Source organism: Bradyrhizobium barranii subsp. barranii, assembly GCF_017565645.3.
GTDB classification, from domain to species: Bacteria; Pseudomonadota; Alphaproteobacteria; order Rhizobiales; family Xanthobacteraceae; genus Bradyrhizobium; species Bradyrhizobium barranii.
The window spans coordinates 2,759,447-2,984,926 of sequence record NZ_CP086136.1; the positions used below are offsets into that span (position 1 = coordinate 2,759,447).

The 225,480-nt window shown below is 64.7% G+C and carries 207 protein-coding genes, 1 tRNA gene and 14 pseudogenes (1 of these 222 running past the window's edge); 125 read left to right on the forward strand and 97 right to left on the reverse strand.

The features are described 5' to 3' along the window. From J4G43_RS13285 to J4G43_RS13300, 4 genes are all read left to right on the forward strand, one after another. A protein-coding gene (locus J4G43_RS13285; RefSeq protein ID WP_208085071.1) for an acetyl-CoA C-acetyltransferase crosses the window boundary here: on the forward strand, positions 1-1,013 show its 3' portion. The gene continues 271 nt to the left of window position 1, outside the view; the window shows 1,013 of its 1,284 coding nt (coding positions 272-1,284); its start codon lies off the left edge, out of view; the stop codon is at positions 1,011-1,013. Positions 1,014-1,015: 2 nt separating this feature from the next. Then, complete coding sequence (locus J4G43_RS13290; RefSeq protein WP_208085072.1) at positions 1,016-3,112, forward strand: 3-hydroxyacyl-CoA dehydrogenase NAD-binding domain-containing protein; 2,097 nt, start codon at positions 1,016-1,018, stop codon at positions 3,110-3,112. A 7-nt stretch (positions 3,113-3,119) separates the two neighbouring features. Beyond that, the gene (locus tag J4G43_RS13295) at positions 3,120-3,530 is read left to right on the forward strand and encodes an acyl-CoA thioesterase (RefSeq protein WP_085398536.1); all 411 of its coding nucleotides are present in this window, start codon (positions 3,120-3,122) and stop codon (positions 3,528-3,530) included. Positions 3,531-3,750: 220 nt separating this feature from the next. Next, entirely contained in the window at positions 3,751-3,942 is a 192-nt protein-coding gene (locus J4G43_RS13300; protein WP_028134810.1) for a hypothetical protein, read from the forward strand. Positions 3,943-4,180: 238 nt separating this feature from the next. Here the strand turns inward: J4G43_RS13300 and J4G43_RS13305 are convergent, their stop codons facing one another. Both J4G43_RS13305 and J4G43_RS13310 read right to left on the reverse strand, forming a co-directional pair. Further along, on the reverse strand, positions 4,181-4,576 hold the full coding sequence (locus J4G43_RS13305) for a nuclear transport factor 2 family protein (RefSeq protein ID WP_208085073.1): 396 nt from the start codon (positions 4,574-4,576) through the stop codon (positions 4,181-4,183). Between the two features lie 319 nt (positions 4,577-4,895). Next, positions 4,896-5,363, reverse strand: coding sequence for a nuclear transport factor 2 family protein (locus J4G43_RS13310; protein WP_085398540.1), 468 nt, complete (start codon positions 5,361-5,363; stop codon positions 4,896-4,898). A 154-nt stretch (positions 5,364-5,517) separates the two neighbouring features. On the opposite strand from J4G43_RS13310, the gene J4G43_RS13315 reads away from it, so the two are divergent. Further along, entirely contained in the window at positions 5,518-6,216 is a 699-nt protein-coding gene (locus tag J4G43_RS13315) for an HAD family hydrolase (protein ID WP_208085074.1), read from the forward strand. A 91-nt stretch (positions 6,217-6,307) separates the two neighbouring features. Then, positions 6,308-7,153, forward strand: coding sequence for a DeoR/GlpR family DNA-binding transcription regulator (locus J4G43_RS13320; protein ID WP_014497447.1), 846 nt, complete (start codon positions 6,308-6,310; stop codon positions 7,151-7,153). 4 nt (positions 7,154-7,157) lie between these two features. On the opposite strand, the gene J4G43_RS13325 is transcribed toward J4G43_RS13320, so the two are convergent. Both J4G43_RS13325 and J4G43_RS13330 read right to left on the reverse strand, forming a co-directional pair. Continuing rightward, complete coding sequence (locus J4G43_RS13325; protein ID WP_208085075.1) at positions 7,158-7,583, reverse strand: type II toxin-antitoxin system VapC family toxin; 426 nt, start codon at positions 7,581-7,583, stop codon at positions 7,158-7,160. Continuing rightward, positions 7,580-7,861: a type II toxin-antitoxin system Phd/YefM family antitoxin gene (locus J4G43_RS13330; RefSeq protein WP_208085076.1), complete on the reverse strand. Its 282-nt coding sequence runs from the start codon at positions 7,859-7,861 to the stop codon at positions 7,580-7,582. Before J4G43_RS13330 ends, J4G43_RS13325 begins: the two co-directional genes overlap by 4 nt. Before the next feature lie 229 nt (positions 7,862-8,090). Between J4G43_RS13330 and glpD the strand changes: the two genes are divergently transcribed. The 7 genes from glpD to J4G43_RS13365 all read left to right on the forward strand — a co-directional run bounded on the left by glpD (position 8,091) and on the right by J4G43_RS13365 (position 15,807). Then, the gene (glpD, locus tag J4G43_RS13335) at positions 8,091-9,641 is read left to right on the forward strand and encodes a glycerol-3-phosphate dehydrogenase (RefSeq protein ID WP_208085077.1); all 1,551 of its coding nucleotides are present in this window, start codon (positions 8,091-8,093) and stop codon (positions 9,639-9,641) included. Continuing rightward, the gene (locus J4G43_RS13340; RefSeq protein ID WP_208085078.1) at positions 9,638-10,714 is read left to right on the forward strand and encodes an ABC transporter ATP-binding protein; all 1,077 of its coding nucleotides are present in this window, start codon (positions 9,638-9,640) and stop codon (positions 10,712-10,714) included. Before glpD ends, J4G43_RS13340 begins: the two co-directional genes overlap by 4 nt. Positions 10,715-10,728: 14 nt before the next feature. Beyond that, on the forward strand, positions 10,729-11,814 hold the full coding sequence (locus J4G43_RS13345) for an ABC transporter ATP-binding protein (RefSeq protein WP_208085079.1): 1,086 nt from the start codon (positions 10,729-10,731) through the stop codon (positions 11,812-11,814). Next, on the forward strand, positions 11,814-12,788 hold the full coding sequence (locus J4G43_RS13350; protein ID WP_166350160.1) for a carbohydrate ABC transporter permease: 975 nt from the start codon (positions 11,814-11,816) through the stop codon (positions 12,786-12,788). Before J4G43_RS13345 ends, J4G43_RS13350 begins: the two co-directional genes overlap by 1 nt. Continuing rightward, a complete protein-coding gene (locus J4G43_RS13355; protein WP_063985185.1) occupies positions 12,788-13,594 on the forward strand; it encodes a carbohydrate ABC transporter permease in 807 nt (268 codons plus the stop codon). The genes J4G43_RS13350 and J4G43_RS13355 overlap by 1 nt, the downstream gene beginning before the upstream one ends. A 10-nt stretch (positions 13,595-13,604) precedes the next feature. After that, on the forward strand, positions 13,605-13,934 hold the full coding sequence (locus J4G43_RS13360; protein ID WP_085398528.1) for a DUF2160 domain-containing protein: 330 nt from the start codon (positions 13,605-13,607) through the stop codon (positions 13,932-13,934). 130 nt (positions 13,935-14,064) lie between these two features. Continuing rightward, on the forward strand, positions 14,065-15,807 hold the full coding sequence (locus J4G43_RS13365; protein WP_208089314.1) for an ABC transporter substrate-binding protein: 1,743 nt from the start codon (positions 14,065-14,067) through the stop codon (positions 15,805-15,807). 222 nt (positions 15,808-16,029) lie between these two features. On the opposite strand, the gene J4G43_RS13370 is transcribed toward J4G43_RS13365, so the two are convergent. The 3 genes from J4G43_RS13370 to J4G43_RS13380 all read right to left on the reverse strand — a co-directional run bounded on the left by J4G43_RS13370 (position 16,030) and on the right by J4G43_RS13380 (position 19,216). Further along, positions 16,030-17,130: an alkene reductase gene (locus J4G43_RS13370; protein WP_208085080.1), complete on the reverse strand. Its 1,101-nt coding sequence runs from the start codon at positions 17,128-17,130 to the stop codon at positions 16,030-16,032. Between the two features lie 173 nt (positions 17,131-17,303). Beyond that, the gene (locus J4G43_RS13375; protein ID WP_063985181.1) at positions 17,304-17,807 is read right to left on the reverse strand and encodes a DUF1993 domain-containing protein; all 504 of its coding nucleotides are present in this window, start codon (positions 17,805-17,807) and stop codon (positions 17,304-17,306) included. A 107-nt stretch (positions 17,808-17,914) separates the two neighbouring features. Continuing rightward, complete coding sequence (locus J4G43_RS13380; RefSeq protein WP_208085081.1) at positions 17,915-19,216, reverse strand: lytic murein transglycosylase; 1,302 nt, start codon at positions 19,214-19,216, stop codon at positions 17,915-17,917. Positions 19,217-19,550: 334 nt separating this feature from the next. Here J4G43_RS13380 and htpX point away from each other — a divergent pair, with 334 nt between their 5' ends. Beyond that, the gene (gene htpX / locus J4G43_RS13385; RefSeq protein ID WP_063985179.1) at positions 19,551-20,507 is read left to right on the forward strand and encodes a zinc metalloprotease HtpX; all 957 of its coding nucleotides are present in this window, start codon (positions 19,551-19,553) and stop codon (positions 20,505-20,507) included. Positions 20,508-20,656: 149 nt separating this feature from the next. Beyond that, positions 20,657-21,298 (forward strand): tetratricopeptide repeat protein, encoded by a 642-nt coding sequence (locus J4G43_RS13390; RefSeq protein WP_028158277.1) that lies wholly within the window; start codon positions 20,657-20,659, stop codon positions 21,296-21,298. A 248-nt stretch (positions 21,299-21,546) separates the two neighbouring features. Here J4G43_RS13390 and J4G43_RS13395 read toward each other — a convergent pair whose 3' ends face one another. Continuing rightward, positions 21,547-21,891: a hypothetical protein gene (locus J4G43_RS13395; RefSeq protein ID WP_063985177.1), complete on the reverse strand. Its 345-nt coding sequence runs from the start codon at positions 21,889-21,891 to the stop codon at positions 21,547-21,549. A 162-nt stretch (positions 21,892-22,053) separates the two neighbouring features. Further along, positions 22,054-22,860 carry a hypothetical protein gene (locus J4G43_RS13400; protein ID WP_085402494.1) on the reverse strand — a complete coding sequence of 269 codons (807 nt, stop codon included), beginning with the start codon at positions 22,858-22,860 and terminating at the stop codon, positions 22,054-22,056. A 224-nt stretch (positions 22,861-23,084) separates the two neighbouring features. Between J4G43_RS13400 and J4G43_RS13405 the strand changes: the two genes are divergently transcribed. Further along, positions 23,085-23,378 (forward strand): antibiotic biosynthesis monooxygenase, encoded by a 294-nt coding sequence (locus J4G43_RS13405; protein ID WP_166084869.1) that lies wholly within the window; start codon positions 23,085-23,087, stop codon positions 23,376-23,378. 180 nt (positions 23,379-23,558) lie between these two features. Here J4G43_RS13405 and J4G43_RS13410 read toward each other — a convergent pair whose 3' ends face one another. Further along, positions 23,559-25,004, reverse strand: a complete 1,446-nt coding sequence (locus tag J4G43_RS13410) for a helix-turn-helix domain-containing protein (RefSeq protein ID WP_063985175.1) — start codon at positions 25,002-25,004, stop codon at positions 23,559-23,561. 241 nt (positions 25,005-25,245) lie between these two features. Here J4G43_RS13410 and J4G43_RS13415 point away from each other — a divergent pair, with 241 nt between their 5' ends. The 3 genes from J4G43_RS13415 to J4G43_RS13425 all read left to right on the forward strand — a co-directional run bounded on the left by J4G43_RS13415 (position 25,246) and on the right by J4G43_RS13425 (position 27,863). After that, positions 25,246-26,880: an isocitrate lyase gene (locus J4G43_RS13415; protein WP_208085082.1), complete on the forward strand. Its 1,635-nt coding sequence runs from the start codon at positions 25,246-25,248 to the stop codon at positions 26,878-26,880. 30 nt (positions 26,881-26,910) lie between these two features. Next, positions 26,911-27,120 carry a DUF4170 domain-containing protein gene (locus tag J4G43_RS13420; protein WP_008137787.1) on the forward strand — a complete coding sequence of 70 codons (210 nt, stop codon included), beginning with the start codon at positions 26,911-26,913 and terminating at the stop codon, positions 27,118-27,120. A gap of 188 nt (positions 27,121-27,308) precedes the next feature. Beyond that, entirely contained in the window at positions 27,309-27,863 is a 555-nt protein-coding gene (locus J4G43_RS13425) for a hypothetical protein (RefSeq protein WP_028148626.1), read from the forward strand. A gap of 134 nt (positions 27,864-27,997) precedes the next feature. Here the strand turns inward: J4G43_RS13425 and J4G43_RS13430 are convergent, their stop codons facing one another. After that, complete coding sequence (locus J4G43_RS13430; protein WP_208085083.1) at positions 27,998-28,879, reverse strand: metallophosphoesterase family protein; 882 nt, start codon at positions 28,877-28,879, stop codon at positions 27,998-28,000. Between the two features lie 117 nt (positions 28,880-28,996). Here J4G43_RS13430 and J4G43_RS13435 point away from each other — a divergent pair, with 117 nt between their 5' ends. Then, positions 28,997-29,488: an NUDIX domain-containing protein gene (locus J4G43_RS13435; RefSeq protein WP_208085084.1), complete on the forward strand. Its 492-nt coding sequence runs from the start codon at positions 28,997-28,999 to the stop codon at positions 29,486-29,488. On the opposite strand, the gene J4G43_RS55930 is transcribed toward J4G43_RS13435, so the two are convergent. The 3 genes from J4G43_RS55930 to J4G43_RS13445 form a co-directional block, all read right to left on the reverse strand. Continuing rightward, the gene (locus J4G43_RS55930; RefSeq protein WP_408581426.1) at positions 29,397-29,942 is read right to left on the reverse strand and encodes a VOC family protein; all 546 of its coding nucleotides are present in this window, start codon (positions 29,940-29,942) and stop codon (positions 29,397-29,399) included. The two genes, J4G43_RS13435 and J4G43_RS55930, sit on opposite strands and share 92 nt — an antisense overlap. 55 nt (positions 29,943-29,997) lie before the next feature. Beyond that, complete coding sequence (locus tag J4G43_RS13440) at positions 29,998-30,378, reverse strand: DUF2304 domain-containing protein (RefSeq protein ID WP_063985170.1); 381 nt, start codon at positions 30,376-30,378, stop codon at positions 29,998-30,000. 64 nt (positions 30,379-30,442) lie between these two features. Beyond that, the gene (locus tag J4G43_RS13445; protein ID WP_210387563.1) at positions 30,443-31,204 is read right to left on the reverse strand and encodes a glycosyltransferase family 2 protein; all 762 of its coding nucleotides are present in this window, start codon (positions 31,202-31,204) and stop codon (positions 30,443-30,445) included. 112 nt (positions 31,205-31,316) lie between these two features. Between J4G43_RS13445 and J4G43_RS13450 the strand changes: the two genes are divergently transcribed. From J4G43_RS13450 to J4G43_RS13460, 3 genes and pseudogenes are all read left to right on the forward strand, one after another. Beyond that, a complete protein-coding gene (locus tag J4G43_RS13450; protein WP_225004852.1) occupies positions 31,317-32,489 on the forward strand; it encodes a hypothetical protein in 1,173 nt (390 codons plus the stop codon). A 53-nt stretch (positions 32,490-32,542) separates the two neighbouring features. Then, positions 32,543-33,058 (forward strand): GNAT family N-acetyltransferase, encoded by a 516-nt coding sequence (locus J4G43_RS13455; protein WP_208085087.1) that lies wholly within the window; start codon positions 32,543-32,545, stop codon positions 33,056-33,058. Positions 33,059-33,088: 30 nt separating this feature from the next. After that, positions 33,089-33,569 (forward strand): annotated as a pseudogene (locus J4G43_RS13460) (GNAT family N-acetyltransferase). Positions 33,570-33,668: 99 nt separating this feature from the next. On the opposite strand, the gene J4G43_RS13465 reads toward J4G43_RS13460, so the two are convergent. The 6 genes from J4G43_RS13465 to J4G43_RS13490 all read right to left on the reverse strand — a co-directional run bounded on the left by J4G43_RS13465 (position 33,669) and on the right by J4G43_RS13490 (position 43,820). Continuing rightward, the gene (locus J4G43_RS13465; protein ID WP_208085088.1) at positions 33,669-36,056 is read right to left on the reverse strand and encodes a TonB-dependent receptor; all 2,388 of its coding nucleotides are present in this window, start codon (positions 36,054-36,056) and stop codon (positions 33,669-33,671) included. Between the two features lie 147 nt (positions 36,057-36,203). Further along, positions 36,204-36,599 carry a DUF2946 family protein gene (locus J4G43_RS13470; RefSeq protein ID WP_208085089.1) on the reverse strand — a complete coding sequence of 132 codons (396 nt, stop codon included), beginning with the start codon at positions 36,597-36,599 and terminating at the stop codon, positions 36,204-36,206. A 397-nt stretch (positions 36,600-36,996) separates the two neighbouring features. After that, positions 36,997-39,060 (reverse strand): hypothetical protein, encoded by a 2,064-nt coding sequence (locus J4G43_RS13475; protein ID WP_208085090.1) that lies wholly within the window; start codon positions 39,058-39,060, stop codon positions 36,997-36,999. Positions 39,061-39,067: 7 nt separating this feature from the next. Beyond that, positions 39,068-41,881: a DUF4159 domain-containing protein gene (locus J4G43_RS13480; RefSeq protein ID WP_208085091.1), complete on the reverse strand. Its 2,814-nt coding sequence runs from the start codon at positions 41,879-41,881 to the stop codon at positions 39,068-39,070. After that, on the reverse strand, positions 41,878-42,822 hold the full coding sequence (locus tag J4G43_RS13485; RefSeq protein ID WP_063985164.1) for a DUF58 domain-containing protein: 945 nt from the start codon (positions 42,820-42,822) through the stop codon (positions 41,878-41,880). The genes J4G43_RS13480 and J4G43_RS13485 overlap by 4 nt, the downstream gene beginning before the upstream one ends. Continuing rightward, positions 42,822-43,820, reverse strand: a complete 999-nt coding sequence (locus J4G43_RS13490; RefSeq protein ID WP_071916189.1) for an AAA family ATPase — start codon at positions 43,818-43,820, stop codon at positions 42,822-42,824. The genes J4G43_RS13485 and J4G43_RS13490 overlap by 1 nt, the downstream gene beginning before the upstream one ends. 257 nt (positions 43,821-44,077) lie before the next feature. On the opposite strand from J4G43_RS13490, the gene J4G43_RS13495 reads away from it, so the two are divergent. From J4G43_RS13495 to J4G43_RS13520, 6 genes are all read left to right on the forward strand, one after another. Further along, positions 44,078-44,689, forward strand: coding sequence for a DUF1285 domain-containing protein (locus tag J4G43_RS13495; protein WP_208085092.1), 612 nt, complete (start codon positions 44,078-44,080; stop codon positions 44,687-44,689). After that, complete coding sequence (locus J4G43_RS13500; RefSeq protein ID WP_208085093.1) at positions 44,686-45,357, forward strand: CoA pyrophosphatase; 672 nt, start codon at positions 44,686-44,688, stop codon at positions 45,355-45,357. The genes J4G43_RS13495 and J4G43_RS13500 overlap by 4 nt, the downstream gene beginning before the upstream one ends. Next, positions 45,354-45,617 (forward strand): DUF6111 family protein, encoded by a 264-nt coding sequence (locus tag J4G43_RS13505; RefSeq protein ID WP_028148642.1) that lies wholly within the window; start codon positions 45,354-45,356, stop codon positions 45,615-45,617. Before J4G43_RS13500 ends, J4G43_RS13505 begins: the two co-directional genes overlap by 4 nt. A gap of 10 nt (positions 45,618-45,627) precedes the next feature. Next, positions 45,628-46,884 (forward strand): CCA tRNA nucleotidyltransferase, encoded by a 1,257-nt coding sequence (locus J4G43_RS13510; protein ID WP_208085094.1) that lies wholly within the window; start codon positions 45,628-45,630, stop codon positions 46,882-46,884. Further along, positions 46,881-47,651 carry a sulfite exporter TauE/SafE family protein gene (locus J4G43_RS13515; RefSeq protein WP_028158256.1) on the forward strand — a complete coding sequence of 257 codons (771 nt, stop codon included), beginning with the start codon at positions 46,881-46,883 and terminating at the stop codon, positions 47,649-47,651. The genes J4G43_RS13510 and J4G43_RS13515 overlap by 4 nt, the downstream gene beginning before the upstream one ends. Positions 47,652-47,959: 308 nt before the next feature. Continuing rightward, entirely contained in the window at positions 47,960-50,149 is a 2,190-nt protein-coding gene (locus J4G43_RS13520; protein WP_208085095.1) for a PQQ-dependent dehydrogenase, methanol/ethanol family, read from the forward strand. A gap of 52 nt (positions 50,150-50,201) precedes the next feature. On the opposite strand, the gene J4G43_RS13525 is transcribed toward J4G43_RS13520, so the two are convergent. After that, a complete protein-coding gene (locus J4G43_RS13525) occupies positions 50,202-51,209 on the reverse strand; it encodes a class I SAM-dependent methyltransferase (RefSeq protein ID WP_208085096.1) in 1,008 nt (335 codons plus the stop codon). Positions 51,210-51,413: 204 nt separating this feature from the next. Then, the gene (locus J4G43_RS13530) at positions 51,414-52,478 is read right to left on the reverse strand and encodes an IS630-like element ISRj1 family transposase (RefSeq protein WP_011084514.1); all 1,065 of its coding nucleotides are present in this window, start codon (positions 52,476-52,478) and stop codon (positions 51,414-51,416) included. Between the two features lie 81 nt (positions 52,479-52,559). Here J4G43_RS13530 and J4G43_RS13535 point away from each other — a divergent pair, with 81 nt between their 5' ends. The 3 genes from J4G43_RS13535 to J4G43_RS13545 all read left to right on the forward strand — a co-directional run bounded on the left by J4G43_RS13535 (position 52,560) and on the right by J4G43_RS13545 (position 53,882). After that, positions 52,560-52,940, forward strand: coding sequence for a nuclear transport factor 2 family protein (locus tag J4G43_RS13535; RefSeq protein ID WP_085402511.1), 381 nt, complete (start codon positions 52,560-52,562; stop codon positions 52,938-52,940). Positions 52,941-52,953: 13 nt separating this feature from the next. Continuing rightward, a complete protein-coding gene (locus tag J4G43_RS13540) occupies positions 52,954-53,088 on the forward strand; it encodes a hypothetical protein (protein ID WP_321576328.1) in 135 nt (44 codons plus the stop codon). 95 nt (positions 53,089-53,183) lie between these two features. Continuing rightward, positions 53,184-53,882, forward strand: coding sequence for a helix-turn-helix transcriptional regulator (locus J4G43_RS13545; RefSeq protein ID WP_208085097.1), 699 nt, complete (start codon positions 53,184-53,186; stop codon positions 53,880-53,882). A gap of 138 nt (positions 53,883-54,020) precedes the next feature. Here J4G43_RS13545 and J4G43_RS13550 read toward each other — a convergent pair whose 3' ends face one another. Then, complete coding sequence (locus J4G43_RS13550; RefSeq protein WP_028158248.1) at positions 54,021-54,347, reverse strand: hypothetical protein; 327 nt, start codon at positions 54,345-54,347, stop codon at positions 54,021-54,023. A gap of 98 nt (positions 54,348-54,445) precedes the next feature. Here J4G43_RS13550 and J4G43_RS13555 point away from each other — a divergent pair. From J4G43_RS13555 to J4G43_RS13570, 4 genes and pseudogenes are all read left to right on the forward strand, one after another. Further along, a pseudogene (locus tag J4G43_RS13555) lies at positions 54,446-54,916 on the forward strand (LysR family transcriptional regulator); the annotation flags it as partial. Positions 54,917-55,029: 113 nt separating this feature from the next. Further along, on the forward strand, positions 55,030-56,298 hold the full coding sequence (locus J4G43_RS13560; protein ID WP_208083632.1) for an IS256 family transposase: 1,269 nt from the start codon (positions 55,030-55,032) through the stop codon (positions 56,296-56,298). A gap of 95 nt (positions 56,299-56,393) precedes the next feature. Next, entirely contained in the window at positions 56,394-56,789 is a 396-nt protein-coding gene (locus J4G43_RS13565) for a LysR substrate-binding domain-containing protein (RefSeq protein WP_408581428.1), read from the forward strand. 512 nt (positions 56,790-57,301) lie between these two features. Continuing rightward, positions 57,302-57,646, forward strand: a complete 345-nt coding sequence (locus J4G43_RS13570) for a hypothetical protein (protein WP_208085098.1) — start codon at positions 57,302-57,304, stop codon at positions 57,644-57,646. A gap of 281 nt (positions 57,647-57,927) precedes the next feature. On the opposite strand, the gene J4G43_RS13575 is transcribed toward J4G43_RS13570, so the two are convergent. Continuing rightward, positions 57,928-58,137, reverse strand: a complete 210-nt coding sequence (locus J4G43_RS13575; protein WP_038945568.1) for a hypothetical protein — start codon at positions 58,135-58,137, stop codon at positions 57,928-57,930. 183 nt (positions 58,138-58,320) lie between these two features. Here J4G43_RS13575 and J4G43_RS13580 point away from each other — a divergent pair, with 183 nt between their 5' ends. Both J4G43_RS13580 and J4G43_RS13585 read left to right on the forward strand, forming a co-directional pair. Continuing rightward, the gene (locus J4G43_RS13580; RefSeq protein WP_208085099.1) at positions 58,321-58,743 is read left to right on the forward strand and encodes a hypothetical protein; all 423 of its coding nucleotides are present in this window, start codon (positions 58,321-58,323) and stop codon (positions 58,741-58,743) included. A 122-nt stretch (positions 58,744-58,865) separates the two neighbouring features. Continuing rightward, on the forward strand, positions 58,866-60,293 hold the full coding sequence (locus J4G43_RS13585; RefSeq protein WP_208085100.1) for an IS1182 family transposase: 1,428 nt from the start codon (positions 58,866-58,868) through the stop codon (positions 60,291-60,293). Between the two features lie 552 nt (positions 60,294-60,845). Here the strand turns inward: J4G43_RS13585 and J4G43_RS13590 are convergent. Then, the gene (locus tag J4G43_RS13590) at positions 60,846-61,004 is read right to left on the reverse strand and encodes a hypothetical protein (RefSeq protein ID WP_208085101.1); all 159 of its coding nucleotides are present in this window, start codon (positions 61,002-61,004) and stop codon (positions 60,846-60,848) included. 142 nt (positions 61,005-61,146) lie between these two features. Between J4G43_RS13590 and J4G43_RS13595 the strand changes: the two are divergent. Continuing rightward, a pseudogene (locus tag J4G43_RS13595) lies at positions 61,147-62,272 on the forward strand (IS3-like element ISRj2 family transposase). Between the two features lie 416 nt (positions 62,273-62,688). Then, positions 62,689-63,516, forward strand: a complete 828-nt coding sequence (locus J4G43_RS13600) for an outer membrane protein (RefSeq protein ID WP_208085102.1) — start codon at positions 62,689-62,691, stop codon at positions 63,514-63,516. Positions 63,517-63,592: 76 nt separating this feature from the next. Here J4G43_RS13600 and J4G43_RS13605 read toward each other — a convergent pair whose 3' ends face one another. From J4G43_RS13605 to J4G43_RS13630, 6 genes are all read right to left on the reverse strand, one after another. After that, positions 63,593-63,799, reverse strand: coding sequence for a YodC family protein (locus J4G43_RS13605; protein WP_028153663.1), 207 nt, complete (start codon positions 63,797-63,799; stop codon positions 63,593-63,595). A gap of 329 nt (positions 63,800-64,128) precedes the next feature. Beyond that, entirely contained in the window at positions 64,129-64,878 is a 750-nt protein-coding gene (locus tag J4G43_RS13610; RefSeq protein WP_208085103.1) for an HAD family hydrolase, read from the reverse strand. Beyond that, positions 64,869-65,756 (reverse strand): oxygen-dependent coproporphyrinogen oxidase, encoded by an 888-nt coding sequence (hemF, locus tag J4G43_RS13615; RefSeq protein ID WP_208085104.1) that lies wholly within the window; start codon positions 65,754-65,756, stop codon positions 64,869-64,871. Before hemF ends, J4G43_RS13610 begins: the two co-directional genes overlap by 10 nt. A gap of 115 nt (positions 65,757-65,871) precedes the next feature. Further along, positions 65,872-66,237, reverse strand: coding sequence for a 6-pyruvoyl trahydropterin synthase family protein (locus J4G43_RS13620; protein ID WP_208085105.1), 366 nt, complete (start codon positions 66,235-66,237; stop codon positions 65,872-65,874). Positions 66,238-66,254: 17 nt separating this feature from the next. After that, a complete protein-coding gene (gene queE / locus J4G43_RS13625; RefSeq protein ID WP_063985150.1) occupies positions 66,255-66,890 on the reverse strand; it encodes a 7-carboxy-7-deazaguanine synthase in 636 nt (211 codons plus the stop codon). Between the two features lie 18 nt (positions 66,891-66,908). Further along, positions 66,909-67,367 (reverse strand): tRNA (cytidine(34)-2'-O)-methyltransferase, encoded by a 459-nt coding sequence (locus J4G43_RS13630; protein WP_208085106.1) that lies wholly within the window; start codon positions 67,365-67,367, stop codon positions 66,909-66,911. A gap of 278 nt (positions 67,368-67,645) precedes the next feature. Between J4G43_RS13630 and petA the strand changes: the two genes are divergently transcribed. The 5 genes from petA (at position 67,646) to J4G43_RS13655 (ending at position 74,197) form a co-directional block, all read left to right on the forward strand. Next, positions 67,646-68,176 carry a ubiquinol-cytochrome c reductase iron-sulfur subunit gene (gene petA / locus J4G43_RS13635; RefSeq protein WP_063985148.1) on the forward strand — a complete coding sequence of 177 codons (531 nt, stop codon included), beginning with the start codon at positions 67,646-67,648 and terminating at the stop codon, positions 68,174-68,176. 62 nt (positions 68,177-68,238) lie between these two features. Next, positions 68,239-70,302 carry a cytochrome b/c1 gene (gene fbcH / locus J4G43_RS13640; RefSeq protein ID WP_208085107.1) on the forward strand — a complete coding sequence of 688 codons (2,064 nt, stop codon included), beginning with the start codon at positions 68,239-68,241 and terminating at the stop codon, positions 70,300-70,302. A 272-nt stretch (positions 70,303-70,574) separates the two neighbouring features. Next, the gene (locus J4G43_RS13645) at positions 70,575-71,249 is read left to right on the forward strand and encodes a dienelactone hydrolase family protein (protein ID WP_208085108.1); all 675 of its coding nucleotides are present in this window, start codon (positions 70,575-70,577) and stop codon (positions 71,247-71,249) included. 233 nt (positions 71,250-71,482) lie between these two features. Then, complete coding sequence (locus tag J4G43_RS13650; RefSeq protein ID WP_208085109.1) at positions 71,483-73,648, forward strand: anthranilate synthase component I; 2,166 nt, start codon at positions 71,483-71,485, stop codon at positions 73,646-73,648. A 9-nt stretch (positions 73,649-73,657) separates the two neighbouring features. Further along, positions 73,658-74,197, forward strand: coding sequence for an adenine phosphoribosyltransferase (locus J4G43_RS13655; RefSeq protein WP_038943444.1), 540 nt, complete (start codon positions 73,658-73,660; stop codon positions 74,195-74,197). 24 nt (positions 74,198-74,221) lie between these two features. On the opposite strand, the pseudogene J4G43_RS13660 reads toward J4G43_RS13655, so the two are convergent. The 9 genes and pseudogenes from J4G43_RS13660 to J4G43_RS13700 all read right to left on the reverse strand — a co-directional run. After that, positions 74,222-74,553 (reverse strand): annotated as a pseudogene (locus tag J4G43_RS13660) (GIY-YIG nuclease family protein). A 93-nt stretch (positions 74,554-74,646) separates the two neighbouring features. Continuing rightward, entirely contained in the window at positions 74,647-75,315 is a 669-nt protein-coding gene (locus J4G43_RS13665) for a hypothetical protein (RefSeq protein ID WP_063985143.1), read from the reverse strand. 60 nt (positions 75,316-75,375) lie between these two features. After that, positions 75,376-76,128, reverse strand: a complete 753-nt coding sequence (locus tag J4G43_RS13670) for a P-loop NTPase family protein (protein WP_208085110.1) — start codon at positions 76,126-76,128, stop codon at positions 75,376-75,378. Between the two features lie 194 nt (positions 76,129-76,322). Then, positions 76,323-77,526, reverse strand: a pseudogene (locus J4G43_RS13675) (M48 family metallopeptidase). Positions 77,527-77,558: 32 nt separating this feature from the next. After that, positions 77,559-78,119 carry a LemA family protein gene (locus tag J4G43_RS13680; protein WP_208085111.1) on the reverse strand — a complete coding sequence of 187 codons (561 nt, stop codon included), beginning with the start codon at positions 78,117-78,119 and terminating at the stop codon, positions 77,559-77,561. Positions 78,120-78,255: 136 nt separating this feature from the next. Beyond that, positions 78,256-79,056: a small ribosomal subunit Rsm22 family protein gene (locus J4G43_RS13685; protein ID WP_249814835.1), complete on the reverse strand. Its 801-nt coding sequence runs from the start codon at positions 79,054-79,056 to the stop codon at positions 78,256-78,258. A gap of 139 nt (positions 79,057-79,195) precedes the next feature. Continuing rightward, positions 79,196-79,957: an IS21-like element ISFK1 family helper ATPase IstB gene (gene istB / locus J4G43_RS13690; RefSeq protein ID WP_011090937.1), complete on the reverse strand. Its 762-nt coding sequence runs from the start codon at positions 79,955-79,957 to the stop codon at positions 79,196-79,198. A gap of 18 nt (positions 79,958-79,975) precedes the next feature. Continuing rightward, positions 79,976-81,516, reverse strand: a pseudogene (istA, locus tag J4G43_RS13695) (IS21-like element ISFK1 family transposase). 172 nt (positions 81,517-81,688) lie between these two features. Beyond that, positions 81,689-81,832 (reverse strand): annotated as a pseudogene (locus tag J4G43_RS13700) (small ribosomal subunit Rsm22 family protein); the annotation flags it as partial. 112 nt (positions 81,833-81,944) lie between these two features. On the opposite strand from J4G43_RS13700, the gene J4G43_RS13705 reads away from it, so the two are divergent. Then, positions 81,945-83,120 (forward strand): IS481 family transposase, encoded by a 1,176-nt coding sequence (locus J4G43_RS13705; RefSeq protein ID WP_208083680.1) that lies wholly within the window; start codon positions 81,945-81,947, stop codon positions 83,118-83,120. A gap of 136 nt (positions 83,121-83,256) precedes the next feature. Here the strand turns inward: J4G43_RS13705 and smc are convergent, their stop codons facing one another. From smc to J4G43_RS13720, 3 genes are all read right to left on the reverse strand, one after another. Continuing rightward, positions 83,257-86,721: a chromosome segregation protein SMC gene (gene smc / locus J4G43_RS13710; protein ID WP_085402526.1), complete on the reverse strand. Its 3,465-nt coding sequence runs from the start codon at positions 86,719-86,721 to the stop codon at positions 83,257-83,259. A 218-nt stretch (positions 86,722-86,939) separates the two neighbouring features. Continuing rightward, positions 86,940-87,596, reverse strand: coding sequence for a DsbA family protein (locus J4G43_RS13715; RefSeq protein ID WP_028150717.1), 657 nt, complete (start codon positions 87,594-87,596; stop codon positions 86,940-86,942). 140 nt (positions 87,597-87,736) lie between these two features. Next, on the reverse strand, positions 87,737-88,228 hold the full coding sequence (locus J4G43_RS13720; protein WP_028150718.1) for a DUF721 domain-containing protein: 492 nt from the start codon (positions 88,226-88,228) through the stop codon (positions 87,737-87,739). 128 nt (positions 88,229-88,356) lie between these two features. On the opposite strand from J4G43_RS13720, the gene mutY reads away from it, so the two are divergent. Together mutY and J4G43_RS13730 are read left to right on the forward strand one after the other, a co-directional pair. Next, positions 88,357-89,496 carry an A/G-specific adenine glycosylase gene (gene mutY, locus J4G43_RS13725; RefSeq protein WP_208085112.1) on the forward strand — a complete coding sequence of 380 codons (1,140 nt, stop codon included), beginning with the start codon at positions 88,357-88,359 and terminating at the stop codon, positions 89,494-89,496. Between the two features lie 58 nt (positions 89,497-89,554). Further along, positions 89,555-89,977, forward strand: coding sequence for a PaaI family thioesterase (locus J4G43_RS13730; protein WP_208085113.1), 423 nt, complete (start codon positions 89,555-89,557; stop codon positions 89,975-89,977). Between the two features lie 202 nt (positions 89,978-90,179). Here J4G43_RS13730 and J4G43_RS13735 read toward each other — a convergent pair whose 3' ends face one another. Then, positions 90,180-91,457, reverse strand: a complete 1,278-nt coding sequence (locus J4G43_RS13735; RefSeq protein ID WP_208085114.1) for a flavin-dependent oxidoreductase — start codon at positions 91,455-91,457, stop codon at positions 90,180-90,182. A gap of 141 nt (positions 91,458-91,598) precedes the next feature. Here J4G43_RS13735 and J4G43_RS13740 point away from each other — a divergent pair, with 141 nt between their 5' ends. After that, positions 91,599-92,219, forward strand: a complete 621-nt coding sequence (locus J4G43_RS13740) for a glutathione S-transferase family protein (RefSeq protein ID WP_071917660.1) — start codon at positions 91,599-91,601, stop codon at positions 92,217-92,219. Between the two features lie 102 nt (positions 92,220-92,321). Here the strand turns inward: J4G43_RS13740 and J4G43_RS13745 are convergent, their stop codons facing one another. Continuing rightward, a complete protein-coding gene (locus tag J4G43_RS13745; RefSeq protein ID WP_208085115.1) occupies positions 92,322-93,245 on the reverse strand; it encodes a LysR family transcriptional regulator in 924 nt (307 codons plus the stop codon). A gap of 91 nt (positions 93,246-93,336) precedes the next feature. Between J4G43_RS13745 and J4G43_RS13750 the strand changes: the two genes are divergently transcribed. The 4 genes from J4G43_RS13750 (at position 93,337) to J4G43_RS13765 (ending at position 98,929) form a co-directional block, all read left to right on the forward strand. Next, positions 93,337-93,780, forward strand: coding sequence for a nuclear transport factor 2 family protein (locus tag J4G43_RS13750; protein ID WP_208085116.1), 444 nt, complete (start codon positions 93,337-93,339; stop codon positions 93,778-93,780). Between the two features lie 53 nt (positions 93,781-93,833). Next, positions 93,834-94,001, forward strand: a complete 168-nt coding sequence (locus J4G43_RS13755; protein ID WP_071916162.1) for a DUF1127 domain-containing protein — start codon at positions 93,834-93,836, stop codon at positions 93,999-94,001. 101 nt (positions 94,002-94,102) lie between these two features. Beyond that, complete coding sequence (locus tag J4G43_RS13760; protein ID WP_208085117.1) at positions 94,103-96,649, forward strand: HWE histidine kinase domain-containing protein; 2,547 nt, start codon at positions 94,103-94,105, stop codon at positions 96,647-96,649. A gap of 270 nt (positions 96,650-96,919) precedes the next feature. Further along, positions 96,920-98,929, forward strand: a complete 2,010-nt coding sequence (locus tag J4G43_RS13765) for a HAMP domain-containing methyl-accepting chemotaxis protein (RefSeq protein WP_208085118.1) — start codon at positions 96,920-96,922, stop codon at positions 98,927-98,929. 58 nt (positions 98,930-98,987) lie between these two features. Here the strand turns inward: J4G43_RS13765 and J4G43_RS13770 are convergent, their stop codons facing one another. After that, positions 98,988-99,674, reverse strand: a complete 687-nt coding sequence (locus J4G43_RS13770; protein ID WP_208085119.1) for a glutathione S-transferase family protein — start codon at positions 99,672-99,674, stop codon at positions 98,988-98,990. Between the two features lie 162 nt (positions 99,675-99,836). Continuing rightward, positions 99,837-100,712 carry a LysR family transcriptional regulator gene (locus tag J4G43_RS13775; RefSeq protein WP_208085120.1) on the reverse strand — a complete coding sequence of 292 codons (876 nt, stop codon included), beginning with the start codon at positions 100,710-100,712 and terminating at the stop codon, positions 99,837-99,839. Between the two features lie 104 nt (positions 100,713-100,816). Between J4G43_RS13775 and J4G43_RS13780 the strand changes: the two genes are divergently transcribed. Further along, on the forward strand, positions 100,817-101,707 hold the full coding sequence (locus tag J4G43_RS13780; RefSeq protein ID WP_225004880.1) for an SDR family NAD(P)-dependent oxidoreductase: 891 nt from the start codon (positions 100,817-100,819) through the stop codon (positions 101,705-101,707). A 16-nt stretch (positions 101,708-101,723) separates the two neighbouring features. On the opposite strand, the gene J4G43_RS13785 is transcribed toward J4G43_RS13780, so the two are convergent. Together J4G43_RS13785 and J4G43_RS13790 are read right to left on the reverse strand one after the other, a co-directional pair. Continuing rightward, positions 101,724-102,050 (reverse strand): hypothetical protein, encoded by a 327-nt coding sequence (locus J4G43_RS13785; protein ID WP_071916154.1) that lies wholly within the window; start codon positions 102,048-102,050, stop codon positions 101,724-101,726. 179 nt (positions 102,051-102,229) lie between these two features. Next, positions 102,230-103,360, reverse strand: a complete 1,131-nt coding sequence (locus tag J4G43_RS13790; RefSeq protein WP_071916153.1) for a site-specific DNA-methyltransferase — start codon at positions 103,358-103,360, stop codon at positions 102,230-102,232. Positions 103,361-103,761: 401 nt separating this feature from the next. Here J4G43_RS13790 and ypfJ point away from each other — a divergent pair, with 401 nt between their 5' ends. Further along, a complete protein-coding gene (gene ypfJ, locus J4G43_RS13795) occupies positions 103,762-104,697 on the forward strand; it encodes a KPN_02809 family neutral zinc metallopeptidase (RefSeq protein ID WP_063985124.1) in 936 nt (311 codons plus the stop codon). Positions 104,698-104,853: 156 nt separating this feature from the next. Next, on the forward strand, positions 104,854-105,417 hold the full coding sequence (moaB, locus tag J4G43_RS13800) for a molybdenum cofactor biosynthesis protein B (protein ID WP_071916152.1): 564 nt from the start codon (positions 104,854-104,856) through the stop codon (positions 105,415-105,417). A gap of 251 nt (positions 105,418-105,668) precedes the next feature. Here moaB and J4G43_RS55310 read toward each other — a convergent pair whose 3' ends face one another. From J4G43_RS55310 to J4G43_RS13810, 3 genes are all read right to left on the reverse strand, one after another. After that, complete coding sequence (locus J4G43_RS55310) at positions 105,669-105,797, reverse strand: hypothetical protein (RefSeq protein WP_256461537.1); 129 nt, start codon at positions 105,795-105,797, stop codon at positions 105,669-105,671. Next, entirely contained in the window at positions 105,797-106,774 is a 978-nt protein-coding gene (locus J4G43_RS13805; protein WP_071916151.1) for a bifunctional helix-turn-helix transcriptional regulator/GNAT family N-acetyltransferase, read from the reverse strand. Before J4G43_RS13805 ends, J4G43_RS55310 begins: the two co-directional genes overlap by 1 nt. Positions 106,775-106,840: 66 nt before the next feature. Continuing rightward, positions 106,841-107,416 carry a glycosyltransferase family protein gene (locus tag J4G43_RS13810; RefSeq protein WP_071916150.1) on the reverse strand — a complete coding sequence of 192 codons (576 nt, stop codon included), beginning with the start codon at positions 107,414-107,416 and terminating at the stop codon, positions 106,841-106,843. 333 nt (positions 107,417-107,749) lie between these two features. Here J4G43_RS13810 and J4G43_RS13815 point away from each other — a divergent pair, with 333 nt between their 5' ends. Further along, a complete protein-coding gene (locus tag J4G43_RS13815) occupies positions 107,750-108,589 on the forward strand; it encodes an RMD1 family protein (RefSeq protein ID WP_071916149.1) in 840 nt (279 codons plus the stop codon). A gap of 176 nt (positions 108,590-108,765) precedes the next feature. Further along, positions 108,766-109,149 carry a hypothetical protein gene (locus J4G43_RS13820; protein WP_071916148.1) on the forward strand — a complete coding sequence of 128 codons (384 nt, stop codon included), beginning with the start codon at positions 108,766-108,768 and terminating at the stop codon, positions 109,147-109,149. A gap of 179 nt (positions 109,150-109,328) precedes the next feature. On the opposite strand, the gene J4G43_RS13825 is transcribed toward J4G43_RS13820, so the two are convergent. Both J4G43_RS13825 and J4G43_RS13830 read right to left on the reverse strand, forming a co-directional pair. Continuing rightward, on the reverse strand, positions 109,329-110,510 hold the full coding sequence (locus J4G43_RS13825; RefSeq protein ID WP_208085121.1) for an acetate/propionate family kinase: 1,182 nt from the start codon (positions 110,508-110,510) through the stop codon (positions 109,329-109,331). Positions 110,511-110,514: 4 nt separating this feature from the next. After that, positions 110,515-112,902: a phosphoketolase family protein gene (locus tag J4G43_RS13830; RefSeq protein WP_208085122.1), complete on the reverse strand. Its 2,388-nt coding sequence runs from the start codon at positions 112,900-112,902 to the stop codon at positions 110,515-110,517. 210 nt (positions 112,903-113,112) lie between these two features. On the opposite strand from J4G43_RS13830, the gene J4G43_RS13835 reads away from it, so the two are divergent. The 4 genes from J4G43_RS13835 to J4G43_RS13850 all read left to right on the forward strand — a co-directional run bounded on the left by J4G43_RS13835 (position 113,113) and on the right by J4G43_RS13850 (position 117,210). Further along, a complete protein-coding gene (locus J4G43_RS13835; RefSeq protein WP_208085123.1) occupies positions 113,113-114,276 on the forward strand; it encodes a PA0069 family radical SAM protein in 1,164 nt (387 codons plus the stop codon). Between the two features lie 23 nt (positions 114,277-114,299). After that, complete coding sequence (locus J4G43_RS13840) at positions 114,300-114,755, forward strand: VOC family protein (RefSeq protein ID WP_208085124.1); 456 nt, start codon at positions 114,300-114,302, stop codon at positions 114,753-114,755. Between the two features lie 76 nt (positions 114,756-114,831). After that, positions 114,832-115,602 carry a ribonuclease HII gene (locus J4G43_RS13845; RefSeq protein WP_208089316.1) on the forward strand — a complete coding sequence of 257 codons (771 nt, stop codon included), beginning with the start codon at positions 114,832-114,834 and terminating at the stop codon, positions 115,600-115,602. A gap of 99 nt (positions 115,603-115,701) precedes the next feature. Then, positions 115,702-117,210, forward strand: a complete 1,509-nt coding sequence (locus J4G43_RS13850; protein ID WP_208085125.1) for a glycosyltransferase family 39 protein — start codon at positions 115,702-115,704, stop codon at positions 117,208-117,210. Positions 117,211-117,332: 122 nt separating this feature from the next. Here the strand turns inward: J4G43_RS13850 and J4G43_RS13855 are convergent, their stop codons facing one another. Next, positions 117,333-118,139 (reverse strand): uracil-DNA glycosylase, encoded by an 807-nt coding sequence (locus tag J4G43_RS13855; protein WP_071916142.1) that lies wholly within the window; start codon positions 118,137-118,139, stop codon positions 117,333-117,335. 139 nt (positions 118,140-118,278) lie between these two features. Here J4G43_RS13855 and J4G43_RS13860 point away from each other — a divergent pair, with 139 nt between their 5' ends. The 3 genes from J4G43_RS13860 to J4G43_RS13870 all read left to right on the forward strand — a co-directional run bounded on the left by J4G43_RS13860 (position 118,279) and on the right by J4G43_RS13870 (position 122,973). Then, positions 118,279-119,940, forward strand: a complete 1,662-nt coding sequence (locus J4G43_RS13860) for an electron transfer flavoprotein-ubiquinone oxidoreductase (protein ID WP_085402548.1) — start codon at positions 118,279-118,281, stop codon at positions 119,938-119,940. A gap of 329 nt (positions 119,941-120,269) precedes the next feature. Beyond that, positions 120,270-122,063: a tetratricopeptide repeat protein gene (locus tag J4G43_RS13865; RefSeq protein WP_208085126.1), complete on the forward strand. Its 1,794-nt coding sequence runs from the start codon at positions 120,270-120,272 to the stop codon at positions 122,061-122,063. Between the two features lie 25 nt (positions 122,064-122,088). Further along, positions 122,089-122,973, forward strand: coding sequence for a 4-(cytidine 5'-diphospho)-2-C-methyl-D-erythritol kinase (locus tag J4G43_RS13870; RefSeq protein ID WP_208085127.1), 885 nt, complete (start codon positions 122,089-122,091; stop codon positions 122,971-122,973). 90 nt (positions 122,974-123,063) lie between these two features. Here J4G43_RS13870 and J4G43_RS13875 read toward each other — a convergent pair whose 3' ends face one another. After that, entirely contained in the window at positions 123,064-123,999 is a 936-nt protein-coding gene (locus J4G43_RS13875) for an AEC family transporter (protein ID WP_208085128.1), read from the reverse strand. 99 nt (positions 124,000-124,098) lie between these two features. Between J4G43_RS13875 and J4G43_RS13880 the strand changes: the two genes are divergently transcribed. Continuing rightward, positions 124,099-124,992, forward strand: coding sequence for a LysR family transcriptional regulator (locus J4G43_RS13880; RefSeq protein WP_071916139.1), 894 nt, complete (start codon positions 124,099-124,101; stop codon positions 124,990-124,992). Here the strand turns inward: J4G43_RS13880 and J4G43_RS13885 are convergent. Further along, positions 124,989-125,855: an alpha/beta fold hydrolase gene (locus J4G43_RS13885; protein ID WP_208085129.1), complete on the reverse strand. Its 867-nt coding sequence runs from the start codon at positions 125,853-125,855 to the stop codon at positions 124,989-124,991. The two genes, J4G43_RS13880 and J4G43_RS13885, sit on opposite strands and share 4 nt — an antisense overlap. A 484-nt stretch (positions 125,856-126,339) precedes the next feature. Between J4G43_RS13885 and J4G43_RS13890 the strand changes: the two genes are divergently transcribed. Beyond that, on the forward strand, positions 126,340-126,594 hold the full coding sequence (locus J4G43_RS13890; RefSeq protein ID WP_208085130.1) for a hypothetical protein: 255 nt from the start codon (positions 126,340-126,342) through the stop codon (positions 126,592-126,594). Between the two features lie 64 nt (positions 126,595-126,658). On the opposite strand, the gene J4G43_RS13895 is transcribed toward J4G43_RS13890, so the two are convergent. The 4 genes and pseudogenes from J4G43_RS13895 to J4G43_RS13910 form a co-directional block, all read right to left on the reverse strand. Beyond that, complete coding sequence (locus J4G43_RS13895; protein WP_208085131.1) at positions 126,659-127,291, reverse strand: LysE family translocator; 633 nt, start codon at positions 127,289-127,291, stop codon at positions 126,659-126,661. Positions 127,292-127,335: 44 nt separating this feature from the next. After that, positions 127,336-128,599 (reverse strand): annotated as a pseudogene (fabF, locus tag J4G43_RS13900) (beta-ketoacyl-ACP synthase II). A 1-nt stretch (position 128,600) separates the two neighbouring features. After that, positions 128,601-129,116, reverse strand: a complete 516-nt coding sequence (locus tag J4G43_RS13905) for a winged helix-turn-helix transcriptional regulator (protein ID WP_208085132.1) — start codon at positions 129,114-129,116, stop codon at positions 128,601-128,603. Positions 129,117-129,594: 478 nt separating this feature from the next. Further along, entirely contained in the window at positions 129,595-130,602 is a 1,008-nt protein-coding gene (locus tag J4G43_RS13910) for a polyprenyl synthetase family protein (RefSeq protein WP_063986627.1), read from the reverse strand. A gap of 133 nt (positions 130,603-130,735) precedes the next feature. Here J4G43_RS13910 and J4G43_RS13915 point away from each other — a divergent pair, with 133 nt between their 5' ends. The 6 genes from J4G43_RS13915 to glyS all read left to right on the forward strand — a co-directional run bounded on the left by J4G43_RS13915 (position 130,736) and on the right by glyS (position 136,428). Next, positions 130,736-130,963 carry a putative signal transducing protein gene (locus J4G43_RS13915; protein WP_014497336.1) on the forward strand — a complete coding sequence of 76 codons (228 nt, stop codon included), beginning with the start codon at positions 130,736-130,738 and terminating at the stop codon, positions 130,961-130,963. After that, positions 130,956-131,786 (forward strand): tRNA1(Val) (adenine(37)-N6)-methyltransferase, encoded by an 831-nt coding sequence (locus tag J4G43_RS13920; protein ID WP_063986626.1) that lies wholly within the window; start codon positions 130,956-130,958, stop codon positions 131,784-131,786. The genes J4G43_RS13915 and J4G43_RS13920 overlap by 8 nt, the downstream gene beginning before the upstream one ends. Before the next feature lie 151 nt (positions 131,787-131,937). Next, the gene (locus J4G43_RS13925; RefSeq protein ID WP_014497334.1) at positions 131,938-132,846 is read left to right on the forward strand and encodes a S49 family peptidase; all 909 of its coding nucleotides are present in this window, start codon (positions 131,938-131,940) and stop codon (positions 132,844-132,846) included. Positions 132,847-132,950: 104 nt separating this feature from the next. Then, the gene (locus tag J4G43_RS13930) at positions 132,951-133,142 is read left to right on the forward strand and encodes a hypothetical protein (protein ID WP_071916131.1); all 192 of its coding nucleotides are present in this window, start codon (positions 132,951-132,953) and stop codon (positions 133,140-133,142) included. A 239-nt stretch (positions 133,143-133,381) separates the two neighbouring features. Next, positions 133,382-134,329, forward strand: a complete 948-nt coding sequence (locus J4G43_RS13935; RefSeq protein ID WP_028153882.1) for a glycine--tRNA ligase subunit alpha — start codon at positions 133,382-133,384, stop codon at positions 134,327-134,329. Then, the gene (glyS, locus tag J4G43_RS13940; RefSeq protein WP_208085133.1) at positions 134,329-136,428 is read left to right on the forward strand and encodes a glycine--tRNA ligase subunit beta; all 2,100 of its coding nucleotides are present in this window, start codon (positions 134,329-134,331) and stop codon (positions 136,426-136,428) included. The genes J4G43_RS13935 and glyS overlap by 1 nt, the downstream gene beginning before the upstream one ends. A gap of 314 nt (positions 136,429-136,742) precedes the next feature. On the opposite strand, the gene J4G43_RS13945 is transcribed toward glyS, so the two are convergent. Then, positions 136,743-137,096 (reverse strand): DUF1236 domain-containing protein, encoded by a 354-nt coding sequence (locus J4G43_RS13945; protein ID WP_014497330.1) that lies wholly within the window; start codon positions 137,094-137,096, stop codon positions 136,743-136,745. A gap of 223 nt (positions 137,097-137,319) precedes the next feature. On the opposite strand from J4G43_RS13945, the gene J4G43_RS13950 reads away from it, so the two are divergent. The 3 genes from J4G43_RS13950 (at position 137,320) to J4G43_RS13960 (ending at position 142,486) form a co-directional block, all read left to right on the forward strand. Then, positions 137,320-137,475, forward strand: coding sequence for a DUF3096 domain-containing protein (locus J4G43_RS13950; RefSeq protein WP_014497329.1), 156 nt, complete (start codon positions 137,320-137,322; stop codon positions 137,473-137,475). A 96-nt stretch (positions 137,476-137,571) separates the two neighbouring features. After that, on the forward strand, positions 137,572-140,523 hold the full coding sequence (gene ppdK / locus J4G43_RS13955) for a pyruvate, phosphate dikinase (RefSeq protein ID WP_208085134.1): 2,952 nt from the start codon (positions 137,572-137,574) through the stop codon (positions 140,521-140,523). 508 nt (positions 140,524-141,031) lie between these two features. Then, positions 141,032-142,486: a cell wall hydrolase gene (locus J4G43_RS13960; RefSeq protein WP_208085135.1), complete on the forward strand. Its 1,455-nt coding sequence runs from the start codon at positions 141,032-141,034 to the stop codon at positions 142,484-142,486. Positions 142,487-142,594: 108 nt separating this feature from the next. Here J4G43_RS13960 and nadC read toward each other — a convergent pair whose 3' ends face one another. The 3 genes from nadC to nadA are packed head-to-tail and all read right to left on the reverse strand — an operon-like array spanning position 142,595 to position 146,208. Beyond that, the gene (gene nadC / locus J4G43_RS13965; protein WP_208085136.1) at positions 142,595-143,473 is read right to left on the reverse strand and encodes a carboxylating nicotinate-nucleotide diphosphorylase; all 879 of its coding nucleotides are present in this window, start codon (positions 143,471-143,473) and stop codon (positions 142,595-142,597) included. Positions 143,474-143,484: 11 nt separating this feature from the next. Beyond that, positions 143,485-145,092, reverse strand: coding sequence for an L-aspartate oxidase (locus tag J4G43_RS13970; RefSeq protein ID WP_208085137.1), 1,608 nt, complete (start codon positions 145,090-145,092; stop codon positions 143,485-143,487). A gap of 9 nt (positions 145,093-145,101) precedes the next feature. Continuing rightward, a complete protein-coding gene (gene nadA / locus J4G43_RS13975) occupies positions 145,102-146,208 on the reverse strand; it encodes a quinolinate synthase NadA (protein WP_208085138.1) in 1,107 nt (368 codons plus the stop codon). Positions 146,209-146,545: 337 nt separating this feature from the next. Here nadA and J4G43_RS13980 point away from each other — a divergent pair, with 337 nt between their 5' ends. The 8 genes and pseudogenes from J4G43_RS13980 (at position 146,546) to J4G43_RS14015 (ending at position 157,920) form a co-directional block, all read left to right on the forward strand. Further along, positions 146,546-147,799 carry an MFS transporter gene (locus tag J4G43_RS13980; RefSeq protein ID WP_208085139.1) on the forward strand — a complete coding sequence of 418 codons (1,254 nt, stop codon included), beginning with the start codon at positions 146,546-146,548 and terminating at the stop codon, positions 147,797-147,799. A gap of 41 nt (positions 147,800-147,840) precedes the next feature. Beyond that, positions 147,841-148,827, forward strand: coding sequence for an acrylyl-CoA reductase (NADPH) (gene acuI, locus J4G43_RS13985; RefSeq protein WP_208085140.1), 987 nt, complete (start codon positions 147,841-147,843; stop codon positions 148,825-148,827). Positions 148,828-148,939: 112 nt separating this feature from the next. Then, the gene (locus tag J4G43_RS13990; RefSeq protein ID WP_208085141.1) at positions 148,940-149,539 is read left to right on the forward strand and encodes a hypothetical protein; all 600 of its coding nucleotides are present in this window, start codon (positions 148,940-148,942) and stop codon (positions 149,537-149,539) included. A gap of 152 nt (positions 149,540-149,691) precedes the next feature. Beyond that, positions 149,692-149,925 (forward strand): DUF6894 family protein, encoded by a 234-nt coding sequence (locus tag J4G43_RS13995; protein ID WP_028152150.1) that lies wholly within the window; start codon positions 149,692-149,694, stop codon positions 149,923-149,925. 224 nt (positions 149,926-150,149) lie between these two features. Continuing rightward, complete coding sequence (locus tag J4G43_RS14000) at positions 150,150-151,892, forward strand: methyl-accepting chemotaxis protein (protein ID WP_208085142.1); 1,743 nt, start codon at positions 150,150-150,152, stop codon at positions 151,890-151,892. A 179-nt stretch (positions 151,893-152,071) separates the two neighbouring features. Further along, a pseudogene (locus J4G43_RS14005) lies at positions 152,072-153,771 on the forward strand (methyl-accepting chemotaxis protein). 205 nt (positions 153,772-153,976) lie between these two features. Next, positions 153,977-155,947: a methyl-accepting chemotaxis protein gene (locus J4G43_RS14010; protein ID WP_208085145.1), complete on the forward strand. Its 1,971-nt coding sequence runs from the start codon at positions 153,977-153,979 to the stop codon at positions 155,945-155,947. A gap of 284 nt (positions 155,948-156,231) precedes the next feature. Continuing rightward, positions 156,232-157,920 carry a methyl-accepting chemotaxis protein gene (locus tag J4G43_RS14015; protein ID WP_208085146.1) on the forward strand — a complete coding sequence of 563 codons (1,689 nt, stop codon included), beginning with the start codon at positions 156,232-156,234 and terminating at the stop codon, positions 157,918-157,920. A 3-nt stretch (positions 157,921-157,923) separates the two neighbouring features. On the opposite strand, the pseudogene J4G43_RS14020 reads toward J4G43_RS14015, so the two are convergent. The 6 genes and pseudogenes from J4G43_RS14020 to ygfZ form a co-directional block, all read right to left on the reverse strand. Next, a pseudogene (locus tag J4G43_RS14020) lies at positions 157,924-160,669 on the reverse strand (DUF2339 domain-containing protein). Between the two features lie 51 nt (positions 160,670-160,720). Further along, a complete protein-coding gene (locus tag J4G43_RS14025) occupies positions 160,721-161,689 on the reverse strand; it encodes an NUDIX hydrolase (RefSeq protein WP_063985091.1) in 969 nt (322 codons plus the stop codon). 19 nt (positions 161,690-161,708) lie between these two features. Continuing rightward, on the reverse strand, positions 161,709-162,215 hold the full coding sequence (locus J4G43_RS14030) for a tyrosine phosphatase family protein (protein ID WP_028152156.1): 507 nt from the start codon (positions 162,213-162,215) through the stop codon (positions 161,709-161,711). Positions 162,216-162,359: 144 nt separating this feature from the next. After that, positions 162,360-162,974, reverse strand: a complete 615-nt coding sequence (locus J4G43_RS14035) for a YfbR-like 5'-deoxynucleotidase (protein ID WP_208085147.1) — start codon at positions 162,972-162,974, stop codon at positions 162,360-162,362. Then, complete coding sequence (locus J4G43_RS14040; protein WP_208085148.1) at positions 162,971-163,597, reverse strand: DNA-3-methyladenine glycosylase I; 627 nt, start codon at positions 163,595-163,597, stop codon at positions 162,971-162,973. Before J4G43_RS14040 ends, J4G43_RS14035 begins: the two co-directional genes overlap by 4 nt. After that, on the reverse strand, positions 163,594-164,469 hold the full coding sequence (gene ygfZ / locus J4G43_RS14045) for a CAF17-like 4Fe-4S cluster assembly/insertion protein YgfZ (protein ID WP_085402573.1): 876 nt from the start codon (positions 164,467-164,469) through the stop codon (positions 163,594-163,596). The genes J4G43_RS14040 and ygfZ overlap by 4 nt, the downstream gene beginning before the upstream one ends. Before the next feature lie 101 nt (positions 164,470-164,570). Between ygfZ and J4G43_RS14050 the strand changes: the two genes are divergently transcribed. The 5 genes from J4G43_RS14050 to J4G43_RS14070 all read left to right on the forward strand — a co-directional run bounded on the left by J4G43_RS14050 (position 164,571) and on the right by J4G43_RS14070 (position 168,781). Then, positions 164,571-165,905 carry a dihydroorotase gene (locus J4G43_RS14050; RefSeq protein ID WP_014497310.1) on the forward strand — a complete coding sequence of 445 codons (1,335 nt, stop codon included), beginning with the start codon at positions 164,571-164,573 and terminating at the stop codon, positions 165,903-165,905. Positions 165,906-166,062: 157 nt separating this feature from the next. Next, positions 166,063-166,932: a sulfurtransferase gene (locus J4G43_RS14055; RefSeq protein WP_166350311.1), complete on the forward strand. Its 870-nt coding sequence runs from the start codon at positions 166,063-166,065 to the stop codon at positions 166,930-166,932. A gap of 206 nt (positions 166,933-167,138) precedes the next feature. Further along, positions 167,139-167,828 carry an RNA polymerase sigma factor gene (locus J4G43_RS14060; protein WP_208085149.1) on the forward strand — a complete coding sequence of 230 codons (690 nt, stop codon included), beginning with the start codon at positions 167,139-167,141 and terminating at the stop codon, positions 167,826-167,828. Between the two features lie 88 nt (positions 167,829-167,916). Beyond that, positions 167,917-168,450: a DUF4142 domain-containing protein gene (locus tag J4G43_RS14065; protein WP_208085150.1), complete on the forward strand. Its 534-nt coding sequence runs from the start codon at positions 167,917-167,919 to the stop codon at positions 168,448-168,450. A 10-nt stretch (positions 168,451-168,460) separates the two neighbouring features. Continuing rightward, complete coding sequence (locus tag J4G43_RS14070) at positions 168,461-168,781, forward strand: cupredoxin domain-containing protein (protein WP_208085151.1); 321 nt, start codon at positions 168,461-168,463, stop codon at positions 168,779-168,781. A 196-nt stretch (positions 168,782-168,977) separates the two neighbouring features. On the opposite strand, the gene J4G43_RS14075 is transcribed toward J4G43_RS14070, so the two are convergent. The 4 genes from J4G43_RS14075 to J4G43_RS14090 all read right to left on the reverse strand — a co-directional run bounded on the left by J4G43_RS14075 (position 168,978) and on the right by J4G43_RS14090 (position 170,931). Then, complete coding sequence (locus tag J4G43_RS14075) at positions 168,978-169,244, reverse strand: hypothetical protein (protein WP_014497305.1); 267 nt, start codon at positions 169,242-169,244, stop codon at positions 168,978-168,980. A 296-nt stretch (positions 169,245-169,540) separates the two neighbouring features. Further along, positions 169,541-169,918 carry a TIGR02301 family protein gene (locus J4G43_RS14080; RefSeq protein ID WP_011085347.1) on the reverse strand — a complete coding sequence of 126 codons (378 nt, stop codon included), beginning with the start codon at positions 169,916-169,918 and terminating at the stop codon, positions 169,541-169,543. Between the two features lie 47 nt (positions 169,919-169,965). Beyond that, entirely contained in the window at positions 169,966-170,400 is a 435-nt protein-coding gene (locus tag J4G43_RS14085) for an NUDIX hydrolase (protein WP_208085152.1), read from the reverse strand. Between the two features lie 30 nt (positions 170,401-170,430). Next, a complete protein-coding gene (locus J4G43_RS14090; RefSeq protein ID WP_028152167.1) occupies positions 170,431-170,931 on the reverse strand; it encodes a hypothetical protein in 501 nt (166 codons plus the stop codon). A 63-nt stretch (positions 170,932-170,994) separates the two neighbouring features. Here J4G43_RS14090 and J4G43_RS14095 point away from each other — a divergent pair, with 63 nt between their 5' ends. Continuing rightward, a complete protein-coding gene (locus J4G43_RS14095) occupies positions 170,995-171,759 on the forward strand; it encodes an SOS response-associated peptidase (RefSeq protein ID WP_208085153.1) in 765 nt (254 codons plus the stop codon). A gap of 108 nt (positions 171,760-171,867) precedes the next feature. On the opposite strand, the gene J4G43_RS14100 is transcribed toward J4G43_RS14095, so the two are convergent. The 6 genes from J4G43_RS14100 to J4G43_RS14125 all read right to left on the reverse strand — a co-directional run bounded on the left by J4G43_RS14100 (position 171,868) and on the right by J4G43_RS14125 (position 177,828). Beyond that, the gene (locus J4G43_RS14100) at positions 171,868-173,061 is read right to left on the reverse strand and encodes a CaiB/BaiF CoA transferase family protein (protein ID WP_208085154.1); all 1,194 of its coding nucleotides are present in this window, start codon (positions 173,059-173,061) and stop codon (positions 171,868-171,870) included. 36 nt (positions 173,062-173,097) lie between these two features. Then, positions 173,098-174,027 carry a glycine/sarcosine/betaine reductase selenoprotein B family protein gene (locus J4G43_RS14105; RefSeq protein WP_208085155.1) on the reverse strand — a complete coding sequence of 310 codons (930 nt, stop codon included), beginning with the start codon at positions 174,025-174,027 and terminating at the stop codon, positions 173,098-173,100. Between the two features lie 273 nt (positions 174,028-174,300). Beyond that, complete coding sequence (locus J4G43_RS14110; RefSeq protein WP_071916105.1) at positions 174,301-174,882, reverse strand: NUDIX hydrolase; 582 nt, start codon at positions 174,880-174,882, stop codon at positions 174,301-174,303. Between the two features lie 13 nt (positions 174,883-174,895). Further along, entirely contained in the window at positions 174,896-175,336 is a 441-nt protein-coding gene (locus J4G43_RS14115; protein WP_208085156.1) for a GNAT family acetyltransferase, read from the reverse strand. Next, a complete protein-coding gene (locus J4G43_RS14120) occupies positions 175,333-176,760 on the reverse strand; it encodes an FAD-binding oxidoreductase (RefSeq protein ID WP_208085157.1) in 1,428 nt (475 codons plus the stop codon). Before J4G43_RS14120 ends, J4G43_RS14115 begins: the two co-directional genes overlap by 4 nt. Positions 176,761-176,838: 78 nt before the next feature. Then, entirely contained in the window at positions 176,839-177,828 is a 990-nt protein-coding gene (locus tag J4G43_RS14125) for an L-threonylcarbamoyladenylate synthase (RefSeq protein ID WP_208085158.1), read from the reverse strand. Between the two features lie 68 nt (positions 177,829-177,896). Between J4G43_RS14125 and J4G43_RS14130 the strand changes: the two genes are divergently transcribed. Then, positions 177,897-177,973 (forward strand) — tRNA-Pro (locus J4G43_RS14130). 185 nt (positions 177,974-178,158) lie between these two features. Here the strand turns inward: J4G43_RS14130 and J4G43_RS14135 are convergent. Next, positions 178,159-178,485, reverse strand: coding sequence for a hypothetical protein (locus J4G43_RS14135; protein WP_028154397.1), 327 nt, complete (start codon positions 178,483-178,485; stop codon positions 178,159-178,161). Between the two features lie 122 nt (positions 178,486-178,607). On the opposite strand from J4G43_RS14135, the gene J4G43_RS14140 reads away from it, so the two are divergent. Beyond that, positions 178,608-178,823: a hypothetical protein gene (locus J4G43_RS14140; protein WP_225004882.1), complete on the forward strand. Its 216-nt coding sequence runs from the start codon at positions 178,608-178,610 to the stop codon at positions 178,821-178,823. Between the two features lie 300 nt (positions 178,824-179,123). Here J4G43_RS14140 and J4G43_RS14145 read toward each other — a convergent pair whose 3' ends face one another. Together J4G43_RS14145 and J4G43_RS14150 are read right to left on the reverse strand one after the other, a co-directional pair. After that, entirely contained in the window at positions 179,124-179,384 is a 261-nt protein-coding gene (locus J4G43_RS14145) for a hypothetical protein (RefSeq protein WP_166350390.1), read from the reverse strand. Between the two features lie 342 nt (positions 179,385-179,726). After that, positions 179,727-180,161, reverse strand: a complete 435-nt coding sequence (locus tag J4G43_RS14150) for a YybH family protein (RefSeq protein WP_208085159.1) — start codon at positions 180,159-180,161, stop codon at positions 179,727-179,729. 677 nt (positions 180,162-180,838) lie between these two features. Between J4G43_RS14150 and J4G43_RS14155 the strand changes: the two genes are divergently transcribed. The 8 genes and pseudogenes from J4G43_RS14155 to J4G43_RS14195 all read left to right on the forward strand — a co-directional run bounded on the left by J4G43_RS14155 (position 180,839) and on the right by J4G43_RS14195 (position 189,520). Further along, a protein-coding gene (locus J4G43_RS14155; RefSeq protein ID WP_085967151.1) for an IS3-like element ISRj2 family transposase occupies positions 180,839-181,968 on the forward strand; the annotation gives its coding sequence in 2 pieces (ribosomal slippage) (positions 180,839-181,091 and positions 181,091-181,968; 1,131 coding nt in all). A gap of 700 nt (positions 181,969-182,668) precedes the next feature. Beyond that, the gene (locus J4G43_RS14160; protein ID WP_208084705.1) at positions 182,669-184,012 is read left to right on the forward strand and encodes an IS1380-like element ISBdi2 family transposase; all 1,344 of its coding nucleotides are present in this window, start codon (positions 182,669-182,671) and stop codon (positions 184,010-184,012) included. A gap of 480 nt (positions 184,013-184,492) precedes the next feature. Then, the gene (locus tag J4G43_RS14165; protein WP_228411351.1) at positions 184,493-184,873 is read left to right on the forward strand and encodes a helix-turn-helix domain-containing protein; all 381 of its coding nucleotides are present in this window, start codon (positions 184,493-184,495) and stop codon (positions 184,871-184,873) included. Positions 184,874-185,621: 748 nt separating this feature from the next. Next, positions 185,622-185,797 (forward strand): annotated as a pseudogene (locus tag J4G43_RS14175) (SOS response-associated peptidase); the annotation flags it as partial. Between the two features lie 956 nt (positions 185,798-186,753). Beyond that, complete coding sequence (locus J4G43_RS14180) at positions 186,754-187,374, forward strand: TetR/AcrR family transcriptional regulator (RefSeq protein ID WP_208085161.1); 621 nt, start codon at positions 186,754-186,756, stop codon at positions 187,372-187,374. Positions 187,375-187,425: 51 nt separating this feature from the next. Continuing rightward, positions 187,426-188,619, forward strand: a complete 1,194-nt coding sequence (locus J4G43_RS14185) for an MFS transporter (RefSeq protein WP_208085162.1) — start codon at positions 187,426-187,428, stop codon at positions 188,617-188,619. A gap of 140 nt (positions 188,620-188,759) precedes the next feature. Beyond that, positions 188,760-189,180 (forward strand): annotated as a pseudogene (locus J4G43_RS14190) (DUF4118 domain-containing protein). A gap of 139 nt (positions 189,181-189,319) precedes the next feature. Next, positions 189,320-189,520 carry a hypothetical protein gene (locus J4G43_RS14195; protein WP_014497279.1) on the forward strand — a complete coding sequence of 67 codons (201 nt, stop codon included), beginning with the start codon at positions 189,320-189,322 and terminating at the stop codon, positions 189,518-189,520. Positions 189,521-189,621: 101 nt separating this feature from the next. Here the strand turns inward: J4G43_RS14195 and J4G43_RS14200 are convergent, their stop codons facing one another. Next, a complete protein-coding gene (locus J4G43_RS14200) occupies positions 189,622-191,994 on the reverse strand; it encodes a TonB-dependent receptor (RefSeq protein ID WP_208085163.1) in 2,373 nt (790 codons plus the stop codon). Positions 191,995-192,380: 386 nt separating this feature from the next. Beyond that, on the reverse strand, positions 192,381-193,358 hold the full coding sequence (locus J4G43_RS14205) for a LysR family transcriptional regulator (RefSeq protein ID WP_208085164.1): 978 nt from the start codon (positions 193,356-193,358) through the stop codon (positions 192,381-192,383). Positions 193,359-193,477: 119 nt separating this feature from the next. Between J4G43_RS14205 and J4G43_RS14210 the strand changes: the two genes are divergently transcribed. The 9 genes from J4G43_RS14210 (at position 193,478) to J4G43_RS14250 (ending at position 202,824) form a co-directional block, all read left to right on the forward strand. Further along, positions 193,478-194,515 carry a class 1 fructose-bisphosphatase gene (locus J4G43_RS14210; RefSeq protein WP_208085165.1) on the forward strand — a complete coding sequence of 346 codons (1,038 nt, stop codon included), beginning with the start codon at positions 193,478-193,480 and terminating at the stop codon, positions 194,513-194,515. Between the two features lie 12 nt (positions 194,516-194,527). After that, positions 194,528-195,403, forward strand: coding sequence for a phosphoribulokinase (locus J4G43_RS14215; RefSeq protein ID WP_208085166.1), 876 nt, complete (start codon positions 194,528-194,530; stop codon positions 195,401-195,403). A 16-nt stretch (positions 195,404-195,419) separates the two neighbouring features. Then, a complete protein-coding gene (tkt, locus tag J4G43_RS14220; protein ID WP_208085167.1) occupies positions 195,420-197,441 on the forward strand; it encodes a transketolase in 2,022 nt (673 codons plus the stop codon). A gap of 14 nt (positions 197,442-197,455) precedes the next feature. Further along, positions 197,456-198,541, forward strand: a complete 1,086-nt coding sequence (gene fba / locus J4G43_RS14225) for a class II fructose-bisphosphate aldolase (RefSeq protein WP_208085168.1) — start codon at positions 197,456-197,458, stop codon at positions 198,539-198,541. Between the two features lie 31 nt (positions 198,542-198,572). Beyond that, the gene (locus tag J4G43_RS14230; RefSeq protein WP_063984962.1) at positions 198,573-200,033 is read left to right on the forward strand and encodes a form I ribulose bisphosphate carboxylase large subunit; all 1,461 of its coding nucleotides are present in this window, start codon (positions 198,573-198,575) and stop codon (positions 200,031-200,033) included. Positions 200,034-200,044: 11 nt separating this feature from the next. Then, positions 200,045-200,452, forward strand: coding sequence for a ribulose bisphosphate carboxylase small subunit (locus J4G43_RS14235; protein WP_208085169.1), 408 nt, complete (start codon positions 200,045-200,047; stop codon positions 200,450-200,452). A 97-nt stretch (positions 200,453-200,549) separates the two neighbouring features. Next, positions 200,550-201,485: a CbbX protein gene (gene cbbX / locus J4G43_RS14240; RefSeq protein WP_208085170.1), complete on the forward strand. Its 936-nt coding sequence runs from the start codon at positions 200,550-200,552 to the stop codon at positions 201,483-201,485. Next, complete coding sequence (gene rpe / locus J4G43_RS14245) at positions 201,482-202,219, forward strand: ribulose-phosphate 3-epimerase (protein ID WP_208085171.1); 738 nt, start codon at positions 201,482-201,484, stop codon at positions 202,217-202,219. Before cbbX ends, rpe begins: the two co-directional genes overlap by 4 nt. A 392-nt stretch (positions 202,220-202,611) precedes the next feature. Further along, positions 202,612-202,824 (forward strand): hypothetical protein, encoded by a 213-nt coding sequence (locus J4G43_RS14250; RefSeq protein WP_028148245.1) that lies wholly within the window; start codon positions 202,612-202,614, stop codon positions 202,822-202,824. Between the two features lie 31 nt (positions 202,825-202,855). Here the strand turns inward: J4G43_RS14250 and J4G43_RS14255 are convergent, their stop codons facing one another. Then, complete coding sequence (locus J4G43_RS14255; RefSeq protein WP_063984958.1) at positions 202,856-203,692, reverse strand: universal stress protein; 837 nt, start codon at positions 203,690-203,692, stop codon at positions 202,856-202,858. 194 nt (positions 203,693-203,886) lie between these two features. Here J4G43_RS14255 and J4G43_RS14260 point away from each other — a divergent pair, with 194 nt between their 5' ends. Together J4G43_RS14260 and J4G43_RS14265 are read left to right on the forward strand one after the other, a co-directional pair. Beyond that, entirely contained in the window at positions 203,887-205,422 is a 1,536-nt protein-coding gene (locus tag J4G43_RS14260) for a Do family serine endopeptidase (protein WP_166087358.1), read from the forward strand. A 271-nt stretch (positions 205,423-205,693) separates the two neighbouring features. Then, entirely contained in the window at positions 205,694-206,056 is a 363-nt protein-coding gene (locus tag J4G43_RS14265) for a hypothetical protein (protein ID WP_028148242.1), read from the forward strand. Positions 206,057-206,068: 12 nt separating this feature from the next. Here the strand turns inward: J4G43_RS14265 and J4G43_RS14270 are convergent, their stop codons facing one another. Both J4G43_RS14270 and J4G43_RS14275 read right to left on the reverse strand, forming a co-directional pair. Continuing rightward, complete coding sequence (locus J4G43_RS14270) at positions 206,069-206,368, reverse strand: DUF6496 domain-containing protein (protein WP_208085172.1); 300 nt, start codon at positions 206,366-206,368, stop codon at positions 206,069-206,071. A gap of 71 nt (positions 206,369-206,439) precedes the next feature. After that, complete coding sequence (locus tag J4G43_RS14275; RefSeq protein ID WP_028148240.1) at positions 206,440-206,634, reverse strand: DUF3072 domain-containing protein; 195 nt, start codon at positions 206,632-206,634, stop codon at positions 206,440-206,442. Between the two features lie 115 nt (positions 206,635-206,749). Between J4G43_RS14275 and J4G43_RS14280 the strand changes: the two genes are divergently transcribed. Beyond that, entirely contained in the window at positions 206,750-206,971 is a 222-nt protein-coding gene (locus J4G43_RS14280; RefSeq protein ID WP_208089317.1) for a hypothetical protein, read from the forward strand. Positions 206,972-206,989: 18 nt separating this feature from the next. Then, positions 206,990-207,175, forward strand: a complete 186-nt coding sequence (locus J4G43_RS14285) for a hypothetical protein (protein WP_208085173.1) — start codon at positions 206,990-206,992, stop codon at positions 207,173-207,175. Positions 207,176-207,274: 99 nt separating this feature from the next. Here J4G43_RS14285 and J4G43_RS14290 read toward each other — a convergent pair whose 3' ends face one another. Beyond that, positions 207,275-207,520 (reverse strand): hypothetical protein, encoded by a 246-nt coding sequence (locus J4G43_RS14290; protein ID WP_028148238.1) that lies wholly within the window; start codon positions 207,518-207,520, stop codon positions 207,275-207,277. Between the two features lie 96 nt (positions 207,521-207,616). Next, positions 207,617-207,874: a hypothetical protein gene (locus J4G43_RS14295; RefSeq protein ID WP_208085174.1), complete on the reverse strand. Its 258-nt coding sequence runs from the start codon at positions 207,872-207,874 to the stop codon at positions 207,617-207,619. 56 nt (positions 207,875-207,930) lie between these two features. On the opposite strand from J4G43_RS14295, the gene J4G43_RS14300 reads away from it, so the two are divergent. Beyond that, entirely contained in the window at positions 207,931-208,236 is a 306-nt protein-coding gene (locus J4G43_RS14300) for a hypothetical protein (protein WP_225004887.1), read from the forward strand. Positions 208,237-208,323: 87 nt separating this feature from the next. On the opposite strand, the gene J4G43_RS14305 is transcribed toward J4G43_RS14300, so the two are convergent. From J4G43_RS14305 to J4G43_RS14315, 3 genes and pseudogenes are all read right to left on the reverse strand, one after another. Then, a complete protein-coding gene (locus tag J4G43_RS14305) occupies positions 208,324-209,820 on the reverse strand; it encodes an HWE histidine kinase domain-containing protein (protein ID WP_208085175.1) in 1,497 nt (498 codons plus the stop codon). Between the two features lie 14 nt (positions 209,821-209,834). Beyond that, positions 209,835-216,132 (reverse strand): annotated as a pseudogene (locus tag J4G43_RS14310) (HAMP domain-containing protein). Between the two features lie 367 nt (positions 216,133-216,499). Further along, positions 216,500-217,012 carry a DUF4142 domain-containing protein gene (locus J4G43_RS14315; protein ID WP_208085176.1) on the reverse strand — a complete coding sequence of 171 codons (513 nt, stop codon included), beginning with the start codon at positions 217,010-217,012 and terminating at the stop codon, positions 216,500-216,502. A 94-nt stretch (positions 217,013-217,106) separates the two neighbouring features. Between J4G43_RS14315 and J4G43_RS14320 the strand changes: the two genes are divergently transcribed. From J4G43_RS14320 to J4G43_RS14325, 3 genes are all read left to right on the forward strand, one after another. Next, the gene (locus J4G43_RS14320; protein WP_063984949.1) at positions 217,107-217,301 is read left to right on the forward strand and encodes a hypothetical protein; all 195 of its coding nucleotides are present in this window, start codon (positions 217,107-217,109) and stop codon (positions 217,299-217,301) included. Positions 217,302-217,418: 117 nt separating this feature from the next. After that, positions 217,419-217,550 carry a hypothetical protein gene (locus J4G43_RS55315; protein WP_256376429.1) on the forward strand — a complete coding sequence of 44 codons (132 nt, stop codon included), beginning with the start codon at positions 217,419-217,421 and terminating at the stop codon, positions 217,548-217,550. Positions 217,551-217,631: 81 nt separating this feature from the next. Further along, positions 217,632-217,838 carry a hypothetical protein gene (locus tag J4G43_RS14325; RefSeq protein ID WP_063984948.1) on the forward strand — a complete coding sequence of 69 codons (207 nt, stop codon included), beginning with the start codon at positions 217,632-217,634 and terminating at the stop codon, positions 217,836-217,838. 137 nt (positions 217,839-217,975) lie between these two features. Here J4G43_RS14325 and J4G43_RS14330 read toward each other — a convergent pair whose 3' ends face one another. Continuing rightward, positions 217,976-218,236 carry a hypothetical protein gene (locus tag J4G43_RS14330; protein WP_028148230.1) on the reverse strand — a complete coding sequence of 87 codons (261 nt, stop codon included), beginning with the start codon at positions 218,234-218,236 and terminating at the stop codon, positions 217,976-217,978. A gap of 177 nt (positions 218,237-218,413) precedes the next feature. Here J4G43_RS14330 and J4G43_RS14335 point away from each other — a divergent pair, with 177 nt between their 5' ends. The 3 genes from J4G43_RS14335 (at position 218,414) to J4G43_RS14345 (ending at position 219,312) form a co-directional block, all read left to right on the forward strand. After that, positions 218,414-218,572, forward strand: a complete 159-nt coding sequence (locus tag J4G43_RS14335) for a hypothetical protein (RefSeq protein ID WP_208085177.1) — start codon at positions 218,414-218,416, stop codon at positions 218,570-218,572. Further along, complete coding sequence (locus J4G43_RS14340; RefSeq protein WP_208085178.1) at positions 218,556-218,747, forward strand: hypothetical protein; 192 nt, start codon at positions 218,556-218,558, stop codon at positions 218,745-218,747. The genes J4G43_RS14335 and J4G43_RS14340 overlap by 17 nt, the downstream gene beginning before the upstream one ends. Before the next feature lie 190 nt (positions 218,748-218,937). Next, positions 218,938-219,312: a PRC-barrel domain-containing protein gene (locus J4G43_RS14345; protein ID WP_208085179.1), complete on the forward strand. Its 375-nt coding sequence runs from the start codon at positions 218,938-218,940 to the stop codon at positions 219,310-219,312. A 96-nt stretch (positions 219,313-219,408) separates the two neighbouring features. On the opposite strand, the gene J4G43_RS14350 is transcribed toward J4G43_RS14345, so the two are convergent. Continuing rightward, positions 219,409-219,873: a winged helix-turn-helix transcriptional regulator gene (locus J4G43_RS14350; protein WP_208085180.1), complete on the reverse strand. Its 465-nt coding sequence runs from the start codon at positions 219,871-219,873 to the stop codon at positions 219,409-219,411. Between the two features lie 165 nt (positions 219,874-220,038). On the opposite strand from J4G43_RS14350, the gene J4G43_RS14355 reads away from it, so the two are divergent. The 5 genes and pseudogenes from J4G43_RS14355 (at position 220,039) to J4G43_RS14375 (ending at position 225,184) form a co-directional block, all read left to right on the forward strand. Further along, the gene (locus tag J4G43_RS14355; RefSeq protein ID WP_063986596.1) at positions 220,039-220,776 is read left to right on the forward strand and encodes an SDR family oxidoreductase; all 738 of its coding nucleotides are present in this window, start codon (positions 220,039-220,041) and stop codon (positions 220,774-220,776) included. Between the two features lie 62 nt (positions 220,777-220,838). Further along, on the forward strand, positions 220,839-221,840 hold the full coding sequence (locus J4G43_RS14360; protein WP_208085181.1) for an NAD(P)H-dependent flavin oxidoreductase: 1,002 nt from the start codon (positions 220,839-220,841) through the stop codon (positions 221,838-221,840). Between the two features lie 109 nt (positions 221,841-221,949). Beyond that, positions 221,950-222,369, forward strand: coding sequence for a hypothetical protein (locus J4G43_RS14365; protein ID WP_208085182.1), 420 nt, complete (start codon positions 221,950-221,952; stop codon positions 222,367-222,369). A gap of 118 nt (positions 222,370-222,487) precedes the next feature. Next, positions 222,488-224,061: pseudogene (locus tag J4G43_RS14370) on the forward strand (alkaline phosphatase D family protein). Between the two features lie 304 nt (positions 224,062-224,365). Then, complete coding sequence (locus J4G43_RS14375) at positions 224,366-225,184, forward strand: aldo/keto reductase (protein ID WP_208085183.1); 819 nt, start codon at positions 224,366-224,368, stop codon at positions 225,182-225,184. Positions 225,185-225,253: 69 nt separating this feature from the next. Here J4G43_RS14375 and J4G43_RS14380 read toward each other — a convergent pair whose 3' ends face one another. Next, complete coding sequence (locus tag J4G43_RS14380) at positions 225,254-225,475, reverse strand: hypothetical protein (protein ID WP_063986595.1); 222 nt, start codon at positions 225,473-225,475, stop codon at positions 225,254-225,256. Positions 225,476-225,480: the final 5 nt, after the last annotated feature.

A 225,480-nucleotide genomic window follows, 5' to 3' on the forward strand; every position in this document is an offset into this window, starting at 1 on the left:
CCGGCATGCAGTCGATCGACACGGCCTACCGCTACATTCGCGAGGGCCATGCCGACATGGTCCTCGCCGGTGGCACCGAGGCGCTGAGCCACGCGCCGCTGGTCTGGCCGAATTCCGGGGTGCGCTGGTTCGCCGGCCTTGCCACCGCCAAGGGCGTGGCCGCGAAGCTCGCTGCCGCCTTCAAGCTGCGGCCGCGCTATCTCAAGCCGATCATCGGGCTCGAGCGCGGTCTGACCGATCCCATCACCGACTTGAACATGGGCCAGACCGCCGAGGTCGTCGGCCATCTCTTCGGCATCACGCGGGCACAGTCCGACGCCTATGCCGCCGAGAGTCATCGCCGGCTCGCGCATGCACAGGCCGAAGGTTTTCTCAAGGGCGAGGTCGAGACCGCGTTCTCCCGCGACGGAAAATTCTTCGACCATGACGACGGCGTGCGGCCGGACTCGACGGCCGAGACGCTTGCAAAGCTCCGGCCGGTGTTCGAACGCCCCTGGGGCCAGGTCACCGCCGGCAATTCGTCGCAGATCACCGACGGCGCGTCCTGGGTGATCCTCGCCTCTGACGCGGCGGTCGCAAAGCACAAATTGACGCCGAAGGCTGTCATCGTGGACAGCCACTGGGCCGCGCTCGATCCCAGCATCATGGGACTGGGACCCGTGATGTCGGCGACGCCGCTGCTCCAGCGCAACGACCTCACCGTCAAGGACGTCGAGACCTGGGAGCTGAACGAACCCTTCGCGACGCAGGTGCTCGGCTGTCTCGCCGCCTGGAACGACGACAAATTCTGTCGCGAGATCCTGGGCCTCGACGGCGCGGCCGGCGAGATCGACCGTGACAAACTCAATGTCGATGGCGGCGCCATCTCGCTCGGCCATCCCGTCGGCACGTCCGGCAACCGCATCGTGCTGCATCTCGTCAACGCGATGAAGCGGCTCGGCACGCGCCGCGGCGTCGCGACCGAATGCATTGGCGGCGGACTCGGCGGCGCCATGCTGATCGAGGCGGTGTGACCATGGATTCCAGGATCATGACCGCGCTCGGCGACCGCGTGCTGGAGCTTGGGCCCAGGCCCGCGACCGACAGCCCCTACAAGCACTTCAAGCTGACGCGCGATGCCGACGGCGTCGCCTGGCTGCTGTTCGACCGCGCAGATAGCAGCGCCAACACGCTGTCCGCGGACGTGATGGAGGAGTTCGATGCCGTGCTCGCGGCGATCGAGACCGAACGTCCCGCAGGCCTCGTGATCCGTTCGGCAAAGCCGTCCGGCTTCATTGCCGGAGCCGACGTCAACGAATTCCGCGGCGCCAGCGATCCCGAGATGGTCGAGACACGCATCCGCGCGGCGCATGCGGTGGTCGATCATCTGGAGGCGCTGAAGCTGCCGACAGTCGCGGTCATCCACGGCTTCTGTCTCGGCGGCGGCCTCGAGGTCGCGCTGGCCTGCCAGTCGCGCATTGCGATCGATGGCGCGCGCTTCGGCTTCCCGGAGGTGATGCTCGGCCTGCATCCCGGGCTCGGTGGCACCGCGCGCTTCACTGCGCTCGTGAACCCGACCCAGTCGATGGCCCTGATGCTGACCGGCCGCACCATCGATGCGCGCCGCGCCAGGTCGCTCGGCCTCGTCGATACCGTGACGCAGGAGCGGCACGTCCGCAATGCGGTGAAGGATGCACTGTTCGGCCGTCTGAAGCGGGCGCGTCCGGATCTTCTGACTCACGCGGCGAATTTCGGTCCCGTGCGCGGGCTGCTGGCCAGGCGCATGCGCTCGGAGGCGGCAAAGGCCGCGCCCCGCGAGCATTATCCGGCGCCCTACGCGCTGATCGATCTCTGGGAGACCCATGGCGGCAGCAAGGCCGCGATGCTGAAGGCCGAGCAGGCCTCGTTCGCCAGGCTGATGGTGACGCCGACCGCGCAGAATTTGATCCGCGTGTTCTTCCTGCGCGAGCAGATGAAGAAGACGGCCGGCGGCGGCAACGCGGTCAAACATGTTCACGTCATCGGCGCCGGCGCCATGGGCGGTGATATCGCGGCCTGGTGTGCGGGGCAGGGGCTGCGCGTCTCGCTCGCGGACATGAAGGCGGAGCCGATCGCCGGCGCGGTGAAGCGCGCTGCCGAGCTTTACGGCAAGATCATCCGCAGGCCGACCGAGGTGCGCGATGCGCTGGATCGTCTGATCCCCGACATGGACGGCGAGGGCGTCCGCAACGCCGACCTCATCATCGAGGCGGTGCCGGAAAAGCTCGAGCTGAAGCAGAAGGTCTATGCGGGCCTCGAGCCGAAGATGAAGCCGGGCGCGATCCTTGCGACCAACACGTCGAGCATTCCGCTCCAGGATCTGCGCACCGCGCTGGCGCGGCCCGAGCGCCTCGTCGGCCTGCACTTCTTCAACCCGGTGTCGCGGCTGCAGCTGGTCGAAGTCGTGAGCCATGACGGCAACGACGCGCAGGTGCTCAAGGAGGCGCTCGCCTTCGTCGGCGCGATCGACCGTCTGCCGCTCTCCGTGAAGAGCTCGCCCGGCTTCCTCGTCAACCGTGCGCTGACGCCCTACATGCTGGAGGCGATGGTGATGCTGGATGAGAGGATCGACCAGCGCCTGATCGACGCGGCGGCCGAGCAGTTCGGCATGCCGATGGGGCCGATCGAGCTCGCCGACCAGGTCGGGCTCGACATCTGCCTCGACGTCGGTGACATGCTGCGGACCAAGTTCAGCGATCTGCTCCCGCCGACGCCGGCCTGGCTGCGCGAGAAGGTCGCCAAGGGCGAGCTCGGCCGCAAGACGGGCAAGGGATTCTACACCTGGAAGGACGGCAAGGCGGAGAAGGCGCCGTTGCCGGAGACCGGCCCGCGCGTCACCGACCAGATGATCGACCGCCTGGTGCTGCCGATGTCCAATGTCTGCGTCGCGGCACTCCGCGAAGGTATCGTCGACGATGCCGATGCGGTCGACGGCGCCATGATCTTCGGCACTGGATATGCACCGTTCCGCGGCGGTCCGCTGAACTACGCGCGCACGCGCGGCGTGGAAAATGTCGTATCCACCCTGCGCGCGCTGGCCGAGCGATTCGGTGGGCGCTTTGCGCCCGATCCGGGCTGGGACAATTTTAGGTGAGACCGACATGACCGAAACGTCCGACACCGAGCCGCGCGGCGATCTCTGCATTCGCACGCTGGCAATGCCCGCCGACACCAACGCCAACGGCGACATCTTCGGCGGCTGGCTGCTCAGCCAGATGGATGTCGGCGGCGGCGTGTTCGCATCGAAGCTCGCGAGGTCGCGTACGGTCACCGTGGCGATCGAGGCGATGAATTTTCGCAAAGCGGTCTATGTCGGCGATCTCGTTTCGGTCTATGCCAATCTCGTCCGCGTGGGCCGCACCTCGATGACCGTGCATCTCGAAGCCTGGGCGCTGCGGCGCAGGGAGCTCCAGCCGATCCTCGTCACCGACGGTCATTTCACCTACGTCTCGATCGATGATGACGGCCGTCCGCAAGCGATCCAGCGCAACGATCCGCCGATCGCGACGTAATCGCGCGCGACGCTCTGCCCCATCTCACGCAAACTTGCGGCACGCCAAACGCGGCGCGACTGAGTCATCGCGTCGCGGCTTCGCCAAGAACAAGTCATAAAACGGATGAGGTCCCGGCGTACTCAATTGCGTGTCGATTCGGGGTGGAAACGGCCTCAAGTGCTCAGGAACCTTTGGGCAGGATTGCCGTTATTTGCCCGCACTGAGGAATCTACGGACCATGCCGGACAGCTACATTATCGAAGTCGACTCGCAAACCGCAGGTATCGTCGTTCGTTCTCAGGGAGGCTATTGTTTCTTCGCCTCGTCCCACCGCTTCAATCGCCTTGAAGGCCAGCTTTTCCGCAACGCACGCGAAGCCGAGCGTGCCGCGCGCAAGCTGGTTAACGGCGATGTGAAGGAAGCGGCGTAGGCGCCTTCCGCTGGTGATTTCTGACGCGCAAAGCGTGGTCGGAATTTTTTGCAGCCCTTGATGCCGCTGCCTTTTCCTTCTTCCCCTTGTGGGAGAAGGTGGCGCGAAGCGCCGGATGAAGGGTTCTATCGGCGCATTCGGAAGCGAGAGAGTTGCTCGCGGAAGCATACCCCTCACCCGTCTCGCCGCCGCGCGGCGAGCCACCCTCTCCCGCAGGGGGAGAGGGAAAGAATCGCAATCACAACTTCGTCGCGGAGCGTGACAACAGCTTCCAATCGTCGCCCTGCTTCAGCCAGTTCATCAGGATATGAAGGCTGTTTGCCACTTTCTGTCCGCCGGTCATCATCTCGGCCAGCCAATGGAAGCGCACGATCGCGACGGGGCCGACGATCTTGATGGTCGGGTCCTTGTACGTAATCGACAGGAACTCCGTCTTGCCGTCGGTGGCGTTGGCGACGAAGGCCGCCCTGTCCTCGAGGAAGCCGTTGGAGTGGCTGTAGCTCAGATCATCCGCGCATAGCGCGCTGAGCGCTTTCGGGTCGGCCGCGATCTGGGCGAGGCGAAATGCCTCGACGTTCTTTGCCACCGCCTCGTGGTCCGTCGTGGCAGCATGGTCGCGATTCAGTGTCATCATATCCTCCGTCCTTGATCTTGCGCCCACTGTTGCAGCCGCACTTGATTGTGTCGAGCGCCAGGTCGCAATCGTCGTCGCAATACGCTGCATTGCGCCAGGCGGCGCGATTTCTGACGCGCAAAGCGTGGTCGGAATTTTTTGCAGCCCTTGATACCGCTGCCTTTTCCTTCTCCCCTTGTGGGAGAAGGTGGCGCGAAGCGCCGGATGAGGGGTTCTATCGGCACATTCGGAAGCGAGAGAGTTACTCGCGGAAGCATACCCCTCACTCGTCTCGCCGCGAGCCACCCTCTCCTACAGGGGGAGAGGGAAAGAATCGCAATCACAACTTCGTCGCAGCCCGCGACAGCAGCTTCCAATCGTCGCCCTGCTTCTGCCAGTTCATCAGGATGTGAAGATTGGTCGATACTTTTTTCCCATCGGCCGCCATTTCCTGTTCGCCCATCCAGTGGAAGCGCACGATCGCGGCGGGGCCGACGACCTTGATGGTCGGGTCCTTGTACTCGATCGACAGGAATTTTGATTTGCCGTCGGTGGCGTTGGTGACGAAGGTCGCCTTGTCCTCGACCTTGCCGTTGGAATGGCTGTAGCTCACCTCGTCGGCGCAGAGCGCGCCGAGCGCCTTGGGATCGGCCGCGATCTGGGCAAGGCGGAAGGCCTCGACCTTTTTCGCCACGGCTTCCTCATCCGCCGCGGCCGCCAACGCCGGTGCTGTGAGAGCAAGCGCGGAGACGGCAAGGGTTGAGACGGCAAGAGTCGAGAGAGCCAGATCGCGTCGGTTGATCGTCATCGTTTCCTCCTTTTTGGTCTTGCGCGGAGTGTTGCAGCCGCGCTCGACTTTGTCGAGTGTCGCGTGGCGGTCATGTCGATGCGTCATTGCGCGATCGGGGCTGCATTGATACGTGTTTCGCATTGATGCATCGTGCATTCGGGAAAGTACGGAAATGATCGAGGCCAAAGGGCAGGCGCAGGGGCAAGTGACGGGCAGGGGGCTGCTGTTCGACATCGACGGCACGCTGGCCAACACCGACCCGCTGCACCTCAAGGCGTTCAACCAGGTGCTTGGGCCGCGCGGCCATGTGTTCGATCACGCGCGCTTCTCAAGGGAGCTGCAAGGCTTCGCCAATGCGTCGATCGGCGAGCGCTTTCTGCCCGACGAAACCGTGGAACGGCGCGCCGTGATCCTCGGAGAGAAGGAGGTCGTCTTCCGCACACTTGTCGCCGGACAGATCGAGCCGCTTCCGGGTCTGATGGCGCTGCTCGACCGCGCGGATGCCGCCGGCATTCCCATGGTCGCCGTGACCAACGCGCCGCGTCTGAATGCCGAGCTGTTGCTCTCCGGTCTCGGCATCACGCACCGCTTCAGGGCGCTTGTGATCGGCGACGAGCTGCCGCACGGCAAGCCGCACCCGCTGCCCTATCAGGAGGGGCTGCGTTTCGTCGGCGGCAGCGCGACGGCTTCGATCGCGTTCGAGGATTCCCGCTCCGGCGTGCAGTCGGCGACGGCCGCCGGCATTCCGACCATCGGCATCCGGACGAGCCTCAGCCATGCCGACCTTGTTGGCGCCGGCGCGGTTGCCTCCGCCAGCGCGTTCGACGATCCGGAACTGCTCGCGCGTCTCGCCGCCGCGATGGCATGGTGAGAGGCTTTGTCCGTTAACCGTGATCGCTGAGCGCATTGACCGAACGTGCGAACCGCCGCACCATGCGCCTTCCTGATTTGAGGCCATCGCCGTGACCGGATTGACCCATCGCCAAGCCGAAATCCTCAACATCGCGCGCGCCTCGGGGCGCGTCATGGTCGAGGAGCTCGCGCGCCGGTTCGAGGTCTCGGCGCAGACGATCCGCAAGGATCTCAACGATCTCTGCGAGCGCCGCTCGCTGACCCGTATCCACGGCGGCGCCATCATCGCCTCCGGCGTCGAAAACCTCGCCTACGAGGCGAGGCGGTTCGTCGCTGCCGACGAAAAGAAGGCGATCGGGGCTGCGGCCGCCTCGCTGATCCCGAACGGCTGCTCGCTCTTCATCAATATCGGCACCACGACCGAGGAGGTGGCGAGCGCGCTGACCTCGCACGAGGACCTCCTCGTCATCACCAACAATCTCAACGTCGCGATGCTGCTCTACCGCCATCCCCGTATCGAGGTGGTGGTCGCCGGCGGCACGGTGCGGCGGGCCGACGGCGCGGTGGTCGGCTCGACCGCGACGCAGCTCATCGGCCAGTTCAAGGTCGACTATGCCATCATCGGGGCATCCGCGATCGACGAGGAGGGCGCGCTGCTCGACTTCGACTATCGCGAGGTGCAGGTGGCGCAAGCCATCATCGCCAATGCCCGCAGCGTCATGCTGGTTGCCGACTCCACCAAGCTGCGCCGCAGCGCGCCGGTGCGCATCGCCCATATCACCCAGATCCAGACCTTCGTGACCGACCAGGAGCTGCCCGAGCGCCTCGCCACCATCTGCCACAGCAAGGGCATCGAGGTGATGGCGGCGATGCCGAAGGGGGCGGATATCGATGATGCGACGGCCGATGCTCAGGATGCGGCACCGGAAGCCGCGCCGGTGGTGCGGCTGAGATAGCGGCTTACGCGTTGCTCCATGGGTTGAGCAGCGGAACGCCGAAGGCCGCAAAATCCTTCACATTGCGTGTGACGAGCGTGAGATTGTTGGCGAGCGCGGTGGCCGCAAAGAAGCCGTCCATCACGGACAACGCAACGCCATTGCGACGGCTCTGCGCCATCAGGTCGCCCCAGCGCTCGGCGACCACGTGGTCGATCGGCAGGATGCGCTGCGCGAACCGAGCCGGCAGGTCGTGGGCGAGCCAAGCGGCCAGCGCGGCGCGCCGACGGCCATCATCCAGCAGGGCGATACCGCAGCGAAGCTCGGCGATCGAGGCAACGCTGATGAACGCGCGATCCTCATCGACCGTATCGAGCCATGCCAGGACTTTCGCGGAAGGCGCCGGCCGCTGAACCTCCGACAGCACGTTGGTGTCGAGGAGCAGGTTCACGGCATCTCGTCGCGCGGTTCATCCTGCACCCGTTCAAGTTCGAGGTCGGCACCGCGCAGCGGCGAAGCCAGCAGGAATTCGGCCAGCGTGCCTTTGCGCGCCGTCTTTCGCGCCCATTCATCCGCGGAAACGACAACCGCATTGGGCCTGCCGTGTCGGGTGATGATCTGGGGGCCAGTTTGGGCGCGATCGACCACCTCGGACAGGCGTGCCTTGGCATTGGCGAGCGTCCACGTGTCAGTCGACGGCGAATCGGGGGTGGTGCTGCGGTCTGTCATGCCGAATATAACCAATATGACTATTATGACTATATAGGCTCTACGTGACTATTCAAGTTCGTATTGCGGTTTGGAATGGCACCAGATGTGCCCATTCCCATGGCGAATTGCCCACGAGAAAGTTCCTCTTTCACTTCCTTTCGCCTCTCTTTCATCTTGCTTTCGTTTTTCGGTGTGATCTAATCAAAAACGAAAGTAGTCGCTCGAAGGAACGAGCGGTCGCCGGGGGATGCGTCTGTTGGAGCGTATTTTCGACCTCGCCATTATCGGAGGCGGTGTTAACGGCTGCGGCATCGCGCGCGACGCAGTGGGCCGTGGCAACACGGTCTTCCTGTGCGAAATGAACGATTTGGCGAGCGGGACCTCGTCCTGGTCGACCAAGCTGGTGCATGGCGGCCTGCGCTATCTCGAATATTACGAGTTTCGCCTGGTCCGCGAGGCGCTGATCGAGCGCGAGATCCTCTGGGGCATCGCGCCCCATATCATCCGTCCCCTGCGTTTCGTTTTGCCGCATCACGCCGGCCTGCGCCCGGCCTGGCTGCTGCGCCTCGGCCTCTTCCTCTATGACCATATCGGCGGCCGGCACCTGTTGCCGGCGACGCGTTCGGTCGATCTCAGGCGTGACGAGGTCGGCCGCCCGCTGATCCCGAACCGCTACAGCCGCGCGTTCGAATATTCCGACTGCTTCGTCGACGACGCCCGTCTCGTCGTGCTCAACGCGCGTGATGCCGCCGACAAGGGCGCCGAGATCCGCACCCGCACCCGCGCGACGGATATCAAGCAGTCCGGCGGCATCTGGACCGTCAGCATGGTCAACACGCTGACCGGCGAGCGTTCGCAGGTCCAGGCCCGCGCGGTGGTCAATGCCGGCGGCCCCTGGGTCGAGGATGTGCTCGGCCGCGGCGCCGGCGTGAACGCGAAGGCCAAGGTGCGCCTGGTGCAGGGGTCGCACATCGTAGTCAAAAAGCTCTACGACCACGACCGCGCCTACATGTTCCAGAACGCGGACGGCCGCATCATCTTCGTGATCCCGTACCAGGACGATTTCACGCTGATCGGCACCACCGATCGCGATTATGACGGCGATCCCTCCAAGGTGAAGGCGACGCCCGAAGAGATCGAGTACCTCTGCGCCGCCGCGAGCGAATACCTGGCCAAGCCGGTGACTTCGGCGGACGTGGTCTGGACCTATTCCGGCGTGCGACCGCTTTATGACGACGGCGCCAGCGAAGCCAAGGCCGCGACGCGCGACTACGTGTTCGAGCTCGACACACCCGGCGGCGTGCCGCTGCTCTCGATCTATGGCGGCAAGATCACGACCTACCGCCGGCTCGCCGAAGAGGCGCTGGAACGGCTCGCGCCTTATCTTCGCAGTGCAAAAGCGCGCGAAGGCTGGACCGGCAAGTGGCCGCTGCCCGGCGGGGACATGGGCGTGTCCGACGTCGACGGCCTGATCGCCGAACTCCAGCGCGGCTATCCCTTCCTCAGCCATGAGCATGCGCGGCGCCTCGCGCGCGCCTATGGTACCCGCGCCATCAAGCTGCTTGGCGATGCCAAGTTGGCCGCCGATCTCGGCCAGGCCTTCGGCGCGACACTGACCGAACGCGAGGTCCGCTACCTCATGGCCAATGAATGGGCGGTCACGGCGGAAGACATCGTCTGGCGCCGCTCCAAACTTGGCCTGCGACTATCTGCCGACGAGGTTGCTGCATTGAACGACTGGATTGCAACCCACGCTGTGCCGCAAAGTCCCCTGCTGGAAGCGGGAGGACGCTCATGACCGTGACGCTCGATCATGTGACCCGGACCGTCGAGGGGATACCGCACATCCGCGACGTCTCGCTGACGCTCGAGAGCGGCACGCTTAACGTGCTGCTCGGGCCGACGCTGTCAGGCAAGACCTCGATCATGCGGCTGCTCGCCGGCCTCGACAAGCCGACGACGGGCAAGGTGCTGGTCAACGGCAAGGACGTCACCGGTGTCGACGTGCGCAAGCGTTCGGTCGCGATGGTCTATCAGCAGTTCATCAACTATCCCTCGCTGACGGTCTACGAGAACATCGCCTCGCCGCTGCGCGTGCAGGGGAAGCCGCGCGAGGAGATCGAGAAGCGTGTCGCGGAAGCCGCGCGGCTGCTCAGGCTCGAGCCGTTCCTGAAACGCACGCCGCTCCAGCTCTCCGGCGGCCAGCAGCAGCGCACCGCGATGGCGCGCGCGCTGGTGAAGGGCGCCGATCTCGTGCTGCTCGACGAACCGCTCGCCAATCTCGACTACAAGCTGCGCGAGGAGCTGCGTACCGAGCTGCCGCGCATCTTCGAGGCGTCCGGCGCGATCTTCGTCTATGCCACGACCGAGCCGACCGAGGCGCTGCTGCTCGGCGGCAACACGGTCTGCATGTGGGAGGGGCAGGCGCTCCAGATCGGCGAGACGCCGAACGTCTACCGCCGTCCGCAGACGCTGCGGGTCGCCCAGGTGTTCTCCGATCCGCCGCTCAACCTCGTCGGCATCGAGAAAAAGAACGGCTCTGTGCAATATGCAGGCGGCATCGCCGCGCCGGCCTCCGGGCTCTATTCATCGCTCGCCGACGGCGCCTATCGCGTCGGCTTCCGCGCCCATCAGCTCGCCCTCGCCAACGGCGAGGCGGACCGTCATGCCTTCCACGCCACGGTGACGGTGACCGAGATCACCGGTTCGGAGAGTTTCGTGCACCTGACCCGCGACGGATCGAACTGGGTGGCAGTGCTGCACGGCGTGCACGAGTTTGAGCCCGGCCAGACCATCGATGCCGTGCTCGATCCCAATGATATCTTCGTCTTCGACGCGGCCGACCGTCTGGTCGCCGCGCCGAGCTCGTAAGGGGGAGATGCGACATGGCCCGCATTGACCTCGTCGATCTCGCCCACTCTTACGGCGGCAATGATGCGCCGCAGGACAGCTTTGCGCTGAAGCCGGTGACCATGACCTGGCGGCAGGGCGGTGCTTACGCGCTGCTCGGGCCGTCCGGCTGCGGCAAGACCACGCTGCTCAACGTCATCTCCGGCATCATCACGCCGTCGCGGGGGAAAATCCTGTTCGACGGCCAGGACATCACACCGCTGTCAACCCAGAAGCGCAACATCGCCCAGGTGTTCCAGTTTCCGGTGATCTACGACACCATGACGGTGGGGCAGAACCTGGCGTTTCCGCTGAAGAACCGCGGCGTGCCGAAGGCCGAGATCGACAAGCGCGTCGCCGAGATCGGCCGCCTGCTCGATCTTGAGCCCTATCTCAATCGCAAGGCGACGCGCCTCACGGCGGATGCCAAGCAAAAAATCTCGCTCGGCCGTGGCCTGGTCCGCTCCGACGTCGCCGCCGTGCTGTTCGACGAGCCGCTGACCGTGATCGATCCCGAGCTGAAATGGCAGCTCCGCTCCAAGCTGAAGGCGCTGCATCGCGAGCTCGACCTGACGATGATCTACGTCACCCACGACCAGACCGAGGCGCTCACCTTTGCCGACACCGTTGTTGTCATGCATGACGGCCGCGTGGTGCAGAGCGGCACGCCCGCCGAGCTGTTCGACAAGCCGGCGCACACCTTCGTTGGCTATTTCATCGGCTCGCCCGGCATGAACATCCTGCCGGCCGAGGTGAAGGGTCGCGAGGCGCGCATCGGCGGGAATGTCATCGCGCTCAACCGCAGCTATGACAACCTGCCTGCCGGCGCCAAGATCGAGATCGGCGTGCGTCCGGAGTTCGTCGATGCCGTCGCGCCCGCACCCGGATTGCTCAGTGCGAAGATCGACCGCATCGACGACCTCGGCCGCATCCGCTTCGCACGCGTCCGCATCGGCGAGGCCAAGATCGCGGCGCGCGCGCCGGCGGGCTTCACCAGCGCGGACGGTATCGCCGGGCTGAAATTCGATCCGGCGCACGTCCACGTCTATGCCGACAGCCTTCTGGTGGAGGGAGCCGCCTGATGGACAAGACCGTCAACCAAAAAGCCTGGTTCCTGGTGCTGCCGGTGTTCCTGGTCGTGGCCTTCTCGGCGGTGCTGCCGCTGATGACGGTCGTGAACTATTCGATGCAGGACACCTTCGGCAACAACCAGTTCTTCTGGAACGGCGTCGGCTGGTTCAAGGAACTGCTCGATCCCTCGACCGATCTCGGCGGCCGGTTCCTCGCCTCGCTCGGCCGCAATCTGTTCTTCTCGATGGTGATCCTCGCGATCGAGGTGCCGCTCGGCATCGTCATCGCGCTGTCGATGCCGCGTCAGGGCTGGACGGTGGCGGCCTGCCTCGTCATCCTCGCGCTGCCGCTGCTGATTCCGTGGAACGTGGTCGGCACGATCTGGCAGATCTTCGGCCGGCCCGACATCGGTCTGATGGGCTATGTGCTCAATGCGATCGGCATCGACTACAACTACGTCTCCAACGCCGTCGATGCCTGGGTTACCGTCATCGTGATGGACGTCTGGCACTGGACCAGCCTGGTCGCGCTGCTGTGCTACGCCGGCCTGAAGTCGATCCCCGAGGCCTATTACCAGGCAGCTCAGATCGACGGCGCCTCGCGCTGGGCCGTGTTCAAGGCGATCCAGCTGCCGAAGATGAACCGCGTGCTCCTGATCGCCGTGCTGCTGCGCTTCATGGACTCGTTCATGATCTACACCGAGCCGTTCGTGGTGACGGGTGGCGGACCCGGCAACTCGACGACCTTCGTGTCGATCGAGCTCGTCAAGATCGCGCTCGGCCAGTTCGACCTCGGCAAGGCCGCGGCGCTCTCGCTGGTCTATAATCTGATCATCCTGATCGTCTGCTGGATCTTCTATACCGTCATGACCAATGCCGGCGCCGAACGCAAAGTCCAGGCCGAGACCGAGCCGGCAACGGAGCCCAAGCCTTCGGCCGTGCTCAAGCCCGTGACTGCACTCAAGCCAAAGGAAGGAGTGGCCTGATGCACTCAATTCCCGGCCGCCGCGTCATCATGGCGCTGTTTCTGATCTTCCTGTTGTTGCCGATCTACTGGCTCGTCAACATGAGCTTCAAGACCAACGCAGAAATCGTCTCGACGATGACGCTGTGGCCACATGCGCCGACGCTGCAGCATTACAAACGCATCTTCACCGACGAGAGCTGGTACTCCGGCTACATCAACTCGCTCAAATACGTCGTCCTCAATACCATCATCTCGATCTCGGTGGCGCTGCCCGCGGCCTACGCGTTCTCGCGCTACCGCTTCCTCGGCGACAAGCACCTGTTCTTTTGGCTGCTGTCGAACCGCATGGCCCCGGCGGCGGTCTATGCGCTGCCGTTCTTCAACCTCTATTCGGCCATCGGCCTGTTCGATACGCCGTGGGCGGTCGCGCTCGCGCATTGCATCTTCAACGTTCCGCTGGCGGTGTGGATCCTCGAAGGCTTCGTCTCCGGCGTGCCGCGCGAGATCGACGAGACCGCCTTCCTCGACGGCTATTCCTTTCCGCGCTTCTTCATCAGGATACTGGTGCCGCTGATCGCGAGCGGCATCGGCGTCGCCGCCTTCTTCTGCTTCATGTTTTCCTGGGTCGAGCTCCTGCTCGCGCGGACGCTGACCTCGGTGCAGGCAAAACCGATCGCGGCGATCATGACGCGTACGGTGTCGGCTGCGGGCATGGACTGGGGTCTGCTGGCCGCGGCCGGCGTGCTTACCATCATCCCGGGTGCCCTCGTGATCTGGTTCGTCCGCAATTACATCGCGAGCGGTTTCGCGCTCGGTCGGGTCTAGGGAGGCATCGATGGAATCTATTGCATGGATGGCCTGGACGCTGCCGACCGCGATCTTCTTCGTGGCGCTCGCCTGCACCCTCGCGGTCATGACGTACCTTGCCGCGGTCAATCCGGAAGCCGAGCGAGTCGGCGTGCTCAGCATTCCGACGACGCGGGGCGACCGCCTCTTCATCTCCCTGATCACGGCGGCCGTCATCCACCTTCTGTGGATCGCCTTCGCCGGCACCGATACACTCGCCACCCTGCCGATCGGCGAGGAAGGTTTTGAGATTTCGAGCCTCTGGCTCGCAAGTGGAATTTCGCTGGCCACGGCCGTGCTCATTTTTCGCACGGTCTGAAGCTCGCGAAGGGACGGCCAGATCCGGGGGCAACCCGGGCCTGTATAAAATTTTGTCGCTGCAACGGAGGAACAACATGCGACAGTTTAGGAGAAGGAAAGGTCCATTGACCAAGAATAGCTTTCTGACCATGTCCAGCGCCGCCGCCATCGTTGCGGTGTCGTTCGCCGTCTCGGCGCCGGTCCGCGCCGCCGACGACGCCGCGATCCAGAAGTGGATTGCGGAATTCCAGCCCTCGACGCTGTCGAAGGACGAGCAGAAGAAGGAGCTGGAGTGGTTCGCCAAGGCCGCCGAGCCCTTCAAGGGCATGGAGATCAACGTCGTCTCCGAGACCATTGCGACCCACGAATACGAGTCGCAGACGCTGGCAAAGGCGTTCTCCGAGCTCACCGGCATCAAGCTCAAGCACGACATCATCCAGGAAGGTGACGTCGTCGAGAAGCTGCAGACGCAGATGCAGTCCGGCAAGAACGTCTATGACGGCTGGATCAACGATTCCGATCTGATCGGCACGCACTTCCGCTACGGCCAGACCATCGCACTGTCGGATTACATGACCGGCGAGGGCAAGGACGTCACCGATCCCCAGCTCGACGTCAACGACTTCATCGGCAAGTCGTTCGGCACCGCGCCAGACGGCAAGCTCTATCAGCTGCCCGACCAGCAGTTCGCGAACCTCTATTGGTTCCGCTACGACTGGTTCACCAACCCGGACTACAAGGCCAAGTTCAAGGCCAAGTATGGCTACGAGCTCGGCGTGCCCGTGAACTGGTCCGCGTATGAAGACATCGCCGAGTTCTTCACCAACGACATCAAGGAGATCAACGGCGTCAAGGTCTACGGCCATATGGACTATGGCAAGAAGGATCCCTCGCTCGGATGGCGTTTCACCGACGCCTGGCTGTCGATGGCCGGCAACGGTGACAAGGGCATTCCGAACGGTCTGCCGGTCGACGAATGGGGCATCCGCATGGAAGGCTGCCGTCCGGTCGGCTCCTCGGTCGATCGCGGTGGCGACACCAACGGTCCGGCCGCGGTCTACTCGATCACGAAGTATCTGGAGTGGATGAAGAAGTATGCCCCGCCGCAGGCTCAGGGCATGACCTTCTCCGAATCCGGTCCCGTGCCGGCGCAGGGCAACATCGCCCAGCAGATGTTCTGGTACACCGCCTTCACCGCCGACATGGTGAAGCCCGGCATCGCCGTGATGAACGCGGACGGTACGCCGAAGTGGCGTATGGCTCCGTCGCCGCACGGCTCGTACTGGAAGGAAGGCATGAAGCTCGGCTACCAGGACGCCGGCTCGCTCACGCTGTTGAAGTCGACCCCGGCTGACCGCCGCAAGGCGGCCTGGCTCTATCTCCAGTTCATCGTTTCCAAGACGGTGTCGCTGAAGAAGAGCCATGTCGGTCTCACCTTCATTCGTGAATCCGACATCTGGGACAAGTCGTTCACCGAGCGTGCGCCGAAGCTCGGCGGCCTGATCGAGTTCTACCGCTCGCCCGCGCGCGTGCAGTGGACCCCGACCGGCAACAACGTGCCTGACTATCCGAAGCTCGCGCAGCTCTGGTGGCAGAACATCGGCGATGCGTCGTCCGGTGCGAAGACGCCGCAAGCCGCGATGGATGCACTCGCGGCTGCTCAGGACTCCGTCATGGAGCGCCTCGAGAAGTCCGGCGTGCAGGGCGCCTGCGGTCCGAAGCTGCACAAGAAGGAGACCGCCGAGTACTGGTACGCCAAGGCCCAGAAGGACGGCACCATCGCGCCGCAGCGCAAGCTCGCCAACGAGAAGCCGAAGGGTGAGACGGTCGACTACGACACGCTGATCAAGTCGTGGCCGGCGTCCCCGCCCAAGCGCGCGGAAGCGAAGTAAGCGGCGCGTAGCGTCATCAACACGAAAGGCCGGGAGCGATCCCGGCCTTTTTCTTTTGGTGAGTTAGGCGCTGTCCCCGCATCGTCATTGCGAGCGCAGCGAAGCAATCCAGAGTCTTTCCACGGAGGCAGTCTGGATTGCTTCGTCGCTACAGTGCAAAATTGCTTTGCAATTTTGTCACGAGCTCCTCGCAATGACGGAGGATGGAGCGACGGCGCAGCCTTACTCCGCCGGCTCGGCCGCGAGCGTCGGGTAATCCGTGTAGCCCTTGGCGCCACCGCCGTAGAACGTGTTCTTGTCCCAATCGTTCAGCGCCGCGCCCGTCTTCAGCCGCTCGACGAGGTCGGGGTTGGAGATGAACGGCTTGCCGAAGGCAATGAGATCGGCCGCGTTCGCGTCCAGCACCTTGGTGGCGAGATCGAAGTCGTAGCCGTTGTTGGCGATGTAGGCGCCGGTGAAGCGCTTGCGCAGGCCCGCATAGTCGAACGGGGCGATGTCGCGCGGGCCGCCGGTGGCGCCTTCGACCACGTGCAGATAGACCAGCTTGAGTGCGTTGAGACCGTCGACGATGTGATCGAACAAGGCCTGCGGATTGGAGTCGGAGAGGTCGTTGGCCGGCGTCACCGGCGAGATGCGGATGCCGGTGCGGACGGCGCCGGCCTCGGCGGCAACAGCCTTGGAGACCTCGAGCATCAGCCGCGCGCGGTTTTCGATGGAGCCGCCGTAAGCATCGGTGCGCTTGTTGGCGCCGTCCCTCGCGAACTGGTCGAGCAGATAGCCGTTGGCGCCGTGGATCTCGACGCCGTCGAAACCGGCCTCGAGCGCATTCTTCGTGGCGCGCTTGAAGTCGTCGATGATGCCGGGAATTTCGGAGAGCTCGAGCGCGCGGGGTTCGGAGACGTCGGCGAAAGTGCCGTTGACGAAGGTCTTGCCCTTGGCGCGGATCGCGCTCGGCGCCACCGGGGCTGCGCCATTGGCCTGGAGATCGACATGCGAGATGCGGCCGACATGCCAGAGCTGGATGAAGATCTTGCCGTCGCGCTCATGCACGCGGTCGGTGACCTTACGCCAGCCGGTGACCTGGTCCTTGCTGTAGATGCCGGGCGTGTCCTGGTAGCCCTGGCCCTGCTGTGAGATCTGGCTCGCTTCGGTGACCAGGAGACCTGCGGAGGCGCGCTGGCCGTAATAATCGGCAGCAAGCGGGCTCGGCACGAACGTGCCGGGCGCGGCGCGGTTGCGCGTCAGCGGCGCCATCACGAGGCGGTTTGCCAGCGTGATCGGGCCGAGCTTGTAGGTCTCTAGCAATTTGGTCGGGCGGCTCATGGGAATGCTTCCAGGCGGTGACAGATCACGAACACTTGTGCATCGCGACAATCAGCGCAAGGGAGGAGCCATACGGAAAGTGCAGGCGAGCTACGCGGCTTGGTCCGCGTAGCATGATTCATGTGCGATCCCGGCCATGACAGCGGATTTGCGCTGCCACGGCCCGCGATCTCTCAGTTCGCGCCGAGGAAATCGCGCTTGCCGATCTCGACGCCGTTGTGACGCATGATGCCGTGAGCGGTGGTGGCGTGGAAATAGAAGTTCGGCAGCGAGACCCCGCTGAAGAACTGCTGGCCCTTGAGCGTCATGGTCCGGTCCGGGCCCGCCGGGAAGGTCACGTCCTTGGTGTCGGCGCCTTCGAACTGCTCCGGCTTGTACGATTTCACGTAGTCGATCGTCTTGGCGAGCCGCTGCTTCAGCTCCTCAAACGTCTTTTCCGTGTCGGGCATCGAAGGCACCTCGCTATGGGTCAGCCTGGCGCAGCCCTTGGCGGCGAAATCGCTGGCGAGCTGGATCTGCTTCGACAGCGGCAGCATGTCCGGGAAGAGGCGCGAGCCGAGCAGGACGCCCGGGTCGATCTTTTTGGCCGCGCAATGCGCCTCGGCTTTCGTGAGCAGACCGGTCAGGCTGTTCAGCATTTGCAAGTACGCGGGGACGACGGCGTCGTGGAAGGACATGTGATGCTCGCTTGTGAATGGAAAATCTCAGGAGAAACCTGAGCCACTCACATGGGAGCATCACGGAAAATTACAATCGCGAGAGCGGCTTGTGCGGTGCGAAAATTCTACCGGATCATCCCCGCCGGCTGCGCCTGGGCCGTGCCGCCGCGCATCCGCACGAGCAGCTCGGCGGTCGGCCAGGAATCGGCGGGCAGGCCGTATTTGATCTGCATCGCCTTCACGGCGGCGCGGCTCTGCTGGCCCAGCACGCCATCGACCTTGCCGACATTGAAGCCGGCCTGGACCAGGAGCTGCTGCAATTGCTTGAGCTCGTTGAACGGCAGTTGCGCGACCGGTTGGGCCGGCTTGCGCATCGGAGCCGCACCGGCGATGCGCGTGGCGAGATAACCCGCGGTGGTCGAATAGATCAGCGAATTATTCCACTCGGTGTAAGCCGCGAAATTCGCATACGCCATGAAGGCCGGACCAAAGCGTCCCATCGGCAACAGCACGGACGCCGCGAGATTGTCGTTCGGCAGCGGCCGGCCGTCGGGATAGGTGACCCCCAACTGCGCCCATTTCGAGCGCGGCTGCTGCACGGTGAGGTCGGTCTGATCCCAGGGCAGGTTCTGCGGCACCTTGATCTCTTCGAGCCACGGCTCGCCGCGCCGCCACTTCAATCCGTTGGCGATGTAGTTCGCGGTCGAGCCGATCACGTCGTCCTCGCTGCGCAAGAGATCGCGCCGTCCATCGCCGTCATAGTCGACGGCGTAGTTGACGTAATGCACGGGCAGGAATTGCGTCTGCCCGAGCTCGCCGGCCCAGGAGCCGACCATCTCGTCGGGTGTGAGATCGCCACGGTCGATGATCTTCAGCGCGGCGATGGTCTCGTTCACGAACATCTCCGAGCGGCGGCAGTCATAGGCCAGCGACACCAACGATTTCAGCGTCGGCAGATTGCCCATGTTGACGCCGAAATCGCTCTCGAGGCCCCAGAACGCGGCGATCACCGCCGGCGGCACGCCGTATTCCTTTTCGGCGCGCGCGAACGCAGCCGCGTGGCTCTTGATGTGCTGCTGGCCGTTCTGCATGCGATAGGGCGCGGCCATGCGGCCGGCAAATTCGGTGAAGAGCTGGCCGAACACGCGCTGGCCGCGGTCGCGATTGACGATGCCCTGATCGTAGACGAGGTAGGGCGAGGCTTCCGATATCGTCCGCTGCGACACGCCGGCGGTAACGGCCTGCTTTTTCACGTCGGCCAGGAAGCGATCGAAGCTCGCGCCATTGTGGCACGAGGCCGCGCGCGGCGACGGGGTTGTGGCTTTGGGCGCGATGGGCTTGGCGGGTGGTGGCGCGAACTGGGCGGAGGCGGGGAGGGCGAAGGCGAGCAGAGCGGCGGCCGCGATCGCAAATCGGGTCTGGAGCATGAGGTTTCCGGCGGGGAGAAGGGCGCGTGTGGAATCTTGCTAAAGCTTAAGTGAATTGAGCGCCTCAAACCATCCCTTCGTCATGGCCGGGCTTGTCCCGGCCATCCACGCCTTTCGGGCCTTGTGTAGAGGAAGAACGTGGATGCCCGGGCCTTCGCCGCGCCGAAGCGGCTTCGGCCGCGCAGGCGGGACAAGCCCGGGCATGACGGAAATGCAATGTTGGGCATAGCCGCGGCCCCGCGACGCACCTTGAAACCTTGCACCCGGGCCGGGGTCATCCCTACCTGAATAGCGCCGGCCGATGGCTCGCCCGCGGCCGCCCTGGGAGACGGCCATGAACTATCTTCGCACCGCAATGCTGCTCGCCGGCCTCACCGCCCTGTTCATGGGCGTCGGCTATCTGATCGGCGGCGCCACCGGCGCCATGATCGCGCTCGTCATTGCCGCCGCGACCAATCTCTTCACCTACTGGAACTCCGACCGCATGGTGCTCCGCATGTACGGCGCCCATGAGGTCGACCGCGCCAGCGCGCCGGAGCTGGTCGGGCTCGTCGCCGAGCTTGCGGGCCGCGCCTCGCTGCCGATGCCGCGTGTGTTCGTGATGGACGAGGCTCAGCCCAACGCGTTCGCGACCGGGCGCAACCCGCAGAATGCCGCGGTCGCCGTCACCACCGGCCTTGTGCATCAGCTCAGCCGCGAGGAACTTGCCGGCGTGATCGCGCACGAGCTCGCACATATCAAGCATCACGACACGCTGCTGATGACTGTTACCGCGACCATTGCCGGCGCGATCTCGATGCTGGCGCAGTTCGGCATGTTCTTCGGTGGCCATCGCGACAACAACGGCCCCGGCATCGTCGGCTCGATCCTGATGATGATCCTCGCCCCGATCGGCGCCATGCTGGTGCAGATGGCGATCAGCCGTACCCGCGAATATGCCGCGGACAATCTCGGCGCGCGCATTGCGGGCCAGCCGATGTGGCTGGCGTCGGCGCTGCTGAAGATCGAAGGCGCCGCGCATCAGGTCCCGAACTACGATGCCGAGAGAAACCCTGCGACCGCGCACATGTTCATCATCAACCCGCTGTCGGGCCATGGTGTGGACAATCTGTTCGCCACCCATCCTTCGACGCAGAACCGTATCGCGGCGCTCCAGCAGCTCGCGGCCGAGCTCGGCGCGCAGGCATCTCCGTCGGTCGGTGCCAACGAAAACTATCCGCCGCGGAGCCCGTGGGGGCAGTCGTCCTCACGCGGCCCTTCACCTGGTCCTTCCCGTGGCCCTTGGGGCTGATGCGGAACCGGCCGGAATCGCGCCCGGCTTTGTGACCAGCTTTTGTGACCTGGCGCACACAGGATGGTCCCGGCCGGTGTTAACACCATGGCGAGACTGTTCCTTCGAAAGGGGATGCGTGGCCGGTCCTCTGCCTGCCACGGTCGAAGATGACCAAAGCTGCGGTACCATTGTTGATCGTCCTGGGCGTGCTCATTGGCCTGTCCACGCACACGGTCGTCAATTGCGGGGACGAGGACGAGCCCGACATCTGCTCGGCGGTGATCGGATTCTCGCCGCTGCGGGGATCGCTGATCGCGTTCGCATATGAAGGGCGCGGACGGATCGCGTTGCGCCACGGCGACTGGCGGCGGGCGATCGCGGATTTCGACGAGGCCATCCACCTCAATCCCAACCGCGCCTCGCTGTATCGCGACCGGGCGCAGGCGCGCCGGCAGAACGGCGACCTGGAGCTTGCCATCGAGGATTACGACGAGGCGATCGCACATGATCCCAGGCACGCCGCGCCCTATCACCAGCGCGGTCTCGCGCTCGCCGCCACCGGCGATCTCGATCGCGCCATCCTGAGCTACAACACGGCGGTCCGTCTCGACCCGTCGGATGCGCAGGCCCGCCTCGACCGCGGCCTTGCATTCCTCGCCCGCGGCCAGGCCGACGACGCACGCGCCGATTTCGAAGCGGCTCTCGCGCTGCCGGCCGGCAAGGACGGCCGCACCCGCGACGCAGCCCGCGCCAAGCTCGCCGAGCTCGCGAGCGCCGAGCCGAACCAGGCGCCCGCGCCGAGGCGGTAGAGATATCTAGAGCCGCATTCGCCGCTGCAACCCTCTCCCCTTGCGGGAGAGGGTGGCTCGCCGCGATAGCGGCGAGACGGGTGAGGGGTATCTCTCCACGATTGATCCTCTCGCAGACGAGTACGCGGCTAGAACCCCTCATCCGGCGCCATAGCCGAAGCTTCGCTTCGGCGTTCTTAAGAACGGCGACCGAAGGCCGCCTATGCCACCTTCTCCCACAACAAGGGGAGAAGGAAGAAAGTGCGCGCTTACTTCGCTTTCTTGGCTTTGGCCTTCTTCGCCTTTTTCACCGGCTTCTCCTTCGCCTTCTTCTCCACCTTCGCCGGGATCGGCGTGCTGGCGACGAGGCGCATCGAGCGGGCGTAGCTGTCGGCGACGTTGTCGGCGGACATCTGGAGGCGCTTGGCGGCGGCGGTGGCCTGCTCCATCGTGGCCTTGGCCATCATCTTGAAGCGGTCGCCGGTCTCCTTGCCCTTGGCCTTGGCCGCAAGGCCGTTGAAGCGATCCCGGCGCTCCTTGGCGCGGGTCAAAAGGCCCGTATGCAGCTGTCTGGCCAGTTGCCGGATCACGACATCCAGGTCGGCGTCCGCCATGTTGTTCTATCCTCTTAAAACGGTATCGATGCGGGCGGGACTATGCAGATCGGGCCCCGCCTTGGCAATTCCCGGCGGTGCGTCATCCGCAGCTTCCGGTTACCAAACCAAAAAAGCCGCGCATTTTTGCGCGGCTTTCCGGGGTGGCTTGGCGCAGACGCCTTATTTCAGCGAGGCAACCGGTCCGCTCGCCGGTGCCGGATCGGGGTCGAAGCCGAACACGCCGACCAGATATTTGTAATAGTCCGGCATCTTCTCCTTGAGCGCCTCGCGCGACTTCGGGTCGTGGAATTCGCTCTTGCCGGCCAGGAAGATGCTGGCGGTCACGGCAAAGAATTCCATGGGATTCTTCATCGCATAGGATTCCTTGGGTAACATATCCTTGGACTTGGCAAGGGCGTAATAGCCGATCACGCCCTTGTTGGCGTAGCCGTCCGGCAACAGCCGCGCGTGATAGGCGTGCAGCAGCTCGTGCAGCAGCACGGCTTCCTTCTCGTAGCGCATCATGTCCGGCCGCAGCATGATCACGCCGAGGCCCGAATCGACCGCGAGGTCGACGGCGTTCGGATTGGTCCAGCGCTGCTTGTCGGGGTCCCAGACCGTCAGCGTCCGGGGTGCGGTGCGCTGGATGTCCGGCGTGACCCGGCCGTAGCATGCGGTCGCGGCGCCTTCGTCGAGGCAGGCGAGCTCGCTCGCGACGATCGGAACGGTGTGGAAGAAGCGCAGCACGCGCGGCGACAGGCCGGAAGCTTCGACGACGTCGATCTGCTGCTTCAGATTGTCGGTGAGCTTGTCGACGTCCTTGCGCTCGGAATTCTCCGTCAGGTCGAACATGTAGCCGCGGTAGCTCTGGAAGCCCGGCGGCAGCGCCTGCGCTGCCCCGGCCGACGCGTCGAGCGATCCGGCATGGGATGGATTGGCGAAGAGCGCGCCCACAACGGTCGCGGTCAGCAGCAGCGCAACGCGCATGATGAACCCCCTGATGTCACTTCACCCGGCAGAATAGGCCGTCGCCGTTTGCGAAAAGTGAGTGGGGCGAGACTAAGGCACCGATGTTGAGGCGTGCTTAACCGTTGGTTGCAGATCGCGGGAATGGATTAGTGCCGGGTTAACCAAGCGTGGATTGGTCGCGCGCTTCGGCGTAGGATCGAAGCCGGGCACATGCCCGACAGCAATAGCCGGAGGAGGATGCCATGTATGCCGCCATCCGTCAGGCCAAGGCGAAAAGCGGGAGCGCCGAAGAGCTGGCGCGCCGCATCAAGGACGGCGCCGTTCCGATCATCAGCGACGTCGAGGGTTTCCGTGCCTACTACGTCGTCTATGCCGGCGACGACACGGTCACCGCGATCTCCATCTTCGACAAGTTCGAGCAGGCGGAGGAGGCGAACCGGCGCGCGATCGCCTGGATCGAGAAGGATCTGGGGCCGCTGCTTGCAGGGCATGCGAGCGCCGCAGCCGGGCCGGTGATTGTGCATACGCTGGCGTAGTTGGACGGATCGCTCTCGCCTCACACTCAACTGTCATCGCCCGGCTTGACCGGGCGATCCAGTACCCCGAGACGGCTGTGATCGAACCGATAAGCCGCGGCGTACTGGATGCCCCGCCTTCGCGGGCATGACAGCGGTGGGTGTGGCTTGCGCCTTCCGCCAAAGGCGTAGCCGTGCCCCTCACAACTCCCGTGCATTCGAGAACGCGAAACTCGACACCCGTCTTGTCGTTTCGTCCAAAATCAGCGTGCGCGTGATCGGCGGCTCGGCGCGCTGGGCGCAGTTTTCGCGTTCGCAGAGGCGGCAGTTGACGCCGATCGGCGTGCCCTCCGTTTTCTCCAAATCCAGGCCGGAGGCGTAGACGAGGCGGGCGGCGTGACGGATCTCGCAGCCGAGGCCGATGGCGAAGCGCGGCTGCGGCAGCGGATGCGGCGCGACTGGGCGTCGCACCATCTGCGCGATCGAGAAATAGCGCGTGCCGTCGGACAGCTCGATCACCTGCTTCAACAGGCGATCCGGCGTGTCGAAGGTCGAGTGCACGTTCCACAACGGACAGGTGCCGCCGAATTTCGAGAACGGGAACGTGCCGGAGGAAAAGCGTTTCGACACGTTGCCGGCATTGTCGACGCGCAGCAGGAAGAACGGAATGCCGCGCGCGTTCGGCCGTTGCAGCGTGGTGAGGCGATGGCAGACCTGCTCGAAGCCGGAATTGAAGCGCTGCGCCAGCACGTGGATGTCGTAGTTCAAGGCCTCCGCCGCGGCGAGGAAGGCCGGGTATGGCATCATCACGGCCGCCGCAAAATAGTTGGCGAGCGTGATGCGGAACAGGCGGCGTGGCGCGTCGTCGAGCGGGCCGGCGCGGCCGATGATGGTCTCCAGGGCTTGCGCGCATTCGCCCAGGCCCAGCTGGAAGGCGAGCTGGAACGCGCGGCCCGGTGGATCGACCAGCTCGGAGATCAGGAGCTGGCGGCGATGGCGGTCGAAACGCCTGAGCGTCTCGCGCATCACGTCGACCGGCATGATGCGGGTCTGGATCGAATGCTTTTCGCGCAGGCGTGCGGATAGCGCGGCATAGAGTCCTTCGGCCGGCACGTTCAGTTCGTCGCGAAGCGTCTCCGCGGCCTGCTCCAGCTCCGGAAAATAATTGCGGTTGGCCTCGATCAGCTCGCGCACGCGCTCGACGGGATTGGCCTCATAGCGCGTGCCGACGTCGCGGTCGGCCATGTGCGCCGCGGCCAAGGTCTCGCCCTGGCGGGCCTCGGCATAAGCGGCATAGAGCCGTTGCAGCGCATGGGTGACGCCGGGACAGAGCTCGGCAAGGTCGCGCAGTTCCTGCTTGGGAACGTCGATCTGGCGGAACAGCGGATCGGAGAAGATCTCGTTCAGCTCGGCGAAGAAGCGGTCCTCGTCGGCGGTCGCGAGGTCGCGCAGGTCGAGGTCATAGGTCTCGGCCAGCCGCAGCAGGATCTGCGCCGTCACCGGGCGCTGGTTGCGCTCGATCAGGTTGACATAGCTCGGCGAGATCCCGAGCCCCTCGGCGATCTGCGTCTGTGACAGCCCCAATTGCTGCCGGATCCGCCGGAAGCGCGGGCCGACGAACAGCTTTTTCCCCGAGACGGCGGGCATTTTCTGATCTCCCAAGGGTACGACAAGCGCATCAAGGACAGTCTTATTGACCTATATTCTTTACAAGATTTACAAAATAACATCTATTACATGTTCTGATGTTACATGACATCACCATTCGAATACAAGGCCTCTGTACGAACTTCGCTTTCTGGCGTTTAGCTCATGACACGCATTTCGCAATGCACTGTCAAAAATGTCGATGACAAGTTGAGTTGTCATCAGCGAAAGGATCGAGCAGATGAATTACCAGCCCCGTGGCATCAACGCCCTGCAGAGCCCGGCCTCGTATCAGAGCGAGATCGAGGCAGCCCAGGCGCTCCTCAAGACCCAGCCGACCTGGAACGGGGTGTCGGCCGAGGCCGTCGCGCGCATGCGCCTGCAGAACCGCTTCAGGACCGGCCTGGACATCGCCCGCTACACCGCGGCTTTGATGCGGGCCGACATGGCGGCCTATGACAACGATCCGACCAAGTACACCCAGTCGCTGGGCTGCTGGCACGGCTTCATCGCGCAGCAGAAGCTGATCTCGGTCAAGAAGCACTTCGGCGGCAAGACCGATCGCACCTATCTGTACCTGTCCGGCTGGATGATCGCGGCGCTGCGCTCCGAATTCGGCCCGCTACCCGACCAGTCGATGCACGAGAAGACCTCGGTGCCCGCCCTGATCGAGGAGCTCTACACCTTCCTGCGTCAGGCCGACTCGCGCGAGCTGAACGACATCTTCCGCAGCCTCGACAAGGCGCGCAAGGAAGGCGACAAGACCAGGGAGAAGGAGCTGATCGAGAAGATCGACAACTTCCAGACCCATGTCGTGCCCGTCATCGCCGACATCGACGCGGGCTTCGGCAACGCGGAGGCGACCTATCTGCTCGCCAAGAAGATGATCGAAGCGGGCGCCTGCGCGCTCCAGATCGAGAACCAGGTCTCGGACGAGAAGCAGTGCGGCCACCAGGACGGCAAGGTCACCGTGCCGCACGAGGTGTTCCTGGCGAAGATCCGCGCCTGCCGCCATGCTTTCCTTGAGCTCGGCATCGAAGACGGCGTCGTCGTGACCCGCACCGACTCGCTCGGCGCCGGCCTGACGCAGCAGATTGCCGTCAGCCACAAGCCCGGCGACCTCGGCGATCAGTACAACAGCTTCCTCGATTGCGAGGAAATCACGCCGGAGAACGCCCGCAACGGTGACGTCATCATCAACCGTAACGGCAAGATGATGCGTCCGAAGCGCTTGCCCAGCAATCTCTACCAGTTCCGTCCCGGCACCGGCGAAGACCGCTGCGTGCTCGACAGCATCACCTCGCTGCAGAACGGCGCGGACCTGCTCTGGATCGAGACCGAGAAGCCGCATATCGAGCAGATCGCCAAGATGGTCGACCGGATCCGCAAGGTGGTTCCGAACGCGAAGCTGGCCTACAACAACTCGCCGTCGTTCAACTGGACGCTCAACTTCCGTTGGCAGGTCTACGACGCGATGAAGGAAGCCGGCCAGGACGTCAGCAAGTACAACCGTGCCGAGCTGATGAAGCCGGAATACGACGACACGCCGCTGGCGAAGGAAGCTGACGAGCGCATCCGCACCTTCCAGGCCGACTCAGCCAAGCGTGCCGGCATCTTCCATCACCTGATCACGTTGCCGACCTACCACACGGCAGCACTCTCGACCGACAATCTGGCGAAGGAATATTTCGGCGACCAGGGCATGCTCGGCTACGTGAAGAACGTGCAGCGCGCCGAGATCCGCCAGGGCATCGCCTGCGCCAAGCATCAGAACATGGCCGGCTCCGACATCGGCGACGACCACAAGGAGTACTTCGCCGGCGAGGCTGCCCTGAAGGCGGGCGGCGCCCACAACACGATGAACCAGTTCGGCTAACGCACCACGCTATCCAAGAGGAGACTGACAATGACCAAAGGCAGCAATTTCTGGGTGATCGGCGGCGAGTTCGGTTCGATGAACTTCCACAAGCTCGTGGAAGGCTCCGCCCAGGTGCAGGGTCCGTTCAAGACCCGCAAGGAAGCCGAGGATGCCTGGCGCTCGGTCTCGGAAGAGAACCGCCACAAGGCCGGCGTCCGCTTCTCGATCGTGGAAGAGCCGTCGCGGGTCTCGGCCTGACGGCTGCCTGACTAATTAAGAAGACGTCCAAGGACGGAGGGTCCCATTCGGCGCAAGCCGGGTGGGATCGTCTGTTTTTGGCACAGGTGAGAGCCTGTGGGCACCGTAAGTATCTGGAATTGTGAGCCCTTTGCGGACCGTTTGGTTGCTGATAGGTTAATGGAGGAAAGTCGAGGACGAGGCCGACAATGTCAGAGCCTGAGACCAGCGGGACCCATCCCAGCCAGCCGCGCCCGGTACGGCTGCGCGACGCGCTGCTGCGCGCACGGATCGAGGCCGCCGACCGGACCGGTGTGGTCGTCGATTTGCGCGACGCGGAGGTGGCGCGGCTGGAGATCCTCAACGACGCGCTCGATCCCCTGTTCGCGCAGGTGCCCGACCAGATCGACCTGTTCGATCGCGGCATCAGCCAGGGCGATACGCCCAGGCTCTGGATCGATGTCGTCGCACACATCATGATGGGGCGCGACAAGCGGATGTATCGCTTCGTCCAGGACACCCGCTTCGGCCGCATCGTGCTCGCCGAATCGCACGACACCGCAATGATCGTCGAAGCCGTGACCGACTACGTCGCCCGCCGCATGATCGAGCGCGAGCACGCCATGGTGGTGCCATCAGAGCCGAAGCCCGCGGCCGCCGAGCCGCCGCGCCGCTCGCGCCTCTGGCCGTTCGTGTTCGGATTCATTTTCGGCGCGGCGGCCTTGTTCGGCCTCGCCGTGCTGGCGGCCCTGCGGAGCTGGTGAGACGCCCTCCGCCGTCATTGCGAGCGCAGCGAAGCAATCCAGGAATCTTTCCGCGGAGAGACTCTGGATTGCTTCGCGGAGCCTGTCATCGGGCCGCGCTTCGCGCGGACCCGTTGGCTCGCAATGACGGCGAACTAGATCAGCCTTGCCTGCTTGATCTGCCGGATCTGAAATCCGGATCCGAGGCCCCGCACGGTCTGCTCGCAGCGCCAGCCGGCATTGTCTTTCTCGATCGTGAACAGGTTATACGCTGCCGCCGGGTAGCGCCCGTGGGCGAGCGCGGAGGCCGACGGCACGCCGACCGCGGGGATGTTGCCGTTGGGGCCCTCGAACCACATCGTCGAATGAATGTGGTCGTGCCCGTGCAGGATCAGCTCGACGCCGTGACGCTTGATCAGTGCCAGCAGCGCACCCGCATCGGTCATCCGTTTCTGGCGCGCGCCGGACTTCAGGGGATGATGTACCAGCAGCACGCGGAAAGCGTCCTCGGCAGCGAGGCGGTCGAGGACCGCTTCGAGGGACGCGAGCTGATCGCGGCCGAGCGTGCCCGTCGCCATCAGCGGCAGGGTCGGCACCGCCGTGGACAGGCTGATCAGCGCGAGCGGCCCGCGCCGGCGTACGCCCGGAAAGCCGACGCTGCCGTCATCGCCAGTGAGATAAGGCGCAAACGTCTCGCCGAAGCGGTGAGAGGTGGCGCGGACATAGGCATCGTGATTGCCGGGAATGGTGGTGACGCGGTCGGGCGGACCGACGCCGTCGAGCCAGGCGCGCGCCGGCGCGAACTCCGCCTCCAGTGCCAGATTGACGAGATCGCCTGTGACCGCGATGTGGTCGGGCGTCTGCGCCTGGACGTCGGCGACGAGCGCGTCGAGCACCTCGCGGCGCTGGTACTTGTGGCGGCTGCGCGTCCAGTTGACGTAGCCGAGCGCGCGCTTGCCCGCGAGTTCGATCAGCCGTGGCTTCGGCAACGGCGGCAGATGCGGGTCGGACAGATGGGCGAGCGTGAAGGGGGCCATGGCGCGCGATTGCCTCGCTATTCGTCCGCTGTAATGGCAAGGTCGCGAGGACTGTGCAAGCGGGGCCCCGGGCAGGGGCCTCTTGGGAGTCTTCTCGGGAGTTTCTTTGGGAGCCTGATGGGGGATCGTCTGAACCGCGTCCGACGGACATTCGAACCGCTGCTGCGGCAAATTTTCCACGCCTATTTCCTGCTTGTCCGCGGCATGACGCTCGGCGTCCGCGCCGTGGTGCTGGATTCCGAGAACCGGGTGTTCCTGGTCAGGCACAGCTACATCACCGGCTGGTATCTGCCCGGCGGCGGCGTCGATCTCGGCGAGACCATGGAGCAGGCGATGCGGCGCGAGCTCAAGGAGGAAGGGGACATCGATCTCACCGGTGACGCGGTGCTGCACGGCATCTTCCTCAACAGCCACGTCTCCCGCCGCGACCACGTCGCGGTCTACGTGGTCAGGCAGTTCAAACAGGATCGCGTCCCTGAGCCCAACCACGAGATCGTCGAATGCGGATTCTTCGCGATCAATGCGCTGCCCGAGGGCACCACGCACGGCACGCGGCAAAGGCTCGCGGAAGTGCTGGATGGCAAGCCGCCGACCGCGACGTGGCGGTGAGGAGATTTGGCGTTGAAGCGATCTGACGTTGAAGCGATCCGGCCGAATCCTCAAGCCCGAACCGGCTGCCCGATCCCCAGCAAGTTACCTTCGCTGTCGCGGAACCAGGCGCCCCGCTCGCCAGTACCCTTCTCGGATAGTTTCCCGCGATCTCCGCAATTCCATCGACGGTCTTCAAGCCGGGCAAATCATAGTCCTCGAACGCGACGCCGCGTGTGCGAAGTTCGCGCACAGTTGCCTCGATATCCTCGACTTCCCACCCCATTTGCGTGTGCGTGCCGGATTGCGTGCCGGCCGAGACGAATATCGCAAACTCGCCGGCCGCACAGACGTAACGGAGCCCACCCTCGCGCTGTTCGACCGGCTCGAGCCCGAGCTTTTCCGAATAGAACGCCCGCGCGCGGTCGAGGTCTTTGGCTGGAAGCCGGGTTGCCACTTTCGCGTTCTTCAGCATGCCCGCTCTCCCTGTCTTTGCCTCGCGACGACGCTGGATTTCTTCGGCTACGCGGTCATGACTCGACGCCCTGACGGCCCTGCTTCGCCTGCAACTCCAGCACCAGCAGGCTCTGCTCCTGGATCAGCGCGCAGTTCTGCCGCTCCAGCCTGTGCAGTCGCGCCGTCATGTTGTGCATGAACGCGAACACCACCAGGAACAGGGCGCCGAACATCACGACGAACGGAAACACGACGCCGGTCAGATGGCTGACCAGGTAGGCCAGTGTCGGAAACAGCGTGAAGCCCGCGGGGATGATCGCCACCATGGACAGCATCAGGAAGTCATAGAGATCGAACTTGCCCTGCATCGTCTTGCGCAGCAGCACCAGCATGTAGATCAGCGCAAAGGCGGAGACGACGACGACCGTCTCCGGACTTGGAAGGGCGTCTGTCACGGCTGCCTCCTCAGAAGGTTCGACGAGATGATGAGACCACAAATCGGAACGGGGACGCTCGGCGTCATGACGCCCTCACGAGGCGCGCGAGCAGGATATAACCGAGGACGCGGATCATGTAACTCGCCGACTTCAATCCGTCGATCGAGCTGACGCCGGTCTCCCGCGCCCGCATCTCGACCGGCACTTCGCTGACCGTGAGGCCTGCGCGCATGGCCCTAGCCAGCGAGATCGGCTCCGGAAAATCCGTCGGATACGCTTTTGCGAAGAAGGCGATGGCGGAACGGTCGAGTAAACGCATGCCGCTGGTCGGATCGGTGATGCGGCCGCCGCTGAACAGGCCGTTGAGCGCAAGCACGATCAGCCTGATGCCGGCGCGCCGCATGCGCGTGGAGCAGAAACCGGCATGGTCGATGAAGCGGCTTCCGATGGTGATGTTGGTCGGGTCGTTGCGATAGGCCTCCAGAAGCGTCTCGATGGCGCGCGGATCATGCTGCCCGTCGCCGTCGATCTGGATGCAGAAATCAAAATCCTGACGCGCCGCGTATTTGATGCCGGTCTGCACGGCGCCGCCGATGCCGAGATTCTGCGCGAGGCGGGCGACCGGCGAGCGGCAGCTTGCCACCGCGGATGTCGCGTCCGACGAGCCGTCGTCGACGACCAGGGTGTGGTAGCCGCGGCCGGTCGCCGCGATCTCGCTCAGGAGGCCGCCGACCGAGGCCTCCTCGTTGAAGCAGGGAATGATGATGAGGACTCGCGACGTGCCCTGCTGCGGTGCGGCAGCACCGTTGCGGTACGTGTCAGTTGAACCCAAGCCCAGTCCCATATCGGCCACGTCTGCCTCACCTCCAGAATCCCCACTTTGCTATACTTGCCGGTGCTTTTCCTGTACAGGCGGCGGGCCATTTCAAGCTGCGGGGGCCGCCCGGCGAATGCCGATGAGAGCTGTTAAAGTATTTTTTTCAATTGTGTTTCTGGCAATTCTGGCCAGCAACATCAGGCTGATCTCGCATTGGAGCGAGAGCCGCGGCGTCTATGACGACATCTGCTATCTCAGGCAGGCGCATCTGTTCCAGCGCTTCGGCTGGCAAGGGCTCGACACCAGCCTCGCCCGTGAAACCGACGGCTATCTCGCGGCCAAGTTGCGAAGTATCGATTTTCCGAACTGGAACGAACCGACGCGGGCACCCTGCCACACCCAAACTGCCGACGGCAGCAAATGGGTGATGACGCCACCGCCGGGCACGGGCTTCGTGCTGGCGCTGTTCCCGGAGGGGTTCCAGGTCGTTCCGCTCTATATGCTGGCCAACGCGATCGTCGCCGGCCTTGCGCTGTTCGGCTTGTGGCGGGCGCAGGAGAAGGTCGGCTTGACGCTCGCCGCGTTGCTCGGCGCGCTCTCGATCTACTTCATGATCAATCCGACCAAGGCGAGCTATTCGATGGCGCCGACGATGGTCGTCTGCGCGCTGGCGGGTCTGTTCACCGCAAGACTGTTCGTCGATGAAGGCCGGCGCCGCCTGCTGATAGTCGCTGCCGTCGGCGTGCTGCTCGGCCTGTCCGCGAGCTTTCGGATCGCCAACGTGGTTCTGTCGGCCGGCTATTTCCTGTTCTTCGGATTGTCGTTCCTGATCTGGCGTACCCGCGAGACGTTCGTTTCAGGACTCGCGCTCGGCCTTTCGTTCCTCGTCGGGCTGTTGCCGGTGTTCGCGGCGAACCTGGTCAACTCAGGCAATCCACTGGTCTCGGCCTATGGCGGCCAGGATACGGCCCCGCGGAGCCTCGACCCGGCCGTGCTGCTGGCCTATCTCCGCGACACGCAATTCCCGTTGATCGTGATTGCCTGCGTCGGGACCGCGCTGTTGTGGCGCTTCGCCGGCCATGGCGGCGTCAGGAAACTCGCGTTGCTGGTGGTGGGCAATCTCGCGCTGAATCTGGCGTTCTTTGCCACGCATCCGGTCTTCACGCAGTACTATGTCATCCCGATCCTGATGCTGTCGCTCTGGACGCTGCTGTTCGCGGCCGTCCTCAGCCGCGGTCCGGCACAGGGGTTTATCGCCCACGAGGCCGATGGACCGCGGCCGTCTGAGATGTTATCCCGCATCTCGCATTGACGCGTTTTCCTGACGCGAACCTGAAACCACTTCGCTCGAAGACGCATGCCGACATGACCGATCTCTCGCTCACCATCCTTCCGGAAGCCGCCGGCGACGCCCAGGCGATCGAACGGCTGCACGAGCGCACCTTCGGCCCCGGCCGTTTCGTGCTCAGCGCTTACCGCATTCGCGAGCACGTCGAGCATCTGCTCGATGTGTCCTTCACCGCCCGCATCGGCACGCTGCTGGTCGGCTCGGTCAGGCAATTGCCGGTGCTGGTCGGCGAGACGCAGGCCCTGCTGCTCGGGCCGCTCACCGTCGAGCCGCCGTTCCGCGACCGCGGCATCGGCCGTCTCCTGATGGAGCGCGCGCTGAAGGACGCCAAGGAGAAGGGGCACCGTCTGGTGCTGCTGGTCGGCGACGAGCCCTATTACAGCCGCGTCGGCTTCAAGCCGGTGCCGAAGGGCCGCGTCACCATGCCGGGCCCGGTCGACGCCGCACGCGTGCTGGTGTTCGAGCTCGTCGACGGCGCTTTCGAGGGCGTGTCGGGGCAGGTAACGCCCGACTGGAGCAAGGCGCGAGGCTAGGGCTACGATACCTTTTGCGGAGTATCCATGATGCAGGTGCGGCCCGCTGATGCCGGTGAAGTCGATCATCTCGCTCAGCTGTGGCACGATGCCTGGCATGGGTCGCATGCCTCGCTTGCGCCGCCAGAACTGGTCCGCCTTCGCACGCTCCCGAATTTTCGCGATCGGCTGGCGGTCCTGCTTCCCGACATCCGCGTCGTCGGCCCGGCCGGCGCGCCGCTCGGCTTCTGCGCCGTCAGGGCTGACGAATTGTATCAGCTCTTCGTATCGCCGAAGGCGCACGGCGCGGGCGTGGCCGCGGCGCTGATCTCCGACGCAGAGGCCCGCCTTGCCGCGCGGCGTGGAGCTGGCGTGGCTGGCCTGCGCCGTCGGCAACGCGCGCGCTGCGCGGTTCTACGAGAAGAGCGGTTGGCGTAACGCCGGCACCTTCGTGATGATGACGGACACCTCGAACGGGCCGTTCCCCGTCGATCAATGGCGCTTCGAGAAGCGGCTGACGCGCAGCCCGTAGCCCGGAATTCGCTCCGCTCCATCCGGGCTACGGCTCACTCAACGCGCCTGTGCCGGGGCCCGCGGGCCCCGGCTGTCGCAAGGCTAGAACTTGAAAAGGCTAGAACTTGAAGTTGGCAAACGCCCGCACGCCGATGCCGGGCATCAGAACCTCGTCCTTGGTGTAGGACACCGAGTTGCGGATGTTTTCGTTGAGGAGATTGTTGCCGACGATGCCGGCCGTCATCTCGCGCGCGCCGAACAGACGCGGATCGAGCTTGGTCTTGTAGCTGACCTCGGCCTTCAGCAAATTGTAGCCCGGCGTTGGCGTCTCCGCGATCACGGCGACGTTGTTCTGCGCGAACGCGTGCAACAGGTTGACGCGCATCAGCCAGTTGTCGTCGCGCCAGAACACGCCGCCGCCTATCCGCAGCGGCGGAATGCGCGGCACGTTGGTGCCGTCGGTGAAGGTGGCGCGCACCACGTCGAACTGGTTCTCGATGCCCCAGATGCCGCCCTGGAATGCGCCGACGTCGAGCTGCGACTGGAATTCGCCGCCGCGGAAGTTGGCGTTGGCCTGCGAATAGACGGCCTGGTTCAACTCGGCGCCCGGCGTGCCGCAGGACGCGAAACTGTCGTCGCACATCACGCCGGTGAGGCGGCGAAAGATGAAATTGTCGAAATGCGTGTAGTAGACGGTCGCCTCGAACCGGAACGGCCCCGTCGCCTTGCGCAGTCCAACCTCGACCGACTCAGCGGTCTCGATCGCGAGGTTCGGATTGCCGATGTCGAACGTCGCGGTCGCATCATGCGCACCGCGCGAGAACAGTTCGGCCGGCTTCGGCGCGCGCTCGACATATTGTGCGGTGATGCTGCCGACCATGCCGCCCGGCAGGTCCTGCAACAGGCCGATGCTGCCGCTCTTCGGCGTGAAGGACGGATTGCGTGCGATGCCCACCTGCGGCGTGCCGTCGGGTAGATAATCCGGCGGGAAGTTCGGCGTCGTGCCGTGCAGCTCGACATGCTCAATGCGGCCGGCGATCTGGGCTCGCGTCGCGTCCGTGAACTTGAACTCGTTGAAGGCGTAAGCGGCAACGCGGGTGTTGTTGTTGGGGTCCCACAGGCCGTTGAACAGCGTACCGGGATTGTCAGGGCTCGGCGCGGTCAATTCCTGATGGCCGACCTGAAAGCCCAGCGCCGTCGTCACCTCGGCGAAGCGCGCGTTGAACGGCATCAACTGCACCTCGGTGCGGATCTCCTGCTCCTTGTTGGTGAAGGTCTGCCGCACACCGTCGGTGTTGGGATCGGCGGGATCGGCAAGGCCGATCTCGTTGTGTCGATAATCCGTGGCGCCAGCCCAGAAGCGGATGGTGTCGATCGCGGCGGCATCGGGCCGGTACTCGCCCTTGACGTTGATCTTGGTCTGGTGCGCGTCGATCCGGGTGTTGTGGTCGGCGCCGTCGATGCCGGGGATGTGGTAGAGCGAGTCGTTCTGCGTGATCGACGCGCCGATATAGCCGCCCTGGAAGAAGTAGGAGCCGCCGATCGAGGCGCCGTCCGTGCGCGACGCCGAATTGGGCTGGCGCCCGTTTGTGATGGTCCGGGTCTGGTCGGTCAAATAGGGGTAGCTCGGGATGCCGTAATCCGTCGTGTTGCGGCCGTAGACGTCGGCATGGAACGCGAAATTGCCGGCGCCGGTGTCGAGCAGCACGCCGCTCTCGACGCCGCGATCGACCGAGCTGAACGCGGAACGTGTCTCGGCCGTGACGCAGGGCGATGTCCCGGCGGTTGCGAGTGGCGCCTTCACCGGCATGCCATAACTCTGGAACGGCTGGGCACCGCAGGTTGGCAGCGCGTCCGGAATCCGGTTGTTGGTCGCGCTGACGACGCCGCCGATCGAGGTCGATCCATAGCGCAAGGCGGCCGGCCCGCGCACCACTTCGACCTGATTGGTCGCGAGCGTATCGATCGGGACGAAGTGATCTTCGCCGAGATCGGAGGCGCCGTTCGCATTGGTGCCGTTCTCGACGATGCCGACGCGGTTGACGTCGAGGCCCCGGATGATCGGCCGGCTGGAGGCGCCAGGTGCAAAGCTCGAGCCGGTGATGCCGGGCTTGGAGAACAGCAGATCGCCGAGCTGGCCGCCGCCCTCGCGGCGGATCTCCTCGTTCGGCACCACGGTGACGGTGGCGAACTGGTTGGTGACGATTGGCAGCACGCCCTGCTGGGGCGTGGCGGCCGTCGCCGGCGCTGCCGGCGCTGCTTCCGCCGTGCGTTGCTGGCCGCGCGACCGTCCGGTGCGCGCGACATGGACCGGGCTGCGGGTCGGCACCACCCTGCGCACGATCGGGCTCGGCGCCGTCACGGTGACGGCGGGGATCTCGGTCGATGATTTATCTTGCGCAGGCTGTTGTACCGGCTCTTGGGCGAGCGCCGATGTGGCGGCGGCGCCGAGCAGGAGCAGGCTTGCTCCACCCAGACGCTGCGCGCGTCGCAATTCAAATGACATAGTCCTGATTCCAGTCAGGCGCCGTCCGCAAGATTTGGTGCTGATCGGAGGCGGCCTGCCGTCGCAGCGCGACGGAATTCGACTTCAACTTCTCCCGTGCGTTCGCCTGAAAGCGGCGAGCCGGGCGTGATCAAGTGATGTCTGGAGTCAGGACGCGGGAGGGGCGCGGGGCTGGAACGCCGTGCCGGCCGATTTCAGATGGACGAATTCGGCATCGGTGGTGAGCTGAAGCAGCTCGATCGCCTGCGGCAGCAGGAGCACAGGCGGCGTCGCGGATACGACGGTGCCCGCCATCGCGACCACGGCGCAGATCGCGCAATTGTCCTCGCCCGGCTGCTCCCGGTCGGGGCCGGCGGGCGATTGCTTCTGGACCGCGGCGCGGTCGATCGAAGCGATGCTCTTGCCGCTGTCGGTCTGCTGGAGCGAGGACTGTGCGAGGGGAGCGGCCTGGGCGAACCAATGGCTGTGGCCGAACGTCAACGCGAACTGCACCAGCATCGCGAACCGGGCGCCGTGTCTGATATTCGACCGGAACCACTTCATCTGGAAAAGCCACCCCACATCGCGAGGATCAATTCCCCTGATCTCGCGATGTTATAATGTAACATCGCAGCATCGATCAGCGGATGTCAACAGCGAGCGGACCAACGCGCGCAGGCGACCGAACCGATGTGTCGTTCGGGCAACTAGAGCGCGATGGGTTGAAGTCGAATCGAGTTGGGCCAACAGCGGTGCTCTCTCCGTTCCCTCCCCCCTTGCGGGGGAGGGGCAGGGAGAGGGGTGCCACACGGGGACTCTTTCCGTCGCGCACTCATACGCGATGCATCGCTAACAATCGGCACCTTTTGCTGGGCCACCCCTCTCCCTAGCCCTCCCCCGCAAGGGGGAGGGAACGCACCGCCGTCGCGGTGCTAGGCGAGTCTCATCACGCCAAGAGAGTTCAGCGCCCTTCGCGGACCCAGGTGGCGGCAAACGCGCCGAGCAGCAACAGCAGGCCGATCAGGCCGGCGAAGATCGGCAGCACGCCGACGCCCTTCACGACGCTGGCGTCGCGCATCCGCACGCCCATCCAGCCATCGCCCGCGAAGACGCTCGCCGAACGCACCGGCACGATGCGCGGCAGCTCGACGCTGGCGCCGTCGACCACGCGCACAGCATTGCCGCCGGTCGCCTGCGTCAGCGGCTTCAGGGTTTCGGTCGTCGAGGTGACTTCCGAAAACTCCTTCGGATTGGTCGGACCGACATTGATCAGCGCCTTCAGCGTGCCGTCGGTCGCCTGCCACAGGCCGAGCTCGCTGGCCGGCAGGCTGGCGCGCCACTCGCCGGGATCGGCAGGGCTGAGCGTCAGGTCCTGCGACACGCCGGACGGCGAGGTCACGCTGACCGGCTGGACGCTGTCCGACATGGTCTGGCGCACCACGACGAGGTCCTTGCCCTGCACCTGGAGGCGCAGTGCCTCTTCATCGAGGTCCGGCTGCTTCATCAGCCAGTGCGACATCCGCCGCAGCAGGTCGAGATGCGGGCCGCCGCCTTCATAGCCGCGCGCCCACAGCCAGATATGGTCGGAGAGCAAGAGTGCGACGCGGCCCTCGCCGAAGCGCGAGAGGAACAGGAGCGGCTTGCCGTCGACGCCCGTCATCACCGGCGGGTTGACCGCATTGCGGGTGTCGACGGTGCGGAAGAAGCGGCTCCAGCGCGGCGGCTCGGAGGCGGAGCCTTCGAGGCCGCGCGTGACCGGATGGCGTTTTCCGATCTCCGACAGATGGGCATAGAACGGCTTTTCGGTCACGCCGACCGGCTCTGCCGGCAGCACCGAATCCAGCGGCGTGCGCCAGATGCTGGTGTTGGAGGCATAGTCGGGACCGGCCGAGACCAGCACCGCGCCGCCCGCGCGGACGTAGCGCGCGATGTTGTCGAAATAGGCGATCGGCAGCACGCCCTGGCGGGCGTAGCGGTCGAAGATGATCAGCTGGAATTCGTTGATCTTCTGCTGGAACAGCTCGCGGGTCGGAAACGCGATCAGCGACAGCTCGTTGATCGGCGTGCCGTCCTGCTTCTCCGGCGGACGCAGAATGGTGAAGTGCACGAGGTCGACGCTGGCGTCGGACTTCAGCAGGTTGCGCCAGGTGCGCTCGCCGGAATGCGGCTCGCCCGAGACCAGCAGCACGCGCAGCTTGTCGCGCACGCCGTCGATGGCAACGACCGCGCGGTTGTTCACCGGCGTCAGCTCTTTCTCGAGCGGCGAGGCCTCGATCTCGACGATGTTGGGGCCGGCATGCTTGATGTCGACGTCGACGCTTGCGCTCTGGCCGCTTCCCAGCGTGCGCTCGCCCAGGACCTCGCCGTCCCTGCGGATCGTGACCTTGGCACGCTCGCCGGAAACGCCCTGGTCGTCGAGGCGATAGGTGATGGTCTGGGTCTGTCCGACGATGCCGAAGCGCGGCGCCGCCGTGATCGCGATGCGGCGGTCGCGCTCGTCCTTCTGCCCGGTGATCAGTGCGTGCACCGGCGCCTGGAAGCCGAGCCCGGCGGTGTTGGCCGGGATGTCGTGGACCCGGCCGTCGGTGATCAGGAACGCGCCGGCGACACGGTCGACCGGCACGTCCGACAGCGCGGTGGCCAGCGCCCCGAACAGTTTTGTGCCGTCGGTCTCGCCATCGGCCTGTCCGGCGTCGACGACGCGGACCTCGAGGCCCTTGATCTTCTTCAGGCTGTCGACCAGCGCTTCCTGCGCTTGCGCGGCCTCGCGATTGCGGTTGCCGAAATTCTGGCTCGGGCTCTTGTCGACCACGACGGCGGCAACCGAGGTGAGGGGATCGCGGTCCTCGCGGGTGAAGGAGGGATTGGCGAGCGCCAGCAGGAACAGCGCCAGCGCGGCGACGCGCACGGCTGCACCGCGCGCACGCGCCACCAGCAGCACGAGCGCAACGACCACGATCGCGGCGAGCGCGAGCCACAGGACGATCGCGGGAACAAGCGGCGTGAAGGCTATGCCGTAATTCATGTCGATCCTATTGCCCCAGCCGTTCGATCAGGGCCGGTGCGTGCACCTGGTCGGCCTTGTAGTTGCCGGTCAGGGTGTACATCACGATGTTGGCGCCGGCGCGGTAGGCGAATTCGCGCTGGCGGGCGTCGCCGCCGGACATCGGCAGCATGAACTGACCGTCGAGCCGCTGCGCCCAGGCGCCGGCCAGATCGTTCGAGGTGATGATGATGGGCGAGACGCCGTCGCCGCCGCGGGCCGGCCGCTGCGCGCTGTCGTCGTCCTCATCGCGCGGCAAGGCCTCGACCCAGGTCTGGCCGGTGCTGAAACGGCCCGGGAAGTCGCGCAGCAGATAAAAAGTCTTGGTCAGCACGTGCTCGCGCGGCACCGGCTCGAGCTCGGGCACGTCGAGCGACGACAGGATCTCGCGCAGCGTCTGCATGCCCGGGGTCTGTGCGGCGCCGTTCTCGCCGGGCGGCGCTTCGATCGCGTCGCGGGTGTCGAACAGCACGGTGCCGCCCTGCTTCATGTAGGCGTCGATCTTGTTGATGGCATCCTGCGGCGGCTTGGGTGCGCCCGGCACGATCGGCCAGTAGATCAGCGGGAAGAAGGCGAGCTCGTCGCGTCCGGGATCGATGCCGACGGGATCGCCGGCCTCCAGCGCGGTGCGCTGCGCCAGGAATTGCGTCAGACCGGACATGCCGGCCTTGACGATGGAATCGACGTCGGCATTGCCGGTGACGACATAGGCGAGGCGGGTTTGCGACACCGCCTTCATGGCGAACTCGTCGGAGGCGCCATCGGCGCGCGACGGCGCGGGCGCAAGCGACACCAGGCTTGCAAGCGCCAGCCCGACGACGATCATGGCTGTCGCGGCGCGCCGGCGCAGCAGCGCGGCGATCCCGCCGCCGAGCACCGCGACGATGATGGCGTCGATCAGGAACAGTGCGAGCGCCGTCGACAGCAGCCAGCCGCGCAGGTCGCGCGGCTCGGCATTGGTGTAGGTCGCGTGCCGGGCGCGCAGGCCTGCGGTGTTCAGCGCGGCGATGCGGTCCGAAGCGGCGAGCGTGTTCACGGCGAGCGGTCCTTCTGCCGGACCATAGAAGCCGGGCGGATGATCAGGCGTAGCGCGGTCGCGATAATCCGCGGGCAGCGGCTTTGCGGTGGCCGGCGGCGGACCGAACGCGCCGAAGCCGTCGAGGATGTGCAGCGGCGCCACCGTCTCGGTGCTCGCCTCGGCCGCGACCCCGGGCCCGGGCTTGGCGGTGTAGCCGGACATGTCGACGACCCGGCGCAGCATTTCGACGAAGGTGCCCGACATCGGCAGGTCAGACCAGCGCATGTCGGCGCTGACGTGGAACAGGCTGACCAGGCCCTTGCCGCGATGCTCGCCGGTGACGAGCGGCGTGCCGTCTTCCAGCGAGGCCCAGCTCTTGGTGGCGAGCACCGCGTCGGGCTCGGCCAGCACCTGGCGGTTCACGGTGACGTCCTTGGGGACTGCGACGCCGGCAAACGGGCCGTTCGCCGCGAAGGCGGCGAGATGCTGCGGCTTCTCCCAGGTCAGGCTGCCGCCGAGCGTGCGGCCGCCCTTGCGCAGCTTGACCGGCACGAGATCGTCCTCGGCCTGCGCGAGCCTTGGACCGGCGAAGCGCACCAGCACGCCGCCCTGGTCGATCCAGGCGTTGAGGCGCTCGCGGATTTCAGGAGCGACGGTGCCGACATCGGCAAGGATGATCATCGGCAGCTTCTGGTCGAGGAATTGGGTGATGCCCTGCTGCGGCGAGCCCCGGTCGGCGAGCCGCACGTCGGCGAACGGCGCCAGCGCACGGGTCAGGTAGAAGGTCGGCGCCAGCAACGGCTGCGCGGTCTCGCTGGTCGTGCCGGTGACGATGCCGATGGCGCGGCGGCGCCACCGCTTGTCGAGCAGTTGCACCGCGCCGGCCGAACGCGCGCCCGATATCTCGAGCCGCGTGATGTCGTTGCGCAGCTCGACCGGCAGGTCGAACGAGGCTTCGGTCTCCTTGTCCTGCGGGCCGAACGAATAACGCGCTTCGCCGATCGGCGAGGACTTCTGGTCCAGCGCGCGCACGGTGCCGACGGCGATGCCGCTTTCGGTGCGCAGCACCTTCACCGTCATCTTGGCGGCGGCGTTCTCGGCGGCGACGAGCGCCAGCGGGGAGGACGTGCCGCCTTCGAACACTGTCAGGCTGCGATCTCCGATGGTCTTGCCAAGGCCCTGCACGAAATCCTCGCCACGGCCGGTATCGACGCCATCCGAGAGCCAGGCGATCTCGCAGTCGCCGGTGGCCTTCAGGAAGCGGTCGATGGCGGTCAGGGTTTCAACGCGATCGATCGAGTAGGGCTTTGGCGCGAGCTGGCGCAATGCGACGCGCGCCGCACCCGCCGGCATCAGGGTGATGTCGCGGTTCGGCTCGGACAGCGGCACCAGCGCGATGGCGCGGCGGTCGTTGTCGGCATTGGCGATCAGCTCGTCGGCGGCCCTGACCCTGACATCCCAGTGCGATGCGGCGCTCCAGCCGTCATCGAACATGATCATGAGCGGCGCCTTGCTGCCGGCGGCGCCCGTTTGCGGATTCCAGATCGGGCCGGCGGCGGCGAAAATGACGAGGGCCGCAGCCAGGAGCCGCAGCGCGGTCAGCCACCACGGCGTCCGCGAGGGCGTCTCTTCCCTTGGCGCGATGTCGAACAGCAGGCGCGTCGGCGGAAACTCGATGCGGCGCGGCCGCGGCGGCATCACGCGCAGCAGCCACCACAGCACGGGCAGGCTGACGAGGCCGATCAGGAGCAGCGGTTCGGTGAAGGCGAGCGGCAATCCCATCATGCGGCCGGCCCCACCTTGATTGTCGTGGTGCGGGTGCCCGATTTGCTCACCTGCATGCCGGCATGCAGGAACAGCAAGAGCTCGGCGGCGGAGCGGTCGGTCGCATGGGTCGTGAACAGCCAGTTGAGTCTGCTGGTCTCGGCGCGGATCTGGTCGCGGTGCAGCGCGAGCCGCGCGGTGTAGTCCTGCGCCCAGCTCTCGGCGCGGCCCGCCGTGATCACGCCGAAGCCCTCGGGCTCGACGAACTCGACGCGGCCGGAATAAGGGAAGGACTCTTCGGCGGGATCGACCACCTGCACCATCGTGCCATGCGCGCCGGAGCCGGACAGGCCCGCGAGCGTGGATTTGATCTCCGCGATCGGCGACCAGAAATCCGACAGCACGATGATCTCGGCGAGCGCGGAAGGCACGAAGGACGGCGGCAGGCTCAGCCGGTCGGCATCGTCATGCAGCATCGCCTGGGCCATCTTGTCGATGACGCTGCGGCTCGCGGTCGGCGCCATCAGTCCGGGAATGCCGACGCGTTCGCCGCCCGAGACCAGCAGCTCGGCCAGCGCGAAGGCGACGATCAGCGTCCGCTCGAGCTTGGATTCGCGCGCGGTCTTGGAGGCGAACGCCATCGAGGGCGAGCGGTCGGGCCAGATCCACACCGTGTGCGAGGCTTCCCATTCGAGCTCGCGCACATAGAGATGGTCGTCACGCGCCGAGCGGCGCCAGTCGACGTTCTGCGCCGGCTCGCCGGAGACGAAGCGGCGGTATTGCCAGAAATTTTCGCCAGAACCGGCGCGACGCCTTCCGTGCAGGCCGTGGATGACGTTGGCGGCGATACGGCGGGCTTCGAGCACCAGGCGCGGCAGCGAAGCGGCGAGCGTACGGCTTTCGCCATCGGCACGTCGGATCGCGATGATCTCCTTCGCTGTGTGCCCGTTGTCTGCGGCCATCAACCGATCCGAGCCTTCAATTGTTTGATCACGTCCGGAATCGTGCGGCCTTCGGCGCGCGCCTGGAACGTCAGCGCCATGCGGTGCTTCAATATGGGCTCGGCGAGGTCGAGCACGTCGTCGATCGAGGGCGCCAGGCGTCCGTCGATCAGCGCGCGTGCGCGCACGGCGAGCATCAAGGATTGGCTGGCGCGCGGGCCGGGACCCCAGGCGATGAACTTGCCGGTCTCGCCGCTCTCCTCGCCCGGACGGGCCGAGCGGACCAGCGACAGGATCGCCTCCACCACGGAATCGCCGACCGGCAGACGGCGGATCAGCCGCTGCGCGGTGATCAGCGCATCTGCGTTCATCGATCCCTTCGCCAGCGTCTCCTCGGCACCCGTGGTCTCGAACAGGATGCGGCGCTCGGCGTCGCGATCGGGATAGTCGACGTCGATCTCCATCAGGAAGCGGTCGAGCTGGGCTTCCGGCAGCGGATAGGTGCCTTCCTGCTCCAGCGGGTTTTGCGTGGCGAGCACGTGGAAGGGCTTCGGTAGGTCGTGGCGCGCGCCGGCGACGGTGATGTGCTGCTCCTGCATCGCCTGGAGCAGCGCCGACTGCGTGCGCGGGCTGGCGCGGTTGATCTCGTCGGCCATCAGCAGCTGCGCGAAGACGGGACCGGAGATGAAGCGGAAGGAACGCTTGCCGGCGGTGCTTTCGTCGAGCACTTCGGCACCGAGAATATCCGACGGCATCAAATCGGGCGTGAACTGGATGCGCTTGGCGTCGAGACCCAGCGTGATGCCGAGCGTCTCGACCAGCTTGGTCTTGGCGAGGCCGGGCACGCCGATCAGCAGCGCATGGCCGCCGGAGAGGATGGTGACGAGCGTGTTCTCGATCACCCGATCCTGGCCGAAGATGACGGACGCGATTGCGTCTTTCGCCGCGCGAATCTGGCTCGACACCTGCTCGGCCGAACGGACGATTCCGTCTTCCAGTTTCTCGACACTTTCCGCCATCCGTCAGCTCCTTAAGTCCGCCACGCGGCCCGCTTGCGTCGTCAGATCATCACAAGTTGCACATGGGCCCTATGCTAGACTTGCAGGAAGGCCATGTATTCGTTGAATTAACCTATCCCCACCTTATCGGCTTAGGGATATGTAGGGCATCACGAAGTGGCGACCTCCGCACCGGGTTAATCCGGTGTGGAACCGCGCACCCGGGTACAACGTAAAACCTGCACCAATCGTGCCAACAGACAGAGTCAGGGCAAACCATGGCGAACCAAGGGCAGAGCGCCGATCGAGGTCTTGAGGGGCTGACTGCCGCCGCCAAAAGTGCCGCCAATGCCGAAGGCGCCAAGAAGGGCCTGCCGCCGGTGCATCTGTGGAATCCGCCGTTTTGCGGCGATCTCGACATCCGAATCGCTTCCGACGGTACTTGGTTCTACATGGGCACGCCGATCGGCCGCCCTGCGCTGGTCCGCCTGTTCTCGACGGTCCTGAAGCGCGAAGGCGACAAGCACTTCCTCGTCACGCCTGTGGAGAAGGTCGGCATTCGCGTCGACGACGCGCCGTTCATGGCGGTCGAGATGCAGAAGGACGGCGAGGACAACCATCGCGTGCTCCGCTTCCGCACCAATGTCGACGACTGGGTCACCTGCGATGCCGCGCACCGGCTGCGCTTCGAGCAGGCCAGGGAGGGCGGGCTGACGCCATACCTGCATGTCCGCGCCGATCTCTGGGCCAAGGTCACCCGCGCGCTCTACTACGATCTGGTTGACATGGGTGAGGAGCGGATGGTCGATGGCCAGCCGATGTTCGGCGTCGAGTCGGCCGGCGAATTCTTCGCCATGGCCGACGCGGAGCAGGTGAGGGCCGCACTTTGAACAAGCCTATCCTGAAGAGCGGTCCGGTCGTGATCGGCGCGGCCGATTTCTTCGCCCGATCCCGGGCGAGGCTCGGCTTCGACGTGCCGCCCGGCCTCTACGATCCGAACGTCATCCCGGCCTCGGGCGATCCCGGCACCGACAAGATGCTCGAGATCGTCGCGCGCGAGCAGCCGGTGCGGCCGGCTGCGGTCCTGATCGCCGTGGTCGACCGTCCCGAGCCGACCATCCTGCTGACGCAGCGCTCGGCGCATCTCAACGACCACGCCGGCCAGATCGCCTTCCCCGGCGGCAAGATCGACGCGATCGACGCCTCGCCGCTCGATGCGGCTTTGCGCGAGGCCGAGGAGGAGGTCGGCCTGTCCAGAGACTTCGTCGAGCCGATCGGCTATCTCGATCTCTACGGCACCGCTTTCGGCTTCCGCATCCTGCCGACGGTCGCCAAGGTGCGGCCCGGCTTCGAGCCCGCCATCAACCATTCGGAGGTTGATGATGCCTTCGAGGTACCGCTATCCTTCCTGATGAACCCGGTGAACCACCAGGTGCACAGCAAGGAATTCCGCGGCATGGAGCGGTTTTATTACGCGATGCCGTTCGCGGAACGCTACATCTGGGGTGCGACGGCAGGAATGCTGCGTGTGCTGTATGAGCGGATCTACTCATCATGATCCGGCCGATTCTGACCGAGATCGGAATCTTCCTCATCCCCTTTGCCGTCTATGCGCTGTTCCTGGCCGCCACCCGCTCCGGCCTGTTCGCGCGATCGTCCTGGCCGGTCACCGTCGTCGCGCGCCTGGTCCTGGCCGCGCTCGTGCTTGTCATCGCGGGGCTGATCGGCTTCGCGCATTTCTCCGGCGCCGCACCGGATTCGACCTACGTTCCCGCCCATATCGAGAACGGCAGGCTCGTGCCGGGCGTGGAAAAATAGGGGCTGGACCATGAGCGCAGAGCCGTTACTCGCCAATGCGCCCTGGCTGACCTCCGGCGGGACGGCGCGCGTCCTGACGCTGCTCAACGGCAACGGCGAGGAAGCGCGCGTGGTCGGCGGCGCCGTGCGCAATGCGTTGCTCGGTCTCGTGCCCGGCGACATCGACATCGCGACCACGGCGCGGCCCGACGAGGTGATGCGGCGCGCCAAGGCTGCCGGCATCAAGAGCGTGCCGACCGGCATCGACCACGGCACCATCACGCTGGTCATCGACGGCCAGCCCTTTGAGGTCACGACGCTGCGCGAGGACACCGAGACCTTCGGCCGCAAGGCCAAGGTCGCGTTCGGCCGCGACTGGGTGAAGGACGCCGAGCGCCGCGACTTCACCATGAATGGACTTTCGGCCGATGCGATGGGCGTCGTCTACGACTATGTCGGCGGGATCGCGGATGCGGCCGCGCGGCGCGTGCGCTTCATCGGCGATCCCGACCAGCGCATCGCCGAGGATTTCCTGCGCATCCTGCGCTTCTTCCGCATCCACGCCGCCTTCGGGGCCGGCGAGCCCGACCGCGACGGCTATCTCGCCTGCATCCGCGGCCGCGCGGGTCTTGCGAGCCTGTCGGCCGAGCGGGTGCGCATGGAGATGCTGAAGCTGCTGGTCGCTCACGGTGCCTCCGACGCTGCGGTCGCGATGGCCGATGGCGGGTTGCTGCAAGTGCTGAGCGGAGGCGTCGTCTATACCGGGCCGCTGTCGGCCATGATCGCGATCGAGGGCGAGCTTGGCTTGCCGGCAAGCAGCACGCGGCGGCTCGCCGCGCTGACGGTCGCCGTGACCGAAGATGCCAAGCGGGTCGCCACGCGCTTGCGGCTCTCCAATGTAGAAAGCAAGGCGCTGGATTCGATGGGGCACCGCTGGTGGCGCTTCGCCACCAAGGACGAGGCCAATGCGCGGCGGTTGCTCTACCGGCTCGGCGCGGAGCGCTATCACGATCGCGTGTTGCTCGGCTGGGCGCGGGCCGGCGGCGACGTCGGATCGTCGCGCTGGCGTGCGCTCGCCGAGCTGCCGCAGCGCTGGATTGCGCCGAAATTTCCGCTTCGCGCCGCCGACTTCATCGCCCGCGGCATGGTGGAAGGACCCGCGCTCGGGCATGTGCTGACGCTTGCCGAGGACGCTTGGCTTGCGGCGGATTTTCCCCTAGAGGAAGCCGCGCTCGCTTCCATCGCCGATCAAGCAGCGGCACGCGTCAGCCGCGATGAGAGAACGTGACCATCGTCTCAGGCTTCGCCGACATCTCGATCCTTCAGCTCCTGCTGGTCGCGTTGATGGCGTTGTTTGCTTCGATCATCGGTGGTCTCGCCGGCTACGGCACCGGCGCGCTGATGCCGCTCGTGCTGGTGCCGCTGGTCGGCGCCGAGCCCGTGGTGCCGATCATCGCGATCTCCGCGATCTTCACCAATTCAAGCCGCGCGCTCGCCTATCTGCGCTATGCCGATCGCCGCCGCGCGCTGATCGTGCTGGCCTGCGCGGCGCTGACGACCGCGCTCGGCGCCTACGGCTACACGCGGCTGACCAATGCGGGCGCCGCGCTCGTGATCGGCTCCATGCTGATCCTGAGCGTGCCGCTGCGCCGCGTGCTCCGCCGCCGCCAGGTCAGGATCGGCGACACCGGCCTTGCCGCCGGCTCCGTCGGTTACGGCGTGCTGGTCGGCGGCACCTCCGGCTCCGGCGTGATCCTGCTCTCGCTCTTGATGGCCGCGGGCCTCGAAGGCGCCGCCGTGATCGCGACCGATGCGATGATCTCGCTCGGCACCGGCCTCATCAAGATCTCGGTGTTCGGGCTGGCCGGCGCCGTGACCGCACAGGTGCTCGCCTTCGCGCTGCTGATCGGCGCAATTGCGATCCCCGGCGCGTTCCTCGCAAAAGCCTTCGTCGAGCGGATGCCGGTGCATATTCACACCGCGATTCTCGATGTCGCTGTCATCACCGGCGGGTTGGTGATGATCTCGGCTGCGGCAAGGTCGCTGATCGCATAGATGACTCCGGTCCGATTGGCGTTCGCGATGTCCTTTCAAGGGCGGACATTCCGTCCCGATGCTTGCACGCCGCCAAATGCTAGCCGAAACCCCCGATCCTGACTGCCGAGGGTTGAAAAGATTTCCGCCGATGACGGCCGTGGGCCGGTGGGCCAAGCGAGACGCTTTCTTACAACTGCAATCGGGCATGTCAGGACTGAAATGCTTCAGTAGCACCGTCGAGGCAGGTTGGAGACTTCATATCAACGGAAGCGGGCGCAGGCATGCGCGCGCATCGTGGTCTCGACATGCACGGAGGAAGGTGAGGCATGGGACGATCCAACACAGAGTGCCAATGGCCTGAAAAAAAGTCGCGCAATCGGTCCAGGATTCAGATTGCCTTCCGGGAGATCAGTGCCGTTCTTGTTCTTTTTCCTGCTCTCCTGGGTCTTTCCCTCCCTTCCAGTGCATGGGCGCAGACCGGGACCGACGCGAAGCCGGACCGCATCAAGGCGAATATCTCGAGAGTCGACAGCGCCTTCATTGAAGCCAATACGAAGAGATCCAGGGATTGGCCGACCGTCGGCCTCGACTACGCCGAAACGCGGTTCAGCAAGCTCAATCAGATCAACACTGACAACGTCAGGGATATCGGGCTCGTCTGGAGTTACAATCTGGAATCATCGCGCGGGATCGAGGCAACGCCTCTCGTCGTCGACGGCATCATGTATCAGTCGGCACCCTGGAACGTGGTCCATGCCATTGACGCGCGGACCGGGACAAAAATCTGGTCGTTCGATCCGGGTGTTGACCGGTCGAAGACCTATCGCGGGTGCTGCGACGCTGTCAGCCGTGGCCTCGCACTCTACAAGGGCAAGGTCTTCGAAGCCGCCTATGACGGGCGCCTGATCGCGCTCGATGCCGCGACCGGAGCCAAGCTCTGGGAAACGGACACGCTGATCGATCACGAGCATTCCTACACGATCACCGGCGCGCCGCGGGTCTTCAACGGCAAGGTCGTGATCGGCCAGAGCGGTGCCGAGTATGGTGTGCGCGGCTATGTCACGGCGTACGACAGCGAGACGGGCAAGCAACTCTGGCGCTGGTTCACCGTGCCCGGCGATCCATCGAAGCCATTTGAAGACGCTTCGATGGAAGCCGCGGCGAAGACCTGGGATCCAGCCGGGAAGTATTGGATCAACGGCGGCGGTGGCGCGCCATGGGACTCGATCACGTTCGATCCCGATCTGAACATGGTCTATGTCGGCACGGGAAACGGCGGTCCCTGGAATCGCAAGCTTCGAAGTCCGTCGGGTGGCGACAATCTCTATCTGGGCTCGATCGTCGCGCTCAACGCCGACACGGGCCGGTATGTCTGGCACTATCAGGAGACGCCCGGCGACAATTGGGACTATACATCGACCCAGCCGATGATCCTGGCCGACATCAAGATCGACGATGTGCCGCGCAAGGTGATCCTGCACGCGCCGAAAAACGGCTTCTTCTTCGTCATCGATCGCACCAACGGCAAGTTCATCTCGGCGAAGAATTTTGTCGATGTGAATTGGGCGACGGGATACGACGCCAACGGACGGCCGATCGAGCTGCCGGCGGCGCGCGACGCAGATCAATACGAGTCGATTCCGGGACCGGACGGGGCTCACAATTGGCAGCCGATGTCGTTCAATCCGCTGACCGGCCTCGTCTACCTTCCCGCGCAGCACATCCCGGTCAATCTGTCGCCGGAAAAGTCGTTCGTGCAGAATGCTGCTGCGCCGGGCAAGCTCGGCGGCTTGCTGGGCGGGAATATCGGTTTCGTTTTCAACCCTCCGAAGTCGGCCCCATTCGGACGTCTGCTAGCCTGGGATCCGGTGCATCAAAAGGAGGTCTGGCGCGTCGAGCACGTGTCGCCGTGGAACGGCGGGACGCTGACCACCGCCGGCAACCTGGTTTTCCAGGGGACGGCGGATGGCCGCTTCGTCGCTTATGATGCGGCAAACGGAACCAAGCTGTGGGAAATGCCGACCGGCACCGGCGCGGTGGCGGCCGCCGCAACCTACATGGTCGACGACAGGCAATACATCTCGATTGCTGTCGGCTGGGGCGGATCCTACGGCCTGACGCACCGCGCGACCGAGTACCAGAACCCGGGAACGATCTACACATACGCACTCGGCGGCACGGCGAAGCTGCCAGCGTTCGTCAAATATCAGACCGAAGGTCTGCTGCAGGGCGTGAAGTATGATCCGAAGGACATCAGGGAAGGCGGCGAGATCTATGTCGCGGCAGCCTGCGTCGCCTGCCACGGCGTGCCTGGCGTCGGCCGCGGCGGCAACATCATCAATCTCGGCTACGCCAGCGCCGAAGAGATCACCAATCTGAGGCATATCCTCTTCCACGGTCCATTCCGCGACCAGGGCATGCCGGATTTCAGCGGCAAGTTGACGGAAGGGGACGTCGGGAAACTCCAGGCCTTCATACAGGGAACTGTTGACGCCATCAGACCGAAGAGCAGGTGATGAGTCAGCAGGCGCTGCGGCGGCGAGCGGCCCGTTCGACCGTGGCCGCCCGTCACGCGCCTTTGTCGATCTTTACCCAGAGCGCACTGCCCAGCGTCGATGAGTTCCTGGCCGCGTAGGCCCATGCCGGCAAGCGTGACGGTGCAAGCGCAAGTGCGATCACGGCTTGCCCAATCCGCTGCGCTTGGCTTCGCGGCAGGCCGCGCACGAATTCACTGACGCTGCCCGGTTTCTCTGCCCTGCGCAAAAAGCTGTCCACGATGTCTTCCCTGAGAAACTTCAGGAGGTTGAATGGCTCCCGCTCGCAAATGCTCAATTGCAGGCCGTGCCGTCGGCATACCGCGTCAAACGCTTCCTTCGTCCAGCGGCCAATGTGGTTCGGCGGCATGTCGATAAGCGATCCGTGGCCCTCCATGTAGTGCGTTCGGATATCATTCGGCACGGCGATGAAGACAGAGCCTTGCGCCTTGAGAAGGTATTTCAACCGCGCGAAGACGTCATCCACCCGGTCCATGTGCTCGAACACCTGAAACATGAAGATGATGTCAAAGGCCTCCTTCATCGGAGTGAAGCCATCCTCCCGAAGGTCGACCGAAAAGGTCTTGTAGCCTTTCGATCGCAAGGCCTGTTGCGCTGCTTCGTTGTAGTCGACCGCGTAAATATCGGACGCGCGAAAGAGTTTGTCCTTGATGTGATCGAGAAAATAGCCAAACCCGGCCCCGACATCGATCGCCGTTTTTCCGGCAGTGCCGAGGCCGCTCAGCTCCTCGATCGTCCTCTCATACTCCCATTTCATGGTTGGATAGGAAGGGTGGGGCGCGGCCAGGTTATAGAACTCGGCGCCGCCCGCGACGAACGGATCTGCAAATCCAAATCCGCAATCTGCGCATTTGCGAATATCGCAGGTGTCGCGGCCCCAGAGCAGCGACAGGTGGCTTATTAACTTTCGAGAGCGATCCGGATACTGGCGCGGACTGACGAAGGATCGAGAGGCCTGATCTGCGGTCACTTCAAACAGTTTGGCAGTTGATCCACTGCCGCATGCTGGACAGGTGCTCATCTCTCCTGACCTCATTCAGGTCTTTCGGTGGAAAGTGGTTGCGACCAATTGTCTCGTCATCATTCAAATGAAGGTTGGCGGAGCGCGAGGTCCGGGGCAGTGGACAGGACAGGGGAGGCAGGCCGCTCGCGGCGCGAAGGCGCCTTCGGCTGCGCCGATTTCCTACTGCCAGAATCTGTCACTGGCCTGCGCTAGTACCCGGAATCAGAGCTGAGTGATACGGCGGCCTTTGAAACGGCGTTGACGGACCTTTTTCTTGGTCCAGACGAAGGGCTCGGCTCTGTCGTTGTATGCGTTGACGTAGGCATCGATGTGTTCCTGAAGCTGCTTGAGGCTCGTGAAGGAGGTGCCGCTGAGCGACTGCCCCTGCAAGATGGAAAACCATACTTCGACCTGATTGAGCCATGACGCACTTGTCGGCGTGAAATGAAATTGCACGTTGGGGTGGGCCTTGAGCCAGTCCTCGTTCTTTTTATGGGTGTTGAGGTTGTCGAGGATGACGTGAAGCTTGCGGTTCGGAAAAGTCGCGGTGACGCTGTTCATGAAATCGAGAAACTCGACGCGGCGCCGGCGTTTTGAATGGGTCGCGATGATCTTTCCGGTGGCGACTTCGAGCGCCGCAAACAATGTTGTGGTGCCATGCCGCTTGTAATCGTGGCTTTGGCCGGTCAAGGCGCGGCCATTGGGCAACTTCAGATAACCCTGCGCTCGCTCCAAAGCCTGGATCGAGGGCTTCTCGTCCACGCACAGCACAATGGCCTTCGCCGGCGGCGCGACATAGAGGCCGACAACATCGGCGGCTTTGGCCGTAAAGTTCGGGTCGTTGCTCTCGCACCAGGACTTGCGAGCCACCAGGTCAATCTTGTGGCTGCGCAGGAACCGCCAGACATATTGGACATCGACATCGCCCAGCGCCTCGGCCAGCAGGGGGCCGGTCCAGCGCGCAAACCCTTGCGGTGGCGGCTTATCCAGCAGCTTCAGAATCCGCTTGTCGGTCGTCTTCGTATAGATCGGCTGCTTGCCAGGCCGCGGCTTGTCTTGCAGCCCTTCAAGGCCATGGTCGGCATAGCGATGCCGCCAAAGGCTGACAATCCGCGGCTGGACCCCAACTTCCTTGGCGATCGACCGGGTGCTGCGCCCATCCGCCGCCAACAGAACTATCCGCGCCCGCTTCAAATCGCGCTGCAACGTCACCGGTGAGCGACAGCACGCCTCAAGCACCTTGCGATCTTTCCTCGAAAGGTGGACTTCTCTTGCTTCGGGTATCATCCCGACCTTGAATCACGACTCACGTTCCAAGAAAAGTGGGTACTAGGTCTTCTTTCAGGGCATTTTACTGAAAGGAAGACGATGAAAACCCAGAGCAACGGCCAGGCGCTGCAGATCGCCAAGACCTACATCGAGGCCATCGCCAGCAGGAGCGTGGATACGATTACTTCCGTGTCGGCGGACGACGTTGTTTGCACGTCGCCACGCGGGCGGATCGCCGGCATGCAGAAGTTTCGCGAATTCCACGAGGGGTTCGCCCGCATGATCAAGAAGGTCACGGTTCTCGCCGTCTACGGCGACGATGATCAGGCTGTCGTCGTTTACAGCGCGGACACCCATCCGGTTGCCAACGCCGTCGTCGCGGAACTCCTCAAGGTGAAGAACGGCAAGATCGCGTCGACCGAAGTGATCTACGACGCGACTCCGTTCGCCGCCTACACGGCGACCGTCCAACCGCACTAAGGCACGATCGACCATGAAACGGATTCAATATTACAGCTACGGCGGCCCTGAAACGATGAAGCTCGAAGCCTTCGGGCTGAAGGCTCCGGGGACCGGCGAAGTCGCGCGCTTGAAGCCGGGCACAAGCTCGCCGGAAAGGCTCTGGTAGCGATGTAAATGCCGTCTGGGCCAGTAAAGCCCCGCCGCCCGTGGCCCGCGATGCCTACTGCCATTTTTTGGCAGGATCCGTGCTAGACTTGGTCTATGTCGAAGAGCCAACGATTATTCGACCTCATGCAGATCTTGCGGCGGCACCGCACCCCGGTGTCGGGCAACGACCTTGCGGCTGAGGCGGGTGTGTCGTTGCGAACGATTTATCGCGACATCGCCGACTTGCAGGGCTTGGGCGCACAAATCGACGGTGAGCCTGGCTTTGGCTATGTCTTGCAACCCGGCTTCCTCCTTCCTCCCCTGATGTTCTCGGAACAGGAAATCCAAGCCTTGGCGCTGGGCGCCCAATGGGTATCTCGCCAGACCGATGACGAGTTCGCGCTGGCGGCGCGTGACGCGCTCGCTAAAATTGGCGCGGTCCTTCCCTCGGAGCTGCAACACAAGCTGGACGACAGTGCCTTTCACGTAGGGCGCAGGTCGAAGCAGCCCGAAGCCGTCGACCTTCGCGTCGTGCGGCAAGCCATGCGCGACCAACACAAGCTTTCCATTGTGTATCGCGACCCGCAAGGCGCGAAGACCACGCGGATCATCTGGCCAATTGGCGTTGGCTTTTTCGATTCCCGGCGCATCATTGCCGGCTGGTGCGAAATGAGAAAGGACTTCCGCTCATTCCGGGCGGATCGGATAGAAAAGATCAAGCTCAGGACGGAACGCTATCCCGGTCGCCGTCGCGATCTCGTCAAGCAATGGCGAGCTCAAGTCGACGCGGAACGTCGCAAGACTCTCGGCTGATCTCACCACCGGGTCCGACGCCATGCCGACGAGCTATCACCTGCTGGTGCGCTTCACCATCGCCGGCGTGAGGGCCGCCTGACGCCTTCCGGGGTTAGAGCGGGCGCCGAAAATTACCGCGCCCGCTAGGCTCGAACCTTAATTTGTGACGGGCGCCGCCTTGCGGACCAACACTTCGTTGCCCGCCCGGCTGATTTCAAGCGCACGTGGCTGCTGGGACGTTGAGAGAACAACGCTTTGGCCTGGCGCAAGAACAGAGACTACGCGGATTGGCGTTCCCGTCTCGCCCTGAGCAAGGGTCGTCACGACATGGAACCCATCGCGCTCAACGGTGTAGTAGGCGACGCCGGACACCCCGCCGAGATCGATGCTCTTTGCCTGAATTGGCCTGAGGCTATCTGCATGAGCGGTTCCAAAAGCGGCTAAGGCTAGTGTGGCGGCTAAAAGGCTACTGCGGATTGACATGTTGATCTCCTTTAGCTGGGCGGTGGGCCATGCCCTCCGTTCCCTTGCCACATAAGATGGGCGGCCTATGCTCATTGATCAAACAGATTGGATCGATGATGGGTATCGATGCCGTCAATCTAAGCCAGCTCGACCTAAACCTATTGGTTCACCTCGATGCCTTGCTTCGCGAACGTAGCGTCACGCGAGCTGCGGGCCGCGTAGGCATTGGTCAGTCGGCGATGAGCCACAACCTCGCCCGCCTGCGTGACCTGTTCGGCGACGAGCTTCTGACGCGACGGCCCGACGGCTTGCGCCTCACTCCTCGTGCAGTGATGCTGGTAGAGCCGGTGCGGGCTACGCTGTCTCAAATCCAAACGATTGTCTCACGCGACGACGCATTCGATCCAGCGACGGCAGAGCGGACCTTCAGGTTCGGACTCCCAGACAGCATGGAAATCCTGGTCCTTCCCGCTCTCCTCGCACGCCTGCGCGAGGTCGCGCCTGGCGTCCATCTGCGGCTCTACAACATCGACTCGTCGAGACTTCTGGATGATCTCGATGCCGACGAACTGGACCTCGCTATTGGCTATGACGTCTTTCCTCGAGCTATGGCGGAATCTGGGTGATGACGGTGTGAGGAAGGCGGCGTATCGAGGCGGGTGACGAGCCTGCCAGAACCTCTCGAGGAGAGCGATACGCCATGACCGAGACTACCAATGTTCTTGCTTTCCGTCAGCCGTCCGCGGTTGATGATCCACTGACCGATATCGTTCGAGCCGGCGCGCGGGACCTGCTTGCCAGGGCGATCGAGATCGAGGTTGGCGCGTTTCTGGCCAGCAAGGCCAATCTGACGCTGCCCGACGGTCGAGCGCGCCTGGTCCGACATGGGCACGGTCCGGTGCGCGAGATTGCGACCGGCATCGGTCCGGTGGAGGTCGCTCGTCCCAAGGTCCGCGACCGCGGAGCGAGCGGGCCAGGCGACCGCCTCCGCTTCAGTTCGGCAATCCTGCCGCTATGGGCGCGGCGGACGAAGAGCCTGGATGCCTTGATCCCGGTCCTCTATTTGCGCGGCATCTCGACCGGCGACTTCCAGGAGGCGCTCTCGGCGCTGCTCGGCAAGGATGCGCCGAACCTGTCGCCTTCGGTGATCGCCGGCCTGAAGGCCGATTGGCAGGTCGAGTACGAACGCTGGCAGAGACGCGATCTGTCGGCGCGTCGCTATGTCTACATCTGGGCCGATGGCGTGTACCTGCAGGCCCGCATGGAAGATCACAGCGAATGCATGCTGGTGCTGATTGGCACCACGCCGGAAGGCAAGAAGGAGCTGATCGGCTTCCAGGTCGGCGTGCGCGAGAGCGCGCAGAGCTGGCGCGAACTCCTGATCGACCTGCGGCAACGCGGGTTACGGATTGCCCCGCAACTCGCCATCGGCGACGGCGCCCTCGGCTTCTGGAAGGCACTGGACGAGGCCTTTCCCGGCACGCGGCACCAACGATGCTGGTGCCATAAAGTGAGCAACGTACTCGACAAGGTCGCCAAATCCGTGCAGGGCCCCATGAAGAACGACCTGCGGAACATCTATCTGGCCCCACACCGGGCCGAAGCTGAAACCGCGATCGACGTCTTCGTCGAGAAATACCACGTCAAATACGGACGTGCGGTGGAGTGCCTGATCAAGGATCGCCATGCGCTGCTCGCCTTCTTCGACTTCCCTGCTGAGCACTGGATCCACCTACGCAGCTCGAACCCGATCGAGAGCGTCTTCGCCACGGTGCGCCACCGAACGGTGCGGACCAAGGGATCGCTGTCGCAACAAACTGCGAAGCTGATGGTGTTCAAGCTCATCGACGCCGCATCGAAGACCTGGCGGCGATTGAAGAGCACGAACCAGTTGCCGAAAGTCATCGCCGGTGTAAAGTTCATCGACGGAATCGAAGTCATTCCGAACACTGAAAGCCACGCCGCCTGATCAGGCCGCGTCACCCAAAATCAGCCATAGCTCTCTTTCCTCAGGGCCAGATCCACCACAAGCGGCGTCTGCTGTTCAACGAGAGCTATCTGTGCATGTTCAACGCGGAGATAACGGGCATCACCGACGCCCAAATCTCGCTTGAAGATTATGTGCGGTTACCTCATGTTCTCACGAGCCTGCGGCCGGGCCGGACTGTGCGCGGCGTGGTAGACGACGCCCTTGAGAAACTAGGATTGCGGCGGACGGTTGTCCTGACCACGCCTCGCTTCCTCACTGTCCCTGCCTTGGTGGCACGCGCACCTGTCGTCGTGACAATGCACGCGCGGCTGGCTCGGTTGTTCGCCACAGAACTCAAGCTTAGCCTGAGCCAGCCTCCGGTGGATTTGCAGGACGTAGCTGTTTCACTGCTCTGGCACGCTTCCTACGATCACGATCCATCTCATGCGTGGCTGCGTCAGATCTTGGTGGAATTGGTCTCCGAGCTTTGAGCTGGCCGCCACCCCGCGTGGAGCGGTGCCGACTCCACAGGCCGCATGTCGCCTTTTAGCCCCTTAGCAGACGTTCCAGCGCTCTGGGTCGATGCCGGCTTGTGACCCATAGCGGACCAATGGGCTCTCGCGCGGTTGTGTTGAAGCTGCTAAACACGTGAAATGTCGCTGTTGCTATGCTTTTTTGGTGTTTCGCTTCTGGGCATTGCCGGATGGGGATTTCAATCCGTCGTGGCAGAGCTAAATAGGTCGTGCTCCCAGCCGATGGACGCAATTTCCCGCAAGTTTCAGGTTGATGCATTTATCTGGGATGACCGCGCACCGTTGGCGCTGAGGCGTCGGTATATTGCGACACAGGCTTGCGCTGTCCCGGCGCTCCTTTGCCTGGCGGCTCTCGTGTGGCTCAACGAGCCGCGTCATGATGTCCGCGTTTTAGGGATCATCGCGTTCTGTTCCGTGTCGTTTATCGTGGCTGCTTCTTTGGTCTGGAAGATTGCCCGCAGGAGAGCCTGATGCCGGTGATTCTGCCCGCCGCCTTTATCGGATCATTTTCCACGATGTTGGGTTGCGCACTGTACTGGCACTGGCGAGTCTATTCTCTGTACAGATCGCTTGGCGATGTTAAACGCAAATTTGTCGACACTGAGTTCTCATTTCAGTTCCAAACTCCAACGCTCGCTGCATGGTTAGGAGGTCCCATGTTTCGGGATAAATTATCGTCGGTCGAGCAAATGCAGGTCACCGCAGTTGAACAGCAACTACGTTCCGTCAGGATTGTGTTTGCCGTTGGTGGCTACATTTGCTTTTTCGGGATGGTTTTTGCGTTGTTTTGGAATCTCGTCCAGCATGGCCGCTGAGTGCACCTAGACCGGTTTTGGCCCGTTTAAGACCTGGCGAGGGGTACTAAAGATGTCCGCTCACTGGGGCTGACCGGAAGTCGTCTCGGGAGAACCAAACCGACTCGATTGCCCCTAAACGGAAATCGGGCGTCGCCTGATCGGATTCACAAAATTGCGCTCAATGTGGTTTGCGACAAGGTGCGTGGTTTGCTCCCTAAATCGCGCGGGCCGTTCGCCACATGGGGGCAAGCTGAAGAACCCGGTGTCGCCTTCGAAGGATGTGCAGAGGACTCAGTCGTTCAAAGATGAGCACGCGGCAATAGCCATCCTATGATCTTCTGATACGGATCGCGACGACTGCGGACGAATGCGTTCTCGTTCTGCTGAGCGGCGGTCCTGGCGAATTCAGAAATCCCCTCCATAGACTGCCGTTTATCCTTCGGAAGCTTCGCCCATTGGCGAATGATCTTCCGGCGGGCTTCGCGTTGCTTTTCCCTTACGTCTGGCATCGGGACGCTCCTTGAAGAGGATTATTCCGGTCGACCTAGTATTGTTTGGGCTCACTAGAACTTCAACGTCCAATCAAGAACTCTTAGCCCCTCTGATCGTGCAGCGCTATACACGGGAGCGAGCCTCATATTGGCTTTGTAGGCCCGCCGCCCTAGAATTGCGGCGATCGCGGGACGAGCAAAATGCGGTACGTTTGCGACGCGCCGAAGGGTAAGACCTGGTTCCGTATCGAGACGGAAGGTGAAGCGGCGCATGAGTCGCGCCTGATGGGCCACACAGTCGAGAAATATTTCCGCAACGAGCGGGAGAAGGCAGTCCAGTCCTGGCGTCCGGAGCGGCCGGACGCGATCGAGCGCGACATCGGCCTCGAGGCCTATCTGCAGCGAGAGATGCCGGTTTTCCTCACACTGCGCGACAGGGAGGGCAATGCCCTGGCTACAGCGATGCTGCCACCGGGTGGCAAGGACCGCGGCGGGTTCCGGATCATCATCGTTGCCGCATCCAATGCCGATCCTTATCCTGAGCAGGACGCGGCCATCGCTGCGCTGGGAGCGCATTTCGGTCTCATACTCGATCGCAACCGCTGCTTCCCCTACGGCCGCTAAGGAGCCTGACAAGTGTCGCCGCTTGGTTGGAGCGATGTCGGCTCATGGCCCAGGCTGTGTGAAAATGCTCTGTTTGAAGTGATTCGCGCGCTAAGATTCCCGGCGATTTTGCGGGGCATCTGATGAAGCGCTTTGTCGAAGGGTTGGATCGCGGCCAGAGCACACTGTTTCCGGCATCGCTCGACGACTATGTGGCGGAGGATAACCCGGTGCGAGCGGTCGACGTGTTCGTCGATGGTCTCGATCTCGACCAGCTCGGGTTCATCGGGGTCCAGCCATTCGACACCGGCCGACCCAGCTATCACCCCGGCACTATGCTCAAGCTCTATATCTACGGCTATCTGAATCGGGTTCCGTCGAGCCGACGCCTGGAGCGGGAATGCCAGCGCAATATCGAGATGATCTGGTTGACCGGGCAGCTGGCGCCGGACTTCAAGACGATCGCGGACTTCCGCAAGGACAATGGCAAAGCCATTCGTGAGGTCTGTCGCGAGTTCGTCGCGCTGTGCCGCAAGCTTGAGCTGTTCAGTGAAGCGAGCGTCGCCATCGACGGATCAAAGTTCAAGGCTGTCAATGCACGAGACAAGAACTTCACCGAGGCCAAGATGAAGAGGCGTCTCGAGCGGATCGATGAGAGCATCGCCCGCTATCTCTCTCAGCTTGAAACCGCCGATCGGCATGGCGACGCGGTGCCGGAGGCGAGAGTTGAGCGGTTGAAGGGCAAGATCGAGAAGCTCAAGGAAGAAATCGTCCGACTCAACGCGGAGATGATGAAGAGCGAGGACAAGCAGATCTCACTGTCCGATCCTGACGCACGCTCGATGGCGACAAGTGGTAAGGACACCGGCATCGTCGGCTACAACGTGCAGATTGCCGTTGAAACGCAGCATCACCTCATTGTGGCTCACGATGTGACCAACGTGGGCAGCGATCGCCACCAACTCTCTAACATGGCCGGGCAGGCTCGTGCCGAGATGGCTGTTGAGACGCTCGAGGTTGTTGCGGATCGCGGCTACTACGACGGCGAAGAACTTCGCGCCTGTGAGCAGGCTGGCGTCACGGTCACATTGCCGAAACCGCAGACCTCAGGTGCGAAAGCCGCCGGCCGTTTTGGCAAGCAGGACTTCGTCTATGTTGCGGCCGAGGACATCTATCGCTGCCCTGCCGGCGAACGGCTCACCTACCGCTTCACCGGCCAAGAGGATGGTAAGATGCTGCGCCGTTACTGGACGACCGCTTGCCAAACCTGCGCGCTCAAAGCTCAGTGCACGACCGGCCCCGAGCGGCGCATCGCGCGCTGGGAGCACGAGGCCGTGTTGGAGAAGATTCAGCGGCGGCTCGACCAGGACCCGAACAAGATGACTTTACGCCGTCAAACGGCGGAGCATCCGTTCGGGACGATAAAGGCCTGGATGGGTGCGACGCACTTCCTGATGCAAAGACAACACAAGGTCGCGACCGAGATGGCGCTGAATGTGCTCGCCTACAATATGAAACGTGTAATAGCGATTCTGGGTTGCCGAACACTGCTGGAGGCGATGCAAACGTAAGGGATATTTGTACGCCCAGATCGGCGGCATTCGAGTCCAGAAGCTTCTGGCTGCTCATCCGGCCGCCTAAATCGAGCCGCGAAGCCGATGCCGAACCTTCGAACTGCCCCAAAAGAGGTTCTCACACAGCCTGGGCCCGTAGCTGACCGTCCCTGCGAGCACCCCGATGTCTGCTGCTAGGCGGTGAACGGACAAAGCTCCTGCAAGATGCCGAGGTCAGCCTTTGACCCGAAGCTGACGATGGGCAGTGCACCGGCCGAGGGCAGCTTTTGGGTAGTGGGTCGGTTTGATTATGGCAGCCGGACGGGCTGGAAGCGGGGCGACTCCAAGCGCATATTGATAGGACATGACGCGGAGCGACCCCATGGCCTTGATCAGATGGGTGTTAGGCGCAGCCTTGGTTGGAATTACATTCGGTGGCTACCCCGCTAAATGGTGGTCCGCCTCCGTTGCCGTCGCGCTCTGTGTCGCGGCTGCCTTTGCCCTTCACTTCGTCGCGCCCTAGTCCCCGCAACAAACTTGTTTCAGTTGACTTGAGCCGGACGCTGCGCGTCACCAAGGATTAGCAACGCTAATGGCGCTAATGGTCCCACCACCACGGCTGTCCAGCACCATCGCCTGGGTGATCTGTTGCGCTCGCCCGCCATGGCAGACGCGAGGGGTATAGACCCAATCGAAACGATAACGAAAATCCACCAAGCCATTGGTCATTCTCCGACGTCCGGTGAAACAGTATCACAAGGGCAGCTCTCATTGCCGCTCTTCAGAGCTGGCCCCGCAAATTCGGACAGTAGCTTGAGTGGATTTTCTGCCTGACAGCGGCGAGGATTCTTGCTGCGAATCAGGAGCGAAGATGACGAAGAAGAGCCGCCGGACGCATTCTCCGGCATTCAAGGCGAAGGTTGCTTTGGCTGCGGTCAAAGGCGACAAGACACTGGCGGAGCTGGCGCGTTTGATGTTCATCCGAACCAGATCACGATCTGGAAAAACCAGCTCCTGGAAGGCGCCGCCGGCGTGTTTGGGCATGACAAGACATCGGCCGAGACGCCGGTCGATTTGAAGGCGTTACATGCCAAGATCGGCGAGCTGGCGTTGGAAAACGATTTTTTGTCCGGCGCGCTCACCAAGGCGGGCCTGCTGAGCGCAAAGCGATGATCGACCGCGATCATGATCTTTCTATCGTGCGCCAGGCGAAGGTCCTGAAGCTGGCTCGCAGCACGGTCTACTATGAACCTCGGCCAGTTTCGGCCGAGGACCTTGCCTTGATGCGTCGGCTCGATGAGCTGCATCTCGATTATCCCTTCGCGGGAGCGCGTATGCTGCGATCGTTGCTGCGGCGGGAGGGCGTATACGCCGGTCGCCGCCACATCGCGACGCTGATGAAGCGCATGGGGATCGAGGCGGTCTATCGTCGCCCGAACACGAGCAAGCCGGCTCCGGGTCACAAGATCTACCCGTACCTGTTGCGCGGATTGAAGATCGAGCGGCCCGACCATGCGTGGGCAATGGACATCACCTACATTCCGATGCGGCGTGGCTTCGTCTATCTCGCGGCGGTCGTCGATGTGTTCAGCCGACGGGTCCTGGCCCATCGCGTCTCGATCACAATGGAGGCGGCCTTCTGCGTCGAAGCGGTCCAGGAGGCGTTGGCGAAGCACGGCAGGCCCGAGATTTTCAACACGGATCAGGGCAGCCAGTTCACCAGCCTCGAGTTCACCGATGTGCTGCTGGACGCGAAGATCGCCATCAGCATGGACGGCAAGGGCGCCTGGCGCGACAACGTGTTTGTCGAGCGGCTCTGGCGCACGGTCAAATACGAAGAAGTTTATCTCCGCGCCTACGACAGCGTGTCCGAGGCGCGAGCGTCAATTGCCAAGTATCTGGCCTTCTACAATCAGGGACGCCCTCACTCGAGCCTTGACGGGCGCACGCCCGACGAGGCTTACTTCGGCACGCAAGCTATGGTGATGGCCGCATGACCGTCGCCGACGGTTTTGTCGTCGCTCTGGTCGGGCTACGCCCTCCCGACGCAACGACAAAACCGTAAAGCCCCGCGTTCAGCATAACCCGGCAGGAATCCACTTAAATCCAGCGGGGCGCTGTCCAAACAACCGGGGCCAGCTCTCTTCATCGAAAATTGAGGTCCCTAAGTTGGGCGGCGATGTCGCCTTCTGGCCCATAGCCGACCAGCGGGAAGCAGTGTTCGAGGTCCGCTTCACCAAACAGAGCAGACACGGCGTCGCATTGTCCGCTGCGAGCAGCGAAGGGCGTCGCTGGCTCCGAGCGCAACGATTGGGCGATCTAATTCGCGCATTCAATCGCGCTTTGATGCTGCTTTGGTTTTGCTTCATATGATTGGCAGGCCGCCAGGGCGGCTCAATAAGGGGGTTTTGAAATGAGGAAGTTTGCACTTGCATTGCTGTCGACAGTTGCTCTCGGCCCGATCACGGCCCAGGCTGCGGATCTGGCGCCGGTCCGTATGTCGTCGAAGGCTCCCGCTCAGGTGGGCAACTGGACGGGATTCTATATCGGCGGCAACGTTGGTTATGGCTGGGGCAGCTACGGTGCGTCGAACGCCACCGGGACAATCGTGAACTCGAATGGCGGTTCGGGCATCTATGGCTTCAACCCCGTATCCGGCAACGGCAATGGGGTCACCGCCGGTATCCAGGCCGGCTACAACTGGCAGATCGAGCAGACTGTGCTCGGCATCGAGGCTGATTGGCAGTATCTCAATTCAAAGGCCAGCACCGGCAACTCGGCTATTGCTGTTCCCGTCTTCATCGGCGACAATTTCAGCGGCAGCACGTCCGTCAGCACCGATTGGTATGCGACCTTCCGTGGCCGAGTGGGTTATGCGTTTGGGCCGGCGTTGCTCTACGCGACCGGCGGTATTGCGTTGGCCGATACCAAGGTCAGTGCGAACGCTACGGGCAGTATCGTCACTGCCCTCTTCCCGCCAACCCTGGGACCGCTGGGCTCCATGAGCGCTTCTGACAGCGCCGTCCTGATCGGCTACGCGGTTGGCGGCGGTTTCGAATATGCTCTGGGGGCAGGGTGGTCGGTCAAGGGCGAGTATCTGCACATGGGTTTCGGCACGAAAGGCTACAACTTGACCGGCTCGCTTCAATCGCCGGCCGGGTTGACGGGCGTCATCGCGACTCACGTCGATATCAAGCCGAGCTTCGACATCGCCCGCGTTGGTGTGAACTATCGCTTCTGATCAGCGGATCTGAAGACGTGAAGAAAGGGAGACTTCAGGTCTCCCTTTCTCGCAATCGCAGGCCGCTTAGGCGTGCCTACTCGTCATCCTCGTCTTCGTCCTCATCCTCGTCGTGATCTTCCACTTCCAGGCGGTCGAGCGCGGCCAGCGGCAGTGTCTCGCGGAACAGATCGCCTTCCGAGCCCATCCAGAGGCAGAGGATGTCGTCGCCTTTCACCTCTGCGACGGTCAGCGGCTGGCCGCCGGATTTCAGCATCACGACGTCGCCGGTTTTCAGTTCCATGGATGGTCCTTTCGGGGTTGATCGACGAGAGGGGAGGCTAGCAAGCCGTCATGACAGGCCGATCACGGGCTATGGGACCCGTGAATTTGCTGCGGCTTGCACAGACTGCCGAAACGTCGATGGCAGAGGTTCGAGTGGGGGATCGCTCGAGGTCACCAGGGGCTATTCCGTCCCAGGCACGGCGATGATGGCATCATGCGCCTGTTTTGCCCGACGCGTCAAATGATTTCGTAAAATCAGCAATGAATTGCGTTTGCGGCAAGCTGTTGAAATTGCAGCAGCCGGCTACTGTGCATGGGGTTGTTTTCGATGTTTTGTTTTCGCCTGGGTTACGGCTGGTCCGGCACGAGTTCGGTCAGCGAGCGGATGATGCGGTCGGGCTTGACGGCCGAGCCTTCGGGCAGGCCGTCGCCATGCACGTCGATCCAGATCGAGTAGATGCCGAGGCGCTGCGGCGTCACGACTTCCCATTCCAGATTGTCGCCAATCATCCAGGTGTCTTTCGCGGTGACGCCGAGCGCCTCCATCGCGTGCAGATAGGCGCGCTCCTCGGGCTTGCCGAAACCGTGCTCGCCCTCGATCTGGATGTGATCGAAGCGATGCGCGAGCTCGAAGCGCTCGACCTTGGCGCGCTGCATGTCGGCGGCGCCGTTGGTGACCAGCGCGAGTTTGACGCCGCGTGCCTTGAACGCGTCGATCGCATCATGCGCACCGGGGAACACGAAGATCGCTTCTTCGCGATAGGTCGTGAAGCGGTTGGCGAGGCGATCGGCGAGATCGTCGGAGAGGGCGCGGTGGCCGTCGGCGGCGAGCGCGGCGAAGCCGCCCCGCACCGTGAGCCGCCGTGCCTCGCCAAGCTTCATCCGCCACGCGGCTTCCGCATTCGCCCAGAAGTTTCGTGCGAAGGCCAAAACTGCGGTCGCGACCTGCTGCGGCGGCAGCGGCGCGAGCTCGTCGGCAAATTCTTCTGCGATCGTATTCCAGGCGATCTCGGGCCGGCCGTAGGCCGACAGGATGGTGTCGTCCATGTCGATCAGCATGGCGCGCGGCAGCGGAGGCATCGCGGTGCTCATGGCCATTTCACCTCCGGCGGCAGCGACGACAGGATGGAGTCCACGTTGCCGCCGGTCTTGAGTCCGAAGATGGTGCCGCGGTCGTAGAGCAGGTTGAACTCGACATAGCGTCCGCGCCGGATCAATTGCTCCTCGCGATCCTCCGCGGTCCAGGCGCTCGCGAAATTGCGCCTGACGATGTCAGGGTAGATTTTCTGGAACGCGCGGCCGACATCCTGCGTGAAAGCGAGGTCGGCGTCCCAGTCGCCGCTGTCGTGCCAGTCGTAGAAGATGCCGCCGATGCCGCGCGCCTCTTTGCGGTGCGGCAGGTAGAAATACTCGTCGCACCATTTCTTGTACTTGTCGTAGTCGGCAACGCCGTTCGGGCCCGTGCAGGCCTCCTTCATCGCGGCGTGGAAGGCGAGCGTGTCGGGATCGTCCTGGGTACGCCGGCGGTCGAGCACCGGTGTGAGATCGGCGCCGCCGCCGAACCAGGCTTTTGTGGTGACGACGAAGCGGGTGTTCATGTGCACGGCGGGCACGTGCGGATTGCGCAGATGCGCGATCAGCGAGATGCCGGAGGCCCAGAACTTGGGGTCGTCTGCTGCGCCCGGGATCTGGGCGCGAAACTCGGGCGCGAATTCGCCGTGCACCGTCGAGCAGTGCACGCCGACCTTCTCGAACAGGCGGCCGGACATCATCGACATCACGCCGCCGCCTCCGGGCGCGCCGGTATGATCGGTGCGCTGCCAGGGCGTGCGTTTGAAGCGGCCGGCATCGCCCGGATAAAGGCTTTCCGGCGCGTCATCCTCCAGCCGCTCGAAGCTCGTGCAGATGTCGTCGCGCAAAGCTTCGAACCAGGCGCGGGCGCGCGTCTTGCGGTCTTCGATTGTCGAGATGTCCATGTCCAATTCCAAAACCGGTCTCGTAGAGTGGGCAAAGGCGCTCTTGCGCCGTGCCCACCATATTCACTGTCGTCTTGATTGGTGGGCACGCTTCGCTTTGCCCACCCTACGAAGTCTAACCCTGCGGACCGTAATAGGTGCAGCTCTCGTTGCAACTGTCGCGGTGGATGCTGACGCGGGTGAGCTTGCCGATATGCTGGAGCCGCTCCCAGACAAAGCGCGAGAGGTTTTCCAGCGTCGGTGTGCCCAGCGCCTCGATCTTGTTGAGGTATTTGTGGTCGAGCGTGAGCCGCACGTCGTCGATGGCGCGCTGGACGAGGCCGAGATCGACCACCATGCCGGTCGCAGGGTCCGGCGTGCCGCGCAACGTCACCTCGGCGCGGAAGGAGTGGCCGTGGATCTCCTCGCTCGCGGCGCCAAAGGTCGTTCCCGACAATGAGTGCGCCGCCTCGAAGCGGAACGATTTCGTCAATTCCCACATCTGTCCGAAAACCAATCCTATCTGATGCCGAGCGATTTATGCGTCTGCACGCTCAGCCGCCATTGCGGATGGCGCAGGCAATAGTCGATCGCACGCACGGTGTTTTGGGCAACCTCGGGTCCGTCCATCGGCTGCAGCGAGAAGCGTTCGAAGGCGAGGTCCTCGAAGGTCTCGGGGGCGGCGAGGGCCTGCGGATAGACCAGCTTCAGCTCGTGGCCGCGGCGCTGGACGAGCTCGCTGCCGCCCTTGGGGCTGACGCAGATCCAGTCGAGCCCCTCAGGCGCCGCAATCGTGCCGTTGGTCTCGACGCCGATCTCGAAGCCGCGGGCGTGGAGGGCGTCGATCAGGGCGGCATCGACCTGGAGCAGCGGCTCGCCGCCGGTGAGCACCACGTAACGGTTGTTGTCAGCGGCAGCCGTCCATTGCGCGGCGATGGTGTCGGCGAGTTCCGCGGCCGAGGCATAGCGGCCGCCGAGCGTGCCGTCGGTGCCGACGAAGTCGGTGTCGCAGAATTTGCAGGTCGCGGCCTCGCGGTCGGCTTCGCGGCCGCTCCAGAGGTTGCAGCCGGCAAAGCGGCAGAACACGGACGCGCGCCCGGCATGGGCGCCTTCGCCTTGCAGGGTCAGGAAGATTTCCTTGACCGCGTAACTCAATGGTCTCTCCTCAACATCTCAAACTTGCGGGTTCCGGAGCTGCCGCAGCGCCTCGCCTGCGGCCATCGCCGCGGTCATGGCGACATTGAGCGACCGCAGCCCCGCATTGATCGGGATCACCAGCCGCGCGTCCGCAGCCTCGACCACCGCGTCGGTGACGCCGGCGCTCTCGCGCCCGAATAGCAGGATGTCCGACGTCTGGTAATGAAAATCGCGGTAATCGGTGGCGGCCTTGGTGGTGAACAGCAGCAGGCGGTAGCCCTGTGTCGCACGCCAGTCCTCGAATTTCGACCAGGAGTCGTGGCGGGTCACGCTGACATGATCGAGGTAGTCCATTCCCGCCCGGCGGAACAAGCGGTCGGAGAACGGGAAGCCCGCCGGCTCGATGATATGGGCGGCCATGCCCAGGCAGGCGCAGAGCCTGAGAATCGTGCCGGTGTTCTGGGCGATGTCGGGTTGGAAAAGCGCGATCTGCATGGGCTGTATCGGGGTCGGTGCGGGCCGGAAATGTCTCAATAAAACATCGCTGGCTGCGGAATTCGTGCATTGCACGCCCCCACGCCGTTAGCGGGCTTGCGCTCGCCCGGCAAGGGTGCCAATAGAACGATTCTGGACTGCTGTTTTCGCCTTGTTTCGGTGGGGACAAGTGAAGTTCTGCCGCCGCGGGGGGCCGCGGGCGCCGGCACACTGTTTTGGGGACCTTGGGGGCTCCCGGAACGGTTCCGTCGGCAGCATAAGAAGAAAGGGTTGGAATCGTGACGACAGCGTCTTCGGCGGACCATCCGACACGCCGTGATTTCTTATTCGTTGCAACGGGGGCAGCTGCAGCAGTAGGGGGCGCAGCTGCGCTCTGGCCCTTCATCTCTCAAATGAATCCTGATGCGTCGACCATCGCCGCTGGTGCGCCGATCGAGGTCGATCTCAGCCCGGTCGCCGAGGGGCAGGACATCAAGGTGTTCTGGCGCGGCAAGCCGATCTACGTCAGCCACCGCACCAAGAAGCAGATCGACGAGGCGCGCGCCGTCAACGTGGCGAGCCTGCCCGATCCGCAGTCCGACGAGGCCCGGGTCAAGCCGGGCCACGAGCAGTGGCTGGTCGTGATCGGCATCTGCACCCATCTCGGCTGCATCCCGATCGCTCATGAGGGCAATTACGACGGGTTCTTCTGCCCCTGCCATGGTTCGCAGTACGATTCGTCCGGCCGCATCCGCCAGGGGCCCGCGCCCGCGAACCTGCCGGTGCCGCCGTATCAGTTCGTTTCCGACACCAAAATCCAGATCGGCTGAGCTTCGGGCCTTCGCCCGAAGCTTCGCGCCGTCTCGTCGTTATATTTCCTCAGGATCGCATCATGAGCGGACCATCCGACTACCAGCCGAGCAATCCGGCCCTGCAATGGATCGAGCGACGTCTGCCGATCATCGGTCTCGTCCATTCCTCCTTCGTCGTCTATCCCACCCCGCGCAACCTGAACCACTGGTGGACCTTCGGCGCCATCCTCTCCTTCATGCTGGGGATGCAGATCCTGACCGGCGTGGTCCTGGCGATGCACTACACGCCGCACGCCGATCTCGCCTTCAAGTCGGTCGAGCTGATCGTCCGTGACGTCAATTACGGCTGGCTGCTGCGCAACATGCATGCCTGCGGCGCGTCGATGTTCTTCTTCGCGGTCTACGTCCACATGCTGCGCGGCCTCTATTACGGCTCCTACAAGGAGCCGCGCGAGGTGCTGTGGATCCTCGGCGTCATCATCTACCTCCTGATGATGGCGACGGGCTTCATGGGCTACGTGCTGCCGTGGGGCCAGATGAGCTTCTGGGGCGCCACCGTCATCACCAATCTGTTCTCCGCCATTCCCTATGTCGGCGAGAGCATCGTGACGCTGTTGTGGGGCGGCTATTCGGTCGGCAACCCGACGCTGAACCGCTTCTTCTCGCTGCACTATCTGCTGCCGTTCCTGATCGCTGGCGTCGTCGTGCTCCACGTCTGGGCGCTGCACGTCGCCGGCCAGAACAATCCTGACGGCGTCGAGCCGAAGACGGAAAAGGACACGGTGCCGTTCACGCCGCACGCGACCATCAAGGACGGGTTCGGTGTCGCCTGCTTCCTGCTGCTCTACGCCTGGTTCATCTTCTACATGCCGAACTATCTCGGCGACGCCGACAACTACATTCCGGCGAACCCGGGCGTGACGCCGCCGCACATCGTGCCGGAATGGTATTACCTGCCGTTCTACGCGATCCTGCGTTCGATCCCGAACAAGCTCGCAGGCGTGATCGGGATGTTCTCGGCGATCATCATCCTGTGCTTCCTGCCCTGGCTCGATGCCGCCAAGACCAGGTCGTCGAAGTACCGCCCGCTGGCCAAGCAGTTCTTCTGGATCTTCGTCGCGGTCTGCATCCTGCTCGGCTATCTCGGCGCGCAGCCGCCGGAAGGCATCTACGTGATCGCCGGCCGGGTCCTGACGGTCTGCTATTTCGCCTATTTCCTGATCGTGCTACCGCTGCTCTCGCGCATCGAGACGCCGCGGCCGGTGCCGAACTCGATCTCGGAGGCGATCCTGGCCAAGGGCGGCAAGGCGGTGGCTTCGGTCGCCATCGCGCTCGTTGCCGCCGGCGCGCTGTTCCTCGGCAGCCTTCAGGACGCTCGCGCCTCCGAAGGCAGCGACAGGCCGCCGGGCAACAAATGGTCGTTCTCCGGCCCTTTCGGTAAGTACGACCGCGGCGCGCTCCAGCGCGGCCTGCAGGTCTACAAGGAGGTCTGCTCGAGCTGCCATGGCCTGTCCTACATCGCCTTCCGCAACCTCGCGGAAGCCGGCGGCCCCGGCTATTCGGTGGCGCAGGCAGCGGCGTTTGCCTCCGACTACAAGGTCAAGGATGGCCCGAACGATGCGGGTGACATGTTCGAGCGCCCGGGCCGGCCGGCGGACTATTTCCCCTCGCCATTCCCGAACGAGCAGGCGGCCCGTGCGGCGAACGGCGGTGCGGCGCCGCCCGATCTGTCGCTGATCACCAAGGCGCGCTCCTACGGTCGCGGCTTCCCCTGGTTCATCTTCGACTTCTTCACCCAGTACCAGGAGCAGGGCCCGGACTATGTCGCGGCGGTGCTCCAGGGCTTTGAGGACAAGGTGCCTGAAGGCGTCACCATCCCCGAAGGCTCCTACTACAACAAGTACTTCCCGGGCCACGCCATCAAGATGCCGAAGCCGCTCAGCGACGGCCAGGTAACCTATGGCGACGGCTCGCCGACCACGGTCGCGCAATATTCCAAGGACGTCACCACGTTCCTGATGTGGACCGCCGAGCCCCACATGGAAGCGCGCAAGCGCCTCGGCTTCCAGGTGTTCGTTTTCCTGATCATCTTCGCGGGCCTGATGTACTTCACGAAGAAAAAGGTCTGGGCCGACTCCCACTGAGCGGCGCGCGATCGGAAATGAAGAAGCCCCCGCGAGGGGGCTTTTTTTTGCCCGTGTCCCGGACGCGCTGCAGCGTTCAACGCTGCTGCGCAGAGCATGGACCCAGCATGCTTGTGGCTGGGCCCCCGGATCAGCAACGCACCACCCGCGAAGGGCGGCGCGCTGCATTGCATCCGGGGCACGAGAGTGTGTTGTTTGGCGCGATTGCCTATCGCGCTCCCAGCGGCCAAAATACCTTCAACCGCTCCCCCAGAAACTCATCGGAGGACACCATGGGAACCGCCATCACCTTCAAGCGCCCTGACGGCAAGGACACCTTGGGCTATCTCGCCAACGCCGCGCGCGGCAATGCGCCGGGCGTGGTGGTGATCCAGGAGTGGTGGGGCCTGTCGGATCAGATCAAGGGCCTGTGCGACCGCTTTGCGCTCGCCGGCTTCGATGCGCTGGCGCCTGATCTCTACAAGGGCAAGGTGGTGCCGTATCACGACACGGACGCCGCCGGCAAAGAGATGAACTCGCTCGATTTCATGGACGCCACCACGCAGACCGTGCGCGGCGCCACGCAATATCTGTCGCGCAACGGCGCCAAGGTCGGGCTAACAGGCTTCTGCCTCGGCGGCGCCGTCACCATCATCGGCGCGACCAAGATTCCGGAGCTCGCGGCCGGCGTCGTCTTCTACGGCATCCCACCCGAGCAGGCGGCCAAGCCCGCCGACGTCAAGATCCCGCTCCAGGCCCATTTCGCCAACAAGGACGACTGGTGCACGCCGCAACTGGTCGATGCCTTTGAAAGCGGCATGAAGGCCGCCGGCAAGTCGCTCGAGCTGTTCCGCTATGACGCCGAACACGCCTTCGTCAACGAGCAGCGCCAGGCCGTGCACGACCGCGAGGCCGCCGAGCTCGCCTGGGGCAGGGCGACGGAGTTTTTCAGGAAGCATCTCGGCTGATCGCCTGGAGCCCGGACGGCATCGGGCCCGCCCTTGACGCCGTCCCCGAGCCATGGTGAGTATCCGCCCCATGAGCACCGCCGTCCGCCCAGCCCGTCTTTGGTGGCGCACCTCCTAAAGAGGTGGCCGGTGCGATTTCATTTCTCAGAATCGTCGAAGGTCGCCACGCAGTGCGGCGGCCTGATCGTTTGTCCTGTGTGGCGTTTCCTCGGCAAGTTTCGTAAGAGGACGACATGAACAGGACAGTCTTTGCCCTCCCGGCCCGAAGCGACTACGTGACCCGCGGCGGTCTCGCGATCACGCGCGTCGCGGAGCAGTTCACCGGCGGCGCCAACAGGCTCGACGATCTCATCAACCTGCTCGACCGCCGTCGCGGCGTGGTGCTGTCCTCGGGCACGACCGTGCCCGGCCGCTACGAGAGCTTTGACCTCGGCTTCTCCGATCCGCCGCTCAAGCTCGAGACCACTGGCGTCAATTTCAAGCTGGAAGCGCTCAATGAACGCGGCCAGGTGCTGATCGCCTTCCTCGCAGACGTGCTGCGCGAGCCCTGCGTCGTGATCTCCGAGAAGAGCGCCACGCGGCTTGCCGGCCACATCATCCGCGGCGATGCGCCGGTCGAGGAAGACCAGCGCACGCGGCGCGCCAGCGTGATGTCGCTGGTGCGCGATCTCGTCGCCGCCTTCTCCGCCAACGATGACGGGCTGCTCGGCCTGTTCGGCGCCTTCGCCTACGACCTCGTGTTCCAGATCGAGGACCTCGTGCAGAAGCGCGCACGCGAGCAGGACCAGCGCGATATCGTGCTCTACGTCCCCGATCGCCTGCTCGCCTACGACCGTGCGACCGGCCGCGGCGTGGTGCTGAGTTACGATTTTGCGTGGAAGGGCAAGTCCACCGAAGCTCTGCCGCGCGAGACCGTCGAGAGCCCGTACCTCAAGACGCCGCGCCAGGGCTTTGCCGATCACGCGCCCGGTGAATATCAGGCCACGGTCGAGACCGCGCGCGCGGCTTTCGCGCGCGGCGATCTGTTCGAGGCGGTGCCGGGACAGCTGTTCGCCGAGCCCTGCGATCGCTCGCCGGCGGAAGTGTTCCAACGCCTCTGCGTCATCAACCCGTCGCCCTACGGCGCCCTGATGAATCTCGGCGAGGGCGAGTTTCTCGTCTCCGCCTCGCCGGAAATGTTCGTGCGCTCGGACGGGCGCCGCGTCGAGACCTGCCCGATATCAGGGACGATCGCGCGCGGCACCGATGCGATCGGCGATGCCGAGCAGATCCGCCAGCTGCTGAACTCGGAGAAGGACGAGTTCGAGCTCAACATGTGCACCGACGTCGACCGCAACGACAAGGCGCGCGTTTGCGTGCCCGGCACGATCAAGGTCTTGGCGCGCCGGCAGATCGAGACCTACTCAAAACTGTTCCACACCGTCGATCACGTCGAGGGCATGCTGCGTCCCGGCTTCGACGCGCTCGATGCCTTCCTCACCCATGCCTGGGCGGTGACGGTAACCGGCGCGCCAAAACTCTGGGCGATGCAGTTCGTCGAGGATCACGAGCGTTCGCCGCGGCGCTGGTATGCCGGTGCGATCGGCGCGGTGAATTTCGACGGCAGCATCAACACCGGCCTCACCATCCGCACCATCCGCATGAAGGATGGTCTCGCCGAGGTGCGCGTCGGCGCCACCTGCCTGTTCGATTCCGATCCCGCGGCCGAAGACCGCGAGTGCCAGGTCAAGGCTGCAGCCCTGTTCCAGGCGCTGCGCGGCGATCCGCCAAAGCCGCTCTCGGCCTTCGCGCCCGATGCGACCGGCTCGGGCAAGCAGGTGCTGCTGATCGATCACGACGACAGCTTCGTGCACATGCTGGCCGATTATTTCCGCCAGGTCGGCGCCGACGTCACCGTGGTCCGCCATGTGCATGCGCTCGACATGCTCAAGCGGAAGGCGTGGGATTTGCTGGTGCTGTCGCCCGGACCAGGCAGGCCCGAGGATTTCGGGATCAAGAAGACCATCGATGCGGCGCTGGAGAAGAAGCTACCGGTGTTCGGCGTCTGTCTCGGCGTGCAGGCGATCGGCGAATATTTCGGCGGCGAGCTCGGTCAGCTCACGCACCCCGCGCACGGCCGGCCCTCGCGGGTGCAGGTGCGCGGCGGGCGCCTGATGCGCAATTTGCCGAACGAGATCGTCATCGGCCGCTATCACTCGCTCTATGTCGAGCGCGACAGCATGCCCGAGGTGCTTGATGTCACCGCCAGCACCGAGGACGGCGTCGCGATGGCGCTCGAGCACAAGACGCTGCCCATTGCCGGCGTGCAGTTCCACCCGGAATCGCTGATGTCGCTCAGCGGTGAGGTGGGCCTGAGGATTGTCGAGAATGCGTTCCGGCTGGATGCGCGCGTTGATTGAGAGGCACCAATGACCTTTGACCACGATCTGAAGGCGAGCGTCCGCACCATCGTCGACTATCCCAAGCCGGGGATCATGTTCCGCGACATCACCACGCTGCTCGCGGATGCGCGCGCGTTCCGCCGCGCGGTCGACGAGCTCGTCAATCCCTGGGCCGGCAACAAGATCGACAAGGTCGCCGGCATGGAGGCGCGCGGCTTCATCATCGGCGGCGCGGTGGCGCATCAGCTCTCGGCCGGCTTCGTGCCGATCCGGAAAAAAGGCAAGTTGCCGCACACCACCGTGCGCATTGCCTACTCGCTCGAATACGGCATCGACGAGATGGAGATGCATGTCGACGCGATCCAGCCCGGCGAGCGCGTCATCCTGGTCGACGATCTCATTGCCACCGGCGGCACTGCGGAGGGCGCGGTGAAGCTGCTGCGTCAGATCGGCGCCAATGTGGTCGCCGCCTGCTTCATCGTCGATCTGCCCGATCTCGGCGGCGCCGCCAAGCTGCGCGCGATGGACGTGCCGGTGCGCACGCTGATGACGTTCGAAGGGCATTGAGCCGCGTCGGCGCCCCGGCGATCGTCAGATCGCCTCGGCCTTCAATGCGGCCCGCCAATGCAGCATGCGCTCCTTCAGGAGCGCGTTTCTGACGTAGTCCGTCTCCTCATCTTCCAGCCGCTCGCATTCGCCGAACGTCAGGCCCGCCTCGCCATGCGCTGCCAGGCGGCCTGGAGGGTGCGGCAGGTGTGGCTGCCCTGGCGGAGCGAGAACCAGATGCGGTTCTGGATGGTCTGCAGGTTCGGCGCCTGGCCGACCCAGGCCTCGCCCGATGCCGCGCAGCGGACGACGTAGATGCCCGCAATGGTCTTGCGCTCCTTGTAGGCGGCGATGGCTGCCTTCCGGTCGATGCTCAAGGGGGGGGGGACCTTGCTGAGAGGGATACCGATCTCCGCCTCAATAGGCGCGGTCAGCCCCGCAGTCAATATTATCCGGGTAAAATTATCGCCTCAGGAGCTTTGCAAGATCAGGCTGAGCTCGAGCTCGCGGAAGGCGAGGTAGTTCCGCCGGGTCCACTGGTGCAGCTCGGTGGAGGCGTCCTTCTCCTGGCGCAGATAGCCGGTGAAGGAGAAGTTGAGCCGGTCGATATAGGTCTTGAGGAAGCCGGGTAGCGCGGGCAGGCGGAACAGCCGCCCGGTCGCCATCGCGGCCGGCAGCTCGCCGCGCACGATGTGCTCATTGTCCACCGTGATCAGGTTTATCCGCGGGATTTGTCCGCGCAGCATCTCGTGGGCGCGGGCCGAGACGCGGTCGGTGTCGGCGACGAACAGGATCATCGGCGCGACGTGGCGGCGCGCGGCCTCCTTCAACAGGCCGATCTCGTCGCTCATCTTGAAGAACTCGTCGAAGGCGTGGAAGCCGAGGTCGATCACCTTGGCCATGCCGTCATCGACGATGACGCGGTCCATCAGCTGCATCTTGCCGTAGGTGTCGATCACATCAGCCGTTTCGGTGACCTTCGGCAGATAGTCGAGTAGCGACGGTTCCTTCAGGTTGACGTCGAAGGCCGCGACGTCGCCGTTCTTGAGCAGCAAAAATTCGCTCAAAAGCCGCGCCAGCAGCGTCTTGCCGACCTGCGGGCGGGGCGAGCAGATGATGTAAAGGGGCGTCGCGGGCATCGACAGCTATATCAGGCGAACTCACCGCCCAATCCAGCCGTATCCGCCCGGGCTCTGCAACTATTTTTCGCTGTTGCGGGGGGCGGGCTTCGAACCGACGATGTCGGTCAGCCGGATCCGGTCGAACTCGCTCCAGACATTCGCCAGCCAGTGGCGGACATAGCCGCGCAGCACGAAGGAATAGTTCGCGGCTTCGTCGTTGATGCCCTTGTTGGCGACGAATTTCAGGAACGGGACGGAGGACACCTCGACCTGCTCATAGGCCATTTCGTTGAGCTTGGGGATGGTCAGCTCGGTCGCGTCCTTGATGCGGTGGAAGTAGGAATTGTAGGTCGCCTGGTCCCACTGGAAGAACTGGGTGTCGTTGATGAAGTTCTTCACCAGGAAATATTTTGCGCCCCCCATGAAGCCCGCGGTCTCGGCGATTTCGTCGAGCGACGCGATCGAGGGGCCCAGGATGTGGAACACCGCGAAGGTGATCTGGCCGGCCTTGGCGGCGTCGAGGAAGCCGATGTCGCGCAGCGAGGCCAGCGCCGGCGAGAGCAGGCCGGCGCGGACGTCGATCACGGTCACCGACGGGCTCGCCGCGTTGAGCGTGTCGAAGATCTTCATCTGGTCCGAGGTCGTCATCATGTCGACGATCTCGGTGATCTCGGGGTGAAAGCGCTTCAGGGTTCCGCGCGGCGACTCCGTGTCGAAGGCGCGCGTCGGTACGTTGTTGGCGGAAAAATAATCGAGCAAGGTGCGCGACACCGTGGTCTTGCCCACCCCGCCCTTGTCCGCGCCCACCACAACCACTGCCGGCTTTGCCATTGCTGTCCCCTAACGCGCCCTCCGATTGCGCCTTGCAATCGGTCGGGCCCCAAATCGATGTCCCAAGTCTGCTGTTGGGCGCGAACATGGCAGAAACAAGGGAGAATTCAAATCCTCGGCCTATGGTTGTGGCAATTTCCGAGGTTTTTCCCAATCGCAACGCAACTCTTCGCAAGTCGCTTAAAATCCCGCCCTTAACGACGGCCCCATGGACCCATCGGATTGCCGGCTGCAGTTCCGGAGGGTGCGGGCACGGGCGGCGGACTGGCCGAGCCGCCTGCATCGTCCCAAGGCCCCTGGCGCAACGGCGGCGGGCCGCCCTGCCGCTCCACCTGTGCCTCAGGCTCGTCCGCCTCGTCGGGCGGCGGCAGCGGGCCGGGATCATGGCCGCCGGCGAACTTGACCAGCGCGTCGACCCGGGACTGCACCGAGGGATGGGTCGCGAACAAATCGGCAAAGCCCTCGCGCGGATTGTCGACGCAGAGCTCCATCACCGCCGAGGTCGCGCCCGGCAGCTCGCCGCGGTTCTCGATCTTGCGCAGCGCCGAGATCATGGCGTCCGGATCTTTCGTCAGCTCAACGGAGCCTGCGTCGGCGAGATATTCGCGCGAACGCGACAGCGCGAGCTTCACCACCTGCGACAACAGCCACGCCACCACGATCAGCACGACCGCGATGATGATCACGATCACTGCGCCGCCGCCGGAGCTCTTGCTGTCGCTCGACGACGAGGACGATCGCGACGATGAGGACGAGCCCGACGACCATGAGCCGCCGGAGCCGGAGCTCCAGTTGAAGCTCGTGAACAGGCGGAAGAACAACTCGCCGAAGAAGCCGACCACGCCGGCGATGATGACGGCGACGACCATGAGCTGCACGTCGCCGTTCTTGATGTGGGTCAGCTCGTGGCCCAGCACCGCCTCGATCTCCTTGTCATCAAGCGCATTGAGGAGACCCGTGGTCACGGTGATCGAATATTGCCGCGGATTGAGGCCGGTCGCGAACGCGTTCAGCGCCGGGCTCTCCATGATCTTCAGCTTCGGCATGGTGATGCCGCGCGAGATGCAGAGGTTTTCGAGCAGATTGTAGAGTCGCGGCTCTTCCTGCCGGGTGACGTCGTGGCCGCCGGTCACGGCATCGATCATCGACTGGTGGAAGAAATAGGCGATGACGATCCAGACCGCCGCCGCGATCGTCGCGAACGGCGCGGCGACGATGAGGTCGTGGAAAGCGCGGCTCAGATAGTAGGCGACAGTGCCATTGCTGTTGATGACGACTTCCGCGACCAGCCGCGCCGGCATAGACCAGCACGTAGACCAGCATGAACAGGCCGGCGAGCAGCAGCATCGAACGAAACTTGTTCGAGGCGATGTGCGTGTAGAGACCATACGCGGCCATGACGCGATGCCCTGCCGGCCTATCGGCTCAACTCAGAACTTCACCTGCGGAGTGGCCTCGACTTCGGTGCGGCTGGCGCCGAGATCGAAGAAGTCCTTCTTGGTGAAGCCGAACATGCCGGCGAACAGGGCGGCGGGCATCTGCTGGATGCCGGTGTTGTACTCCTGGACCGCGTTGTTGAAGAAGCGGCGGCTCGCCGCGATCTTGTTCTCGAGGTCGGAGAGCTCACTGGCGAGCTGCTGGAAGTTGGCGTTGGCCTTGAGGTCCGGATAGGCCTCCGACAGCGCGATCAGCCGGCCGAGCGCGCCGGAGAGCTGGTTCTCGGCGGCGGATACCTGTGCCGGTCCCTGCGCCGACATCGCCGAGTTGCGCGCCTTGATGACGTCGTCGAGCGTGCCACGCTCATGCGAGGCATAGCCCTTCACCGTCTCGACCAGGTTCGGGATCAGATCGTGGCGCTGCTTGAGCTGCACGTCGATGTCGGCAAAGGCCTGGCCGACGCGCTGGCTCAGCGCCACCAGCCGGTTGTAGGCGCTGAACGCCAGGAACACGAGGACGACGATGACGCCGAGAACGATCCAGCCGGTCGACATGGAGAACTCCTGAAGGGGGAAGAAGGCGGGCGCAGCCTAGACCAAATTAGCGCAGGACGAGAGCCCGGCGCAGAGGAAGGTAAGACTTGGTCGAATGGGGAACCATCCAAGTTCAAGGCAAAAGCGTCCGACGAAGTTAACTTTCGGCAATGACCGCGTCGCCCCAGCGCCAGCGCCGGGCGTTTGCATAGGCGGCCCTGTCGCGCCGCGGGACCTTGGTGATGGCGAGGCCGCCCTCCGTGCAGAGCTTTGCGGTGATCTCGGCCTTGCCGACATCCGGCGGCGCCAGCACGCGCGCGGCGCGTGTTGCGGGCGCTGTCCGGGTCAGGGCGATGTAGATGAAGCGCTCGTCCTCGAACGGCACGTCGGCGCCCTTGATCTGGCGGTGCGCTTGCGAGCGCGGCAGGCGCTGGCTGAAATGGCACCAGTCGGGTGCCGTGAGCGGGCACGGCTTTTCGTGCGGGCAGGGCGCGGCGACATAGGCACCTAGCGCGATCAGCTGCTGGCGCAGCGCGAGGATGCGCGCGTAGCCGGCCGGTGTGCCGGGCTCGATCACGACCAGCGCGTGGCGCGCTTTCGCCCACATCGTTTCCGCCAGCTTGCGCTGATCGGTCTCGCTGAGCTCGCCGATGACGTAGCTCGCGACGACGAGATCGGCTTGCGAGGCTTCCGCGAGGTTGGCACCGGCGTCGCCCGGCAGATAGCGGCAATCGGCGAGCCGCGTGCTGTCATGCGCGAGTTCGAGCGCGAGACGGCTGAGGGTGGCGTTGGCGTCGAGCAGGGTAAAATCCTGCAGCGACGGAAAGGCCTCAGCAGCGGCCCAGCTCGCGGTGCCCGGGCCTGCGCCGACGTCGAGCAGGGTTTCCGGGGCGAGGTCCGGCGCCATCTCGGTCAGTGCATTCAGGCTGGCGGCCACGGCCGCATAGGTCGCCGGCATCCGCGCCAGCGCATAAGCGAGCGCATCGGCCTCCGACTTGATTGCGGATTTCACGGATCGTGAGCATCGATTTCGCGCGATCGTGAGCACTGAATTCAGACGATCGTGAGCAGCCCGCTACGGCCGATGGGAGATAGAGTCAGTGTTCTGGTTGGCCGTCAAGGGTGATGGTTTTGGCGCTGCGTTTTCGCATGCTTTCTCCGGTGAGCTGGAGGCGGTGGGCGTTGTGGACGAGGCGATCGAGAATGGCGTCGGCGACCGTGGGGTCCCCAATGGCTCCATGCCAGGTGTCCACGGGGAGCTGACTTGTGACGATGGTGGATGCGCGGCCATGGCGGTCCTCGAGGATTTCGAGCAGATCGCGGCGTTCCGCGGCGGTGAGCACCGATAGTCCCCAATCATCCAAAATCAGAAGCTGAGCGCGGCCGAGGCTTTTGAGGAGCCGAGCGTAACGTCCGTCTCCGCGCGCGAGCGCGAGCGCCTCGAACAGCCTTGGAACGCGATGATAGAGGACTGATCGGTTGTCGCGGCAGGCCTTGTGGCCGAGCGCGCAGGCTAACCAACTTTTGCCCAGGCCGGTTGCCCCGGTGACGAGCAAATTCTCGTGGCGATCGATCCAGCGACCTTCGACGAGTTTGGCGAAAACGGCGCGGTCGATGCCCCGCGGGGTGCGCAGATCGACGTCCTCGACGCAAGCAGTCTGGCGCAGTGCGGCGATCTTGAGGCGCGTGGTGAGCCGCCTGGTGTCGCGTTCGGCGGCTTCGCGGTCGACCAACAGGCCGATGCGATCTTCGAACGGCAGGGCTTCGAGATCGGGCGATCGGCGCTGCTCCTCGAAGGCCTTGGCCATTCCGGTCAGGCCAAGCTCGATCAGCCGTTCGTGGGTTGGGTGGTTAAGCATGCCGGGTCTCTCCTTGCTTCAGTGGAAGTAGTCGCGTCCGCGGATATTGCCGTGGCGCAGGGGCTGGTGCTCGAAAGATTCGTCGAAGAACGTGCGATCGAGGCCGTTCTGGAGGATCGATCTAATCGAGGCGACGGAGCGCGCCTTGATGAGGATGCCCCTCCGGCAGGCTGCGTCGAGGCGTTCGGCGCCGTAGCTTTTGACGAGCGCCAGAATGCCAAGGCAGGTTCGAAAGCCTTGTTCTGGATGGGGCCGGGCGTCGATCACGGCCTGGAAAAACGCTGCTGTCGAAGGACCGATCCGCTCGCCGGCGGCGATCACCGCGGCGGGGGTCCATTTGCCGTAGCGGCGATGGGCGCTCGGCATGTGGTCGGCGATGGTGGTGTGTCCGCGTCGGTTGGGCGCGCGGGCATGGCTGGCGATCCGCTGGCCCTTGTGGAAGATCTCGACCGTCCGATCGTCGATACGGGCATCGACCAGCTCGCCAATCAGACGATACGGCGCGGAGTACCAATGGCCGTCGACCTCGACATGATAATCGGGAGCGAGGCGGCAGCGCTTCCAGCGTGCGAAGGCATAAGGCTGATCTGGCAGCGGGGTTAGCTTGGGTTTGTCGAGTTCGGCAAACAGTTCGGCGCGGCTTGAGCCGAAGCCACGCATTTGACGAGCATTGAGTTCGTCGACGAGTGTCTTGATGGCGGCGTTGAGCTCGGCCCGGGAAAAGAAGCGCTGATTGCGCAGCCGGGCCAGAATCCAGCGCTGGGCGATTTGCACCGCGACCTCGACCTTCGCCTTGTCTTTTGGGCGCCGCGGCCGTGCGGCGAGAATGGCCGTGCCGTAATGGCTCGCCATCTCGGCATAAGTGCGATTGAGGCCGGGATCGTAGCGGTCGGGGTTGCTGACGGCGGCTTTGAGGTTGTCGCAGACCACGAACGTCGGCGTTCCGCTCAAAAAGTGAACAAGTTGACGTGGGCCCGGATCCAGTCGGCCAAGCTCTCGCTGGGGCAGGCCTCGGCGTAGGTGTAGTTCGAAGCGCCCATCGCCGCGACGAACAGCTTCATCGGCTGCACTTCCCCGGTCAGCGGATCGACGATGTCGATGGTGTCGCCGGCGAAATCCACGAACACCTTCTCGCCGCCCAGATGAATCTGCCGCATCGAAGGTCGGACCCGCCCCTTCCAGGCCTCGTAGGTAGTGCAGAACCACGTGTACCCGAAACCGTCGGGATTAACGGCGCGATACTCCTCCCAGAGCAGGCGACGGGTTACGTTGCGCCGGCGGAGCTCTTTATCGATGTAGCTCCAGTCGGGCACCGGCCGCTGCGGGCTCTGAGACGCTGGTCGTGGGGCCGGGAAAAGCAAAAGCTCCAGGTCTTCATCGGTCATTCCCTCCGGAAGCGGCCAGCTCAACCCAGCAGAGCGGGCGCGGCTCAGGTAGCTGTGCACAACGCCGTTGCTGACGCCCACGCTCCGCGCGATGGCCCGCTCTGGCAGGCCTTGAAAATGTTTTAACCGAAGGACTTCCTTGATCCGGCGCATCGACAATCTCTGGGTAGGCATTGGACTTCCTCGTTAACCACGAGGTCATCCCTAAGCCGGTTGAGTTGTCGGCCGAAGCGCTGCAAGGCTCCGAAAGCCTTGCTCACGATCCCGCGAAATCGTTGCTCACGATCGTCTGAAATCTCTGCTCACGATCCCCTGAAATCCGCGCTCACGATCCCGCGAAACGCGCAGACTTGATGGTGCCGGAGGTGCCGCCTGCACGATAGGCGGTCGAGATTTTTTGCGAGCGCTGTGCGGCGTCGGTGCGGGAGAAGCCCTGGAGCTTGCCGTCGAGGGCTGCTTTTAGCTCAGCGGGGAGGGTGGGTGAGATCATCTTCTCGTCATGCCCCGCGTAGTGTTTAGCCCGGACAGATCACTGACGGGTGTTCGGAGACATAGCTGACACATCAACATTGGCTGGATTGGTCCGATTCGGGAGGCCGTCCATGCCTTGGAGCGAGGTGTCAGTGATGGATCAGCGTCACGAGTTTGTGCGGCTGGCTTTGCAGGAGGGCGCCAACCGGCGCGAACTGTGCCGTCGGTTCAACATCAGTCCTGACGTCGGCTACAAGTGGCTGGCGCGCTGGCAGGCCGGCGATCGGGAGCTGGCCGACCGCTCCCGGCGCCCGCATGCGATGCCCAAGCGGAGTGAGGCTGCGGTCGAAGTAGAAGTCCTGGCTGTACGCGACAAGCATCCGGCTTGGGGAGCACGGAAGATTGCCCATTGCCTGAAGCGGGGCGGGCAGACGGTGCCTGTGCCATCAACGGTGCACCAGATCCTGTGTCGGAACGGCCGGGTCAAACCGAGTGAGAATGCGCCGCCCAATCCGGGCCACCGGTTCGAGAAGGAAGCTCCCAATCTGCTGTGGCAGATGGACTTCAAGGGCCACCTGCCGCTGGCCGACGGGACACGATGCCATCCGCTGACCATCGTCGACGATCACTCGCGCTACGTGCTGTGCCTGAAGGCATGTGCCGACGAGCAGCGTCTCACCGTGCAGAATCACCTGTCGACGACGTTCCGCTGCTATGGCCTGCCAGAGGCCTTCTACACCGACAATGGCTCACCCTGGGGCGATACGTCCGGCATTCGTTGGACCGGACTGAAGGTGTGGCTGCTCAAGCTTGGCGTCAGGGTGGTGCACGCCAGGCCATGCCACCCACAGGCCCGCGGCAAGAACGAGCGCTTCCATCGCACCCTGAAGGCCGAGGTGTTTGCAATGCGCCGCTTCCGAACTCTCCCGGAAGTCCAGCGCGCCTTCGACGCCTGGCGGCCGGTCTACAATCTGGAGCGGCCTCACCAAGGCCTCGATATGCAGGTCCCTGCCGATCGCTTCCGGCCAAGTGCTCGCCCCATGCCGGCCCGCGTTCCGAACGTCGAATACGACAGCGGCGAGATCGTGCGCAGGGTCTCATCGACAAGACCCTACATCTCCTTCAAGGGACGCTTCTGGAAAGTTCCCCAGGCCTTCGCCCGCGAACGCCTTGCCATCCGGCCACTGGTTCGTGACGGCCACTACGGAATCTTCTTCGCCAGCTGGCAGGTCGCATCGATCGACTTGACCAATGGCCAACCTGTCAGTGATGTGTCCGAACAGGTGTCAGCCATGTCTCCGGACTAAACAGTAGGCGGGGCATCCAGTATTCCGAGACGGCGCCGTGAACCGAGAGGCCGCGGCGTACTGGATCATCCGCTCCAGTGCGCAATTTGCGCACAAGGCGGATGATGACGTCAATGGGTGTGGAACGACCGGAGGCTCACGCCACGTTCTGGTCGAGAATGTCCACCGCCTCTGACAGGCTCACCGACACCAGTTGCGAGACGCCGCGCTCGGCCATGGTGACGCCGAACAGCCGGTTCATCCGCGCCATCGTGATCGGGTTGTGCGTGATGATGATGAAGCGGGTGTCGGTCGAGCTGGTCATCTCGTGCAGCAGGTTGCAGTAGCGCTCGACGTTGTGGTCGTCGAGCGGTGCGTCGACTTCGTCCAGCACGCAGATCGGCGAGGGGTTGGTGAGGAACACCGCGAAGATCAGCGCCATCGCGGTCAGCGCCTGCTCGCCGCCCGAAAGCAGCGACAGCGTCTGCGGCTTCTTGCCCGGCGGCTTTGCGATGATCTCGAGACCGGCTTCGAGCGGGTCGTCGCTCTCGATCAGGTGCAGCGCGGCCTCGCCGCCGCCGAACAGCTCGACGAACAGGCGCTTGAAGTGGTTGTTGACGACCTCGAACGAGGTCAGGAGCCGCTCGCGCGCTTCCTTGTTGAGGCTCTGGATGCCCTGGCGCAGCCGCTTGATGGCTTCGACGAGGTCATCGCGCTCGGTGACGAGGCCGGTGTGCTGGGTCTCGACCTCGCGCAGCTCTTCCTCGGCGCGCAGGTTGACAGCACCGAGACGCTCGCGGTCGCGGCGCATCTTTTCGAGGTCTTCCTCGATGTCGTGCAGCGGCGGCAGCTCGGCGCCGGGCTCGATCTCGGCGAGGCCGGCAACGGCCTGCGGCTCGACCTCGAGCATGTCGCGGATCTCGCGCTCGATGTCCTCGAGCCGGCGCCGTGCGCCTTCCATGCGTTCCTCGGCGCGCGCGGTGGCCTCGCGGGAGCTCGAGAGCGCCTCGAGGGTCAATTTCGCGACGCGATCGGTTTCGGCCATCGCGGTCTCGGCCGAGGCGAGCGCGTCGGCGGCCATGCGGCGGTCGTTTTCCGCGTATTCGATCTCGGTGATCAGCGCGCTGCGCTTCTCGGCGAACACGGCGGGCGCGTTTTCGAGATCGCTGCGCTCGATCGAGACCTCGGTGATGCGGGTCTGGATGGTGTCGATGTGAGAGGCCGCACTCTCCTTGCGGTTCTGCCACTCGGTGCGCTCGGCGAGGATCGCCTGCACGCGGCGGTCGGCGAGCTCCGCCTCGCGCGCCAGCGCCTGCGCCTCGGCGCGGACCTGGGCGGCCATGCGGCGATGGCCTTCGATGTCGCTGCGGACGGCGGCGAGACGGGTCTCGGTGTCCTCGCTCGACGGCAGCTCGGTGATGCCGGCCTCGGCATATTCGTACGCGGCCTCGGCCTCGGCGCGGTCGGCGGCGAGGCGGCTATGGGCTTCCGACAGCGTCGCCTTGCGCGCGGCGCGGCGGCTGATCTCGCGCTCGGCCGTGGCATGGCGCTCGCGGGCGACGTTGAGCTCACGCTGTGCGGCGCGCCAGGCCTCGCGGCTGGCGCCTTCGGTGCTGGCAGCCATCTGCAGCTCGGACTCGGCGTTCTCCAGTGCCTGACGCTTGATCTGCGCGTCGATGCGGGCCTGCTCCAGCTCGTTCTCGATGTCGACGAGGCGGGCCCGCTCGGCGAGGCGCCGTGCCGCACCGGTCGGGGCGTGGGCCGCGGCGACAAAGCCGTCCCAGCGCCAGACGTCGCCTTCGGGCGAGACCAGCCGCTGGCCGGTCTTGAGCTGCGAGACCAGTTCGGCGCCGCGCTCGCGCGGCACCACGCCGATCTGCGCCAGGCGGCGCGCCAGCTCGGCGGGCGCCTGAACGTGGCTCGCGAGCGGCACGACGCCCTCGGGCAGCTCCGGATCGCCGTCGGTGACGCCAGCATTGGTCCAGCGCATCGGCGCGGACGGATCGACGGGCGCATCGAGATCGTCGCCGAGCGCGGCACCGATCGCCTTTTCAAAACCCTTGTCGACGGTGATGCCGTCGATGATCGGCGGCCACAGATTCTTGGTCTCGCCGTTGACGATCTTGGAGATCGTGCGCGCTTCGGTATCGAGACGCTGCACGCGCTTGTCGGCTTCGACCAGCGGCGAGCGCGAGGATTCCAGCGTCTGGCGCGCGGCAACATGCGCAGCTTCGCTCGCCTGGGCCGCAGCTTCCGAAGCAGCAAGGGTCTGCTCCGCGTTCTCGACCGTTGCGGTCAGCTCGTCGAGATCGCCGAAGCCGCCAGTCTCGTCGGCAAGCTTCTGCTCCTCGGCCGCGACGTTCGAAATCTCCTGGTCGAGGCGGGCGAGCTTGTCGCGATGGGTGCGGACATTGGCTTCGAGCTGGTTGCGCTTGGCGGTGAGGTCCGCAAGCGCCGTGGTGAGCTCGGCGAACTGGTGCTCGGTTTCGGTCAGCACCGCCTCGGCTTCGCCGACGCGCTCGTCGACACCTGAGCGCTTCTCGACCCGCGACTTGATCTCTTCCTTCAGCTCGGCGTCTTCGGTGTCGAGCCGCTGGAGCGCGACGTCGGCGTCCATGGTCTGCTGCTGGGCGCGCGAGATGTCGCCCTCGAACTGGGCCAGGCGCCGCTCGAGCTCGGCGACGCGCTCCTTGGCGCGCTCTTCCTCGCGGTCGAGCAGCTCGCGTGCGTTGGTCAGGCGCTGCAGCCCGGCCGCGGCGCGCGCTTCGGCATCGCGCAGCGCCGGCATTTCGGTGGCGCGGATGGCCTGGATGCGGGCGGCTTCGGCCTGGTGCTGGGTGCGTTCGGCCATCTCGCGAACCGCGAGATCATGGGTCTGGCCGGATTCGTTGACGTCGGCATGCGCGCCGATCCAGCGCAGGTGGAACAGCGTGGCTTCCGCCTTGCGGACCTTGGCCGCGACCTCGCGATAGCGCACGGCCTGGCGGGCCTGCTTCTTCAGGCCTTCCATCTGGCCGGCGAGCTGGCCGATCACGTCCTCGACGCGGGTGAGGTTGGTTTCGGCGGCCTTCAGCCGCAATTCGGCCTCGTGGCGGCGGGCGTGCAGGCCGGCGACGCCGGCAGCATCTTCCAGCACGCGGCGGCGCTGCTCGGGCTTGGCCTGGATGATCTCGCCGATCTTGCCCTGGTGGACGAGGGCCGGCGAACGCGCACCGGTGGCGGCGTCGGCGAACAGGATCTGCACGTCGCGGGCGCGGACGTCGCGGCCGTTGATGCGATAGACCGAGCCGGCCTCGCGCTCTATGCGGCGGGAGATTTCCAGCAGCTGGCTGTCGTTCATCGCCGCCGGCGCGGTGCGATCGGTGTTGTCGATCGTCATCGTCACTTCGGCGTGGTTGCGCGCAGGACGGTTGCCGGAGCCGGCGAAGATCACCGCGTCCATGTCGGCCGCGCGCAGCGACTTGTACGAGGTTTCGCCCATCGCCCATCGCAGCGCCTCGACGAGATTCGACTTGCCGCAGCCGTTGGGTCCGACCACGCCGGTCAGGCCGGGCTCGATGACGAAGTCGGTGGCCTCAACGAAGGACTTGAAGCCGTGAAGGCGCAGGCGGGTGATTTTCATAAGCACGCATCTCTGTTGGCAGGCGCGAATCCCCCTGCCGGGACAATACCATGGAAGGCAATGTCACTCTCTGGGTGAGTCGCGCGAGGCGCCTCATGCGGTCGGACAATGGCCGCGGTGCGCCGCGAGGGCAACCGGCGAAAACCGCTTTTCCCAAGGGATTTATGCCGGGAAAGATACGGCTTTCGAGATGCGAATCAGGCGTTGAGCGGGGAAAATCAGCTCTTCAGCAGCGGATTGATCTTCTTGGCGAATTCATCGAACGAGGCTTCGCCCTTGATCTTCTCGCCGTTGATGAAGAAGGTCGGCGTCGAATCCACCTTCAGAACGTCGCTGGCGTACTTTTGGTCGGCGGCGATTTTGTCGAGCAGCGCCTGGTCCTTCAGGCAGGCTTCGACCTGCTGCTGGGTGAGACCGGCCTGCTTGCCGATCCGCGTCAGCGTCTCCGTGGTGTTCTTCAGCACCCAATCGTTCTGCTGGCGGAACAGCATGTCGGTGACCGCGAAATATTTCGACGCGTCGTCCTTGGCGATGCAGCGCGACAGCATCGAGCCGGCGGCGGCTTTGATGTCGAGCGGGAACTCGCGGAAGATGTAACGCACCTTGCCGGTGTCGATGTATTCCGACTTGATCTTGGGGAACACCTGCTCGTTGAACGCCGCACAATGCGGACAGGTCATCGAGGCATATTCGGTGATGGTGACGGGGGCGTCCTTGGGGCCGAGTGCCATGTCGGGCAGCGACACGGGCTTGGCCACATCGGCGGCCGACTGCGCCATGGCCTCGGAGATGAACCGCAGCGGCGACAGCCCGGCGAGCGCGGCAAGACCGGTCAGCGACAGCATCGTGTTGAAGGCGCGGCGGGTGATGATCAAGGTCGGCTCCCGAATTGGTGTGGTCTCGCCCCAAGGTTCTTATCAAAGTTCCCGTTCAGGCGGCCTGTCGCTAGCTTGAAACGTAGTTCGAGGCAATGGCGAGCGACAGGGACGGGTCCAGATTACCGGCGGAATGAGGCTCAATTTCGCTTGATGGCCGCCCCGAGCCGCGCCAGCGCTGTCTTCAATTCTTCATCTTCGATGTCCCCCAGGCTCTCCGCCACCTTGGCCACCGATTTGGGATCCGGCGGACCGGGCCGGACCGGCGGCCGGGCGCGCGACAGGGGGGCCTGGCGGAAGGCGAGCTTGCCGACCGCGCTCCAGCCGAAGAAGCGATTGACCCGCTCCAGGATCACGTCGGCGGAGTGCTGGATCTCCAGCGCCATCGGCCCCTCGACCCGCAGCACCAGGGTCGCCGGCTCCTGCGGCTGGCCCTCGACCGGCCGCGGCCATTGCATCTTCAAAGGCTCGGCATGGGCCGCAATCTCCGGCCCGGCAATCTGCGCCCACCGGGTCACCAGCTCGCGCGCGGCAAAACCCTGCTTGGCATAGGCCTCGGCAAAGACGTCGTTGAGCAGGAGCGACAGCGGTTTGGCGCTGATGGGACCGGGTCTGGGAGGGAATTTGGACATAGACCCTTATAGCACTTCGGAGGGCAGGCCTCACCATTGGGGAGCGGTCCGCGAAGAAAGACGTGGATGCCCGCGACGAGGGTGGGCATGACGTGGAGAGGCCGGCGCGTTGCCGCTACAGTGAGAGCATGAGCCCCAAATCGGCACTAATGGCGAAATCGGAACCGGCTCAGGCGGGGACCTCGTCGCGCCCGCTCGCGCTCCTCGCCTGGTACGACCGCCATCGCCGCCGTCTGCCATGGCGCGCGATGCCCGGCGAGACCTCGGACCCTTACCGCGTCTGGCTATCGGAGATCATGCTCCAGCAGACCACCGTGAAAGCCGTCGGCCCTTATTTCGAAAAGTTCGTCGCGCGCTGGCCGGATGTCACGGCGCTGGGGCGGGCGTCGCAGGATGACGTGCTGCGGATGTGGGCCGGGCTCGGCTATTACTCCCGCGCGCGCAATCTCCATGCCTGCGCGGTGGCCGTGACGCGCGAGCACAGCGGTGTGTTTCCCGACACGGAAGAGGGGCTGCGCGCGCTGCCGGGGATCGGACCCTATACGGCAGCCGCAATCGCCGCGATCGCGTTCGATCGCCGCACCATGCCGGTCGACGGCAACATCGAGCGCGTGGTGTCGCGCCTGTTCGCCGTCGAAGAGGAGCTGCCGCAGGCCAAGCCGCTGATCCAGCAACTGGCGGCGACGCTGCTTGCGGACGCTCGCGCCGGCGACGAGACGTCTCGCGCTGGCGACAGCGCGCAGGCGCTGATGGATCTGGGCGCCTCGATCTGCACGCCGAAGAAGCCGGCCTGCTCGCTCTGTCCGCTCAATGAGGATTGCACCGCGCGTGCGCTGGCGACGCAGGAAGCGTTTCCGCGCAAGGCGCCGAAGAAGAGCGGAACGTTGCGGCGCGGGGCTGCCTTCGTCGTGACGCGCGGCGGCGAGCTGCTGGTCCGCTCGAGGCCCGAAAAAGGCCTCCTTGGCGGCATGACCGAGGTGCCGGGCTCGGACTGGCTGGCTGGTCAGCAAGACGCAACGGCGAAGCAGCAGGCGCCCGACCTGAAGGGGCTGTCGCGCTGGCAGCGCAAGGTGGGCGTCGTCACCCACGTCTTCACGCATTTTCCGCTGGAGCTGGTGGTCTACACGGCGAAGGCCGAAGCGCGCACGCGCGCGCCCGAAGGCATGCGCTGGGTGCCGATCGCGACCCTCGCCGGTGAAGCGCTGCCCAACGTCATGCGCAAGGTGATCGCGCACGCGCTGGACCCTTCAGCGGCCCCACCTTCCTGACAGCACGCTGGCAGCAGCGCTACGCTATCAGCATCAGCGCCCGATACGGAGGCTGCCAATGGTCAAGACCGCACTCGACAACTTCAAGAGGCCGCCCTGCGCCGAGCTGCTCGGATGGCGTCTGCTCGATGCCCGTCCGGAGGAGGGCTGGATCAGGCTCGGCTTCGAGGGCAAGCCCGAGTTCTGCAATCCGGCGGGCTTCATCCAGGGCGGCATGCTCTCTGCCATGCTCGACGACACCATGGGGCCGGCCGTGCTGGTGATGAGCGAGGGCCGGCTCTACACCACCACGATCAGCATGACCGTGAATTTCCTCAGCCCCGCAAGGCCCGGCCCGATCATCGGCGAGGCCAAGGTGACGCAGCTCGGCAAGACGATTGCGTTCGTCGAGGCGAAGCTGATGGCCGAAGACGGCACGGTGCTGGCGACGGCGAGCGCCAGCGAGCGGCTGCTGGAGGCGGCGAGGGTGGTGGGGAAATAGACTCGCTCTTTCTTCCTTCTCCCCTTGCGGGAGAAGGTGGCGCGAAGCGCCGGATGAGGGGTATGTCTCCGCGAACTCAAATGCGAGTTGGACTCGCGGAGACAGACCCCTCACCCGAGTGAGCCTGCATCTGTCAGCGTCGCTGCCCTCTCCCACAAGGGGCGAGGGCGCATTTATGCGCATCTCGCTTTGAGCGAGAGCATCACACCTTCGCGCGCGCACCTGCACTCACGATCGGCGGCTTCGCATTCAGCGCCTCGACCTGGAACCCCGCAACGCGCTTGTAATTTGCGGCGATGTCTTCCAGCTCCTGCTGCGACAGCACGTCGGTGACGACGTCGTAGCCGTCAGGCGCGCGCTCCTCGACGAGCTGCATCACCTGCTCGGGGCCGTTCTTGCGGTTGAGCAGGACGAGGTCGGTGGTCGCGGGCCTGCGCTCGGCCTCATAGGCGAGCAGCGCTGCAGTCGTCGGGCCATGCGCCAGGATCTCGCGCGTGATGGTGCGGGCATCGAGGATCGCCTGCGAGGCGCCGTTCGAGCCGATCGGGTACATCGGATGCGCCGCGTCGCCCATCAGCGTGACGCGGCCAAAGGTCCATTGCGACACCGGATCGCGGTCGACCAGCGGATATTCGTAGGCGTGCGGGCAGTTCTTGATCAGGCCGGGGACGTCGAGCCAGTCGAACTGCCAGCTCTCGAACCAGGGCAGAAACTCCTCCAGCCGCGCGGTGCGGTTATAATCCTCGCGCCGCCACTGATAGGTCGGCGGCATGTGGCGCTCGGCAACCCAGTTGATCAGATGGTTGCCCGCTGCGTCCGGCGCCTTCGAAATCGGATAGCAGACGAATTTCAGGATCTCGTGCCCGGCCATGATCATGGTGCGGCCGGTGAGGAACGCTTTTGACGGCGTGACGCCGCGCCAGAGGATGCGGCCGTTCCAGATCGGCGGTCCCTCCTGCGGATAGAGCTTTTCTCGCACGGCGGAATGGATGCCGTCGGCGGCGATCAGGATCGCACCCTCGTAAGTGCCGGCGGCCTTGCCGCTCGCCTTGTCGATGAAGTCGGCGCGGACGCCGCCCGCCGTCTCGGTCCAGCCGGTCAGATGGTGGCTGGTCAAGATGTTGTCGCGGCCGAGCCGCTCGACCGCAGTGTCGAGCAGAAGCTGCTGGAGGGTGCCGCGATGGATCGAGAACTGCGGCCATTTGTAGCCGGCTTCCAGCCCGCGCGGCTCGCTCCAGATCGGCTTGCCGTGCTTGGAGAAATAGGCGAGCTCGCGGGTGCGCACGCCGCTTTCGTCCAGCCGGTCCATCAGCCCGAGCTCGATCAGCTCGCGCACCGCATGCGGCAGCACGTTGATGCCGACGCCGAGCGGCTTCAGTTCCGCGACGCTCTCGAACACTTTTACGGGAACGCCGATTCCGTGCAGGCTGAGCGCAAGCGTCAGCCCGCCGATGCCGCCACCGGCGATGAGTACGGTCATGACAAAACCCCTCCGATTGCGGGCGTCTTGGCACAGGCGGGCGGCGGTGGGCAACTGCGAAGAGCAAAAGCACGGAGAACGTCCTGCTATGGACCTGGCGGCCCGCAGCCGTTAGTTTCCAATTTTCCCATGAGGTCCGACATGCTCAAGCTCTACTACGCCACCGGCACCTGCGCGCTCGCCACCTACATGACCCTGGAGGAGGCCGGCGCCGACTACACGGCTGAACGGCTGAGCTTCAAGGATAACCAGCAGAACAGCCCGGACTATCTCGCGATCAATCCGAAGGGCCGCGTGCCGGCGCTGGTGACCGATCGCGGCGTGCTGACCGAGACGCCTGCGATGCTGGCCTACATCGCGCAGACCTTCCCCAAGGCGAAGCTCGCCCCGCTCGACGATCCCTTCGACTTCGCCCAGGTGCAGTCGTTCAATTCCTATCTCTGCTCGACCGCGCACATCAACCATGCCCACAAGATGCGCGGCGCGCGCTGGGCGACGCAGGAGAGCTCGTTCGCCGACATGAAGGCGATGGTGCCGAAGAGCATGGGCGCCTGCTTCTCCTTGATCGAGCAGAAGATGTTCAAAGGTCCCTGGGTGATGGGCGACCAGTTCACGATCTGCGATCCCTACCTCCACACGCTCTCGCTCTGGCTCGAGGGTGACAGCGTCGACATCAACGCCACGCCGAAGATCGCCGACCACTTCAAGCGCATGTCCGACCGCCCCGCCGTGCGCAAGGTGATGGACGCGCAGAAGGCGTAGGCAGGGCGACGGCTTCGTAGGGTGGGCAAAGGCGCAAAGCGCCGTGCCCACCATCTATCCGCGCTATGAAAGAAGTGGTGGGCACGCTTTGCTTTGCCCACCCTACGAGAGCTTGCGCTTGGCTTGCTCCAATCCCCGTCCCGTCGCCAGCATCAGCCCCCGCAGCCAGATCGAGCCCGGATCCATCTGCGCACGGGTCGGATGGAACATGAACTGCTCGTCGATCCCGGGATCGAGCGGCGGCGTCACCGTGACGAGGCCGAGCTGCTTCGACAGCGCCGCGATCAGCCGGCGCGGCACGAAGGCGACGAGGTCGGTGCGGGCGGCGACGTGCCGCGCTTCGAGATAGCCTGACACCACCAGCGAAATGTGCCGCTCGATGCCCTTGGTCCGCAGCCAGGTGTCGATGAGATCCTCCGGTTGGCCGCGGATGATCACGCCGACATGGCGCGCTGCCAGGAACGTCTCGCGCCGCTTCAGCTTCGCAGCCATGGGATGACCGCGCCGCACCGCCAGTGCGTCGCTGTCGGTGTAGAGCAACTGGCGGTGAAAGCCCTTGAAGGCGTTGCCGATCGAGATCACGAGGTCGATGGTGCGGGCGAACTCGGTGTGAAAGATCGCAGGGCCCCGCCACGGCACGACGTCGATGCGGACGTTGGGCGCGGCCCGCGTCACCTTCTCCATCAAGGGCGGCATCAGCAGCTCGACCGCGAGATCCGGCATCATCAGGCGGAATTGCCGCTCGCTGCGCGCGGCGTCGAAGTCGTCGGGTATGAACAGCCCGCGCACCTGGTCGAGCGCCTGGGCCAGCGGTGCACGGAGCGCTTGTGCCCGTGGCGTCAGCTCCATGCGCGCGCCGGTGCGCACTAGCAGCGGATCGCCGAAGATGTCGCGCAGGCGTTGCAACGCGTGGCTCGCGGCCGGCTGCGACAGCCCGATCCGTAGCGCGGCCCGGCTGACATTGGCCTCGCGCAGCAGCGCGTCGAGCGAGGTCAGGAGATTGAGGTCAAGCGAATTCAAATTCATGAGGCGAATAGATATCATATCAACTATCGATTTGAAGAATTCTTATCCGGCAGGGATGATCTCCGTGTTGCCACCAAACGGAGATGCCGCCATGAGCGCGAGCGCCAACAAGAAACTGATGCAGGATATCTTTGCCGCCGCCGCCAGCCCCGATCCGGCCGCACGCGACCGGGCCCTGTTCACCGCAAGCCTTGCCGACGATGCCAGATGGGTCGTGACCGGCCAGTATTCCTGGTCGCGCACCTTCACCGGCAAGGAGGCGATCCTCAACGATCTGCACGGTTATGTGCGCACCCGCTTGCGCGACCGGACCCGCACCGTAGCTCACCGTTTCATCGCCGACGGCGACGTCGTCGTGGTGGAAGCCAAGGGCGACAACGTCACGCCCGAGGGCGTTCGTTATGACAACGACTACTGCCTGGTGTTTCGCCTCGAGGACGGGAAGATCAAGGAGATCCGGGAATATTGCGACTCGACCCTGACCGAGAAGGCGCTCGGTCCGTTTCCGCAGACGCCCGTGAGGGCCGCGAGCTGACCGGATTGAGGACCATCTCGTCCGCCGACCGGTGCCGTCGGCCTCGTTCGGCGATGGTCGTGTCGATCTGGCGCAGGCTGATAGCGATCGTCCATGTCAGGCGCGAGCGGTCCCAGGCCCGGTACCAGCTCGCCGCCATGAGCGACCGGGAGCTTCAGGACTGCGGCATGACCCGGGCGGAGATCGCATACGAACTGAGGAGACCGGTGCGACGGAGTTAGACGAACGGACGAGATCCAGGCGCCGCCTGCCTCCCATTTTATCGTAGCCGGCGGAACCTTCGGGTTCCGCGGGGCGTTTGCTCGGTTCGGAGGCACCGCGCATGAACGAGGCGGTCAATCTCACCAATTGCGATCGCGAGCCGATCCACATCCCCGGCAGCGTCCAGCCGTTCGGCTTCCTGCTCACGGTGCTGTCGGATTTCACGATCTGCATGGCCTCCGACAATGTCGACAGCTTTCTCGGGACTGACGTCGCCGACCTGCTCCAGCAGCCGTTGTCGCGCGTCATCTCGGAAGCCGCCGTCGAGACCATTCGCAGCCGCGTCGATCATCTCAGCGGCCCCGATACGACCGAGCGCATGTTCGGTGTCGAGCTCCAGCCCGGCAAACCGCCTTACGATCTCTCCATCCACTTCTCCGGCGCCTATCTGGTCATCGAGGCGGAGCCCAGCGTCAACGAGCCCGGCGTCAATTCCGGCGAGCTCGTCCGCCTGATGCTGGAGCGAATCCGCAAGACGCGCGGCATGACCGAGCTCGCCCGCGAGGCGGCGCGCCAGCTCAAGGTCCTGACCGGGTTCGACCGCGTCATGGTCTATCAATTTCATCCGGACGGATCGGGCGAGGTGATCGCTGAAGCTGCGGAAGCCGGCCTCGAACGGTTCCTCGGCCTGCACTATCCGGCCTCCGACATCCCCAAGCAGGCCCGCATCCTTTATCAGCGCAACTGGCTGCGCATCATCGCCGATATCAATTCGAAACCAGCCGCGTTGTTTTCGACGGCCACGCACAATGCGGGGCTGCTCGATCTCTCCATGAGCGTGCTGCGCTCGGTCTCGCCGATCCACATCGAATATCTGCGCAACATGGGCGTCGGCGCCTCGATGTCGGTGTCGATCCTGCGTGACGGCAAGCTCTGGGGCCTGTTCGCCTGCCATCATTATTCGCCGCGCTACATCTCGTTCGAGAAGCGCACCGCGTCCGAGCTGTTCGGGCAGATGTTCTCCTGGATCGTGGAGGGGCGCGAGCGCGAGGGCAATGTCGCCTATGAGATGCGCGCTCACCAGGTGCAGGAGCGGTTGATCGAGACCGCGGCCTCGCATGAGCACAGCCGGCGCGCGATCGTCGACTTCCTCGGCGACTATCGCGGGATGATCGATTGCGACGGCGTGGCGGTGTGGTCCGACAACAAGATCACGCTTCAGGGCCAGACGCCGACCGAGGACGAGGTGAAGGATCTGGTTGCCTTCATCAACCGAACCTCGCCGGGACGGATTTTCGCCAGTGCCGAGATTGCCAAGGTCTATGCCGCGGGCCAGTCCTTTCGCGACCGCGCGGCGGGATTTCTCGCCATTCCGATCTCACGGACTCCGCGCGATTGCCTGATCTTCTTCCGGCGCGAGGTCGTGCGCTCGGTGAACTGGGCCGGCGCGCCCGACAAGGTCTATGACGAGGGTCCGAACGGACCGCGGCTGACGCCGCGCAAGAGCTTTGAGCTCTGGCAGGAAACGGTGGCGGGCCAGTCGAAACCGTGGTCCACGGCCGACATCCGCATCGCCGAGAGCCTGCGCGTCACGCTGCTCGAAGTGATCCTGCAACTGTCCGACCTTGCCGCCCGCGAGCGTCGCGGCGCGCAGGAGCGGCAGGAGCTGATGATCGCCGAGCTCAATCACCGCGTCCGCAACATTTTGAGCCTCGTCCGCGCGCTGGTGGCGCAGAGCAAGGACACCGCCACGTCGGTCGAGGAATTCGCCGGCGTGCTCGGTGGCCGCATCCAGGCCTTGGCTCGCGCCCACGACCAGATCACCAATTTGAACTGGGCGCCGGTTGCGCTGCGCTCGCTGGTCGAGTCCGAGGCCGGCGCCTATCTCGGCGCGCGCGCCGGCCGCGTGAAGATGGGCGGGCCCGACGTCGCGCTCGATCCCAAGGCGTTCGCGACGCTGGCGCTCGTCGTGCACGAGATGATGACCAATTCCGCCAAATATGGCGCGCTGGCCGATTCCACCGGCAGCGTCGAGGTGGTGTGGCGTCTCGATCCGTCTTCAAGCCTTGTCATCGAATGGAAGGAGAGCGGCGGTCCGCCAGTGCAGCCGCCGTCGCGCCGCGGCTTCGGGACCACCATCATCGAGCGTTCCGTCCCCTTCGACCTCAAGGGCGAAGCCGAAATCCGCTTCGACCTGCTCGGGGTCCAGGCCAAGTTTATCATCCCGCCCAATTTTGTCGAACTGGTGCCATCAATCGGAGGAGCCGCCATGCGCGTCGAGGAGCAGCAACCCGCCCGTCCGCGAATTTCCGAGACGGCACTGATCGTCGAGGACAATCTGATCATCGCCATGGCGGCGGAAGTCATCCTGCTCGATCTCGGCGCCCGCCATGTCGATACTGCGGCGAGCGTCGACCAGGCGTTGCGCGCGATCGAGCGCACGCGTCCGGGTTTTGCGCTGCTCGATCTCAACCTCGGTAACGAGAGCAGCATCAAGGTGGCCGAGAAGCTGAAGGAGATCGGCGTGCCCTTCATGTTCGCGACCGGCTATGGCGAGCGCGCGCCGATCCCGGAAGAGCTGGCGTCCGCGCCGGTGGTCCAGAAGCCCTACACGCTGGAAGTCGTCGAGAACGCGCTCGGCAAATTGCAGGGGACGGTCGCCCAATAGACATCCATCCCGGCGACGCGTGCAGCGCTCTGCAAGCGGCTGCGGGCTTTGCACCGAAACCTGCGCAACTGCCGATAAAATCAGCAGGTCCTGTGCGGGCCGGCGCACACATGCGCGAAAAATCGGAAGGTTCAATTAACGAGTGTCCCTCATTGTACCGCGGTGCAGCGTGGGTGCCGAAAAGCGACTCGCGGCTGCCGGGGGTGGCCGTGACGATTGCCGGGGTCGTTCGTCCGCCCGAATTCACATGCACCTGGGTGGACAGTGGGAATGCCGAACTTTCGTTTGCGGATCAGGGGGCGCCTGTACGCAGGCTTCATGGCCTTGGTGGCGGTTGGTCTCGTGATGGCGGTGGTCGCCATCTGGAATTTGCGGTCCGTGCAGGACCAGGTCGCAAAGGCTTCGGCGTTTTCGGACAGCACGGCGCGTGTCCTGGAGGTCTCGACCCATCTTCAGGCGATCCAGCGCGCCAATCTGCGCTACATCTACGACGCCAGCGAGCCCGCAATGAAGGAGGCCGCAGAGCGGGAGACCGCGGCGACCGAGCTGTTGAAGGTCGGGGCGCAGGGGACGCTCTCCGAGGAGCGGCGGAAGCTCTACAACGATCTGATCGCCGACATCGCGAAAATGCGAAGCCTGCGTGACAATCTCGGCGACGCCGTCAATGAGGCGCGGACCGGCAAGGCGACGCTGCTGCCGAGCGGTGACGAGCTGACTGTCAAGATGGGCAAGCTGGTCGATGTGGCGCGCGCAGCCGTCGACGAAGACACCGGGGCCCTCGTTGCGGATCTCGAATCCAGGCTCCTTCTCGTCCAGATCGCGAACTGGCGTTTCCTGGCCCTGCGCGACAGCAAGGGGCCCGCCAACTTCAGAACCAATGTGGACAGGGCGTCGCAACGCCTCTCGGCGCTCGAAAAGAGTCCGCAGGCGACCGAACTGCGCACGACGCTCGCGCCGGTGAAGACCTCGCTCGGAATCTACAAATCCGCGTTCGAGACGACGTCGGCCGCGATGCTCCAGGCCGACGAGATCTACCACAAGAGCCTCGCGCCCCTCATCGTCGACAGCATCTCCAAGCTCAAGGTCGCAGAAGCCGCCTTGAAGAAGGACTACAAGGAGTCGCGCAGCCAGGCCGAAGCCGTGATTGACGGCACGACCACCGTGCAGGCGATCGCGGGCTGCCTTGCCACCCTGTTCGGATTGATCGTCGCCTTCCTGATCGCCCGCAGCATCGTCGGTCCCCTGACCTCGATGACGCGCGCGATGGGGCTGCTGGCCGGCGGCAATCTCGAGGTCGAGGTTCCCGGACGCGGCAAGGCCGACGAGATCGGCGACATGGCCAAGGCGATCGAGGTGTTCAAGACCAACATGATCGACACCGAACGGCTGCGCACGGAGCAGACCGAGACCGAGGCGCGGCAGGCGGAGAGCCGCAAGGCCGACATGGTCCGGCTCGCCGACCAGTTCGAGCAGGCGGTCGGCGAGATCGTCGACACCGTGTCGTCGGCATCGAACGAACTCGAGGCTTCCGCCGGCACGCTGACGGCGACCGCGACGCGCGCGCAGAATCTGTCGACCGAGGTGGCGTCGGCGTCACAGGAGGCCACGGCCAATGTGCAGGCGGTGGCGTCCGCGACCGAGCAGCTGTCCTCCTCGGTCACCGAGATCGCCCGCCAGGTGCAGGAATCCGCCCGGATCGCCAACGAGGCGGTCGGGCAGGCAAGCAGGACCAATGAGCGCGTCGGCGAGCTGTCCAAGGCGGCCGCCCGCATCGGCGACGTGGTCGAGCTGATCAGCACGATTGCCGGCCAGACCAATCTGCTGGCACTGAACGCGACGATCGAGGCGGCGCGTGCGGGCGAGGCCGGTCGCGGCTTTGCCGTGGTCGCCTCCGAGGTCAAGGCGCTGGCCGAGCAGACCGCGAAGGCCACGGGCGAAATCGCCCAGCAGGTCTCCGGCATCCAGGCCGCGACGGAGGAGTCGGTCGGCTCGATCCGGGAGATCAGCGGCACCATCGAGCGGCTGTCGGAGATCTCGTCGACGGTCGCCGCGGCCGTGGAAGAGCAGGGCGCTGCCACACAGGAAATCTCCCGCAATGTCCAGCAGGCCGCCCATGGCACGCAGCGCGTCTCGACCAATATCGGCGACGTGCAGCGCGGCGCCTCCGAGACCGGCTCGGCCTCCTCGCAGGTGCTCTCGGCGGCGCGCTCGCTGTCTTCAGACAGCAACCGGCTGAAGCAGGAAGTCGCGAAGTTCCTGGACTCGGTCCACGCCGCCTGAGCCGCAAACGCAAAAGGCCACGCGCATGCGCGTGGCCTCCAAAAGCTGCGAAGTGCGATCAGGCGACCTTCGTCGTCATGTGCTTGAACATGTTGGCGCGCGCCTCGTCGTCCATCTCGGCCTTGAAGGTGAACTTGTCCTTCAGGGCGATCGCGCGCGCCGCCGCAGGCCGCGCCGAGATCTCGTCCACCAGCCGCTTCACGTTCGGGTAGCGCGCAAAGGCATCGTCGCCGAGCTTGAACGGCACCATCCGCGCCCAGCCCCACAGCGCCATGTCGACGATCGAATAGCTGTCGCCGACCATATAGCTGCGGCCTTCAAGGTGACCGTCGAGAATCTTGTAGTGGCGATCGGTCTCGTACTGGTAGCGGTTATGCGCGTAGTCGTGGTTCTGGTCCTTCGGCGCAAAATGCTTGAAGTGCACGGCCTGGCCCGAATACGGCCCGACGCCGGTGGCAATGAACATCAGCCATGACAGCGTCTCGCCGCGGACGTTGGCGGCGGGGAGGAACTTGCCGGTCTTCTCGGCGAGGTAGAGCAGGATGGCGTTCGAGTCGAACACGATGGTGCCGTTGTCGTCGATCGCCGGCACCTTGCCGTTCGGATTGATCTTCAGATAGTCCGGCGCGAACTGCTCGCCCGTGCGGGTGTCGATCTTGACCGGCTCGAAGGCCAGGCCGGCCTCTTCGAGATAAAGCGCGACCTTGGTCGGGTTCGGCGATCCGTTGAAATAGAATTTGAGCATGTTTGTCTCCCCGATTCCCTTTTTTAGAGAATGAATGCAGCATCGTGGCTTTCTCTGCCTGAATATCGCCTGGGAGAGCAACCGGCGAGTTTGCAGGGCGGTGTCTGCGCGGTACGCAGATCAGCCGGCGTAACAAGGGCCGATCGCCGCCGTAATGGCGGTTCAAGTCCGGCTGAGCCGTTCCCGCAGGAATTCGATGAAGCGCTGCGTCTTGGCTGGCAGCAGGCGCGTCTCGGTGACTGCGTAGACGGTGACGGGCGAGCCCTGCCATTGCGGCATGATGCGACGCAGCCGGCCATCCGCCACTTCGTCGGCCACGATCTCCTGCGGCAGAAAGGCGATGCCCATGTCGAGCGTTGCGAGGCGGCGGATCAGTCCCACGTTGTTGAGCCGAAAACGGCCGCCGACGTCGGTCTGCTCCATCTGCGTGCCCCTGTGTAACGTCCACGCACTCACCTTCGTCATGCACAGGCATTGATGATGGGTGAGGTCCGCCGGTTCATGCGGCTCGCCGTTGATGTCGAGATAGCGCGGCGAGGCGTAGAGATATCCCGGCATGCGGGCGAGCGGCCGCGCGATCATGTGGGACGGCTCTGATTCTCCGACGCGGATCGCCAGATCGAACGGCTCCGATACGAGATCGACACGTCGCGGCGTCAGGTCGAATTCGAAATCGATGTCGGGATATTGCTGCGCGAATTCGGCGATCAACGGTGCGAGATAGGTGTTCGCGAAATCCACCGGCAGCGAGACGCGGAGCATGCCGCTCGGCTGCGCCAGCATCCCGTCCAGTTGCTCATGCGCCAGGCGCGCCTCGCCCACGATGCGCCTGCAGCGCTCGAAGTAGATCTGGCCGGCTTCGGTCAATTCGATCTTGCGGGTCGTCCGGTTCAACAGGCGAAGCCCGATCTCCTTCTCCAAGAGATCGATCCTGCGCGACAGCGTCGAATTGGGCATGTCGAGGGTCTTGGCGGCGCGGCGGAAGCTGCGGGCCTTCGCGACCTCCACGAACAGCGCCATATCGTTCAACAACGCCATTTTCATTATTCCATCAATGGATCAATCAGTTCCATTTTACGGTATTTATTCCACTGAGTGGAAGGTCCATCTGCCCTTTGCTGACATTGCAGGGCGAGCCATCCATGAAACGCGTAGAACTCGACAAGAACCTGAAGGTGAATCCGCCGGCGCTCGAAGGCCTCAGGCTCGCTGGATTGAATGTGGCGGTGATTGGCGGCACCGGCGGCATTGGCCGGGCGTTCAGCCGCCAATTGGCGGCCAAGGGGGCGCGTGTCCTCGTCGTCGGCCAGACGTCCCGCGATCAGAACGTGCCGGGCATCGCATTCATGCAGGCCGATCTGAGCCTGATGCGGGAAGCCAGGCGGATCGGCCGTGAGCTTCCCGCCGAGACGCTCGACATCGTCGTCTTCACGACCGGCATCATGGCGGGGCCCAGGCGTGAGGTGACGGCGGAAGGCATCGAACGCGATCTTGCCGTCAGCTATCTGAGCCGCTTCGTCATCCTGAACGCGATCACCTCTCGTCTTGGAAGTGACAGGGCCACGGCTACATTCAAGCCTCGGATATTCGTCATGGGATTCCCCGGGACGGAGCAGAGGGCCGATGTCGCCGATCTGAATTCGGAACGGAGCTACAAGCGGTTCGCGGCCCACTCGAACACCGTGGCGGGCAACGAAGTGCTTGTCCTCGAGGCCGCCAGGCGCTTTGCCGCTGTCGATGTGTTCGGCCTCAATCCCGGCTTCGTGAAGACCGATATTCGCGCCAATCTGCTCGGGTCGCGTGCGCTCGTCGCGCTGATCAACTGGCTGACCAGCTTCATGATGGTCGAGCCGGACGCCTATGCCGAGCGACTGGTGCCGCTCCTGGTGTCGCCTGATCTCAACGGCCGCAGCGGTGTCATGTTCAACAACAAGGCTGAGGCGATCCTGCCGAGCCCTTCGTCTGCGGAGCGATCTTACGCGACGGCGCTCATGGATGCCTCCGATCGATTGATCGCACGTCTGGCGCCGTGAGGCCGCGCCTCGACGCTCAACTGGAATAGAGCAGGCCGACGACGGCGATGACGATCATCCCGGCGCCGACAGCGTCCAGCCGCATCGCGAGCCGCGTTGCTGCGTGCATGCTGGAGGCCCGCGTCTTGCGCTCCGATCCGCGCGCGTAGCCATGTACGATGACGTCGTGATTGAAATTGTCATGCGCCTCGTTGCTGCTGGCGAGCCCGACGCAGACCATCAGCACGCCGAAGATCGCGAGGCCGAAAAAGCCGAGCAGGGCGATCAGGAACATAGGAAACATGCCGAGCAGGAAGATCGGCAGCAGCGGCACCAGCAGCAATGTCTCGGACTGTCGTCGCATGGGAGCCGGACCGGTCAGGACGGGGCTGATCGGTGAAATCTAGTCCTGACTGTGGCGGCATTCAAGGAGCCGTAGGGTGGGCAAAGGCGCGAAGCGCCGTGCCCACCGCGTCGCTTGCGGCATATTCCAAGGTGGTGGGCAAGCTTCGCTTTGCCCACCCTACGGGACCGCGGAGAAAACTACTCCGCCCCGATCCCCGCACGGATCTCGGCACGGAACTCGTCGATCAGCTTGAGACCCTTCTTGGTCTCGACATGCCAGAAGGTCCAGCCGTTGCAGGCTTGCGCCCCTTGCGCCACGGCGCCGATGCGGTGGATCGAGCCGACCTTGTCGCCCAGCATGATGGCGCCGTCGGCGCGCACGAGTGCGCCGAGCTTCTTCTTGGCGTCGAACAGCTTCGTGCCGGGCATGATCATGCCGCGCTCGATCAGCTCGGAGAACGCGACCCGCGGCGCTTCGCGCGCGGTCATGAACGGGGCGAGGCTTTCCTCCGGCAGCGGCTCGACCGCGGCGATGCGCGCTTCGGCGGCCTTCGCGTAGGTCTTGTCGCGCTCGAAGCCGATATAGGAGCGGCCGAGACGCTTGGCGACCGCGCCGGTGGTGCCGGTGCCGTTGAAGGGATCGATCACGAGATCGCCGGGTTTCGACGACGACAGCAGCACGCGCGCGAGCAGGCCTTCCGGCTTCTGCGTCGGATGCACTTTCTTGCCGTCGGCGCCCTTGAGGCGCTCCTCGCCGGTGCAGAGCGGGATCAGCCAGTCGGACCGTGCCTGCACGTCCTCGTTCGCGGCCTTCAGCGCTTCGTAGTTGAACGTGTAGCCCTTGGCCTTCTCGTCGCGCGCGGCCCAGATCATGGTCTCGTGCGCGTTGGTGAAGCGGCGGCCGCGGAAATTCGGCATCGGGTTCGACTTGCGCCAGACGATGTCGTTCAGGAGCCAGAAGCCGAGGTCCTGCATGATCGCGCCGACGCGGAAGATGTTGTGATAGGATCCGATCACCCAGATCGTCGCCGACGGCTTCATCGCGCGGCGGGCGGCAAGCAGCCAGGCACGGGTGAAATCGTCATAGGCGGAGAACGAATCGAACTTGTCCCAGTCGTCGTTGACGGCATCGACATGGGATTCGTCGGGGCGCTTCAGATCGCCCTTGAGCTGGAGATTGTAGGGCGGATCGGCGAACACGAGGTCGACCGAACCGGCCTGAAGCTTCGACATCTCGGCGACGCAATCACCGAGGATGATGCTGTGCGAAGCGGACTCAAAATTTGTGCGGGGCGCCCTTGCAGACGCCCCGCGACGCGACACTACCATGACTCAAGAACTCTGACTCAGGCGACGCTGTCGGCGACGCGGGACCAAACAACCGACTGACCGTTACAATGGAGCGGCAAAGTAAAAATCGACTTAACCCGCCGCTTTCGTGAGCATCCCTCGCATCGCGCACGGCGCGCGTTTCGCTCTACGCATTCGTCGTGTTTTCCAGTGTATTTCGTATTTCTTCGCGTTGCGGGAGCAGTCAGGTCGCCAAATTTCTCTCGGAAAAAATTGCACGACCCCGGAAAAAATTGCTGGCATCGGCATGCTGTCGCACTAGGCAATAATTGCCGAGCGGGATATTGATTAACGCATTGGAAATTTTACGTGTGTGGCGCGTTGAGCTTTCGCGCTTCTGCGCCCAAATGACGCCAATTGAGGACTGAGGGAAACCCGCCATGCGTTATGATGATTTCCGCCGCAGCGACGACATTGAGGATCGCCGCGACGGCGGTGGCGGCATGGGCGGCGGCGGAGGCGGGTTCGGCCTGCCGATGGGCGGCGGCGGTCTAGGCATCGGCACCATCATCGTGCTCGGCCTGGTCGGTTATGCCTTCGGCATCGATCCGCGCATCCTGATCGGCGGCGCCGAGATCCTCACCGGCGGCGGCCAGGCGCCTTCCTACCAGACCGATCGTCAGTCGACCTCCGCCAAGCGCGGCGCGCCGACCGACGAGATGGGCAGCATGATCTCCGGCATCCTCGGCGAGATCGACGACCGCTGGAGCGAAATCTTCCAGGCCAGCGGCCAGTCCTACACTGGTCCGAAGGTGGTGCTGTTCCGCAACGTCACCAATGGCGGCCGCTGCGGCCGGGCAGAGTCGGCGATGGGGCCGTTCTACTGTCCGCCGGATCGTACCATCTTCCTCGACACCAGTTTCTTCCGCGAGGTCGAGACGCGCTTCCGCGGCTGCTCCGGCAAGTCCGCCTGCAACTTCACCACCGCCTACATCATCGCGCATGAGGCCGGCCATCACATCCAGAACCTGCTCGGCATCATTCCGCGCGTGACGCGGCTGCAGCAGCAGGCCGGCAGCAAGGCCGAGGCCAATGCGCTCCAGGTGAAGGTCGAATTGCAAGCCGATTGCCTGTCCGGCGTCTGGGTCAATCGCGAGTCGAAAAAGCGTCCGAACTTCCTCGAGCCCGGCGACATCGACGCCGCGTTGACCACGGCGAGCGCGATCGGTGACGACACGCTGCAGCGCCAGGCCACGGGACGCGTCGTGCCCGATTCCTTCACGCACGGCTCGGCGGCGCAACGCAAGCAGTGGTTCATGACCGGCTACCAGCAAGGCACCGTCCAGGCCTGCAACACGTTCGGCAGCGGGTCGTAGTCGCCAGGACATCGTGCCCCGGACGCAGCGCAGCGCTTCTTCAGCGGTGCGCTGCAGAGCCGGGGCCCACAATGCCGGTCTCTCAGCTCTGGGTCCCGGCTCTGCGACGCACCGCTGACGCGTTGCATCGCGTCCGGGACACGAGAGGAAGGACCAATGGCCTCCATCGACGAAACGAAACAGTTCATCCCGCTCAACATCGCGGTGCTCACCGTGTCCGACACGCGCGCGCTCGCCGACGACAAGTCCGGCCAGACGCTGGCCGATCGCCTCACCGCGGCGGGCCATCATCTCGCCGCGCGCGAGATCGTCACCGACGATGTCGAGGCGATCCGCGCCGTCGTCCGCCGCTGGATTGCGGATACCGGCGTCGACGTCGTCATCACCACCGGCGGCACCGGTTTTACGGGGCGCGACGTCACGCCGGAGGCGATCGAGCCGCTGTTCGAGAAGCGCATGGACGGCTTCTCGATCGCCTTCCACATGCTCAGCCACGCCAAGATCGGCACGTCGACGATCCAGAGCCGCGCCACCGCCGGCGTCGCCGGCGCCACCTACATCTTCTGCCTGCCGGGCTCGCCCGGCGCCTGTCGCGACGGCTGGGACGGCATCCTCGCGGCCCAGCTCGACTACCGCACGCGTCCCTGCAATTTCGTCGAGATCATGCCGCGCCTGGACGAGCATCTGCGAAGGGCAAAGGCGCAGGGCGCGACGGTGTAAGTGCGTTGCTTTGACGCTGCTTTGCTGAGCTAGGCGCGGACCTCTTCCCTTCCCCCCTCATGTCCGCCGAAGCCTTGGCGAAGGCGGATGTGGGGGAAGGTGGCGCGAAGCGCCGGATGAGGGGTCTCCATCCGCACGGAGTACTCGGAGACATACCCAAGTGAGTTCGTATCTACTGGCGTCGCTGCCCTCTCCCGCAAGGGGCGAGGGCACAATCATGCGCATCGCGTCAGCTGCGCCAGTGATGGCGACTAGCTCTTCCGCCGCAGCGAGCCCCACACCACGCGCCACATAGTCCGGCGCGCCTCCACGTGCAGCCGTCGCGCCCGGCGCTTGTAGAGATCGACGAGCTCTCCCGTGATGAGCGCGTGCCGCCGCATCAGAGATCGCGCTCCCAGGTTTCGCCGGTGAGGTTCTGGCCAAAACTGCGATGCGGCTCGGTGGCGGTCAGCTTGAAACCTGCGTCCTGATAGATTTTTCGCGCGGCGACCAAATGGCTCTGCGTCCACAGCGTCATCCGCCGATAGCCGCAGGCGCGCGCGAAAGAGACGCATTCGGCGACCAGCCGTTGGCCTAGCCCCTGTCCGCGTGCGGCCGGATCGAGCAGCAACAGGCGAAGCTTGGCGACGTCGTCGCTGGCCTTGACCAGAAATACCGAGCCGACCGGCCGGCCTTCGATGTCGGCGATCCAGCAGCGCTCGCGCGAGGCATCATAGGAGGTCATGTATTTCGCGACGATCTCGGCGACCAGCGCCTCGAAGCCGGAGTCGAAACCGTATTCGCTGGCATAGAGCGCGCCGTGGCTCTGCACCACCCAGCCCATGTCGCCGGGCCGGGGCTCGCGCAGGGTCGCGCGCGGGGATGGCATGCGCGGCATGGCGAGCAGCCGCTCGATCGTCTCCATCGCACCGGTGAGCTTGCCGCGCTCCTCATCCGGCAGCGGCCGCAGCATCGCGGCGACGTCGTCCTGGGACGAGCGTTCGAGCTTGGCGAACGCCTGGCGGCCCTTCGCGGTCAGGCTCAGCTGAACCTGCCGGCGGTCGCTCGGAAGCGGCTTGCGCGCGATCAAGCCGCTTTCATCGAAGTTCTGCACGATGCGGCTGAGATAGCCGGCGTCGAGCCCGAGCGCGATGCCGATCTCCTTGGCCGACTGCTCGCCACCATGGGCCAGCTCGTAGAGCACGCGCGCCTCGCTCAGCGAGAACGGGCTCTTCAGGAGCTGCTGGTCGAGCACGCCGAGCTTCTGGGTGTAGAAGCGGTTGAAGGCGCGAACCGCCTGGACTTGGTCGTCAGCGACCTGTTCGGTCGAAGCGGGGACGGATGGCGAAGGGCTGGATGACGAAAGGGCGGATGGCATGGGTCACCTCGATACTTGCCATTGTCAAACAATTATTTGACTTTGGCAAGTATTAGATCGGTGACGTCAGCCGACCATGACGATCCGGCTGCGCAGCATGGTCCGGGACGAGCGGCCGAGCCGCCGGAGCAGCCGCGCCTCGGAACGGCGGGCCTGGGGCGGGTAGCCGCCGATCCGGTCGTAATGATCGCGCGCGATCAAGAGTCCCTGATCGCCGAGGGGGCCGACCAGTTTGCGCACCACGGCCCTGAGGACGTCGCGAAACCCGGTATCGGCATAAGGCGACCGTGTGTAGCGGAACACCGCCGCGCGATCCCTGCCGCTGGTCGAGACAGCCTGGATGAACTGGGTGGTTTCCTCGATCCAGCCGGTCTCCAGCACGGCGCCGGCCGGGAGGAACATCAGCCAGGGCGAACGGGCCTGGAGCGCACCGGCGGCAAGCGCCGCGCCCTGCGAAGAACCCTCGAAGCCGATGAAACGGCAGCCTGCGACGTCGGCAACGCGCTCGATGACACCGTTGCGGGTGCCATCGACCAGCAGCACTTCGCGGATGACGCCCGCGGCGGCACCAGGCACCAGCGCGGCGAGGGTTGCGACCGCCGTCTGCTCGACGCCTTCGGTCGGAATGATGACGCTCAGCATGATTGAGGCTTCGGTGTCCGCACTTCGGGAGAAGCGTAGCTCGTTATGATATTGTCATAAACACGCGGCATCGCCGAGTGCAACTTTTGGACGGCGCTTCGGTCCGCAATGGTAAGCCACGGGCAGTCCATCGCACCCGAATATGTCGCGCGCGGGGTGGCGTTGTTGCCGAATGTTTCGGCGAATCTCGTTTTCGTGAGCCTCAAACGGGGCATTCTCTGCCGATATGATCGGGACGAGGACGGCAGGTCCGCAAGGCTGCACCGGCAGTCTGACACAAACCTTGCGACGGGAAAAACGTGTAACGCTCGCCGCGCAAAATGAGATAGTCCAGTGAACGCCGATCAACTTCCCGTTGGCATAACGCCAACATCGCCGAAGCCGGAGGCCGCGCCGACCCTGCGGATCCGCGCCGTGATGCTGGGCGAACGCATCAATCCGTCCGGGCTCGAGCTTGGCGCACCTGTCTCCTCGACGCCTGCTGCCTTCCGCGTCCATGCCGGGCTCGTCGTGATCTTTCGCTACGGCGTCGTGGTGCTGATCGGCCTCCTCCCTTCGGAGGAGAAGGTGCTGATCGACAGCCTGAAACCGCGGGTGACCGGCGAGCTCAGCCCTTTTGAAGAGGAGATCGCACAGGCGCAGCTCTGCAAGGATGAGAACGCCGAGGCGATCCAGCCCGGCGGGCCGATCTGCCTCGCCAAATTCTCCGACGATCGGCTGCTGATCGTTGCGGACGCGCTCGCCAAGAGCACCTCGCTCGCCCGCGACGAGCGCCGCGTCGCCGCGGTTTTCGACGTGATCGAGCCCTTCGCGCGGGGGCTCGCCGAGCAGGGCCGCACGCCGCCCCGGCGCAAGGGCATCTTGCAACTGATCGGCAATGCACTTCTGGTCCAGCAGCGCGTCGCCGGCCGTGTCGCGGTGGCCGAGAAACCGGACGTGCTCTGGGAGAAGCCCGAGCTCGACCGCCTCTATGCCCGTCTCGAAGACGAGTACGAATTGAAGGAGCGCCTCGATACGCTCGAGCGCAAGCTCACCGCGGTGTCGGAAACCGCCAACGCGCTCACCGACATCATCGACACCCAGCGCTCGCTGCGTCTGGAAATCGCAGTCGTGGTGCTGATCGTGATCGAGGTCGTGATCGGGTGCATCCAGATCCTGTCGGGCACGCATTAGATCGGCCTGAGATCGGCCTGCACGCCACTGTGCGGGCGGGGAACCGTCGTTCATGTAGATGAACGTTGATCCAAATCAAAGGCACGAAGCTCCAGCGCACGAGACTTCGATCGGACCCGCGGTCAACGCGATGTGCAGCTGTCCGCGGCTTCCTCCCTCGAAGAAGGAGTACGCTGATGTTGCGTCAAGCTCTCATCGCTTCGGCAGCCGCAGCTATGCTGCTTGTCGCCTTCACTCCCGATGACGCATCTGCCCGCGGCGGTCGCGGCGGCGCCATGCGCGCAGGAGGTTTCCACGGCGGTGCCGTGCGGGCAGGAGGCTACCGCGGGGGCGCGGTCGCGGCGCGTGGATATCGGGGCGGTGCTGTCGCCGTGCGCGGCGGGCGTTACGGCTATCGGGGCGCTTATGCAGGGTATCGCGGATATCGTTACGGCGTCGGTGCGGCGGCAGTGGGGGCCGCGGCGATCGGCGCAGCTGCGACGGGGGCCTACTACCGCAGCGGCTGCGGCTATGACGCTTACGGAAACTATGTTTGCCCGGGCGGGTACTCTCCGTACTGAGCGGAGCGACGTAGTTGGCCCATGGTGCTCGAAGCGCTGGCGAAATCGTTTGCTTTGAGCACCATGGTCCTTTCGACAGTGGCGCAGCAGCGCTGCGACAAGTCATGGCCCGACAAGTCATGGCCCGCTGAAATTCTCCCACGGGGGAGAAGGGAAAGATGCAGCGGTCGACCGGGCTTTCATTTCTCTCGCAGCACAGCCGCGCAATGCCGAGCGATCGTCAGCTCCTCATTCGTCGGAATGACGAACACATTGACGGTGCTGCCACTGCCGCTGATCCGCTCGCATGCTGCGTCATTCGCACCCGCGTCAATATGCACGCCGAGCCACCCAAGCCGCTCACCAATCGCGGCGCGGATTTCCTTCGCATGCTCGCCGATGCCGCCGGTGAAGACCAGACAGTCCAGTCCGCCCAGTGTGGTCGCCATCACCGCGACCTGCTGCGCCGCACGGAAGACGAACAGGTCGACCGCTTCCCGCGCCGCAGCCTCGCCGCTTGCCAGAAGCGTGCGCATGTCGGCAGAGATGCCGGAGACGCCGAGCAGGCCTGACTCGTGATAGAGCAGGTGCTGGACATCCTCGACCGACATCCTCTCGTGCTGTTGCAGATAGAGCAGCACGCCGGGATCGATGGTGCCGCTCCGGGTGCCCATCACGAGGCCATCGAGCGGCGTCAGCCCCATCGTGGTGTCGACGCTGTGGCCATCGCGCAACGCGCACAGGCTGGCGCCATTGCCGAGATGCGCGATGACGGTGCGCTTGGCAACGAACTGCGGCGCGATTTTCGCGAGGCGCCCCGCGACATATTCGAACGAGAGGCCGTGAAAGCCGTAGCGCCGGATACCGCGCTCTTCATAGCGCCGCGGGATGGCGAAGCGGCTCGCGGGTGGCGCCATGCTGTGATGAAAGGCGGTGTCGAAACATGCGATCTGCGCCAGGTCGGGCTTTATTGCCCTGATGGTGCGGACTGGTTCAAGGCACCGCGGCTGGTGCAGCGGCGCCAGTGGCGTCAGTGCGTCCAGCTTTGCGTAGACGTCGTCAGTCAGCTCAACCGGGCCCGAATAATCCGGCCCGCCATGAACGATGCGGTGACCGACGGCGCGCAGGCGGTGGTCGGCAAAACGCTCCTCGATGAAGCCGAGCACCTCCGCGAACAGATGACCGCTGTCCGCATCGGATGCTTCCCTCTGCGTCTCGAACAGGTCTCCGCCCGCAGGGCTTTTCACCACGAGCCGCGGCTTCGCCTCATGCTCGTCGAGCAGGCCCTTGCAGAGCAGGGCAGGCTCGTCCGCCGCGATGTCGAACAGGCCGAACTTGATGCTCGACGAGCCCGAGTTGAGCACGAGGGCCGACGCCGTCATGACGTCAACCCGCTTTGCCCGGCCAGACCCAGTCGCGAATTTCAGGCATGTCCTCGCCGTGCTCGCGCACATAGTGCGAATGTTCGATCAGTCTGTCGCGGAACTGCTGTTGCACCTGCGCGGCCCTGGTCGCCAGACCCGGCACGCGCGCGATCGCCTCGATCGCGAGGTGATAGCGGTCGAGCCCGTTGAGCACGACCATGTCGAACGGCGTCGTCGTGGTGCCTTCCTCGGCAAAGCCGCGCACATGCATTCCGGCATGGTTGGTGCGGTTATAGGTGAGACGGTGGATGAGATAGGGATAGCCGTGATAGGCGAAGATCACGGGCTTGTCTGATGTGAACAGGCTGTCGAAGTCACGGTCGGACAGGCCGTGCGGGTGCTGGTCTTTCGGCTGCAGCGTCATGAGGTCGACGACGTTGACGACGCGGATCTTCAGGTCGGGCAGCGCCTTGCGCAGCAGATCGACGGCGGCGAGCGTCTCCAGTGTCGGCACGTCGCCGGCGCAGGCCATCACGACGTCGGGCTCGCCATCCGCATCCTCCGTGCCGGCCCAGGTCCAGATGCCGATGCCGGCATCGCAATGCGTGGCGGCGTCCTGCATCGACAGCCATTGCGGCGCCGGCTGCTTGCCGGCGACGATGACGTTGATGCGGTCATAGGTGCGCAGGCAGTGATCGGCGATCCACAACAGCGTGTTGGCGTCGGGCGGGAAGTAGATGCGGACGATGTCGGCCTTCTTGTTGGCGACGAGATCGACGAAGCCGGGATCCTGATGGCTGAAGCCGTTATGGTCCTGCCGCCAGACATGCGAGGTCAGGAGATAGTTCAGCGAGGCGATCGGTCGCCGCCAGGGCAGATGTCGCGTCACCTTCAGCCATTTGGCGTGCTGGTTGAACATGGAATCGACGATGTGGATGAAGGCCTCGTAGCAGGAGAACAAGCCGTGCCGTCCCGTGAGCAGATAGCCCTCGAGCCAGCCCTGGCAGAGATGCTCGCTCAAAACCTCCATCACCCGGCCGTCCTGTGCGAGATGCACGTCGTAAGGCTCCGTCGGCTCCATCCAGACCCGTTCCGTCGCCTCGAACACGGCATCGAGCCGGTTTGACGCGGTCTCGTCCGGGCCCATGATGCGGAAGTTGCGCGCCTCGGCGTTGAGGCGGATGACGTCGCGCAGGAATTTGCCGAGCTCGCGCGTTGCTTCGCCGGTGACGCCGCCGGGCTGCGGCACGTCCAACGCAAAACTGCGGAAGTCCGGCAGTTTCAGCTCCTTCTTCAGCAGGCCGCCATTGGCGTGCGGATTGGCGCCCATGCGCCTGTTACCTTCGGGCGCCAGCGCCTGGAGCTCGGGAATGAGCGCGCCGCTGCCGTCGAACAGCTTCTCGGGCTCGTAGCTGCGCATCCAGTTTTCGAGGATTTTCAAGTGCGCCGGGTTCTCGCGACAGCTCGCAACGGGAACCTGATGCGCACGCCAAAAGCCCTCGACCTTCTTGCCGTCGACCTCCTTCGGGCCGGTCCAGCCCTTCGGGCTGCGCAGCACGATCATCGGCCAGCGCGGCCGCTCGACGCTGTTGCGGCCGTCGCGGGCATGCTGCTGGATCGAGCGGATGCTGGCGAGCGCGACGTCTAGCGCGTCCGCCATGGCCTGGTGCATCAATTTGGGATCGTCGCCCTCGACGAACAGCGGCTCGTGGCCGAACCCGCGGAACAGGTCGCGGATCTCCGCGTCGCGCATCCGTCCGAGCACGGTCGGGTTCGCGATCTTGTAGCCGTTGAGGTGCAGGATCGGCAGCACAGCGCCGTCATGGGCGGGATTGAGGAACTTGTTGGAGTGCCAGGACGCCGCGAGCGGGCCGGTTTCCGCCTCGCCATCGCCGACGACGCAGGCGACGATCAGGTCGGGATTGTCGAATGCGGCGCCATAGGCGTGCACCAGCGCGTAGCCGAGTTCGCCGCCTTCGTGGATCGAGCCCGGCGTTTCCGGCGCCGCGTGGCTCGGAATGCCGCCGGGGAAGGAGAACTGCCTGAAAAGTTTTCGCAATCCGTCCGTATCGCGCGCGACGTCAGGATAGATTTCGCTGTAGCTGCCTTCGAGATAGGTGTTGGCCACCATGCCCGGGCCGCCATGGCCGGGACCGCAGATATAGAGCACGCTGACATCGAGCGCGCGGATGACGCGGTTGAGATGGGCGTAGATGAAGTTCAAACCGGGCGTCGTGCCCCAATGGCCGAGCAAACGCGGCTTGATGTGTTCCGGCCGCAACGGCTCGCGCAGCAGCGGATTGTCGAGCAGATAGATTTGCCCGACGGAGAGGTAGTTCGCGGCGCGCCAATAGCGATCGAGCAGATCGAGCTCGCTGCTCCCTGAGGCCGATTGTCGTTGATTTGTCATGTTCCTGCTGACCTTCACCCAGCGATCGACACCAACTTTGTTCCGGTGCGATTGATCCCTGTCCGGCATCGAACAGGATCGCCGCGACCTGTGTGTTGCGTGAGGTCAAGGGACCGCGCCCGAAATTTGGGCGGCTACTTTGCATGGGGTTGTTTTTCAGTTTTTTGTTTGTGTTCTTGATTTGTTCCTTTGGCGTGCTATCTTGGCTTCATGAGTCCAGCATCCTCTCATGCTCTCAAGCACCCGCCGGTCACGGCGCCCTCCGAGCCGGCGGGTGCGGACTCTGATTTTCCCGGACTGGCGGTCGCCATCGACAAGCAGCGCAGGCGAGGGCGGGGCGCGCAGTCCAATGCCAGCGGCCGCTTCGAGGCCGAGGCCCGCGTCGCCTTCGACGACGGCTGGCAGAGCCTGGAGGAGCTGCCGCCGTTCAAGACCGACGTCGGCGTCGACACCTCGCGCAAGGTGATCACCCGCAACGAATCCCCCGATATCGGCTTCGACCGCTCGATCAATCCCTATCGCGGCTGCGAGCACGGCTGCGTCTATTGCTTCGCGCGGCCGACGCACGCCTATCTCGGCCTGTCGCCGGGGCTCGATTTCGAGTCAAAGCTGTTTGCTAAGCCAGATGCGCCGGCGCTGCTCGAGAAGGAGCTGGCCGCGACCGGCTACGAGCCGCGGATGATCGCGATCGGGACCAACACCGATCCGTATCAGCCGATCGAGCGCGAGCGTAAGATCATGCGCGGCATTCTCGAAGTGCTGGAGCGCGCCGGCCATCCCGTCGGCATCGTCACCAAGTCGGCGCTGGTCGTGCGCGACATCGACATTCTCGCGCGGATGGCCAAGCGCAACCTCGCCAAGGTCGCGATCTCGGTCACCTCGCTCGATCCAAAGCTCGCGCGCACTATGGAGCCGCGCGCGGCGACGCCGCCGAAGCGGCTGGAGGCGCTGAAGCAGCTCTCGGAGGCCGGTATTCCGACCACCGTGATGGTCGCGCCCGTGATCCCCGCGCTGAACGATTCCGAGATCGAGCGCATTCTCGATGCCGCCGCCCATGCCGGCGTCAAGGAAGCCTCCTATGTGCTGCTGCGGCTGCCGCTGGAGGTGCGTGATCTCTTCCGCGAATGGCTGATGGCCAATTATCCGGACCGCTACCGCCACGTCTTCACCCTGATCCGCGACATGCGCGGCGGCCGCGACTACGACGCGAAATGGGGCGAGCGGATGAAGGGCACCGGACCGATGGCCTGGACCATCGGCCGCCGCTTCGAGATCGCCTGCGACAGGCTTGGGCTGAACAAGCGGCGCTCCAAGCTGACGACGGATCACTTTGCGAGGCCGAAGCGGAACGGCGATCAGCTCAGCCTGTTCTGATCGGGAAACGGAAGAGGCGTAGCATGAGCCAGGAACTTACCGCGCCGGTGCCGCGGCTCACCGTCATCACACTGGGTGTGAGCGACATTCGTGCCAGCATCGCCTTCTATGACGCGCTCGGCTTCTTGCGTCGGCTGAAGGCGACCGGCGAGGCGGTTGCGTTCTACGATACCGGTGGTCCGGTGCTGGCCCTGTTTCACTGGGACAAACTCGCGGCCGACGCCAAGTTACCGGACAATCCGAGGCCCGCGACCTTCCGCGGCATGACGCTCGCCTGGAACTGCGCCACGCGGGACGAGGTCGATTCGGTTCTGGCCTTCGCCGTCAGCAAGGGCGCCGCGCTGCTGAAAGCGGCGCATGAGACCGATTACGGCGGTTATTCCGGCTATTTCGCCGATCCTGACGGCCATCCCTGGGAAGTCGTGGTCGCGCCGGGCATCGAGGTCGGTGAGGACCGGCGGGTGCATCTGGCCGAGTAGGCGGCTGGTCTGAATAGCGGGAATTGTCCGGGGTTCCCGGTTGCGCCGGCCGGGCCGCTTGCGCACGATCCCGGCCATGATTCGAGATAAGTCCGCCAGGAAGCCAGTCAAAGAGACGCCAAAGAAGGCCGCGTCCGCCAAGGCGAGCTTCGGCCGCGAGCGCGCGCTGATCAAGCGCGGTGTCTGGCCGATCGCGGGTTGCGACGAGGCCGGTCGCGGGCCGCTGGCTGGTCCCGTAGTGGCAGCCGCCGTGATTCTGGATCCCGACCGCATTCCCCGCGGCATCGACGATTCCAAGCGCCTGACGGCCGAGGAGCGGGAAAGGCTGTTCGACAAGATCTGTGCCACCGCGCAGGTCTCGGTCGCCGTCGCCTCGCGCTCCCGAATCGACCGCGACAACATCCTGCGTGCTTCGCTGTGGGCGCTGAAGCGCGCTGTGGTGGCGCTGCCCGACGCGCCGCGTCATGTGTTTGTCGACGGCCGCGATCGGCTCGACACCGCCTGCGACTGCGAGGCCGTGATCGGCGGCGACGGCATCGTCCTGTCGATCGCCGCAGCCTCGATCATCGCCAAGGTGACGCGCGACCGGCTGATGTGCGCGCTGGCGCAGGACTGCCCCGGCTACGGTTTCGAGCAGCACAAGGGCTACGCCGTTCCCGAGCACCTCGACGCGCTCGACCGCCTCGGTCCCACCATCCACCACCGCAGCTTCTTCGCCCCCGTCGCCGCGGCGCGGGCCAAGCACATGCCCTGGACCGTCGAGCCGGTGCGGGACCTGTTCGCGGTGACCGAGATGGACGCGCAGGTGGAAGCAAGCATTGAAATTGATGCGTCAGCGGGCCTGTAGGGCAGACGGTCGTTGCCACAACGCGCAGCGCCCTTTATCAAAACAGATGTAAGCGAATAGGGCCGGCTGGACGGGTTGGCTGCATCTTTCGGACGTTGCATGCGGTTTACCTCCCTGGTCATCGAGCTCATTCGCGCCCGGCCGCGGCTGATCGTGTGGATCGCCGTGCTGCTCCAGGCCGCGATGTGGCTGTTTGTGGCGCTTGTGTTCTATCGCAGCCCGCCCGGCACGCTCGCGACCCTGCTCGCCTTCGGGCGCGAGTACCAGGTCGGTACCGATCTGGGCCCGCCCTTGCCGGTCTGGCTCGCCGACATCGCCTACCGCGCCGCGGGCGGCCACGTGTTCGGCGTCTATGTCCTCGCCCAGCTCTGCGAGGTCGCGACCTTCATCGCGCTCTATCATCTCTCCCGCGCCGTGGTCGGCTCACAGCAGGCGGTGCTCGCCCTGCTGCTGACCATGACGGTGCTGGCCTTCTCCTCGCCGGCGCTGGACTTTGGCCCGCTGGTGCTGGCGCGGCCGCTCTGGGCGCTGCTGCTGTTGCATTCCTGGCAGATCATCGGCCAGCGCCGCGGCAATGCCTGGTTCGCCTGGTCGATCGAGGCGGGCCTCTTGCTGCTGACGACGCCCGCGGCGATCTTCCTTCTCCTCCTGCTCGTCGTCTTCGCGATCTCGACCGCCGGCGGACGCCGGACGCTACGCGCGCTCGATCCGCTGTTCGCGCTGATCGTCGTCGCCGTGCTGGCGCTGCCCTATGCGGTCTGGCTGATGCGCGCCGAGACGCTTGTCATGCCGACCCTGCCTGAAGTCGCCGCGCTGAACGCCCGCGCGCTGCACACGGCCTGGCTGCTCGGCGGGCTCGTGCTTGGTGCGGCGGCGATCCCGGCGCTGACCTTTCTCAATAGCGGCCTGTTCGTCGCCAAGGGTGAGGAAGCGCCGATCATCTACCGGCCGCCGGTCGAGCCGCTCGCGCACAACTTCGTCTATTTCTTCGCTCTGGCGCCTGCGCTCGGCGCGGTCCTGATCTCCGGCGTGCTCGGGCTCGATGCCGTTGTCGGCGGCGCCGGTGTCGTGCTGGTGGTGTCGGGACTTGCCGTGGTGGTGGCGGCCGGCGACCTCATCGCGATGCGCCGCGCGCGGGTGCTGCGGACGGTGTGGGCTGCCGCCGTCCTGGCGCCCGCAGCCGGCGTCGTGCTCGCCGTGCTGTTTCTGCCCTTGACCGGCGCCAACGAGATTGCGACCTCGATGCCGGCGCGCGCGATCTCGGATTTCTTCGACGAGAGCTTTGCCCGCCGCACCAATCATCGCCTGCGCGCGGTCGCCGGCGAGACCCAGCTCGCGAGCCTGATCACGCTGCATTCCGGCCGGCCGCATCTCTTCATCGATGCCCAGCCCGCGCGCACGCCGTGGATCAATCAGGCCAAGTTCAGCGAGACCGGCGGCGTCGTCGTCTGGCGCGCCTCCGACACCGCCGGCACCCCGCCACCCGAAATCCTCGCGCGCTTTCCCGGCATCGTTCCGGAAGTGCCGCGCGCGTTCGAATGGCTGGTGACCGGCCGCCAGCAGCTGCTGCGCATCGGCTGGGCCATCGTGCGGCCGAAGGGGACGTAGCGACAAACGCTGAAATCGTAGGGTGGGCAAAGGCGCAAAGCGCCGTGCCCACCGTCAAGCCTATCCGTCGTCGACCTAGAGATGTTGGGCACGCTTCGCTTTGCCCACCCTACGAGAGCTCGCTATCCCGCCAGCACCTTCGCGATCGCGCGCAGATCCTGCCAGGCCAGCCGCTTGTACGACGGTGAGCGCAAGAGATAGGCCGGGTGGAACGTCGGCAGCGCGCGGATGGTGCGCCCACCCGTCTCATAATCGAACCAGCGGCCGCGGGTGCGCATGATGCCCTCGCGCGTCGACAGCAGCGTCTGCGTCGAGGGATTGCCGAGCGTCACCAGCACGTCGGGATTCACCAGCTCGATCTGGCGCTGGATGAACGGCAGGCAGATCTGCGTTTCCTGCGGCGTCGGCGTGCGGTTGCCGGGCGGCCGCCAGGGAATCACGTTGGCGATGTAGGCAGTGGTGCGGTTGAGCCCGATCGCGCCGATCATGAGGTCGAGCAGCTTGCCGCTGCGCCCGACGAAGGGCAGCCCCTCGATGTCCTCGTCGCGGCCCGGCGCCTCGCCGACGAACATGATGCGCGCCTGCGGATTGCCGTCGGCGAACACCAACCGCGTCGCGGTGTGCTTCAGCGCGCAGCCTTCAAAATTCTGCATCAGCTCGCGCAGTGCCTCGAGCGTCGGCGCGGTACGCGCGGCCTCGCGCGCGGAGGCGATAGCAATGTCCGGCGCAGGTGCGGCCTCGCCGCGCATCACCGCGGGCGCGGCAACAGGCCGTGGTGCCTCGACCGGAGGTGCGGCGCGCGGGGCCGGCGGCGGAGCATCCAATTCCGCCAGGCGGTCGACAGGTTCCTCCGCGAGCGCGCAATCGACCCCGGCCTCCAGATAGAAGGCGAGAAGCTCTCGGACGGTGGGTGCGGGTTCGGGGATCATTTGGAAAGTCAGACTTTTACTATATCAGTTTGAGGTGCCTTGCATCCCAGTGGAACGCATTTCCGTGGTTGTCCTACCCGGAAAAATCGGAAACAAGGGGGCGCAAATGACGAGGAACCGTCTCAAGGGCTGAGATCAGATGAGCACCGAAGAACTTCCCCCGCGCGAATCCATGGAATTCGACGTCGTCATCGTCGGCGCCGGCCCCTCTGGCCTGGCGGCTGCGATCCGGCTGAAGCAGCTCAACGCCGATCTCAACGTCGTCGTGGTGGAGAAGGGCTCCGAGGTCGGTGCGCACATTCTCTCCGGTGCCGTGATCGACCCGGCCGGGCTCGACAAGCTGATCCCGGACTGGCGCGAGGATTCCGACTGCCCGCTGAAGACGCAGGTGAAGGACGACCGCTTCTACTGGATGACGGGAGGCGGCGCGATCAAGCTGCCGAACTTCATCATGCCGCCGCTGATGGACAATCATCACTGCTATATCGGCTCGCTCGGCAATGTCTGCCGCTGGCTGGCGCGCAAGGCCGAGGCGCTCGGCGTCGAGATCTATCCGGGCTTTGCCGCAGCCGAGGTGCTCTATGACGAGCAGGGCGCGGTGAAGGGCATCGCCACCGGCGACATGGGCATCGGTCGCGATGGCAAGCCGAAGGACTCCTTTACCCGTGGCATGGAATTGCTCGGCAAGTACACCCTGTTCGCCGAAGGCGCGCGCGGCAGCCTGACCAAGCAGCTGATCGCGAAGTTCGCACTCGATTCGAAGAGCGAGCCGGCGAAGTTCGGAATTGGCCTCAAGGAAGTCTGGCAGATCGATCCCGCCAAGCACCAGAAGGGCATGATCCAGCATTCGTTCGGCTGGCCGCTCGACCTGAAGACCGGCGGCGGCTCGTTCCTTTATCACTATGACGACAATCTCGTCGCCGTCGGCTTCGTCGTGCATCTCAACTACGACGATCCGTATCTGTCGCCGTTCGACGAGTTCCAGCGCTTCAAGACCCATCCCTCGATCCGCGGTACCTTCGAAGGCGCCAAGCGGCTCGCCTATGGTGCGCGCGCCATCACCGAAGGCGGCTATCAGTCGGTGCCGAAGCTGAGCTTCCCCGGCGGCGCGCTGGTCGGCTGTGCGGCCGGCTTCGTCAACGTGCCCCGCATCAAGGGCGTGCACAATGCGATGGGCACCGGCATGCTCGCCGCAGAGCATGTCGCGGCCGCGCTCGCTGCCGATCGCGCCAATGACGAGATCGTCGACTACGAGAACGCCTGGCGGTCCTCGGCGGTCGGCAAGGACCTGTTCCTGGTCCGCAACGTCAAGCCGCTATGGTCGAAGTTCGGCACCGTGCTCGGCGTCGCGCTCGGTGGCTTCGACATGTGGTGCAACACGCTGTTCGGTGGCTCGTTGTTCGGCACGCAGTCGCATGCGAAGCCCGATCGCGCCACCCTCGATCCGGCGAAGAGCCACGCGCCGAAGAACTACCCGAAGCCGGACGGCAAGATCTCGTTCGACAAGCTCTCGTCGGTGTTCCTGTCCAACACCAATCATGAAGAGGACCAGCCGGTCCATCTCAAGGTCGCCGACATGAACCTGCAGAAGACCTCGGAGCACGACGTCTTCGCCGGTCCCTCGAATCGCTATTGCCCGGCCGGGGTCTATGAATGGGTCGAGGAAGGCGCGAGCCCGCGCTTCCAGATCAATGCCCAGAACTGCGTCCACTGCAAAACCTGCGACGTGAAGGACCCCAACGGCAACATCACCTGGGTTCCCCCGGAGGGCGGCGGCGGTCCGAACTACGAGGCCATGTAAGCTAGGCCATGTAAGCCGAGATCATTGGACCAAAGCGATCAAGCCGGGGCCAATGTGACGTGCCCCCGGCATTGTGACGCACGTTCGCGTGAGAACCGGCCCGGGGTAGCGGTCCGCGGCCACGATAAGGCCATACTGGCAGCGTCTTGGGGCGTAGTCGGCCGATTTGGGGCGTGCGGAGGGGATCGCATGCCCGAATCCTTGCGGTGAAGCGCCAAAAGCGGCATTGTCGGCCCGACGGTTCCGGGTCCCCATGCCACCGGCCGCGTTCGCATGCGATACGGCCTACTGCTGCAAACCCAGGCACTACAACTCAAGGCGAGCCCCTGATGTTCTCAAATCGTTTCAACCGCTGGACTGTTGCCGCCATCGCCCTCATGGGCACAGCGATCGCGACGGTCCCCGGCGCGGTCCTGGCGCAGACGCCGGACCATCCGTCCGACACGGCGGCGCAATTCCCGACCCGGAACGATCTGAAGTCGCTGACCACCTCCGGCAGCTATCTCGCCGCCCGCCACGCCAGCGTCGAGCGCGACGCGGCCTCGGCCGCCGCATTCTACCGCTCGGCGCTCCGCACCGATCCCAAGAACAACGAGCTGCTCGATCGCGCCTTCATCTCGTCGGTTGCCGACGGTGACATCGACGAGGCGGTCAAGCTCGCCGAGCGCGTCCTGACCATCGACAAGACCAACCGCGTCGCACGTCTCGTCGTCGGGGTGCACGATCTCAAGATGAAGAAATACGCGACCGCGCAAACCAACATCAACCAGTCGATCCGCGGTCCGATCACCGATCTCGTCGCCACGCTGCTGTCGGGCTGGGCCGCCTATGGCGCGGGCGATGCCAAGGGCGGCGTCGCCACCATCGACAAGCTCGCCGGTCCGGAATGGTATCCGCTGTTCAAGGACCTCCATGCCGGCATGATCCTCGAGCTCTCCGGCAAGGAGAAGGACGCCGGCGTCCGCTTCGAGCGCGCCTACAAGCTCGACGATTCCATGCTGCGCGTCACCGAGGCCTATGCCCGCTGGCTGTCGCGCAACAAGGATTCCGCGGCCGCGACCACCGTCTACCTGGCTTTCGACAAGAAGCTCGCCCGCCATCCGCTGATCGTGGAAGGCCTGCGCGACACCAAGGCCGGCAAGAAGATGCCGCCGCTGGCCGACTCCGCCCAAGCCGGTGCCGCCGAAGCGCTGTACGGCATCGGCGCCACGCTGCCCCGCCGCGGCGGCGAGGATCTGGCGCTGGTCTATCTCCAGCTCGCGCTCTATCTCCAGCCGACCCATCCGCTGGCGCTGCTCTCGCTCGCCGACCTCTATGAATCGGTGAAGCGGCCGCAGATGGCGATCAAGGTTTATGAGCGGGTGCCCGCGACCTCGCCGTTGAAGCGCAACGCGCAGATCCAGCTGGCCATCGATCTGGATTCCGCCGACCGCACCGACGAGGCGATCAAGATCCTCAAGGGCGTCACATCGGACGATTCCAAGGATCTCGAAGCCATCATGGCGCTCGGCAATATCGAGCGCGGTCGCAAGAAGTTCGGCGATTGCGGCGCGACCTATTCGCGGGGCGTCGACGTGCTGCCGGCCGGCAACGACAAGGCCAACAGCGTCTGGTATTATTATCGCGGCATCTGCGAGGAGCGCTCCAAGGAGTGGAGCAAGGCCGAAGCCGACATGAAGAAGGCGCTCGAGCTCCAGCCCGACCAGCCGCATGTCCTCAACTATCTCGGCTATTCCTGGATCGACCAGGGCGTGAATCTCGACGAAGGCATGAAGATGATCAAGCGTGCCGTCGAGCAGCGTCCCGACGACGGCTACATCGTCGACTCCCTCGGCTGGGCCTATTACCGCATCGGCAATTACGAAGAGGCGGTGAAGAACCTCGAGCGCGCGATCGACCTCAAGCCCGAGGATCCCACCATCAACGATCACCTTGGTGATGCCTATTGGCGCGTCGGCCGTACGCTGGAAGCGAAATTCCAGTGGGCCCACGCCCGCGATCTCAAGCCCGAGCCGGAGGAGCTTCCGAAGATCGAGGCCAAGATCGCCAACGGTATGACCGACGATTCGAACTCTTCGGCCGCGCAGGCGGACAAGAAGAAGGACGACGGCAAGGGCGGCTAAGAGTGCGTTTGGGGGCTGATCGCCAATGTCGGCGTTGATTGAAGAAGGGCGCGCGAAGGTCAATCTGAGCCTTCGCGTCGTCGGCCGTCGTGCCGACGGCTATCATGATCTCGAAAGCGTGGTCGCGTTTGCCGACTGCGCGGACCAGCTGACGCTGGAGCCGGGCGGCGAGCTGAAGCTCGTCACCACCGGGCCGCTGGCCGCGGCCTGCGGCGACACCGCGGACAATCTCGTGGTCAAGGCGGCCAGGCTTCTGGCCGAGGCCGTGCCGAACCTGAAGCTCGGGGCCTTCGCGCTCGACAAGGTGCTTCCCGTCGCGGCCGGTATCGGCGGCGGCTCGGCCGATGCCGCGGCGGCACTGCGGCTGCTCGCCCGTCTCAACAATCTATCGCTCGATGATCCGCGCTTGCAGAAAGTCGCGCTCGCGACCGGCGCCGATGTGCCGGTGTGCCTGGTCTCGCGCGCCTGCGACATGACCGGCGTCGGCGAGCAGCTGCTGCCGCTCGCGCTGCCGAGCATGCCCTGCGTGATGGTCAATCCGCGCGTGCCTGTTGCCACCAAGGACGTGTTCCAGGCGCTGGGCCTGCGCAACGGCGAACTCTTGGTCGGCGCAACGTCCGTTCTCGACGCTCCGGCGTGGCCCGAAGAGGGTGAGTCGATCGCCGATTGGGTCGACGTTCTCGAAACCGTGGCCAACGATCTCGAAGCCCCTGCGTTGCGGATCGAGCCTGTGATCGGCGAGGTGCTGGAAGCCTTGCGTGACTCCGCCGGCGTCAAGCTTGCCCGCATGTCCGGCTCCGGCGCGACGTGCTTTGCGATCTACGGCGCAGCGAACGAGGCGCATGCCGCCGCGGAAAAGATCCGGCGCGACCACCCCGGCTGGTGGGTGCATGCGGGGACGTTGAGCTAGGTTTTTCCTCGGCCGCGATACGTAGCCCGGATGGAGCGAAGCGCAATCCGGGATTCTTCCGCCGCGGCGTCCCGGATTGCACTACGATCGCTACCTTGCCAGCGCCAGATAGCCACTGATGGTCACGATCGACGTGATCGTCGATGCCAGAATGACATTGGACGTCATCGCCGCCTCGCGCTTGTAAAACTCCGCCAGCATGAACGGGCCCGTACCGGTCGGGAGCGCGGCCAGCAGCACGGCTGCATGCGTGAGTAGCGGGGAGAGGCCGAACACGGCGGTCGCCATCACCCAGGTGATAGCCGGCTGAAGCACGAGCTTGAAGCTCACGAGCAGCGCCGCGGATCCGACGTTCGTTTCCGAACTCTCGCGCCTGGTCGCAAGGAACAACCCGAGTGCAACAAGGGCGCAGGGTGAGGCCGCACCCCCCAGGAGTTTCAGGAAGCTTTCGGCGGCATCGGGCACGCTGAGACCGGTGACCGGAACGATCGCAGCCACGGCGGGAGCGACGAGCAGCGGATTGCGCAGCAGGGAGCCGCCGACCTTGGTGACGAGGTGCCTGTGCCGCTTCTCGGTCTGCAGCCCGGTCTCGATCAGCACGATCGCGATCGCAAAGAGCACGCAGACCGTGATGATCGTGGCAATCAGCGTCGGCGCCAGCGCCTCGCGGCCGAGCGCCGCGAGCGCAAGCGGGAAACCGACGAAACCGGTGTTGGCGTAGCCGGCATTGAGCGCGTCGATGGCAGCGTCGGCGAGATGGCGCGGGCGGCGCAGCCGAACGGCGATGGTCAGGCAGAACACCAGCGCCGCGCCGATGCCGAAGGCGGCGATGAAGCGCGGTTGCCAGACCTCGGCCCATTGCGCGTGGGCGACGATGTCGAACAGCAGAGCGGGAAGGGCCAGATAGACGACGAAGCGGTTCAGCTCGCCGGTGGCATGCGGGCCGAGGACGCCGATCCGCCGGGCCAGCCAGCCGGCGAAGATGAGCGCGAAAATGGGGAGGACGGCCGCGAGGGTGGAGAGCATCGGGAAACCAGGCATTGGAGGGACGAATTAGCCCTATCCAATCCAATCGATATCATCCAATACTGATTGCTGCACTGCTTCATACCTTTTCGGTATAAAATGATCGACATCAGACAGATGCGCTACTTCGTGGCCGTCGCCGAGACGTTGCATTTCGGCCGTGCTGCCGAGCGCCTCCACATCAGCCAGCCGCCGCTCAGCCGGCAGATCGCGGCCCTGGAGAAGGAACTCGGGGTTCGCCTGTTCGACCGCCAGTCGCGGCGTGCGACGCTGACGCCAGCGGGCCGGCGCTTCCTGGAGGACGCGCGGGCGGTGCTGATCGGTTTCGATCAGGCCTGCCAGAACGTGCGCATGGCCGAGCGGGGCGAAATCGGCGAACTCTCGGTCGGCTTCATGATGCACGCGGCCTACACGGTTCTGCCGGGTCTGACGCGGCGCTACATGGCGAGCCATCCCGGCGTGCGCGTCGAGCTGCGCGAGGTGATCCCGGGAATCCTCGGCGACGCGGTGCTGACCGGGCGCTTCGATGCCGCGATCCTGTTCGATCCCGGTCCCGTGCGCGGTCTTGCGACGCAAGTCATCTTTCGTGAGCCGCTCAGCCTTGCGGTGCACGTCAGTCATCCGCTCGCCGCGCGGAAGGCGGTATCTGCGGGGCAGCTCAATGGTGAAGCCTTCATCGCCGCGCCGGCCGAAGTCGCGCCGAGGCTGCGCCAGTCGATCGCCGGCTATTGTCGCTCGGGCGGGTTCGAGCCGACGTTCAGGCTCGAAGTCGAACTGCAGCAGACCATCGTCAGTCTCGTGGCGGAGAATCTCGGCATTGCGCTGGTACCGCGGTCGATGGCGAAGCTCGGAATTGCAAACCTGGCCTTCCGCGATCTCGAAGATGCGCCGATCATCGAGCACGTCGTCGCATGGCGGCCGGGCAATCTCAATCCGGCGCTGGCGCCATTTCTGGCGGAAGCGCACAGCGATGTCGCGGCTGGTCTGGATTAGCCCTCGGCCAGCCCAAGAAACCGCAGGATCTCACTCAAGACCTCTTCCGGTTTGTCATGCTGTAGCCAGTGCCCCGCGCCGGCGATGGTCTCGATGCGTGCCTGCGGGAAATAGCGCTCCAGGCCTGCGGCCCTGGCGCCCGCGAGAAAACTTTCTCCGGCATTCAGCAGCAGCGTCGGACTTGTAATGCGCGACCACAGCGCGACGTGATCGTCCGGCCAGAGCCGGTGCGGCGCAGAGGCGCGCTGGTAGGGATCGAACTTCCAGCTATAGGTGCCGTCCTCATTCCGCCGCGAGCCGTGCGTTGCAAGATGCAGCGCGAGGTCGCGGGCGAGGCGCTTGTTGTGAAGCACCATCTGCGCGGCCGCGTCTTCGAGGGTCGCATAGCGGCGCGGCGTGCAGTCGTGCAGCCTGTCGAGCTGGCTGACCCATTTGCTGATGCGCTCATGCGTCGGCGCTTTGGGCGCATCCGGCAGCATGGTCACACCGTCGAGGACGACGAGCTTCGAAACCAGTTCGGGGAACGACCCCGAAAAGATCAGGCTCACCATGCCGCCCATGGAATGGCCGATCAGAGTCACCTGAGGCGCTGCGATGCTGCGAATGAGCTGCGCGAGGTCGTAGACATACTCGGTCAGCGCGTAGCTGCCGCCCTTGGTCCAGTCGGAATCGCCATGACCGCGCAGATCGGGCGCGAGCACGTGAAAATGCGGCCGAAGCGAGCGGGCAATGGCGTCCCAGCTCCGGCAATGATCGCGGCCACCATGGACCAGGATGGCGACGGGCGCGCCGTGATTGCCCCAATCGGCATAGTGCAGCCGCAGGCCGTGTGATTCATAGAAGCGACTTTGCGGGGCGAGCATCGGGCGCCGATCCTTCGAAATGCCGGACGAGATAACAGCACGACTGGAGTAGCCTGCTGACGGCCATTCCACAAGCAAGCCACAGGTCACGGGCGCTTCGGCGGCGAGCGCGTGCCGGCTAGGCGGCGCATAGCGCGTCGGCGTCGCCGGGTTTTGCGCATCTTCGCGTCGTGACAGCGACGCGCGGTGCGCGACAACGACCTTGCCAGGAGGCGATAACGCGACCAGGACATCATCCTCATCGAACTCTCCATCGCAACAACCATAGGTGAGCCGCGAGCGATGGCTCGTTCGAATTCCACGCGTTACATCTTGGTCATTACGGGTTGGAGAGTCTTTCGGGCCGATGGCGACAATGTTGCGCGCACGCCGTCATCGCGAGCGTATCGGCCTCATCGAAATCGTTCATCGGTATTAAACCTGCGTAAGGCGCCGAACGCAGGACGCACTCATCGCCTCCAACGGATGTTAGGAGGTGAACATCATGAAACTTGTATCTGCGTTTGTCGGCCTTGCCGCGCTTGGCGGGGTCACGCTGTCGAGCGGGGCTGCGTCAGCAGCACCGATCGAGGTGCCGACCGGCTATGTCTGCAATGAATGGGGCCATTGCTGGCAACGCCACTACCATGGAGGCTACTACCATCCGCACTACTGGGGTGGTTACGGCTGGCACCATCATTGGGGTGACGGCTGGCGCTGGCATCATTGGGCTCGCTGGCATCATTGGCACCACTGGTGAAATCTGAGAAAGGGGCTTCGGCCCCTTTCTTTTTTCGGTGGATGCCCGTCGGGAATGACGCGAGCTAGCTCTGCGCCGGCCGCCGCGCCAGCGCCAGCGAGAGGCCGAGGCCCGCGATGAAGACACCGGAGCCCTGCGTGAGACGCCGCATCAGATGCGGCTTGCTAATCAGCTGCGTGCGCGTTGCAGTTGCCATCAGCACCACGACGACATCGGCGAGCGTGTTCAGGATCACCGAGATCGCGCCGAGCACGATGAATTGCAGCGTGGGGCTCGATCCCGCGGGATCGAGGAACTGCGGAATGAAGGCGAGGAAGAACGCGGCGGTCTTCGGGTTCAGCGCCTCGACCAGCACGCCGTCGCGGAACGCGCGCCTGTCGCCGACGGGCTCGCTCTCCAGCGAGAGCGCGCGGCCGGCGCTGCGGAAGGTCTTGATGCCGAGCCAGACCAGATAGAGCGCGCCGATGAATTTTACAGCGGCAAACAGTTCCGCACTGGCAAGTATGATCGCGGAGATGCCGAGGCTGCCTGCGACGACATGAACCAGCCCGCCGAGCGCCGTGCCCGCGGTTGATGCAAAGCCGCTGGCGCGCCCCCCCGACAAGGTCCGTGCCGCGACGTAGAAGATGCCGGGGCCGGGAACGGCGGCAATGAGACACGCTGCGGCCAGGAACAGCCAGAAATTCGTTTCGATCATCCCGTTTTGGTAACGTAGCGTGCTGCGATTGCAAGGCCTCTCGCTCAGCCCATCCGGCGGAAGATCACGCTGGCATTCACCCCGCCGAAGCCAAATCCGTTGGAGATGGCGTTGAGCATCGGCATCGGCCGCGCGCTGCCTGCGATGATGTCGATGCCATCAGCGCCGGGATCTGCGTTTTCGAAATTGCGCGTCGGCGGCGCGACCTGGTCGCGCAAGGCGAGGACGGTGAAGATCGCCTCGAGCCCGCCGGCGGCGCCGAGCAGATGGCCGGTGGCCGATTTGGTCGCGCTCACCGCGATGTTCCGGTTGCGACCGAACAGCGCGGCGATCGCGCCGAGCTCGCTCTCGTCGCCGGCGGGCGTCGACGTCGCATGCGCGTTCAGATGCTGCAAATCCGCGGGCGCAAGCTTCGCCTGGCGCAGCGCGATCTCCATCGCACGGCGGGCGCCGTCGCCGTCGGGCGGGCCCGACGTCATGTGATAGGCGTCGGCCGTCGTGCCGTAGCCCACGATCTCCGCAAACCGGCGAGGCGCCGCGCGCCAGCGCATGCTCCAGCTCCTCGATCACCAGGATGCCCGCGCCTTCGCCCATGACAAAGCCGTCGCGGTCGCGATCGAACGGGCGCGAGGCGCGCGCGGGCTCGTTGTTGAATCCGCTCGACAGCGCGCGGGCCGCGGCAAAGCCGCCGATGCTGACGATATCCATGCAGGCCTCCGCGCCGCCGCAGATCGCGACATCGGCTTCGCCTGCGCGGATCATGCGTGCGGCATCGCCGATCGCCTGGACGCCGGCGGCACAGGCCGTGACCGGTGTGCCCAGCGCGCCCTTGTAGCCGTATTTGATCGAGACGTGGCCGGCGGCGAGATTGGCGAGAAATGAGGGAATGGTGAAGGGCGAGAGCCGGCGCGCGCCGCGCTGCTCGGTAATGCGCACCGCCTCCGCCATTGCCGGGAAGCCGCCGACGCCGGACGCGATGATCGTCGCGGTTCTCTCCAATGCCGCTGCGTCCTGCGGTGTCCATTTGGCCTGCGCGATCGCCTCTGCGGTCGCGAGCAGGGCGAACAGGATGAAGCGGTCCATCTTGCGCTGGTCTTTTGGCGCGGCGGCTTGCGCGGGATCGAAGCCGCCTTCGGCATCGTCGGCCTTGTCGGGCACGAGACCGGCAATACGCGCGGGCAGTGCCTGCGACCATTCCGGCAGAGGGCGCAGCCCGCTCTGGCCGGCGAGCAGCCGGCGCCAGGACAGTTCAACACCGCAGCCGAGCGGCGACACCGCTCCCATTCCCGTCACGACGATACGACGCATGTCAGTCTCCAGCCGGCGCAACGGCCGGGTTCATGGCTTTGAGCGAGCCGAGCCGCTTGCGCATCCCGCGGCTGGCGCGGGGACCCGGGACGACGACCGCATTGGCGAGGGTGATCGGGCGCATGTCGGCGGCATCGACCACGATCGGATCGAACGGGCGAGCGTCACTCCGATTCGCCAGCACGATGGATTCGCCCCTGGGCGCGAGATGCCTGTTGCCCCAGGCCAGCAGCGCCACGACCACAGGGAAGAAATCCCGCGCCTTCCGCGTCAGCACGTATTCGTACCGCGGCGGCCGTTCATGATAGCGGCGGCGGACGAACATGCCGCTCTCGGTGAGATGGGCAAGGCGCCGCGACAGGATGTTCGGCGCGATGCCGAGGCTTTGCGAGAATTCGTCGAATTTTGTCGCGCCCTGGAAGGCATCCCGCAAGATCAGGATGCTCCACCATTCGCCGACCGTCTCTACGGCGCGGCCGACCGGGCATTCCAGGATGGAGGGGGATTTCGGCTGCATGGCTGGAGCGTAGGTCAGTGGCTTGCAAAATGCAAGTTACCGGCTGAGCAGCAGCGGGTGTGGACGAGTGTTTGGCGAGAACGCCGTGGTCGGGTTCGTGGTGGGATGTGCGGCAGGGACCTGCGCAAATGTTCTCGTGCCCCGGACGCAGCGCAGCAGCGTTTCACGCTGCGGCGCGTCCGGGACAAGAGAGGGAATGCGCCGCTGCCTGGCTCTCCGTCATTGCGAGCGCAGCGAAGCAATTCAGAGTCTTGCCGTGGTGACGGACTGGATTGCTTCGCTGCGCTCGCAATGATGATGTTGATGCAGCGTGCGCATATCCATCACCGTCACCCTGAGGCGCCGGAGCGTAGCGGAGGCCTCGAAGGGCGGCGGCCCGGCTGCATCCGGGCCGTTCATCCTTCGAGGCTCGCTACGCGAGCGCCTCAGGATGACGGGGCCAATAGTGGTGCGGAAGCGGAGCGCTAAGCCGTTTCGCTCAGTGCGACCGTGCCAGGCAGAACGCCACCACCTGCTCCAGCGCGCTCTTCATCGGCGAGGACGGGAACAGCGCCAGCGCGTCGACGGCCATGGCGCCGTAGTGCTGGGCGCGGCTGAGCGTATCTTCCAGCGCGCGATGCTTGTTCATCAGGCCGAGGGCGTGGTCGAGGTCGGTGTCGCCGATCTCGCCGCGCTCCAGCGCGCGGATCCAGAAGGCGCGCTCGGTGTCATTGCCGCGGCGGAAGGCGAGCACGACCGGCAGCGTGATCTTGCCCTCGCGGAAATCGTCGCCGGTGTTCTTGCCGAGCTTGGCGCTCTTGCCGCCATAGTCGAGCACGTCGTCGACGAGCTGGAAGGCGATGCCGAGATTCATGCCGACCGAGCGGCACGCGGTCTGTTCCGCCTTCGGGCGGTTGGCGATGACCGGGCCGACCTCGCAGGCGGCGGCAAACAGCTCGGCGGTCTTGCCGCGGATCACGGCGAGATATTCGTCCTCGGTGGTCGCGGTGTTCTTGGCGGCGGCAAGCTGCATCACCTCGCCCTCGGCGATGGTGGCGGCGGCCGCGGAGAGGATGTCGAGCGCGCGCAGCGACCCGACCTCCACCATCATGCGGAACGCCTGTCCCAGCAGGAAGTCGCCGACCAGCACGCTCGCCTCATTGCCCCAGAGCATGCGCGCCGACAGCTTGCCGCGGCGCATCTCGCTCTCGTCGACCACGTCGTCGTGAAGGAGCGTTGCGGTATGCATGAATTCGACGGAGGCAGCGAGCTTGATGTGGCCGTCGCCGGTGTAGCCGGCGAGGTTGGCCATGGCGAGCGTCAGCATCGGGCGCAGGCGCTTGCCGCCGGAGGAGATGAGGTGGTTGGCGACCTCCGGGATCATGGTGACCTCGGAGCCGGTCCGCGACAGGATCGTGGCGTTGACGCGCTCCATGTCACCAGCGACAAGGGCAACCAGCTGTTCGATCGACGCGCCGGGAGTTTCGAAAGGTACGATGACGGCCACGCCGGTCTCCAATATTTGCCCCGGAGGGGCTATTCTGATGCAAATACAATAGAAACTGGCAGCGGATGCGGCAAGTGCCGCGGAACCATTGACATTTGCCGCTTTAGCCCCTTTCAGGCAGGAGACCTGCGTTTTGCGTGAACTGGTTCGGACCAACGACATGGTGCTGGTGTCGGCGATCGGCGCGCTGCTCGACGGCGCCAACATCCATCATCTGGTGCTGGACCAGAACATGAGCATTATCGAGGGCTCGCTGGGTATCCTGCCGCGGCGGATCCTGGTCCATGAGGATGACGCCCAGGAGGCCAGGGAGCTCCTCACCGAGGCCGGCCTCAGCCATGAACTGCGCGGCGATGATTGACGTCGTCACAGACTTCACCGAGGACGCCTTTCTCGGCGGGCAATTGCGCTTGAAGCAGAAGCGGTCCGGCCACCGCGCCGGGCATGACGCCATCCTGCTCGCGGCGGCGACGGAAGCGCGGGCGGGCGACCGCGTCGTCGATCTCGGTGCCGGCATCGGCACCGCCGGGCTGGCGCTTGGCCGGCGCGTCGCGGGAATCAGCCTCAGCCTGGTCGAGATCGATCCGGAACTGGCGGAACTCGCGCGCGCCAATGCGGCGGCGAATGCGATCGCCGCCGAGACGATCGTGCTCGACGTTACGGCCGACGCACAGGCGTTTGCGGCTAATGGCCTCGCGCCCGACAGCGTCGACGTGGTGCTGATGAACCCGCCCTTCAACGATCCCGCCCGCCATCGCGGTTCGCCCGATCAGGCGCGCCGCACCGCGCATGTTGCGAGGGAGGAGACGCTGAATGCATGGGTGCATGCGGCGCGGCGCATCCTCCGATCGGACGGCGCGCTGACCCTGATCTGGCGCGCCGATGGGATCGCGGAGGTTTTGACTGCGCTGTCACGCGGTTTTGGAAGCCTGTCGATCCTGCCGGTTCACGGCGAGGCGGGACGGCCCGCGATCCGCGTGCTGGTGCGCGCCGTCAAAGGCGGCCGGGCTCCGACGCGACTGCTGCCGGGCCTCATGCTCAACGACGAGTCAGGCGTGCCTAAAAATCAGGTGACGGAGATTCTGGAGGGGAGGGCGCTCTTGCCGCTGGCGGAGCCGCGACGACTTACTGCGGAAGCGATTCCGACTGCTGCTCTTGCGGGGTCGTCAGGCGGATCGCCATGAACAGCGCACCGACCAGCAGCAACAGCAGATAGATTTTCATGGTGTTCTCCGCTGCCTCATTGCAGCTTCCCAACGGGGAATCTGCAAAACACGTTCCGGGCACTTCCAATGACAGTCGCGTGATAAGAAATGGTTAAGCAGAGGTAACGGCATGGCCGAACAATTGAACGATCGTGAGGGTTCCGGCCTGGCCGACAAACTCATGCAATATCTGCCGGCGCGCTTCCGTCCCGGCACGGCGGTGGTGCCGGTGGTGCGGCTGTCCGGTGTGATCGGTGCGGTGACGCCGCTGCGGCCGGGGATGACGCTTGCGGGCGTCGCGCGGGTGCTGGAGCGGGCGTTTTCGTACCGGAACGCCAAGGCGGTGGCGCTGGTGATCAATTCGCCCGGCGGCTCGCCGGTGCAGTCGCGCCAGATCTATCTGCGCATCAAGCAGCTCGCCGCAGAGAAGAAGCTGCCCGTGCTGGTGTTCGTCGAGGACGTCGCGGCGTCCGGCGGCTACATGATCGCCTGCGCCGGCGACGAGATCATCTGCGATCCGTCCTCCATCCTCGGCTCGATCGGCGTGGTCGGCGGCAGCTTTGGTTTCCAGGAGGCGATCAAGCGGCTCGGCATCGAGCGGCGGCTCTACACGGCCGGCGCGCACAAGGCGATGCTCGATCCGTTCCTCCCGGAAAACCCCGACGACGTGGCGAGGCTGAAGGCGCTCCAGCGCGAGATCCACCAGATCTTCATCGCGCTGGTGAAGGAGAGCCGCGGCGCGCGGCTGAAAGGCGCCGACGACACCCTGTTCACCGGCGAATACTGGGCCGGCGAGAGTTCGATCGCGCTGGGGCTCGCCGACGGCATCGGCGATCTCCGCTCAACTCTTCGTGCCCGCTATGGCGAGAAGGTTCTCACCCCTGTGATTGCCCAGCCGACTGGTCTGCTCTCAGGCCTCCTGGGGCGGAAATCGCCCGGTGCGGGCCAACTTTCGGCCATGGAAACAATGGCCGGCCTGCCGGACGAGCTGATCTCGGCGGTCGAGACGCGGGCGATTTGGGCGAAATTCGGGTTCTAGGCGACACCCTCCCGCGCCATTTGGTCCGAGCCGAGCCAATTGCGGCGCGGCCCGGTCTGCGCAAGAATGTCTGTGGGGGCTGAGCACTAGACAAGGATCGACCGATGCCGCCGTTTGTCGCTTTCGCGGGCGTCCTGGGCGGGCTTGCCGTGGTCCGCTGGGCCTACAAGACCGCTGTCCGGATCAACCATGAGCTGGAGGAGATGCGCCTGTCGCGCGTCGCTGAAGCCGCCCATGCCGGGGATATTCAGAAGCTGAAACGTGACCCCGTGACCGGAGCGTATCGGCCCGGCTAGGTAGCGCCACTCGCGTCATGCCCGGGCTTGTCCCGGGCATCCACGTTCTTCGTACCGCGACCAAGGTCGTGGATGGCCGGGACATAGGCGAGCGGAAGCGACGCCGTCCCTCGGACGGCTATGCCCGGCCATGACGGAGCACAGGGCCGTTTTCCAGGCCCCCTTTGCCTTGATTCCCATCCCCGCCGTCGATACGGTCCCGCGCGATTCAAAACCCCCCGCGAGAGCCTGATCTGACGATGGACGCCTCATTGCCCGCCCATATGCGCCCGGAACGCTCGTTCCAGGGCTTTATCCTCGCGCTCCAGCGGTTCTGGGCCGAGCAGGGCTGCGTGATCCTGCAGCCCTACGACATGGAGATGGGCGCAGGCACCTTCCATCCAGCGACCACGCTGCGCGCGCTCGGGCCAAAGCCGTGGAACGCCGCCTATGTGCAGCCCTCGCGCCGGCCCAAGGATGGCCGCTACGGCGAGAACCCGAACCGGATGCAGCACTACTACCAGTTCCAGGTGATCATGAAGCCGTCGCCGCCGAACCTTCAGGAGCTGTACCTGAAGTCGCTCGCCGCGATCGGCATCGATTCCGCCGTGCACGACATCCGCTTCGTCGAGGACGATTGGGAGAGCCCGACGCTGGGTGCCTGGGGCTTGGGGTGGGAGTGCTGGTGCGACGGCATGGAAGTCAGCCAGTTCACCTATTTTCAACAGGTCGCCGGCTTCGAATGCGCGCCTGTTGCCGGCGAGCTCACCTACGGGCTCGAGCGCCTCGCGATGTATGTGCAGGGCGTCGACCGCGTCTACGACCTCAACTTCAACGGCCGCGAGGGCGACGCCAAGGTGACCTATGGCGACGTGTTCCTGCAGGCCGAGCGTGAATATTCGAAGCACAATTTCGAAGTCGCCGACACCGCGATGCTGTTCGAGCAGTTCAAGATGGCGGAAGCCGCGTGCCGGAAGTACCTCGACGCCGGCTGGCAAAAGAACTCAGAGTCCGGCAAGCGCGAGGCGCACCTGATGGCGCTGCCGGCCTACGATCAGTGCATCAAGGCGAGCCACGTCTTCAACCTGCTCGATGCGCGCGGCGTGATCTCCGTGACCGAGCGGCAGAGCTACATTCTTCGCGTGCGCGAGCTGGCCAAGGCCTGCGGCGAGGCCTGGATCCATACTGAAGCGGGCGGAGCGGCCTGATGCCCGATCTTTTGCTTGAACTGTTCTCGGAAGAAATCCCCGCGCGCATGCAGGCCAAGGCGGCCGACGATCTGCGCCGCATGGTCACCGACAAGCTCGTCGCCGAGGGCCTCGTCTACGAGGGTGCGAAAGCGTTCGCGACGCCGCGCCGCCTTGCACTGACCGTGCACGGCATCCCCGCGCGCCAGCCCGACCTGAAGACCGAACGCCGCGGTCCGAAAATGGGTGCGCCCGATGCGGCCGTGCAGGGTTTTCTGAAGGCGACGGGTTTGAATTCGCTTGACGAAGCCAAGATCCAGCGCGACCCGAAGGGCGACTTCTACATCGCGCTGATCGAAAAGCCCGGCCGCGACGCGATCGACGTGCTCGCCGAGATTCTGCCGGTCATCATCCGCACTTTCCCCTGGCCGAAATCGATGCGCTGGGGCGCGCGCTCCGGCAAGCCCGGCTCGCTGAGCTGGGTGCGGCCGCTGCACGCGATCACCGCGACCTTCGGGCCCGAGACGGAAGAGCCCGATGTCGTCAAATTCTCGGTCGACGGCATCGAGACAGGCCAGACCACCTACGGCCATCGCTTCATGGCGCCGGCGGCGATCAACGTGCGCCGCTTCGAGGACTATGAAGCGAAGCTGAAGGCTGCAAAAGTCATCCTCGATCCGCAGGCGCGCAAGGACATCATCTTCGCCGATGCCAAGGAGCTGACGTTCGCGCAAGGATTTGAACTGGTCGAGGATCAGGTGCTGCTCGACGAGGTTTCGGGCCTCGTCGAATGGCCTGTCGTCATGATGGGATCGTTCGAGCCGGAATATCTCGCGATCCCGGAAGAGGTGATCCGCGCCACCATCCGCAACAACCAGAAGTGCTTTGTCGTCAGGGATTCCAAGACGGGCAAGCTGACCAACAAGTTCGTCCTCACCGCCAATATCGAGGCGCCCGACGGCGGCAAGACCATCGTCGCCGGCAACGAACGCGTGATTCGTCCGCGCCTGTCGGATGCGAAGTTTTTCTACGAGACCGATCTCAAGACGAAGCTCGAAGACCGGCTGCCGAAGTTCGAGCAGATCGTGTTCCACGAGAAGCTTGGGACGCAGGCGGAGCGCATCAAGCGTATTGAGCGCCTCGCCGCCGAGATCGCGCCGCTCGTCGGCGCCGATGTCGCCAAGGCAACGCGCGCCGCGCATCTCGCCAAGGCGGACTTGCTGACGGAAGTCGTTGGCGAATTCCCGGAAGTGCAGGGCTTGATGGGCAAGTACTATGCACTGGCCCAGGGCGAGGATGCTTCCGTCGCGGCAGCGTGCGAGGAGCACTACAAGCCGCAGGGGCCTACCGATCGCGTGCCGACCGATCCGGTCAGCGTCGCGGTCGCGCTTGCCGACAAGGTCGACACGCTCGTCGGCTTCTGGGCGATCGACGAGAAGCCGACCGGCAGCAAGGACCCGTATGCGCTGCGGCGTGCGGCGCTGGGCGTGATCAGGCTGATCGCTGAGAACAACCTGCGTCTGTCGCTGAGGAAAGTGGCGGCATCTGCACTCGCCGGCTTGTCGGTGAAGTCGGCCGATGCGGAGAAGCTTCCAAGCGATCTGCTCGCCTTCTTCGCCGATCGCCTGAAGGTCCAGCTGCGCGAGCAGGGCGCGCGTCACGATCTCGTCGACGCGGTGTTCGCGCTTGGCGGCCAGGACGATCTCCTGATGATCGTTCGCCGCGTCGAGGCGCTCGGCAAGTTCCTCGAGAGCGATGACGGCAAGAACCTGCTCGCCGGCATCAAACGTGCGAGCAACATCCTCGGCATCGAGGAGAAGAAGGACAAGCGCAGCTTCGACGGTGCGCCCGATGCTGCGCTCTACGGCCTCGCTGAGGAGAAGGCGCTGGCGAAGGCGATCGGCGAGGTGCAGGCGGAAGCAAGCGCTGCCGTCGCCAGGGAAGACTTTGCCGCCGCGATGAGCGCGATGGCAAAGCTGCGTCCGCCGGTCGATGCGTTCTTCGAGAAGGTTCGCGTCAACGACGACGATCCGAAGGTGCGTGAGAACAGGCTGAAGCTGCTCAACGAGATCCGCAGCGCCACGCGTGCGGTCGCGGATTTCTCGAAGATCCAGGATTGAGTTGGTCTCGTCTCCCGGACGCAGCGCAGCGCTGCTTCAGCGGTGCGCTGCAGAGCCGGGGCCCATGTTAACCTCGTGCTCGTGCCTCCTGGGTCCCGGGTCGCGCTGCGCTTGCTCGGGACATGAGAGCGTGCACAGACGACGCCCAAAAAAGCCCCGCCCGGCGGGGGGAGAACCGGGCGGGGCCTGATGTCCGTACTACGCGATGCGCGCCAGCCTGATTGAAGTGACACGCCGGACATCGAGTTGATCGGAAGCGTTTTCGAGCGAAGTGGATACCGGTTCGCGTGAAGAAAACGCGTTCGGACGAGAATCTAATCCATCACCTCGACGATGCGCCGCGAGCGCGGCTCGACCAGCACGGTTGCGCCGTTTACGACGGTGTAGCGGTAGGTGGTGGCGCCGAAACGTTGCGGCACGTCATAATAAGTGACGCCGCTTTCAGGTAAGGTGGCGCCGACCACCACGCGATCCGGGACACGGAAGGCCGGCACACGTTGCTCGACGACATATTCGCGGAATGCCGGCCTCTGTTCGACCGCAATCGTCGGGCCGCTGTCGACGACGACAGGCGCGCGGCCAACGGTGAGACCGGATTGCGCAGACGCTGCGATCGGCGAGCCGAGCGCGGCGCCAAGCGCAGCGAGGGCGAGAATCCTGTTCCGCATGGGCAACTCCTTCGAACTGATTTCAGTCGGCGCTACTGGCGCGACCGGTTGCCAATGCATGTCCCCTTCGCAATGTTCCGGGAAAAGCCCTGCCGCATCAGCGGCAATTTCGGGCAGTTTTCGCGAAGCCGGGAACCTGTTCGCGCCTTGTGCGTCTCTACCCGCGGAACCCGGTCCGGTATGATCCAGCCGCGATTCGCCTCACGTCACGGAAAGACAATTCATGCACATCACCGTCGCCCACATCTCGCCGCTTCTGTCGCTGCTTGCGGGCGTGCTCATCCTGATCATGCCGCGCCTTCTCAACCTGATCGTCGCGATCTTTCTCATCATAAATGGTGCGATCGGGCTCGGATTGTTGAAGTGGCTCCATCTCTAGGCCTTCATTTTCCGGAACTCTTCGACTTGCGCGGGCCTGCCCAAAGTGGTGTAAGGCGCGCGATTTCCCTTTCCTCTCGCAGGTTGTGTGCAAGCTATGGCCAAAGCCGCCTCGAAGCCCAATAAAACTCCAGCGAAAACGCCAGCGAAATCAAAGTCCTCCGCCGCGGCGAAAGCCGCGCCGGCGGCTCGCAAGGCACTCGCCAAGAGCGCCCCGAAGCCGGTCGCCAAGGCGGCTGTAAAGTCGGCTGCAAAGCCCGCTCCGAAGCCGGCGGCGAAGGCTGCGACCAAGTCGGCTGCGCCGAAGGTTGCCGTGAAGCCCGCCCCCAAAAAGGCCGCGCCCGCCAAGGCGGCGCCAGCCGCGGCCAAGGCCGGCAAATGGGTGTTCACGTTCGGCGACGGCAAGGCCGAGGGCCGGACGGAGATGCGCGACCTGCTTGGCGGCAAGGGCGCCAACCTCGCCGAGATGGCCAATCTCGGCCTTCCCGTGCCTCCCGGCTTCACCCTCCCGACCTCGGTCTGCACCTACTTCTACGCACACGACAAATCCTATCCGAAGGAATTGCAGTCGCAGGTTGAGAAGGCGCTCGACCATGTCGGCAAGTTGACCGGCAAGGTGTTCGGCGACGTCAAAAACCCGCTGCTCGTCTCCGTGCGCTCCGGCGCGCGTGCCTCGATGCCGGGCATGATGGACACCGTGCTCAATCTCGGCCTGAACGACGAGACCGTGGAAGCGCTGTCGGAACTGTCGGGTGACCGTCGCTTCGCCTATGACAGCTATCGCCGCTTCATCACCATGTATTCGGACGTGGTGCTCGGCTTCGAGCATCATCACTTCGAGGAAATCCTCGACACCTTCAAGGACAGCCAGGGCTATACGCTCGATACGGACCTCAGCGCCGAGGACTGGGTCGGGCTGGTCGGCAAGTACAAGGACGCGGTCGCGCGCGAGACCGGCAAGGATTTCCCGCAGGACCCGCACGACCAGCTCTGGGGCGCGATCGGCGCGGTGTTCTCATCCTGGATGAACGCGCGTGCGGTGACCTATCGCAGGCTGCACGACATTCCGGAATCCTGGGGCACCGCGGTCAACGTGCAGGCCATGGTGTTCGGCAACATGGGCGAGACGTCGGCGACCGGCGTCGCCTTCACCCGCAACCCCTCGACCGGCGAGAGCAAGCTCTACGGCGAGTTCCTGATCAACGCGCAAGGCGAGGACGTGGTGGCGGGCATCCGCACGCCGCAGGACATCACCGAGGAAGCGCGCAAGGAATCCGGTTCCGACAAGGCGTCGATGGAAGCGGCGATGCCGGAAGCCTTCAAGGAGCTGACGCGGATCTACACGCTGCTCGAGAAGCACTACCGCGACATGCAGGACATGGAGTTCACGGTCGAGCAGGGCAAGCTGTGGATGCTCCAGACCCGCGGCGGCAAGCGCACTGCCAAGGCGGCCCTGCGCATCGCGGTCGAGCTCGCCAATGAAGGGCTGATCTCGAAGAAGGAAGCGGTGACGCGGATCGATCCCGCCTCGCTCGACCAGCTGCTGCATCCGACCATCGATCCCGACGCCAAGCGCGACGTGATCGCGACCGGCCTGCCGGCCTCGCCCGGCGCGGCCTCCGGCGAGATCGTGTTCTCCTCGGACGAGGCGGCCAAGCTCCAGGCCGACGGGCGCAAGGTGATCCTGGTCCGCATCGAGACCAGCCCGGAAGACATCCACGGCATGCACGCCGCCGAAGGCATCCTGACCACCCGCGGCGGCATGACCTCGCATGCGGCGGTGGTCGCGCGCGGCATGGGCAAGCCCTGCGTCTCCGGCTGCGGCACCATCCGCGTCGATTACGGCCGCGGCACCATGAGCATCGGCTCCCGCACCTTCAAGACTGGCGACGTCATCACCATCGACGGCTCGCTCGGCCAGGTGCTCGCCGGCCGCATGCCGATGATCGAGCCGGAGCTGTCCGGCGAGTTCGGCACACTGATGAAATGGGCCGACCAGGTCCGCAAGATCGGCGTGCGCGTCAACGGTGACACGCCGGAGGATGCGCGCACCGCGATCAAGTTCGGCGCGGAAGGCATCGGCCTGTGCCGCACCGAGCACATGTTCTTCGAGGAGACGCGCATCCGCACGGTGCGCGAGATGATTCTCTCCGAGGACGAGCAGTCGCGCCGCGCCGCGCTCGCAAAGCTGCTGCCGATGCAGCGCGCCGACTTCGTCGAGCTGTTCGAGATCATGAAGGGTCTGCCCGTCACGATCCGGCTTCTGGATCCTCCCCTCCATGAATTCCTGCCGCACACCCATGCCGAGGTCGAGGAAGTGGCACGCGCCATGAACACCGACCCGCGGCGCCTGGCCGACCGTGCGCGCGAGCTCTCGGAGTTCAATCCGATGCTCGGTTTCCGCGGCTGCCGCATCGCGATCGCCTATCCGGAGATCGCCGAGATGCAGGCGCGTGCGATCTTCGAAGCCGCAGTCGAGGCCGAGAAGCGCACCGGCAAGGCCGTCGGCCTCGAGGTGATGGTGCCGCTGATTGCCACCAAGGCGGAGCTCGACCTCGTCAAGGCGCGCATCGATGCCACCGCGAAAGCCGTGATGCGCGACACCAACACCAAGATCGCCTACCAGGTCGGCACCATGATCGAGCTGCCGCGCGCCTGCCTGCTCGCGGCCGAGATCGCGGAGAGCGCGGAGTTCTTCTCGTTCGGCACCAACGACCTCACGCAGACCACCTACGGCATCAGCCGCGACGACGCCGCGAGCTTCCTCGGGACCTACGTGTCCAAGGGCATCCTCCCGGTCGATCCCTTCGTCGCGCTCGACCAGGAAGGCGTCGGCGAGCTCGTCAAGATCGGCGTCGCGCGCGGCCGCAAGACGCGCCCGAAGCTCAAGGTCGGCATCTGCGGCGAGCACGGCGGCGATCCCGCCTCCGTCGCCTTCTGCCACGACATCGGCCTCGACTACGTCTCCTGCTCGCCCTACCGCGTGCCGATCGCCCGTCTTGCCGCGGCGCAGGCGGCGCTCGGCAAGGCGATCGCGAGCCAGGCGTAAGCGCGGCGTTGAAGTGCTGAATGCGAAGAGGCGGGGCTAGGCCCCGCCTCTTTCATTTGATGCGACACTCCACCCACACTTCATTGCGAGCGCCCCACACTCACTGTCATCGCCCGGCTTGACCGGGCGATCCAGTATTCCGAGACAACCGTGATTGAATTGAGAAGCCGCGGCGTACTGGATGCCCCCGGTCAAGCCGGGGCATGACAGCGGTGTTTGCGGGACGTGGTTCCCGTAAACGATGGAGCCGCCCGCGTCCCGTAATGAGACGCGCGCGCAAGAGTTCCTTCACCATTCGCGTTGACCGAATGTTTACCGCTTTACGAGAGGCGGCGTTTACCAACGTGCATCATTGCCCGTGAAACCGCCTGCAATCGCTTGAGTGTGCCGCACGCGCAACGCCGATTAACGCCCCGGCAACCTAAATTGGATACTGACGATAAAGATCGAATTGTACGGACGTACTGCGGTTCGATTTTTCTGGCGTAAGCGTAGCGTGAGCGTGTCGATGTCAGTGTTGCGTAACCATCCGAAGGGCGCGCGGTTCGCGTCCTTCGGAATCGGTCTCTGCATCTTCGCATTGATGCCGAGAGAGACCGGCTATCAGGATATCGCGTCGTTGCTGGCGCGTCAGCCCGGCGTCGCCGAGCGCTGGCAGAAGCAGGTGTTTTCCGCCGCGTCCTCGATCCAGCTCGCCACCTACAGCTTTTCCCGTCCGATCGGCACGTCGCTTCCGCAGAGCGCGATGGTTCGCCTCGCGAGCCTCGATGGTCGCGACGTCACCGGCGCGATCAGCCGCAATCCTGCGCTTCAGGCGCCGCCGCGCTACCAGGCCGCCGATTTTCCCAAGGTCGATCGCTCCATGAAGGGCGATCGCCTCGCAAGCGTCACACCCACGCAGGTTCCCGAGACGAGCGCACCATCGGCTGCGCCGGCGCAGCAAGATCCCGCGACATCGAACAGCTCGGTGTTCGGCGCCAAGACCGCCGCGTTGCCACAAATCATGTCGCCGGAGTCCGCGGCGGCGCTCGATCCTGAGCTTCAGGAAGCGCTGCGTGCGCCGCCGCTGCCGCAATATGCCAATCCGCCACAAGCCAGTGACGCGGCGCGCGCGTTCGCGGTTCAGCCGCTCGAGGCGCTGAAGCAGGCGACCCTTCCGGACGTGGCGCCGCGCGATCCCTTCCGCGTCAAGACCTCGAACCTGTTTTTCGGCAGCTCCTCGCTCGGCGGCAATCTCGAGAGCATCGAGAGCTGGCAGCCCGGCGCCGAGCCGCTGATCGTGATGCCCGACCCTGACATGAAGGTGACGGCCGCGCTGTCGCCGCCGTCGGCCGAGATCGCCAGGGACATCGAAAGCGGCGAGAGCGTCGCGCCGAAGGGCGAGGTCAACGCCGACAACCAGCGCGCCAGATCGCCGGCGGAGCGGCTCGCGCTCGACGACAAGTCGCGCGCAAAGGCCGAGAAGTGTCTCGCCGAAGCCGTCTATTTCGAATCGCGCGGCGAGGCCGTGCGTGGCCAGATGGCGGTTGCGCAAGTCGTGATGAACCGCGTCTTCTCCGGCAAATATCCGGACACCGTGTGCGGCGCGGTCTATCAGAACAAGCACCGCCATTTGGCGTGTCAGTTCACCTTCGCCTGCGACAACAATGCCGACGTGATCCGCGAGCCCGAGATGTGGGAGCGCGCGAAAAAGATTTCGAAGGCGATGCTCGACGGTCAGATCTGGCTGCCCGAAGTGGGCAAGTCCACGCACTACCACGCCTACTGGGTGCGTCCGTCCTGGGTCGCCGAGATGAAGAAGATGTACAAGACCGGCGTCCACACCTTCTATCGCCCGCGCGCCTGGGGCGACGGCAGCGAAGAACCGAGCTGGGGCACCCCGGCCCAGACTGCGGCACTCTCCGCCGAGCTCGCCCAGGAAGCCAAGAGCTCCGCCGAGATGGGTGTGACCGAGCGAAGGTAATCATTCACGAAAGTTCGTCATGCCCGGGCTTGTCCCGGGCATCCACGTTCTTTGTGTTGCGAGGCGAGGCGTGGATGGCCGGGACAAGCCCGGGCATGACGGTGTGGCTCACGCCTCGATATCCAGCGCGCAGTCGAAATTCGGCGCCGAATGCGTTAGCGCGCCGGCCGAGGCGTAATCGACGCCGGTCGCCGCGATGGCCGCGATCGACTCCAGCGTGACGCCGCCGGATGCCTCCAGCTCGAGGCGCCCCTCGTTGAGCCGCACCGCCTCGCGCAGCGTCGCAAGGTCCATGTTGTCGAGCAGCACGGCGTCGGCGAGCCCGGCGCCGAGCACCTCGCGCAATTGCGCGAGCGTATCGACCTCGATCTCGATCTTGACGAGATGACCGGCATGGGCGCGGGCGCGCTCCAGAACCGGGCGGATGCCGCCGGCGACCGCGATGTGGTTGTCCTTGATCAGGATCGCATCGTCGAGCCCGAAGCGGTGGTTGAAGCCGCCGCCGCAGCGCACGGCGTATTTCTCCAGCGCGCGCAATCCCGGCGTGGTCTTGCGCGTGCAGCAGATGCGCATTGTCGTGCCTTCGGTCCGCGCGACGTAGTCGGCCGTGAGCGTCGCGACGCCTGATAGCCGGCCGACGAAATTCAACGCGGTCCGCTCCGCCGTGAGGATGGCGCGCGCCGGGCCCGTGATCGTCAGCACGTGCTGGCCGCGGGCAACCCGTGCGGCGTCGCGGACATGTGCGCGCACCTCGATATCGGATGAGAGCTTTTGCAGCGTCGCCAGCGCCAGCGGCAGGCCGGCGATCACGCCGGACTGGCGCGCGACCAGGATCGCCTGCGCCTTGGTCGCCTCCGGGATCGTCGCAAGCGAGGTGATGTCGCCGGCGCGGCCGAGATCCTCGTCGAGCGCGCGATGCACGGCCTCATCGATCGCAAGCGGCGACAGGAAGGTGTCGGGATAGAGCAGTGACGTCGGGGTGATCATGGGGAACTCCATCAGGCGATCATCGGTCGGGCGGTGCGTGGCAGCGGACGCTCGCTCAGGCTCTCCGCGATCTCACGTGCCTCCGTGAGCGTCGTCATCGTTCTCTGTGCTAGCGTGGGGACATCCGCCGGATGGTCGGAGCGGAAATGCGCGCCGCGGCTTTCGCGCCGGCTCCAGGCGGAAGTCGCGACGAGCAAGGCTGACGCCGCCATGTTGCGGAGAACGACGCTTGCGGGCCCGCGTTCGACTGCGGCGAAGCTGCGCACGGCCTCCGCAAGCCCGTCACTGCTGCGGATCACGCCGACATGCGCGCTCATCATCGTTCGCAACCGCTTCACGGCGGCAGCGTCCGTCATGCCGCCACGCGACGTCACCAACGCATCGGGAAGGCGGGCAGGCGAGGGGATGGCGCGGCCGGCGATGTCGTCGGCGATGCGGGCGGCGTAGACCACCGCCTCCAAGAGCGAATTCGACGCCAGCCGGTTGGCGCCATGCGCGCCGGTGGACGACACTTCGCCGCCGGCCCAGAGCCCGTCGATCGAGCTGCGGCCGCGCTCATCCACCGCAATGCCGCCCATGTGGTAATGCGCCGCCGGCGCGATCGGGATAGCCTGCGTGGCGGGATCGATGCCGGCAGCGATGCAGCTTGCATGCACGGTCGGGAACTTGTCGGCGAAGCGCGCACCGAGCGCCTGCCGGGCATCGAGAAAGGCACCACGCCCGGCCGCGATCTCGGCGAACACGCCGCGGGCCACGATGTCGCGCGGAGCGAGCTCTGCGAGCGGATGGAGCGCCGTCATGAAACGTTCGCCATCGCCGTTGATCAGCGTTGCCCCTTCGCCGCGCAGCGCCTCCGTTGCCAGCGGCGCCGGATCGCGCCCGGCCATGATGGCGGTCGGATGGAACTGCACGAACTCGGGATCGGCGATGACTGCACCAGCGCGCGCGGCGATCGCAAGGCCCGAGCCGCTGGCTTCGAGCGGGTTGGTGGTGACGGCATAGAGATGGCCGAGGCCACCGGTCGCCAGCACCACCGCGCGAGAGGCAAGCAGGAGCGGACGTGCAGCGGGATTGCCGGCCTCGCGCAATTGAAGACCCGTGACCGCGCCGTCCTCGGTCAACAGCGCTTCCGCAACGAAGCCTTCGATCAGTCGGATCGATGGCGTGCGGCGCACAGCTTCGCTTAGTGCCGCGATGATCGCGGCTCCGGCCCCGTCGCCGCGCACATGCACGATGCGCCGCGCCGAATGCGCGGCCTCGCGGCCGACCGCGAGCTTGCCTTCGAGGTCGCGGTCGAACGGCACGCCATAGGCGAGTAAATCGTGAATCCGAGGCGCGGCCTCGCGCGCGATGCCGAGTGCGACCGCCTCGTCGACGAGGCCGCCGCCGACGGCGATGGTGTCAGCGGCGTGCGCCTCCGGGCTATCGCCTTCGGCCACGGCCGCAGCGATGCCGCCTTGCGCCCAGGCGGATGATGCGCCCTGTCCGAGCGGAGCGGCCGAGATCAGCGTTACCGGCCGCGGCGCGAGCTTCAGTGCACAAAAGAGTCCGGCGAGGCCACCGCCGACGATGACGACGTCATCGGTGCTGCGGGTGAGATTGTGGATGTTGTCTTGCATGTCTCACTCTCAATTCTTCAGATTGATCATCCGCTCGACCGAGCGCCGCGCGCGTTCCGCGAGCGCGGGATCGATCGTGACCTGCTCGCCAAGCGTGAGCAGGCTGTTCAGAATGTTGGCGAGCGTGATGCGCTTCATGTGCGGGCAGAGATTGCAGGGGCGCAGCATCTCCACATCGGGCAGCTCGGCGCGGACATTGTCGGCCATCGAGCATTCCGTGATCATGACGAGCCGCCGCGGCCGCCGCTCGCGCACCCAGTTGATCATGTGCGCGGTCGAGCCGGTGAAATCGGCTTCCGCCAGCACATCAGGCGGACATTCGGGATGCGCGATGATCTGCACCGACGGGTCGGCCTCGCGATAGGCGCGCAGCTCCTCGCCGGTAAAGCGCTCGTGCACCTCGCAGGCGCCCTTCCAGGCGATGATCTTCACGTCGGTCTTCGAGGCGACATACGTTGCAAGGTAGCGATCGGGCAGGAAGATCACGGTCGGTGCGTTCAGGCTCTCGACCACTTGCACCGCGTTCGACGAGGTGCAGCAGATGTCGACCTCCGCCTTTACTTCCGCCGACGTGTTGACATAGGCGACGACAGGCACGCCGGGAAATTTCTCGCGGAGCAGGCGAACGTCCGCGCCCGTGATGCTGTCCGCGAGCGAGCAGCCGGCGCGCGCGTCCGGGATCAATACCATCTTGTCCGGGTTGAGCAGCTTTGACGTCTCCGCCATGAAGTGCACGCCGCATTGCACGATGATGTCCGCCTTCACCTTGGTCGCTTCGATCGCGAGCTGAAGCGAGTCGCCGCCGATATCGGCGACGCAATGAAAGATCTCCGGCGCCTGGTAGTTGTGCGCGAGGATGACGGCGCCGCGGGCCTGCTTCAGCTCGTTGATCGCCTTGATCGTCGGCGCCATCAGCGGCCACTCGATCGGGGGGATGACGTGCTTCACGCGCTCATAGAGCGGCGCAGTGGCCCGCTCGACGTCCGCAGTCCATTCCAGTGAGGGCTTCGGCAGCGCGGGGCCGGTTCGCGCTGGTATGGCGCGAGGAGGGGCGGGGACTTGGCCCTGCGGCCGGTTGGCAAAGTCGTCGGGGCCGTAAATTCCAGTGATGGGCATCGAAGCCTCCCGTGAATGCTAATTATGCTCTATATGAGTATATATAGGGTCTGAGAAATCCGGCCGAGAGGGCCGGTGGGTTTCGCTAGAGCTCACATATACTCAATCTGAGTAAATCAAAGATAACATGCGCCCGAGCGGGCCGCTAGCCCCAGCCGCACACATTCCCGTTAAATCGCGCTCGGCGCGTCGGGGAGCGCCGCGATGAAACGCAATGCTCCGGCGGCAGCCCTTCGTGGAACGCAATCATTTTTGACTTGGGATCTTCATGCAACTGCATTAAACGCGTGACTCGCGGTTGCCTTTCCCGGATCCGCCAGCGACTGATGAGGAACCCATGTCCACTCAAGCGGGCGAGCTCGGTCCGGTCTCGCGTTCCTCCTCCTGGCGCACCCCGGCGATCATCATTCTCTGCGGCTGTGCGATCGGCATGCTCGGCTTCGGCCCGCGCTCGGCGCTTGGCTTCTTCGTGCAGCCGATGAGCCACGAATTCGCCTGGGGCCGCGACGTGTTCGGCCTCGCGATCGCTTTCCAGAATTTGCTGTGGGGATTGGGCCAGCCCCTCGCCGGCGCGGTCGCCGATCGCTTCGGCCTGTTCCGGGTGATGTGCGTCGGCGCGCTGCTTTACGCCGGCGGCCTGCTGCTGATGCGCTATTCCTCGACGCCGCTGTCGCTGAACATCGGCGCAGGTGTCATGGTCGGCTTCGGTCTCGCCGGCTGTTCGTTCAACTTGGTGCTGTCGGCCTTCACCAAGCTGTTGCCGGCGGAGAAGCGCGGCCTCGCGCTCGGTGCCGGCACTGCGGCGGGCTCGTTCGGCCAATTCCTGTTCGCGCCGATCGGCGTCGCACTGATCGACAATTTCGGCTGGCAGCAGGCGCTCACCGTGTTCGGCTTCCTGATGCTGCTGATCATCCCGCTGTCGCTGGCACTCTCGACGCCGCCGGTCGCAACCACGGCCAATGCGACGCCAGCGGATGAGCAGACCTTCACGAAAGCGCTCGCCGAAGCCTTCGGCCATCGCTCCTATGTGTTGCTGGTGCTCGGCTTCTTCACCTGTGGCTTCCAGCTCGCCTTCATCACTGTGCATCTGCCGGCGTTCCTGGTCGATCGCGGCATCTCGACGCAAACCGGCGGCTGGGTGATCGCGGCGATCGGCCTGTTCAACATCATGGGATCGCTGAGCGTCGGCTATCTCCAGAACTCGCTGCCCAAGCGCTACATCCTCTCCGCGATTTATTTCACGCGTGCGCTTGCGACGCTCGCCTTCATCTCGTTCCCGATCACGCCGTTCTCAGCAATCGCATTCGGTGCGGTCTCCGGTCTGACCTGGCTGTCGACGGTGCCGCCGACCTCGGCGCTGGTGGCGCTGATGTTCGGCACGCGCTGGCTCGCCACGCTCTACGGCTTCGCCTTCGTCAGCCATCAGGTCGGCGGCTTCCTCGGCGTCTGGCTCGGCGGCATCGTGTTCGAAAAGTTCGGTTCCTATACGCCGATCTGGTGGCTCTCGATCCTGTTCGGCGTGCTGTCCGCGCTGATCAATCTTCCGATCGTCGAGAAACCGGTTCAGCGAGCGGTTGCGCAGCCTGCCTGATCGGCTAAACATCCCCTGAAACAAGTCCAGGGAGTTCAGTCGTGGCCACATTCAAGGCGATCCGGATCGACAAGGCGGACAAGGGCACCACCGCCGCACTCACGCAGTTCGACGACGCCGAACTGATGGACGGTGATGTCACGGTCCGCGTGGAATGGTCGACGCTGAACTACAAGGACGGCCTCGCGCTCACCGGCAAGGCGCCGGTGGTGCGCCGCTTCCCGATGATCGCCGGCATCGATTTCGCCGGCACGGTTGAAACCTCCGCCCATCCGCAATGGAAGGCGGGCGACAAGGTCGTCTGCACCGGTTGGGGCATGGGCGAGACCCATCTCGGCGCCTATGCCGAGAAGGCGCGGGTCAAGGGCGACTGGCTGGTCGCCTTGCCGCAGGGCCTGTCGGCGCGTGACGCCATGGCGATCGGCACCGCCGGCTTCACCGCGATGCTGTCTGTGCTGGCGCTGGAGAAGCACGGCCTGTCGCCGAAGAGCGGCCCTGTGGTGGTGACGGGCGCGGCCGGCGGCGTCGGCTCGGTCGCCACCGCCGTGCTCTCGAAGCTCGGTTATCACGTCATCGCCTCGACCGGCCGCGCCTCGGAAGCCGACTATTTGAAAGAGATCGGTGCGGCCGAGATCATCGACCGCAATGAATTGTCGGCGGCGGCCAAGCCCCTCGCCAAGGAGCGCTGGGCCGGCGGCGTCGACAGCGTCGGCTCGACCACGCTCGCGAATCTCCTGTCGATGACGAAGTATGGCGGCGCGATCGCGGCGTGCGGCCTGGCGGCCGGCATGGACCTGCCGTCTTCTGTCGCACCCTTCATTTTGCGCGGGGTGTGCCTTCTCGGCATCGATTCCGTGATGTGCCCGATCGAGCCGCGGAAAGCCGCCTGGCAGCGTCTGGCCTCGGATCTGGATCGGACAAAACTATCTGAAATTACTCATGAAATTCCGCTCGAAGAAGTTTCGGAATGGGGCGCGAAAATCCTCGCCGGCCAGGTCCGCGGCCGCATCGTGGTAAAAATTGTCTAACGACGTTCAGACTTTACCAACCAAGCTGCTTCAATGTCGCCATGGTTAGTATGGTAAGCAGCGGGTAAAGAGATAAGGCATCGCCCGCGCTGGGGTTGGTTCGGAGTTGAGCATGCTTGCGCGTATTGTGTTGGGGGCTTTCACGGCGGCAGCGACGTTCGCGCCGGCCATTGCAGGAAGCATGAACGCCGACGAGGCGCGCCGCTTCGTTGCCGGTAAGGTGTTCGCCTTCACCTGTTTCGACGGCACCCGCGGCGCAGGCCGCATCCTGGACGATCTCGGCGCCGCCGGCGCGGTGCAGTTCTCGGGCGCAGGCCCGGTGAAGCATCTCCGCCTGCCCGGCAACACGCTCCAGATCCGCGGGCAGAACGTCTGCGCCTCGATCAAGGGCATTCCGTTCGAGCCCTGCTTCAACCTGGAAAAGACCGACGATCGCAGCTTCCGCGGCTCGGTGTCGGGCATGGGCTTCGCCTATTGCGACTTCCACCACCAGGGCGGCAATCAGATGCTGATGGCCCGCGCCGTGGCGCGTCCGCGTTCGCTGCGCTCTTCGGAGCGCACCGGTTCGGTCGCTGCGTCCAATACTGAAGTCGCCGCGCGCGTCGAGACGCCGCGTGTCGAGAGCAGCCGGCTCGAGCCGGTGAAGTCCGAAGCCAGATCGGAGCCCGCCAGGAACGACGCTCCGCTGGAATTGCGCCGCTCGACCCAGTGAGCTGGCTGCTCGGGACCGCCCGCGCATTTTGTCGTTGAAAATATTCGTCGGTCACCAAGCCGCCGCGCCGTAGTCATACGGACGGCGGCTTTCATGCCTTGGTAGCGACTCGCGTCCCAGTTTGCCCAGGGCCGGGGGGCAAGGGTTCTACGATGTCGCTGTATTTCTTTCGCATCAGCACCGGTCGTTATTCCGGCGCCGCCGACCAGCCGTACGAGTTCGAGGATCGCGCCGCCGCCTGGGCCGAGATGAGCGAGGTCTGCGCCAACCTGCTCGGCAGCATCGCGCGCAACCTGAAGCCGAACGCGAAGTGGAGCATGGAGCTGCTCGACGAGAACAAGAAGCCGGTCTTCCGCGTCAGCCTGGTCGGTGAGACCGTGTGCTGATGACCGCGAACGGGCAACCGTTAACGGACGCCAGCGCGTGCAAATCCGCGAGTTCCATTTCATTGCACGTGAAAAGTGCGCAACTGCAGTAGTTTAAGCACGATTTCAGTATTTCTACCCAGGCTGCCGCGGCCACCCTTAACGTTAATGAGTAACCTCGCGGTTAGCCTTCCCGGACTGTTCACGCGCGTCGGCGCGGCAATGCGTATCCGGGGATTATGTCGATGATGTTCATTCAGAACCTGCGAATTGGCACCAAGCTCGCTGTGACCTCGGCACTCACCATCGCGCTCGTCGCGCTGATGATCGTCCTCCAGATGAACGGCGACGCTGCGGTTCAGAAGCTCAGCAATGGGGCATCGGGGCAGCAGTCGATCGCGCAAAGCGCCGCGGAAGCCAAGGCGTCGGTCCGCGGGATGCAGATCGGCATTCGTGACATCCTGAGCTCCACGTCGCCGGCCGAGTTGCAGAAGGCCGTCACCTATTTCAACGATCGGCAGACCGCGGCCCTGAAATTCGCGGACGAGATGGCGAAGCTGTCGCGCTCGCCGGAGAATCACAAGCGGATCGACCGCCTGGTCGTGTTGGTCGGCAATTTCAGCAAGGGGCAACAGCAGATCGAAGCGATCCGCAAGCAGGAGCTCGCCCTGAGCGCGAAGAAGGACGGCGAGGCGGCAGCACCGCTCGCAAAGCTCGTGGCCGAGGTCGACCGCATCCGCAAGGAGATGCTGGCGCCGATCAACGAAGAGATATCGGAGCTGACCAACGAGATCATCAACTTTGCCAAGCAGAAGAGTGCCGAAGCCCGCACCGAAGCCGAAGCTGAGGCCGCGTCCGTTGCGCGGACCTCGTTCGTCGCTGGCGTGCTGGTCGCGCTGGTTCTGATCGGGGCCTGCATCTTCTCCGTCTTCAGCATTGCGCGGCCGATGCGCGCATTGACGGCGGCGATGGAGAAGCTCGCCGGCGGCGATTTCTCCGTGGTGCTGCCGGGCCTCGGCCGCAAGGACGAGGTCGGCGAAGTCGCCGGTGCCGTCGAGAAATTCAAGATCGTATCTGAACAGAAGGCGCGAGAGGACGCGGAAGCCAAGTCGCGGCAGGATCAGCTCGCGGCCGAGCAGCGCAAGTCCGAGATGCGCAGGCTCGCCGACAGCTTCGAAGGCGCCGTCGGCGAGATCGTCGGTACGGTGTCATCGGCTTCCACGGAGCTTGAAGCATCCGCCACCACGCTCACCTCGACCGCGGAGCGCACGCAGCAGCTCACCACCGTGGTCGCGGCGGCCTCCGAAGAGGCCTCCACCAACGTGCAGTCGGTGGCGTCGGCAACGGAGGAGCTGTCGTCGTCGATCACCGAGATCAGCCGTCAGGTGCAGGAATCTGCGCGCGTCGCCAGCGAGGCGGTCGGCCAGGCCCGCACCACGACCGACCGTGTCAGCGAGCTGTCGAAGGCGGCGACGCGGATCGGCGACGTCGTGGAGCTGATCAACACCATCGCCGGCCAGACCAACCTGCTGGCGCTCAACGCCACGATCGAGGCCGCCCGCGCCGGCGAAGCGGGCCGCGGTTTTGCCGTGGTCGCCTCTGAAGTGAAGGCGCTCGCCGAGCAGACCGCGAAGGCGACCGGCGAGATCGGCCAGCAGATCGCCAGCATTCAGGCCGCGACCGAGCATTCGGTCGGCGCCATCAGGGACATCAGCGACACCATCGAGAAGTTGTCGGAGATCTCCTCGGCGATCGCGGCTGCGGTCGAAGAGCAGGGTGCCGCGACGCAGGAAATCTCCCGCAACGTGCAGCAGGCGGCGGAAGGCACCCATCAAGTGTCGTCCAACATCACCGACGTGCAGCGCGGCGCGAGCGAGACCGGCTCGGCGTCCTCGCAGGTGTTGGCGGCGGCGCAGTCGCTGTCCGGCGACAGCAATCGCCTCAAGCTCGAGGTCGGCAAGTTCCTGGGTATCGTTCGCGCGGCCTGACCAAAACCGCAGGGAGAGCCTTGCTCCCTGCGCAACTCTCGGAATGCAAGAGCGGCGTCGATCGCGGTGAAAGCTCCGTGTTTCTACGGCAAACGTGGTTAAGGGAAGCGGAATGGTTTTGGACGAGGTTCATGGGAATTCAGCCGCTTGAGCGGCAACGTCCATGAAGGGTTCCAGTCATGCATTTTCTCGGCCGCTTCCGCATCCTGAGCAAGATCCTCGGGATCGTCCTCCTGCTGTGCGGGATCGGTGCCGCGATCGCCTGGATTGGCGTCTCCGCCCTTAGCGATCTCAGCGAAAAGGCCGACGTGATGTCGACCGCGGCCAAGCGGGCCTTGCTCGCCGCGCGCGCCAACCAGAACGTCATCGCGCTGAACCGCGCTGAATTCCGCAGTGCGCTTGATCCGCGTGACGACAATCGCCTCGCCGCGCGTGATGTCATCAACGCCCAGCTCAAGCAGTATCAGGAGCGTTTCGACGAGGTCAGCCAGACCCCGGACGAGAAGGCCAAGACGCTGCTCCCGGGCGTGCGCGAGGCGTTCTCGGCCTACAAGAGCCAGATGGACACGACGCTCGCGGCCGTCGATGCCGAGAAGTCGGCGAAGCTCAGCGACAGCGCAGACAAGCTGCGCGACATCGCGATGAAGAGCAGGACCGCTGCGGAGAACCTTCAAGGCAAGATCCGCGAACTCGCCGATCGGCTGAATACGCGCGTCGAGGAGAAGAGCAAGGAAGCGCGCGAGCAGTATGAATCGACGTCACGCTTCCTGATCATCCTCGCAGGCCTCGGTGTCATCATCGGCGGCGCGTTGGGCTTCATCATCGGTCAGTACGGCAACCGATCCGCATGATCGTCGGTGTGCTCCAGGAGCTTGCCGCCGGCCGCTATCAGGTCGAGATCGCCGGCCTTGATCGCAAGGACGAGGTCGGCGAAGTCGCCAAGACCGCGGAAGTGTTCCGGGAGAACGGCCTTGCCAAGATCCGGATGGAAGCCGAGCAGAAGGAGATGGAGCAGCGCAGCGCGGCGCAGCGTCGCCAGGACATGCTCCGGCTTGCCGACCAGTTTGAAACCGCTGTCGGCGAGGTGATCGAGACCGTGAGCTCGGCCTCGACCGAGCTCGAGGCTTCCGCGACGACGCTGACCTCGACCGCGGAGCACGCGCAGCAACTCGCGACCGTGGTCGCTTCGGCCTCTGAGGAAGCCTCCACCAACGTGCAGTCGGTGGCCTCGGCGACCGAGGAGTTGTCGTCCTCGATCACCGAGATCAGCCGCCAGGTGCAGGAATCCGCGCGCGTGGCGAACGAAGCCGTCGGCCAGGCCCGCACCACGACCGAACGTGTCAGCGAACTGTCGAAGGCGGCAACGCGGATCGGCGACGTCGTCGAGCTGATCAACACCATCGCCGGCCAGACCAACCTGCTGGCGCTCAACGCCACGATCGAGGCTGCACGTGCCGGTGAAGCTGGCCGTGGCTTCGCCGTCGTCGCTTCCGAAGTGAAGGCGCTTGCCGAGCAGACCGCGAAGGCGACCGGCGAGATCGGCCAGCAGATTTCCGGCATCCAGTCTGCTACCCAGGAATCGGTCGGCGCCATCAAGGACATCAGCGACACCATCGAACGCCTGTCGGAGATCTCGTCGGCGATCGCGGCGGCGGTGGAGGAGCAGGGCGCCGCGACGCAGGAAATCTCCCGCAACGTGCAGCAGGCGGCGGAAGGCACCCATCAAGTGTCGTCCAACATCACCGATGTGCAGCGCGGCGCGAGCGAGACCGGCTCGGCGTCGTCGCAGGTGCTTTCGGCTGCGCAGTCGCTGTCCGGCGACAGCAACCGCCTCAAGCTCGAGGTCGGCAAGTTCCTCACCACGGTGCGCGCCGCCTGAGGGCGGCCGTCCTCACCCCATCGTCCGCCGATTGCAACCGCCGCGCGAGGACGCGTGGCGGTTCGCATGCGTCCGCAGCCGATGCCGCGGTGAGAAGGTCTGCACGGTTAACCTTCCGGAAAACCGATGCAGTCATGATCTCGCAATATTCGGGTGCCGAGTCGCCCTCCCTGTATTGCGTATCGAACGTATCGGAGCACATTCAATGAGCGGCTTCTCCATTCGCCTCACCCACAAGGTCATGGCGATCGGACTCTTCGGCCTTGTCGGTCTCGTCGTCTTCGGCGCGATCTACGAGATCGGCAGCCTCTCTCAGGACGCCTCCCGCACCGTTGCCAACCGCGCCCGCGCGATCGCTGACCTCAACAAGCAGCTCACGATCGAGATGCTGGAGGCGCGCCGCAACGAGAAGAATTTTCAGCAGCGCCGCAACGAAAGCTACGCCAAGGCGCATGCCGAGCTGATGGGACCGATCAACCGCGATTTCGACGAGGTCGAGCGGTTGATGGCGGCCGGCGGCATGAGCGCGCTGTCCGACAAGACCAGGCAGGCGCATGACGGCTTCAAACGCTATGCCGAGCATTTCAAGGCGCTCGTCGTGGCCGAGACCAGACTCGGGCTGAACGAGACGCTTGGCCTGTCCGGCTCGCTCCGCGCCGCCGTGCACGACATCGAGGTGAAGCTCAAGGAGATCGACGATCCCAGGACGACGAGCTGGATGCTGATGATGCGCCGGCACGAGAAGGACTTCATGCTGCGGCGCGACCCCAAATACATTGCCGAAGTGAAGAAGGCCGGGGTCGAATTCTCCAAGGCGATCGAGGTGGTCGCAGTCCCGACGGCGGTGATGAACGACATCACGGCCAAGCTCCAGAAATACCAGTCCGAGTTCGCGGCCTGGGCCGAGACCGCGCAGCAGAGCGCCGCGCTGGACGCGAGCATGATGAAGACATTCCGCGAGCTCGAACCCTCCATGGTCGAGGTGCGGACCGCCGTCGACGCCATGTACAAGCAGGCCGACGCCGCGGAGGCCGCAACGCGCGATGCCGTACGCCTGTGGATGATGATTGCTTTCGCCGTCACTGTCGTCGTGCTCGCCGTGGTCGGCTTCGTCCTGGGACGCTCGATCTCGAAGGCATTGTCCGGCATGGTCGGTGCGATGACGCGGCTCGCACGCGGCGAGCTTTCGATTGCCGTCCCCGGCGTTGGGCGCAAGGACGAGATCGGCGAGATGGCCGGTGCGGTCGAGGTGTTCAGGACCAACATGGCGGAGGCCGAGCGGCTGCGTGCGGAGCAGGCCGAGGCTGACGCGCGCGGGCGCGAACGGCGCAAGGCGGACATGCAGCGCCTCGCCGACGGGTTTGAAGGCGCAGTTGGCGAGATCATCGACACGGTGTCGTCGGCAGCAACCGAGCTCGAGGCGTCCTCCAACACGCTGACCCAGGCCGCCGAGCGCGGTAACGGGCTTGCCACGGCGGTGGCGGCGGCCTCGGAGGAGGCGTCCGCGAACGTGCAGTCGGTGTCGTCCGCGAGCGAGGAGATGACCACATCGATCTCGGAGATCAGCCGCCAGGTGCAGGAATCGGCTCGCGTCGCCGACGTCGCGGTGGAGCAGGCCCAGCGCACCAACGCGCGCGTCGCGGAGCTGACCAAGGCGGCAGGGCGTATCGGCGACGTGGTCGAGCTGATCAACACGATCGCCAGCCAGACCAATCTGCTGGCGCTGAATGCCACGATCGAGGCGGCACGTGCGGGCGAGGCCGGCAAGGGCTTTGCGGTGGTCGCGACCGAAGTGAAGGCGCTCGCCGAGCAGACCGCGAAGGCCACCGGCGAGATCGGCCAGCACATCGGAGCGATCCAGACCGCGACGCAGGATTCGGTCGGCGCGATCAAGGAGATCGGCGACACCATCGCGCGGATGTCGGAAATTTCCTCGGCCATCGCCGCAGCGGTGGAGGAGCAGGGCGCCGCGACGCAGGAGATCTCCCGCAACATCCAGCATGCCGCGCACGGCACCTCGGAGGTCTCCGCCAATATCGGCAACGTTCAGCGCGGTGCAGGCGAGACCGGGGCTGCGTCGGCCCAGGTGCATTCGGCAGCACAATCGCTGTCTCAGGAGAGCAACCGGCTGAAGAGCGAGGTCGCGCGCTTCCTGGAGTCGGTCCGGGCGGCCTGAGGTCGTCAGTTGCCCCGTTCGAGCCGCGCATCGCGGTGCGCCAGTGTGGCGTCGCGCGATGTCTGCTGCGCTGCAACCAATAATTGCGGAACATATAACGGCGGCGACAGCGAATTCCGTAGTTTCACGTAGGTTCCTGTTAACGCCTGTTTGCAACTATGAGCGCAATCTTACGGGATAAAAATCAGCCAGCATTGTTGAACTGACTTCCGCCCTGTCGTCCGTCGTGACGATGGCGGCGCAGGTGATTTGCGCGTTGCTAGGTCTCATCGGGATTTGCTGTGATGTCGAAGTTGTCGATCGTGTTCAAGCTTCTGACCGTGTTGTCGGTCCTCGTGCTGTCGCTCGCCGGCGTCGGCGTGATGGCGATCGGCACCATGCAGAGTATCAATTCCCACACCGTCGAGATAGCCGAGAGCTGGCTGCCGAGCGTGCGTGCGCTCGGCTCGCTTCGCGCCGACATCAACGAGCTGCGCGTCGCGCTGCGCCTGCACCTGATGCAGGACACCGCCGAGGGCAAGGAAGCCGCCGAGAAGCGCCTCGCCTCGCTGCAGGCGCGCATCGACCAGACCCGCAAGGTCTACGAGCCGCTGATCACCTCGGCCGAGGAGCGTTCGCTCTATGAGCAGTGGAGCAAGGCATGGGCCGAGTACCTGAACGGGGTGCAGGACGTCATGGCGCTGTCGCGCAAAGGCGTCGGTCGCTTCCCGACCGATGCCAACGAGCTGTTGCAGACCAAGGTCGCGAAGATGGCCCAGGCCGCCGATCCGCTGCACCAGAAGGGCATCGAGATGAACAACCGGGGCGCCGAGCTGGAGACGAAGCAGGCGGCCGACAGCTACGCCACGATCTTCCGCGTGCTGGTCGGCATCATCGTGTTCTCGGTCGTGATCGCGATCGGTGCCGCCTATTATCTCGTGCGTGACGTGTCTCGCGGGATTGCCTCGATCATCCATCCGATGCAGTCGCTTGGCGAAGGCGACCTCTCCGCCGAGGTGCCGCATCGCGGCGAGAAGACCGAGATCGGCTCGATGGCGGATGCGCTCCAGATCTTCAAGGAGGCGTTGATCGCCAAGAAGGCCGCCGACGAAGTCGCTGCGGCCGACGCCGAGGCCAAGATCGAACGCGGCCGCCGCGTCGACGCCATCACCCGCAAGTTCGAGGCCATGATCGGCGAGGTCGTCGGCACCGTGTCGTCGGCCTCGACCGAGCTCGAGGCCTCCGCGACCACGCTGAGCAGCACCGCGCAGCGCGGGCAGGAGCTTGCGACCGTGGTCGCCGCGGCGTCCGAGGAAGCCTCGACCAACGTCCAGGCGGTTGCGTCCGCATCGGAGGAGCTGTCGTCCTCCATCACCGAGATCAGCCGCCGCGTGCAGGATTCGGCGCGGATGGCCGCGGAGGCCGTCGAGCAGGCCACGCGGACCAACGACCGCGTCAACGCGCTGTCGCAGGCGGCATCGCGTATCGGCGACGTGGTCGAGCTGATCAACACCATCGCCGGTCAGACCAACCTGCTGGCGCTCAACGCCACCATCGAGGCGGCGCGTGCCGGTGAAGCCGGCCGCGGCTTCGCGGTCGTCGCCTCCGAGGTCAAGGCGCTGGCCGAGCAGACCGCGAAAGCGACCGGCGAGATCGGGGCCCAGGTCTCCGGGATCCAGGCTGCGACCCAGGAATCCGTCAGCGCCATCCAGGAGATCGGCGGCACCATCGAGCGGCTGTCCGAGGTGGCGGCGGCCATCGCAGCCGCCGTCGAGGAACAGGGCGCGGCCACGCAGGAGATCTCGCGCAACGTGCAGCAGGCTTCGGTCGGTACGCAGGAGGTCTCGATGAACATCACGGACGTGCAGCGTGGTGCGATCGAGACCGGCTCGGCGTCGACGGAGGTGCTGTCGGCGGCCAAATCGCTGGCGACCGACAGCACGCGGCTCAAAGTCGAGGTCGCGCAGTTCCTGGAGTCGGTCCGCGCGGCCTGATCCTCAAGTGCTCGCCTGCGGAGCCGGCGGCGGTGCGACCTGCCGCCGGAACAGGATGCGCTGGTAGAGCCAGCCGATCGCGACCAGCACGATGCCGAGGCACATGAACGACAGCGCGCGGTAGACGCCTGTCAGCGTCGACATGTCGATCACGAAGGCCTTCAGGATCGTCAGCGCGATCACCGCGGCCGACGCCAGCCGTGCCCGCTCGGAGTTGACGAGAATGCCGACGCCGAGCAGCACCACGCCGAAGCCGAGCCAGCCGATCGAATAGGTGTATTGCTCCGCGCCCGTGGTGGCGCCGTAGAGCAGGACCGGGCCGTGATAGAAGCGGCGGATCTCCAGCGTCAAATAGGTGAGCGCGAACACCAGCGCAGCGCCGGCAATCGTGTTCGCATAGGCGACGGGGCGATGCCCTGCCACCGCATAGGACAGCAGCAGCATCAGTACCGCCGGGAGAGCGTAGCCGAGCAGCAGCAGGTTGAAGACGAGACCGCCGACATCGACGCTGGAGAGCAGCCACGGATTCTCCAGGATCAGCAGGCCGAATACGCTGATGAGCCCGGCGATCGCGGTGAGCGCGACCGCGCCGACATTGTGAACGATGCTGTGGCTCCTCAGCCGCAGCCGCTCCAGCCCGATCGCCATGGCGAGCGCGACGCAGACTTGCAGTCCAAATTCGAGCAGCGAGGGCGGCGGCGTCATGCGGCCGCTAGTGGCAAGATGGCGGATCTCCATGAAGGCGAGCAGTGCGGTGAACAGGATCGCGGCGGCCTCCACGATGCGCAGCGGCGGATCGTCACCGCGGCGGCGCAGGAAGATGCTCGCGCCCCAGAACGAGGCCGCCGGCAGGCCGTAGCCCCACAACAGCCAGTTGAAGATCGGTGTGGTGCCGACGGCATCGCCGACGATGCGCGGATCATAGCCGATGCGCGCGGTCACGATCGCGGCAAAGATGGCGGCGAGCCGGCGCAGGACCGGGATCGGCCGCTGCAGCGAGATCCAGGCCGTGCCGAGCGACATCAGCGCCAGCGCGATGGTGAGCCAGCCCTTTTCGAGGGCGAAGGTCAGCGCCAGCGCCAGCGCGCCGAGCGTGCCGGTCGCGAACAGCGCGACGGAGGTCGCAGTACCCGGCCGATCTTCGCGGCGCGCCAGCGCTTCGGTCGCAGCGCCAAAGGCGGCGGCGAGCAGCACCGCGAGGATCGCGAACGGGATCGAGCGGTCGAGATGGGCGATGCGCGCGTAGAGCGCAACGAGGATCGCGATCGGCGTCGCAACGGCTGCCGCCGACCACACCACCGGAATGACCGCCGAGCTCGAGCGGCCCTGCGCGAGAAAGCCCGCGATGCCGAAGCCGGCAGCGAAGATTGCGGCCATCACCAGATGCAGCGTCACCGAGCTGTCGGTGGCGACCGGTCCAACGCCGGGCATCGGGCCGCTCGGCAGCACCAGCATGTCGGGATTGGCGCGCACCGCCCATTCGGCGAACACGATGAAGACGGTCGCTGCGGCCGCGCCCAGCGCGCCCGTTGCCGCCGGCGCGCGCCAGGCGACGAACAGCGTCGCACCAACGAGCAGCGTGAAGGCGATCAGCGCAAGGTCCGCATGCGCGCTCGACAGCACGATCAGCATCGCGCCGAACAGATAGGCGCCGAGCGAGCTCGACGACACCGGCTCGATCTCGCCGTCCTCGATGGTCGGGCCGAACATGAAGCCGCAGACCACGAGCAGAGCGGCAAGCACGAAGCCCGCGATTGCATGGAAGGCGTGCGGCGCGACCTGCAGCTCGCTGGTATCGAGCCCCGGGAAGATCCAGAGCACGGCGAAGGCGATCGTCGTCACCGCGAGCCAGCGCCACAGCCGGATGCGCGCGAGGCCGAAGCTCGCGGCGGTGACGATCGCAAGATAAATATAGAGCGCCCAATAATCCGGCTTGCCGCTGGAGACGAGGATCGGCGTCACGAACGCGCCGACCACGCCGAGGCCCGCGAGTGCGGGCCCATGCAACAGTGCCGCGGCGAGCGTGCCCATCGCAACGATGCCGAGCAGCACGAACGCGGTGGCGGGCATGAGGAAGCCATAGAGCGCATAGGCCGCGTAGATGGTCGCGAACGCCACCGCCGTTCCGGCCGCGGTGAGGATCGCGGGGATGTTGGCGATCGGCAGCGCCGCGATGTTGGAGATGCTCTCCTTGCGCCGCGACCATTCGCCGGCGCCCAGCAGCGCGGCTGCCGAGGAACACGCGCACGCCGGGGCCGACGAGGCCAGCCTCGATCGAATAGCGCACCATGAAGAAGCCGCCGAGCGCGAGCGCAAGGCCGCCGATCCAGACCACCCAGCGCGTGCCGAGCCGCTCCTCGAAGCCAGGCTCTCTAATATCAGGTGCCGGCGCGGGCAGCGGCGGCGGTGCATCGGCCTCGGTGCTCGCCGCGAGGGGCGGCGGTGCATCGGCTTCGGTGCTCGCTGCGAGCGGCCGCGGTGAAACCTCTTCGGTGACCAGCGGAGGCGGTGCTGCCTCGGCTTCGGGCGCGAGCGGCGGCGGCTCGGCGGCCGTCGTCGCGGGCGCTTCGGCCTGCACCTGCGCGGGCATCAGCGGCGGCGGCTGCACCTGCCGCTGCATGTAGAACATCTCTTCGAGCGAGCTCAGCCGGCGGCGCAGCTCGGCCGCCTGGCTGGAAGCCTTGATCGCGATCAGGACAGCGATGATCGCAATGATCAGCGCAAAGACGTCAAACGGGCCGTCAAACATGAAGCCTCCAGGCAACCGGCGGGCAGGGGCCGGTCACGCAAATCCTAGGATCTAGCGCCGGGAGCGTACGCGCAAGCCCGGCGCGGGTCGTTCTTGGAGCACGTCGCGGCGGAAGCGGTAGAGCGCCGCCGGCCGTCCGCCGGTCTGTGTCGACATCACGCCGGTCGGTTCGACCAAGGCTTCGGTTTCGACCAAACGGCGGAAATTTTGCTTGTGCAGGTGCCGGCCGGAGATCGCCTCCACCGTGTACTGCAGTTCAGTGAGTGTGAACTCGGCGGTCAAAAGTTCAAACACCACAGGACGATACTTCAGTTTTGCACGCAGCCGCGCGATCGCTGTCGCGAGAATCCGGCGGTGATCGAACCGCATGGAGGTGCCGAGCGCGGGAAGCTGCTTCCGCGCCAATGCCGCAGGACGGCCGTCGCGCCGCGCCTCCTCGATCAGCCCGGCCTCGTACAAAAGCTCGTAGCGGTCAAGAACGCGCTCCTCGTCCCAGGGGGCGCCGTCGAGACCGAAATAGAATCGCACGCGATCCCGGCGCGGCAGCGCGCGTGTGGTCTCCGGCGTCTCTTCCTCGGCCCATAGCGTCAGCGCCGGAATGATGTCGCGGGCGATGATCGCAGGCGGCTCCTCGCGCCAGTCTTCCCAGGGGAGGAAGCGATACCACGGTTCGAAGCTCGCGCCGGTCGCTGCGAGCTCGCCGCCCACCGCGCGCGTCAGCGCGAGATAGCCGATCGACACCATGTGCGCACCGGTGTCGCCGGCCTCGGCGTGACGGCCGCGATCGCCGAACGTGTAGAGCTGCTCGACATAGCCGAGCCGCAGGCCCGCCTGCGCCTCGACCCAGGCGCGCAGGCCGATCTCGAACGTGCGATGGCTGGGCGCATCGAACGGACCGAACGGCAGGCCCGCCAGCCCATCACTGCTGTGCGCGGTGAGGATCAGCGGCTCATGATCCTCGATCGCGACGATCGCCGCGGTCAGGCCGATCTCGATCGGCGTCAGCTGCGTGTCGCTCATGCGGCTGATGTCGCAGTTGTCATTCGAGCTCGATCACGAAGGGGCGGCCCTCGACCATCATTGCGCCCGGGCCCATCTCGTCGAGCGCGCGCAGCATGCGGCCGTTGCGTCCGAGCGCGCGGTCGGCAAGGCCGACGATGCGGCGGTTCGGCGAGGCGATCGGGGAGGCCGCGCGGATCTTCTTGGCGATCTCGATCTCGTCGCGATCCGGATTGAGGGCGCAGACGGCCGCGAACGCGCTCGCAGTGGAGCGGCTGATGCCGGCATAGCAATGCACCACCAGCGGCGCGCTGCGGTCCCAGCCGCGCACGAAATTCAGTACCTGGTCGATATGAGCTTCGGATGGTGCGGTGAAGCCGTCCATCTCCTCGGTGATGTCGTCCATCGACACCTTGAGATGGTTGGCCGGCAGCACCGACACCGGACGTGCCACCTGCTCGACATTGGCCATGACGGTCAGCACATGGCTGGCCCTGGTGAGGCGGACGGTTTCGGGAAGGGCGGCGAGGGAACAGACGTGGATCATGGCGGACCTTTTTGCCGCTGATTATAGCGAGCGCTCGTAGGGTGGGCAAAGGCGCATCGCGCCGTGCCCACGGTTTCGCATCGCGCACATTGCGGCTAGTTTGGTGGACGCGCTTCGCTTTGCCCACCCTACGAAGGGATGATGCTACGCGAACACCGCGTTGAACCGCTCCAGAAACTGCTTCTCGGCCCGCGCCGCGGTCCAGGGCGTGAGGTAGTCGCGGCGGATGCTGTCGGAGAGGCCGGGGTCCCTGCCGAACAGGCGCTTCGCCTCGCTTTCGCTGAAGCCGGCAAGCTCGGTTGCCTCCAGATAGGCCGCACCGCGATCGGCGGCCTTGATGGCTTGCGTGATCTCCTCGGGCAGCGCCGGCGGCAGGCCGAAGCGGATGTGGATGGCGCCGAGCAGGCGCTTCTCGACCGCCTTGTAGTGGCCGTCGAGCACGGCCTTGAACGGCGAGATCATGTCGCCGATCACGTATTCGGGCGCATCGTGCAGCAGGGCGGCGAGCCGCATGCGCTCGTCGACGCGCGGCATCTCGTGCCGCATCACGGTCTCCACCAGAAGCGTATGCTGCGCGACCGAGAAGATGTGCGCGCCGGTGGTCTGCCCGTTCCAGCGCGCCACGCGCGCCAGCCCATGCGCGATGTCGGCGATCTCGACATCGAGCGGAGAGGGATCGAGCAGATCGAGCCGCCGGCCCGACAACATGCGTTGCCAGGCGCGGGATGCCACGTCGCGTGCCGTTTTCTTCGCGGTCATTTGGCCTTGAGGCGCGGCTTGCGCTGCGTCTTGCCGCAGCTCGCGTGACAATGGCAGTCGACGAGATGGTCGTTGACCATGCCGGTCGCCTCCATGAAGGCGTAGACGATGGTCGGACCGACGAATTTGAAACCGCGCGAGGACAGTTCCTTGGAGATCTGCGTCGACAGCGGCGTCGAGGCCGGCACGCTCGCAGTGGTCTTGAAATTGTTGACCTTGGGCCGGCCGTCCATGAAGTCCCACAACAGCTTCGAGAAGCCCGGGCCCTTCTCCATGATGTCGAGATACGATTTCGCGCTCAGGATCGCGCCGTCGATCTTGGCGCGATTGCGCACGATGCCGGCATCGTTCATCAGCGCGTGCACCTTCTTGTCGTTGTAGCGCGCGATCTTCTCCGGTTGAAAATCATCGAAGGCTTTGCGGAAATTGTCGCGCTTGCGCAGGATCGTGATCCAGGAGAGGCCGGCCTGGAAGCCGTCGAGGATCAGCTTTTCGTAGAGCGCACGGTCGTCATATTCCGGCACGCCCCATTCGGTGTCGTGATAGGCGACATAGAGCTGGTCTTCGCCGGGCCAGGGGCAGCGGGTCTTTCCGTCGGGATGCAGGCGGGGGGCTCGGCTCATGCGATGGGCTGCTTCAGGGGAATGCGGACGACGTCGGGTTCGGCGAGCCGCACGGCGAGGCCGCCGGCGGTGAGCGGCTGGCCGGCATCGAGCGCGTCCGCAACGCGGTCGATGCGCACCAGCGCGATGCCCTTGCCCTGGGCGGACGAGCCCATCGTGCCGACCGGCTTGTCGCCGGCCATAACACTGACGCCGGCCTCCGGCGAGAGGTCATCGAGCAGCACCTTGACGCTGCGGGTGCGCGCGGTGCCGCGATGCTGCATACGCGAGACGACCTCCTGGCCGACATAGCAGCCCTTGTCGAAATCGACGCCGGCGAGGCGGTCCATGTTGGTCTCGTGCGGGAACGCATCGCTGTACATGAAATCGAGCCCGCCGCGCGGCACGCCAAGCGCAATACGATGCGCCTCATAGGCGGAGGCATCGACCAGCTCGGCGCCGATGAGATCGGACAGCTTCTGCTTGAGATCTTCGGGGATCAGGATGCGAGTGCCGAGCGCATCATTGCGCGGATCGGCGAATGCAAGGTCCGGCTGCGCCGCAAGCTGGCCGTCCCAGGCCGCGAGCACACCGAGATCGAGGTTTTCCACCGTGACCTTGGCGCGCAGCTTGTAGAATTTCAGCTTGGTGGCGAGGCCCTCGGCCAGCGCCTTCGGACAGTCGATCAGGAACCCGCCGCCATGGCCTGCGGGCACCTCTGTGATCAGGAAATCCACGATGATCTTGCCCTGCGGCGTCAGCAGCGCACCGAATCGCCCCAGGCCCGGCTTCAGCCTGTCGAGATCGGTCGTGATCAGGCCGTTGAGGAAGTTGCGCGCGTCCTCGCCCGCGACCTTGACCACGCTCCGGTCGGGAAGAAACGCTGATTTCATGTGAAAATCTCTTGCGACATGTTGCTCCGGAACGTAAGCCCGCAAGGCATAAACGACAAGACCTCAAGCTCCGCGCTTGGGGATGAGAGAGGCCTTCAGCCATGACCCAGCGCTTCGATGTGATCCTCAAAGGCGGCACCGTCGTCAACCAGGACGGCGAGGGTGTTCGCGATATCGGCATCACCAACGGCCGCATCGCGGAGCTGGGCCCGCTGTCGCAGGCCTCCGCCGCTGAGGTGATCGACTGCAAGGGCCTCCACATCCTGCCCGGCGTGATGGACACCCAGGTGCATTTCCGCGAGCCCGGGCTGGAGCAGAAGGAAGACCTCGAGACAGGGTCGCGCAGCGCCGTGATGGGCGGCGTCACCGCCGTGTTCGAGATGCCGAACACGTCGCCATTGACCGTGACGGAGGCCACCTTCACTGACAAGGTGAAGCGTGCCCATCATCGCATGCATTGCGATTTCGCCTTCTTCATCGGCGGCACCCGCGAGAACGTGCAGGATCTGCCGGTGCTGGAGCGCGCGCCCGGCTGTGCGGGCGTCAAGGTGTTCATCGGCTCGTCGACCGGCGCGCTGCTGGTGGAGGACGACGAGAGCCTGCGCCGCATCTTCCAGGTGATTCGCCGCCGCGCCGCCTTCCACGCCGAAGACGAATACCGCCTCAACGACCGCAAGTCGCTGCGCATCGAGGGCGATCCGCGTTCGCATCCGGTCTGGCGCGACGAGACCGCGGCGCTGATGGCGACGCAGCGGCTGGTCAAGCTCGCGCACGAGACCGGCAAGCGCATCCATGTGCTGCACATCTCGACCAAGGAAGAGATCGAGTTCCTGCGTGACCACAAGGATGTCGCTTCCTGCGAGGCGACGCCGCATCATCTCACGCTGGTCGCACCCGAATGCTACGAGCGGCTCGGCACGCTGGCGCAGATGAACCCGCCGGTGCGCGGGGCCGATCACCGCGCCGGCATCTGGCGCGGCATCGAGCAAGGCATCATCGACGTGCTCGGCTCCGACCATGCCCCGCATACGCTGGAAGAGAAGTCGAAGACCTATCCGGCCTCGCCCTCCGGCATGACCGGGGTGCAAACGCTGGTGCCGCTCATGCTCGACCACGTCAACGCCGGCCGGCTGTCGCTGGCACGCTTCGTCGACCTCACCAGCGCGGGCCCCGCGCGTCTCTACAACATGGCCTGCAAGGGCCGCATTGCCGCAGGCTACGACGCCGACTTCACGGTCGTCGATCTCAAGCGCAGCGAGACCATCACCAACAAATGGGTCGCGTCCAAAGCCGGCTGGACCCCCTATGACGGCGTCCGCGTCACAGGCTGGCCCGTCGGCACCTTCATCCGCGGCCGCCGCGTGATGTGGCAGGGCGAACTGGTGACGGCCTCGCAGGGCGAGCCGGTGCGGTTTCTGGAGACGCTGAAGCAGTAAGGTGATGTGTGGGGACGCACAGTGCCTCCCCACCCGTCATTGCGAGCGCAGCGAAGCAATCCAGAATCCCTCCGCGGTGGTAGTCTGGATTGCTTCGCTGCGCTCGCAATGACGAGGGGAGAGGTCTACACTTCCTCTCGAACGGGAGAGCAGTCCGATGTCCCAACCGACGCCCCTCATCACCACTGTGCAACTCGCCGCGATTCTCGGCGATCCCAACCTCCGCCTCTACGACTGCACGACCTATAACGAGCCGGTGCCGCCCGGTAGCGATGTGCCCTATCGCGCGGTGCCCGGCGACAAGACGTTCGCGGCCGGCCACATCCCCGGCGCCGATTTCCTCGACCTGCAAGGCGAGTTCTCCGACACCTCCGCGCAACAGCTCTTCATGATGGCTGGCGTGCCCCAGCTAGAGGCCGCCTTCGGTCGCCACGGCGCTGACGCATCCAAGACCATCGTGCTCTACAGCATCGGCACCATGATGTGGTCGACGCGATTCTGGTGGATGCTGCGCTCGCTCGGTGTCGATGCACAGGTGCTCGACGGCGGTTTTGACAAATGGAAGGACGAGGGGCGCCCGGTCGAGACGGGCGCGCCGAAGGGCTATCCCGCCACCACCTTCAAGGCCGCGCCGCGCGCGGGCTTCTTCGTCGACAAGACCACCGTGAAGGCGCGGATCGGCGATCCCTCGACCGTGATCGTCAACGCGCTCGGGCCGCAATTTCATCAAGGCCTCGAGCCGAGCCGCTACGGCCGGCCCGGCCGCGTACCCGGCAGCGTCAACGTGCCCGCGGCCACGCTCGCCAAGGCCGACAAGACACTGACGACGCTTGCCGATGCCGAAGCGAAATTCGCGGCCCAGGGCGTTACGCGCGACAAGAATGTGATCTGCTATTGCGGCGGCGGCATCTCGGCGACGATCGACCTCTTGATGCTGACGCAGCTCGGCTACGACAAGCTGACGCTGTACGATGCCTCCATGGGCGAATGGGCGAGGGATCCGGCACTGCCGATCGAGACGGACTAGCTCTTACCCTCCCCTGGAGGGGGAGGGTCGCTTCGCATGGAGCGAAAGCGCAATGCGAAGCGGGGTGGGGTGATCCCTCCACTCGGGCACCGCCTCAAAGGTATAGACTGTCACCCCACCCCGCTCGCGCTGCGCGCGATCGACCCTCCCCCTCCAGTCGCAGGCCTGCATCCAATGTCCGGAACGAATGGAAACAGGTGACCACCATGCAGCGGACCGCAGCCGGCCTGTCCGCCGGCGCCAGAGCATCGGAAGCCGAACTGGTCGACCGCGCGCGGGGCCGTGACGAGGCCGCGCTGCGCGAGATCATGCAGGCCAACAACCGCAGGCTCTACCGTCTTGCGCGCGGTATCCTGCGCAGCGACAGCGAAGCCGAGGACGTGGTGCAGGAAACCTATGTCCGGGCCTTTACCCGTCTGGACGACTTCCGCGGCGAGTCCGGGCTGTCGACCTGGCTGTCGCGCATTGCCATCAACGAGGCGCTTGGCCGGGCGCGAAGCCGCAAGCCGCATGTCGAGCTCGGCGCTCTGCCGGAAGAGGCGCTCGACGCGCAGATCATAAAATTTCCCGTTTCTCCCGCAGGCGATCCGGAAAGGACCATGGCCCAACGTGAAATCCAGCGCGTCGTCGAACGCGCAATCGACGAACTGCCGGATGTCTTCCGCATGGTCTTCGTCGCGCGCGTCATGGAGGGGATGAACATCGAGGAGACCGCCGATCTGCTCGGCGTCAAGCCCGAGACCGTGAAGACGCGGCTGCACCGTGCGCGCACCATGCTGCGCGAGAACGTCGAGAAGGAGATCGGTCCGGTGATGATGGATGCGTTCCCGTTCGCCGGGTGGCGCTGCGAGCGGCTGACCGTATCCGTGCTGAAGCGGCTCGGCAGCGGCGGCTGAAGTTTTTCGGGAACGTTTGCGCGAAAATCCCATCCAATGCCTGTGAAGCAACGCCGGCAAACCGTCCGGCAGCACAGGAGTTTCAAACATGTTCACCCGATGGAGCGCGGCGATCGCCGCGGCAATTCTGTTGTCGAGCCCGGCGCTGCTGCAAGGCGCGAGCGCAGCCGACAAGCCCACCGATCCGCAGATCGCTCACATCGCCTACACCGCGGGCGTGATCGACATCAACGCGGCCAAGCAGGCGCAGAAAAAGGCCAAGAACAAGGGCGTCAAGGCGTTTGCCGAGGACATGCTGCGCGACCACGAGGCGGTCAACAAGCAGGCGCTGGCGCTGGTCAAGAAGCTGAACGTTACGCCTGAAGACAACGATACCAGCAAGGCGCTGTCGAAGCAGGCGAGCGACAAGCTGGCTGAGCTCGACAAGCTGAGCGGCGCGGCCTTCGACAAGGCCTATGTCGCGAACGAGGTCGCCTACCACAAGGCGGTCAACGGCGCGCTGGAAACCCAGCTCATCCCGTCCGCCGGCAATGCCGAGCTCAAGAGCCTGTTGCAGACCGGCCTGAAGATTTTTCAGGGCCATCAGCAGCACGCCGAGCATGTCGCGGCCGAGCTGAAATAGGGGGTGTGGGATGAAGCTGGGACACCTCGCTTCGATCGCGCTTGCGGTCGTCTTGCTGTCGATCGTCGTCCCGGCGCGCGCCGCGACCATTCAGATCATAATGGACAATCTCGTGGTCTCACCGGCCGAAACGTCCGCGAAGGTCGGTGATACCATCGAATGGATCAACAAGGACGTGTTCGCGCACACCGCCACGGCGAAGAACGGCGATTTCGACGTGATGCTGCCACCGAAGAAGTCTGCAACGTTTGTTCTGAAGAAGGCGGGAACAGTCGATTATTACTGCCGCTATCATCCCAACATGAAAGCGACGCTCAAGGTCGCGCCGTGAGGGAGGAGGGAGTGCATTCCCGATCGTAGTGGGAATATCTCCCGGTCATCGCGAGACTAATGCTTGTCCGGGGGAGGCGGCTTCCGTGCGATAAACGCGGCAGACTTCGCGAACCTGTTCGCCAGATCCCGTTCGCCAAGTCATTCATCCGTAGACTGGCCCCGCCCGTGCGGCGGGGTCATTTTTCGCAAGAAGCTTACTGCCTTGCGAGAGTGACCGAGAATTCGCCGTTGCGGATGCGGCCCGGAAAGCCCTCGACGAATTTCGCCACCGCATCCTCGCCGTAGGTGCCGACGAGCTCGGCGAATGCCGCAAACAGGCTCGCCTGCGCCAGGCAGTCGCCGTCGACGCCATCATGGCGCGCTTCGGCCCAGGCCTCGTTGAGATAGCTCAGCGCGGCCTGTTTCTGCTCGTGATCGGGCAGCGGCGCGCGGGCGGGGGCGTAGGACACTGAATGGCTCATGAAACTCGATCAGGGCTGGGGCGCGATCCACGGCGATGCGCTGTACCAAAGGTGTAGCACGCGTATTAACGCCCGCTAGGCCACATCTTTAGGAACGGTTAACGGCTGTGAACAAAGTCGATGACAGGGTTCCGGATACGCGTTCGCGTTCATCTCTCTCGTCATTCCGGGATGCGCCGACAGGCGCGGGCCCGGAATCCATCGTGCGTCAGAGTTGGTGGCCAGATGGATTCTCAGATGCGCAATTGCGCATCGTAGCTCGCGCTTCGCGCGCCCCGGAATGACGGAAAGAGAAATCAGTTCGCGTAACGCGCCGTGAGATCCCGCGAGATCTTCGAGCCTTCCTCGATATAGCGCCGGATCGCCACCGTCGCGGCCGGCGTGCAGCTCCGATAGGTCTGCTGGAAGCCGTTATAGCCGCGGTTGAAGCCGGCGATCATGCGGGTGCGGCGCTCGCCCGAGGGGGTTTCGGCATCGATCAGCGCCTGCATCTCGCTGCGCCATTTGTTGCCCTCGTTGGACCCGCAGATGCCGCGCAGATAGTGCAGGCCGCCCAAAATCTCCGCCAGCCGCTGCAAATCGGCGTCAAACGGCGCCGCCACGTCCTGGGCCCTCGTGGGCACGGAGGCGCAGGCGAGAATCAGGGCAAAAATGGCCAGAAATCGCGTGGACATCGGCGGGGTGTATGCCCCCTCGGGGCGGAGGACGCAAGACGGGGCAGTCAGGGCCCGATCAGCCGGGCGGCGGACAGGATGACCTCCTCCAGCCCCCCGGTCAGCTTGAGGTCGCCGAGGCTCGCCAGGGCGTCCGGGGCGATCCAGCGGTAATCGTCGAGCTCCTCGTTGAGAGCCGGCTCCTTGGCCACCCAGCGGGCGGCAAAGGACATGATCAGGTAGTGGCCGGTGCCGGCTGCGGTCGGCAACACCTCGCGCCAGCCGGCGAGGCCAATGATCTCGATGGCGAGCCCGGTCTCCTCGTCGACCTCGCGCGTCAGCGCCTGGTGCAGCGATTCGCCGAACTCGACCCGGCCGCCGGGCAGCGAATAGAACCCCTTGGCGGGCGAGCGGGCGCGGCGGGTCAGAAGTACCTTGCCGTCGCGGAAGATGGCGGCGCTGACCGCGATCTGGGGGTGGGTGGGCTGGATGACCGCAGACATATCTTCAACAACCCTTCAACAGCCCTTGGCTCAATTCGCCATGATGGTGTCGACGTCGGCTTCCGCGCCGCCATTGATGATGCCGCCGCAGGCCGCGATCAGCGGCTTGACCCAGAGCGTGGCCTGCTCGGCGAGGCGGACGCGGGTCGTGTCCTTCTCGACCTCGCGCATGGCCGAGCCGACCGCTGTCAGGATCGAGGTCATGGTATCAGTGATGTGGTCGAACTGGGCGCGCACGTTCGGATCGGCCTTCTCATAGGCTTCGATGGCCAGATCCCGTGCCTTGAAATTCGACGCGGTGAAATGCTCGGCATAGGACAGCGGCGACCAGGTCAAAAAATCTTCGGCGCATTCCGGCATGTCCGGGACCATTTCCAGCAGCATCACGGCTTCATTGAAATGGTTGAGATAGTCGGTGGCAAGCCCGGTTCGCGGGTTGATGTTGGCCACGCGCAGCCGCTCGGCCCAGGCGGCGGCCTCGGGGCCCGTCTGTACATGCGTCCGCGCGGGTTGGGAGGCCTTTGAGCTCATCTGCCGCAGTGTTAGCGTTCGGGGTTAAAACGACCTGAACGGACCCTATATAGATAGCCAAGGATGTGTGGACGCTTCGTCATAACTTCGGCCCCCGCGGCTTTGCGGCAACTGTTCGGCTATGTCGAGCAGCCGAATTTCCCGCCACGGTACAACGTCGCGCCGACACAACCGATTCCGGTCGTGCTGCTCGAGAACGGCGCGCGCCATTTCCGCTTGATGCGCTGGGGATTGTTGCCGAGCTGGGTCAAGGATCCCAAGGGATTTACGCTCCTGATCAACGCGCGCTCCGAGACGGTGCTGGAAAAGCCCGCCTTCAAGAACGCGATTCGGAGGCGCCGCGGCCTGATCCCGGCCGACGGCTATTATGAATGGAAGACGGAGGGCGGCCGCAAGCAGCCCTTCTTCATCCACCGCGCCGATGGCGAGCCGCTCGGCTTTGCTGCGGTATTCGAGACCTGGGTCGGGCCGAACGGTGAGGAGCTCGACACCGTCGCGATCGTCACGGCGGCGGCGGGCGAGGATCTCGCCGCGCTGCATGACCGCGTGCCCGTCACCATCAGCCCGCGCGATTTCGAGCGCTGGCTCGACAGCCGCGGCGACGATGTCGATGCGGTGTTGCCGCTGATGTCCGCCCCGCGCATCGGCGAATTCGCCTGGCACCCGGTCTCCACCCGCGTCAACCGCGTCGCCAATGACGACGATCAGCTCGTGTTGCCGATCAGTGCGGAGGAGATGGAGGCGGAAGCTGAGGCGGCGAAACCGAAGAAGGTCGCGCGGAAGGCGGCCGCCGGCTCGGCGGATGACGGGCAGGGGTCGTTATTTTAGGCGGCGGTGCCGTAGGGTGGGCAAAGCGAAGCGTGCCCACCATCGTGTTTCAAGCAAATGGATAGATGGTGGGCACGGCGCGTTGCGCCTTTGCCCACGCTACGCAATCTACACGATCTCCTTTGCCCTGAGCGCCGCGATCTCCGCTGCATCAAATCCCAGCTCGCCCAGCACCGCATCCGTATCCGCACCCAATTCCGGCGCCATCCGGTCCAACCGGCCGCCGCCATAGGCGAGCTTGAAGCCGCTGCCGGCAAAGCGCAGGCGGCCGTAGGGCGTATCCAGCTCCTGGATCGCGCCGCGGGCCTTGATTTGCGGATGATCGATGACCTCCTCGACCTTCCAGATGCTGGCGCAGGGCGCGCCGGCATCTTCCAGGATTGTCTCCCACTCGCGCGCAGGCCTGGCCGCCAGCGCCTCCTCGATGATGGCGCGCAATGCGCTCTCGTTCTCGTTGCGCGCGAACCAGTCGGCGAAGCGCGTGTCTGACAGCGTGTCCTCGCGGCCGAGCGCGGACATCAGCGCGCGATACTGCTTCTCGTTGTTGACGGCGAGCAGGATGTGGCCGTCGCCGCATTTGAACAGGTTTGCCGTGGTTCGGCGGCTCACCGCCTGGTTGCCCGACAGCTGCTGGCGATGGCCGGCGACCGACCAGTCCGCGATCTGCCCCGAGAGAAACGCCATCGTCGCCTCCAGCATCGAGACGTCAATCAGCTGTCCCTTGCCGGTGCGGTCGCGCTGATACAGCGCGCTCGACACGCCAAAGGCAGCCGTGGCGCCCGAGAGCACGTCGCACACCGCAAAGCCCGCGCGCGTCGGCCCCGTCTCGGGATGGCCCGTGATCGCCATGATGCCCGACAGTGCCTGCATCTTGCCGTCATAGCCGGGCCGCAGGCGGTCCGGGCCGGTCTGGCCGAAGCCGGACACGGCGCAATAGATCAGCCTTGGATTGATCGCAGACAGCGCCTCATAGCCGATCCCGAGCTTGTCCATCACGCCCGGGCGAAAATTCTCCATGACGACGTCGACTTGCGCCACGAGCTTCTTCACGATCGCGATCGCGTCGGGCTTTTGCAGATCGAGCGTCAGGCTGCGCTTGTTGCCGTTGATGGCCTGGAACGCTGGCGCCAGTCCGCGCTCGGCCCATTCGCGGCTGAGCGGCGTGCGGCGCATGTCCTCGCCCTCGCGCCGCTCGACCTTGATGACATCTGCCCCCAGCAGCGCGAGCTGGTAGCTCGCATAGGGGCCGGCCAGCACCTGCGTGAAGTCCAGGATCTTCACGCCCTCGAACGGTCGCGTCACGTCGCTCTCCCCATTGTTTGTTGTTGTCGGAGGACGTCAGGCGGCGCGGTTGCCGCGCGCGATCTCCTTCTGCTTGTCGAATTCGGCCCGGCGGCGCGCCAGCTCTTCAGGCGAAAGCTGCGCGACGTTGTTGTAGTCGAGCTTCCAGGAGGCGTCCTCGCTCCAGCGCAGCGGCGACTGCATCGTGGTCTGCGGACCGCTCGTGGTCTCCAGTAGTTTCAGCGCGAGCTCCAGCGTCTGCGCCTGCGAGGCGACGTCGTGCGGCTTGCCCGCGGAATTGCCGAGCGGGAAGTCCGAAAACAAGAAGCGCGGCACGGCGGCATGCTCGATGATGTCCTTGGCGCATCCCATCACCACGGTCGGAATGCCGTTGGCCTCGAGATGCCGCGCCACCAGTGCGGTGGTCTGATGGCAGACCGGGCAGTTCGGCACCAGCACGGCGACATCGACTTTGTCGGCGAGGCAGCGCGCCAGGATTTCCGGTGCGTCGGTGTCGAGCGTGACGCGATGGCTCCGGTTGGTCGGCGCGCCGAAGAAACGCTGGCTCACCTCGCCGATGCGGCCTGCGGCAGATGCCTTCAAAAGCTGCGGCAGCGGAAACCAGGTGCCGTTGTCGGTCGCCGTGGTGTGCTTGCGGTCGTAGCCGATGTGCGAGATGCGCAGATCGTGCTGCTTCGAGGTGTCGCCGTCATAGACCTGGTAGAATTTCGCCCCGCCATTATACGCCGCGCCCGGCCCCTGGTCGCCCTTGGTGGGATCGTAAGGCGCAGCCGTGGTGATGATCGTCACGCGCGATTTTGCCAACGGTTTCTTCAGCGGCTGGAATGGCGCCTCGGTGTAATGCGCCCAGCGATACGGCGTGGTGTAGCCGATCGCGGTGTAATATTCGCGCGTGCGCTGCATATAGGGGACGGGGGAGTCATAGTCGGGCGCAAAGCCGAATTCGTCGTCGCGCGGGGTGGACATGGGCGCGTCTCCTGGTTCTTGGTTGGGACCAGACTAGAGATAGTTTTGGTGTTGCTCAACGGGGAGCGGGGCGGCGCAGGTCTGAATTGCAGATGAGGATGGTGCGGCGCGGACGGTGCTGACCCTCTCCCCTTGTGGGAGAGGGTGGCTTCGCGGTAGCGAAGCCGGGTGAGGGGTCTCTATCCTCACGAGCACTCTTACAAGTGGAGAGAACCCCTCATCCGGCGCTTCGCGCCACCTTCTCCCACAGGGGGAGAAGGAAGAAAGCGTAACTCACCTGAAAATATGCAGCGCCGCGTATTGCAGCAGCATGATCGCCTTGGCGTCGATGATGCGGCCGTCCGCGATCATTGCCAAGGCCTCGTCGATCGAGAGCTCCAGCACCTCGATGTCCTCGCCTTCGTGCTCGAGGCCGCCGCCGTCGCTGACCCGCATCTCCGGCTCGTATTCGGCGACGAAGAAATGCAGCTTCTCGGTGATGGCGCCGGGGCTCATGAACGCCTCGAACACCTTCTGGACGTGGTGCAGGCGATAGCCGGTCTCTTCCTCGGCCTCGGCGCGGATGCGCACCTCGGGGGAGGCATCGTCCAGCACGCCGGCGGCCGCTTCGATCAGGAGATCGTCGTAGCCGCGGATAAAGGCCGGCAGGCGGAACTGGCGCACCAGGATCACCGTACGCCGTGCGCGATTATACGGCAGCACGGCGGCGGCGTTGTCGCGCTCATAGGTTTCCCGGTGCTGGGTCTGCCACTCGCCATTGGCGCGCCGGTACTCGAACGTCGTGGTCTTCAGCGTGGTCCAGCCGTCCGAGAGCACGCGGACGTCCTTGATGCGGACGCGGTCGGAAATGGTCATTGCTGTTTTCCGGCTACGTTGTGGAAGCGCGGCCGTCGAGCCACTTCTGGAACATCACCGAGGTGGATTCCTCGAAACCCAGCGACTGATAGAACGCATTGGCTTGCGCGTTCTCGCGGCGGACCAGCAGCTGCAGCTTCAAAATGCCGGCCTGGCGCAGCCAGTCCTCGGCCGCGGCCATGATGACGCGGCCATGGCCGCGTTTGCGCCCATCGGGATCGACCGCGACGTAATAGATCCAGCCGCGATGGCCGTCATGGCCGACCATGGCGGTGGCGACGATCGCGCCGCCATCGCGGCCGATCAGCACGGTCGAATTGTCGCGCCGCCGCGCCAGCGCGATGTCGGCATGCGGATCGTTCCAAGGGCGCGTCAGGCCGCAGCGCTGCCACAGCGCGACGACGGGCTCGACATCGGCGTCGGTGATCGCATCGATCGTAAGGGAGACGCTCACAGCACCTTCCCCGGATTCATGATGCCCTGCGGATCCAGCATCGCCTTGATCGACCGCATCAGCTCGATCGCGGTCTTGTCCTTCACCTCGGGCAGTTCGTCGCGCTTGAGCACGCCGATGCCGTGCTCGGCCGAGATCGAGCCGCCCATGCGCAGCACGATCTCGAACACGACCGCGTTCATCTCGTGCCAGCGCGCCAGATAGTCCGCGGTGTCGGCGCCGATGGGCTCGCTGACATTGTAATGCAGATTGCCGTCGCCGAGATGGCCGAACGGCACCGGCCGAGCGCCCGGGATCAGCTTGACCACGGCGGCATTGGCTTCGTCGATGAAGGCGGGCACGGCGGCGACCGGCACGGAGATGTCATGCTTGATCGAGCCGCCCTCCGGCTTCTGCGCCGACGACATTTCCTCGCGCAGCTTCCAGAAGCCGTTGCGCTGGGTGAGGTTGGCCGCGATCACGGCGTCGTCGACGATCTCGTCTTCCATGGCGCGCGTCAGGATCGTCTCCAGCGGCGTGCGGGCATCGTCGCCGGGGGAGGACAATTCCATCAGCACGTACCAGGGATGTTTTGCTTCGAGCGGATCGCGCACGTCGATGCCGTGGCGGACCGAGAACTCGACCGCCATCTCCGACAGCAGTTCGAAGCTCGTCAGCGCATTCGCAGCTTCGCCTTGCGCGATGGTCAGCAGCTTCAGCGCCGCCGCCGGCGATTTCAGCCCGACGAAGGCGGTCTCGACCGCCCGCGGCTTCGGAAACAGCTTGAGCGTGGCCGCGGTGATGATGCCGAGCGTTCCTTCCGCGCCGATGAACAGGTTATGCAGATTGTAGCCGGTGTTGTCCTTCTTCAGCTTCGACAACACGTTGAGCACGCGACCGTCGGCGAGCACCACCTCGAGCCCAAGCGCCATCTCGCGCGCGACGCCATAGGCGAGCGCGGCGGTGCCGCCGGCATTGGTCGAGAGATTGCCGCCGATGGTGCAGCTTCCTTCCGCGCCGAGCGAGAGCGGAAACAGCCGGTCCACGTCGGCCGCCTTCTGCTGCGCAACCTGGAGCACGACGCCGGCCTCGCAGGTCATGGTGTTGGAGGCGGTGTCGACCTCGCGGATCTTGTCGAGCCGGCGCAGCGACACCACCACCTCGCCGTTGTGGGGCGTCTGCCCGCCGACGAGCCCGGTGTTGCCGCCCTGCGGCACCAGCGCGATTCCGTGCGCGGAGGCGAGCTTGCAGATCGCCGAGACTTCCGCCGTCGTGCCCGGGCGCAGCACCAGCGGCGAGCGGCCGTGAAACAGGTTGCGCTCCTCGGTGACGTAAGCCTCGATGTCGGCCGCGTCGGTGATGGCATGGCGGTCGCCGACGATCTTGCGGAATTGTTCGATCAGCTCGGGCGCAAGCGGCGGGGTGGCAGATTTATTGACGTTCATGCTCTTGTCTCTTCTTCGCTCTTATCTCTTGCGCATGATCTTATCGGAAAACCGCTGGACACTTTTCCGGATCATGCGCTATCGGGCGACCGCCGCCCGGCGCAGCCGGTCGTTGATGGCCTCGCCAAGTCCTTCTTCCGGCACCGCCATCACCGCGATCGCTCGCGGGCTCTTCGCATCGAGGGCGCGAAGATAGCCGAACAGATTGGTGGCGGCTTCATCGAGATCAGCCGCGGGCGACAAATTCATGACGGCGGCGGCGGTCTCCAGGCCCGGCAGGCGATCGGCGCCGAACGCCAGCAGCGCTTCGCCCGCGGCCACATCGCGCGCATTGAGCCGCACACTGGCGCGCGGCGCGTAATGCGACGCCAGCATGCCCGGCGCCAGCGGCTGGCTGTCGTCGCTCTCGGCCTCTACAGGCGGCCGCGCCAGCGCCGCGCCGAGCACGGCCTCGATCCGCTCGCGCGACAGCCCGCCGGGGCGGAGCAGCATCGGGACGTCGAAACAGCCGACGATGGTCGATTCGACGCCGACCGTAACAGGCCCGCCGTCCACGATCAGGTCGATCCGCCCGGCAAGGTCGCTTTCGACATGGGCGGCCATCGTCGGCGAGACATGGCCGGAGATGTTGGCGGACGGCGCCACCACGGCCCAGCCGAAGGCGCGCAGGATCGCCTCCGCCACCGGATGGGCGGGAATGCGGATCGCGACCGTGTCGAGCCCGGCGGTGGCCAACTCAGCCACCGGACAGTCGTCCGTTTTCGGCACCACCAGCGTCAGGGGCCCCGGCCAGAACGCTTCCGCAAGCCTCAACGCACGCGCGTCGAACCGCCCGATCCGGCGCGCGGCTGAGAGGTCGGCGACATGGGCGATCAGCGGGTTGAAGGCCGGCCGCCCCTTGGCGGCGTAAAGATGGGCGATCGCGGTGGCATTGGCGGCGTCCGCCCCGAGCCCGTAGACCGTCTCGGTCGGAAACGCGACCAGCCCGCCGGCGGCCAAAATCCGGGCGGCAGCTTCCTCGCCGGCCCCGCCGGCCGGTAAAATCAGCGTTTCAAGACCCGTTTTCACAGGGACAAAATTCCTCATGCCGGCCGCTTGCGGTGCGTCAAACCCGACGCTATAAGCCGCCTTCTTGTCGGAGTGTGGCTCAGCCCGGTAGAGCACTGCGTTCGGGACGCAGGGGTCGCAGGTTCGAATCCTGCCACTCCGACCATTCTTCCAAAAGTCGACGTTTTCCAGAGGCTTGGCGGACCGGCCGCCAGCGCCTCGGGAGCGCCTTTTTGCAACGATTTTCGGGGCGGGTCCACGGCCGATTTGGTTGGGCAGGGGCATCTGCCGCGGCGGCATGGCTCTACATTCGCCGGCCGATGGTCCGATGCTGGACAGTAGGTCAGTAGACTACCGCCGCGCCACCAGCACGCCCACCAGGAACGCCACCATCAGTGCCGGCAGTGGCGCCTCGCGCACCATGCCGCGAACGATGTCCGGCCAGTGCTGGTCCGGGACGAGGCTTGGAGACCTGACTTCAGCCATCGGTGTCATGCCCCAGTCCGAGGCAAGTTCGGCGATCTCGCTCGAGGCCAAACGCACGCCGTCGCGGACACGGAAGATGGCGGCGTCGGATCGCTCGCGCGGTGCGAGCGCCATCAGTGTCGCGACGGCGGTGCGCAACGTCATCTCGCCAAAACCTTGCAGCCTCACCGACTCCTCGGGATCGGACGTCATGCGAAATCCCTCACAGCGCGAAGTGGTGCGCGATGGTGAATGCCGCCGTCGCGCACAGGACCAGCGTGGATACCGCGCCGGCTACCCCGCGCGCGAGATGGGCTCGCGTCAGGTGCCTGGTCATGATTTTGCTCCATGCTCTGCATGGCAATGGCGGCGAGGAAGGTTGGTTCCTCGCGCGTCGCTCGAATCGCCCGACGCTCTACTTCCGCAAGAGCTCGCTCAAGGCCGCCGTCGCCTCGGCGCAGCGGATGTCGTCGATCTCGCGCGACAGGCTGAGCGCGCCGGATCTCAGTTCTTCGAGCCTCCAGCTCTCCGGATGCTGGCTTTCGAGCTGACCGAGACGCTTGTTCAGGTCATCCAGTCTCGATTGGAGCTGCCCGATGCTGGCGGCCCCATTCACTTTCCAAACGCGCTGTGCACGCATCGTAGTTCCCCTGCTAGTCTCACGGCGTTGTGAGCGGGGTTCGTGGCTGGAATGGGAGTTTCTTTTGTCCGGCTTCAGACGGTGGGGAACCGTTGCAAAAGGGCAACGCGGGTTCCTGCGCGTTGACCGGCGCGGACAGGGCTATCGCCCATCGCCCGCGCCCTTCTGTAGATGCCGTCGCGTTGCCTGGTCGGGCCCGGCACGATCCGCGTCAGGCGGCGCTCGGCCACCCGGTTGATCGCTTTTCGATGCGGCTTTCCAGGATCGCGATGCTCACCTGGAGATTGTCGCGCCGGGCTCTCAGGTTCTGCGCGAGCATCGGGTAGGCGAGATTGTTTGGATCGGAGATTCCGGCCCTCCGCTCTTCCTCCTGAATGTCGGCGTCGAGCATTTGCGTGCGCCAACGCAGATCGGAGATCAGGACGTGGAGCTGTGTCGGGATGGTCGCTTCGAAACGGGACGTCGATTGCATGGGATCGCCTCACTATGAAACAGACCCACTGCGGGTCTGAGGGATTGGCGGGCGAGCAGCAAGGAGAGTGCCAGCGCGCCGGCTGAGGGCGAAGGCCTGCCGGGCGGCCGAAGGGGTGACGCTCTCCCCTTCGTCATTCCGGGGCGATGCGCAGCATTGAGCTATGATGTGCAATTGCGCATCATAGCTCGCCGCTTCGCCGCGCTCCGGAATGACGGTGGCATGCCCGGGTGTTTCGCTTTGCTGTCAACCCAATTGCGCCAAATATTCCACTTTACCGAAATTCGGAAATGGCGTATGTGTAGCCCATCCCGGCTCATTCGGCTCGTAATGTTTGGCTGGCTATTCCCGAACGAAAATGTGGGACTTAACCTTCCATTCGCCGTTGGACTGGTGTTCGTAAAGCTTAACGGTGCTTCCGGACAGCTTGGTCGTTTCCTCGCCTTTGACCAAGGAAGCTTTGAAGCGGGAGGTCACGTATGCGTTGTTTCCCATTGGCAAAACCTCAACAAGTTCAAGCTTGTGATTTCTGACGCTCGTTCCCCTTTTGGCAAAGAAGTCGCGTATCGCAGTCGCACCCGAAACGGGCGGTGCGCCGGGCGGGATTAGACTGGCATCGGTGGCATACATTGGCAGCAAGGCATCGAAATTTGGATCGTTGATCGCTGCATCCCATTGCGCATTGAGTTTCGTCATGTCCTCAGTGAGCGGGTCCGCCCGCGCATGGCCGACAGTGACGAACAACAGCACCAGCAGCAGCGATAAGCTTTTGCTCATGACTTTGCCATCTTTGATCTGATCGTGTCCGCCAGTCGGGCGCGCCTATGCGACGCGCACGCTGGTGATCTATGAATGGCTGGTTCTGAAGATCGCGCCTGCCAATGGCACCAAGGCTGCAATTTGAAGAGAAGCGGAGAGTTCGGCGTTTCTCCGTTTTGTGGGCAGCAGCTTCCGGCAAGCAAAGAGCGTGACGGTGCGGGGAGGCTACACGGTTCTCGGAATAATGCCTACGGGTGTTTTGGGTCAGAAAGCCAGCGAATGTCGGCCCCGAACGCGGCATCGTCGATGGCTCGCACCGTGTCGTGGTGATGACGTGATGTCCGCAATGGCTGGCGGCGACCGTCGAAGGATGGGCGGTCCCTCCGCAATCGGTCGTCAGGGTTCTTCAGAGGGCAAAAAGAAACGCGGGGACCGCGCCACCGCACCTATTGAGAATATCTGGTGCGAGAAAATGCGTGGTTGCAGTTGCAGGGGACGCCGGAACGTTCGCTATACGCCGATAGCGAGCAGCGAGCGCTTTGCAGCGAAATGACGCGATGGGCCCAAAGGCGACACTCAAGAAAAGCCGCCAAGCGAGGCGGACTTAAGAGCTGGCCCCGCAAATTCGGACAGTAGCTTGAGTGGATTTTCTGCCTGACAGCGGCGAGGATTCTTGCTGCGAATCAGGAGCGAAGATGACGAAGAAGAGCCGCCGGACGCATTCTCCGGCATTCAAGGCGAAGGTTGCTTTGGCTGCGGTCAAAGGCGACAAGACACTGGCGGAGCTGGCGCAACTGTTTGATGTTCATCCGAACCAGATCACGATCTGGAAAAACCAGCTCCTGGAAGGCGCCGCCGGCGTGTTTGGGCATGACAAGACATCGGCCGAGACGCCGGTCGATTTGAAGGCGTTACATGCCAAGATCGGCGAGCTGGCGTTGGAAAACGATTTTTTGTCCGGCGCGCTCACCAAGGCGGGCCTGCTGAGCGCAAAGCGATGATCGACCGCGATCATGATCTTTCTATCGTGCGCCAGGCGAAGGTCCTGAAGCTGGCTCGCAGCACGGTCTACTATGAACCTCGGCCAGTTTCGGCCGAGGACCTTGCCTTGATGCGTCGGCTCGATGAGCTGCATCTCGATTATCCCTTCGCGGGAGCGCGTATGCTGCGATCGTTGCTGCGGCGGGAGGGCGTATACGCCGGTCGCCGCCACATCGCGACGCTGATGAAGCGCATGCGGATCGAGGCGGTCTATCGTCGCCCGAACACGAGCAAGCCGGCTCCGGGTCACAAGATCTACCCGTACCTGTTGCGCGGATTGAAGATCGAGCGGCCCGACCATGCGTGGGCAATGGACATCACCTACATTCCGATGCGGCGTGGCTTCGTCTATCTCGCGGCGGTCGTCGATGTGTTCAGCCGACGGGTCCTGGCCCATCGCGTCTCGATCACAATGGAGGCGGCCTTCTGCGTCGAAGCGGTCCAGGAGGCGTTGGCGAAGCACGGCAGGCCCGAGATTTTCAACACGGATCAGGGCAGCCAGTTCACCAGCCTCGAGTTCACCGATGTGCTGCTGGACGCGAAGATCGCCATCAGCATGGACGGCAAGGGCGCCTGGCGCGACAACGTGTTTGTCGAGCGGCTCTGGCGCACGGTCAAATACGAAGAAGTTTATCTCCGCGCCTACGACAGCGTGTCCGAGGCGCGAGCGTCAATTGCCAAGTATCTGGCCTTCTACAATCAGGGACGCCCTCACTCGAGCCTTGACGGGCGCACGCCCGACGAGGCTTACTTCGGCACGCAAGCTATGGTGATGGCCGCATGACCGTCGCCGACGGTTTTGTCGTCGCTCTGGTCGGGCTACGCCCTCCCGACGCAACGACAAAACCGTAAAGCCCCGCGTTCAGCATAACCCGGCAGGAATCCACTTAAATCCAGCGGGGCGCTGTCCAAACAACCGGGGCCAGCTCTTTAGACCGGCGTCTCCCGGCGGACTGGCGGTAAGAGTGCCAACGCAATGTAGGGGTGTGGATAAAACAATCCGCCCCAGAGGAACCAGGCGGCCCTAGCCCGTCTTATTCGCGAGAGGGCGCCTGAGAGGCTGGCGAGCGTGGTGTAAAGCGCTGATGCGGCGTAGGATTCGGTTGCGAAGCCACCCCATCACCTTCAACCGCGAACGCCACGCCCGCCATGACCGATGATACGATTTCAGACCACTATCGAGAAGCAAGAATTCAACACAAATAAAACCTCTGCCTCGCGCTCGATCTCTTCATGCTTGATAGTCTCGTTTCGGAGGCTGATCACCTACCGCGTCTAATAGGCCGCTCGCGCCGGTTTCTTTGGACGCGGCACGACCGCGACTCCACGTTTCGGCACAGAAATGATCGGGAGTCACTCAATCTTTCTTCAACTTAACCCGTCTTATTCGTAAGAGTGCGCCTGAGGGGTAAAGCGCTGATGCGGCGTAGGATTCGGTTGCGAAGCCAACCCCATCACCTCCAACCGCGAACGCCACGCCCGCCATGACCGACGATACGATTCCGCCCTTCTCGTTTCCAGCCGTTCACGCCAAGAAAGTCACAGCTGCCTTCGATGGTGGGCGCCTAACCTCGAACGGGGGCGTGATGCTTCTGGCGATGGCCGAGCGGCGTCTCGGTTTGGCCAACAATCTGGCCCGGGTGTTCCCGGATCGGCGCGATCCGACGCGGGTCGTGCACAGCCTGGTCGATATGCTCCGCGCTCGCATGTTCGCGATCTGCTGCGGCTACGAGGACGCCGACGACCTCGATCATCTGAGGTCCGATCCGGCATTCAAACTGGCCTGCGGACGGCTGCCGGACACGGGCCGGGATTTGTGTTCCCAGCCGACGCTGTCGCGGCTGGAGAATGCTCCGCGCCTGCGCGACGTGATCCGGCTGACCTACATTTTGGTCGACGCATGGATGGATAGCTACCCGCGCGAGCCGGCATCCGTCACGCTCGACATCGATGATACCTGCGACGTCGTCCACGGCCATCAGCAGCTCTCGCTGTTCAACGCTCATTATGACGAACGCTGCTTCCTGCCGATCCACGTCTACGACACGGAGAAGAGCCGGCCCGTGGCCGTCGTGCTGCGGCCCGGCAAGACGCCGGGCGGCGTCGAGGTGCGTGCCCATCTGCGCCGCCTGGTACGGCATATCCGGACGCGATGGCACAACACGCAAATTACGTTCCGTGGCGACGGGCACTATGCCCGGCCGGAGGCCATGGCGTGGTGCGAGACCAACGGCATCGACTACATCTTCGGTCTGTCCGGCACCAAGCCTCTCGCCAGAAAAGTCGACGAGGTCGCCGACGACATCCGCACGCGACGCGCCATCGAGAACCTGCCGGTTCTGCGTGGCTATACCGAGACGCGCCACAAGGCAAAGTCCTGGGATCGCGAACGGCGCACTGTCGCCCGTATTGAGGCGACGATGCTCGGCCTCGACATCCGCTTCGTCGTCACCAGCCTCGATGTCGGCTCGGCCGAGTGGATCTACGACAGCCTGTATTGCGCGCGCGGCCAAGCAGAGAATCTGATCAAGCTGCATAAGACACAGCTCGCCTCCGACCGCACCAGCTGCCGTTCGGCGCTCGCCAACCAGGTCCGTCTCGTGCTCCATACGGCCGCTTATTGGCTGATGCTGACCGTGCGCGACGCCATTCCCAAAGCCCGGGAATTGGCCGCTGCCGAGTTCGCGACGCTGCGTCTTCGTCTCTTGAAAATCGCTGCCCGTGTGGTCGAGACCACGAGCCGCATTCGCCTTGCGTTTGCCGCGGCATGTCCCGAAGCCGACCTGATCCGCGGCTTGCCAGGCGCGTTGCTGCCGCTCGGTCCTTGACCGGCGGGGCGTCCGCCCCCCGTTCGCCCAACCTATACCTCAAGCGCGTTGCAAAGTACGGGTCGTCAGGCGGTGAAAAGCCGAAGGCAATCCTGTGCGCCTCGTCAGACAAGATGTGCGGCCGCATCAATCGGGCCAAAAAGCCGCACTCTCACGAATAGGACGGGCTAGAGCGTCCCCTCTGTTCGGCATAGTTCGCAGTATAGTGCCCGCACGCAGAGATGAGGCTGAGATAAAGGATTGCAGCAACAATTAACGGAAACATGGGCCGGCTCCGATCACTGCTACGAATAAACATAAGGGAATTGGGTCACGGGGCAATACACGCCCTCGTCAACGAATGAGTTCAAGACCGCATGGCAAGGTCCGGTTAGGCGCAATCGCGCCCAAGGTCGACCAGCAGCAAATCTGGATATGGTCCGCTCTGCCGCCGGAAGCGAAAGTGAGCTATCCCGCCGCGATGCAGCAGGAATGACGCTGATGACCGAAACCGTCGCGCCCGTCGCCAAGCCTGTTCCTCGACCGCGATCCAGAAGCGCCGAGACCGTCAGCGCGTCGGCGCTGGCGCAGCACCTCGATTGCAGCCGGACCTACATCGGCAAGCTCGAAGCCGAAGGCGTAATCCAGCGGCAAGGTGACGGCTTCCCGCTCGATCAGAGCCGCGTCGCTTATCTGCGATACCTGCGGCGCGAGCGGCGGCAATCGTCGCGCAGTGAAGCCGATGCTGCGCACGGCGCGGCAATGACAGCGTGTTTTCGAGAACGCTGCAATCTCCTCATGCTGTTGCCGAAAGGCAACTGGTTTATTGTTTCTTCGTTGAACTGTTCCATTTTGCGTTTACGCCGCAACAAACAGTTTTAGATTTGCGGTCTCCGGGCTGGGGCGTGTTTTACGACAGCGAATTTTCGAACCCGGAGGCTTTTCGAAATGATTTTGGAATTCCTCGCAATTTTTTCTCTCGTTCAGTTCGCCAACATAATTTCGCGACTGATCGGTCAGCGGAATGACGTACTCTCCTACGTTTCAAGATCAGGTCCTCACCGGTAAGTGCGGCTAAAGCGGCATTGCTGGCACCGTTTTGATGGCATCTATCCTGCACGGTGCGCGACGTAGCGATCTTGCGACCCGGCGCGCCATCGAGCGTGTGTGTTCGAGGTGCGCACAGAGATTGCCAAGGTCTAACAGGAAATGGCCGACAAGTGAGGTGAGCCGCCACTGGATGACGACACATGATGACCGCCGCTCAAGTCGCGACACAGGTCCTACGTCGCCTCCGTTGTGCCGGCGTGCCGGCACGCCATCCACCGCAATCTGTAGCGGCTTGCTTGTCCATCGCGGGCCGGGCGGAGTTGTTTGCTATTTCTGCTCCCCGCGATACTCTGACAATCGGCTGGGGGGCCTTAGAATGTTCGATGTGTATCTGAACACCAGGCGTGATCTGTTGGTTGTGCGAAATGGTTTGCCAATTCCGCTTCCCGACGCGTCAGGCAGATGGCATAAGAAGAAAAAAGTAGCGAGCGTCAGCGAGGACATTAAGCTCGCCGTTCAGCGACAAGGCTACTACCTGCGCAAGCTAACGGACTTTAAGAAGCGTTAGTCCGCGAACCGCATCTGCAACCTCTACAGCATCGCGACGAACCAAGCTGCGTCGCCGCCCTGTTTCGCGTCGCCAACTGATACGTCGGCAACCTCGCACCGATGCCCGGCGTGTTTCCCGACTATCGTGCGCCGGTCGTCCGCAACACAGACGCAGGATGGTGTTGATGCGGTGGGGCATGCCGCCGCCACTCCGGACAGGCGTGCCGCCAGTCACGCCGCCGGCGCCCGGCCGTCGGGCAAAACACCGGGTCATTCCGATCTGCGCCGGTGTCAAGCCGCGCCTGCAAGAATATTCCACTTTACCGAAATTCGGAAATAACGTATGTGTCGTCCATCCCGGCTCGCCAAGAGGGGCGATCTTGTGTCGTCACTGTCGCGAGCCGGGCTTGCGGTGGACGCGACAGCGTCGGGCGCGAGAGGTTAAGGGCAGGGCGGATTGCTCTCCGTGAGCCCAAGACTTTGTGCTGGATGAGCGGCGCTGTCAGGTTCGTCTCGTCTGTAAGTTTCCGGCTCCGTCGACAGGGCTGGAAAAACTGCGGCGAAATGGCGGGCCGTGCGTACGGCAAAACCGTGTGGTCCTGGCCGTCGTTGCTACGGTCAAGTGCTTTGCGAATGCGGCAGTCGCGTCAACCGGCGCGGTGTCGGTGACTTTCGCTGGCGTGAGGGAGGCCAGAAGGAACTCGGCTCCCGGGAGAGCACGGCATAAGCCGTCCAACCACTGCGCAGGGAAGGCCGAGTGATTGGCACCACCCGTATGCTGCTGTGCGGTTTCCTTGCGTTACCTTTCGCGCAGCGGACCGCGGGTGCGAGGTCAGCACCCGGCCTTCCCTGCGCCCTCTTGGCTTCGAGGGTGGAGTGACCAGGCAAAGCTCGGGCGAGATGCGCCGCGAGAGCGCGAAGGTGTGTCTGCAGCACTCGCTGTCATCGCCCGGCTTGACCGGGCGATCCAGCATTCCAGAGACGGCTGTGATTGAGCCGAGAGGCCGCGGCGTACTGGATTGCCCGCTTGCCGCCTACGCTAAAGCTTCGGCGGACAAGTCGCTGCGCTCGCAATGACGATGCGGAGAGAGCGTGCCCTCCATCGATCCCCATTCACAACTCCGTGCCTTGATTCGGGAACAATCATTCCCTATTATCCCGCAATGCAAAAAGCCGCGCGCCGTCGCCAGCCTGCCGCCCGTCCGCCCGGCCGTCCCCGGGAATTCGACATGGACACCGCGCTCGACCGCGCCGTACGCGTATTTTGCGAGCGGGGCTATCACGCCACCTCGATCGGCGACCTGACCGCCGCCATGCGGCTTGCCACCGGCAGCGTCTACAAGGCGTTTCGCGACAAGCAGGCCGTGTTCCTGGCCGCTTTCGAGCGCTATGCCACCGTGCGCCGGGAGCAGACCCGCAGCGCGGCCGCGCGCGGCACCAACGGTCGCGAGCGACTGCGCCATATGTTGCTGTCCTATGTCGAGCACTCCCAGGGGATCGAGGGCCGTCGCGGCTGCATCGTGGTCGGCGGTGCGGTCGAGCTCGCCGCGCTCGATCCGGACGTCCGCGCCCGCGTCAACGCCCAGCTCGAGACCAACGAGACCTTCATCGCCGGCCTCATTCGCGAGGGCCACGCCGATGGCTCGATTCCCGCCCATGTTGCGATCGACGACACCGCGCGGCTGATGATCTGCATCACGCAGGGAATGCGCGTCGTCGGCAAGGCGCGCCTGCCGCTCGACGGCGAGCGCCTGGTCGGCGTTGCGATGAAACTGCTCGCCTGAATTTGTGTCCTATTAGGGAATGATCATTCCCGATATCTGGAGTCTGTTGGAATGACGATGAATGCCACGATCGAGACCGCACCCGGGCCGGATGCGGTGTCGCAACGACTGACCTTCGTGCTTGCCGCGGCCTGTGGCATGGTCGCCGCCAACATCTACTACGCCCAGCCGCTGATCGCCCCGATCAGCGCCGCGCTCGGCCTCTCGCATGCGGCGGCCGGGCTGATCGTCACCATGACGCAGATCGGCTACGGCGTGGGGCTTCTCTTCATCGTGCCGCTCGGCGACCTCGTCGAGAACCGCGCGCTGATCTGCTCCGTCATCACGCTCGGCGCCGCGGCGCTGCTGGCCGCCGCGTTCGCCACCCACGCGCTGCCGTTCCTGATCGCCGCGCTGTTCATCGGCCTCGGCTCGGTCGCCGTGCAGATCATCATTCCCTATGCGGCACACCTTGCGCCGGAAGCCATTCGCGGCCGCGTCGTCGGCAATGTCTCGACCGGATTGATGCTGGGCATCATGCTGGCGCGACCGGTGTCGAGCTTCGTTACGGCAGCGCTGTCATGGCACGCGGTGTTCTTCATGTCCGCCGCGCTGATGATCGTGCTCGCGGCGGTGCTGTGGACGACGCTGCCGAAGCGCAAGCCGGTCGCGCGCATGCATTACGGCACGCTGCTGCTGTCGATGCCGCATCTGGCCCGGACCACGCCGCTGCTCCGGCGCCGCGCGCTCTATCAGGCGAGCCTGTTCGGTGCCTTCACCCTGTTCTGGACGGTGGCGCCACTCCAGCTCGCCAGCGAATTCGGCTTCTCCCAGCGCGGCATCGCGCTGTTCGCGCTCGCCGGCGTCGCCGGCGTGTTCGCCGCCCCGATCGCGGGACGGCTCGCCGATCGCGGCCATAGCCGCATCGCGACGCTGGTCGCCATGCTGCTCGCGGCCGCCGGCTTCCTGGTGACCTATATCGGTGCGGCCGGCTCGACGCTGAATCTCGCCTGCCTGGTCGTGGCCGCGATCGCCATCGATATCGGTGTCCAGGGGAACGTCGTGCTCGGCTTCCGCGCCATCTTCGTGCTCGGGCATGAGCACCGCAGCCGTCTCAACGGCCTCTATATGGCGACGTTCTTCGCCGCCGGCGCTGCCGGCTCTGCGGTCGGCGCCTGGGCCTTCGCGCAAGGCGGCTGGACGCTGGCGTCGGCCATTGGCCTTGCTCTGCCCGTCGCGGGCTTGCTCTATGCGGCGACAGAGTAGCGGTACGATCGTGCCCGCGGCCGTTTACCAAGCCCTGGATACGCAGCCCAGCACCGTGCGATTTCCGTCTCGCGGTTTCCCTGCGGTTGTAGTATTTTGGTCGCAAGCGAGCCCGGTTAACGGGCGGCAGGGGGAGGCTGATGAGGCGTGCGGGACTGGTTGGCGTACCGCGGGTACGGCCATGGTCGTGGCAGGGCGTTTCTGCTCGGATTTATCGTCGTCGCCGTGTCGGCCGCGCTTCAAGGCGTCTGCGTCGCGCTCGGCGCCAAGCTCTATTTTGCGGCGTTCCTGCCCAGCCTGTTCGTGCTCGGAATCGTCGCGGGCGCGCCGGCAGCGGCGTTCGCCGCGCTGCTCACCGTTCCGCTGGTGTGGTGGGCGTTCATCCCGCCATTCTTCCAGTTCATGCCGCTCTCCAGCGCGGGCGCGGATTCCATCAACCTGTTCTGCCTGCTCGCGGTGCTCTTGATCGGCCTTGCCGATCTCTGCCGCGAGACGATGGCCATGATCAGCCGCGGCGGGCTGAAGCCCTCGGGCGAGAGCACGGCAACGAATTCGCAATAAATCCGCCTCATGCGGAAGCGGCGCGTTGCGCCAGCGCAACAGTCCGGCAACCATCCGCGAGCTTGGTGCGCGCCGCTAACTTTTCGAAAAAGATTTGGCCGCAATTTCTCCCCCGGGAATGACGAGGGAGTTTTTGAACATGAACGGTCACGCCATCTTTGAGAACGTGCGCCGCTATCGCGGCATCGCATCGCTCTATCGCCAGACCGCTGCATTCCGCCCGGGCCAGAGCTGGTCGCTTCTGGAGCAGGCGAGCGAGTGGGAAGCGCGGGCGCTGTCGGAGCTGGAAGCCTATTTCGCCGCGCGCGCGGATTACGCCGCCGTCCAGCGCGCCGCCTGATCGTTAACCATCACAGGTATTCGTATCGATGACGAACGGCGCGAACGACCCGCGATGGGACGCAGACGTTCGCGCCATAGCCGTCAGAACCGGTAGCTCGCCTAAACCCCCACGGTGCGGCCCTGGCCGGGCGAGATGTTGTTGTTGCCGTCGGCGGACGCCCAATAGCCGCAGTTGAAGATGTTCTCGACCGTGAGCTGCGCCCGCCAGTTGGCATCGATCGTGGCGTAGACGCCGGCATCGAAGCGCACGAAGCCCGGCAGTCTCACGGTGTCATCCGACGATGCAAAGGAATCGCCGAAATAGATGATGCCGAGCGCGGCCGCCCACATCGGCGTAAACTGGTACTTGTTCCACCAGGCGAACTGATTGTACGGCACGAGCTGCACGCGATTGCCCGGCACCACGGTCGCCGACGTCGCGCTGGTGATCTTCGCATCGGTATAGGCATAACCGAGCGTGGACTGCCATTGCTCGGTGAGGTAGCCGACGAGGCTCGCCTCGAAGCCGCGCGTCAGCGTGCTGCCGGAGGGCAGGAAGAAGCCGGGATTGTTGCCATCCGCGATCGGCTGGTTGGTGCGGTTGAGGTTGTAGATCGCGGTCGAGAACAACAGCTTCGGATTGATGTTCCACTTCAACCCGACCTCGGTGTTCTCGAACTTCTGCGGCTGCAGGATCAGCGTGCCGTCATTGAGCGAGGAGAACTGGTCGCCGGAGGCGGGCAAATAGGAGATGCTGTAGGCCGTGTAGACCGACATCGTCTCCCTCGGCTTGAGGAGCACGGCCGCCTGCGGCGAGACCAGATTGTCGGTGCGATTGCGGTTGAGGTTGGTGTTCATGTCCAGCGCCGACATCTCGAAGCGGTCGAACCGCGTGCCCACGATGAGCTGGAGCGCGCGCGAGAACTCGATGGTGTCGCGCAGGTAGCCGGACTCGACGTTCAGCGCATATTTACTGTTCGAATCCGGTGTCGTGACGCCGTCGGTGTTGGTGCCGGTGAAGTGGTGGACGAAGTTGACCGGCCCGAAATAGGTCGGCGCGAACGGGTTCTGCACGATGGTATTGGTGCCGTTCGGGAAGACGCCGGTGTTGCGGATGTCGACACCGGTCTGGCGGCCGAACTCGGTACCGAAGCCCACCGTGTGCGCGATCGGCCCGGTCCAGCCCTTGTAGGTGAAGTCGGTCTGGTTGAAGACGTTGTCGCGGTTGGTCGTGTGCTGATAGGCGCCAAGGTTGACCGCGGTGTCGGCTGCGTTGACGGCACCGGCGAGCGGCCCGCCCGTCGGATAGACGTTCTGGTAGAACTTCTGGTAGTCGGCCGCCATCGTGCCGTTGCGCACCGACAGTCCGTTCTGGAAGTCGTGCTCGATGATTGCCATGCCGGTCTGCACGGTCGCCTGCGCGGTGTTGAGGCTGGGGCTGCCGAAGAAGGTCTGAAGATTGCCGTTCGGCGCGAACGGTGTCGTCGGATTGAATCGCGTGACGCCGCCGGGAAGGCCCTGCGAGGGATTGCCGCGATCGGCGGTGCGGCCGTCGTGGTAATATTCGTAGGACAGCTTGATCTTGGTGAAGTCGTCGGGCTTCAGCGTAACGGTCGGGTTGATGCCGTAGCGTTCGAGATGGTTGAAGTCGCGGAAGGCATCGCTGCCCTCGTAGAACACGTTCAGCCGGGCCGCCACGTTGTCGTTGACGGCTTGGCCCGCGTCAAGCGAGACGCGGCGGTCGCCCCACGATCCCGTCTGCGCGGTGGCTTCATAGATGCGGGTGCCGTCGGCCTCCTTGAGGGTGCGGTTGAGCACGCCGCCGCCGGCGCCGCGGCCGAAGGTCAGGGCGCTCGGGCCCTTCAGCACCTCGATGCTTTGCGCGTTGTAAAGGTCGCGGAAATATTGCACGTCGTCACGAAAGCCGTTGACGAAGAAGTTGGCGCTGGAATCGACGCCGCGGATGACGAGCTCGTCGCGATTGCCTTCGCCCTGGTGGACGGCGACGCTCGGGACGTAGCGCGTGACATCGGTCAAGCCCTGATAATTCTGGTCGCGGATCTGCTGCTGGGTGATGACGGAAAGCGATTGCGGGATGTTGACGATCGGCGTGTTCGACTTGGTGGCGACGAAGGTGCTGTTGGCAAAATAGCCGACGGTGCCGGTGCGCGCGTCCTGCGATGGCATGAAGGGCTGTGGCGCGGCAGTCGTCTCCGGCCGCCGTGCCGTTTGCGTCCGACGGGGCCGCCCGCTGCTCGACCGGCGGGCGGCCGAAGCGGGATTGGTTCGGCGCTGTGCGTCCGGCGCGGTCACGGTGACGGATGGAATCGTCACGCCTCGCGCGGGCGTGGATTGCGCAAAGGCCTGCGGACTGGCGAAGAACGCAGCTGACGTCATCAGCGCGGTCAACACGCCTCCGATACCCGAAAGATTGCGCTTGGACATGTAGCTTGCGGAAGACAAAAGCTCTCCCGCGGCGGCGATGTGGCTCATCGCGCCCTCCCTGACTCTTTCAAAACTCGCCCGGATTCCCCATTGCACGGCCGGATGCGGGGCAAGGAGCATCCGTGCACGCGAAGTCACTGTGCGCATGAACAAAGTGACCGTGCGGCCATTCCGCGCACGATGATTTGAATCGTTCGAAACTTGTCGGGTTCCAAGCGATCACATGTTTCGGCGCGCCGGCAGGGCCCGTGGCGACTACGGAGTTATCTCGGCGCCCGCGTGTGCTAGCACCGGACCGATCGAGATCTCCTACGTCGGCCGGGACCAGCGATGACCACCTTCAACCGTGTCTTCACGACGGAGCGTCTGCTCCAGATCATCGTCATTCTGGCGGCAACAGTTGCGATGAAGCTGATGGGCTGAATATCGGTGGGCTATTGCCCGCCGAACTCGGGCACGTCGGGCAAATAGTTCGAGCCCTCGGAGCCCAGGAAATCGAACATCGCCTGCGCCGGTGGCAGCAGCACCTTGTCGCTGCGGCGGATCACGTACCATTGCCGGACGATCGGAAGGCCGGCGACATCGAGCACGATGAGGCGGCCTTCGGCGAGCTCATGCGCCACCGTGTGGGCCGAGATGAAGGCGATGCCGAGCCCGGCGATGACGGCCTGCTTGATGGTCTCGTTGCTGCTCATCTCCATGCCGATGATCGGCTCGAGATCCGATCTCTGGAACATGCCTTCCATCAGCGTGCGCGTCCCTGACCCCGGCTCGCGGGTGAGGAAGGTCTCGTGCACGAGGTCGGTCAGGTTGAGGCCGGAATCCTTCCCCAGCCAGTGTCCGTTGCGCGCGACGATGATGTGCGGATTGCGCCCGAGCTGACGCACGTCGACGCTGACGTCGGCCGGTGGCCGACCCATCACGGCGAAATCGAGATCGTAGCCGTGCATGGCCTCGCGGATCTCCTCGCGATTGCCGATCGTGAGCTTGATCTCGATCTTCGGATGCCGCTTCGAAAACGCCGCGATCGCATGCGGCACGAAATACTTCGCGGTCGACACCGCGCCGAGATGCACCGTGCCGCCGGTCCGTCCAGCGAGCAGATCGAGCGCGCCCTGGCAGTCCATGATCGCGGCCTCGACGCGTTCGGCGAGCGCCAGCACCTCCTTGCCTGCCTCCGTCAGCAGCATGCCCTCGCCGGTCCGCTGCACCAGCGGCAGGCCGGCGAGGTCCTGGAGCTGCCGGAGCTGCTGGGTGACGGCTGGCTGGGTCAGGCCGAGCTGGCTTGAGGCCGCGGTGACGCTGCCCTTCGCCGAGAGCGCCGCAAGCGAGCGGAGTTGCCGGATCGTCAGATGCCGGAGCTGGGCCGCTGCGTGGCCGGGGCCATTATAAGAAAATTCTTTGGCACTCATTATGAATAGAAATTTTCCTTATTAAGCCGCCCCTGTCAATCTCCTCTTGTTGGGACCGACCGCACCGACCTCCAGCGGGGAGGGAACTGGATGCGGCGCCCGCAAGGGGATGGACGCAGATGACCGGGCAACTCAGGTTGGACGACCACCTTCAACGGTATTCCGAGACGGCGCCGCATGCGCTGGCCGTGGCAGCCGCAGTCGACGCCATCGCGGTGGCAGCGATCGAGATCGCCGACCTCATCGCCACCGGCGATTTTGCGGACGCATCGGGCCTGACCACCGGCCGCAACAGCGACGGCGATCTCCAGCGCGACCTCGACCTCCAGGCCGATGCGATCCTGCGCCGCTGTCTCAGCAGGCTGCCAATCGCGGCGCTCGCGTCGGAGGAGATGCGCGAGCCGCAAATCGGCGACCGCGAGGCAAAAATCTGCGTCGCGATCGATCCGCTCGACGGCTCCTCCAACATCGACATCAACATGACCGTCGGCACGATCTTCTCGATCCTGCCTGCCCCGGATGACCCCACTCTCGCCTTCCATCAGCGCGGCTCGGCGCAGCTTGCCGCGGGGTTCGTCACCTATGGGCCGCAGACCTCACTGGTGCTCACGCTCGGCGACGGCGTCGACATCTTCACGCTCGACCGCAGGGCGGGCTGCTTCCGCCTCGCGCGCAGCGCCGTGCATATCTCCGAGACGTGCGAAGAATTCGCGATCAATGCGTCGAACCGCCGCCACTGGGATACGCCGGTCCGCGCCTTCGTCGACGAATGTCTTGCCGGCGTCGAAGGGCCCGCCAACCACAATTTCAACATGCGCTGGATCGGTTCGCTGGTTGCGGAGGCCTACCGAATACTCACCCGCGGCGGCGTGTTCCTCTATCCCTCGGACGCGCGCCCCGGCTATGGCGACGGCCGCCTGCGCCTCACCTACGAGGCGCACCCGATGGCCATGATCATCGAACAGGCCGGCGGCTCCGCCACGACCGGGCGCGAGCGCATCCTCGAGCTATCGGCGCAGAGCCTGCACCAGCGCGTGCCGCTGATCATGGGCTCGAGCAACGAGGTGCAGCGCGTCGAGGAACTGCACTGCGATCCGCTGCTGGTCGCCAGCATCTCCGCACCGCTGTTCGCGCAGCGCGGCTTCTTCCGGCTATGAGCGAGGCGACCCATGTCCAGGAAGCATCCGATCATCTCCATCACCGGCTCCTCCGGCGCCGGCACCACGTCGGTCAAGAAGACGTTCGAGCAGATCTTCTTCCGCGAGAAGGTCAACGCCGTCTACATCGAGGGCGACGCCTTCCATCGCTATGATCGTGCCGAGATGCGCACGCAGATGGCGAAGGAGGCCGAACGCGGCAACAAGCATTTCAGCCATTTCAGCCCCGAGACCAACCTGTTCGAGGAGCTGGAGCGTGCCTTCCGCGACTATGGCGAGACCGGTACCGCGACGACGCGGCACTATGTCCATGATGCCGAGGAGTCCGCATTGCACGGTGCGGCTCCCGGGACCTTCACCGAATGGGAGCGGCTGCCGGAAAACTCGGACCTTTTGTTTTACGAGGGCCTGCATGGCGCCGTCGTCACCGACAAGGTCAATGTCGCGCGCTACGCCGATCTCAAGATCGGCGTCGTGCCGGTCATCAATCTCGAATGGATCCAGAAGCTGCACCGCGACCGTAGCGCCCGCGGCTATTCGACCGAGGCCGTCACGGACACTATTTTGCGGCGGATGCCGGACTACATCCACTACATCTGCCCGCAATTCACCGACACCGACATCAACTTCCAGCGCGTGCCGACGGTGGACACCTCCAATCCGTTCATCGCGCGCTGGATCCCGACGCCGGACGAATCGATGGTCGTGATCCGCTTCAAAAATCCGCGCGGCATCGACTTTCCCTATCTGCTCTCGATGCTTCCCCACAGCTGGATGTCCCGCGCGAACTCCATCGTGTGTCCAGGCGCGAAGCTCGATCTGGCGATGCAGCTGATCCTGACGCCGCTGATCATGCAGCTGATCGAGCGCAAGCGAAATCTGAAGTGAATAGGGAGAGAATCCGATGAACATCTCCGTCCACGCCGAAGCCGACATCACGGCAGTCACACACAACGATCTCGCCAATGCCGTCCGCTTCCTCGCGGTCGACGCCATCGAGACCTCGCAGTCCGGCCATCCCGGCCTTCCGATGGGCATGGCCGACGTCGCAACCGTGCTGTTCTCGCGGTTCCTCAAGTTCGACTCCGCGCACCCGAACTGGCCGGATCGCGACCGCTTCGTGCTGTCGGCGGGGCACGGTTCGATGCTGCTCTATGCGCTGCTGCATCTCACCGGCGGCGATGTCAGCCTGGACGACATCAAGGCGTTCCGGCAGTGGGGCTCGAAGACGCCGGGCCATCCGGAATACGGCCACACGCCGGGTGTCGAGACCACGACCGGCCCGCTGGGGCAGGGGATCGCGACCGCGGTCGGCATGGCGCTCGCCGAGCGCATGGCCAATGCGCGGCACGGCGACGGCTTGGTCGATCACTTCACCTATGTGATCGCGGGCGACGGCTGCCTGATGGAAGGCATCAGTCAGGAGGCGATCTCGCTCGCCGGTCATCTCCAGCTCGGCCGGCTGATCGTGCTGTTCGACGACAACGGCATCTCCATCGACGGGCCGACCTCGCTGGCCACTTCCGATGATCAGCTCGCGCGCTTTGCGGCCTCCGGCTGGTCGGTCCGCAGTGTCGACGGCCATGACCCCGAAGCGGTTGCGCAGGCGATTGCCGAAGAGCGTGAGAGCACAAAACCGTCGCTGATCGCCTGCCGTACCATCATCGGCTATGGCGCGCCGGACCGTCAGGGCACCGAGAAGGCGCATGGTGCGCCGCTCGGCACCGAGCAAACAGCAGCGGCGCGGCGGACGCTCGGCTGGGACTATCAGCCCTTCGTGGTGCCGATCCCGATCCTCAAGGCATGGCGGATGATCGGACAGCGCGGGCAGGTCGAGCGTCTTGCCTGGCTCGACCGCTACGAATGCGCGACGGCCGCGCAGCGCGAGCTGTTCATCGAGGGCAAGGCCGTTGCCCTGCCAGAGGCCTATGCCCAGGCCTCGGCGAAATTGCGCGAGCGCTTTGCCAGCGAGCGTCCGAAGCTGGCGACGCGGCAAGCCTCGCAGCAGGTGCTCGACGGTATCGCCGGGACAATTCCCGGACTGGTCGGCGGCTCGGCGGACCTGACGCATTCGAACCTCACGCATGCCAAAGCGCAGACTCCGGTGACGCGTGGGACGTTCGCCGGCGGCTACATCCACTACGGCATTCGCGAGCACGGCATGGCCGCCGCGATGAATGGCCTCGCGTTGCATGGCGGATTCATTCCCTATGGCGGCACCTTTCTCGCCTTCTCCGACTACAGCCGGCCGGCGATCCGTCTTGCGGCCTTGATGCGGCTGCGCGTCATCCATGTGATGACCCACGACTCCATCGGTCTTGGCGAGGACGGTCCCACGCATCAGCCCGTCGAGCATCTCGCGGCGCTGCGCGTCATCCCGAATCTTCTGGTGTTCCGCCCCGCCGACGCGGTCGAGACGCTGGAAGCTTGGGACTGCGCGCTCGAGGCGGAAGATCGCCCCTCCGTGCTGTGTCTGTCGCGTCAGGCGCTGCCGACATTCCGCAGCGACGTGCGCGGCAGGAACCGTGTCGCGCGCGGCGCCTACCTCATCGTCTCGCCGGACGGCGGTCGCGACGTCACGTTGATGGCGACCGGCTCCGAAGTCTCGATCGCGCTGGAAGCCGCTCGCCTGCTCGCGACGGAACATATCCGCGCCGCCGTGGTCTCCGCGCCATGCTTCGCGCTGTTCGAGGAGCAGCCGGAGGACTACCGCGCCTGCGTGCTCGGCACCGCCCCGCGCGTCGGCATCGAGGCCGCAGTCGCCGGCGATTGGCATCGCTGGATCGGCACTGACGGCGAGTTCGTCGGCATGCGCGGCTTCGGCGCCTCTGCGCCGGCGCCCGTGCTCTACCGCGAATTCGGCATCACGCCGCAAAGCGTTGCCGAAGCCGCCCGGCGGACGATCACCCGCGCCGGCAAGCCATAACAGGAGGAACTTTCGTGGCCCGTATCACCCTTCGTCAGCTGCTCGATCACGCCGCCAACCACGGCTACGCGGTGCCGGCGTTCAACATCAACAACATGGAGCAGGGTATTGCGATCATGCAGGCCGCGGCCGAGGTCGATGCGCCCGTGATCATCCAGGCCTCGCGCGGCGCGCGCAGCTATGCCGGCGATCTCATGCTCTCGCACATGATCGACGCGCTGGAGCGGACCTATCCGGACATTCCGCTCTGCATGCACCAGGACCACGGCAATGACGAGGCGACCTGCGCCTCCGCCATCGCCCACGGCTTCACCTCGGTCATGATGGACGGCTCGCTCAAGGCCGACGCCAAGACCGCTGCCGATTACGACTACAATGTCGACATCACCCGCCGCGTCGTCGATCTCGCGCATTGGGTGGGCGCCTCCGTCGAAGGCGAGCTCGGCGTGCTCGGCTCGCTCGAGCATGGCGGCGGCGAGCAGGAGGACGGCCACGGCGTCGAGGGCAAGGTCAGCCACGACCAGCTCCTCACCGATCCCGACCAAGCCGTAGACTTCGTCCGCGCCACCAAGGTCGATGCGCTCGCGATCGCGATGGGCACGTCCCACGGCGCCTACAAGTTCAGCCGCAAGCCTGATGGCGACATCCTGGCGATGCGGGTGGTCGAGGAGATTCACCGTCGCCTGCCGAACACGCATCTCGTGATGCACGGCTCCTCCTCGGTGCCGCAGCCGCTCCAGGACATGTTCAATCAGTTCGGCGGTGAGATGCCGCAGACCTGGGGCGTGCCGGTGGAGGAGATCGTCCGCGGCATCAAGAGCGGTGTGCGAAAGGTCAACATCGACACCGATTGTCGCCTCGCGATGACAGCGGTGTTCCGCAAGGTCGCCGCGCAAACGCGCTCCGAATTCGATCCGCGCAAATTCCTCAAGCCTGCGATGGATGCGATGCGCGAGCTCTGCCGCGATCGCTTCGAGCAGTTCGGCACCGCGGGCCACGCCAGCAAGATCAAGGTCATTCCCTTGAGCGAGATGGCGCGGCGCTATCGCGCCGGCGAGCTCGACCCGCGCATCGACGCCCGCGAACCGGTCGCCGCCTAATCATTCAGAGAGAGAAGAGCAGGAGAGAGCCATGAATGCACACGCAGGAACCGTCCGGGGCAAAGAGCGCTATCGATCGGGCACGATGGAATACGCGCGCATGGGCTATTGGGAGCCCGACTACACGCCGAAGGACACCGATGTCATCGCGCTGTTCCGCGTGACGCCGCAGGAGGGCGTGGACCCCATCGAGGCGTCAGCGGCGGTTGCCGGCGAATCCTCGACCGCGACCTGGACGGTGGTGTGGACCGATCGCCTGACCGCTGCGGAGAAGTATCGCGCAAAGTGCTACCGCGTCGATCCGGTGCCCGGCACGCCGGGTTCGTACTTCGCCTACATCGCCTACGACCTCGACCTGTTCGAGCCCGGCTCGATCGCCAACCTGTCGGCCTCGATCATCGGCAACGTGTTCGGCTTCAAGCCGCTGAAGGCGTTGCGTCTGGAGGACATGCGCTTCCCGGTCGCCTATGTGAAGACGTTCCAGGGGCCGGCGACCGGCATCGTGGTCGAGCGCGAGCGGCTCGACAAGTTCGGCCGGCCGTTGCTGGGCGCAACGGTGAAGCCGAAGCTCGGCTTGTCCGGGCGCAACTATGGCCGCGTGGTCTACGAGGCGCTCAAGGGCGGGCTCGACTTCACCAAGGACGACGAGAACATCAACTCGCAGCCCTTCATGCATTGGCGTGACCGCTTCCTCTATTGCATGGAGGCCGTGAATCGTGCGCAGGCGGCATCCGGCGAGGTGAAGGGCACCTACCTGAACATCACCGCGGGGACGATGGAGGATATGTACGAGCGCGCAGAGTTCGCGAAAGAGCTCGGGTCGTGCATCGTCATGATCGATCTCGTGATTGGCTACACCGCGATCCAGTCCATGGCGAAATGGGCACGGCGCAACGACATGATCCTGCATCTGCATCGCGCCGGTCACTCGACCTATACACGGCAGAAGAGTCACGGCGTGTCGTTCCGCGTCATCGCGAAGTGGATGCGGCTCGCCGGCGTCGACCACATCCATGCCGGCACGGTGGTCGGCAAGCTCGAAGGCGATCCCAACACCACGCGCGGCTATTACGACGTCTGCCGCGAAGACTTCAACCCGACAAAGCTCGAGCATGGCCTGTTCTTCGACCAGTCCTGGGCGAGCCTGAACAAGATGATGCCGGTCGCCTCCGGCGGCATCCATGCCGGCCAGATGCACCAGCTGCTCGATCTCCTTGGCGAGGACGTCGTGCTGCAATTCGGCGGCGGCACCATCGGCCATCCCATGGGCATTGCGGCTGGCGCGATCGCCAACCGCGTGGCGCTGGAGGCGATGATCCTCGCCCGCAACGAGGGGCGCGACTATGTCCATGAAGGTCCGGAGATCCTGGCCAGGGCGGCAGAGACCTGCACGCCGCTGAAGGCTGCGCTCGAGGTCTGGAAGGACGTCAGCTTCAACTATCAATCCACCGACACGCCGGACTTCGTGCCGACCGCGTTGGAAACCGTTTGAGGAGATGAGATATGAAACTGACCCAGGGCTGCTTCTCGTTCCTGCCTGATCTGACCGACGACCAGATCACGAAGCAGGTGCAATATTGCCTCGCCAATGGCTGGGCGGTGAATATCGAGTTCACCGACGATCCGCATCCCCGCAACACCTATTGGGAGATGTGGGGCCTGCCGATGTTCGACCTCCAGGACGCCGCCGGCGTGATGATGGAGCTCGCCGAATGCCGCAGGGTTTACGGCGATCGCTACATCCGCATCAGTGGATTCGACTCCAGCCATGGCTGGGAATCGGTGCGGATCTCGTTCCTCGTCAAGCGCCCGCCGCAGGAAGCCGAGTTCGAGCTGGTGCGGCAGGAGGTGGGGGGACGTGCGATCCGCTACACAACCGTGCGCCGGCCGGCCGCGCACGCGTCGACCTAGTCACTCCTCTCCGCGCGGAGCACTCCCTGCTCCGTTTCCTTGGCGGACCACTGCTTCGCCGCTCCCCCGCGGCGAAGCTCTTTTCCTCGAGGTGCCGATGCTTGATGTCCCTCATGCGACGACCGCTGAAACGAACGAGACCAGTTTCGATCTCCGCAAGGAGGCCGAGGCGGCCGGGATCACCGACACGCTGCAACAGCTCGAGCAGGAGCTGATCGGCCTCCGGCCGGTCAAGAACCGCGTGCGCCAGATCGCGTCACTGCTGCTGATCGAACGCATCCGCCAGCGTGCGGGACTGGCATCGTCGCCACCGACGCTGCACATGTCGTTCACCGGTAATCCCGGCACGGGCAAGACCACGGTGGCGCTGCGTATGGCGAAGATCCTGCACGGTCTCGGTTTCGTGCGGCGCGGGCAGGTGATCTCGGTGACGCGCGACGATCTCGTCGGCCAGTATATCGGCCATACCGCGCCGAAGACGAAGGAGATCTTGAAGAAGGCGATGGGCGGCGTGTTGTTCATCGACGAGGCCTACTATCTCCACCGGCCCGACAACGAGCGCGATTACGGCCAGGAGGCGATCGAGATCCTGCTCCAGGTGATGGAGAACCAACGCGAGGACCTCGTCGTGATCCTCGCCGGCTATGGCGAGCGAATGACGAGCTTCTTTGCCTCCAACCCGGGCTTCCGTTCGCGCATCGCCCATCACATCGACTTCCCGGACTATGCGGAAGCCGAGCTTCTGGTCATCGCCGAGCTGATGCTGAAGGAGCGAGGATACCGCTTCTCGGCTGCGGCACGCGAGGCCTTCGAGAAATACATCGAACTGCGCCGGACCCAGCCGTTCTTCTCCAATGCGCGCTCGATCCGCAATGCGGTCGACCGCATCCGCCTGCGGCAGGCCGACCGCCTCGTGTCTGATCTCAACCGGATGCTCGATGTCGCCGATCTCGAGACGATCGATCCGACGGATGTCCTTGCGAGCCGCGTTTTCAGCGGTGGTGCGGACGCGCAGAGGAGTGCGACGCCATGACGGGAGAAATCCTCATCGCGCCTTCGATCCTGGCCGCCGATTTCGCGCGCCTCGGGGAGGAGATCAGGGCAATTGATGCCGCCGGCGCCGACTGGATCCACTGTGACGTCATGGACGGACATTTCGTGCCGAACATCAGCTTTGGCGCCGACGTCATCAAGGCGATCCGGCCGGCGACGGCGAAGATCTTTGACGTGCATCTGATGATCGCGCCGACCGATCCCTATCTGGAGGCGTTCGCAAAAGCAGGTGCCGACGTCATCACGGTTCATGCCGAAGCCGGCCCGCATCTGGACCGCTCGCTCCAGGCCATCCGCGCGCTCGGCAAGAAGGCTGGTGTCAGCCTGTGTCCGACTACACCGGAAGCTGCGATCGAATACGTGCTTGATCGTCTCGACCTCGTGCTGGTGATGACGGTCAATCCCGGCTTCGGCGGCCAGTCCTTCCTCGACTCCCAGATCGAGAAGATCAGGCGCATTCGAAGCATGATCGGCGACCGGCCGATTCGGCTCGAGGTCGATGGCGGCATCACGCGCGACAATGCCGCCGCCGTGGCTGCCGCGGGCGCCGATACCCTCGTGGCAGGATCGGCCGTGTTCCGCGGCAAGAGCAGCGCCGATTATGCGGGCAACATCGCCGCCATCCGCGCTGCTGCGGAATCCGGCAGGGTTCCGAAGCTGCAACATGGTTCGGCGCAGACGATCCGGGCCGGCGAGACCGCGCTCACCCGGTAGAATACGGCATACAGGCGTGGCGGAGCCGGCGTCGCGCTGGTTGTGCTATGGCGTGCCATTCCGTCCGGGGTTCTACAGGGCACGCTGCACGGCGCAGCGGGCCTTCCGCGCGCGAGAGTTCTGCGCAGAAATGCAAGGCAATCTCATCGGGTGGCCAGAATCGATCGAACGGTATCTTGATCTGATCGGCATCTCCGTCGCGCGCCAGCACTACGCCTGGCCAATGAGTTCCACGTGGAGTCCTCCGATAGGAACCAATGGGGGCCTGCGCGTTTCCCAGACGTTAACCCAGCTTGCGCGGGGCGCTTCGCATGCAGTAAATGTTTTGCATAACCGCCATCGGCCTGACGTAAATCAGGGCAATAAGCTCAGTGAATGCGAGGGAGGGTCTCATGGAGAACGTACGTCGCTACCGGGCCCTGGCGTCTCTCTGTCGTCAGCAGGCGGCCTATCGGCCGCTCCAGAACTGGCAACTCCTTGGCCAAGCCGAACATTTCGAATATCTCGCCGAGATTGCGCTGAAGGCGCATTTCGATGCGTGCAATGCGCAGCCCGAGGACGACGCCATCGCCACCGCGCCATTTGAGACCCCCGCCGCGGCGTGAGCGCGTCGGTCCGTTGCGGATCATCTCTCGATCAATGCGACATCAGCGTCGGGACCGTCATGGCTTCCAGCATGGCGCGGGTGACGCCGCCGAGGAAGCGTTCCTGTAGCCTTGAGTGGCCGTAGCCGCCCATGACCAGGAGATCGAGGCTCTCGTCGGCGGCCAGCGACAGGATAGTCGGCTGGATGTCGGCGCGCGCCGCCGACAGGCTGACCGTGCGGGTAGACAACCCGCGCCGGCCGAGGTGTCTTGCCAGATGGCTTGCCGAGACTTCGTCGGGAACCGCGTCGGCTTCGTTGATCGTGATGATCACGATCTCCTCGGCGCGGGCCAGGAAGGGAGCGGCGTCGCGCATCGCGCGGGCGGCGAGGCGGCTGCCATCCCAGCAGATGCCGATCCGGTTCGCCCTGAATGACCCACGAAAGGTGTAGGGCAGGAACAGCACCGGTCCGCCCGCCTGGAACAGGATCTCGCCGGGCATGTCATTGTCGAATGAGCCTTGCGCCGGATCGGGCTGCAGCACGATGCTGAGATCGTGGAGCCGCGCCATCTCGCCGAGCGAGCCGGCTGCGTCCGCCGGGATTGCGCCGAGCGGGTGGCAGGTGCAGGAGATGCCGGCGTTCGTGGCTTCGCTCCGAAATATCGCCAACGCGGCCTCGGCACGCTCCACCGCGCGCTCGCGCTCCATCTCGAACACCGCCGCTACGGCGGCACCGCCATCCAGGACATAGGCAGTGCTGCTCGCGACGTACCCGACGGCGACCGCGTCGACGTGTGCGTTGAGTCTCGCCGCGAGCGAGATTGAGCCGTCGATCACCGCGCTCATCGGGCGCTCGGTCGGGATGTGGACGAGAATGTCTTTGTACATGGCGCGCCTCCGGTGGACATCATCCAGTGGCCGCAGTCTATCACGGCGCACGGGGCCTGCGTTGAGCCGCATCAAATGTGCAGCCCTGATTTTCGCGGTACCTTTGCCAAGATTTAATCGGACGGACGGGACGCCGTAAGGTGACGATGTCCATGTTGGTTGCAAGGCGACTTACCCAACATGGACATTTCGACATGAACGATCACGTCAATTCCGACACCACCACGTCCCGCAAGATCTTGAAGCCGCGCCGGCTTGCGCTGCTGGGCACCGTGGCCGCGCTTGGCGTGGCCGTGCTCGCTGCCTCTCCCGCCTCTTCGCAGTTCGGTCTGAATTCCTTCATCGGGCCGGCCCAGGCGGCGGAAGCCGCCGCGACGCCGCCGGGCTTCGGCGATCTCGTCAGCAAGGTCAAACCCGCCGTCATCTCGGTGCGGGTCAAGATCGACCAGGACAATGACAAGAGCGCGATGCTGCAACAGAACCGGATGGATTCGGACGAGGATTCGCCGTTCGACCAGTTTTCGCGGCAGTTCGGCTTCCGCGGTCCGGGTGGCATGAACGGCATGCCGCGCCAGCGCCACCAGATGATCACGGGCGAGGGTTCCGGCTTCTTCATCTCCGCCGACGGCTATGCCGTGACCAACAACCACGTCGTCGATCACGCCGAGTCGGTGCAGGTGACCATGGATGACGGCACGAGCTACACCGCGAAGGTGGTCGGCACCGATCCGAAGACCGATCTCGCGCTGATCAAGGTCGATGGCAAGAGGGACTTCCCGTTCGTTAAATTCTCCGACCAGAAGCCGCGGATCGGTGACTGGGTGGTCGCGGTCGGCAATCCCTTCGGCCTCGGCGGCACCGTGACCGCCGGCATCGTCTCGGCCAACGGTCGCGACATCGGCAACGGTCCCTATGACGACTTCATCCAGATCGACGCGCCGATCAACAAGGGCAATTCCGGCGGTCCGGCCTTCGACATGAACGGCAATGTGATCGGCGTGAACACCGCGATCTTCTCGCCCTCCGGCGGTTCGGTCGGTATCGGCTTCGACATTCCGGCTTCGACCGCGAAGCTGGTCGTCGCGCAGTTGAAGGACAAGGGCTCGGTCACCCGCGGCTGGCTCGGCGTGCAGGTGCAGCCGGTGAGCGCAGAGATCGCCGACAGCCTCGGCCTCAAGGAGGCGCGCGGCGCGATCGTGGACAATCCGCAGGACGGCAGCCCTGCGGCGAAGGCCGGCATCGAGGCGGGCGACGTCATCACCGCCGTCAACGGTACCGCGATCAAGGACTCCCGCGATCTCGCCCGCACCATTGCCACCCTGGCGCCGGGCACCTCCGTGAAGCTCGACGTCTTCCACAAAGGCGCGAGCAAGACGGTGACACTCGCCCTCGGCGAGTTGCCGAACGAGCGGCAGGCCAAGGCCGGCGAGGGCAAGGCGCAGCCGAACACCGGCACGCCGCGCCTCGGTCTCAGCCTGGCGCCGGCAGGCGACGTCCAGGGCGCGGGCCAGAAGGGCGTCGTCGTGACCGAGGTCGATCCGCAGGGACCCGCCGCGCAGCGCGGCATCCAGACCGGCGACGTCATCCTCAATGTCGGCGGCAAGGCCGTTGCCAATGTCGGTGACGTCCGCTCCGAGCTGGCACAGGCCAAATCATCCGGCAAGAACAGCGTGCTGTTGCAGGTGAAGAGCCAGGAAGCGACGCGGTTCGTCGCGGTGCCGCTGGCCTAAGCCTCGCGCTTCCGGCGGTAGACTCAAAAGGCGGCCTGCGGGCCGCCTTTTTCGTGCGCGTCTGGAAGATTCCCACAGGTGCCGATAACATTCTCGTTAACGGCAGCGTTGATGACGGGTTCGTCCGAAAAAGCCGCGTTCGCTCGTCACAGTTCGGAATCACGTGTTGGGCTTTGGCGTCAATGAAGACGCCCAGGCGAATTGCAGGAGTGGAACTTCGAACGCCCGGCCCTCTTGTGGAACCGGAGGTTCGCATTTGATCGGTGCCGACATGGATCGATTGAAGCTCTCGCTGAGGTGTGCGCTGCTCGTGGCGCCGCTTGTCCTGACGACCGGAAGCGCCCTGGGGCGCGACGATGGCCGCTACGCCAACTCGCCGCTAAAGCCCTGGTTCGACAGTTTGCGCAGCCATCTCGGGCCCTGCTGCTCGGATGCAGATGGCTTTGCTGTATCCGACCCCGATTGGGAATCGCACGATGGGCACTATCGCGTGCGGCTCGACGGGCAGTGGGTGGACGTGCCTGATGAGGCCGTCATCACCGAGCCAAACCGGGCTGGCCACACCATGGTGTGGCCGGTGAAGACTGCGTTCGGGATTTCGATCCGCTGCTTCATGCCGGGCAGCATGATCTGACGCGGGTGGGCGTTACCGCTTGCTGGATTTGTGCTTCGAGGTCTTCTTCGTTGTCTTGGTCGTCTTCCTGGCCGTCTTCTTGGCTGTCTTCTTCTTGGACGTTTTCCGCTTCGACGCCTTCTTCGGGACTTTCTTGCCCTTCGCGCGCGCTTCCGATAGGCCGATTGCGATCGCCTGCTTGCGACTCTTCACGCGTCCGCCACGACCGCCGGGGCCGCTTTTCGCGGTGCCCTTCTTATAGCGGCGCATCTCGCGCTCGACATCACCGCCGGCGCTGCGCGAGTAGCGGCGTTTCTTTGCCTTGCGTGCCATCAACTCTCTCCCTTGGCCCGGGGAAAGAACCGCATCACTGACCCAACGTTCCAAATGCGCGGCGGGGCCCCTCAGAAGGAGTTCGCCAACTCGATCTCGTCTTCCAGCGCTCGAATGCGGCGCGCAGCCTCAGTCGAGGACAGAGCCCGATCGTATTGAGTGGGCTGATAGGCCTCCTCGCTCAGACGCTTCAGCCTCAGCCCCTGCGCTCGCGTCATCTGCTCAGTGAGGAAAACCCTGGCGTCGTATTTACCCTGAACCTGCATCTGGCCTCTCCGTTCTCAAATCGTGACTTGACTATATGTTCTTATTTTGTTCTAACAAGCCATGGACAACAGAATTAATGAAATTCGACGCAAAATCAGCGCCTTGAGGCTCGAAATGGCCGACATCGAGGTGGCTGTGCGCGACCTAGTCGATCGCGACCGCGACTGCACAGAAAAGGCCCTGGCGCAGATGGATCTGCGCCGGAAAATCAACCTGCTGATCGGCGAATGGAAGGCGGCCGGTGGCGGCGATGTCCTGCCTGACGTCCGCGAGCGGGTACGGCTTCGTCCTGCAACGACATCCGGTCATCCGCTGCGCGTGATCGCGCGCCGCTGAGAATTTTGGGAGCGTGCGGTGGAGGAAGACCCGGACACGTGCCGGATTCTAAAACTGCGCGCCGAAATTCTCGAACTCGGCTCCGCCATCCGGCAATTGCAGCGCGAGGGTCTCGACGATGCTGCAGCGCAGCTCCTGATCGCACGCAAACGTGCACAGCTCGAGCATCTCGTGAAGGCGAATGCGGTGGGACGGCCGCTTTAGCGATGTGACGTTGGAAGGATTCCCAATCCAGCTCCAAGGCTCCAGCTCCAAAGCGAAAGGCCCCGCGTCGCCGCGAAGCCTTTGATCGTCGGCCGGAGCTCACTTGGTGTTGCTCATGCCGCCCTTGTTGTTCGTCATGGTGCCGCCTTGGTCGGAGCCGGGGCCAGAACCACCTTGACCGGAGGGATCAGCGCCCTTGGAGGACTTGGTGTTGGCACCCGTGGTCTGCGACGACGACATCGAGGATCCTTGCTTGGCCTTGTGCGACTTGGCCTGCGCGGCGAACGGAGCGGCGGCGAGGCCGGTTGCCAGCATCACGGTGAGAGCGAGCTTGGTGGTTTTCATGCGCGGGAACTCCCTGAGTTGAATTGACGCAGGCAGCCAACCGTCATTTGCCGCAGGAGTTCCGAACGAAAGCGCCCGGTGCGCGTCACGCGCGCTTCAAAATTCCTTGTCCTCGGCGAGCATGAACACGAGGCCCGTGAGCGTCGCGCCGATCGCGAACGTCGTCACCAGTGTGATGATGAAGACCATGGCGGCCGAATGTCCGCCGTGGTTCAGCAAATTTGCGACCGCCGGATTGAAAAGGACGAGGGCGAGACCGAAGAGAAGGCCGAGGGCTGCGCCCATCATCGCATGCGTCATCAGCTTGATGACGCCGGTCGGAGAGATGAGGCTCGGCGACTTTTTCCCGCGCATGGAACCGCCTCGCGGTGTGGCATAAAACGCGCGCGACGATTGTGGGTTCCATTGTCATGACGATTTTGTCATTCGCCGCTTCATCCGACGTTCATGGCGGTCTTGCCAGGATGAATGCCATCAACACGGGAACATTCGATATGGGTAAGGTCGTCTTTCTCTATCGCTCGCTGGCCTATCGCAACGCGGCTGCGGACATGCTGCGCAAGGCGCGCAAGCTGCCGCGCGGCGCCGAGCGGAGCGCAGCCCGCCGTTACGCGCGGGCGCTGCGCGAGCTTTCGCAAACGGAAGCCTGGCTGGAAGGACGTGTCGCTGACGAACCGCAGGCGATGCAGCGCATGAGGGTCGCCGCGACGCGCTAGACCATGATCGGTTCTGAGTGAATCAGGGCCGAAGCTCCAGATTCTTGTCTTTACGCGCGAACCGGAGCCCACGTCGCTCGCAAATGCTTAGCCTGAGGCCCGCTGAAGGGGTTCGGACGTCGCCGCGTCGAACTTGCTCGCGGCCGCCGGCGCTACGGTCTTCCGCGTCAGCGGCACCTCAAGGCGGCACAACAGGCCTTCGGCACGCCAGTTGAATTCCGCCTGTCCGCCGAGTTGCGATTCCACACTGGCAAGCAGGCTCCGCGTGCCGAAGCCACGGGATTTCGGCGTCCTCACCAGCGGACCGCCGGTTTCGTCCCACGTCAGTGTGAGGTGGTCGTCCTCGACCTGCCAGCCGATCGCAAGCCGCCCCGACCGCGTCGAGAGCGCGCCATATTTCGCCGAGTTGGTGAAGAGCTCGTGCAGCGCCAGCGCCAGCGCCAGCGTCTGCGCTGTCGCCGGCGCCAGCTGAACTTCCGGACCGGCCAGCTTGATCTGGCCGCCGAGCGAGTAGGGCGCGAGCTCCTCGTCGATCAGCCTCGAGAGTTCGGCGCCCTGCCAGCTCGACAGCGACAGGATCGTGTGCACGCGCGCCAGCGCGTTGATGCGCCCCTCGACGGCGTTGACGTAAGCCTTGACCTCGTCGGCGCGGGTGAGGCGCACGATCGATTGCGCCAGCGCCAGCGCGTTCTTGGCGCGATGATCCACCTCGCGGGCCAGCAGGTTTTGTCTCTCTTCCGCGCGTTTGCGTTCGGTGATGTCCACGGTGACGCCGCTCACGCGCACCACGCGGCCGCCCTGGTCCACCGTCGCGGCCGCGGTGCCGACGCACCAGCGCACATCGCCATCGGGCCGGCTGACGCGAAACTCTCCTTCATAGGCGTGCGCGCCGGTATTGAACGCGGCAATCGCCTGGCCGAACTGGTCGACGTCATCAGGGTGCAGCAGCGCCTGGATGTTGGCTGAGGTGACATTGAAGGTCTCCGGCGTCACGCCGAAGATGCGGTACTGGCCTTCGTCCCACATCCAGTCGCCGTTGACCCAGTCCCAGTCCCACGATCCCATCTTGCCGGCGGCGATCGCCATGCTGCGCCGCTCTTCGCTCTCGCGCAGCTTTGCGGTGGAATTCTCCAGCTCGGCCGTGCGCGCGCGAACGCGGTCCTCGAGCTCCCGGTTCAGCCGTTCGAGCTCGCGCGTCTTGCGGTAGAGTTCGGCAAACACCTTGATCTTGGCGCGCAGCACCTCCGGCACCACAGGCACCGGCACGTAATCGACCGCGCCCATCTCGTAGCCGCGCAACCGGTCGATGTCGCTCACCTGGATCGCGGAGATGAAGATCATCGCGGTCTTCTGGAAGCGCGGATGCTCCCGGATCATCGCGGCCAGCTCGAATCCGTCGAGCTCGGGCATGCAGACGTCGACCAGGATCACCGCGATCTCGGTCTTGAGCAGCACCTCCAGCGCCTCGCGGCCCGATGATGCGATCACGAGGTTCTCGCCGAGTTCCTTCAGGATCACCTCGTAGGCGAGCAGCTTGGCCGGCTGGTCGTCGACGAGGAGGATGTTGACCTTTTCGTGGTCCATTCGCGGATCCAAACTCAGCGGTGCAGCCACATGCGGATTGCAAGCAGCAATTGATCGGTGTTGACGGGTTTGGCGAGGTAGTCGGACGCGCCTGCTTCCAGGCATTTCTCACGGTCGCCCTTCATCGCCTTGGCTGTCAGCGCGATGATCGGAAGGCGGGCGAAGGCCGGATTTTCGCGAATGACGCCGATGGTCTGATAGCCATCCATCTGCGGCATCATGATGTCCATCAGCACGATGGCGATCTCCGGATTGGATTCGACCAGCGTCACCGCCTCGCGGCCGGTCGTGGCCGTCAGCACCTTCATGCCCCGCCGTTCCAAGACGCTCGACAGCGCGAAGATGTTGCGGGCGTCGTCGTCGACGAGCAGGGCGGTCTTGCCGATCAGGTCTTCGTCGGAACTGTTCAGCTTCTCCAGCATGCGCTGCTTCTCGACCGGCAGTTCCGTGATCACGCGATGCAGGAACAAGGCGGTCTCGTCGAGCAGGCGCTCCGGCGATTCCACGCCCTTGACCACGATGCTGCGCGCCATGGTGTGGAGTTCCGCATCCTCCTCCGCCGAGAGCTCGCGGCCGGTGAAGACCACCACCGGAACGTTCGACAGCGCCTCGTCGTTGCGGATCTGGTCCAGCACCTCGAAGCCGCTCATGTCGGGCAGCCGCAGGTCGAGCACCACGCAATCGCAGGGCGCCTCGCGCAGCGTCGAGAGCGCGCCGGCGCCGGTATCCGTCGTCACGATCTCGATGTCGTCGTGATGCAGCAGCTCGCGGATCGAGAGCTGCTCGGCCTCGTTGTCCTCGACGATCAGGAGCCGCTTGCGCCGCGGCCGCGCGTATTCCTTGATCTGCGTCAGCGCGGCTGAGACGCCCTCGGTCGTGGTCGGCTTGTTGACGAAGGAGAAGGCGCCGCGGGCCAGCGCATGCTGCCGGTCCTCGTCGAGCGTGATGATCTGCACGGGGATGTGGCGGGTCAGCGGATTGTGCTTGAGCTGGCTCAGCACCGTCCAGCCCAGCATATCAGGCAGGAACACGTCGAGCGAAACGGCCCGCGGCTGGTACTGCTTCGCAAGCTCCAGCGCCTCCGCGCCGCGCGCGGCGACCAGAACCTTGAAGCCCTTGTCGCGGGCGAGATCGACCAGCACGCGGGCATAATGCGGATCGTCCTCGACGATGAGCAGGATGGTGTCACCGGGCTCGAGATTGAGCCTGTCGTCGGCAATCTGCTCGATGACGCGCTGCTGCTCGGGTGCAGCCGCTTGCAACGCCGGCGGCTGACTGTACTGCTGCGGCGCGGGCGCACGCGGCGCGAGCGTCGGGCCGGAATATTTCAGCGGCAGATAGAGCGTGAAGGACGAGCCCTTGCCGGGCGCGCTGCGCAGATGGATCTCGCCGCCGAGCAGGCTCGCGAGCTCGCGGCTGATCGCAAGTCCGAGACCGGTGCCGCCGTATTTGCGGCTGGTGCCGGCGTCCGCCTGCTGGAACGCCTCGAAGATCAGCTTCTGCTTCTCCAGGGGAATGCCGATGCCGGTGTCCGTCACTTCGAATGCGATCACCGCCGGCGCAGAGTTCAGCACCGGGTGATCCGTACCCCAGCCGCCGACCGCGGCGACGACCTTCAGGCGCACCTCGCCCTCGGCGGTGAACTTGAAGGCGTTGGAAAGCAGGTTCTTGAGGACCTGCTGCAGGCGCTTGGAGTCGGTGACGATGCTGCGGGCAAGGTTCGGGTCGACGTCGATCTTGAACGACAGGTTGCGGTTTTCCGCCTCGTGCCGGAACGGCCGCCCGACGGTCTCGAGCAGGTTCGCAGTCAGAATCTCCTCGGCGTCGACCGTCACCGTGCCGGATTCGATCTTGGAGAGATCCAGGATGTCGCTGATGAGGTTGAGCAGGTCGGTGCCGGCGCCATGGATGGTGCGGGCGAACTCCACCTGCTTGGCCGAGAGGTTGCCATCCGGATTGTCGGTGAGCTGCTGTCCCAGGATCAGGATCGAGTTCAGCGGCGTGCGCAGCTCGTGGCTCATATTGGCGAGGAATTCGGACTTGTACTTCGAGGTTAGCGCGAGCTCGGTCGCCTTTTCCTCCAGTGCGCGGCGGGCCTGCTCGATTTCCTGGTTCTTGCGCTCGACCTCGACGTTGCGCTCGGCGAGCTGCTGCGCCTTCTGCTCGAGCTGGTCGTTGGTCTGCTGCAATTCGCGCTGCTGGGTCTGAAGCTCGCCGGCAAGCTGCTGCGACTGCTTGAGCAGGCCTTCGGTCTGCATCGTCGCCTCGATCGAGTTGAGCACGATGCCGATGGAGTCGGTAAGCTGCTCGAGGAATGTCATCTGCGAGGTCGTGAACGAGGTCAGCGAGGCGAGCTCGATCACCGCCTTGACCTGGCCTTCGAACAGCACCGGCAGCACGACGAGGTTCTTTGGCGCGACGCGGAACAGCGCCGAGTTGATTGGCACCACGTCGGGTGGAATGTCGGCGATGACGCGCGGCCGTCTGTCGAGGGCGCATTGGCCGATCAGGCCGTCGCCGAGCGGGAGCACGCGCTGATAGGGATAGACGCCGTCGCCGGCATAGGAGGCGAGCAGCAGGAGCCGCGGACTATCCTCGTTCTCGACCTGGTAGATCACGCCAGTATGGGCGTTCACCAGGGGCGACAATTCGGTCAGCAGGAGCCGGCCGGCCGACGGTGGTGAGATCGCGCTGACCCTGGAGCATGTTGGTGAATTTGGCGAGGTTGGTCTTCAGCCAGTCCTGCTCGGTGTTCACGTCCGTCGTGAGACGGAGGTTCGTGATCATGGTGTTGATGTTGTCTTTCAGCTCGGCGACTTCGCCGCGGGCGTCGACCTGGATCGACCGCGTCAGGTCGCCCTTGGTCACGGCGGTCGCGACTTCCGCGATCGCGCGCACCTGCGAGGTGAGGTTGGCTGCGAGCAGGTTGACGTTGCCGGTGAGATCCTTCCAGGTGCCGGCGGCGCCGGGCACGTCGGCCTGGCCGCCGAGCCGTCCCTCGACGCCGACCTCGCGCGCCACCGACGTCACCTGATCGGCGAAGGTCGCGAGCGTCTCGGTCATGTTGTTGATGGTGTCGGCGAGCGCCGCGACCTCGCCCTTGGATTTCACGGTGAGATTTTGTTTCAAATCACCGTTCGCAACCGCGGTCACCACCTTGACGATGCCGCGGACCTGCTCGGTCAGGTTCGCCGCCATGAAGTTGACGGTGTCGGTGAGGTCCTTCCAGGTGCCGGCCACACCGGGCACCTGGGCCTGGCCGCCGAGCTCGCCTTCGGTGCCGACTTCGCGGGCGACGCGGGTGACTTCGCCGGCAAACGCGTTGAGCTGGTCCACCATGGTGTTGATGGTGTTCTTCAGCTCGAGGATCTCGCCCTTCACGTCCACGGTAATCTTGCGGGACAAGTCGCCGCGCGCGACCGCGGTCGTGACTTCGGCGATGTTGCGGACCTGCGTCGTGAGGTTCGCGGCCAGCAAATTGACGTTGTCGGTGAGATCCTTCCAAGTGCCGCCGACGCCGGGCACGACGGCTTGACCGCCGAGCCGGCCCTCGGTGCCGACCTCGCGCGCGACGCGCGTCACTTCGGCGGCGAAGGAGCGGAGCTGTTCCACCATCGTGTTCAAGGTGTCCTTGAGCAGCAAGATCTCGCCGCGCACGTCCACCGTGATCTTCTTCGACAGGTCGCCGCCGGCGATCGCGGTCGCGACCTCGGCGATGTTGCGGACCTGGGCCGTCAGGTTCGAGGCCATGAAGTTGACGTTGTCGGTGAGGTCCTTCCAGGTGCCGGCGACGCCGGACACCTCGGCCTGTCCGCCGAGCTTGCCCTCGGTGCCGACCTCGCGGGCCACGCGCGTGACTTCGCCGGCGAAGGCGTTGAGCTGATCGACCATGGTGTTGATGGTGTTCTTCAGCTCGAGGATTTCGCCCTTCACGTCCACGGTGATCTTGCGGGACAAGTCGCCGCGCGCCACGGCGGTGGTCACTTCGGCGATGTTTCGGACCTGGGCGGTGAGGTTGCCCGCCATCGAGTTCACGCTGTCGGTCAAATCCTTCCAGGTGCCGGCGACGCCGGGCACGTTGGCCTGGCCGCCGAGGCGGCCTTCGGTGCCGACCTCGCGCGCCACGCGCGTCACCTCGCCCGCGAAGCGGTTGAGCTGGTCGACCATCGTGTTCAGCGTGTCCTTGAGCTGAAGGATCTCGCCGCGCACGTCCACCGTGATCTTGCGTGACAAGTCGCCGCCGGCGATGGCGGTCGCGACCTCGGCGATGTTACGAACCTGCGCGGTGAGATTGCCCGCCATCGAGTTCACGGAGTCGGTCAAGTCCTTCCAGGTGCCGGCGACGCCAGGCACGTCGGCCTGGCCGCCGAGCTTGCCGTCGGTGCCGACCTCGCGCGCCACGCGGGTGACTTCGCCGGCGAAGGCGTTGAGCTGGTCCACCATGGTGTTGAGCGTTTCCTTCAGCTGAAGGATTTCGCCCGACACATTCACGGTGATCTTCTTGGACAGGTCGCCCTTGGCGACCGCGGTTGCGACTTCGGCGATATTACGGACCTGGCCTGTGAGGTTCGAGGCCATCGAGTTGACGGAATCGGTCAGGTCTTTCCAGGTGCCGCCGACGCCGCGCACGACGGCCTGACCGCCGAGCTTGCCTTCGGTGCCGACCTCGCGCGCGACGCGCGTGACCTCGCCGGCGAAGGCGTTGAGCTGGTCCACCATGGTGTTGATGGTGTCCTTCAGCTCCAGAATTTCGCCGCGCGTGTCCACGGTGATCTTCTTCGACAAGTCACCGCCGGCGACCGCCGTCGTCACCTCCGCGATATTACGGACCTGCGCGGTCAGGTTCGACGCCATCGAGTTGACGCTTTCCGTCAGGTCCTTCCAGGTGCCGGCGACGCCGAGCACGTTGGCCTGGCCGCCGAGCCGTCCCTCGGTGCCGACCTCGCGCGCGACGCGCGTGACTTCGCCGGCGAAGGCATTGAGCTGGTCCACGCAGGTGTTGAGCGTTTCCTTCAGCTGAAGGATCTCGCCCGAGACGTTCACCGTGATCTTCTTCGACAGGTCGCCGCCGGCGATCGCGGTTGCGACGTCGGCGATGTTGCGGACCTGCGCGGTCAGGTTCGAGGCCATGAAGTTGACGTTGTCGGTGAGGTCCTTCCAGGTGCCGGCCACACCTGGCACCTGGGCCTGGCCGCCGAGCTTGCCTTCGGTGCCGACCTCGCGCGCGACGCGGGTCACTTCCGAGGCGAAGGAGTTGAGCTGGTCCACCATGGTGTTGATGGTGTCCTTCAGCTCCAGGATCTCGCCGCGCACGTCCACCGTGATCTTGCGCGACAGGTCTCCGCGCGCCACGGCGGTGGTCACGTTGGCGATGTTGCGGACCTGGGCGGTGAGGTTGCCGCACATCGCGTTCACCGAGTCGGTCAGGTCCTTCCAGGTGCCGGCGACGCCGGGCACGATCGCCTGGCCGCCGAGCTTGCCGTCGGTGCCGACCTCGCGCGCCACGCGCGTCACTTCGGAGGCGAAGGAGCGCAGCTGGTCCACCATCGTGTTGATGGCTTCCTTGAGCTGAAGAATCTCGCCGCGGACGTCGACGGTGATCTTCTTGGACAAGTCGCCGTTGGCGACCGCGATCGTGACCTCGGCGATGTTGCGAACCTGGTTGGTCAGGTTGTTCGCCATCGAGTTGACGCTCTCGGTCAGATCCTTCCAGACGCCGGTCACTTCCGGCACCTGGGCCTGGCCGCCGAGCTTGCCTTCGGTGCCGACCTCGCGCGCGACGCGCGTCACCTCGGAGGTGAACACGCCGAGCTGCTTGATCATGGTGTTGACGATGGTCGCCGACTGCAGGAATTCGCCGCGCAGCGGGCGGCCGTCGACGTCCAGCTTGACGGTCTGGAGCAGGTCGCCTTGCGCCACCGCCGCGACCGCGCGCGTCACCTCGCGCGTCGGCCACAGGAGGTCGTCGATCAGCGTGTTGACGGAGCCTTCCATGTCGGCCCAGGAGCCGCTGGCGAGGCCGAACTTCACGCGCTGGCGGGTCTTGCCCTCGCGCCCTACGACCTGACCGACCAGCTCGAGCTGCTGCGCCATGCGCTGGTTGGCGGCGATGATTTCATTAAAAGTGTCGGCGATCTTGCCGTCGATGCCGAGATAGTCCCCGCTCATCCGCACCGAAAAATCACCGCTGCGCATGGCCTGCAAGGCAAGCAGCAATTCCGGCCGCGAATCCGGGTCCGACATACCGTTGGTTTTTGGCTTTGGAACGCGACGACCGGAGCGTGATGCAGTTCCGGGATCGAGGTCGCTCATACTGATTCCCCCGCGGCGTCGGCCGAATCCAAGGCGTGACGCAGTTGTCAAAATAGAGCGTCAGCCAAATTCGAAATCAAGCGCCAACGTTGCGGCGCTTGGAATTGGAACCTGCCGTGCTCAGCCCGGCCAAATTAACGGTGAGGAGTGACGATGGTTCCATCCCGTTCAGGAAAAAGCCGGCCGGCCGCTGCACCAGAGCTCAGAGCCGTCCTAGGAGAGAGGGCTGGCGCGCCCAGCGGGCGCGGGGCTGTGACTGGCGACCCTGCCGCAAGCTCCGCCACGTCACGCGCTGATTCGCTGACCACGGGGACCGCGACCAGCGGCCGGAGAGCCAGCAGCATCATCCGGAAGACAAATAGGGCTGCTATTTGTCTGCCATAGTGCGCTCCGCATCTCCCACCTGCGTGCGCAGCATCGGCAATTGCTCGCGCGCGAAGGCGGCGAGCGCAGGATTGTCGGGCGCTTTCAGATAGCGCTCGAGCAGGCTGATGGCGGATTCGTATTCGGGGATTTGCGCGGCATAGAAGCTTCTGACGTAAGTTGGTCCATCCGCATTTTCGGGCTCGACGAGGCTTGCGCTCACTGACGTCGTCTTGCCGGCGTGCGGCTCCGCACCGATCGCGTCCTGAATCTGCTTCAGGGTTTTGTCGCGCTTGCCCGCCTCCTCGGCGCGCAGGGCCGCGAGATTTTTCACCTCCGCATTGCCTTTCAGGTCGGTGCTCTCCAGCAGGCCCTGCTGGAAACGGCTGAAGCTGTAGAGGCCGGTGATGACATCGGTTGCGGTCGGCACGCGGTCGCCGGCCGTTCGCTCACCCATATTGTCGGCGAACGCCGAGGTGCTGATGAAAGCCAGGATGATCGCGACGAGAATCCTCATGCATCTCCAATGACCGATGGCGTGCGAAGTTCCCTCGCGTTACGATCCGGTAAGGGCGATTGCGGAGCGAGAGTTCCGTTCCCACATCTTCTCTATGAAACAGTCTGACATTTTCAGGGATAACGCCGACAACTGCCTTCAGCTCGCCGAGCGCGCGGAAGGGCAGCCCACCCACAAGCGTTATTTGCGCATGGCGGATGCCTGGACGGCATTGGCGAACGAGCAGGACTGGCTGGACGGTGAAATCCCGCCCGTAAAGGTCCGCGTCCTTCGAACGCAGGATGCGTAAGCGCTCTCATCTTCGTGAATCTGCATGTGAGACTGCTCACGGAATGCAAGCAACCAATCCAGGATCATCCACGAACAGTCGATCGCGTTGATTTCGATTCCAGAAGGAGGTTTTGCGATGGCTCCACGTCTGGCTCTTCTTTCGCTCATTCTCGCCTTTGGCGTCTCTGTTGCGTTCGCGACTGTGACGACGGTGCGGCAGGTGCATCTGGAGAATGCATCGGCGGCGATCCACGCCACGCATAGTTAGCGCTGCGGGCCTCGCGCGCTGGAACATTCGTTGTGCCGGCGCGTAAGCGCTTCAGGACATCTGGAGAGGCGAGAGGACATCATGGCGCATTCCGACCACGGCATCGTCAAGGACAAGCGGGCGGAAGATCAACCGCGCGACAAGCAGCGCGCGCAAACCGTGCACAAGACGGATTCGAAGGGCTCGCCGTCGCGCGAAGCGACGCGCGATCCCAAGCTCAACGACAACACCAAGACACCGGGCTCCGGCGTGATGCCGGACGATTCCGGCGACGCGCCGACCGGCTAGTTCTCGCGAGGAACGAATCCCTTCGCGACGAGTCGACGGATTGCTTCCGGCTGTCATGCCCCCGGTGCGCCGGAAGCAATCTCCAAGGACGGCCCTAGCACCCCACTGTGCCGGGGTCGTTTTTGCTTGGGAGAGACTCAATCCTCGGTGTCGCCCTCGGGCTTCGCGGGCGCGTGTCCTTCGGGACCGCGACCAAAGACACCAAACTCGCTTGATTTGATGCCTGCCGACGGGTCGATGCTCGTCTCGATACCCGCGGCTGCGAGCCCGAATTTGAGAAGCTCTCGGACCGCCGCAGCGCGCGTCGGCATGCGGTGCTTGAATCGGAAATCATCGACGGCGGCCAGCTCTTCCGGCGAGAGCATGACCTGGAGGCGCTCGGCGCGAAGGTCATTCATGGTCGATCACGCAAAGTGAGTAAGTTGAGTAGTTTGCTCAACGAACGAGTTTGGTGCGAGTTCCACAAGAGTCGGAAAAATCGCCAGATGAGTAAAAATAATCAGTAAAATCAATAAGTTATTATTGAAGCAACTCCGGCGGTGGCGCATTCTTTCGGAAGAGAGGGAGAACAGGCCATGACGGAGGAAGTCAGGTTACCCCGCAAGCTTTCCGAAGAGCCCGAGGCGCCCAAACCGGTGCGTCCGAGCCATCAGAAGGTCATCGAGCAAGTCGAGCGCTGGGCCAACAGCTCGGGGCTGCAGCCACCGAGGACGGGAGATGCGAAGACGATCTGAGCCCCACACGTTCGAACAACGTCTCAAGGCAGAGCAGCTGCGGCTCGAGCACGAACTGTCGGGCTTGCCGGATGGACAGCAGCGCGATTCTGTTATGGCGCGCATCGATCAGCTTCAGACCGCCGCCGCGATGCATGATTTCCTGATGCTACGGGAGGCCGCCGCCGCTCGCTGATCGCCCCTGGCATTCGTGCTCCGTGCGGCGAGAGGTGATGCGAAGCTTCCGCCTCTCGGTTTGGCGGGTATTTGAAACTCAGAGAACCGCTCGTTCCCGGCGGCGTTCCTGACGCGACCACTGGAGCATGTGCCGGAACGTTCGCTCGCCGACCCGGTTGGTCCACACGTTGGCTGAGTGGAGAATTGTGATGCTGAAACAAGGCGAGTTGGACCGCAGCGAGATGGGCAGGTTGATCGGCAACGACAAGGTCGAGGGAACATCGGTCTATGGCGCCGATCGCAACAAGATCGGTTCGATCGAACGCGTGATGATCGACAAGGTCAGCGGCAAGGTCTCCTACGCCGTGCTCGGCTTCGGCAGTTTCCTGGGCCTCGGCAACGACCACTATCCGCTGCCCTGGCAGTCGCTGAAATACGATACGGAGCTCGGCGGCTATGTCACCGGGATCACCGCCAAGTCGCTCGAAGGCGCGCCGAAATACGACGAACGAAGCGACTGGAACTGGGGTGACGACGCGGCAGTCCGCGGCATCAACTCGTATTGCGGCGTTCCCTTCGCGTAAGCTCCCTTGGAAAGCGAGATCCGATGAGCAAGGAACGGCCCACCGACTGGATGCCCCGATCAAGCCGGGGCACGACAGCGTTTGCTTGGTGCCACTCTACCCCACCGTCTCCTTCCGCCCCGGCCCCGCATGCACATGCACCTGTTTCGCATGCAGCGGCTCACCGCATTCCGAGCAGACCATCACGGGGTCGAACTCCTTGCCGCAAGTCTTGTGCTGGTGCAGCAGCGGGCGGCCGCGCTCGTCGCCCATGTGGGTGTCGCCCCAATGCACCATCGCCATGATGATCGGGTAGAGGTCGAGGCCCTTCTGCGTCAGGATGTATTCGTAGCGCTTGGGCGCCTCGGAATAGGGGACGCGGCGCAGGATGCCGAACCGCACCAGCTTCTTCAGTCGCTCCGAGAGCAGGTGCCGCGTGATCTGGAGCGAGGACTGAAATCCCTCGAACCGGCGCACGCTTAAAAAACATTCGCGCAGGATCAGCAGCGTCCAGCGGTCGCCGACCACGGCGACAGTGCGGGAGAGCGAGCAGGGCTCTTCATCCAGCGTGTCCCACTTCATGTAGCGATCTCCGGCAAAGGGTAGTAAGTCAGAAAAAGGAACTGACTTGAATGATCAGCGCTATTTCTAATAAAGAATATCATTCACCCCTGTAGTTTGACAGTTCTATTTTAGAACTATAGCCTCCGGCCCAATCACATACCGTTCTCACCGGAGGAGGTGACCTTGCCCAAGCGAAACGCGACAGCCGCCGTGATCGGGGCCGGCGATTTCATCGGCTCCGAGATCGCCAAGAAATTTTCCGCGGAAGGTTTCACGGTCTTTGCCGGGCGCCGCAACGGCGACAAGCTGGCGCCGCTGGTGAAGGACATCGAGGCCGCCGGCGGCGAGATTCACGCGCGCTCGCTCGATGCACGCAAAGAGGAGGAGGTCATCTCCTTCCTCAATGACGCCGACCAGCACGCGCCGCTCGAAGTCTGCATCTTCAACGTCGGCGCCAACGTCAATTTCCCGATCCTCGACACCACCGAGCGCGTGTTCCGGAAGGTGTGGGAGATGGCCTGCTATTCCGGCTTCCTCGCCGGCCGGGAAGCAGCACGGCTGATGCTGCCGCGTGGTGGCGGCAACATCTTCTTCACCGGCGCGACGGCGAGCTTGCGCGGCGGCAGCGGCTTTGCGGCCTTTGCCAGCGCAAAATTCGGACTGCGCGCGGTGGCGCAGGCGATGGCGCGCGAGCTCGGGCCGAACAACATCCACGTCGCCCATCTCATCATCGATTCCGGCGTCGACACCGAGTGGGTGCGGCAGCGCCGGCTCGAAGCGCTCGGGGCGAATGCGCTTGATAATCCCGATCTTCTGATGCCGCCGTCATCTGTCGCGGATGCCTATTGGCAGCTCTATCAGCAGCCGAAGAGCGCCTGGACCTTCGAGATGGAGATCCGTCCCTTCGGAGAGAAATGGTGACCGCGGAGCAAGACTGCGGCTAGACTGATCCCAATACAAACTGAAATCCGGGAGGCCCCTACGTGAAGACCGCGATCACCGAACTGTTCGGCATCGAGCACCCGATCATCCAGGGCGGCATGCATTTCGTCGGCTTTGCCGAGTTGGCCGCTGCCGTCTCCAATGCCGGCGGGCTCGGCATCATCACGGGCCTCACGCAGAAGACGCCGGAATTGCTCGCGAAGGAAATCGCGCGCTGCCGCGACATGACGGACAAGCCGTTCGGCGTGAACCTCACCTTCCTGCCGACCTTCGCGGCGCCGCCTTATCCGGAATACATCGCGGCCATCGTCGAAGGCGGCATCAAGGCGGTGGAGACGGCAGGGCGCAGCCCCGAGCAATACATGCCTGCGCTGAAGGCCGCCGGCATCAAGGTGATCCACAAATGCACGTCCGTGCGCCACTCCCTGAAGGCCGAGCGCATCGGCTGCGACGCCGTCAGCGTCGACGGCTTTGAGTGCGGCGGCCATCCCGGCGAGGACGACATTCCCAACATGATCCTGCTGCCGCGCGCGGCGGAGGAACTGAAGATTCCGTTCGTGGCCTCCGGCGGCATGGCTGACGGGCGCAGCCTCGTCGCGGCGCTGTCGCTGGGCGCGGCCGGCATGAACATGGGCACGCGCTTCATCGCCACCAAGGAAGCACCGGTGCATCAGAACGTGAAGAACGCGCTTGTTGCGGCAACCGAGCTCGACACCCGCCTGATCATGCGTGCTCTGCGCAACACCGAGCGCGTGCTGAAGAACGCCAACGTCGATCGTCTGCTCGAGATCGAGCGCGAGAAGGGCGCCAAGCTGAGCATCGACGATATCCACGACCAGGTCGCGGGCGTCTATCCGAAGATCATGCTGGATGGCCAGATGGACGCGGGTGCCTGGAGCTGCGGCATGGTCGCAGGGCTGATCCACGACATCCCCTCCTGCAAGGAACTCGTCGATCGCATCATGGATGAGGCGGAAGAGATCATCCGCAGCCGCCTGATGGGGTTCCTGGAAGGGACGGGTGCGGCGCGAAAGGTCGCCTGACACCGCCAAACTTCTTAACCACGGCGGCACTTGGCCGCTGGAATTGCGCGTGACGCCTCCTAAATAGGAGTAAATTACCCCTTGAAATAAGCAATTTCAGGAGGCGTCCGTGGTCCTGAAGAGCGTTCCATTTGCAGTTGCCGTTGCCCTCGTGCTCGCATGGGGCGGCATTGCGCGCGCTGACGACTACAAGCCTGACGAATATCTCGGTCTCGATCTCTCCAAGGCGGTGCTGTCTCCGAAGCGGCTCGGGCCCGAGACGCAGTTCGCCCCGGTTGCGTTGGAGGCGAAGGGAGGCAACGAGGCGCAGGCGCGGGCCGAACCCATCGACGTGCCGAAGAAAGTTGCCGCCCGGCGCGTGCACATGGCCGAACCGAAGGTTGCTCATGCCAAGAGCGTCCAGCCACGCGGCGCAGCGCGCACCAAGCTTGCACATCGTCACGGCAATCCGCTGGACGCGCAGGCGATGGACACCCGCATCCAGACCTGGCCGTGCCGCACCGGCGGCATTTGCGACTGGAAGCGCTAGCCGGGTCTGTCGCGTCATCCCCACGTCGCAAAACCGTAGGCGTGGAGTCAAGAAACCATCAGGATAGGAGTCAAGGAGCGCAGGCACCTTCCGTCGCGATTCGACGAAGGTTTCCTGAATGGCAACGCTCCGCGCCTCGCGCGCATGGACCCGGCGGCAATTCCTGGTCCGCTCGACTTCAAGCCTCGCCGTTGCCGCGCTCGGCACACTCGCAAAGCCATCCATCAGCCGCGCCGCCGATCGCCCGCAAATCGCGGGTGGTATTCAGTCCGGCGATGTCTCGGATGGCTCCGCCGTGATCTGGGCGCGCGCCGACCGGCCCGCGCGGATGCAGGTGGAATGCGCGATCGTCGAGAGTTTCAAGACGATCATAGCGTCAGCTTCGCGCGACGCGCTGCCTGATGCCGACTTCACCGCAAAACTGCTGCTGAACGATCTGCCGTCCGGGCAGGACATCTTCTATCGCGTGCGTTTCGACGACATCGCCACCGGCATTGCCGGCGAAAGCCGCGTCGGCCATTTCCGCACCGCGCCGGCCGCAGGGCAGTCGATCTCGTTCGTGTGGTCAGGCGACGTCGCGGGGCAGGGCTGGGGCATCGACATCTCGCGCGGCGGCTATCGCAGCTATCGCACCATGCTCACAATCGCCCGGACTTCTTCATCCACTCCGGCGATCACATCTACGCCGACTGCACGATTCCCTCCGAGCAGAAGCTGCCGAACGGCGAGACCTGGCGCAATCTGGTAACCGAGGAAAAAGCCGAGGCCGCGCACACGCTGGCGCAATTCCGCGGCAACTACAAATACAACCATCTCGACGAGCATTTTCGCGCCTTCCATGCGGAGGTGCCGATGTTCGCACAGTGGGACGACCACGAGGTCACCAACGACTGGTCGCCGACCGGCAGCTATGACGACGCCGGCTATGAGGACGACGGCACGCCGCGCCTGGTCGCGCGTGCCCGCCGTGCCTTCTTCGATTTCATGCCGATCCGCGACATCGGCGCGCGACAGGGGCGCGTTTATCGCAAGATCGCTTATGGTCCGCTGCTCGACGTCTTCATGATCGACATGCGCAGCTACCGTGACGACAGCTGGAACAAGGGCGAGGACCATCGCGGCTGGATTCTCGGTGCCGAGCAGCTCGCCTGGCTGAAGCGGGAGCTCGCCGCTTCGCGTGCGACCTGGAAGGTAATCGCGGCCGACCTGCCGATCGGCCTCGTCAGTCTCGATGCCGTCGCGCTCGGCAATGGAGCGCCCGATCGGCGTGAGCACGAAATCGCCGATCTCCTCAGCTCCATCAAGCGCGCCGGCATCCGCAACATCGTCTGGCTCACCGCCGACATGCACTACACCGCCGCGCATTATTACGATCCGAACAAGGCGCAATTCCAGGATTTTGAGCCGTTCTGGGAGTTCGTCTCCGGACCCCTCCATGCCGGCACCTGGGGTCCGGGCGAGCTCGACAATACGTTTGGCCCCGTCGCGATGTACCAGAACGGCTGCAGCGAGGCGCAGGGGGAGAATCTCGCGCCGTGCTTCGGCCTGCAGTTCTTCGGCAGGGTCGATATCGACGGTGCGAGCGGCGTGATGACCGTGACCTTGAAAGACGTCGACAACCGCGATCTCTGGTCGATCGACATCGTGCCGCAGCCGCAGGCGCGCCCGGCCGTGGTCGCGCAGCATTCGTGAGTGGGCAACTCTCTCCGTCGTCATGGCCGAGCTTGACCCGGCCATCCACGCCCTGCTGCTCGGCCCTGAGAATGTGGGTGCCCGGGCATAGGCGAGCGGAAGCGACGCCGTCCTTCAGACGGCTATGCCCGGGCATGACGGTGGGGACGGATCGCGCATCCCAGCACTAACCCGATCTTGATTGGCCGCCTCGCGTCTCCTGCGCTATAGTCTCCATTCCCGCCACCTCTTTTCCATCACCGAAGAGTCTTCCCTCGCGGCCCCACCGCGTGTTCGGCGGCTGAAATATGTCAGGAGTTGACCCATGGATCATCTGAAGACACAGGGCATCAGCATGCCCAAGCTCGGCCTCGGCACTTTCCGCATGCAGGGCGATGCCTGCCGCGCGGCGGTCGAGAGCGCCTTGTCGATCGGCTATCGCCATATCGACACCGCCGAGATGTACGCCAATGAAGAGCCGATCGGTGCCGCGCTCGCCGCGGCCCGGCTGCCGCGCGGCGAGCTGCATGTCACGACCAAGGTCTGGCACGAGAATCTCAGCCCCGATGCGATCCGCCGCGCCTTCGACGCCAGCCTGACCAAGCTCCGGCTCGACCATGTCGATCTCTACCTCGTGCACTGGCCGTCGAAATCCGCGAACTGGGGCGCGGTGTTCGAGACCCTGAGGAAGCTGAAGGAGGAGGGGCGTACGCGGGCGATCGGCGTTGCCAATTTCACCGCGGCGCTGCTCAAGATCGCGGTCGAGGACATCAAGGCGCCGATCGCCTGCAACCAGATCGAATATCACGCCATGCTCGATCAATCGAAGGTGCTGGCCTATCTCAACGCTAAATCGATCCCGCTGGTCGCCTATTGCCCGCTCGCGCAAGGACGCATCGCGTCAGATCCGGCGTTGGCCGAGATCGGCGCCAGGCACAACGCGACCGCCGCGCAGGTCGCGCTGAAATGGCTGCTCGACCAGGGCGGTGTCGCTGCGATCCCGAAGGCCTCGCGCCGGGAGAGCCAGCAAGCCAACCTCGATGCGCTGAAGATCACGCTCGACGATGCCGACCGCAAGAAGATCGCGGCGTTGCCCAAGGACAGGCGTTGCGTCAATCCGGGCTTTGCGCCGGTGTGGGATTAGTCCTGCCGAACGTTTCGAACACGCAAAGAAATGGCCCCGCGAGGGGCCATTTCCATAATGCGTTACGCATTAATCCCAGTGGTGATGGTGACCGCGCTTGACCACGACGACCCGGTCGTGATGGTGCCAGCCGCGATGCCAGCCGTGGTCGCGATGCTCGCGCATTTCGGCGCGGGCGCCGTAGCCATGATGGTAGCCGTTCTTGATCACCACCGTTTCGGCATTCGCCATCGTCGGTGCAACGATCGCGAGCGCGCCGAGAGCCGCAACCACATAACCAAGCTTCTTCATGATGT

Coding starts and splice junctions, on each gene's coding strand:
- J4G43_RS14080 (WP_011085347.1), bottom strand. CDS start 169,918: ATGTCCACGCGATTTCTGGCCATTTTTGCCCTGATTCTCGCCTGCGCC.
- J4G43_RS13510 (WP_208085094.1), top strand. CDS start 45,628: ATGAGCGCAGAGCCGTTACTCGCCAATGCGCCCTGGCTGACCTCCGGC.
- J4G43_RS14095 (WP_208085153.1), top strand. CDS start 170,995: ATGTGTGGACGCTTCGTCATAACTTCGGCCCCCGCGGCTTTGCGGCAA.
- J4G43_RS13950 (WP_014497329.1), top strand. CDS start 137,320: ATGCACATCACCGTCGCCCACATCTCGCCGCTTCTGTCGCTGCTTGCG.
- J4G43_RS14185 (WP_208085162.1), top strand. CDS start 187,426: ATGACGATGAATGCCACGATCGAGACCGCACCCGGGCCGGATGCGGTG.
- J4G43_RS13755 (WP_071916162.1), top strand. CDS start 93,834: ATGGTCGTGTCGATCTGGCGCAGGCTGATAGCGATCGTCCATGTCAGG.
- smc (WP_085402526.1), bottom strand. CDS start 86,721: ATGAAAATCACCCGCCTGCGCCTTCACGGCTTCAAGTCCTTCGTTGAG.
- J4G43_RS13495 (WP_208085092.1), top strand. CDS start 44,078: ATGGCGAACCAAGGGCAGAGCGCCGATCGAGGTCTTGAGGGGCTGACT.
- J4G43_RS14210 (WP_208085165.1), top strand. CDS start 193,478: ATGACCGGGCAACTCAGGTTGGACGACCACCTTCAACGGTATTCCGAG.
- J4G43_RS14230 (WP_063984962.1), top strand. CDS start 198,573: ATGAATGCACACGCAGGAACCGTCCGGGGCAAAGAGCGCTATCGATCG.
- J4G43_RS13760 (WP_208085117.1), top strand. CDS start 94,103: ATGAACGAGGCGGTCAATCTCACCAATTGCGATCGCGAGCCGATCCAC.
- J4G43_RS14015 (WP_208085146.1), top strand. CDS start 156,232: ATGTCGAAGTTGTCGATCGTGTTCAAGCTTCTGACCGTGTTGTCGGTC.
- J4G43_RS14090 (WP_028152167.1), bottom strand. CDS start 170,931: ATGAGCTCAAAGGCCTCCCAACCCGCGCGGACGCATGTACAGACGGGC.
- J4G43_RS14200 (WP_208085163.1), bottom strand. CDS start 191,994: ATGAGCCACATCGCCGCCGCGGGAGAGCTTTTGTCTTCCGCAAGCTAC.
- J4G43_RS14340 (WP_208085178.1), top strand. CDS start 218,556: ATGCGAAGACGATCTGAGCCCCACACGTTCGAACAACGTCTCAAGGCA.
- J4G43_RS14055 (WP_166350311.1), top strand. CDS start 166,063: ATGTCCCAACCGACGCCCCTCATCACCACTGTGCAACTCGCCGCGATT.
- J4G43_RS13870 (WP_208085127.1), top strand. CDS start 122,089: ATGTCGGCGTTGATTGAAGAAGGGCGCGCGAAGGTCAATCTGAGCCTT.
- J4G43_RS13370 (WP_208085080.1), bottom strand. CDS start 17,130: ATGAGCCGCCCGACCAAATTGCTAGAGACCTACAAGCTCGGCCCGATC.
- J4G43_RS13375 (WP_063985181.1), bottom strand. CDS start 17,807: ATGTCCTTCCACGACGCCGTCGTCCCCGCGTACTTGCAAATGCTGAAC.
- J4G43_RS13450 (WP_225004852.1), top strand. CDS start 31,317: ATGAGAGCTGTTAAAGTATTTTTTTCAATTGTGTTTCTGGCAATTCTG.
- J4G43_RS14060 (WP_208085149.1), top strand. CDS start 167,139: ATGCAGCGGACCGCAGCCGGCCTGTCCGCCGGCGCCAGAGCATCGGAA.
- J4G43_RS14315 (WP_208085176.1), bottom strand. CDS start 217,012: ATGAGGATTCTCGTCGCGATCATCCTGGCTTTCATCAGCACCTCGGCG.
- nadC (WP_208085136.1), bottom strand. CDS start 143,473: ATGATCACCCCGACGTCACTGCTCTATCCCGACACCTTCCTGTCGCCG.
- J4G43_RS13425 (WP_028148626.1), top strand. CDS start 27,309: ATGTCAGAGCCTGAGACCAGCGGGACCCATCCCAGCCAGCCGCGCCCG.
- J4G43_RS13685 (WP_249814835.1), bottom strand. CDS start 79,056: ATGCCGGCGACCTATGCGGCCGTGGCCGCCAGCCTGAATGCACTGACC.
- J4G43_RS13485 (WP_063985164.1), bottom strand. CDS start 42,822: ATGGCCGCAGACAACGGGCACACAGCGAAGGAGATCATCGCGATCCGA.
- J4G43_RS14000 (WP_208085142.1), top strand. CDS start 150,150: ATGATGTTCATTCAGAACCTGCGAATTGGCACCAAGCTCGCTGTGACC.
- J4G43_RS14205 (WP_208085164.1), bottom strand. CDS start 193,358: ATGAGTGCCAAAGAATTTTCTTATAATGGCCCCGGCCACGCAGCGGCC.
- J4G43_RS13540 (WP_321576328.1), top strand. CDS start 52,954: ATGAAACGGATTCAATATTACAGCTACGGCGGCCCTGAAACGATGAAG.
- J4G43_RS13400 (WP_085402494.1), bottom strand. CDS start 22,860: ATGCGCGTTGCGCTGCTGCTGACCGCGACCGTTGTGGGCGCGCTCTTC.
- J4G43_RS14350 (WP_208085180.1), bottom strand. CDS start 219,873: ATGAAGTGGGACACGCTGGATGAAGAGCCCTGCTCGCTCTCCCGCACT.
- J4G43_RS13575 (WP_038945568.1), bottom strand. CDS start 58,137: ATGCCAGACGTAAGGGAAAAGCAACGCGAAGCCCGCCGGAAGATCATT.
- J4G43_RS14050 (WP_014497310.1), top strand. CDS start 164,571: ATGACCCAGCGCTTCGATGTGATCCTCAAAGGCGGCACCGTCGTCAAC.
- J4G43_RS55930 (WP_408581426.1), bottom strand. CDS start 29,942: ATGCTGAAGAACGCGAAAGTGGCAACCCGGCTTCCAGCCAAAGACCTC.
- J4G43_RS13305 (WP_208085073.1), bottom strand. CDS start 4,576: ATGATGACACTGAATCGCGACCATGCTGCCACGACGGACCACGAGGCG.
- J4G43_RS13820 (WP_071916148.1), top strand. CDS start 108,766: ATGTTGCGTCAAGCTCTCATCGCTTCGGCAGCCGCAGCTATGCTGCTT.
- J4G43_RS13925 (WP_014497334.1), top strand. CDS start 131,938: ATGGCCGAACAATTGAACGATCGTGAGGGTTCCGGCCTGGCCGACAAA.
- J4G43_RS13680 (WP_208085111.1), bottom strand. CDS start 78,119: ATGTCGACCGGCTGGATCGTTCTCGGCGTCATCGTCGTCCTCGTGTTC.
- J4G43_RS14295 (WP_208085174.1), bottom strand. CDS start 207,874: ATGCGCGGGAAAAAGTCGCCGAGCCTCATCTCTCCGACCGGCGTCATC.
- J4G43_RS13670 (WP_208085110.1), bottom strand. CDS start 76,128: ATGGCAAAGCCGGCAGTGGTTGTGGTGGGCGCGGACAAGGGCGGGGTG.
- J4G43_RS13885 (WP_208085129.1), bottom strand. CDS start 125,855: ATGCTCGCCCCGCAAAGTCGCTTCTATGAATCACACGGCCTGCGGCTG.
- J4G43_RS14330 (WP_028148230.1), bottom strand. CDS start 218,236: ATGAATGACCTTCGCGCCGAGCGCCTCCAGGTCATGCTCTCGCCGGAA.
- J4G43_RS13865 (WP_208085126.1), top strand. CDS start 120,270: ATGTTCTCAAATCGTTTCAACCGCTGGACTGTTGCCGCCATCGCCCTC.
- glyS (WP_208085133.1), top strand. CDS start 134,329: ATGCCCGATCTTTTGCTTGAACTGTTCTCGGAAGAAATCCCCGCGCGC.
- J4G43_RS14215 (WP_208085166.1), top strand. CDS start 194,528: ATGTCCAGGAAGCATCCGATCATCTCCATCACCGGCTCCTCCGGCGCC.
- J4G43_RS14180 (WP_208085161.1), top strand. CDS start 186,754: ATGCAAAAAGCCGCGCGCCGTCGCCAGCCTGCCGCCCGTCCGCCCGGC.
- J4G43_RS55315 (WP_256376429.1), top strand. CDS start 217,419: ATGGCTCCACGTCTGGCTCTTCTTTCGCTCATTCTCGCCTTTGGCGTC.
- J4G43_RS13355 (WP_063985185.1), top strand. CDS start 12,788: ATGCACTCAATTCCCGGCCGCCGCGTCATCATGGCGCTGTTTCTGATC.
- J4G43_RS13945 (WP_014497330.1), bottom strand. CDS start 137,096: ATGCGGAACAGGATTCTCGCCCTCGCTGCGCTTGGCGCCGCGCTCGGC.
- J4G43_RS14135 (WP_028154397.1), bottom strand. CDS start 178,485: ATGACGTCCGATCCCGAGGAGTCGGTGAGGCTGCAAGGTTTTGGCGAG.
- J4G43_RS14075 (WP_014497305.1), bottom strand. CDS start 169,244: ATGAGCCATTCAGTGTCCTACGCCCCCGCCCGCGCGCCGCTGCCCGAT.
- J4G43_RS13340 (WP_208085078.1), top strand. CDS start 9,638: ATGACCGTGACGCTCGATCATGTGACCCGGACCGTCGAGGGGATACCG.
- J4G43_RS14305 (WP_208085175.1), bottom strand. CDS start 209,820: ATGGACCACGAAAAGGTCAACATCCTCCTCGTCGACGACCAGCCGGCC.
- J4G43_RS13490 (WP_071916189.1), bottom strand. CDS start 43,820: ATGGCGGAAAGTGTCGAGAAACTGGAAGACGGAATCGTCCGTTCGGCC.
- J4G43_RS13435 (WP_208085084.1), top strand. CDS start 28,997: ATGGGGGATCGTCTGAACCGCGTCCGACGGACATTCGAACCGCTGCTG.
- J4G43_RS13990 (WP_208085141.1), top strand. CDS start 148,940: ATGCTTGCGCGTATTGTGTTGGGGGCTTTCACGGCGGCAGCGACGTTC.
- J4G43_RS13740 (WP_071917660.1), top strand. CDS start 91,599: ATGCTCAAGCTCTACTACGCCACCGGCACCTGCGCGCTCGCCACCTAC.
- J4G43_RS13605 (WP_028153663.1), bottom strand. CDS start 63,799: ATGGAACTGAAAACCGGCGACGTCGTGATGCTGAAATCCGGCGGCCAG.
- J4G43_RS13890 (WP_208085130.1), top strand. CDS start 126,340: ATGAAACTTGTATCTGCGTTTGTCGGCCTTGCCGCGCTTGGCGGGGTC.
- J4G43_RS13545 (WP_208085097.1), top strand. CDS start 53,184: ATGTCGAAGAGCCAACGATTATTCGACCTCATGCAGATCTTGCGGCGG.
- J4G43_RS14160 (WP_208084705.1), top strand. CDS start 182,669: ATGACCGACGATACGATTCCGCCCTTCTCGTTTCCAGCCGTTCACGCC.
- hemF (WP_208085104.1), bottom strand. CDS start 65,756: ATGGACATCTCGACAATCGAAGACCGCAAGACGCGCGCCCGCGCCTGG.
- J4G43_RS14270 (WP_208085172.1), bottom strand. CDS start 206,368: ATGGCACGCAAGGCAAAGAAACGCCGCTACTCGCGCAGCGCCGGCGGT.
- J4G43_RS13785 (WP_071916154.1), bottom strand. CDS start 102,050: ATGCGACGACAGTCCGAGACATTGCTGCTGGTGCCGCTGCTGCCGATC.
- J4G43_RS13920 (WP_063986626.1), top strand. CDS start 130,956: ATGATTGACGTCGTCACAGACTTCACCGAGGACGCCTTTCTCGGCGGG.
- J4G43_RS14105 (WP_208085155.1), bottom strand. CDS start 174,027: ATGTCCACCCCGCGCGACGACGAATTCGGCTTTGCGCCCGACTATGAC.
- J4G43_RS14070 (WP_208085151.1), top strand. CDS start 168,461: ATGAAGCTGGGACACCTCGCTTCGATCGCGCTTGCGGTCGTCTTGCTG.
- J4G43_RS13600 (WP_208085102.1), top strand. CDS start 62,689: ATGAGGAAGTTTGCACTTGCATTGCTGTCGACAGTTGCTCTCGGCCCG.
- J4G43_RS13465 (WP_208085088.1), bottom strand. CDS start 36,056: ATGTCATTTGAATTGCGACGCGCGCAGCGTCTGGGTGGAGCAAGCCTG.
- istB (WP_011090937.1), bottom strand. CDS start 79,957: ATGCTTAACCACCCAACCCACGAACGGCTGATCGAGCTTGGCCTGACC.
- J4G43_RS13585 (WP_208085100.1), top strand. CDS start 58,866: ATGAAGCGCTTTGTCGAAGGGTTGGATCGCGGCCAGAGCACACTGTTT.
- J4G43_RS13775 (WP_208085120.1), bottom strand. CDS start 100,712: ATGGCGTTGTTGAACGATATGGCGCTGTTCGTGGAGGTCGCGAAGGCC.
- J4G43_RS14280 (WP_208089317.1), top strand. CDS start 206,750: ATGGCCGACATCGAGGTGGCTGTGCGCGACCTAGTCGATCGCGACCGC.
- J4G43_RS13970 (WP_208085137.1), bottom strand. CDS start 145,092: ATGCAAGACAACATCCACAATCTCACCCGCAGCACCGATGACGTCGTC.
- J4G43_RS13980 (WP_208085139.1), top strand. CDS start 146,546: ATGTCCACTCAAGCGGGCGAGCTCGGTCCGGTCTCGCGTTCCTCCTCC.
- J4G43_RS14260 (WP_166087358.1), top strand. CDS start 203,887: ATGAACGATCACGTCAATTCCGACACCACCACGTCCCGCAAGATCTTG.
- J4G43_RS13430 (WP_208085083.1), bottom strand. CDS start 28,879: ATGGCCCCCTTCACGCTCGCCCATCTGTCCGACCCGCATCTGCCGCCG.
- J4G43_RS13300 (WP_028134810.1), top strand. CDS start 3,751: ATGCCGGACAGCTACATTATCGAAGTCGACTCGCAAACCGCAGGTATC.
- J4G43_RS13315 (WP_208085074.1), top strand. CDS start 5,518: ATGATCGAGGCCAAAGGGCAGGCGCAGGGGCAAGTGACGGGCAGGGGG.
- J4G43_RS13850 (WP_208085125.1), top strand. CDS start 115,702: ATGCGGTTTACCTCCCTGGTCATCGAGCTCATTCGCGCCCGGCCGCGG.
- J4G43_RS13380 (WP_208085081.1), bottom strand. CDS start 19,216: ATGCTCCAGACCCGATTTGCGATCGCGGCCGCCGCTCTGCTCGCCTTC.
- J4G43_RS13825 (WP_208085121.1), bottom strand. CDS start 110,510: ATGACGGCGTCGGCCCTCGTGCTCAACTCGGGCTCGTCGAGCATCAAG.
- J4G43_RS13525 (WP_208085096.1), bottom strand. CDS start 51,209: ATGAGCACCTGTCCAGCATGCGGCAGTGGATCAACTGCCAAACTGTTT.
- J4G43_RS13930 (WP_071916131.1), top strand. CDS start 132,951: ATGCCGCCGTTTGTCGCTTTCGCGGGCGTCCTGGGCGGGCTTGCCGTG.
- J4G43_RS14375 (WP_208085183.1), top strand. CDS start 224,366: ATGGATCATCTGAAGACACAGGGCATCAGCATGCCCAAGCTCGGCCTC.
- J4G43_RS13860 (WP_085402548.1), top strand. CDS start 118,279: ATGAGCACCGAAGAACTTCCCCCGCGCGAATCCATGGAATTCGACGTC.
- fbcH (WP_208085107.1), top strand. CDS start 68,239: ATGAGCGGACCATCCGACTACCAGCCGAGCAATCCGGCCCTGCAATGG.
- J4G43_RS13665 (WP_063985143.1), bottom strand. CDS start 75,315: ATGCCCGCGACGCCCCTTTACATCATCTGCTCGCCCCGCCCGCAGGTC.
- J4G43_RS14150 (WP_208085159.1), bottom strand. CDS start 180,161: ATGAGCAAAAGCTTATCGCTGCTGCTGGTGCTGTTGTTCGTCACTGTC.
- J4G43_RS13565 (WP_408581428.1), top strand. CDS start 56,394: ATGTTCAACGCGGAGATAACGGGCATCACCGACGCCCAAATCTCGCTT.
- J4G43_RS14030 (WP_028152156.1), bottom strand. CDS start 162,215: ATGATCCACGTCTGTTCCCTCGCCGCCCTTCCCGAAACCGTCCGCCTC.
- J4G43_RS13360 (WP_085398528.1), top strand. CDS start 13,605: ATGGAATCTATTGCATGGATGGCCTGGACGCTGCCGACCGCGATCTTC.
- nadA (WP_208085138.1), bottom strand. CDS start 146,208: ATGCCCATCACTGGAATTTACGGCCCCGACGACTTTGCCAACCGGCCG.
- J4G43_RS13530 (WP_011084514.1), bottom strand. CDS start 52,478: ATGATACCCGAAGCAAGAGAAGTCCACCTTTCGAGGAAAGATCGCAAG.
- J4G43_RS14195 (WP_014497279.1), top strand. CDS start 189,320: ATGAACGGTCACGCCATCTTTGAGAACGTGCGCCGCTATCGCGGCATC.
- J4G43_RS13330 (WP_208085076.1), bottom strand. CDS start 7,861: ATGACAGACCGCAGCACCACCCCCGATTCGCCGTCGACTGACACGTGG.
- J4G43_RS13880 (WP_071916139.1), top strand. CDS start 124,099: ATGATCGACATCAGACAGATGCGCTACTTCGTGGCCGTCGCCGAGACG.
- J4G43_RS13295 (WP_085398536.1), top strand. CDS start 3,120: ATGACCGAAACGTCCGACACCGAGCCGCGCGGCGATCTCTGCATTCGC.
- J4G43_RS13750 (WP_208085116.1), top strand. CDS start 93,337: ATGAGCGCGAGCGCCAACAAGAAACTGATGCAGGATATCTTTGCCGCC.
- J4G43_RS13830 (WP_208085122.1), bottom strand. CDS start 112,902: ATGACAAATCAACGACAATCGGCCTCAGGGAGCAGCGAGCTCGATCTG.
- J4G43_RS13415 (WP_208085082.1), top strand. CDS start 25,246: ATGAATTACCAGCCCCGTGGCATCAACGCCCTGCAGAGCCCGGCCTCG.
- J4G43_RS14320 (WP_063984949.1), top strand. CDS start 217,107: ATGAAACAGTCTGACATTTTCAGGGATAACGCCGACAACTGCCTTCAG.
- J4G43_RS13405 (WP_166084869.1), top strand. CDS start 23,085: ATGTATGCCGCCATCCGTCAGGCCAAGGCGAAAAGCGGGAGCGCCGAA.
- J4G43_RS13895 (WP_208085131.1), bottom strand. CDS start 127,291: ATGATCGAAACGAATTTCTGGCTGTTCCTGGCCGCAGCGTGTCTCATT.
- J4G43_RS13560 (WP_208083632.1), top strand. CDS start 55,030: ATGACCGAGACTACCAATGTTCTTGCTTTCCGTCAGCCGTCCGCGGTT.
- J4G43_RS13720 (WP_028150718.1), bottom strand. CDS start 88,228: ATGTCCAAATTCCCTCCCAGACCCGGTCCCATCAGCGCCAAACCGCTG.
- J4G43_RS13620 (WP_208085105.1), bottom strand. CDS start 66,237: ATGTGGGAATTGACGAAATCGTTCCGCTTCGAGGCGGCGCACTCATTG.
- J4G43_RS13995 (WP_028152150.1), top strand. CDS start 149,692: ATGTCGCTGTATTTCTTTCGCATCAGCACCGGTCGTTATTCCGGCGCC.
- J4G43_RS13855 (WP_071916142.1), bottom strand. CDS start 118,139: ATGATCCCCGAACCCGCACCCACCGTCCGAGAGCTTCTCGCCTTCTAT.
- J4G43_RS13290 (WP_208085072.1), top strand. CDS start 1,016: ATGGATTCCAGGATCATGACCGCGCTCGGCGACCGCGTGCTGGAGCTT.
- J4G43_RS13610 (WP_208085103.1), bottom strand. CDS start 64,878: ATGGCCATGAGCACCGCGATGCCTCCGCTGCCGCGCGCCATGCTGATC.
- J4G43_RS14275 (WP_028148240.1), bottom strand. CDS start 206,634: ATGCAGGTTCAGGGTAAATACGACGCCAGGGTTTTCCTCACTGAGCAG.
- J4G43_RS14325 (WP_063984948.1), top strand. CDS start 217,632: ATGGCGCATTCCGACCACGGCATCGTCAAGGACAAGCGGGCGGAAGAT.
- J4G43_RS13570 (WP_208085098.1), top strand. CDS start 57,302: ATGCCGGTGATTCTGCCCGCCGCCTTTATCGGATCATTTTCCACGATG.
- J4G43_RS14265 (WP_028148242.1), top strand. CDS start 205,694: ATGGATCGATTGAAGCTCTCGCTGAGGTGTGCGCTGCTCGTGGCGCCG.
- tkt (WP_208085167.1), top strand. CDS start 195,420: ATGAACATCTCCGTCCACGCCGAAGCCGACATCACGGCAGTCACACAC.
- J4G43_RS13960 (WP_208085135.1), top strand. CDS start 141,032: ATGTCAGTGTTGCGTAACCATCCGAAGGGCGCGCGGTTCGCGTCCTTC.
- J4G43_RS13310 (WP_085398540.1), bottom strand. CDS start 5,363: ATGACGATCAACCGACGCGATCTGGCTCTCTCGACTCTTGCCGTCTCA.
- J4G43_RS13505 (WP_028148642.1), top strand. CDS start 45,354: ATGATCCGGCCGATTCTGACCGAGATCGGAATCTTCCTCATCCCCTTT.
- J4G43_RS13420 (WP_008137787.1), top strand. CDS start 26,911: ATGACCAAAGGCAGCAATTTCTGGGTGATCGGCGGCGAGTTCGGTTCG.
- J4G43_RS13520 (WP_208085095.1), top strand. CDS start 47,960: ATGGGACGATCCAACACAGAGTGCCAATGGCCTGAAAAAAAGTCGCGC.
- J4G43_RS13590 (WP_208085101.1), bottom strand. CDS start 61,004: ATGACCAATGGCTTGGTGGATTTTCGTTATCGTTTCGATTGGGTCTAT.
- J4G43_RS13445 (WP_210387563.1), bottom strand. CDS start 31,204: ATGGGACTGGGCTTGGGTTCAACTGACACGTACCGCAACGGTGCTGCC.
- J4G43_RS13645 (WP_208085108.1), top strand. CDS start 70,575: ATGGGAACCGCCATCACCTTCAAGCGCCCTGACGGCAAGGACACCTTG.
- J4G43_RS14145 (WP_166350390.1), bottom strand. CDS start 179,384: ATGCAATCGACGTCCCGTTTCGAAGCGACCATCCCGACACAGCTCCAC.
- J4G43_RS13905 (WP_208085132.1), bottom strand. CDS start 129,116: ATGCAGCCGAAATCCCCCTCCATCCTGGAATGCCCGGTCGGCCGCGCC.
- glpD (WP_208085077.1), top strand. CDS start 8,091: ATGCGTCTGTTGGAGCGTATTTTCGACCTCGCCATTATCGGAGGCGGT.
- J4G43_RS13705 (WP_208083680.1), top strand. CDS start 81,945: ATGCCTTGGAGCGAGGTGTCAGTGATGGATCAGCGTCACGAGTTTGTG.
- J4G43_RS14255 (WP_063984958.1), bottom strand. CDS start 203,692: ATGTACAAAGACATTCTCGTCCACATCCCGACCGAGCGCCCGATGAGC.
- J4G43_RS13730 (WP_208085113.1), top strand. CDS start 89,555: ATGGTCAAGACCGCACTCGACAACTTCAAGAGGCCGCCCTGCGCCGAG.
- J4G43_RS13480 (WP_208085091.1), bottom strand. CDS start 41,881: ATGATGGGATTGCCGCTCGCCTTCACCGAACCGCTGCTCCTGATCGGC.
- J4G43_RS14010 (WP_208085145.1), top strand. CDS start 153,977: ATGAGCGGCTTCTCCATTCGCCTCACCCACAAGGTCATGGCGATCGGA.
- J4G43_RS13365 (WP_208089314.1), top strand. CDS start 14,065: ATGTCCAGCGCCGCCGCCATCGTTGCGGTGTCGTTCGCCGTCTCGGCG.
- J4G43_RS14300 (WP_225004887.1), top strand. CDS start 207,931: ATGACGATTTTGTCATTCGCCGCTTCATCCGACGTTCATGGCGGTCTT.
- J4G43_RS14025 (WP_063985091.1), bottom strand. CDS start 161,689: ATGAGCGACACGCAGCTGACGCCGATCGAGATCGGCCTGACCGCGGCG.
- J4G43_RS13390 (WP_028158277.1), top strand. CDS start 20,657: ATGACCAAAGCTGCGGTACCATTGTTGATCGTCCTGGGCGTGCTCATT.
- J4G43_RS13935 (WP_028153882.1), top strand. CDS start 133,382: ATGGACGCCTCATTGCCCGCCCATATGCGCCCGGAACGCTCGTTCCAG.
- htpX (WP_063985179.1), top strand. CDS start 19,551: ATGAACTATCTTCGCACCGCAATGCTGCTCGCCGGCCTCACCGCCCTG.
- J4G43_RS14250 (WP_028148245.1), top strand. CDS start 202,612: ATGGAGAACGTACGTCGCTACCGGGCCCTGGCGTCTCTCTGTCGTCAG.
- J4G43_RS13350 (WP_166350160.1), top strand. CDS start 11,814: ATGGACAAGACCGTCAACCAAAAAGCCTGGTTCCTGGTGCTGCCGGTG.
- J4G43_RS14345 (WP_208085179.1), top strand. CDS start 218,938: ATGCTGAAACAAGGCGAGTTGGACCGCAGCGAGATGGGCAGGTTGATC.
- J4G43_RS13410 (WP_063985175.1), bottom strand. CDS start 25,004: ATGCCCGCCGTCTCGGGGAAAAAGCTGTTCGTCGGCCCGCGCTTCCGG.
- J4G43_RS13745 (WP_208085115.1), bottom strand. CDS start 93,245: ATGAATTTGAATTCGCTTGACCTCAATCTCCTGACCTCGCTCGACGCG.
- J4G43_RS13655 (WP_038943444.1), top strand. CDS start 73,658: ATGACCTTTGACCACGATCTGAAGGCGAGCGTCCGCACCATCGTCGAC.
- J4G43_RS13875 (WP_208085128.1), bottom strand. CDS start 123,999: ATGCTCTCCACCCTCGCGGCCGTCCTCCCCATTTTCGCGCTCATCTTC.
- J4G43_RS14335 (WP_208085177.1), top strand. CDS start 218,414: ATGACGGAGGAAGTCAGGTTACCCCGCAAGCTTTCCGAAGAGCCCGAG.
- J4G43_RS14165 (WP_228411351.1), top strand. CDS start 184,493: ATGACCGAAACCGTCGCGCCCGTCGCCAAGCCTGTTCCTCGACCGCGA.
- moaB (WP_071916152.1), top strand. CDS start 104,854: ATGGCCTCCATCGACGAAACGAAACAGTTCATCCCGCTCAACATCGCG.
- J4G43_RS13810 (WP_071916150.1), bottom strand. CDS start 107,416: ATGCTGAGCGTCATCATTCCGACCGAAGGCGTCGAGCAGACGGCGGTC.
- J4G43_RS13805 (WP_071916151.1), bottom strand. CDS start 106,774: ATGCCATCCGCCCTTTCGTCATCCAGCCCTTCGCCATCCGTCCCCGCT.
- J4G43_RS13395 (WP_063985177.1), bottom strand. CDS start 21,891: ATGGCGGACGCCGACCTGGATGTCGTGATCCGGCAACTGGCCAGACAG.
- J4G43_RS14235 (WP_208085169.1), top strand. CDS start 200,045: ATGAAACTGACCCAGGGCTGCTTCTCGTTCCTGCCTGATCTGACCGAC.
- J4G43_RS14380 (WP_063986595.1), bottom strand. CDS start 225,475: ATGAAGAAGCTTGGTTATGTGGTTGCGGCTCTCGGCGCGCTCGCGATC.
- cbbX (WP_208085170.1), top strand. CDS start 200,550: ATGCTTGATGTCCCTCATGCGACGACCGCTGAAACGAACGAGACCAGT.
- J4G43_RS13550 (WP_028158248.1), bottom strand. CDS start 54,347: ATGTCAATCCGCAGTAGCCTTTTAGCCGCCACACTAGCCTTAGCCGCT.
- J4G43_RS13535 (WP_085402511.1), top strand. CDS start 52,560: ATGAAAACCCAGAGCAACGGCCAGGCGCTGCAGATCGCCAAGACCTAC.
- J4G43_RS13780 (WP_225004880.1), top strand. CDS start 100,817: ATGAAACGCGTAGAACTCGACAAGAACCTGAAGGTGAATCCGCCGGCG.
- J4G43_RS13840 (WP_208085124.1), top strand. CDS start 114,300: ATGAGCCAGGAACTTACCGCGCCGGTGCCGCGGCTCACCGTCATCACA.
- J4G43_RS14110 (WP_071916105.1), bottom strand. CDS start 174,882: ATGACCATTTCCGACCGCGTCCGCATCAAGGACGTCCGCGTGCTCTCG.
- J4G43_RS13455 (WP_208085087.1), top strand. CDS start 32,543: ATGACCGATCTCTCGCTCACCATCCTTCCGGAAGCCGCCGGCGACGCC.
- J4G43_RS13770 (WP_208085119.1), bottom strand. CDS start 99,674: ATGCTCAAATTCTATTTCAACGGATCGCCGAACCCGACCAAGGTCGCG.
- ygfZ (WP_085402573.1), bottom strand. CDS start 164,469: ATGAAATCAGCGTTTCTTCCCGACCGGAGCGTGGTCAAGGTCGCGGGC.
- J4G43_RS14140 (WP_225004882.1), top strand. CDS start 178,608: ATGATTTTGCTCCATGCTCTGCATGGCAATGGCGGCGAGGAAGGTTGG.
- rpe (WP_208085171.1), top strand. CDS start 201,482: ATGACGGGAGAAATCCTCATCGCGCCTTCGATCCTGGCCGCCGATTTC.
- J4G43_RS13475 (WP_208085090.1), bottom strand. CDS start 39,060: ATGAATTACGGCATAGCCTTCACGCCGCTTGTTCCCGCGATCGTCCTG.
- mutY (WP_208085112.1), top strand. CDS start 88,357: ATGAGCCCCAAATCGGCACTAATGGCGAAATCGGAACCGGCTCAGGCG.
- J4G43_RS13650 (WP_208085109.1), top strand. CDS start 71,483: ATGAACAGGACAGTCTTTGCCCTCCCGGCCCGAAGCGACTACGTGACC.
- J4G43_RS14065 (WP_208085150.1), top strand. CDS start 167,917: ATGTTCACCCGATGGAGCGCGGCGATCGCCGCGGCAATTCTGTTGTCG.
- ppdK (WP_208085134.1), top strand. CDS start 137,572: ATGGCCAAAGCCGCCTCGAAGCCCAATAAAACTCCAGCGAAAACGCCA.
- J4G43_RS14290 (WP_028148238.1), bottom strand. CDS start 207,520: ATGAAAACCACCAAGCTCGCTCTCACCGTGATGCTGGCAACCGGCCTC.
- ypfJ (WP_063985124.1), top strand. CDS start 103,762: ATGCGTTATGATGATTTCCGCCGCAGCGACGACATTGAGGATCGCCGC.
- J4G43_RS13765 (WP_208085118.1), top strand. CDS start 96,920: ATGCCGAACTTTCGTTTGCGGATCAGGGGGCGCCTGTACGCAGGCTTC.
- J4G43_RS13345 (WP_208085079.1), top strand. CDS start 10,729: ATGGCCCGCATTGACCTCGTCGATCTCGCCCACTCTTACGGCGGCAAT.
- J4G43_RS13470 (WP_208085089.1), bottom strand. CDS start 36,599: ATGAAGTGGTTCCGGTCGAATATCAGACACGGCGCCCGGTTCGCGATG.
- J4G43_RS13580 (WP_208085099.1), top strand. CDS start 58,321: ATGCGGTACGTTTGCGACGCGCCGAAGGGTAAGACCTGGTTCCGTATC.
- J4G43_RS13835 (WP_208085123.1), top strand. CDS start 113,113: ATGAGTCCAGCATCCTCTCATGCTCTCAAGCACCCGCCGGTCACGGCG.
- J4G43_RS14035 (WP_208085147.1), bottom strand. CDS start 162,974: ATGACCGCGAAGAAAACGGCACGCGACGTGGCATCCCGCGCCTGGCAA.
- J4G43_RS13845 (WP_208089316.1), top strand. CDS start 114,832: ATGATTCGAGATAAGTCCGCCAGGAAGCCAGTCAAAGAGACGCCAAAG.
- J4G43_RS14040 (WP_208085148.1), bottom strand. CDS start 163,597: ATGAGCCGAGCCCCCCGCCTGCATCCCGACGGAAAGACCCGCTGCCCC.
- J4G43_RS14085 (WP_208085152.1), bottom strand. CDS start 170,400: ATGTCTGCGGTCATCCAGCCCACCCACCCCCAGATCGCGGTCAGCGCC.
- J4G43_RS13630 (WP_208085106.1), bottom strand. CDS start 67,367: ATGCAGATCGCGCTTTTCCAACCCGACATCGCCCAGAACACCGGCACG.
- J4G43_RS13790 (WP_071916153.1), bottom strand. CDS start 103,360: ATGGTAGTGTCGCGTCGCGGGGCGTCTGCAAGGGCGCCCCGCACAAAT.
- J4G43_RS55310 (WP_256461537.1), bottom strand. CDS start 105,797: ATGCGGCGGCACGCGCTCATCACGGGAGAGCTCGTCGATCTCTACAAG.
- J4G43_RS14120 (WP_208085157.1), bottom strand. CDS start 176,760: ATGAACGTCAATAAATCTGCCACCCCGCCGCTTGCGCCCGAGCTGATC.
- J4G43_RS13735 (WP_208085114.1), bottom strand. CDS start 91,457: ATGACCGTACTCATCGCCGGTGGCGGCATCGGCGGGCTGACGCTTGCG.